The 227,221-nt window shown below is 61.5% G+C and carries 212 protein-coding genes, 3 pseudogenes and 1 riboswitch (2 of these 216 running past the window's edge); of the genes and pseudogenes, 114 read left to right on the top strand and 101 right to left on the bottom strand.

Annotated features, from left to right (window positions below; genetic code table 11):
- The 3 genes in view from GA0061105_RS11940 to GA0061105_RS11930 are tightly spaced (at most 21 nt apart) and all read left to right on the top strand, a layout consistent with a single transcriptional unit that may run on beyond the window.
- Positions 1 to 824: the 3' portion of an ABC transporter ATP-binding protein gene (locus tag GA0061105_RS11940; RefSeq protein ID WP_092750309.1), read on the top strand. It extends 190 nt beyond the left edge of the window; only the last 824 of its 1,014 coding nucleotides appear in the window; its start codon lies off the left edge, out of view; the stop codon is at positions 822 to 824.
- The gene (locus tag GA0061105_RS11935; RefSeq protein WP_092750308.1) at positions 821 to 1,882 is read left to right on the top strand and encodes a four-carbon acid sugar kinase family protein; all 1,062 of its coding nucleotides are present in this window, start codon (positions 821 to 823) and stop codon (positions 1,880 to 1,882) included. The genes GA0061105_RS11940 and GA0061105_RS11935 overlap by 4 nt, the downstream gene beginning before the upstream one ends.
- 21 nt (positions 1,883 to 1,903) lie before the next feature.
- Complete coding sequence (locus GA0061105_RS11930; RefSeq protein ID WP_064696735.1) at positions 1,904 to 2,668, top strand: FadR/GntR family transcriptional regulator; 765 nt, start codon at positions 1,904 to 1,906, stop codon at positions 2,666 to 2,668.
- Positions 2,669 to 2,682: 14 nt separating this feature from the next.
- Here GA0061105_RS11930 and GA0061105_RS33340 read toward each other — a convergent pair whose 3' ends face one another.
- The 4 genes and pseudogenes from GA0061105_RS33340 to GA0061105_RS11915 form a co-directional block, all read right to left on the bottom strand.
- A complete protein-coding gene (locus GA0061105_RS33340) occupies positions 2,683 to 2,901 on the bottom strand; it encodes a hypothetical protein (protein ID WP_245304275.1) in 219 nt (72 codons plus the stop codon).
- An 87-nt stretch (positions 2,902 to 2,988) separates the two neighbouring features.
- Positions 2,989 to 3,075 (bottom strand): annotated as a pseudogene (locus GA0061105_RS33335) (DUF2934 domain-containing protein); the annotation flags it as partial.
- 50 nt (positions 3,076 to 3,125) lie between these two features.
- Positions 3,126 to 3,653 (bottom strand): DUF4142 domain-containing protein, encoded by a 528-nt coding sequence (locus GA0061105_RS11920; RefSeq protein WP_092750306.1) that lies wholly within the window; start codon positions 3,651 to 3,653, stop codon positions 3,126 to 3,128.
- Positions 3,654 to 3,744: 91 nt separating this feature from the next.
- Positions 3,745 to 5,727: a protein-L-isoaspartate(D-aspartate) O-methyltransferase gene (locus GA0061105_RS11915; protein WP_092750305.1), complete on the bottom strand. Its 1,983-nt coding sequence runs from the start codon at positions 5,725 to 5,727 to the stop codon at positions 3,745 to 3,747.
- 377 nt (positions 5,728 to 6,104) lie between these two features.
- Here GA0061105_RS11915 and GA0061105_RS11910 point away from each other — a divergent pair, with 377 nt between their 5' ends.
- The 3 genes from GA0061105_RS11910 (at position 6,105) to GA0061105_RS11900 (ending at position 8,619) form a co-directional block, all read left to right on the top strand.
- Positions 6,105 to 8,003, top strand: a complete 1,899-nt coding sequence (locus GA0061105_RS11910) for an APC family permease (protein WP_092750304.1) — start codon at positions 6,105 to 6,107, stop codon at positions 8,001 to 8,003.
- 74 nt (positions 8,004 to 8,077) lie between these two features.
- Positions 8,078 to 8,323 carry a hypothetical protein gene (locus GA0061105_RS11905; RefSeq protein WP_092750303.1) on the top strand — a complete coding sequence of 82 codons (246 nt, stop codon included), beginning with the start codon at positions 8,078 to 8,080 and terminating at the stop codon, positions 8,321 to 8,323.
- Between the two features lie 32 nt (positions 8,324 to 8,355).
- Positions 8,356 to 8,619: a hypothetical protein gene (locus tag GA0061105_RS11900; protein ID WP_064712032.1), complete on the top strand. Its 264-nt coding sequence runs from the start codon at positions 8,356 to 8,358 to the stop codon at positions 8,617 to 8,619.
- A gap of 70 nt (positions 8,620 to 8,689) precedes the next feature.
- Here the strand turns inward: GA0061105_RS11900 and GA0061105_RS11895 are convergent, their stop codons facing one another.
- Complete coding sequence (locus GA0061105_RS11895; RefSeq protein WP_092750302.1) at positions 8,690 to 9,490, bottom strand: SDR family NAD(P)-dependent oxidoreductase; 801 nt, start codon at positions 9,488 to 9,490, stop codon at positions 8,690 to 8,692.
- 13 nt (positions 9,491 to 9,503) lie between these two features.
- Positions 9,504 to 10,673, bottom strand: coding sequence for a zinc-dependent alcohol dehydrogenase (locus tag GA0061105_RS11890; protein WP_092750301.1), 1,170 nt, complete (start codon positions 10,671 to 10,673; stop codon positions 9,504 to 9,506).
- Positions 10,674 to 10,933: 260 nt separating this feature from the next.
- Here GA0061105_RS11890 and GA0061105_RS11885 point away from each other — a divergent pair, with 260 nt between their 5' ends.
- The gene (locus GA0061105_RS11885; protein ID WP_064696741.1) at positions 10,934 to 11,140 is read left to right on the top strand and encodes a hypothetical protein; all 207 of its coding nucleotides are present in this window, start codon (positions 10,934 to 10,936) and stop codon (positions 11,138 to 11,140) included.
- Positions 11,141 to 11,158: 18 nt separating this feature from the next.
- Here the strand turns inward: GA0061105_RS11885 and GA0061105_RS11880 are convergent, their stop codons facing one another.
- Positions 11,159 to 11,881, bottom strand: a complete 723-nt coding sequence (locus GA0061105_RS11880) for a metallophosphoesterase family protein (protein WP_064696742.1) — start codon at positions 11,879 to 11,881, stop codon at positions 11,159 to 11,161.
- A gap of 10 nt (positions 11,882 to 11,891) precedes the next feature.
- The gene (locus GA0061105_RS11875) at positions 11,892 to 12,698 is read right to left on the bottom strand and encodes a nucleotidyltransferase family protein (protein ID WP_092750300.1); all 807 of its coding nucleotides are present in this window, start codon (positions 12,696 to 12,698) and stop codon (positions 11,892 to 11,894) included.
- Between the two features lie 197 nt (positions 12,699 to 12,895).
- Here GA0061105_RS11875 and GA0061105_RS11870 point away from each other — a divergent pair, with 197 nt between their 5' ends.
- Together GA0061105_RS11870 and GA0061105_RS32825 are read left to right on the top strand one after the other, a co-directional pair.
- A complete protein-coding gene (locus GA0061105_RS11870) occupies positions 12,896 to 13,117 on the top strand; it encodes a hypothetical protein (RefSeq protein ID WP_064712036.1) in 222 nt (73 codons plus the stop codon).
- 190 nt (positions 13,118 to 13,307) lie between these two features.
- On the top strand, positions 13,308 to 13,478 hold the full coding sequence (locus GA0061105_RS32825; protein ID WP_167358542.1) for a hypothetical protein: 171 nt from the start codon (positions 13,308 to 13,310) through the stop codon (positions 13,476 to 13,478).
- Positions 13,479 to 13,482: 4 nt separating this feature from the next.
- Here the strand turns inward: GA0061105_RS32825 and GA0061105_RS11865 are convergent, their stop codons facing one another.
- Positions 13,483 to 14,508, bottom strand: coding sequence for a Gfo/Idh/MocA family protein (locus GA0061105_RS11865; protein ID WP_092750299.1), 1,026 nt, complete (start codon positions 14,506 to 14,508; stop codon positions 13,483 to 13,485).
- Complete coding sequence (locus tag GA0061105_RS11860; RefSeq protein ID WP_092750298.1) at positions 14,505 to 15,494, bottom strand: MDR/zinc-dependent alcohol dehydrogenase-like family protein; 990 nt, start codon at positions 15,492 to 15,494, stop codon at positions 14,505 to 14,507. The genes GA0061105_RS11865 and GA0061105_RS11860 overlap by 4 nt, the downstream gene beginning before the upstream one ends.
- Before the next feature lie 179 nt (positions 15,495 to 15,673).
- Between GA0061105_RS11860 and GA0061105_RS11855 the strand changes: the two genes are divergently transcribed.
- The 9 genes from GA0061105_RS11855 to GA0061105_RS11815 all read left to right on the top strand — a co-directional run bounded on the left by GA0061105_RS11855 (position 15,674) and on the right by GA0061105_RS11815 (position 26,439).
- Positions 15,674 to 16,777, top strand: a complete 1,104-nt coding sequence (locus tag GA0061105_RS11855) for an NAD-dependent epimerase/dehydratase family protein (protein WP_064696747.1) — start codon at positions 15,674 to 15,676, stop codon at positions 16,775 to 16,777.
- The gene (locus tag GA0061105_RS11850; protein WP_092750296.1) at positions 16,774 to 18,816 is read left to right on the top strand and encodes an NAD-dependent epimerase/dehydratase family protein; all 2,043 of its coding nucleotides are present in this window, start codon (positions 16,774 to 16,776) and stop codon (positions 18,814 to 18,816) included. Before GA0061105_RS11855 ends, GA0061105_RS11850 begins: the two co-directional genes overlap by 4 nt.
- Complete coding sequence (locus GA0061105_RS11845; RefSeq protein WP_245304267.1) at positions 18,813 to 19,925, top strand: glycosyltransferase family 4 protein; 1,113 nt, start codon at positions 18,813 to 18,815, stop codon at positions 19,923 to 19,925. The genes GA0061105_RS11850 and GA0061105_RS11845 overlap by 4 nt, the downstream gene beginning before the upstream one ends.
- Before the next feature lie 2 nt (positions 19,926 to 19,927).
- Positions 19,928 to 21,058, top strand: a complete 1,131-nt coding sequence (locus tag GA0061105_RS11840) for a CgeB family protein (RefSeq protein ID WP_092750295.1) — start codon at positions 19,928 to 19,930, stop codon at positions 21,056 to 21,058.
- Positions 21,055 to 22,143 (top strand): CgeB family protein, encoded by a 1,089-nt coding sequence (locus tag GA0061105_RS11835; RefSeq protein ID WP_092750294.1) that lies wholly within the window; start codon positions 21,055 to 21,057, stop codon positions 22,141 to 22,143. Before GA0061105_RS11840 ends, GA0061105_RS11835 begins: the two co-directional genes overlap by 4 nt.
- Positions 22,140 to 23,240: a CgeB family protein gene (locus GA0061105_RS11830; protein WP_092750293.1), complete on the top strand. Its 1,101-nt coding sequence runs from the start codon at positions 22,140 to 22,142 to the stop codon at positions 23,238 to 23,240. Before GA0061105_RS11835 ends, GA0061105_RS11830 begins: the two co-directional genes overlap by 4 nt.
- Positions 23,241 to 23,252: 12 nt before the next feature.
- On the top strand, positions 23,253 to 24,299 hold the full coding sequence (locus tag GA0061105_RS11825; RefSeq protein ID WP_092750292.1) for a UDP-glucuronic acid decarboxylase family protein: 1,047 nt from the start codon (positions 23,253 to 23,255) through the stop codon (positions 24,297 to 24,299).
- 20 nt (positions 24,300 to 24,319) lie between these two features.
- Positions 24,320 to 25,054, top strand: a complete 735-nt coding sequence (locus GA0061105_RS11820; protein WP_092750291.1) for a TIGR04290 family methyltransferase — start codon at positions 24,320 to 24,322, stop codon at positions 25,052 to 25,054.
- 245 nt (positions 25,055 to 25,299) lie between these two features.
- Positions 25,300 to 26,439, top strand: coding sequence for a helix-turn-helix domain-containing protein (locus GA0061105_RS11815; protein ID WP_092750290.1), 1,140 nt, complete (start codon positions 25,300 to 25,302; stop codon positions 26,437 to 26,439).
- Positions 26,440 to 26,478: 39 nt separating this feature from the next.
- Here GA0061105_RS11815 and GA0061105_RS11810 read toward each other — a convergent pair whose 3' ends face one another.
- Both GA0061105_RS11810 and GA0061105_RS11805 read right to left on the bottom strand, forming a co-directional pair.
- Entirely contained in the window at positions 26,479 to 26,730 is a 252-nt protein-coding gene (locus tag GA0061105_RS11810; protein ID WP_167358541.1) for a hypothetical protein, read from the bottom strand.
- 836 nt (positions 26,731 to 27,566) lie between these two features.
- A complete protein-coding gene (locus GA0061105_RS11805) occupies positions 27,567 to 28,241 on the bottom strand; it encodes a GntR family transcriptional regulator (RefSeq protein WP_245304265.1) in 675 nt (224 codons plus the stop codon).
- Positions 28,242 to 28,433: 192 nt separating this feature from the next.
- On the opposite strand from GA0061105_RS11805, the gene GA0061105_RS11800 reads away from it, so the two are divergent.
- The 6 genes from GA0061105_RS11800 (at position 28,434) to GA0061105_RS11775 (ending at position 35,849) form a co-directional block, all read left to right on the top strand.
- Positions 28,434 to 29,417 (top strand): 4-hydroxythreonine-4-phosphate dehydrogenase PdxA, encoded by a 984-nt coding sequence (locus GA0061105_RS11800; protein ID WP_245304273.1) that lies wholly within the window; start codon positions 28,434 to 28,436, stop codon positions 29,415 to 29,417.
- 53 nt (positions 29,418 to 29,470) lie between these two features.
- Positions 29,471 to 30,454: a Bug family tripartite tricarboxylate transporter substrate binding protein gene (locus GA0061105_RS11795; protein WP_092750288.1), complete on the top strand. Its 984-nt coding sequence runs from the start codon at positions 29,471 to 29,473 to the stop codon at positions 30,452 to 30,454.
- A 24-nt stretch (positions 30,455 to 30,478) separates the two neighbouring features.
- Positions 30,479 to 30,979: a tripartite tricarboxylate transporter TctB family protein gene (locus GA0061105_RS11790; protein WP_092750287.1), complete on the top strand. Its 501-nt coding sequence runs from the start codon at positions 30,479 to 30,481 to the stop codon at positions 30,977 to 30,979.
- A 52-nt stretch (positions 30,980 to 31,031) separates the two neighbouring features.
- Positions 31,032 to 32,558, top strand: coding sequence for a tripartite tricarboxylate transporter permease (locus GA0061105_RS11785; RefSeq protein ID WP_092750286.1), 1,527 nt, complete (start codon positions 31,032 to 31,034; stop codon positions 32,556 to 32,558).
- A gap of 13 nt (positions 32,559 to 32,571) precedes the next feature.
- A complete protein-coding gene (locus tag GA0061105_RS11780) occupies positions 32,572 to 33,951 on the top strand; it encodes a flagellar biosynthesis protein FlgA (protein WP_092750285.1) in 1,380 nt (459 codons plus the stop codon).
- A 353-nt stretch (positions 33,952 to 34,304) separates the two neighbouring features.
- Positions 34,305 to 35,849: a BCCT family transporter gene (locus tag GA0061105_RS11775; protein ID WP_092750284.1), complete on the top strand. Its 1,545-nt coding sequence runs from the start codon at positions 34,305 to 34,307 to the stop codon at positions 35,847 to 35,849.
- A gap of 479 nt (positions 35,850 to 36,328) precedes the next feature.
- Here GA0061105_RS11775 and GA0061105_RS11760 read toward each other — a convergent pair whose 3' ends face one another.
- From GA0061105_RS11760 to GA0061105_RS33330, 7 genes are all read right to left on the bottom strand, one after another.
- Positions 36,329 to 36,964 carry a thiamine phosphate synthase gene (locus GA0061105_RS11760; RefSeq protein WP_092750283.1) on the bottom strand — a complete coding sequence of 212 codons (636 nt, stop codon included), beginning with the start codon at positions 36,962 to 36,964 and terminating at the stop codon, positions 36,329 to 36,331.
- A complete protein-coding gene (locus tag GA0061105_RS11755) occupies positions 36,961 to 37,734 on the bottom strand; it encodes a thiazole synthase (RefSeq protein ID WP_092750282.1) in 774 nt (257 codons plus the stop codon). Before GA0061105_RS11755 ends, GA0061105_RS11760 begins: the two co-directional genes overlap by 4 nt.
- A 1-nt stretch (position 37,735) precedes the next feature.
- On the bottom strand, positions 37,736 to 37,933 hold the full coding sequence (gene thiS / locus GA0061105_RS11750; RefSeq protein ID WP_064696771.1) for a sulfur carrier protein ThiS: 198 nt from the start codon (positions 37,931 to 37,933) through the stop codon (positions 37,736 to 37,738).
- On the bottom strand, positions 37,930 to 38,916 hold the full coding sequence (gene thiO, locus GA0061105_RS11745) for a glycine oxidase ThiO (protein WP_092750281.1): 987 nt from the start codon (positions 38,914 to 38,916) through the stop codon (positions 37,930 to 37,932). Before thiO ends, thiS begins: the two co-directional genes overlap by 4 nt.
- Before the next feature lie 2 nt (positions 38,917 to 38,918).
- On the bottom strand, positions 38,919 to 40,751 hold the full coding sequence (gene thiC / locus GA0061105_RS11740) for a phosphomethylpyrimidine synthase ThiC (RefSeq protein WP_092750280.1): 1,833 nt from the start codon (positions 40,749 to 40,751) through the stop codon (positions 38,919 to 38,921).
- Between the two features lie 95 nt (positions 40,752 to 40,846).
- A riboswitch (TPP riboswitch) is annotated at positions 40,847 to 40,978 on the bottom strand.
- Between the two features lie 130 nt (positions 40,979 to 41,108).
- On the bottom strand, positions 41,109 to 41,396 hold the full coding sequence (locus tag GA0061105_RS11735) for a hypothetical protein (RefSeq protein WP_141130198.1): 288 nt from the start codon (positions 41,394 to 41,396) through the stop codon (positions 41,109 to 41,111).
- A 137-nt stretch (positions 41,397 to 41,533) separates the two neighbouring features.
- The gene (locus tag GA0061105_RS33330; protein WP_245304263.1) at positions 41,534 to 42,673 is read right to left on the bottom strand and encodes a hypothetical protein; all 1,140 of its coding nucleotides are present in this window, start codon (positions 42,671 to 42,673) and stop codon (positions 41,534 to 41,536) included.
- 189 nt (positions 42,674 to 42,862) lie between these two features.
- Between GA0061105_RS33330 and GA0061105_RS11725 the strand changes: the two genes are divergently transcribed.
- Positions 42,863 to 43,777: an acetamidase/formamidase family protein gene (locus GA0061105_RS11725; RefSeq protein WP_064696776.1), complete on the top strand. Its 915-nt coding sequence runs from the start codon at positions 42,863 to 42,865 to the stop codon at positions 43,775 to 43,777.
- Between the two features lie 16 nt (positions 43,778 to 43,793).
- Here the strand turns inward: GA0061105_RS11725 and GA0061105_RS11720 are convergent, their stop codons facing one another.
- Together GA0061105_RS11720 and GA0061105_RS11715 are read right to left on the bottom strand one after the other, a co-directional pair.
- Positions 43,794 to 44,708: a proline iminopeptidase-family hydrolase gene (locus GA0061105_RS11720; protein ID WP_425348762.1), complete on the bottom strand. Its 915-nt coding sequence runs from the start codon at positions 44,706 to 44,708 to the stop codon at positions 43,794 to 43,796.
- A gap of 57 nt (positions 44,709 to 44,765) precedes the next feature.
- Positions 44,766 to 45,554, bottom strand: a complete 789-nt coding sequence (locus tag GA0061105_RS11715) for a helix-turn-helix transcriptional regulator (RefSeq protein ID WP_092750279.1) — start codon at positions 45,552 to 45,554, stop codon at positions 44,766 to 44,768.
- Positions 45,555 to 45,684: 130 nt separating this feature from the next.
- Here GA0061105_RS11715 and GA0061105_RS11710 point away from each other — a divergent pair, with 130 nt between their 5' ends.
- Genes GA0061105_RS11710 through GA0061105_RS11690 form a run of 5 tightly spaced genes read left to right on the top strand, consistent with a single transcriptional unit; the run spans position 45,685 to position 51,653 of the window.
- Complete coding sequence (locus GA0061105_RS11710; RefSeq protein ID WP_092750278.1) at positions 45,685 to 46,575, top strand: proline iminopeptidase-family hydrolase; 891 nt, start codon at positions 45,685 to 45,687, stop codon at positions 46,573 to 46,575.
- A gap of 51 nt (positions 46,576 to 46,626) precedes the next feature.
- The gene (locus GA0061105_RS11705; protein ID WP_092750277.1) at positions 46,627 to 47,565 is read left to right on the top strand and encodes an ABC transporter permease; all 939 of its coding nucleotides are present in this window, start codon (positions 46,627 to 46,629) and stop codon (positions 47,563 to 47,565) included.
- On the top strand, positions 47,562 to 48,413 hold the full coding sequence (locus GA0061105_RS11700; RefSeq protein ID WP_092750276.1) for an ABC transporter permease: 852 nt from the start codon (positions 47,562 to 47,564) through the stop codon (positions 48,411 to 48,413). Before GA0061105_RS11705 ends, GA0061105_RS11700 begins: the two co-directional genes overlap by 4 nt.
- The gene (locus GA0061105_RS11695; RefSeq protein WP_092750275.1) at positions 48,410 to 50,119 is read left to right on the top strand and encodes a dipeptide ABC transporter ATP-binding protein; all 1,710 of its coding nucleotides are present in this window, start codon (positions 48,410 to 48,412) and stop codon (positions 50,117 to 50,119) included. Before GA0061105_RS11700 ends, GA0061105_RS11695 begins: the two co-directional genes overlap by 4 nt.
- A gap of 19 nt (positions 50,120 to 50,138) precedes the next feature.
- Positions 50,139 to 51,653 (top strand): ABC transporter substrate-binding protein, encoded by a 1,515-nt coding sequence (locus tag GA0061105_RS11690; protein WP_092750274.1) that lies wholly within the window; start codon positions 50,139 to 50,141, stop codon positions 51,651 to 51,653.
- Positions 51,654 to 51,736: 83 nt separating this feature from the next.
- Here the strand turns inward: GA0061105_RS11690 and yghU are convergent, their stop codons facing one another.
- The 7 genes from yghU to GA0061105_RS11655 all read right to left on the bottom strand — a co-directional run bounded on the left by yghU (position 51,737) and on the right by GA0061105_RS11655 (position 58,072).
- Complete coding sequence (gene yghU / locus GA0061105_RS11685) at positions 51,737 to 52,612, bottom strand: glutathione-dependent disulfide-bond oxidoreductase (RefSeq protein ID WP_092750349.1); 876 nt, start codon at positions 52,610 to 52,612, stop codon at positions 51,737 to 51,739.
- A gap of 154 nt (positions 52,613 to 52,766) precedes the next feature.
- A complete protein-coding gene (locus tag GA0061105_RS11680) occupies positions 52,767 to 53,147 on the bottom strand; it encodes a cupin domain-containing protein (RefSeq protein WP_092750273.1) in 381 nt (126 codons plus the stop codon).
- A gap of 14 nt (positions 53,148 to 53,161) precedes the next feature.
- The gene (locus tag GA0061105_RS11675; RefSeq protein WP_092750272.1) at positions 53,162 to 54,253 is read right to left on the bottom strand and encodes a Gfo/Idh/MocA family protein; all 1,092 of its coding nucleotides are present in this window, start codon (positions 54,251 to 54,253) and stop codon (positions 53,162 to 53,164) included.
- Between the two features lie 2 nt (positions 54,254 to 54,255).
- Positions 54,256 to 55,083, bottom strand: coding sequence for a carbohydrate ABC transporter permease (locus GA0061105_RS11670; protein WP_064696786.1), 828 nt, complete (start codon positions 55,081 to 55,083; stop codon positions 54,256 to 54,258).
- Positions 55,080 to 55,982: a carbohydrate ABC transporter permease gene (locus GA0061105_RS11665; protein WP_245304262.1), complete on the bottom strand. Its 903-nt coding sequence runs from the start codon at positions 55,980 to 55,982 to the stop codon at positions 55,080 to 55,082. The genes GA0061105_RS11670 and GA0061105_RS11665 overlap by 4 nt, the downstream gene beginning before the upstream one ends.
- A 92-nt stretch (positions 55,983 to 56,074) precedes the next feature.
- The gene (locus GA0061105_RS11660; protein WP_092750270.1) at positions 56,075 to 57,328 is read right to left on the bottom strand and encodes an ABC transporter substrate-binding protein; all 1,254 of its coding nucleotides are present in this window, start codon (positions 57,326 to 57,328) and stop codon (positions 56,075 to 56,077) included.
- 78 nt (positions 57,329 to 57,406) lie between these two features.
- Positions 57,407 to 58,072, bottom strand: a complete 666-nt coding sequence (locus GA0061105_RS11655) for a GntR family transcriptional regulator (protein WP_092750269.1) — start codon at positions 58,070 to 58,072, stop codon at positions 57,407 to 57,409.
- 129 nt (positions 58,073 to 58,201) lie between these two features.
- Here GA0061105_RS11655 and GA0061105_RS11650 point away from each other — a divergent pair, with 129 nt between their 5' ends.
- From GA0061105_RS11650 to GA0061105_RS11640, 3 genes and pseudogenes are all read left to right on the top strand, one after another.
- Positions 58,202 to 59,398 (top strand): Tm-1-like ATP-binding domain-containing protein, encoded by a 1,197-nt coding sequence (locus GA0061105_RS11650; protein ID WP_092750268.1) that lies wholly within the window; start codon positions 58,202 to 58,204, stop codon positions 59,396 to 59,398.
- Between the two features lie 10 nt (positions 59,399 to 59,408).
- Positions 59,409 to 60,233 (top strand): phosphoenolpyruvate hydrolase family protein, encoded by an 825-nt coding sequence (locus tag GA0061105_RS11645; protein WP_245304261.1) that lies wholly within the window; start codon positions 59,409 to 59,411, stop codon positions 60,231 to 60,233.
- A pseudogene (locus tag GA0061105_RS11640) lies at positions 60,196 to 60,828 on the top strand (SDR family NAD(P)-dependent oxidoreductase); the annotation flags it as partial. The gene GA0061105_RS11645 and the pseudogene GA0061105_RS11640, both read left to right, overlap by 38 nt.
- 184 nt (positions 60,829 to 61,012) lie before the next feature.
- Here the strand turns inward: GA0061105_RS11640 and GA0061105_RS11635 are convergent.
- The 3 genes from GA0061105_RS11635 to GA0061105_RS11625 are packed head-to-tail and all read right to left on the bottom strand — an operon-like array spanning position 61,013 to position 63,747.
- Positions 61,013 to 61,597, bottom strand: a complete 585-nt coding sequence (locus GA0061105_RS11635; RefSeq protein ID WP_092750266.1) for a dioxygenase family protein — start codon at positions 61,595 to 61,597, stop codon at positions 61,013 to 61,015.
- 50 nt (positions 61,598 to 61,647) lie between these two features.
- Positions 61,648 to 62,730, bottom strand: a complete 1,083-nt coding sequence (locus GA0061105_RS11630; protein ID WP_092750265.1) for an aldo/keto reductase — start codon at positions 62,728 to 62,730, stop codon at positions 61,648 to 61,650.
- Positions 62,731 to 62,754: 24 nt separating this feature from the next.
- Complete coding sequence (locus GA0061105_RS11625) at positions 62,755 to 63,747, bottom strand: MBL fold metallo-hydrolase (RefSeq protein ID WP_092750348.1); 993 nt, start codon at positions 63,745 to 63,747, stop codon at positions 62,755 to 62,757.
- Positions 63,748 to 63,913: 166 nt separating this feature from the next.
- On the opposite strand from GA0061105_RS11625, the gene GA0061105_RS11620 reads away from it, so the two are divergent.
- Entirely contained in the window at positions 63,914 to 64,834 is a 921-nt protein-coding gene (locus GA0061105_RS11620; RefSeq protein ID WP_092750264.1) for a LysR family transcriptional regulator, read from the top strand.
- A 40-nt stretch (positions 64,835 to 64,874) separates the two neighbouring features.
- On the opposite strand, the gene GA0061105_RS11615 is transcribed toward GA0061105_RS11620, so the two are convergent.
- The 3 genes from GA0061105_RS11615 to GA0061105_RS11605 all read right to left on the bottom strand — a co-directional run bounded on the left by GA0061105_RS11615 (position 64,875) and on the right by GA0061105_RS11605 (position 66,888).
- A complete protein-coding gene (locus GA0061105_RS11615) occupies positions 64,875 to 65,168 on the bottom strand; it encodes a winged helix-turn-helix transcriptional regulator (RefSeq protein WP_092750347.1) in 294 nt (97 codons plus the stop codon).
- 342 nt (positions 65,169 to 65,510) lie between these two features.
- A complete protein-coding gene (locus GA0061105_RS11610; protein WP_092750263.1) occupies positions 65,511 to 66,005 on the bottom strand; it encodes a lipocalin-like domain-containing protein in 495 nt (164 codons plus the stop codon).
- A 49-nt stretch (positions 66,006 to 66,054) separates the two neighbouring features.
- Complete coding sequence (locus GA0061105_RS11605) at positions 66,055 to 66,888, bottom strand: SDR family oxidoreductase (RefSeq protein WP_092750262.1); 834 nt, start codon at positions 66,886 to 66,888, stop codon at positions 66,055 to 66,057.
- 94 nt (positions 66,889 to 66,982) lie between these two features.
- On the opposite strand from GA0061105_RS11605, the gene GA0061105_RS11600 reads away from it, so the two are divergent.
- Entirely contained in the window at positions 66,983 to 67,882 is a 900-nt protein-coding gene (locus tag GA0061105_RS11600; RefSeq protein ID WP_092750261.1) for a LysR family transcriptional regulator, read from the top strand.
- Positions 67,883 to 67,982: 100 nt separating this feature from the next.
- Here GA0061105_RS11600 and GA0061105_RS11595 read toward each other — a convergent pair whose 3' ends face one another.
- Positions 67,983 to 68,312 (bottom strand): Atu4866 domain-containing protein, encoded by a 330-nt coding sequence (locus tag GA0061105_RS11595; RefSeq protein ID WP_092750260.1) that lies wholly within the window; start codon positions 68,310 to 68,312, stop codon positions 67,983 to 67,985.
- A gap of 79 nt (positions 68,313 to 68,391) precedes the next feature.
- Complete coding sequence (locus GA0061105_RS11590) at positions 68,392 to 68,946, bottom strand: nuclear transport factor 2 family protein (RefSeq protein WP_092750259.1); 555 nt, start codon at positions 68,944 to 68,946, stop codon at positions 68,392 to 68,394.
- A gap of 174 nt (positions 68,947 to 69,120) precedes the next feature.
- Here GA0061105_RS11590 and GA0061105_RS11585 point away from each other — a divergent pair, with 174 nt between their 5' ends.
- The 4 genes from GA0061105_RS11585 (at position 69,121) to GA0061105_RS11570 (ending at position 72,125) form a co-directional block, all read left to right on the top strand.
- Positions 69,121 to 70,011: a LysR family transcriptional regulator gene (locus tag GA0061105_RS11585; RefSeq protein ID WP_092750258.1), complete on the top strand. Its 891-nt coding sequence runs from the start codon at positions 69,121 to 69,123 to the stop codon at positions 70,009 to 70,011.
- 267 nt (positions 70,012 to 70,278) lie between these two features.
- Positions 70,279 to 70,749: a universal stress protein gene (locus tag GA0061105_RS11580; protein ID WP_092750257.1), complete on the top strand. Its 471-nt coding sequence runs from the start codon at positions 70,279 to 70,281 to the stop codon at positions 70,747 to 70,749.
- A 135-nt stretch (positions 70,750 to 70,884) separates the two neighbouring features.
- Positions 70,885 to 71,799 carry a DnaJ C-terminal domain-containing protein gene (locus tag GA0061105_RS11575; protein ID WP_092750256.1) on the top strand — a complete coding sequence of 305 codons (915 nt, stop codon included), beginning with the start codon at positions 70,885 to 70,887 and terminating at the stop codon, positions 71,797 to 71,799.
- Positions 71,800 to 71,801: 2 nt separating this feature from the next.
- Positions 71,802 to 72,125, top strand: coding sequence for a chaperone modulator CbpM (locus GA0061105_RS11570; protein WP_092750255.1), 324 nt, complete (start codon positions 71,802 to 71,804; stop codon positions 72,123 to 72,125).
- Between the two features lie 28 nt (positions 72,126 to 72,153).
- Here the strand turns inward: GA0061105_RS11570 and GA0061105_RS11565 are convergent, their stop codons facing one another.
- Together GA0061105_RS11565 and GA0061105_RS11560 are read right to left on the bottom strand one after the other, a co-directional pair.
- Positions 72,154 to 73,083 (bottom strand): phosphatidate cytidylyltransferase, encoded by a 930-nt coding sequence (locus GA0061105_RS11565; protein WP_092750254.1) that lies wholly within the window; start codon positions 73,081 to 73,083, stop codon positions 72,154 to 72,156.
- On the bottom strand, positions 73,080 to 73,700 hold the full coding sequence (locus GA0061105_RS11560) for a lysophospholipid acyltransferase family protein (RefSeq protein WP_064696795.1): 621 nt from the start codon (positions 73,698 to 73,700) through the stop codon (positions 73,080 to 73,082). Before GA0061105_RS11560 ends, GA0061105_RS11565 begins: the two co-directional genes overlap by 4 nt.
- A 368-nt stretch (positions 73,701 to 74,068) precedes the next feature.
- Here GA0061105_RS11560 and GA0061105_RS11555 point away from each other — a divergent pair, with 368 nt between their 5' ends.
- The 6 genes from GA0061105_RS11555 to GA0061105_RS11530 are packed head-to-tail and all read left to right on the top strand — an operon-like array spanning position 74,069 to position 81,298.
- On the top strand, positions 74,069 to 75,055 hold the full coding sequence (locus tag GA0061105_RS11555; RefSeq protein WP_064696796.1) for a BMP family protein: 987 nt from the start codon (positions 74,069 to 74,071) through the stop codon (positions 75,053 to 75,055).
- 8 nt (positions 75,056 to 75,063) lie between these two features.
- Entirely contained in the window at positions 75,064 to 76,473 is a 1,410-nt protein-coding gene (locus GA0061105_RS11550; protein WP_092750253.1) for an amidase, read from the top strand.
- Complete coding sequence (locus GA0061105_RS11545) at positions 76,470 to 78,002, top strand: ABC transporter ATP-binding protein (protein ID WP_092750346.1); 1,533 nt, start codon at positions 76,470 to 76,472, stop codon at positions 78,000 to 78,002. The genes GA0061105_RS11550 and GA0061105_RS11545 overlap by 4 nt, the downstream gene beginning before the upstream one ends.
- Positions 77,992 to 79,041, top strand: a complete 1,050-nt coding sequence (locus GA0061105_RS11540) for an ABC transporter permease (RefSeq protein ID WP_092750252.1) — start codon at positions 77,992 to 77,994, stop codon at positions 79,039 to 79,041. Before GA0061105_RS11545 ends, GA0061105_RS11540 begins: the two co-directional genes overlap by 11 nt.
- The gene (locus GA0061105_RS11535; protein WP_092750345.1) at positions 79,038 to 79,982 is read left to right on the top strand and encodes an ABC transporter permease; all 945 of its coding nucleotides are present in this window, start codon (positions 79,038 to 79,040) and stop codon (positions 79,980 to 79,982) included. Before GA0061105_RS11540 ends, GA0061105_RS11535 begins: the two co-directional genes overlap by 4 nt.
- 26 nt (positions 79,983 to 80,008) lie before the next feature.
- The gene (locus tag GA0061105_RS11530; RefSeq protein ID WP_092750251.1) at positions 80,009 to 81,298 is read left to right on the top strand and encodes an amidohydrolase family protein; all 1,290 of its coding nucleotides are present in this window, start codon (positions 80,009 to 80,011) and stop codon (positions 81,296 to 81,298) included.
- Here GA0061105_RS11530 and GA0061105_RS11525 read toward each other — a convergent pair.
- On the bottom strand, positions 81,292 to 82,083 hold the full coding sequence (locus tag GA0061105_RS11525; protein WP_092750250.1) for a class I SAM-dependent methyltransferase: 792 nt from the start codon (positions 82,081 to 82,083) through the stop codon (positions 81,292 to 81,294). The two genes, GA0061105_RS11530 and GA0061105_RS11525, sit on opposite strands and share 7 nt — an antisense overlap.
- Before the next feature lie 141 nt (positions 82,084 to 82,224).
- On the opposite strand from GA0061105_RS11525, the gene GA0061105_RS11520 reads away from it, so the two are divergent.
- A complete protein-coding gene (locus GA0061105_RS11520; protein ID WP_092750249.1) occupies positions 82,225 to 83,091 on the top strand; it encodes an alpha/beta fold hydrolase in 867 nt (288 codons plus the stop codon).
- A gap of 63 nt (positions 83,092 to 83,154) precedes the next feature.
- Here GA0061105_RS11520 and msrA read toward each other — a convergent pair whose 3' ends face one another.
- Complete coding sequence (msrA, locus tag GA0061105_RS11515) at positions 83,155 to 83,664, bottom strand: peptide-methionine (S)-S-oxide reductase MsrA (RefSeq protein ID WP_092750248.1); 510 nt, start codon at positions 83,662 to 83,664, stop codon at positions 83,155 to 83,157.
- Positions 83,665 to 83,851: 187 nt separating this feature from the next.
- Here msrA and GA0061105_RS11510 point away from each other — a divergent pair, with 187 nt between their 5' ends.
- Genes GA0061105_RS11510 through GA0061105_RS11495 form a run of 4 tightly spaced genes read left to right on the top strand, consistent with a single transcriptional unit; the run spans position 83,852 to position 87,827 of the window.
- Entirely contained in the window at positions 83,852 to 84,997 is a 1,146-nt protein-coding gene (locus tag GA0061105_RS11510; protein ID WP_092750247.1) for an extracellular solute-binding protein, read from the top strand.
- The gene (locus GA0061105_RS11505) at positions 84,997 to 85,887 is read left to right on the top strand and encodes an ABC transporter permease (RefSeq protein ID WP_092750246.1); all 891 of its coding nucleotides are present in this window, start codon (positions 84,997 to 84,999) and stop codon (positions 85,885 to 85,887) included. The genes GA0061105_RS11510 and GA0061105_RS11505 overlap by 1 nt, the downstream gene beginning before the upstream one ends.
- Positions 85,884 to 86,711: an ABC transporter permease gene (locus tag GA0061105_RS11500; protein ID WP_092750245.1), complete on the top strand. Its 828-nt coding sequence runs from the start codon at positions 85,884 to 85,886 to the stop codon at positions 86,709 to 86,711. Before GA0061105_RS11505 ends, GA0061105_RS11500 begins: the two co-directional genes overlap by 4 nt.
- A gap of 36 nt (positions 86,712 to 86,747) precedes the next feature.
- Entirely contained in the window at positions 86,748 to 87,827 is a 1,080-nt protein-coding gene (locus tag GA0061105_RS11495) for an ABC transporter ATP-binding protein (protein WP_092750244.1), read from the top strand.
- Between the two features lie 5 nt (positions 87,828 to 87,832).
- Here GA0061105_RS11495 and GA0061105_RS11490 read toward each other — a convergent pair whose 3' ends face one another.
- The 7 genes from GA0061105_RS11490 to GA0061105_RS11460 form a co-directional block, all read right to left on the bottom strand.
- Entirely contained in the window at positions 87,833 to 88,666 is an 834-nt protein-coding gene (locus GA0061105_RS11490; RefSeq protein WP_064696821.1) for an inositol monophosphatase family protein, read from the bottom strand.
- Positions 88,667 to 88,777: 111 nt separating this feature from the next.
- Positions 88,778 to 89,848 carry an ABC transporter ATP-binding protein gene (locus tag GA0061105_RS11485; RefSeq protein WP_092750243.1) on the bottom strand — a complete coding sequence of 357 codons (1,071 nt, stop codon included), beginning with the start codon at positions 89,846 to 89,848 and terminating at the stop codon, positions 88,778 to 88,780.
- Positions 89,845 to 90,675, bottom strand: a complete 831-nt coding sequence (locus tag GA0061105_RS11480) for a carbohydrate ABC transporter permease (protein ID WP_092750242.1) — start codon at positions 90,673 to 90,675, stop codon at positions 89,845 to 89,847. The genes GA0061105_RS11485 and GA0061105_RS11480 overlap by 4 nt, the downstream gene beginning before the upstream one ends.
- On the bottom strand, positions 90,672 to 91,574 hold the full coding sequence (locus GA0061105_RS11475; protein WP_064696656.1) for a carbohydrate ABC transporter permease: 903 nt from the start codon (positions 91,572 to 91,574) through the stop codon (positions 90,672 to 90,674). The genes GA0061105_RS11480 and GA0061105_RS11475 overlap by 4 nt, the downstream gene beginning before the upstream one ends.
- A gap of 204 nt (positions 91,575 to 91,778) precedes the next feature.
- The gene (locus GA0061105_RS11470; RefSeq protein WP_092750241.1) at positions 91,779 to 93,011 is read right to left on the bottom strand and encodes an ABC transporter substrate-binding protein; all 1,233 of its coding nucleotides are present in this window, start codon (positions 93,009 to 93,011) and stop codon (positions 91,779 to 91,781) included.
- Between the two features lie 61 nt (positions 93,012 to 93,072).
- Entirely contained in the window at positions 93,073 to 93,975 is a 903-nt protein-coding gene (locus GA0061105_RS11465; RefSeq protein WP_092750240.1) for a sugar phosphate isomerase/epimerase family protein, read from the bottom strand.
- Positions 93,976 to 93,986: 11 nt separating this feature from the next.
- The gene (locus GA0061105_RS11460; RefSeq protein ID WP_092750239.1) at positions 93,987 to 95,021 is read right to left on the bottom strand and encodes a Gfo/Idh/MocA family protein; all 1,035 of its coding nucleotides are present in this window, start codon (positions 95,019 to 95,021) and stop codon (positions 93,987 to 93,989) included.
- A 136-nt stretch (positions 95,022 to 95,157) separates the two neighbouring features.
- On the opposite strand from GA0061105_RS11460, the gene GA0061105_RS11455 reads away from it, so the two are divergent.
- From GA0061105_RS11455 to GA0061105_RS11415, 9 genes are all read left to right on the top strand, one after another.
- Complete coding sequence (locus tag GA0061105_RS11455; protein WP_092750238.1) at positions 95,158 to 96,189, top strand: substrate-binding domain-containing protein; 1,032 nt, start codon at positions 95,158 to 95,160, stop codon at positions 96,187 to 96,189.
- Positions 96,186 to 96,353, top strand: coding sequence for a PIN domain-containing protein (locus GA0061105_RS33325; RefSeq protein ID WP_425348764.1), 168 nt, complete (start codon positions 96,186 to 96,188; stop codon positions 96,351 to 96,353). Before GA0061105_RS11455 ends, GA0061105_RS33325 begins: the two co-directional genes overlap by 4 nt.
- 122 nt (positions 96,354 to 96,475) lie before the next feature.
- Positions 96,476 to 98,086 carry an ABC transporter substrate-binding protein gene (locus GA0061105_RS11445; RefSeq protein ID WP_092750237.1) on the top strand — a complete coding sequence of 537 codons (1,611 nt, stop codon included), beginning with the start codon at positions 96,476 to 96,478 and terminating at the stop codon, positions 98,084 to 98,086.
- Between the two features lie 40 nt (positions 98,087 to 98,126).
- Positions 98,127 to 99,116 carry an ABC transporter permease gene (locus tag GA0061105_RS11440; RefSeq protein WP_092750236.1) on the top strand — a complete coding sequence of 330 codons (990 nt, stop codon included), beginning with the start codon at positions 98,127 to 98,129 and terminating at the stop codon, positions 99,114 to 99,116.
- A complete protein-coding gene (locus GA0061105_RS11435; RefSeq protein WP_092750235.1) occupies positions 99,113 to 99,946 on the top strand; it encodes an ABC transporter permease in 834 nt (277 codons plus the stop codon). Before GA0061105_RS11440 ends, GA0061105_RS11435 begins: the two co-directional genes overlap by 4 nt.
- A complete protein-coding gene (locus tag GA0061105_RS11430; protein WP_092750234.1) occupies positions 99,943 to 100,737 on the top strand; it encodes an ABC transporter ATP-binding protein in 795 nt (264 codons plus the stop codon). Before GA0061105_RS11435 ends, GA0061105_RS11430 begins: the two co-directional genes overlap by 4 nt.
- Positions 100,734 to 101,516 (top strand): ABC transporter ATP-binding protein, encoded by a 783-nt coding sequence (locus GA0061105_RS11425; RefSeq protein WP_092750233.1) that lies wholly within the window; start codon positions 100,734 to 100,736, stop codon positions 101,514 to 101,516. Before GA0061105_RS11430 ends, GA0061105_RS11425 begins: the two co-directional genes overlap by 4 nt.
- A gap of 11 nt (positions 101,517 to 101,527) precedes the next feature.
- The gene (locus tag GA0061105_RS11420; RefSeq protein WP_092750232.1) at positions 101,528 to 102,619 is read left to right on the top strand and encodes a pyridoxal-phosphate-dependent aminotransferase family protein; all 1,092 of its coding nucleotides are present in this window, start codon (positions 101,528 to 101,530) and stop codon (positions 102,617 to 102,619) included.
- 69 nt (positions 102,620 to 102,688) lie between these two features.
- Positions 102,689 to 103,552 (top strand): glycerophosphodiester phosphodiesterase, encoded by an 864-nt coding sequence (locus tag GA0061105_RS11415; protein WP_092750231.1) that lies wholly within the window; start codon positions 102,689 to 102,691, stop codon positions 103,550 to 103,552.
- On the opposite strand, the gene GA0061105_RS11410 is transcribed toward GA0061105_RS11415, so the two are convergent.
- From GA0061105_RS11410 to GA0061105_RS11380, 7 genes are read right to left on the bottom strand one after another with little or no spacing between them, the layout of a single operon-like run.
- Positions 103,549 to 104,370 carry an inositol monophosphatase family protein gene (locus GA0061105_RS11410; protein WP_064696667.1) on the bottom strand — a complete coding sequence of 274 codons (822 nt, stop codon included), beginning with the start codon at positions 104,368 to 104,370 and terminating at the stop codon, positions 103,549 to 103,551. The two genes, GA0061105_RS11415 and GA0061105_RS11410, sit on opposite strands and share 4 nt — an antisense overlap.
- Positions 104,370 to 105,374 carry a LacI family DNA-binding transcriptional regulator gene (locus GA0061105_RS11405; protein ID WP_092750230.1) on the bottom strand — a complete coding sequence of 335 codons (1,005 nt, stop codon included), beginning with the start codon at positions 105,372 to 105,374 and terminating at the stop codon, positions 104,370 to 104,372. Before GA0061105_RS11405 ends, GA0061105_RS11410 begins: the two co-directional genes overlap by 1 nt.
- Positions 105,367 to 106,137 carry a glycerophosphodiester phosphodiesterase gene (locus GA0061105_RS11400; RefSeq protein ID WP_092750229.1) on the bottom strand — a complete coding sequence of 257 codons (771 nt, stop codon included), beginning with the start codon at positions 106,135 to 106,137 and terminating at the stop codon, positions 105,367 to 105,369. The genes GA0061105_RS11405 and GA0061105_RS11400 overlap by 8 nt, the downstream gene beginning before the upstream one ends.
- Complete coding sequence (locus GA0061105_RS11395; RefSeq protein WP_064696670.1) at positions 106,137 to 107,192, bottom strand: ABC transporter ATP-binding protein; 1,056 nt, start codon at positions 107,190 to 107,192, stop codon at positions 106,137 to 106,139. The genes GA0061105_RS11400 and GA0061105_RS11395 overlap by 1 nt, the downstream gene beginning before the upstream one ends.
- Entirely contained in the window at positions 107,192 to 108,034 is an 843-nt protein-coding gene (locus GA0061105_RS11390; protein ID WP_064696671.1) for a carbohydrate ABC transporter permease, read from the bottom strand. The genes GA0061105_RS11395 and GA0061105_RS11390 overlap by 1 nt, the downstream gene beginning before the upstream one ends.
- A 2-nt stretch (positions 108,035 to 108,036) precedes the next feature.
- On the bottom strand, positions 108,037 to 109,338 hold the full coding sequence (locus GA0061105_RS11385) for a carbohydrate ABC transporter permease (RefSeq protein ID WP_092750228.1): 1,302 nt from the start codon (positions 109,336 to 109,338) through the stop codon (positions 108,037 to 108,039).
- Positions 109,339 to 109,397: 59 nt separating this feature from the next.
- The gene (locus GA0061105_RS11380) at positions 109,398 to 110,744 is read right to left on the bottom strand and encodes a type 2 periplasmic-binding domain-containing protein (RefSeq protein ID WP_092750227.1); all 1,347 of its coding nucleotides are present in this window, start codon (positions 110,742 to 110,744) and stop codon (positions 109,398 to 109,400) included.
- Between the two features lie 248 nt (positions 110,745 to 110,992).
- On the opposite strand from GA0061105_RS11380, the gene GA0061105_RS11375 reads away from it, so the two are divergent.
- Complete coding sequence (locus tag GA0061105_RS11375; protein ID WP_064696674.1) at positions 110,993 to 111,451, top strand: YbaK/EbsC family protein; 459 nt, start codon at positions 110,993 to 110,995, stop codon at positions 111,449 to 111,451.
- A gap of 83 nt (positions 111,452 to 111,534) precedes the next feature.
- A complete protein-coding gene (locus GA0061105_RS11370) occupies positions 111,535 to 112,542 on the top strand; it encodes a Tim44 domain-containing protein (RefSeq protein WP_092750226.1) in 1,008 nt (335 codons plus the stop codon).
- Positions 112,543 to 112,594: 52 nt separating this feature from the next.
- On the opposite strand, the gene GA0061105_RS11365 is transcribed toward GA0061105_RS11370, so the two are convergent.
- Positions 112,595 to 113,626 (bottom strand): hydroxyacid dehydrogenase, encoded by a 1,032-nt coding sequence (locus GA0061105_RS11365; protein WP_092750344.1) that lies wholly within the window; start codon positions 113,624 to 113,626, stop codon positions 112,595 to 112,597.
- 274 nt (positions 113,627 to 113,900) lie between these two features.
- Between GA0061105_RS11365 and GA0061105_RS11360 the strand changes: the two genes are divergently transcribed.
- From GA0061105_RS11360 to cydX, 7 genes are all read left to right on the top strand, one after another.
- The gene (locus tag GA0061105_RS11360) at positions 113,901 to 114,500 is read left to right on the top strand and encodes a HupE/UreJ family protein (RefSeq protein WP_092750225.1); all 600 of its coding nucleotides are present in this window, start codon (positions 113,901 to 113,903) and stop codon (positions 114,498 to 114,500) included.
- A gap of 481 nt (positions 114,501 to 114,981) precedes the next feature.
- Positions 114,982 to 115,560: a GbsR/MarR family transcriptional regulator gene (locus GA0061105_RS11355; protein ID WP_064696678.1), complete on the top strand. Its 579-nt coding sequence runs from the start codon at positions 114,982 to 114,984 to the stop codon at positions 115,558 to 115,560.
- A 4-nt stretch (positions 115,561 to 115,564) separates the two neighbouring features.
- On the top strand, positions 115,565 to 117,295 hold the full coding sequence (cydD, locus tag GA0061105_RS11350; protein ID WP_092750224.1) for a thiol reductant ABC exporter subunit CydD: 1,731 nt from the start codon (positions 115,565 to 115,567) through the stop codon (positions 117,293 to 117,295).
- Entirely contained in the window at positions 117,292 to 118,983 is a 1,692-nt protein-coding gene (locus tag GA0061105_RS11345; protein ID WP_092750223.1) for an amino acid ABC transporter ATP-binding/permease protein, read from the top strand. The genes cydD and GA0061105_RS11345 overlap by 4 nt, the downstream gene beginning before the upstream one ends.
- Positions 118,984 to 119,059: 76 nt before the next feature.
- Positions 119,060 to 120,640, top strand: coding sequence for a cytochrome ubiquinol oxidase subunit I (locus tag GA0061105_RS11340; protein WP_092750222.1), 1,581 nt, complete (start codon positions 119,060 to 119,062; stop codon positions 120,638 to 120,640).
- A 6-nt stretch (positions 120,641 to 120,646) separates the two neighbouring features.
- Positions 120,647 to 121,801: a cytochrome d ubiquinol oxidase subunit II gene (gene cydB / locus GA0061105_RS11335; RefSeq protein ID WP_092750221.1), complete on the top strand. Its 1,155-nt coding sequence runs from the start codon at positions 120,647 to 120,649 to the stop codon at positions 121,799 to 121,801.
- Positions 121,802 to 121,814: 13 nt separating this feature from the next.
- Positions 121,815 to 121,937 carry a cytochrome bd-I oxidase subunit CydX gene (gene cydX / locus GA0061105_RS11330; RefSeq protein ID WP_064696683.1) on the top strand — a complete coding sequence of 41 codons (123 nt, stop codon included), beginning with the start codon at positions 121,815 to 121,817 and terminating at the stop codon, positions 121,935 to 121,937.
- A 230-nt stretch (positions 121,938 to 122,167) separates the two neighbouring features.
- On the opposite strand, the gene GA0061105_RS11325 is transcribed toward cydX, so the two are convergent.
- The 5 genes from GA0061105_RS11325 to GA0061105_RS11305 all read right to left on the bottom strand — a co-directional run bounded on the left by GA0061105_RS11325 (position 122,168) and on the right by GA0061105_RS11305 (position 128,352).
- Complete coding sequence (locus GA0061105_RS11325; protein ID WP_092750220.1) at positions 122,168 to 124,171, bottom strand: aldo/keto reductase; 2,004 nt, start codon at positions 124,169 to 124,171, stop codon at positions 122,168 to 122,170.
- 36 nt (positions 124,172 to 124,207) lie between these two features.
- Positions 124,208 to 125,290: an ABC transporter ATP-binding protein gene (locus tag GA0061105_RS11320; protein WP_092750219.1), complete on the bottom strand. Its 1,083-nt coding sequence runs from the start codon at positions 125,288 to 125,290 to the stop codon at positions 124,208 to 124,210.
- Positions 125,291 to 125,301: 11 nt separating this feature from the next.
- The gene (locus tag GA0061105_RS11315) at positions 125,302 to 126,138 is read right to left on the bottom strand and encodes a carbohydrate ABC transporter permease (protein WP_092750218.1); all 837 of its coding nucleotides are present in this window, start codon (positions 126,136 to 126,138) and stop codon (positions 125,302 to 125,304) included.
- Complete coding sequence (locus GA0061105_RS11310) at positions 126,135 to 126,995, bottom strand: carbohydrate ABC transporter permease (protein WP_092750217.1); 861 nt, start codon at positions 126,993 to 126,995, stop codon at positions 126,135 to 126,137. Before GA0061105_RS11310 ends, GA0061105_RS11315 begins: the two co-directional genes overlap by 4 nt.
- 82 nt (positions 126,996 to 127,077) lie before the next feature.
- Entirely contained in the window at positions 127,078 to 128,352 is a 1,275-nt protein-coding gene (locus GA0061105_RS11305; protein WP_092750216.1) for an ABC transporter substrate-binding protein, read from the bottom strand.
- A gap of 86 nt (positions 128,353 to 128,438) precedes the next feature.
- Here GA0061105_RS11305 and GA0061105_RS11300 point away from each other — a divergent pair, with 86 nt between their 5' ends.
- Positions 128,439 to 129,359 carry a helix-turn-helix domain-containing protein gene (locus GA0061105_RS11300; RefSeq protein WP_064696689.1) on the top strand — a complete coding sequence of 307 codons (921 nt, stop codon included), beginning with the start codon at positions 128,439 to 128,441 and terminating at the stop codon, positions 129,357 to 129,359.
- 21 nt (positions 129,360 to 129,380) lie between these two features.
- Here GA0061105_RS11300 and GA0061105_RS11295 read toward each other — a convergent pair whose 3' ends face one another.
- Positions 129,381 to 129,794, bottom strand: a complete 414-nt coding sequence (locus GA0061105_RS11295; RefSeq protein ID WP_092750215.1) for a VOC family protein — start codon at positions 129,792 to 129,794, stop codon at positions 129,381 to 129,383.
- A gap of 127 nt (positions 129,795 to 129,921) precedes the next feature.
- Between GA0061105_RS11295 and GA0061105_RS11290 the strand changes: the two genes are divergently transcribed.
- Positions 129,922 to 130,431 carry a GNAT family N-acetyltransferase gene (locus tag GA0061105_RS11290; RefSeq protein ID WP_092750214.1) on the top strand — a complete coding sequence of 170 codons (510 nt, stop codon included), beginning with the start codon at positions 129,922 to 129,924 and terminating at the stop codon, positions 130,429 to 130,431.
- Positions 130,432 to 130,495: 64 nt separating this feature from the next.
- On the opposite strand, the gene GA0061105_RS11285 is transcribed toward GA0061105_RS11290, so the two are convergent.
- The gene (locus GA0061105_RS11285; protein WP_092750212.1) at positions 130,496 to 131,590 is read right to left on the bottom strand and encodes a Gfo/Idh/MocA family protein; all 1,095 of its coding nucleotides are present in this window, start codon (positions 131,588 to 131,590) and stop codon (positions 130,496 to 130,498) included.
- Positions 131,591 to 131,600: 10 nt separating this feature from the next.
- Complete coding sequence (locus tag GA0061105_RS11280; RefSeq protein WP_092750210.1) at positions 131,601 to 132,611, bottom strand: Gfo/Idh/MocA family protein; 1,011 nt, start codon at positions 132,609 to 132,611, stop codon at positions 131,601 to 131,603.
- 368 nt (positions 132,612 to 132,979) lie between these two features.
- On the opposite strand from GA0061105_RS11280, the gene GA0061105_RS11275 reads away from it, so the two are divergent.
- Entirely contained in the window at positions 132,980 to 134,140 is a 1,161-nt protein-coding gene (locus GA0061105_RS11275; protein ID WP_092750208.1) for a fumarylacetoacetate hydrolase family protein, read from the top strand.
- A gap of 58 nt (positions 134,141 to 134,198) precedes the next feature.
- Here GA0061105_RS11275 and scpA read toward each other — a convergent pair whose 3' ends face one another.
- The 5 genes from scpA to GA0061105_RS11250 form a co-directional block, all read right to left on the bottom strand.
- The gene (gene scpA, locus GA0061105_RS11270; protein WP_092750343.1) at positions 134,199 to 136,337 is read right to left on the bottom strand and encodes a methylmalonyl-CoA mutase; all 2,139 of its coding nucleotides are present in this window, start codon (positions 136,335 to 136,337) and stop codon (positions 134,199 to 134,201) included.
- 124 nt (positions 136,338 to 136,461) lie between these two features.
- A complete protein-coding gene (locus GA0061105_RS11265) occupies positions 136,462 to 137,115 on the bottom strand; it encodes a methionine ABC transporter permease (RefSeq protein WP_064696694.1) in 654 nt (217 codons plus the stop codon).
- The gene (locus tag GA0061105_RS11260; protein WP_064696695.1) at positions 137,096 to 138,184 is read right to left on the bottom strand and encodes a methionine ABC transporter ATP-binding protein; all 1,089 of its coding nucleotides are present in this window, start codon (positions 138,182 to 138,184) and stop codon (positions 137,096 to 137,098) included. The genes GA0061105_RS11265 and GA0061105_RS11260 overlap by 20 nt, the downstream gene beginning before the upstream one ends.
- 88 nt (positions 138,185 to 138,272) lie before the next feature.
- The gene (locus GA0061105_RS11255; protein ID WP_092750342.1) at positions 138,273 to 139,112 is read right to left on the bottom strand and encodes a MetQ/NlpA family lipoprotein; all 840 of its coding nucleotides are present in this window, start codon (positions 139,110 to 139,112) and stop codon (positions 138,273 to 138,275) included.
- 292 nt (positions 139,113 to 139,404) lie between these two features.
- The gene (locus tag GA0061105_RS11250) at positions 139,405 to 140,607 is read right to left on the bottom strand and encodes an MFS transporter (protein WP_092750206.1); all 1,203 of its coding nucleotides are present in this window, start codon (positions 140,605 to 140,607) and stop codon (positions 139,405 to 139,407) included.
- Here GA0061105_RS11250 and GA0061105_RS32385 point away from each other — a divergent pair.
- The 5 genes from GA0061105_RS32385 to repC all read left to right on the top strand — a co-directional run bounded on the left by GA0061105_RS32385 (position 140,561) and on the right by repC (position 145,579).
- Positions 140,561 to 140,932 carry a hypothetical protein gene (locus GA0061105_RS32385; protein ID WP_167358533.1) on the top strand — a complete coding sequence of 124 codons (372 nt, stop codon included), beginning with the start codon at positions 140,561 to 140,563 and terminating at the stop codon, positions 140,930 to 140,932. The genes GA0061105_RS11250 and GA0061105_RS32385 overlap by 47 nt on opposite strands.
- A 26-nt stretch (positions 140,933 to 140,958) precedes the next feature.
- Complete coding sequence (locus GA0061105_RS11245) at positions 140,959 to 141,417, top strand: helix-turn-helix domain-containing protein (protein ID WP_092750204.1); 459 nt, start codon at positions 140,959 to 140,961, stop codon at positions 141,415 to 141,417.
- Between the two features lie 410 nt (positions 141,418 to 141,827).
- The gene (gene repA, locus GA0061105_RS11235) at positions 141,828 to 143,042 is read left to right on the top strand and encodes a plasmid partitioning protein RepA (protein WP_092750200.1); all 1,215 of its coding nucleotides are present in this window, start codon (positions 141,828 to 141,830) and stop codon (positions 143,040 to 143,042) included.
- Between the two features lie 42 nt (positions 143,043 to 143,084).
- Complete coding sequence (gene repB, locus GA0061105_RS11230) at positions 143,085 to 144,134, top strand: plasmid partitioning protein RepB (protein ID WP_092750198.1); 1,050 nt, start codon at positions 143,085 to 143,087, stop codon at positions 144,132 to 144,134.
- 149 nt (positions 144,135 to 144,283) lie between these two features.
- Positions 144,284 to 145,579 carry a plasmid replication protein RepC gene (repC, locus tag GA0061105_RS11225; protein WP_092750196.1) on the top strand — a complete coding sequence of 432 codons (1,296 nt, stop codon included), beginning with the start codon at positions 144,284 to 144,286 and terminating at the stop codon, positions 145,577 to 145,579.
- A gap of 375 nt (positions 145,580 to 145,954) precedes the next feature.
- Here the strand turns inward: repC and GA0061105_RS11220 are convergent, their stop codons facing one another.
- Positions 145,955 to 147,856, bottom strand: a complete 1,902-nt coding sequence (locus tag GA0061105_RS11220) for an adenylate/guanylate cyclase domain-containing protein (protein ID WP_092750194.1) — start codon at positions 147,854 to 147,856, stop codon at positions 145,955 to 145,957.
- A 198-nt stretch (positions 147,857 to 148,054) separates the two neighbouring features.
- Entirely contained in the window at positions 148,055 to 150,061 is a 2,007-nt protein-coding gene (locus tag GA0061105_RS11215; RefSeq protein ID WP_425348759.1) for a putative bifunctional diguanylate cyclase/phosphodiesterase, read from the bottom strand.
- 255 nt (positions 150,062 to 150,316) lie between these two features.
- Between GA0061105_RS11215 and GA0061105_RS11210 the strand changes: the two genes are divergently transcribed.
- The 4 genes from GA0061105_RS11210 to GA0061105_RS11195 all read left to right on the top strand — a co-directional run bounded on the left by GA0061105_RS11210 (position 150,317) and on the right by GA0061105_RS11195 (position 154,798).
- Positions 150,317 to 151,360, top strand: a complete 1,044-nt coding sequence (locus GA0061105_RS11210) for a class I SAM-dependent methyltransferase (RefSeq protein WP_092750192.1) — start codon at positions 150,317 to 150,319, stop codon at positions 151,358 to 151,360.
- 236 nt (positions 151,361 to 151,596) lie between these two features.
- A complete protein-coding gene (locus GA0061105_RS11205) occupies positions 151,597 to 152,034 on the top strand; it encodes a DUF2231 domain-containing protein (protein WP_064695184.1) in 438 nt (145 codons plus the stop codon).
- A complete protein-coding gene (locus GA0061105_RS11200; protein ID WP_092750190.1) occupies positions 152,034 to 153,575 on the top strand; it encodes a PQQ-dependent sugar dehydrogenase in 1,542 nt (513 codons plus the stop codon). Before GA0061105_RS11205 ends, GA0061105_RS11200 begins: the two co-directional genes overlap by 1 nt.
- A gap of 29 nt (positions 153,576 to 153,604) precedes the next feature.
- Positions 153,605 to 154,798, top strand: a complete 1,194-nt coding sequence (locus tag GA0061105_RS11195; protein WP_092750188.1) for a glycosyltransferase family 87 protein — start codon at positions 153,605 to 153,607, stop codon at positions 154,796 to 154,798.
- Here the strand turns inward: GA0061105_RS11195 and GA0061105_RS11190 are convergent.
- The 8 genes from GA0061105_RS11190 to GA0061105_RS32375 all read right to left on the bottom strand — a co-directional run bounded on the left by GA0061105_RS11190 (position 154,777) and on the right by GA0061105_RS32375 (position 163,689).
- Positions 154,777 to 156,336: a hypothetical protein gene (locus GA0061105_RS11190; RefSeq protein WP_092750186.1), complete on the bottom strand. Its 1,560-nt coding sequence runs from the start codon at positions 156,334 to 156,336 to the stop codon at positions 154,777 to 154,779. The two genes, GA0061105_RS11195 and GA0061105_RS11190, sit on opposite strands and share 22 nt — an antisense overlap.
- Positions 156,337 to 156,353: 17 nt before the next feature.
- Entirely contained in the window at positions 156,354 to 157,985 is a 1,632-nt protein-coding gene (locus GA0061105_RS11185; protein WP_092750184.1) for a hypothetical protein, read from the bottom strand.
- Positions 157,982 to 158,731, bottom strand: coding sequence for an SDR family oxidoreductase (locus GA0061105_RS11180; RefSeq protein ID WP_092750183.1), 750 nt, complete (start codon positions 158,729 to 158,731; stop codon positions 157,982 to 157,984). The genes GA0061105_RS11185 and GA0061105_RS11180 overlap by 4 nt, the downstream gene beginning before the upstream one ends.
- A complete protein-coding gene (locus GA0061105_RS11175; RefSeq protein ID WP_092750181.1) occupies positions 158,728 to 160,053 on the bottom strand; it encodes an FAD-binding protein in 1,326 nt (441 codons plus the stop codon). Before GA0061105_RS11175 ends, GA0061105_RS11180 begins: the two co-directional genes overlap by 4 nt.
- A gap of 7 nt (positions 160,054 to 160,060) precedes the next feature.
- Positions 160,061 to 160,492 (bottom strand): GtrA family protein, encoded by a 432-nt coding sequence (locus GA0061105_RS11170; protein WP_092750179.1) that lies wholly within the window; start codon positions 160,490 to 160,492, stop codon positions 160,061 to 160,063.
- Positions 160,493 to 160,501: 9 nt separating this feature from the next.
- Positions 160,502 to 161,953, bottom strand: a complete 1,452-nt coding sequence (locus tag GA0061105_RS11165) for a UbiA family prenyltransferase (RefSeq protein WP_425348763.1) — start codon at positions 161,951 to 161,953, stop codon at positions 160,502 to 160,504.
- 466 nt (positions 161,954 to 162,419) lie between these two features.
- Positions 162,420 to 163,358: an NAD(P)/FAD-dependent oxidoreductase gene (locus tag GA0061105_RS11160; protein WP_092750175.1), complete on the bottom strand. Its 939-nt coding sequence runs from the start codon at positions 163,356 to 163,358 to the stop codon at positions 162,420 to 162,422.
- A gap of 46 nt (positions 163,359 to 163,404) precedes the next feature.
- Entirely contained in the window at positions 163,405 to 163,689 is a 285-nt protein-coding gene (locus tag GA0061105_RS32375) for a hypothetical protein (protein WP_141130195.1), read from the bottom strand.
- Between the two features lie 23 nt (positions 163,690 to 163,712).
- Here GA0061105_RS32375 and GA0061105_RS11155 point away from each other — a divergent pair, with 23 nt between their 5' ends.
- Entirely contained in the window at positions 163,713 to 165,485 is a 1,773-nt protein-coding gene (locus GA0061105_RS11155; RefSeq protein WP_092750173.1) for an SLC13 family permease, read from the top strand.
- Positions 165,486 to 165,624: 139 nt separating this feature from the next.
- Here the strand turns inward: GA0061105_RS11155 and GA0061105_RS11150 are convergent, their stop codons facing one another.
- From GA0061105_RS11150 to GA0061105_RS11125, 6 genes are all read right to left on the bottom strand, one after another.
- A complete protein-coding gene (locus GA0061105_RS11150) occupies positions 165,625 to 166,551 on the bottom strand; it encodes a ribokinase (protein WP_092750171.1) in 927 nt (308 codons plus the stop codon).
- Positions 166,548 to 167,009, bottom strand: a complete 462-nt coding sequence (locus GA0061105_RS11145) for an RbsD/FucU family protein (RefSeq protein ID WP_092750169.1) — start codon at positions 167,007 to 167,009, stop codon at positions 166,548 to 166,550. The genes GA0061105_RS11150 and GA0061105_RS11145 overlap by 4 nt, the downstream gene beginning before the upstream one ends.
- Before the next feature lie 108 nt (positions 167,010 to 167,117).
- Positions 167,118 to 168,167 (bottom strand): LacI family DNA-binding transcriptional regulator, encoded by a 1,050-nt coding sequence (locus tag GA0061105_RS11140; protein WP_092750167.1) that lies wholly within the window; start codon positions 168,165 to 168,167, stop codon positions 167,118 to 167,120.
- A gap of 17 nt (positions 168,168 to 168,184) precedes the next feature.
- A complete protein-coding gene (locus GA0061105_RS11135) occupies positions 168,185 to 169,096 on the bottom strand; it encodes a carbohydrate ABC transporter permease (protein WP_064695172.1) in 912 nt (303 codons plus the stop codon).
- Positions 169,096 to 170,214 carry a carbohydrate ABC transporter permease gene (locus GA0061105_RS11130; RefSeq protein WP_092750165.1) on the bottom strand — a complete coding sequence of 373 codons (1,119 nt, stop codon included), beginning with the start codon at positions 170,212 to 170,214 and terminating at the stop codon, positions 169,096 to 169,098. Before GA0061105_RS11130 ends, GA0061105_RS11135 begins: the two co-directional genes overlap by 1 nt.
- A gap of 67 nt (positions 170,215 to 170,281) precedes the next feature.
- Positions 170,282 to 171,922 (bottom strand): extracellular solute-binding protein, encoded by a 1,641-nt coding sequence (locus tag GA0061105_RS11125; RefSeq protein ID WP_064695170.1) that lies wholly within the window; start codon positions 171,920 to 171,922, stop codon positions 170,282 to 170,284.
- A gap of 338 nt (positions 171,923 to 172,260) precedes the next feature.
- Between GA0061105_RS11125 and GA0061105_RS11120 the strand changes: the two genes are divergently transcribed.
- A complete protein-coding gene (locus tag GA0061105_RS11120; protein WP_092750163.1) occupies positions 172,261 to 173,328 on the top strand; it encodes an ABC transporter ATP-binding protein in 1,068 nt (355 codons plus the stop codon).
- Between the two features lie 118 nt (positions 173,329 to 173,446).
- Here the strand turns inward: GA0061105_RS11120 and GA0061105_RS11115 are convergent, their stop codons facing one another.
- Positions 173,447 to 174,271 carry a universal stress protein gene (locus GA0061105_RS11115; protein ID WP_092750161.1) on the bottom strand — a complete coding sequence of 275 codons (825 nt, stop codon included), beginning with the start codon at positions 174,269 to 174,271 and terminating at the stop codon, positions 173,447 to 173,449.
- Between the two features lie 395 nt (positions 174,272 to 174,666).
- On the opposite strand from GA0061105_RS11115, the gene GA0061105_RS11110 reads away from it, so the two are divergent.
- Positions 174,667 to 174,966 carry a hypothetical protein gene (locus tag GA0061105_RS11110; protein WP_092750159.1) on the top strand — a complete coding sequence of 100 codons (300 nt, stop codon included), beginning with the start codon at positions 174,667 to 174,669 and terminating at the stop codon, positions 174,964 to 174,966.
- Between the two features lie 124 nt (positions 174,967 to 175,090).
- Here the strand turns inward: GA0061105_RS11110 and GA0061105_RS11105 are convergent, their stop codons facing one another.
- Both GA0061105_RS11105 and GA0061105_RS11100 read right to left on the bottom strand, forming a co-directional pair.
- Positions 175,091 to 175,675 carry a cysteine hydrolase family protein gene (locus GA0061105_RS11105; RefSeq protein ID WP_092750157.1) on the bottom strand — a complete coding sequence of 195 codons (585 nt, stop codon included), beginning with the start codon at positions 175,673 to 175,675 and terminating at the stop codon, positions 175,091 to 175,093.
- Between the two features lie 77 nt (positions 175,676 to 175,752).
- A pseudogene (locus tag GA0061105_RS11100) lies at positions 175,753 to 178,117 on the bottom strand (putative bifunctional diguanylate cyclase/phosphodiesterase).
- 118 nt (positions 178,118 to 178,235) lie between these two features.
- Between GA0061105_RS11100 and GA0061105_RS11095 the strand changes: the two are divergent.
- Positions 178,236 to 179,042: an ABC transporter substrate-binding protein gene (locus GA0061105_RS11095; RefSeq protein WP_064695161.1), complete on the top strand. Its 807-nt coding sequence runs from the start codon at positions 178,236 to 178,238 to the stop codon at positions 179,040 to 179,042.
- An 82-nt stretch (positions 179,043 to 179,124) separates the two neighbouring features.
- Here GA0061105_RS11095 and fdhA read toward each other — a convergent pair whose 3' ends face one another.
- Positions 179,125 to 180,315 carry a formaldehyde dehydrogenase, glutathione-independent gene (gene fdhA / locus GA0061105_RS11090; protein ID WP_064695160.1) on the bottom strand — a complete coding sequence of 397 codons (1,191 nt, stop codon included), beginning with the start codon at positions 180,313 to 180,315 and terminating at the stop codon, positions 179,125 to 179,127.
- Between the two features lie 717 nt (positions 180,316 to 181,032).
- On the opposite strand from fdhA, the gene GA0061105_RS11085 reads away from it, so the two are divergent.
- Complete coding sequence (locus tag GA0061105_RS11085) at positions 181,033 to 181,467, top strand: hypothetical protein (RefSeq protein WP_064695159.1); 435 nt, start codon at positions 181,033 to 181,035, stop codon at positions 181,465 to 181,467.
- A gap of 139 nt (positions 181,468 to 181,606) precedes the next feature.
- Here GA0061105_RS11085 and GA0061105_RS11080 read toward each other — a convergent pair whose 3' ends face one another.
- Positions 181,607 to 182,512 carry a DMT family transporter gene (locus GA0061105_RS11080; protein WP_092750155.1) on the bottom strand — a complete coding sequence of 302 codons (906 nt, stop codon included), beginning with the start codon at positions 182,510 to 182,512 and terminating at the stop codon, positions 181,607 to 181,609.
- 112 nt (positions 182,513 to 182,624) lie between these two features.
- Between GA0061105_RS11080 and GA0061105_RS11075 the strand changes: the two genes are divergently transcribed.
- Positions 182,625 to 183,500: a LysR substrate-binding domain-containing protein gene (locus GA0061105_RS11075; protein ID WP_092750340.1), complete on the top strand. Its 876-nt coding sequence runs from the start codon at positions 182,625 to 182,627 to the stop codon at positions 183,498 to 183,500.
- Here GA0061105_RS11075 and GA0061105_RS11070 read toward each other — a convergent pair.
- Positions 183,475 to 184,467, bottom strand: coding sequence for a GlxA family transcriptional regulator (locus tag GA0061105_RS11070; protein WP_092750153.1), 993 nt, complete (start codon positions 184,465 to 184,467; stop codon positions 183,475 to 183,477). The genes GA0061105_RS11075 and GA0061105_RS11070 overlap by 26 nt on opposite strands.
- 102 nt (positions 184,468 to 184,569) lie before the next feature.
- Between GA0061105_RS11070 and bcoG the strand changes: the two genes are divergently transcribed.
- The 10 genes from bcoG (at position 184,570) to GA0061105_RS11020 (ending at position 198,265) form a co-directional block, all read left to right on the top strand.
- A complete protein-coding gene (bcoG, locus tag GA0061105_RS11065) occupies positions 184,570 to 185,472 on the top strand; it encodes a 3-dehydrocarnitine:acetyl-CoA trimethylamine transferase BcoG (protein ID WP_092750151.1) in 903 nt (300 codons plus the stop codon).
- 7 nt (positions 185,473 to 185,479) lie between these two features.
- On the top strand, positions 185,480 to 186,970 hold the full coding sequence (locus GA0061105_RS11060; protein ID WP_092750149.1) for a carnitine 3-dehydrogenase: 1,491 nt from the start codon (positions 185,480 to 185,482) through the stop codon (positions 186,968 to 186,970).
- Between the two features lie 10 nt (positions 186,971 to 186,980).
- Positions 186,981 to 188,141, top strand: a complete 1,161-nt coding sequence (locus tag GA0061105_RS11055; protein WP_064695153.1) for an acyl-CoA dehydrogenase family protein — start codon at positions 186,981 to 186,983, stop codon at positions 188,139 to 188,141.
- 4 nt (positions 188,142 to 188,145) lie between these two features.
- Complete coding sequence (locus tag GA0061105_RS11050) at positions 188,146 to 190,200, top strand: acetate--CoA ligase family protein (protein ID WP_092750147.1); 2,055 nt, start codon at positions 188,146 to 188,148, stop codon at positions 190,198 to 190,200.
- Positions 190,201 to 190,206: 6 nt separating this feature from the next.
- Complete coding sequence (locus GA0061105_RS11045; RefSeq protein WP_092750145.1) at positions 190,207 to 190,989, top strand: carnitinyl-CoA dehydratase; 783 nt, start codon at positions 190,207 to 190,209, stop codon at positions 190,987 to 190,989.
- Positions 190,990 to 191,106: 117 nt separating this feature from the next.
- Complete coding sequence (locus GA0061105_RS11040) at positions 191,107 to 192,696, top strand: ABC transporter substrate-binding protein (protein WP_092750143.1); 1,590 nt, start codon at positions 191,107 to 191,109, stop codon at positions 192,694 to 192,696.
- Positions 192,697 to 192,785: 89 nt separating this feature from the next.
- Positions 192,786 to 193,793 (top strand): ABC transporter permease, encoded by a 1,008-nt coding sequence (locus GA0061105_RS11035; RefSeq protein WP_092750141.1) that lies wholly within the window; start codon positions 192,786 to 192,788, stop codon positions 193,791 to 193,793.
- Entirely contained in the window at positions 193,790 to 194,617 is an 828-nt protein-coding gene (locus GA0061105_RS11030; RefSeq protein ID WP_092750139.1) for an ABC transporter permease, read from the top strand. The genes GA0061105_RS11035 and GA0061105_RS11030 overlap by 4 nt, the downstream gene beginning before the upstream one ends.
- On the top strand, positions 194,610 to 196,241 hold the full coding sequence (locus GA0061105_RS11025; RefSeq protein WP_092750136.1) for an ABC transporter ATP-binding protein: 1,632 nt from the start codon (positions 194,610 to 194,612) through the stop codon (positions 196,239 to 196,241). The genes GA0061105_RS11030 and GA0061105_RS11025 overlap by 8 nt, the downstream gene beginning before the upstream one ends.
- A gap of 20 nt (positions 196,242 to 196,261) precedes the next feature.
- Complete coding sequence (locus GA0061105_RS11020) at positions 196,262 to 198,265, top strand: CocE/NonD family hydrolase (protein ID WP_092750134.1); 2,004 nt, start codon at positions 196,262 to 196,264, stop codon at positions 198,263 to 198,265.
- 1 nt (position 198,266) lies between these two features.
- On the opposite strand, the gene GA0061105_RS11015 is transcribed toward GA0061105_RS11020, so the two are convergent.
- Positions 198,267 to 199,178 (bottom strand): alpha/beta hydrolase, encoded by a 912-nt coding sequence (locus tag GA0061105_RS11015; RefSeq protein WP_092750132.1) that lies wholly within the window; start codon positions 199,176 to 199,178, stop codon positions 198,267 to 198,269.
- Positions 199,179 to 199,440: 262 nt separating this feature from the next.
- Here GA0061105_RS11015 and GA0061105_RS11010 point away from each other — a divergent pair, with 262 nt between their 5' ends.
- Together GA0061105_RS11010 and GA0061105_RS11005 are read left to right on the top strand one after the other, a co-directional pair.
- Positions 199,441 to 199,962, top strand: coding sequence for an RNA polymerase sigma factor (locus GA0061105_RS11010; RefSeq protein WP_092750130.1), 522 nt, complete (start codon positions 199,441 to 199,443; stop codon positions 199,960 to 199,962).
- Positions 199,959 to 202,079 carry a vWA domain-containing protein gene (locus tag GA0061105_RS11005; RefSeq protein WP_092750128.1) on the top strand — a complete coding sequence of 707 codons (2,121 nt, stop codon included), beginning with the start codon at positions 199,959 to 199,961 and terminating at the stop codon, positions 202,077 to 202,079. Before GA0061105_RS11010 ends, GA0061105_RS11005 begins: the two co-directional genes overlap by 4 nt.
- Before the next feature lie 262 nt (positions 202,080 to 202,341).
- On the opposite strand, the gene GA0061105_RS11000 is transcribed toward GA0061105_RS11005, so the two are convergent.
- Positions 202,342 to 203,268, bottom strand: a complete 927-nt coding sequence (locus GA0061105_RS11000) for an SMP-30/gluconolactonase/LRE family protein (RefSeq protein ID WP_092750127.1) — start codon at positions 203,266 to 203,268, stop codon at positions 202,342 to 202,344.
- 180 nt (positions 203,269 to 203,448) lie between these two features.
- Between GA0061105_RS11000 and GA0061105_RS10995 the strand changes: the two genes are divergently transcribed.
- Positions 203,449 to 204,519 (top strand): LacI family DNA-binding transcriptional regulator, encoded by a 1,071-nt coding sequence (locus tag GA0061105_RS10995; RefSeq protein ID WP_064695142.1) that lies wholly within the window; start codon positions 203,449 to 203,451, stop codon positions 204,517 to 204,519.
- 12 nt (positions 204,520 to 204,531) lie between these two features.
- On the opposite strand, the gene GA0061105_RS10990 is transcribed toward GA0061105_RS10995, so the two are convergent.
- Positions 204,532 to 205,563, bottom strand: a complete 1,032-nt coding sequence (locus tag GA0061105_RS10990; RefSeq protein WP_092750125.1) for an L-idonate 5-dehydrogenase — start codon at positions 205,561 to 205,563, stop codon at positions 204,532 to 204,534.
- Between the two features lie 10 nt (positions 205,564 to 205,573).
- Entirely contained in the window at positions 205,574 to 206,515 is a 942-nt protein-coding gene (locus GA0061105_RS10985) for a 2-hydroxyacid dehydrogenase (RefSeq protein ID WP_092750123.1), read from the bottom strand.
- A gap of 135 nt (positions 206,516 to 206,650) precedes the next feature.
- Between GA0061105_RS10985 and GA0061105_RS10980 the strand changes: the two genes are divergently transcribed.
- The 8 genes from GA0061105_RS10980 (at position 206,651) to GA0061105_RS10945 (ending at position 215,872) form a co-directional block, all read left to right on the top strand.
- Positions 206,651 to 207,415 (top strand): SDR family oxidoreductase, encoded by a 765-nt coding sequence (locus tag GA0061105_RS10980; RefSeq protein WP_064695139.1) that lies wholly within the window; start codon positions 206,651 to 206,653, stop codon positions 207,413 to 207,415.
- A 13-nt stretch (positions 207,416 to 207,428) separates the two neighbouring features.
- Positions 207,429 to 207,983, top strand: coding sequence for a gluconokinase (locus tag GA0061105_RS10975; protein ID WP_092750121.1), 555 nt, complete (start codon positions 207,429 to 207,431; stop codon positions 207,981 to 207,983).
- A complete protein-coding gene (locus GA0061105_RS10970; protein WP_092750119.1) occupies positions 207,973 to 208,866 on the top strand; it encodes an NAD(P)-dependent oxidoreductase in 894 nt (297 codons plus the stop codon). The genes GA0061105_RS10975 and GA0061105_RS10970 overlap by 11 nt, the downstream gene beginning before the upstream one ends.
- Positions 208,867 to 208,974: 108 nt before the next feature.
- Positions 208,975 to 210,471, top strand: coding sequence for a sugar ABC transporter ATP-binding protein (locus GA0061105_RS10965; protein ID WP_092750117.1), 1,497 nt, complete (start codon positions 208,975 to 208,977; stop codon positions 210,469 to 210,471).
- Positions 210,472 to 210,489: 18 nt separating this feature from the next.
- Positions 210,490 to 211,530 (top strand): ABC transporter permease, encoded by a 1,041-nt coding sequence (locus GA0061105_RS10960; protein WP_092750115.1) that lies wholly within the window; start codon positions 210,490 to 210,492, stop codon positions 211,528 to 211,530.
- A 53-nt stretch (positions 211,531 to 211,583) separates the two neighbouring features.
- Positions 211,584 to 212,681: an ABC transporter substrate-binding protein gene (locus tag GA0061105_RS10955; protein ID WP_092750113.1), complete on the top strand. Its 1,098-nt coding sequence runs from the start codon at positions 211,584 to 211,586 to the stop codon at positions 212,679 to 212,681.
- An 88-nt stretch (positions 212,682 to 212,769) separates the two neighbouring features.
- Positions 212,770 to 213,108, top strand: coding sequence for a hypothetical protein (locus tag GA0061105_RS10950; protein ID WP_064695134.1), 339 nt, complete (start codon positions 212,770 to 212,772; stop codon positions 213,106 to 213,108).
- A 790-nt stretch (positions 213,109 to 213,898) separates the two neighbouring features.
- Positions 213,899 to 215,872, top strand: coding sequence for a HAMP domain-containing methyl-accepting chemotaxis protein (locus GA0061105_RS10945; protein ID WP_092750111.1), 1,974 nt, complete (start codon positions 213,899 to 213,901; stop codon positions 215,870 to 215,872).
- 76 nt (positions 215,873 to 215,948) lie between these two features.
- Here the strand turns inward: GA0061105_RS10945 and mctP are convergent, their stop codons facing one another.
- The 5 genes from mctP to GA0061105_RS10920 all read right to left on the bottom strand — a co-directional run bounded on the left by mctP (position 215,949) and on the right by GA0061105_RS10920 (position 220,463).
- Entirely contained in the window at positions 215,949 to 217,424 is a 1,476-nt protein-coding gene (mctP, locus tag GA0061105_RS10940) for a monocarboxylate uptake permease MctP (protein ID WP_092750109.1), read from the bottom strand.
- On the bottom strand, positions 217,414 to 217,611 hold the full coding sequence (locus GA0061105_RS10935; RefSeq protein WP_092750107.1) for a DUF3311 domain-containing protein: 198 nt from the start codon (positions 217,609 to 217,611) through the stop codon (positions 217,414 to 217,416). Before GA0061105_RS10935 ends, mctP begins: the two co-directional genes overlap by 11 nt.
- Before the next feature lie 246 nt (positions 217,612 to 217,857).
- Positions 217,858 to 218,529, bottom strand: coding sequence for a two-component system response regulator MctR (gene mctR, locus GA0061105_RS10930; RefSeq protein WP_064695130.1), 672 nt, complete (start codon positions 218,527 to 218,529; stop codon positions 217,858 to 217,860).
- Positions 218,526 to 219,911: a two-component system sensor histidine kinase MctS gene (gene mctS / locus GA0061105_RS10925; RefSeq protein WP_092750105.1), complete on the bottom strand. Its 1,386-nt coding sequence runs from the start codon at positions 219,909 to 219,911 to the stop codon at positions 218,526 to 218,528. Before mctS ends, mctR begins: the two co-directional genes overlap by 4 nt.
- An 87-nt stretch (positions 219,912 to 219,998) precedes the next feature.
- The gene (locus tag GA0061105_RS10920) at positions 219,999 to 220,463 is read right to left on the bottom strand and encodes an Lrp/AsnC family transcriptional regulator (protein ID WP_064695128.1); all 465 of its coding nucleotides are present in this window, start codon (positions 220,461 to 220,463) and stop codon (positions 219,999 to 220,001) included.
- Between the two features lie 163 nt (positions 220,464 to 220,626).
- On the opposite strand from GA0061105_RS10920, the gene GA0061105_RS10915 reads away from it, so the two are divergent.
- From GA0061105_RS10915 to GA0061105_RS10885, 7 genes are all read left to right on the top strand, one after another.
- Positions 220,627 to 221,406 (top strand): ABC transporter ATP-binding protein, encoded by a 780-nt coding sequence (locus GA0061105_RS10915; RefSeq protein ID WP_092750103.1) that lies wholly within the window; start codon positions 220,627 to 220,629, stop codon positions 221,404 to 221,406.
- 46 nt (positions 221,407 to 221,452) lie between these two features.
- Entirely contained in the window at positions 221,453 to 222,226 is a 774-nt protein-coding gene (locus GA0061105_RS10910; RefSeq protein WP_092750101.1) for a transporter substrate-binding domain-containing protein, read from the top strand.
- A 12-nt stretch (positions 222,227 to 222,238) separates the two neighbouring features.
- Positions 222,239 to 222,964, top strand: a complete 726-nt coding sequence (locus GA0061105_RS10905) for an ABC transporter permease (RefSeq protein ID WP_092750099.1) — start codon at positions 222,239 to 222,241, stop codon at positions 222,962 to 222,964.
- Between the two features lie 13 nt (positions 222,965 to 222,977).
- On the top strand, positions 222,978 to 223,667 hold the full coding sequence (locus GA0061105_RS10900) for an ABC transporter permease (RefSeq protein WP_092750097.1): 690 nt from the start codon (positions 222,978 to 222,980) through the stop codon (positions 223,665 to 223,667).
- 77 nt (positions 223,668 to 223,744) lie between these two features.
- On the top strand, positions 223,745 to 224,650 hold the full coding sequence (locus GA0061105_RS10895; RefSeq protein ID WP_092750095.1) for a homocysteine S-methyltransferase family protein: 906 nt from the start codon (positions 223,745 to 223,747) through the stop codon (positions 224,648 to 224,650).
- A gap of 199 nt (positions 224,651 to 224,849) precedes the next feature.
- Positions 224,850 to 225,116: a type II toxin-antitoxin system Phd/YefM family antitoxin gene (locus GA0061105_RS10890; protein ID WP_064709306.1), complete on the top strand. Its 267-nt coding sequence runs from the start codon at positions 224,850 to 224,852 to the stop codon at positions 225,114 to 225,116.
- Positions 225,113 to 225,535, top strand: a complete 423-nt coding sequence (locus GA0061105_RS10885) for a type II toxin-antitoxin system VapC family toxin (RefSeq protein ID WP_092750093.1) — start codon at positions 225,113 to 225,115, stop codon at positions 225,533 to 225,535. The genes GA0061105_RS10890 and GA0061105_RS10885 overlap by 4 nt, the downstream gene beginning before the upstream one ends.
- A 76-nt stretch (positions 225,536 to 225,611) precedes the next feature.
- Here GA0061105_RS10885 and GA0061105_RS10880 read toward each other — a convergent pair whose 3' ends face one another.
- On the bottom strand, positions 225,612 to 226,382 hold the full coding sequence (locus GA0061105_RS10880; protein ID WP_092750091.1) for an ABC transporter ATP-binding protein: 771 nt from the start codon (positions 226,380 to 226,382) through the stop codon (positions 225,612 to 225,614).
- Between the two features lie 9 nt (positions 226,383 to 226,391).
- On the bottom strand, positions 226,392 to 227,221 hold the 3' portion of the coding sequence (locus GA0061105_RS10875) for an ABC transporter substrate-binding protein (protein ID WP_092750089.1). It continues 154 nt past the right edge of the window; only the last 830 of its 984 coding nucleotides appear in the window; the start codon falls outside the window, past its right edge; its stop codon occupies positions 226,392 to 226,394.

Raw genomic sequence — 227,221 nt, 5'->3', positions numbered from 1 at the left:
TCAACCTCTACAAGGCGACCAGCGGCAAGGTCGTCTACAAAGGCCAGGATCTCGCCACGCTCAACGAGAAGCAGATGCGACCCTTCCGCCGCGACCTGCAGATCGTCTTCCAGGATCCTTATTCGACGCTCAATCCGCGCATGACCGTGGGCGAAGCGGTCGGCGAGCCAATCCTCTTTCATAAGCTCTGCGCGAAGGCCGAGCTGAAGGAGAGAGTGGCGACGCTGCTCACCGATGTCGGCCTGCCCACACGCTTTGCCCAGCGTTACCCGCATGAGCTTTCCGGCGGCCAGCGCCAGCGCGTCGTCATCGCCCGGGCGCTTGCCTGCCAGCCGAAATTCATCGTCTGCGACGAGGCGATCTCCGCACTCGACGTGTCGATTCAGGCGCAGATCATCAACCTCCTGCTCGATCTGCAGGAAAAATACGGGCTGACCTATCTGTTCATCGCCCATGATCTAGCGGTCGTGCGCCATATCAGCACCCGCGTCGGCGTCATGTATCTCGGGCGGCTTGCCGAGCTTGCGACCCGCGAGGAACTCTTCGACAACCCGCTGCACCCCTATACCAGGGCGCTGCTATCGGCCGTTCCGGAGACCGATCCGGAACTGGAGCGCAGCCGACAGCGCCAGATCCTGCAGGGCGATGTGCCGAGCCCGCTGAACCCGCCTGCGGGCTGCCGTTTCCACACGCGCTGCCCGATCGCCATGGACGTCTGCAGCAAAGTTATTCCCGCCTGGAAGGAAGCCAGGCCGGGTCATCTCGTCGCCTGCCACGCCGTCAACCCGGGGCAGGCTGCCGTCAGCCCGGGACAGAACGTATGACGCTGAAGGCCGCTATCATCGCCGACGATCTGACGGGCGCACTCGATACCGGCACGCCTTTCGCCGAAGCCGGCCTTTCGGTAGCCGTCGCAATCGATATTGAGGCGGCGCGCGATGCAGTCGCCACCGGCTGCGATGTCGTCGTCATCAACACCGCCTCCCGCGCATTGAAAGGGGGCGAGGCCGCCGAAAGAGTACGGTCGGCGGCGGCGGTATTTCACGACGCTAAACCTGCGGTCGTCATGAAGAAGATCGATTCCCGGCTGAAAGGCAATGTCGCGGCGGAAAGCTTGGCGCTGGCCGAGGCGCTCGGCCTGAAGACCATCCTGGTGGCGCCCGCCATTCCCGATCAGGAACGCGTCACCTACCGAGGCTGTGTCGTCGGCCGTGGGGTGGCCAAGCCGCTGCCGATCGCCGACGTGTTCGAAGGCAGGGCGGACGATGTTGTCGTCGCCGATGCTGAGGACGCTCTCGATCTCGATCAGATTGTCGGCGGTCATGACTGGCTGAGGACACTTGCGGTCGGTGCGCGCGGCCTCGGCGCGGCATTTGCCCGCCGACTCGGCGAAGCGGGGCGGCCGCTGATTGAATTTGCCGCGACCCCGCGCACGTTGTTTGCCTTCGGCTCGCGCGATCCGATCACCGCCGTTCAGATGAACCGCCTTGAAGCCTCGGGCGCCTTACGGATGGTGGTGGACGCGCCGATGGGCGATATCGAATGCGGAGAGGGTTTGGCGCTGCCGGTGCTGCTGCGCTGCACCGGCGACATGGTGGCCGATGCGGGCCTCGTCGCCCATCGCTTTGCGGCTGGCATCAAAGCCGTCATCGACGACACCAGGCCCGAAATGCTGATGGTCGGCGGCGGCGATACGGCGCTTGCGGTTTTCCAGGCGCTTGATGTCAGGGTGCTCACGCCACAGGGCGAGATCGAGGCCGGCATTCCGTGGTTCGATGTCATGCCTGCCGACGGGCGCCATTTTCGGTGTGCCGTCAAGTCGGGGGGCTTCGGTAGACCGGATAGTTTGCTAAAACTGGTTCTTCGGAATCAGGCGGCATAAGATACCGTCGGGGAGAATGACGTGACTGAAGCGAATGGCGAATCTTTGAACGCGGAAGCCGGCCCGCCGGGCAAGCCCGAACGCGGCAAGGCCGTCAAGCTGGTCGATCGTGTCTTCGATCAGTTGCTCGAGCGGATCCGCGGCGGAAACTATCCGCCGGATTCACGCCTTCCCGGCGAACATGAACTGGCCTCGATGCTGGGTGTTTCCCGGCCGATCGTTCGCGATGCACTGGCGCGCCTGCGCGATCAGGGCATGGTCTATGCCCGGCAGGGCGCCGGCACCTTCGTCAGCGCGCATGGATCCCCTACGACGCAGCTTGCCTATTCGCCGGTAAAAACCATTGCCGATATTCAGCGCTGCTACGAATTTCGTCTGACCATTGAGCCGGCCGCTGCCTATTTCGCCGCCAAACGCCGGAACGAGCAGGCGATCCAGAAGATCGCCAGCGCCCTTGCCGACCTGCGCGAAGCGACCAGCCATCAGCTTCACCGTACGGACGCCGATTTCATCTTCCATCGTGCCGTCACGGAGGCCGCCAACAATCATTATTACACGGCCTCGATCGATGCGCTGAAGGCGCATATCGCCGTCGGGATGCATCTTCATGGCCTTTCTCTGCTCGGCCCCCGCCAGGGGCTGGAACAGGTCTACGAAGAGCATAACGCCATCTACAAGGCGATCGCCGATGGCCGCGCCGATGACGCGCAAAGGCTGATGAAGGCGCACCTCGAAGGTTCTCGCGACCGCCTGTTCGAGGGTAGGGTGCTCGATCTGTCCTTCTGAGGCGGCTCGGTTTGCTAGGTAAGGCGTCCCCATGAGGAATCCCATTCGACGTCCTCGACGAGTTCGACGAAGACGGGATTGCTGCTGTTGCCTCTATGGGATTCTGCCAGTTTGAATGCCGCCTCGGGCTCCATTTCCTCGCCGGGAAACACGGTGCCGTCCTGGTCGGCATCGACGACTGTGCGGACATATCCGCGGATATGGTTGCCCGATCGATAGAGTTTGACGATCAGCGACCCTGCCGGCGCGGTCCCACTGGAATATTTGAGATATTCGCGCCCCTCGTGGGCCGGATCGACCGCTTCGTTACCCGCTCTATACCAATGCGCGAGCTCCTGACCTTCCGGGCGTCCCTCGCTTTCCCAGATTCGGTAGGCGCGGATTCTTCTTGTCTCTTCGTCGATCATCCTTGCCTCCGGCGGAGTTCATCGTCACCTTGAGGGCGCGGTCTTGCCGCTCACTTATTGAGTTCCTCGGCCATCTGGAGATGATGTTCCAGAGCGGGCCTTGTGCTTGCGGCCCATGCTTTCAGCTCGGGATTGTCGCCCTCGTCGCCGTAGCGCTTGAAGAGGTCGACCGCGTCTTCATGGGCGGCTTCCTGGTCCGAGTGATATTGCTTGTTGAAATCGGCTCCTTGGAGCCCGTTCAGCTTGTCGAGCATGCTTTGCTGATCCGACGTCATGGCGCTCGGAAGTTCCGCCTTGACCTTGCCGCCGGAAACAAGGGCCTTGAGTTCCTCACTAGTCTTCTGGTGGTCGGTGAGCATCTGCTGCGCGAAGGCCTTCGTCGCCTCGTCGCCACGTTCGATCGCAAGCTTGCTGGAGGCGATTTCGAACATGTCGCTTGCGGCGACTTCCTTGACGAAATCTTCCGTTTTCGGCGGCACGCCGATCAGGGAATTGACCCCCGTCTTTTCGGCCGCCGATTGCGCGAAGACCGGAGCGGCAAGCGACAGGGCGAGCGAGGCGATGATAAAGCGTTTCATAAGGATCTCCTGGGTTGGTGATCGCCAAACTTGCGGACAGGCGCAGAGTTCCCGCCGTTGGTGATCACGGCTCGATCGGTGAAGGATGGGCTTAGAGCCCGAAGGGAAAAGTTTCCTGATCTGATGTACCGGAGTCCGGGACCATGAGCGGTGAAAGCGCCCGGGTTTCGTCGAACCAGAGAAATGCATCATATTGCCGCGACAGCGACGTCGACATGTAATGGCTCAGCCGTTCCGTTTCCGGCCGATAGATCACGCCGATAAAGCGCTGCAGCCGCTGTTCGACCAGGCTCGCATGCAGTTCTTCATTGGCAGTGAGGTCGAGGAGAAATCGCGGCTTTCCGGAATCGTGACAGAGACGCTCGCAGCTTTGTGGCAGGGACGGGTTTATTTCCTTGTTCTCGGCCAGTCCGTCCCAGTCGTCTGCCGCGATTACCTCGCCGCAATGTGTTCCCAGTCCGATCAGGCTGGTCATTCCATCGAAACGCTGCCGGCACAGCTGGCCAAGGTTCAGTTCGTCGCGGGCCGCTGCCATATCGGTGTAGCGGGCATCGCCGATATGCGAGTTGTGCGCCCATATGATGACCTTCGCCGTCGGACCGTGAAAGTCGAGGAGATGCTCGACGGTATCGGCCATGTAGGTGTCGCGGAGATTCCATGCCTGGGAGCCGCCGTAATACATGACCCGGTAATAGCGCTCGGCGGCGGCAAGCAGCCGTGCCGACTGGGCGGCGTTCAGAAAATCGTGGCCGTCCGAAGCCGCGTCGTCCAGGGATCGCCCCAAGAGCTCCGTGCATTGCTTCAGCACCGCCTCCTCGCATGATCTATAGGCATCGGTAAGCACGGCGCGCCCATAGGTCGCCGGATTGCTTTGCCAGGGGCTGAGGCAGCCATATCGTTCCCTGGCGATCTTGGCCGATTCCGGGCTGACATTTTCGAGATAGTCGAGGACGAAGCGGATCGATCCCGACATATTGTAGAGATCCAGGCCGTAGAACCGGATCGGATCGTCGCGGGAGGCCTTGCAGCGTTCGTTATTCCCCTTCATCCAGCCGAGGAACCGCGAAAATTCCAGGTTCCGCCACATCCATCTGGGAAATCGGCTGAATGGCGGGTCGCCTTTCGGCGCCTGACCGTTTATCCAGCGATCGACCGCCGCGGCGTCCGGCCAATCGGACTCAACCGCCACTATATTAAACCCGTGATGTTCGATCAGGTGACGACTGATGGCGGCGCGTGCTGCGTAGAATTCGGCCGTGCCATGAGTGGATTCACCAAGTAGGACGATGCGGCTTTCAGCAAACCGATCAAAAAGGGCGGCAAAGCTCCGGTCGTCCACCGAGGGAAATTCTTCCGCCACGGCCGCGATGAGTTTGCAGGGTGTTTCCTCGATGTGCGATGACGGGGCTGTCGTCGTGTACATCGGATGTGCGGCAGTCCAGGCATCCTCGCCGATCAGGGGGACGAAGAAGACGCCACCGAGATCTTCCTCCTCGAAGGTGGTCGCGCCGGTGCGAGTGATGCGTTTCAGGCGTTGCTCATCACCACGGCCGACCGGAATGATGAGGCGCCCGCCGAGATCCAGCTGCTCCTTCAAGGCCGCCGGCACCTCGGGTGCGCCCGCGGAAACGACAATGGCATCGAAGGGAGCGGCTTTGGCCCAACCCTTGCTGCCGTCGCCGACCCGGACGTCGATGTTGCGGTAGCCGAGCGTCTCGAACCGCTCCCGGGCCTGAAGCGCCAGCCTTTCATGCCGTTCGATGGAATAGACATGCCGCGCGATCCGGCTGATGAGGGCAGAGGCGTAGCCGGAGCCGGTTCCGACCTCCAGAACTTTGTCGCCGGCGTCCAGATCGGCTTTTTCGATCATCAGGGCGACGATAAAAGGCTGGGAAATCGTCTGGCCTTCGCCGATCGATAAGGGCGCATCCTCATAGGCGAATTCCTCGAAGCCGGGATCGACGAATTTTTCGCGCGGCACCGTGCGCATCGCCCTGGTGACGCCTCGATCGCGAATGCCGCGACGCATGACATGATGTTCGACCATGTGGTCTCGGATGCGGGTCATATCCATGGGATCACCTCCGCTCTGGAGGAGAACCGCCGAAAGCAGGTTGTTGTTCCGCGGCAATAGGACCGATGGTCCTACCAGGGATTGGGCTCGCTGCTGCCATGGCTTGCGGGGACAGCCGGATCGCGGCCCGTCGGCACGGCATCGATTTCCTGCGCGGGTCGCCGATCGCCGAATTTCCGCAGGTCGCTCTCCTCCGCTCGCGGCATTCGCGCAATACCAATTTTCCGTATAAATCCGCGCAGTGTCCGTTGTTGAGACGTCAGGGGCCGGTCCGCCGGAGTGCCCATCTCCTCCTGTCCTTCCTGTGCCCGGGCTCCGGGAACCCGAGAGACCGCTGGTTGTTGGTAGTGCTCCTGTCGTCCGATGAGGAACTAAACTTGAACGTCAGTACCCTCCTGTTTGGTCGGCGTCTCGCCAATCGCGAGCACGAAGACAAGAAAATTGGTTGGATAGAAGCAGTGCCCGCCATGGGACTGGATGGCTTGGGATCGTCGTCCTACGGCCCGGAAGCGGCGCTCACCATTCTCATTCCGCTCGGCGCGCTCGGCTTGTTCTATATCGGCCCGGTCATGGGTTGCATCATCACGCTACTGGCGATCCTCTATTTCTCATACCGGCAGACGCTCGCCGCGTATCCGACGAGTGGCGGTGCCTACGTGGTGGCCAAGGAGAATCTCGGAGAATATCCGAGCCTGCTTGCTGCGGCGGCCTTGATGATCGACTACGTCTTGAACGTCGCGGTCGGGGTTTCGGCAGGCGTTGGGGCGCTCGTCTCGGCGGCGCCCGACCTTCATCCATACATCCTGCCTCTCTGCCTTGGAATCGTCCTCGTCGTCATGCTCGCCAATCTGCGAGGAACGGGAGAAGCAGGCTGGCTGTTTGCCTTGCCGACCTACGTCTTCATCGTGTGCTTCCTGGGCGCCATCGGCTATGGCCTGATCGAAATCCTGATGGGAGAGAGGCCTTCTCCCGTCGTCCCTCCGCCTCCGCTGGGCCCGGTAGCACAGGGCGCGACCATATGGCTGCTTATGCATGCATTCGCCAGCGGCTGCACGGCAATGACGGGAGTGGAAGCCGTTTCCAACGGAATGGGGTCCTTCAGGCAGCCCGTTATGCGCAACGCCTATATCACGCTCACTGTCATCGTCGTTATTCTCGGTCTGCTTCTCGGCGGTATTGCCGCCATCGCCACCGTCTTCGAGATCGGCGCAATGGATCAGACGAAAGAGGGCTATCAGAGCGTGCTGTCGCAGCTGATTGCCGCGATCGCCGGCCATGGCTCTTTCTACTATATCGCTATGGCAAGCCTTCTCAGCGTCCTTTGCCTGTCGGCCAATACCAGCTTCGTCGGCTTCCCCCGTCTTTGCCAGATGGTCGCCGCCGATGGCTATCTGCCTAAGGCCTTCGCTCAGCCGGGACGCCGGCTGGTATTTACAGCCGGCATCATCTTTCTTTCCGGCTGCGCCGCGCTGCTTCTGACCGTCTTCGGAGGGATCACCGATCATCTGATCCCGCTCTTTGCGATCGGCGCATTCTTGACGTTCACGATTTCTCAGGCAGGCATGACTGTTCACTGGCGCCGCCAATCCAGGAGACATGCCGCGAAACTGACGATGAACGCTGTCGGTGCCGCATCGACCGCCGTTGCGCTCGTCATCATCCTGATTGCGAAATTTGCGGAAGGCGCGTGGATCACATTGATTACCGTGCCGGTCACGATCGTCATCCTGAAATCGATCAAAAACTATTATCGATCGCTCCAGCGCGAATTGCGCAAGCCCGGTCCGATCACCATTGAAGACGTCGAGCCGCCGACCGTCCTGGTTGTCACCGAAACCTGGAACAGATTGAGTGAACGTGCCATCAAGTTTGCCCTGACGATCTCGCCTGATGTGGTCGCCGTCCATTTGATCCGTCTCGGCGGTCCGGAGCGGGATGAACGTGAAAACGCGCTGCGCGAGGAATGGCGTGTCGAGGTGGAAGAACCGATCGCCGCGCATGGACTGAAGCCGCCGAGACTCATGTTCATCCCTGCGCCCTATCGGCAACTGCATGAACCGCTCCTGCGGCTGATCGAAAAGCTCGATGCCGATAGTCCGGAACGGCGGGTGGCGGTTCTCATCCCCGAGACGGTGAAAGACAAGTGGTGGCAGAAGCTGCTGCATATGAACAGGGCAGGGCGGCTTAGGGCAAATCTGGTCAAGCGCGGAGGGGCTCGTCTGACGGTGGCGACGGTTCCCTGGCGATTATATCGGGAAGAGCAGGAGGCCGTGTGATCCCTTTTTGCCGGTCTGTCGGTGGAACTTAGTACGAGAAGCGAAGTTGGACAGGCATCAGCGAAGAGGCGCCAGTGTCCACCAATCCACTTACCAGCGAACCGGTCGAAGATTTCGTCTCCCGCCTTGAGGCGATGACGGAGGACGAATTGTTCGTGATCATGAATGATCTGGAAAAAGCGAGCGAGGCTGCCAAAGGCGGCGCAGCAGAGGAGATTCTTGCCCGGATCGCTTTGGCCGAAAGCGAGATAGAGCGGCGTTATCCCGGCCGATTGCTTGCACCCTATCGGGACTGGAAGCAAAGACAACCGCTCCTGTAAGCGCTCGCGACATCATGTGAAAGGAAGCTTCAATGAGCAGTTCTGAGACAACGACGGATCACAAGAAAATCCGCAAATGGGCGGAGGAAAGGGACGGCAGGCCGGCGGCTATCCGGACCCGCGGCAAAGGCGGCGTTCTCCGGATCGATTTCGGAGAAAAGGAAGAGGAATTCGACGAGATCGACTGGGACGAATTCTTCAAGATCTTCGACGAAAACAAGCTCGCCTTTCTCTATCAGGACAAGACAAAGGACGGAAAGACGAGCCGCTTCAACAAATTTGTCGAGCGTGATTGAGCGCTCGACCTCATCTTCTCCGACCGCTGCCGTAATCACGGCGGCGATCGGCCGTTTAGGACACTCTTGTCTATTTTGCGCCCGAACCCGGCTCTGCCATCTTCGCATGCTGTTGGGCGAGCACGCTTGCCGGCGTGACATTGGCGACGGCTGCCTGAAGCTTGTTCTTCCAGCCGCTGACGACATCGCCTTCGCCATCCATCATTGCGTCGTAGCCGATGCGCGCGACTTCGCCCGCATCGTCCTTTTTCAACTGACCGATTGCCGTGTCCAAAAGCCCGGCTCGTTTGAAGAATTCGGTTTCTGTCGCCCCCGGCATGAGGCAGCTGACGGTTACGCCGGAATCCTTCAGCTCCTCGCGAAGCGCGAAGGAGAAGCTGTTGATGAAGGCCTTGGTGGCGTTATAGACGGCTTGGTAGGATCCCGGCATGAAGCCGGCGATCGAGCCCGTCAGCAGGATACGGCCTTCGCCACGGCTGCGCATCTGATTGCCGATCTGGTGAATCAAATAGATCGTTCCGGTAATGTTGGTGCCGACGACTTTTCCCGCCTCGGCGAAATCCTGATCGAGGAAGCCCTTGCCGAGCCCCCGCCCGGCATTGGCCATCAAGAGGTCGACCGAGCGGCCGCTGGCGGTGATGCGCTCGACGAGCCGATCCACGCCCTCGAGCGTCGAAAGATCGGCCTCGACGGCATCTATCATCGTGCCGAATTCCCTGAGCTTTGCGGCTGCCTGATCGATGCGGTCCTCGTCGGCGGCGATGATGAGATCATAACCGTCCCGTGCCGCACACTTCGCCAGTTCGTAGCCGATGCCGGTGGAGGCGCCGGTGATGACCGCCAGGCCCTTGCCTGATTCATGATCAACCATGAGGTTTTCTCCTTTAAGGTTTCAGCACGACCTTGATGCATCCGTCCTGCTTGTCGCGAAACGTCTTGTAGAGGTCGGGGCCATCTTCCAGCGTACCGCGATGGGTGATGACGAAGGAGGGATCGATGTCGCCCGTTTCAATACGGTCCATCAGGATCGGCAAATAGTGCTGGACCGGCGTCTGCGCCATCTTGAAGGTCAGGCCCCGGTTGATTGCCGAACCCATCGGGATCTTGTCGAGAAAACCGCCATAGACGCCGACGATCGAGACCGTGCCGAAGTTGCGGCAGCAGTGGATGGCCTGACGCAGCACATGCGGGCGGTCGGTTCCCATGAACATGGCGACCTTGATGCGGTCGAGGCGCGAATCCCAGCTGGCGGCTGCCTCGGCTTCGGTTCCGACGGCGTCGATGCAGGCATCCGCACCGCGACCATCGGTCAATTCCATGATCTGGTCGTAGACGTCCTTGTCCATGAAATCGAGGGTAGTGGCGCCGGCCGCCTCAGCAAGCGCCAGCCGTTCGGGCACCGTATCGATGGCGATCACCCGTTCGGCGCCAAGCAGGAAGGCCGAACGTATTGCCATCTGGCCGACCGGGCCGCAGCCCCAGATCGCAATCGTATCGCCGGGCTGAATGTTGCAGAAATCGGCCGCCATGTAACCAGTTGGGAAAATATCGGAAAGGAAGAGCACCTGCTCGTCGGAAAGCCCTGCCGGCACCTTGATCGGGCCGACATCGGCATAGGGCACGCGCAGGTATTCCGCCTGTCCTCCGGCATAGCCGCCGAGCAGATGCGAGTAACCGAACAGGCCCGCCGGCGAATTGCCCCAGAGTTTCGTAACCTTCGCTCGATCGGGATTGGAACGCTCGCAGCCAGAATATAAGCCGCGCTTGCAGAAGAAACATTCGCCGCAGGAAATGGTAAAGGGCACGACGACGCGGTCGCCGACCTTGAGTTTGGTATTGTCCCTGCCGACTTCCACCACCTCGCCCATCGTCTCATGACCCATGACGTCGCCGTTGTGCATCTCCGGCATGACGCCGTCGTAGAGATGCAGGTCCGACCCGCAGATCGCGCAGGCGGTGACCTTGATGATGGCATCGCGCCCGTCCTGGATCTGAGGATCGGGCACGCTGTCACAGCGGATGTCATGCTTGCCGTGCCACGTCAGAGCTCTCACGGTGGTTCTCCTCGCCGGTCGCCAGCGCATCGGCCGAAACCGGAAGCGATTTTCGGAAAACACGATGCCTGGATCAAGGTATTAGAGCGCCTTTGAGCGTCCGAAAGGACAGCGCTCTAATGGCGCTTCAACCTCAGCTTCGGAAAAATGTTCCCAGCGATGCGGGGCTTTCATTGTGATGGCTTCATAGGCCGTTCAGTGGAACCTGGGGTTATGCAGCGAGTTCACCCGGAAGGTCGCAACGTTTCAAGGAGAAAAACATGACCTCCCCCAAACATGCCAAGACTACGAAGCCAAGCGATATCGACCTTACCGACGATCCCGGCATCAGCCGTTCGCGTGGCATAGTCTCGTCGTCGGACGACGAAGCGATGCAGGCCGAAAACACCGTCGAAGGCGATACAGCCAACGATACGACGCCGCAGGGCGGTGTGGATCCGCGCAGTCGGGGACGCACCAACAAGTAGTCGTGATGCTCGGGCCGGTCAGAGCTCGAGCAACGCGTATGGCTTGCCGGTCGGCTTCTCAATGTGGGCCGCGACATTGTAGACGGGGGCGCCGCCCGGCGTTCGGCCCTCATAAGATCCACGATGTGCGTGACCGTGTACGACTGCGTTGACCCGGAATCGGTCGATGGTTTCGGCGAGCCGTGAAGAGCCGAGAAACGGATAGATTTCCAGAGGCTCGCCCGCCACCGTGTCAACAATGGGTGCGTAGTGCAGGATGACGAGGGAACGATCGGAGCGGACCTGCCGCATCGCGTTTTCCAGGCGCATCGACTCCTCGACGCTTTCGGCGACCATCGCCTTGATCGCTGCCTCGCCGAACGAGCCGAGCATATGGCGCCCGAAGCCGCCGGCAAATCCCTTGACGCCGACGAAACCGACGCCGGCGACTTCGGCCGCCTGGCCGTTCAGCAACTTCACGCCGGCATCCGTCAGCACCCGGCAGACGTCATCGACCTGCCCGCTCTCGTGATCGTGATTGCCGAGGACGGCGACCGTCGGCACAGTACAATGGCGAAGATCGCTCGCCAGCAGCTCGGCTTCCCTGGGCTTGCCGAGATCGGTCAGGTCGCCGGCAATTACCAGGACGTCGGCGACGGATGAAATCTCCGCGAATAGATCCTTGTAGGACTTGGCGCCGTCCTCCGTCACATGGAGATCGGCCACTGCCGCAACTCTCACGATCTTTCGCTGATCATCCATCATATTTCTCCTAATCGCCTCGCAGTTCACCTTCGCCGCCGACATCGGCAAAACCCCATTCCTTCACGTCGATTTCGTAATCCACGCGGGAATACATCCGGCCGCGGCATATTTTCATTTGCGGCAGCGGCAGCTGCTGCTGCGCCTTGAGCCTGTCCAGAAGCTCGTCCAGCAACCATTGCGGAATCTTGTCGCGCTCCGTCGGGTAGATCCATCGGAAATTGAGGAGATGGATGAGAAGGACTTCCCAGTGGACTTCCAGATAAGCCAGCAGCTTGCGCCAATCGATGGAGTCATGTGCCTTCAAAATGACGTGCGCGACATCAGCGCCATCATAACGGTGGCGCAGCTGAACAAAGCATTTCGACCAGACCAGCTCGGTCGGGCTGACGATCCTGACCGTGTGACCGCACATCTTGACTCTGCGTGCATCCTCGAACCAATCGTCGCCGACCGGCATCGTCCCGTTGGAGGAGGCAAAGATGACGTCGAAGAAATGGTTGCCCTTCAGGACCTTCCCGAGCCAGCGCTCGTCTTCGACTTCGACCGTGTAACCTCTCGTCTTGAAATGGCCGAGGATGCGCGCGTAGTCGCCCGCCTTGCAAAATATGTCGAAGTCCTTCGTCTGGCGGGAAATGCCGGTGTAGGCGCAGACAGCATAGGTGCCGGCGACCAGAAACGGGATCTGCGATCCGACCAGTTCCCGGACGACCTGGGTCACGAACGGCTCGGCGTCGGGATCGATGAGTTCCGGAACCGCCTTCACTTTCATGAGCGTGTCATTGTTTTTACCCGGTTCGGCTTTTGGCGCGGTCATCGTCGGTCCTTGTATTGATACGCAAAGCAACACCTGGAGGAGCTCTATGTTCCGCTGCGCTCCAGCCTGACGATGAACCTTGGGCGCGGCAGGTCACGACAGCCGCCAGCTCATTCCGGAACTTCGCCAGCGCCGCGTCGTTTGGCCGAAAGGCGCGCATCCGCAGAAACCGTCCAAAGAACTGAACGGAGGATGTGATGGACAGACAAGCGAAAATATCGACCGGCGCGAACGACAGGCCCAGAAACGAGACGATTGCTGAAAGCGGTCCGGGCCTTCCCGATGACAGCGGCCGGCTGGTTGAGGTGCCGGACATGGAGGCAAGACGCCTGAAAGCGTCGCTGCTGCGCGATCGGCTCGACGAGCTCAAGGAGAAGCTCGATGAAGAGACCGAACTTCCGCAAAGGGGCGCGCCATGAGCGAAGTGAGGAAAGGCGGACCCGGCCCGTCAGGAATGAGCCACGATAACTCCGGACCGCCGCGGCGCATGATGATATTCGTCATTACCATCTTCCTGATCGCCTGCCTTGTCGCACTTGCATTCACGTGGATGAGACATCCGGGCGAACCGGACGGGAAAACGCCGCCGGCGACGACGGAGCAGAGACCATGAGCGAGGGGGATAAAGATCCTGTTCAGCGGCCATCGTCGTCCGCCGTCGGCAAGCGCACCAGACTTAATGCCGGCAGAATAGCACTGATCCTGGTCGGCACCGTCGCTGTCATCGCATTCACCCTTTATGCGACAATCGTTCTCTACGGGCTCGTCAAGGGTTCCTGATCGATCAGCCGCCAGCGCCATAGATGCCATCGATCGCCTCCGCGACCGCGATGAAATTTTCGCAAGCGGGATCGTAGCGTTCGCCTCTGGCGAGCCTCCTTGCCCAATCCACGGCTGCCCGCCCGCCCCAATTGTCGGGGGGGAGGGCCAGTGTTTCGCTCGAAGTGCCGGACATCCTGACAGCCGCAAAATCGTAAAATGAGCCATCGACGTTTCTGAAGGAGGCGCCTCCCTCGGTTCCGAAGAAATCGGCGCCGATTTCGGCGTCGCAGCCGGCATGGAGTCGCCAGGAGCATGTCAGGCGGATGATTTCGCCGCCGGCAAGTGTCAGCGTTGCCGCCGCAAAATCCTCGACCCGGTCCTTGCTTTCAAGCCTTTTCCCGCCCGCTCTCAAGGCGCTCGTGACGTTGATAACGGAGGGAAAATCGAGGCACCATAAGGCCAGATCGACGAGGTGAACTCCGAGATCGATGACGCAGCCGCCGCCGGACTGGTTCTTGTCGTAAAACCAGGGTTTGTCGGGGCCATAGGCGTTGTGGAAGGTTAGATCGACTGCAAAGATGCTGCCAAGCGCATTCGAGCGGATGAGCTGACGGATCTGCTGCATACCCTCAGTATGGCGATAGGAAAGGTCGACGCCGAGCAGCCTGTCGGCTGTTCTGGACGCATCGACGACGGCCTTGACCTCGGCTGCGGTTCGGCCAAGCGGCTTCTGGCAGAACACGGCAAAACCGGCGCCAAGAGCGCGGATGGACTGTTCGGCATGGTTCGCACTGGGCGTGGCGATCACGATTCCGTCGAGGTTCTGATCGAACATCGCGGCCAGATCGGCGACGATCCTGGCGTCGGGGGCCAGCGCCTGCGCCTCTCGCGCCATGTCTGCGGAAGGGTCGGCGATGGCGGCAGCCTCGGCCACGCCGCTGTCGAGGATTGCTTTCATCCGATGCCGGCCGATCCACCCGACGCCGAGAAAGCCGAGCTGCAGCCGTCTGCCGGCCGCCGCATCTTCTTCGGAAATCAATTCGTTCATGAATATTGCACCAGAGCCTTGAGAAAACCGTCCGGCCGGTCGCGTGTCGTGTTGAGGGCAGCGTCCAGCCTTTCCAGGGGATAGACATGGGTGTAGAGCGGCTGCGGATCGATCCGACCCTGGCGCACGGCTTCTATGGCGTCGCGAATGCCCTTGATATAGACGGCCGGGTCGCGCTCATGAGCGTTGATGACGTCGAGCCCGCGCCAGTTCCAAAGCTGCATGTTGATTTGGCGGGGGCCATCCTGGTGATAACCGGCGATGATCAATCGCCCTCGTTCCTTCGTAAGCTCGCCCGACAGGTCGAGCGGCCATTGTTTGCCGACGGCTTCAACGACGCAGTCGCAGAATTTTCCCTTTGTGAGTGTTTTGACGCGCTCGATAATGCGCCAATGATCATCCATGGGGATGGTCTCGGCCGCTCCCATCTCTCTGGCCACCTGGAGCGAATAGGGCCGGCGCGAGATAGCGATCACCCTTGCGCCTGCGGCCGCGGCAAGCCGGGTGAGAAGCGCGCCTAAAAACCCGATGCCGATGATCGCGACCGTCTGGCCGCTTTCGATATTGCTGCGGCCGAAAATGTTCATGGCGCATCCAAGCGGTTCGCCCGGAAAGGGCTTGCCATCCAACTCCTTCGGCAGCGCTGCGACCATCGAGGCATCGGCGACATCGTGTGTGGCGTAGGCATGGTAAGAAAGAGCTGCCACCCTATCTCCCAACTGAAGGCCTTGAACGTCGGTGCCAATGGCATCGACAACACCCCAGCCTTCGTGGCCCAAGCCACCCGCCTCGGTCGGAAACGTCATCCATTCCGGTCCGGCCCAGGGAGTAAGGTTCGAGGCGCAGACGCCGCATCCTTCCAGTTTCACCCTGACTTGGCCTGGACCGGGCTCGGGTAGGGGACGGGATTCCACCGAAATATGTCCAGGGCCGGTGACGATGGCCGCCTGCATGAGCCCGGCTTCTGGTCTCGCCGCAATGTCCATGAGATGTCCTCCAGTGTGGCATCCCTAGAACAACAGGCCCCCTGAAGAGTTCCGGTAGACGTCAAAGAAGTCATAGATGATGAAGTCAATAAAGATGTCATTGAAGAAGGAACTTTTCTATCCGCGTTCGGTTCGGCGGCCATCTCCGAGGCAGATTATTCAACCGGACGGATCTCATAATGACGATTTTGATAACTGGCGGATGCGGCTTTATCGGTCGCCACGTCGCTGAAGAACTTCTGAACAATGGCTATGGCGTACGTATCCTCGATGCGCTGATCGACCAGGTGCATGCCGACGCGGAAGTCAGCGTGCCTGACGCAGCCGAGGTCATCCAGGGAGATGTCAGAGATAAGGACGCGGTGCGCGCGGCGCTTGCGGGTGTGGACGGCGTCATCCATCTCGCCGCCGAAGTCGGCGTCGGACAGTCGATGTATGAAATTGCCCGCTATGTCGGCTGCAACGACCTGGGCACGGCGGTGCTCCTGGAAGCCATGATCGGCCTTCCCGTCAAAAAGATCGTCGTCGCCTCGTCGATGAGCGTCTACGGAGAAGGGCTTTATCTGACGGCAGACGGAAGGCGGCTCGGTTATGTCAGGCGGCGCATGCAGCATGTCAAGCAGGGGCAATGGGACCCGCTTGATCAAGACGATCAGCCGCTGACACCGGTCGCCACCGACGAGGAGAAGCCGGTCGACCTTGCGTCCATCTACGCGTTGACGAAATACGCCCAGGAGAGGCAGGTTCTGATTTTCGGCGAAGCCTACGGGCTGGACGCCGTTGCCCTGCGTCTCTTCAACGTTTTCGGCGCTGGACAGGCGTTGTCCAATCCCTACACCGGCGTGCTCGCGAATTTCGGTTCGCGCCTCGCCAACGGCCAGCCGCCGATGATCTTCGAGGATGGCAGGCAGCGGCGCGATTTCGTCCATGTCCGCGATGTGGCGACAGCCTTTCGCCTGGCGCTCGAAAAACCCGCGGCATCCGGCCACGTGATCAATATCGGCAGCGGCCAGGCCTATTCGATCGCCGATGTTGCGACGCTTCTCGCCGATGCCATGGGCGTGCCTGAGATCGGCCCCGACATCATGAACAAGGCGCGTTCTGGAGACATCCGCAATTGCTTCGCCGACATTTCCAAGGCGCGCGAACTGCTCGGCTTCGAACCAGAATATCGTCTCGAAAATGCGCTTGCTCCCTTCGCCGACTGGGTGCGGCAGACGGGAGCGGTCGACCGCGGGGCCGAAATGAAGCGGCAACTGGAAGAGCGGGGGCTGGTTACATGAACAAGGGTGGTTCGCGATCATCCAGTCAGCAGGAGATGAGGCGGTTTGGGTTCGTCGAATGGTTCCGGCCCGGAGAATATGAGCGGACCGAGGCCGTGCTGCCGGATATCCTGGCAAGCGGCGCCAGTTATTTGCGCACGCATCTCTCCTGGGCCGAATATCTGGCGCCCGGCGGCGAGGAATGGTTCGATTGGCTGATCCCGCGTGTCGGCAGCCAGATCGATCTTCTGCCCTGCATACACTACACGCCGCCCTCCCTGTCCCGGACAGGCAGGTCTTCGGGCGCGCCGGTCGATCTCAAATCCTATGCTGATTTCGTCGATCACATCCTGACGCGCTATGGCGGCTATTTCCGTCATATCGAGCTCTGGAATGAGCCCAACAACCTGCTCGACTGGGATTGGCGCCATGACAGCGACTTTCTTCTGTTCTGCAAAATGATCGGGGGCGCCGCCTACTGGGCAAAGCAGAGGGGCTACAAGCCGGTGCTTGGCGGCCCGTGCCCCTTCGATCCCTACTGGCTCAACCTGATGGGCACGCGCGGCGTGCTCGGCGTCGTCGATGCCGTCGGCTTCCATGGCTTTCCCGGAACCTGGGACAGCGAGGAGGCAACCTGGGGCGGCTGGGACATGCATCTCGGCGAGATGCGCGGGATCCTCGACCGCTATAATGCCGATGCGGAAATATGGATCACCGAAGCCGGCTACTCCACCTGGCGCAACGACGAGATCGAACAAGCGCGTCGTTTTATCAAGGCGCTGAATGTCTCGGCCGATCGCATGTATTGGTATTCCTGGCACGACGTGCCGCCGGATGTTCCGGTTCAAGAAGGTCTTTGGTTCGATCCTCGGCATTATCATCTGGGTGCTGTCAGCCACGACAATAAACCGAAGCTGCTTGCCCGCCTTTTGATGGAAGGAGGCGTCAAGAGGCTGGAGGAGGTCGCGGCCCTTGGCGCTCCCCATATCGCCTCGGGTGCTGCGCCGGTCGTTGTCACCGGCGGCAGCGGATTTGTCGGCTGCAATCTCGCCGACAGCCTGCTCAGCGACGGCGAGGACGTCATCATCCTCGACAATCTGGCGCGATCGGGAGTCGATCAGAATCTCTCCTGGCTGATAGAGCGGCATGGCGGGCGGGTGCATCCGGTCCTCGCCGACGTTCGCGATCTGCTGGGCATCGAAGCAGCCTTCACAGATGCCAAGGCGGTCTTCCATTATGCTGCGCAGACGGCGGTGACCACCAGCCTCGTCGATCCGCTTGAAGATTTCGAGACGAACGCTCGCGGCACGCTCAATGTGCTGGAATCAGTGCGCAGGGCAGGCAGACGCGCTCCCGTCATTTTCGCCAGCACCAACAAGGTGTATGGCGCTCTCGATGATCTTGGCATGATCGAACTCGACGATCGCTATGTTCCCGAAGACGAGACCGTCAGGACGCAAGGGGTCGCCGAGGACCGGCCGCTGAATTTCTGCACGCCGTACGGATGTTCGAAAGGTGTGGCCGATCAGTATATCCTCGACTATGCGAAATCCTACGGCATCCCTGCCGCCGTCCTGCGGATGAGCTGCATCTATGGGCCGCGCCAGTTCGGCACCGAGGACCAGGGCTGGGTTGCGCACTTCCTGATCCGCGCGCTCGGCGGCGAACCCATTTCCATCTACGGCGACGGCAAGCAGGTGCGGGATATTCTGCATGTCGATGATGCCGTCGCGGCCTATCGGATGCTGCTTCACAATATAGAGCGGGTCAGCGGCAAAGCCTTCAACCTTGGCGGCGGCCCGCGTAACGCCGTCAGCGTGCTCTCGGTGCTGCGTGAGATCGAATCGCTTGCGGGCCGTCCCGTCGAAACCAGCTTTGGCCAATGGCGCGCCGGCGATCAGTTCTATTTCGTGGCCGACACGACGAAACTTGAACGGGAAATCGGCTGGCAGGCCGAAATCGGGTGGCATCATGGCTTACGGCACCTCGCCGAATGGCTGATCGCCCATCGTTTCGGCGGCCGACAGATCCGCAGTGAGAAGCGGAAGGTATCGGCATGAGCGGACATGAACGAAGCAACGGGCGTCGCCGTGTGCTGATGACGGTTGACGCCATCGGCGGCGTCTGGCGTTACGCCGTGGACTTGGCCGCAGCCCTGAAACCGAACGACATCGACGTTGTCTTTGCGGGACTGGGTCCTGCCCCGGCAGAAAACAAGGTCGCCGAGGCAAGCCGGGTCGGCAAGCTCGTATGGCTTGACGCGCCGCTCGACTGGATGGTCGAGGGTGAAGAGGCAGTTGCCGAAGTCCCGCGGCTGATCGCCGATCTCGCGCGCCGGGAAGAGGCAGATCTTCTGCATCTCAATCTGCCGTCGCAGGCGGCGGGCATGGAAACAAACCTGCCGGTTGCCGTGGTTTGCCATTCCTGCGTCGTCACATGGTTTGCCGCCGTCCGCGGAAGTGGAGTGCCGCATAAGTGGCAATGGCAGTATCGGCTGAACCAGGCGGGCTTTGCACGCGCGGATGCGGTTATCGCGCCAAGCCACAGTCACGCGAGAGCGATGGAAGCGGCCTATGGAACAATTGGAGGTCTTAAGGTCGTTCACAATGCCAGCTCCCTTGAGGCTTCCGAAGAGCCTAAGCGGGACTTTGTTCTTGCTGCCGGGCGCTGGTGGGACGACGGCAAAAATGGCGCCGTGCTGGATAAGGCTGCAGCTATGACGCGCTGGACGGTGGCGGCGGCCGGCGCGACCACCGGTCCTAATGGCCAGACCATGCGATTTCGCCACGCCGATCACCGCGGCGAGCTTTCGTATGAGCGGATGAGCGCCTTGACGCGGCAGGCGGCTGTCGTGGCCTCGCCTTCGTTGTACGAGCCGTTTGGTCTTGCCGCGCTCGAAGCGGCGCGTGCGGGCGCGGCCTTGGTGCTTTCTGATATTCCCACCTATCGCGAGATATGGGACGGGGCCGCTCTTTTTGCCGAGCCGCATCGTCCCGACGCCTTCGCCGATGCGTTCAACGCTCTTTCCGACGATCCGCAGCAGCGCTTTGCGCTCGGGCGAAAAGCACGCGCTCGGTCTGGCGCCCTTAGCGTCAAGGCTCAGGCGGAGGTGATGTGCTCGGTCTATTCCGGCATGTCCGCCCGCCGTTTTTCAACAGCAGCGGAGTGATCATGAAGTTCGTTTTCTATACCCACTCGCTGATTTCCGACTGGAATCACGGCAATGCGCATTTTCTTCGCGGCGTCACGCGCGATCTCCAACGGCGCGGCCATGACACGCTGGCGCTGGAGCCGCAGGATGCCTGGAGCCGGGCCAATCTGGTACGGGACCAGGGGCCGGCCGCGGTCGCGGCATTTCACCAGGCTTTTCCGCAGCACCGCTCGCAGATTTACGGCACCAAGTTCGATCACGAAGCAGCGCTTGCCGATGCCGATGTCGTCATCGTCCACGAGTGGACGGAAGCGCAATTGGTCGAGAGGCTCGGCCGCATCCGTCGTGATGGCGCCACCTTCACCTTGCTTTTCCATGATACGCACCATCGGGCGGCCTCCGCCGAAGGCGAGATCGCAGGGCTGAAGCTTGACGATTATGATGGCGTGCTGGCCTTCGGGCAGACGCTACGCGAACGTTATCTCAAAGCCGGCTGGGGAAAGTCCGTCTTTACCTGGCACGAGGCGGCGGACGACGCCCTGTTTCGGCCGCTGCCGGAGATCGACAAAACCCGAGACCTCATCTGGATCGGCAACTGGGGCGACGATGAACGGTCCGCCGAAATCGGCGAATTTCTTATCCGTCCTGCGAGGGATTTGAAGCTCGACACTGTCGTTCGCGGCGTCCGCTATCCCGACCATGCGCTGGACGAACTTCGCAAGGCCGGCATCGCCTACGGCGGCTGGATCGCCAATGCGGATGTTCCCGTTGCCTTCGCCCGCCACAAGGTCACGGTCCACATTCCGCGGCGGCCCTATGTTGAACATCTGCCCGGTATTCCGACTATCCGTGTCTTCGAGGCGCTCGCCTGCGGAATACCGCTGATCTCGGCGCCGTGGAACGATGTCGAACATCTCTTCAAACCCGGCAGCGACTACCTTGTCGCCGGTGACGGCGAGGCGATGAAGAAGAGCCTGCGAGATGTCCTCTCCGATGCTGATCTGGCTGCGAACCTTGCAGCTGCCGGGCTCGAAACGATCAAAGCCCGTCACACCTGCCGTCACCGCGTCGACGAACTTTTCACGATCCTGGCCAGTTGCGGCACGCAAAACGTCGCTGCAGGCCTGCAATCTCGGGAGGCTGCCGAATGAAGATCGCCTTTTATGGTTCGAGTCTCGTCTCCGCCTATTGGAACGGCGCCGCCACCTATTATCGCGGCCTGCTGCGGGCACTGGCGGAGAAGGGTTACGACATCACCTTCTACGAACCCGATGTCTACGATCGGCAGAAGAACCGCGACATGGATCCGCCGGACTGGTGCAGGGTCGTCGTTTACGAAGGGACGATCGACGCCCTCAGGGCCGTTGCCCGTGAGGCGGCCGAGGCTGATATCGTCGTCAAGGCAAGCGGCGTCGGTTTCGAGGACGATCGATTGCTGGAAGAGGTGCTGCGCAATGCCCGGCCCCAGGCGTTGAAGATCTTCTGGGACGTGGACGCGCCGGCGACGCTTGCCGAACTCAGGGCCAACCCCGATCATCCGTTGCGCCTTGCGCTCGCCGGGCTTGATCTCGTGCTGACCTATGGCGGCGGCGATCCTGTCGTCAGCGCATATCGTTCCGTCGGAGCGGCCGAATGCGTACCGATCTACAATGCGCTGGACCCGCAAACGCATCATCCGGTGCCGACGGACTACCGCTTCGCCGCCGACCTCGGTTTCCTTGGTAATCGCCTGCCGGACCGCGAGGCGAGGGTCGAGCATTTCTTCCTGGAGCCGGCGTCGCGTCTGCCGAACCGGACATTCCTGCTTGGCGGTTCCGGCTGGCAGGACAAGCCGATCTCTTCGAACGTCCGCTATATCGGCCATGTCCCGACGCGTGATCACAATGCTTTCAACGTGACGCCGATGGCGGTCCTCAACATATCGCGCGCCAGTATGGCGGAGAATGGTTTTTCGCCGGCGACGCGGGTCTTCGAGGCGGCTGGCGCAGGGGCTTGCCTTATTACCGACTACTGGGACGGCATCGATGTCTTTCTCAAATCGGGCGAGGAGGTCCTGGTCGCGCGCGACGGAAAGGACGTGGCTGCCTTGCTTGGCGGCTTGTCCCGGCAAGCCGCACGGGAAATCGGAGAAAGGGCGCGCCGGCGCGTTCTAGCCGAACACACCTATAGCAATCGCGCCGAAACGGTCGACGAGATTTTTCGCGCACGCCTTGGCGGGCGGGAGGCGGCCGAATGACGAGATCGCTCGACATCGTCTTCCTCGGGCTCTCCCTTTCCTCCTCCTGGGGGAACGGCCACGCCACGACCTATCGCGCCCTGATCAAGGGTCTTCGGCAGGATGGCCATCGGGTTCTGTTCCTGGAGCGGGACGTGCCGTGGTATGCCAGCCACCGGGACCTTCCTTCGCCTGATTTCTGCGAGCTCGCCTATTATTCCGATATCGGCACAATGATTGAGCGCTACAGTGAAAGGCTCGGCAAGGCCGATGCCGTCATCGCCGGATCCTACGTTCCCGACGGTGTGCCGCTCATCGACAGGCTCGAGGCGCTGGAGCCCAAATGCCTCTGCTTTTACGACATCGATACACCGGTCACACTCGCCAAACTCGACCGCGGCGACGAGGAATATTTGGCGCTGAGGCAGGTTTCCTTGTTTGACGCCTATTTCTCCTTCTCCGGCGGAAGGGTGTTGACGCGGCTCGAACAGAAATATGGCGCGCGCAGAGCCATCGCGCTCTATTGCTCGGTCGACGAGGACCGCTATGCCAATACTGGCGAGTCCAATTGCTGGGATCTCGGCTATCTCGGAACCTATAGTCCCGACCGGCAGCCGACACTGGAGCGCCTTCTGCTGGATCCGGCGCGCCGCCTGCCATCGATGCGCTTTGTCGTCGCCGGCCCGCAATATCCTGACGAGATCGAATGGCCGCCCAATGTCGAGCGTATCGAGCATCTGCCGCCTGGCGATCATGCAAGCTTTTACAGCCGGCAGCGGTTTACGCTGAACGTGACCCGCGGCGATATGATTGCCGCAGGCTGGTCTCCCAGTGTGCGGCTGTTCGAAGCCGCCGCCTGCGGAACGCCAATCATCAGTGACTTTTGGCGGGGCCTCGATGAGCTGCTGCCGGACGGCGAGGCGTTGTACATTGCGCGCGCACCGGAGGATGTCGTGGCGCTGCTGACGGAGCTTCGCGACAGCGACCGTCTGGCGGCTGCCGCGGCCGCGAGGGAGCTGGTGATGGGCAGTCATACCGGCGCCGCACGTGCCGGCGAGCTCGCCCGAGCTCTTTCCGATTTGCCCGCCACCCCAGCTTTTGACCGTATCTCAGCGTGAAGGAGAGTATCGATGCTTCAAGTCAATCGTCGCGGAAAAGGCAAGACTGTTCTGGTGGCGGGGGGCGCCGGCTTTGTCGGCTCGCATCTCTGTGATGCTCTTCTCGGCCGTGGCGACACCGTCATTTGCGTCGACAGCTATATCACCGGCTCCCGGGACAATGTCAGGCCGTTGATGAACCATCCTGGCTTCCGGCTCATCGATCAGGATATCTGCAACTTCCTCGAAATCGACGAACCGCTCGACCAGATCTACAATCTGGCCTGCGCTGCCTCGCCCCCGCAATATCAGGCCGATCCCGTCCACACGATGATGACCTGCGTCGCCGGCACGGGTAATCTGCTGGCGCTTGCCGAGCGGCATCGCGCTTCTTTCCTCCAGGCCTCGACCAGCGAGGTCTATGGCGATCCGGCCGAGCATCCGCAGACAGAGGATTATCGCGGCAATGTCAGCTGCACAGGACCGCGCGCCTGCTACGACGAGGGAAAGCGTGCCGCTGAAGCTCTTTGCTTCGACATGCTGCGCGCCGGTCGCGTCGATGCACGGGTCGCCCGCATCTTCAACACCTATGGGCCGCGAATGCAGGCCAATGACGGCCGGATCGTCTCCAACCTGATCGTGCAGGCTCTCTCGGGAAAACCGCTCACTATCTATGGAAGCGGCATGCAGACGCGGTCCTTCTGCTATGTCAGCGATCTTGTGGGCGGCCTTACAGCCTTGATGGATGTGCAGCCCAATCCCGGTGCGCCCGTTAATCTCGGCAATCCCGGCGAATTCACCATCAACGAGCTCGCGCAGATGATCCGTTCGATGTTGCCGCTGCGGACGGCCGTTGCCTATAGGCCGTTGCCGAAGGATGATCCTCAGCGCCGCCGCCCCGACATATCCCGAGCGACCGAACTTCTCGACTGGCAGCCTACGGTGCCTCTCGCCGAGGGGCTCAGATACACGATTGATTGGTTTGCCGCCAATCTGGACGAGCATCCCCGCAAACGCGTTGCAGCGCCTCGCCGCCATCGCAGGGCGGTTGCCCCGCAGACTGCTCCCCTGGACAACTAAGCGAGAAGCGGAAGCAAGCGATGATGAATCCCGCTTTGAAGCAGCGTATCAGCGAACTCGGCCCCTGGTTTCAGAATATGCGGCTGGGAGAGTTCGAAACGGCGCCGGATCATTTTCTCGGTGACTATCCGGCGTTCAAGTGGGAGGGCTTCAAGCATGTCGTGCCCAAGGATCTGGAAGGGCGCAGCGTTCTCGATATCGGCTGCAATGCCGGGTTCTATACGCTCGAAATGAAGCGCCGTAATGCCGGGCGGGTGTTGGGCATCGACAGCGACCCACATTATCTCGAGCAAGCCCGTTTCGCTGCCGCTCATTTCGGCCTCGATGTCGAGTTCAGGCAGATGTCCGTTTATGAGGTATCGAAGCTCCGGGAGAGTTTCGATCTCGTGCTCTTCATGGGCGTTCTCTACCACTTGCGTCATCCGTTGCTGGCACTGGATCTGCTCTACGAACATGCGGTCGCAGATCTCATGCTCTTTCAATGCCTGCAGCGTGGCGACGAGCGTGTCGCCACGCTTGAAGAAGACTACGCCTTTTCGGAATGGAAGGTTTTTGACCGGCCGGATTTTCCGAAGCTGTTCTTTGTCGAAGAGCGCTATGCTGCCGATCCCACCAATTGGTTCATTCCCAATAAGGCAGCAGTCGAAGCGATGTTGCGCAGCTCCGGCTTTGTCATAGAGGCTAATCCCGAACGAGAAGTTTATCTCTGCCGCCGAGGTCGGCGGCCGTACATGGTCGAGCCACCGCCCGTTTGAGGCGATTTGTCGTCGCGCTCCTCTTTCTCTTCAGCATTCTCCTCTGCCAGCTAATACCGGCATGACCCTCGACAATATCCGGCATCTCTACGCCTTTCGGCACCGACCTTGAAGAAGGCGAGGACGCGGTCGGCGCTCCAAGTTATTATCTATGGTAGCGCATTCCGATTTGGGCACCGACGGAACAGGCCAATATTGGGAGCGTTTCCGTTTGAACAGGTATATTGCCGAGGAGGCAGAGCGTCATGAATACGGCTTTTGACGAACGCGCGCAAAAGGCTGTTCTGGTCGTCGAGGACGATTATGCTCTTGCCAGCGAGCTTGCCTCAAAGCTGGCAGCAATCGGAATGAAGGTTGTCGGACCTGCACCCAGCGTCGAACAGGCGCTGAGATATATCGAAGATTCCCGCGTTGAAGTTGCCATCTTGGACATCAATCTCGGCGGAACAATGGTGTTCCCTGTCGCCGATGAGCTATCGAAGCGCAATATCCCCTTCTTCTTCGCAACCGGCTACGGCCGGGACGTTGTTCCCCCCCGGTTTGCCGATCGAATCTTCGTGGAAAAGCCGTTGGAAACGAGCGCGATTTACAGTGCTCTTTCCGATTGTCGAGGCGTGACGGTTAAGGCGCCGGGCGGCAACAAAAATTTCCTTCTTTCCGTACTTTCCCCGCTTGAAAATGATCTTATCCGGCCGCTTCTTAAGCCGGTCCGGCTGGTTCAAGGCGAGGTCCTCGAGCAGCAGTTTGGAGAGATAGCCGCGGTTTTCTTCATTGAAAGCGGGACGGTTTCGCTTGTTGCCTCCTCTCTCGATGGCTCACATGTAGAGGTTGGCCTTATCGGACGTGAAGGCATGACCGGTACCGGGCTGTTGGAGGGTGATTGGCGCACGCCCTACAATCTCGTGGTGCAGACGGAGGGAGCCGCGCAACGTATCGACATCGACAGTTTCCTTCGGCTGACGCAGAGAGCGCCGCAGTTGCGCTCTCTCACATCGTGCTTTTCAAGGACGCTCTCAATTCAACTGGGTTATACGGCTCTGGCCAACAGCCGATATTCCATCGAACAGAGACTGGCCCGCTTGCTGCTCATGCTCGATGACCGCGCCGAAAGCCAAGTGCTGCGTCTGACCCACGAACACATGTCTTCCATGCTCGGCGTCCGGCGTTCCGGCGTTACCGGCGCGCTTCCCATTCTGGAGGGTGAACAACTCATCAGATCGGTACGGGGAAAGGTGATCGTCGTCGATCGGGATGGCCTCATCCTCAAGGCAAACGGCTCTTACGGCATCCCTGAGGCTGAATATGAGCGCTTGATGGGGTTTTCGCTGAGAGGCATCGAGAGTGTTAGGAAGGCCTTTACTCGGTCGCATCCCATCCTTTGGTAGCATGAAAATTTTATGGCCAGACTGCGGAACCGCCACAACTCACGTTGGAGCGTCGGCCTCCACCTCGGCATAGAGCTGCCCGCACAGCGCCAGCGATCGCCGCATCGCAGCGACGCGATCTTCGGCGTCTTCGGATGAATAGGCCCAGATGTCGGTCGCCCAGCTCTTGCCATCCATCTCGTACTGCAGGGCGAACTTATAGAGCCGTCGCTCATCCGCGTCGGTGCTGACGAAAGTGCGGTCGGGATCATCGCGTCGCTTTCTAACGCGGGGAAAACTTACAACATTCAAAACGTGCTCCTTGGGGTTCACTCCTCGCCAGGGTCTAAAGGCCGCTTTTTCATTTGACTAACCTGATCGCCCGGATTTCGTTCCCTGCTTCAGGCGCGAGCAGCCCAGTTCGCGACCCAGCCCTTCAGGTAAGTTGCGTCGCTTGAACCCGGATTCCGGGGAGGAGGAGGTCATGCATACGACGAAGGTATTCAAAGACGGCACTCCAGCCCATGCGAATTCCTGCCGATCTGGCTTGAGCGCGGGCCACGGACTCGTCAGGTTCGCGACACGTGATCGGAAAAAGGACCACCCGGACAAGCTGATAGGCGCGCTTTCAAAGCTGTCCTGGTGACGAACAGCGTGTGCGACTTTTCCGTTTGCGGGGGCTTGCCGACCGAAAACTGGCTGCTCTCGGGAGTGCTAAACAGCGGACGACGGGTTGGCAATGTACCCGGTGTGTGGCGAATCTGGCGGTCATGTTGAAGTGTCCGCCGTTGCGCAAAGTAGAAGTGTCACTTTGGGCTGCCACACGGCACGCCGACCAGCCCCGACCTGAGCGGCCGGTCCGGCACATCACGCTCGCTCATTGCTTTCAGTCCCATCCGCAATCTGCCAGGTCAGCAAACGCGGGGAGGGTGACATTCCAACCTTGCAGAAACAGGACACTTTAACTTTGCGGCTAGAATAAACGTATCGCGTAATCAACATTATGGAACTTTACTCTTTCGGGAGGAGTTTCGTCGCAATCGTGGTGCTTTATGTGGTCTTCACCTCCACGGCGTGTCGCTCCTGCATCGCGCGATCATCGATCCGAAAGTGATGCGCTCTCACGTAGCGGAGCCGAGCTCCCGGGCTCAGACCGCCTCCCGCACCCGCAGCCAGGCATTATGCAGGTGTTTGCCGATGATCTCGACGAGCGTTTCCACATCGCGTCTTTCCAGTGCGGCGACGATGGCCTCGTGCTCGGCCATGGCCGCGGCCCAACGCTCCGGCCCCTCATGGCCGATGAAGCGAATACGCTTCAGCCGCGCCTGCAGTGTGGCGTGGAAAGCTGACAGGTGCGGATTATCGGCAAGGGCCACGAGCGAGCTATGTATCTGCTGGTTGAGCTTATAGTACTCCATCCTCTCACCGGCTTGGTAATGTGCCCTCATCCGGTTATGAAGCTCGCGCACACGCCCGATATCCTGGTCGCTTGCCACCTCGCATGCGAGACGCGCCGCCAGTTCCTCCATCGACCGGATCAGCACGAGCATGTCGTGCACATCCTTGCGGCTAAACTGTCGGACCACCGCACCACGACCCGGAGCAAGTTCCACCAGGCCTTCACTGGCGAGCGATTTCAATGCTTCGCGCAAAGGCGTGCGTGACACGCCGAGTGATTCGCCGAGCGGGATTTCGTAAAGGCGCTCCCCCGGCTGCAATTCTCCCTCGATGATCATGTCGCGCAGCCGGCTGACAATCTCCTGATGGAGCGACTGCCGTTCGATAATTCCGCGCCCTGCTGCTCTTTCGGCCGTGCCGTCCAAGGTGTGATCCCCGATCTGTGTATTGCTTCGACCACATCATCTTATGCCATCGGAAGGGGTCTTCACAATGCGCAAATAATTATGTATACAGAATACAGAATGCGCATGGACAGGCAAATGGCATGGAGGCAGATAGTGGACGCACTGAATAGTGAAGCTCGGGCTGCAGGGCGTCCGACATTGGCATTGGCGATGGGCGACCCGGCAGGAATCAGCCCCGAACTGACGGCCCGGCTGCTGGCGCTTCCCGAGCTGCGCGAGGTCTGCCGCTTCATCGCCGTCGGCGACGAGCGTGTGCTGAAAAAGGGCGCAGATATCGCCGGCGTCGCTCTCGATCTCCAGCTCGCCTCCCGCCACAACATTCCCGACCTGCCGGCAAGCGGGCATGTTTTCGTCGACCTTGGGCATCTCGACCCAGCGGACGTAATCGTCTCCGAGGCCACGCTTATCGGCGGTCAATTCGCGGTCGAAAACTTCCGTTTCGCCCTGCAGCTTGCCCATCAAGGCCGCTGCGACGGCGTCTGCTTCACGCCCTTCAACAAGAAGGCGATGCGCTACGCCTATCCGGGATATGACGACGAGATCCGCTTCGTTTCGGACGTCCTCGGCTATCTCGGCAAGATGCGGGAATTCAACGTACTGGAGCGCATCTGGAACGCCCGCGTTACATCACATATCCCGCTGTCTGCGGTGGCATCCCATCTCTCCCAGAACGCTATTCTGGCCGAATTGGAGCTGACAAGGGAATGCCTGCGGCAGGCCGGCTACGACCGGCCCCGGATTGCGGTCGCGGGTCTCAATCCGCATGCTGGTGACGGTGGCAGCTTCGGCATGGAGGAGATCGAGATCATTGAGCCCGCGGTGAAGGCCGCGCAAGCGCTCGGGATGGATGTCGACGGTCCCTTCCCGGCGGATACCGTCTTCTTGCGCGGTCTCAAGGAAGGCTTTCACGCAGTCCTGACCATGTATCACGACCAGGGCCAGATCGCGATGAAGATGATGGGCTTCGACAAGGGCGTCACCATGATCGGTGGACTGCCGTTCCCGCTCTGCACGCCCGCGCACGGAACCGCCTATGACATCGCCGGTCGCGGCATCGCCGATGTCGGCGCCTCTCGCGAGGCAGTGTTTCTGGCCGCAAGAATGGCTGAGCGGAGACGAGTGCCCGCTGAATAGACGTGATTTCGCAGGCGCTGGAGGGCGCCGATATTACAAAGGGAGGAACTGACATGCTGAAATATTTCTCTGCAATGACGCTTGCGGTCGCGGTTGCCACACCGGCACTGGCTTTTGAGCCGAAGAGGCCCGTCGAGTTCGTGGTTACCTCCGGTCCCGGTGGCGGTACCGACACCTTTGCCCGCACGGTTCAGTCCATCATCACGAAACATGAGCTGATCGGCACCTCGATTGTCGTGACCAACAAGGGCGGCGGCAGCGGCGCCGAAGGCTTCGTCTACGCTGCGGGTTATAAGGGCGACCCCTACAAGCTGACCTTCGGCACCAACAACGAATATCTGCTGCCGAGTGTGGCAGCCGTTCCCTACAAGCCGGAGGACCTCACCCCGATTGCCGCCATGGCGCTCGACGAGTTCCTGATCTGGGTCAATGGCAAGTCCGAAATTGCCAATGCGGCGGCCTTCGTCGAGGCCGCGAAGGCGAAGCCGGGCTCCGTCCAGTTCGGCGGCAGCCAGTCGAAAGACACCGATCAGATCCTCGTCTCCTCGCTCGCCGAAGCAGTCGGCGCGAAGTTCCGCTACATCCCGTTCAAGAGTGGCGGCGAGGCCACGACACAGCTTGCCGGCGGCCATATCGACGCCAACGTCAACAATCCGAACGAGAATCGCGGACAGTGGCAGGCCGGCATGGTCAAGCCGCTCTGTGTTTTCCGATCGGATCGCTTCCCACAAAGCGATGCCGTCCATGACGGCAAGGGCTGGCACGACATCCCGACTTGCAAGGAAGCCGGCATTCCATTGGAAAACTACCGCATGCCGCGAACCGTCTGGCTGCCGGCCGGCGTCGAGGACGATGTGGTCGCCTTCTACCGCGATGTCTTGAAAAAGGTCAGCGAGACACCCGAATGGCAGGAATATCTCACCAAGACCTCGCTCACCGGGCAATTTATGGTCGGCGACGAATTTCAAGCCTACATCGAAAAAGATAAGGCGACGGTTTCCGAGGTGCTCAAGCGCGAAGGGTGGCTCATCAAGTAACCCGTCCAGTTCGAGGAGCTTGCCATGACTGACAACAGCAAAAGGCATCTCAGCCGCCGCACCATGGAGATCGCCACCGCGATCGCCACCGCGGCGGCAGGCGGTGCGGTCTGGTACGGCGCCGTCGAGATCGGAACAGGCTGGACCGAAACAGGTCCGGCACCCGGCTATTTCCCCTTCTATATCGGGCTGCTCATCATCCTGGGCAGCCTGGCGAATCTGGCTCGCGCTTTCGTCAGCCGAAACTGGCGCGAGGACGTCTTTCTCGACGTCGAACGAGCAAGGCCGGTTCTCGCCTTCGCCCTGCCCCTCGTCGGCTTCGTCATCGCAGCCCTCTTGCTTGGCCTTTATGTGGCAACGCTGCTGTACGTCTCGGGGGTCATGATCTGGCAGGGGCGATATCGCTGGTGGGCGGCCGTTCTCGGCGGCGCGGCGGTTGCTGCCGCCTTTTATCTGGTCTTCGAAATCGCCTTTCAAGTGCCGTTGCTGAAGGGCCCGGTGGAAGGCTGGCTTGGCATCTACTGAGCGGGCTGGCCGCTCACGAGCGGCTCGCCACCATCGTTTGGGAGGAAGTTTCATGGAGAATTTCGGCCATCTGCTCGACGGATTCGCCACGGTCATCAGCGGCCATCATTTCATCATCATGATGGTTGGCGTGATGCTCGGCATCCTCGTCGGCGTCCTGCCCGGCCTCGGAGCCCCCAACGGTGTTTCGCTCCTCCTGCCGCTTACCTTCACCATGGACCCGGTGTCTGCCATCATTCTCCTTTCCTGCATGTACTGGGGCGCGCTTTTCGGCGGCTCGACGACATCGATCCTGTTCAACATTCCAGGCGAACCCTCCTCGGTCGCCACCACTTTCGACGGCTACCCGATGGCCCGCAGCGGCCAGGCCACGCGCGCGCTCACCCTGGCTTTCGTATCCGCCGGCATCGGCGCGATCGCGGGCGTGATCATGATCACGCTACTGTCGGGCTGGGTCGCGCGTTTCGCGCTGCAATTCTCGTCGCCCGAATTCTTCGCCGTCTATTTCCTGGCTTTCGCCAGTTTCATCGGCATGGGCACCAATGCACCAGCCAAGACTCTCGTTTCGATGATGCTCGGCTTTGCTCTCGCAACCGTCGGCATGGACACGATTTCCGGCGGGCTGCGCCTTACCTTCGGCGTCCCCGATCTTATCAAGGGCGTGTCGTTCCTGGTGGCAGTAATGGGCCTGTTCGGCATCGGCGAACTGCTCCTCACCACCGAAGAGGGGCTCCGCTTCCAAGGCATAAAGGCCCATATCCGCCCTCTCGACGTGTTGCGAACGGTGGCTGAAATTCCCCGGCACACGGTGGCGATCGTGAGGTCCATCCTGATCGGAATCTGGATGGGGATCACGCCGGCCGGCCCGACTGCAGCATCCTTCATGGCTTACGGCATGACGCGGCGCTTCGCCCGCAACCCTGAGACGCTCGGCAAGGGCGATCCTCGCGGCATCGTCAGTCCCGAAGCCGCCGACCATTCGGCTGGCACCTCGGCGCTGCTGCCGATGCTGGCGCTCGGCGTACCCGGCTCGGCTACCGCGGCTGTGATGATGGGCGGGCTGATGATTTGGGGGCTGACGCCGGGACCGATGCTGTTCATCGATCGACCGGATTTCGTCTGGGGCCTTATCGCCTCAATGTATCTCGGCAATGTCGTCGCCGTCCTCCTCGTACTCAGCACAGTGCCGCTCTATGCCGCCATCCTGCGGGTGCCCTTCGCGATAATTGGGCCTATCATCGTCGCCGTCATCTTCTCCGGCGCCTATCAAATCGCCAATTCTGCCTTCGACATGTGGCTCGTGCTGATCTTCGGCGCCGCAGGCTACGTGTCCAAGAAGCTCGATTATCCGATCGCGCCGCTGGTGCTTGCCATGGTGCTCGGCGACAAGGCCGAGGATGCCTTCCGCCAATCGATGCTGATGTCCAACGGCTCTCTCTCGATTTTCTGGTCCAATCCGCTCGTCTTCAGCATCATGGGGCTCGGCCTCCTGATGCTCGCCTGGCCTCTGATCGGCAAAGTCATGGGCCTGCGCAACTTCATCCGCCGCGGTGGAGAAAACCCTTCCAAAGCAAGCTGAAAACGAGCGCCCCATGTATCGCCACACCCTCTATCCCGCCTCCGGCAAAGTATCCGTCTGCCTGGTCGGCACCGGCGCCTTCGGACGCAGTTTGCTCGCCCATCGTGTTCCCCGGCTGGATATCCGCATCGCGGTCGATATCGACGCAACCCGGGCGGCCGCCGCACTTAGCGCGGCAGGAATTCCGGAGCATGATATTGCGGTGTGCGAGAATGCCGAAACAGCCGAGCAAGCATTTGCCGCCGGTCTGGTCATCGCGGCAGGCGATCTCGCCCACGTCATCGATCGGCCCTTCGATCTTCTGGTGGAAGCGACCGGCAATCCGGAGGCAGGCGCGCGCCACGCCGATATGGCGGTGGCAAACGGCCGCGACGTCGCATTGGTCAGCAAGGAGGTCGACAGCGTGGCCGGCCCCGGCCTTGCCTACCGGGCCGCGGCCCAAGGCTTGGTTGTGACCCCGGTTGACGGCGACCAGCCGAGCCTGCTGATCGATCTGGTGACCTGGGCAGAATTGCTTGGTTTCGAAATCATTGCGGCCGGCAAGGCAAGTGAATACGATTTCGTCTTCGATCCTGCCTCCGAAACCCTGACGAGCAATGGCGAAACCATTTCGGTTTCGGGATTTTCGGATCTGCTCGATCTCGGCCGGTCGGACATCGACGCCTTGATCAGTGCCCGTGCCAAGGCAGCCGCTCGGCTGCCGCAAAGGGCCGTTCCTGATCTCTGCGAGATGGGTGTGGTCAGCCATTCGATCGACCTCGTGCCCGACCGGCCGGAGTTCCATTGCCCCATCGCGCGCATCGTCGAGGTGCCGACAATCTTCTCCAGGCGCGATGAGGGCGGCATCCTTGCCGGAGAACGTCGGCTCGAGGTTTTCCATTGCCTGCGCTTGGCCGGAGAGGTGAGTTTCGCCGGTGGTGTCTTCATCGTGGTGCGCTGCCGCGACGCCGAGAGCTGGGACATGCTGGCCCAGAAGGGCCATATTCTGAGCCGGGACCGGAAGACGGCCATGATCTATCTTCCACGCCATCTTCTGGGTCTTGAGGCGGCAACCAGCATTCTCGACGCAGGCTTGCTGAAGCGCTCGAGCGGGGCGCCGGATCCCCAGCCCCGTCTGGACCTGATTGCTATCGCCGAGCAGGATCTTCCGGCCGGGACCCTGCTTTCAGCGACCGGCCACCATCATGCAATTGCGCATGTCGGATCAGCACTTGTTCCGGCGGCGCCGCTTGCAGACAACGAGCCTGCACCCTATTACATCGCCGCCAATCGCAGGCTGATCAGACCAGTGCGCCATGGCGAAGCCATCCGGGTCGGCGATCTCGACCTCGATTCGAGTTCGCATCTTCTAAGGTTGCGCAGACAGCAGGATGCAATCTTCTTCGGCCGATAACAGCCGACGGAAGAACCAGGCGCCGATGGTCCTGCTTTCAGCCTCCCGGTTTTCGACCTTCTGACGGCGTTCCTTTCTGACGTCGCGGCCATTGCGACGGGCGTGACCACACTGCAACATATGCGCCTGCGCCAATCTCCATCCCCGTCATTTCAAGGAGTCTGCGGACGCAACTGCGAACCAAAAGGCTTTCCTTCGTCGGCAAGCGTCGGAATCTGACATACCGCAGGCGCTTACGGTGCCGCTTGGTTTGCATTAGCCACTCACACTGAGCTGTCGCCAATTCAACGCCAAGGCATAAGAAACGCTAGGCATTTGGACGGACGGGAACCCAATAACTGGAGGGTATTCGCATGGCTTTACCAGACACATTGCGACAGATCGACCGCGGCGTTTTCTGGCCGGCGATCGTCATTGCCGGCAGCTTCGTGTTGTGGGGCGTTGTCGCGCCCGATAGCCTGGCTTCGACTGCGACGGCTGTTCTCAACTGGATAATCCGCGTTTTCGGATGGACCTTCGTCGTTTCCACGGCCTTCTTCCTTTTGTTCGCGGTTTTCCTGGCCGTCAGCCGCTTCGGCAAAATCAAGCTCGGCCACGACGACGAGACGCCCGAATTTTCGACCGTCTCCTGGGTCTGCATGATGTTCAGCGTTGGCATGGGGATCGGCCTGATGTTCTGGGGCGTGGCCGAGCCGATATTCCACTTCGGTGCCCCGCCGCACGGCATGGCGCAGCCGCAGTCGAAGGAGGCGGCGCTGGTCGCTATGCAATATGCCTACTTCCACTGGGCGCTGCACCCCTGGGCAATCTATGCCATTGTCGGGCTGGCGCTTGCTTTCTTCAGCTATCGAAAAAACCTCCCTACATTGATCTCCAGTGCCTTCTATCCTTTGCTCGGCGATAAGATTCATGGCCCTATCGGCCGCACAATCGACGTGCTGGCGATCATCGCCACGCTGTTCGGCACTGCGACCTCGCTCGGTCTCGGCGCCCAGCAGATCAACAGCGGCATGAACTATCTCTGGAACACCGGCGAATCGTCGACCATCGCGCTGGCCATCATTGCGGCTCTGACGCTCTTCTTCATTCTGTCGGCGGTTTCCGGTGTCGGCAAGGGCATCCAGTTTCTCAGCAACATGAACATGATTGTCGCCGTGCTGCTGCTCATCTTCCTGGCGCTGATCGGTCCGACGGTATTCATCTTCGATACGCTGATCGAGGCAATGGGCTATTACCTCAGCGACCTGATCTCGATGTCCTTCCGAACCGCGGCCTTCAGCGACGGCAAGTGGCTGGGCAGCTGGACCATCTTCTACTGGGCGTGGTGGATTTCCTGGGCACCTTTTGTCGGTGTGTTCATCGCCCGCATCTCGCGCGGCCGCACTATCCGCGAGTTTGTCATCGGCGTGCTGCTGATCCCGAGTGCCGTCACCTTCGTCTGGTTCACCATCATGGGCGGCACCGCGCTCTATTCCGAGTTGATGGGCGCCGGTGGCCTCGTCGAAGCGGTCAACGAAAAAGGCGCACCAGTGTCGCTGTTTGCGCTCCTGGCGCAATTTCCGATGGCGACGCTCACCTCGAGCGTGGCGATGTTCCTCGTGGCGATCTTCTTCGTTTCTGGCGCCGACGCCGCATCCGTCGTGATGGGCATGCTGTCATCGCGGGGTACGCTGCATCCGGCGCCAGGCATCGTGGTGCTGTGGGGCCTGCTTGCCGGCGCCTCGGCCTGCGTACTCCTTGTGATGGGTGGCCTTGCCGGACTGCAGACGGCGTCGATCCTTGCCGCCGCGCCGTTCCTACTCGTGATGGTGGGCCTCTGCGCGTCGCTTTGGGTCGGCCTACTCGACGAGATCGAGTCCCATGGCCGCTTCGAGGACGTTTCAAAGGTCGAAGCTTAACCGACGTGAGCTTCGGCCTTGAAGGGGCTCGATCTAGAGCCTTTCCGGGCTAGCTTGAAGCATTCTGTTGGCTCAAACGGAGTCGGATGGTCGACCGGCCGGCGCGCGTCGTAGCCCGGTTCTACGGCCAAGCCGGCCGGTCGATCAGCCGGCCCGTTTCAGCCAACCCGGAGGGCCGGGCATGTTTTAGCCAGGATCAAAGGCGATCGGCTCGGACGTACCTTGGGGTATGCCCTTCGCCAATCGCCCTTGCCCTGACGAAAACCTCCTCCGGCAGAATGCTTCAATCTAACCCGGAAAGGCTCTAAGGGTCGGCAGATCGTAAAGTCTGCCGGCCCATCAGTTTGCTAGTCGGGCTGCTCCACAGGCGTCACGCGAGTGGGATGGTCAGGACCGGTTGCGCTGCCCGAAAGGCTCTCGCCCTTGCAGGGGGCACCGATCTACCTTCTATCTCCGCCACATACTCCACGACTTCACTACTAGGAGGCCACTGCGTCTACCCCATTGGCGGACCGCCACGGCGCGGTCGCGGCCAGCCACTGTCGCGTGCGGGCCTCGGGATCCGGGTTGCGGGTGATATCGGTGACCACGGCCGCACTATCGGCGCCCCGTTCCAAAACCCGCGGCGCGCGTTCGGCGGTGATGCCGCCGATGGCGACGAGCGGTATCGCGCCGACGCGCCGGCGCCAGTCGGAAAGGCGTTCGACGCCTTGCGGCGCCCATTTCATTGCCTTGAGGATCGTCGGCCAGACCGGCCCGAGCGCAACATAATCCGGCTCGGCCGCCAGCGCCGTCTCCAACTCCGATATATCGTGCGTGGAAAGGCCGAGCTTCAGGCCGGCGCGACGAATGGCATTCCTGTCGGCGGCCACCAGGTCTTCCTGCCCGAGATGAATGAAATCGCACCCTTCATCGATCGCCAGCTTCCAATAGTCGTTGACGACCAATTGGCAACCTGCGGCCGCACACACAGCCTTCGCATTCCGTATCTCCTCGCGAAGTGTCGAATCCGAGCGGTCCTTGATGCGCAGCTGGACGAGTTTGACGCCAAGCGGCACGAGCCGTTCGACCCATTCGGCGCTGTCGACGACGAGGTAGAAGGGGTCGAGCTTCATGAGAAGACTGCCTTTCCGATGACGGGAGTAGATGGGACGGCGATGTCGCGCGGCTCCAGCGGTACGGCGCCATGCGCCAGGCGGCCGGCATCGATGGCAAGCGCGAAAGCTTCGGCAATGGTGGCGGGATCGCCTGCGCCGGCAACGGCGGTGTTGAGAAGAACGGCATCATAACCGTACTCCATGACCGTGGCCGCGTGAGACGGGCGGCCGATGCCGGCATCGATGATCAGCGGCACGTCCGGAAAGTGCGCCCGGAACGCCCTAAGCGCCATCGGGTTCAGCGGCCCCTTGGCGGAGCCGATCGGCGCGCACCAGGGCATCAGGACGCGGCAGCCGGCGTCCAGCAGCCTTTCAGCCACGACAAGGTCGTCGGTCGTATAGGGGAAGACCTGAAAGCCCTCGTCGTTCAGGATGCGTGCCGCTTCGACAAGGCCGAAGACGTCAGGCTGCAGCGTATCATGATGACCGATCACTTCGAGCTTGATCCAGTCGGTGCGAAAGACGTCGCGCGCCATCTTCGCCGTCAGCACGGCCTCCTGCACGCTATGGCACCCGGCCGTATTCGGCAGCACGCGCACGCCGAGCTCACCGATCAGGTCGAAGAAGGCGCCGCCCACTTTGCCACCGACGGCTTCACGGCGAAGCGAAACGGTGACGATCTCGGTCTTCGAGCGCCTCACCGCTTCTGCAAGGACAGCCGGAGATGGATAGCGGGCGGTGCCGAGCAGCAGCCGGGAGCGGACTTCAACGTCGTAAAGTTTCAGCATCTCAGCCTCCTTGCATGGGTGAGAGAATTTCGATGCGGTCGCGTTCGCCGAGCCTGAAATCGGCGCGGTCCTCGCGGTGCACCAGCTCGCCGTTGACAGCGGTTGCCAGCCATGCGCCTTCGTAGTCCAGAGCGAGAAGAAGATCTGCGAGCGTCGAGGCCGCCACCTCTTGTTCTTCGCCATTGATGATGAAGGTCATGATGCCGTCCTTTCCGATTGCTTGTCTTCACCAAGAATAAGCCGCGCCACCTCGCCTGCCATGGCCGGCGCCAGCAGAAAGCCGTGGCGGTAGAGGCCATTGAGATGGAGGGTGCGCCCCTCCTGCGTTACGCGCGGCAGATTGTCGGGAAAAGCCGGCCGCACGCCCGCGCCGATTTCCGTAACCCGTGCCTCGCCGAAGGCGGGATTGAGGGTATAGGCGGCATTCAGCAACTCCATTAGCGAACGCGCAGTAATCGGGCCGGTATCGTCACTTTCGATCATCGTCGCTCCGATCATGAAGCGATTTCCCTGCCGTGGCACGATATAGATCGGGTGGCGCGGATGCAGCAGGCGAACGGGGCGAGAGAGAGTCACCTCGTTCGTTTCGACGCAGAGCATCTCTCCGCGAACACCGCGCAATTCGGGCAGGCGGCCGATCTGAGCAGCCCCGGTACAGTCGATGACGCGATCGTAATGGGCAAGGTCGGCATCGCCCGTGATGCCGAAGGTGAGACCCATGCGGGCTTCCTCAAGTCCGGCGGCGAGCCCCGAGAGCGCCTGCCGCGGATCGAGATGCGCTTCCTGCCGAAAGAACAATGCCCTGCGGAAGCGGCCGGCGAGATCTGGTTCAAGGGCCGCGATCGCCTGCTCGTCCAGCCATTCCCATCCGCTTGTCCGGCGGCAAAAGCGGTCGAGTTCGCCGGCATCGCGCCCAGCCGCCACGACGAGCGTTCCCCGGCGGTTGACATGGCCAGGCAGCGCCGCCTCCCACCAATCGGCGGCAAGACGGCCGAGCGCCAGTACCGGCTCCTCCGCGCTTTCCCTTTCGCACCACGGAGCCAGCATGCCGCCGGCAAAGCCGGAAGCGCCGGCGCCGACCTGGTCGGCTTGCTCAGCGACGCTGACCCGGAAACCGTGTCGATAGAGCTGCCACGCAACTGTGAGGCCGGCAACGCCGGCCCCCTTGACGAGAACGTGCATCGTCATTCTCCGGCAGGCGGTTTCGCAGCCTCGGCGACCGGCATGTAGAGATCGCCGCCGTCGCGGTATTTGGCTGCCATGGCTTCCAGGCCCTCTTTCTGGGCTTCGGCGCGGATGTCGTGGGAAATTCGCATGGAACAGAATTTCGGGCCGCACATCGAGCAGAAATGCGCCACCTTGTGCGCCTCCTTCGGCAAAGTCTCGTCATGGAAGGAACGCGCCGTTTCCGGATCGAGGGAGAGGTTGAACTGGTCTTCCCACCGGAATTCGAACCGCGCCCGCGACAGCGCATCGTCGCGGACGCGGGCGGCCGGATGGCCCTTGGCAAGATCGGCGGCGTGCGCGGCGATCTTGTAGGTGATGACGCCGGTCTTGACGTCGCTGCGGTCGGGCAGGCCCAGATGCTCCTTTGGCGTGACGTAGCAGAGCATGGCCGTGCCGAACCAGCCGATCATCGCGGCTCCGATGCCGGAGGTGATGTGATCATAGCCCGGTGCGATGTCGGTCGTCAGCGGTCCGAGCGTATAGAAGGGAGCTTCGCCGCAGACCTTGAGCTGCTTGTCCATGTTCTCCTTGATCTTGTGCATCGGCACGTGGCCAGGGCCTTCGATCATCACCTGGCAATCCCTGGCCCAGGCGATCTTGGTCAGCTCGCCAAGGGTTTCGAGCTCGGCGAATTGCGCTGCGTCATTGGCATCGGCGATCGAGCCGGGGCGAAGGCCATCTCCAAGCGAGAAGGAAACGTCATAGGCGCGGCAGATGTCGCAGATTTCCTCGAAATGCTCGTAGAGGAAGCTTTCCTTGTGATGATGCAGACACCACTTGGCCATGATCGAGCCGCCGCGTGAGACGATGCCGGTGACGCGATTGACAGTGAGGGGAATGTAGGCAAGCCGCACGCCCGCATGGATGGTGAAATAATCGACGCCCTGCTCAGCCTGTTCGATCAGCGTATCGCGATAGACTTCCCAGGTGAGATCCTCGGCAATGCCGTTCACCTTTTCCAGCGCCTGGTAGAGCGGCACCGTTCCGATCGGAACCGGCGAATTGCGGATGATCCATTCCCGGATGTTGTGAATGTTGCGGCCGGTGGAAAGGTCCATGACCGTGTCGGCGCCCCAGCGGATCGCCCAGACCATCTTTTCGACCTCTTCCGCCATTGACGAGGTGACGGCCGAGTTGCCGATATTGGCGTTGATCTTCACCAGGAAATTCCGGCCGATGATCATCGGTTCAGACTCCGGGTGATTGATGTTTGCCGGTATGATCGCCCTGCCCGCCGCGACTTCACGTCGGACGAATTCGGGCGTCACGAAATCGGGAATATCAGCGCCAAAGCTCTCGCCGTCGCCGGCCAGCGCCTCCTTCGCGGCCTGCCGGCCGAGATTTTCGCGGATGGCTATGAACTCCATTTCCGGCGTAACCACGCCGGCCCGCGCATAGGCGAGCTGGGTAACGGCGTGGCCTGGCTTTGCCTTGAGCGGCATGTTGCGAATGGGGAATTCCGGCGTCAGCCGCTCGCCGGTGACAAAACCATTATCTTCAGGCTTCACCACCCGGCCTTCGTAGGGTTCGACATCGCCACGCGCCCGGATCCAGCTCTCGCGCAAACGCGGCAGCCCGGCGTCGATCGAGACCGTATGTTCCGGGTCAGTATAGGGACCGGAGGAATCATAAACCGTTACCGGCGGTTCGCCCGAGGTCGGGTGAACGCTGATTTCCCGCATCGGCACGCGCAGATCCGGATAGAGGGTTCCGGGCTTGGCGATCTTGGTCGAGGCTGGAAGCGGGCCGGTCGTGACGACCGGAGTAAGTTTGGGTGCAACAATATTCATGGGTGAGGCTCCAAGGTTTGACGTTTGGAGACCCAGTTCCAGTGTTGGAATGATGGAAGGACGCCTCATGCGACAAAGCGAATTCCGCCCCAACAGCCGCAGCGTCCGCACCGTCCCTACGCCAGTATGAACTGGATCAGGTTCAACGGGTCACTGCGCCACAATCGGCAAAGCCGTATTGTTCAGCAGAATCTCAGCCCCTTGCCGGGACACCCCTGGTGAATGCTCGGCATCAAAGACCGGAGCGGCCCCGATGTCAAGGAGGCCTCGTCCGTTCCCGTGGGGCAATTTGCCCACTTAAATTCTCGATGAGGCACAGGGCGCGCCAGCCCGCGATGCATCGCTGCAGAGGAAAGCTTAATTGCAGGCCTCGGCGATCCGTTTGAGCTCGACCGCAGGCTCCAGCATCACGCCGTCCTTGTTTCCGACAAAACGGTAGGTGCCGCGCCATAGTCCATCGGCGGCTTCCGAAATGCGCAGGCGGTGATCACCGTCCTTGCATCTAGCATCATAGGCAAGGTCGCCCATGTCGGTGAAGTCAAGGTCGCATGTGGCGGCCTGCGCTTTTGGCAGAACCGGATTCATGTGGTTCTTCCTGGCCGCGGCGTCGTAGCAAATCCGAAACACCTGCTCATCGTTCTTCAATTCCGGCGCCGGGATCGGCGTGAAAATCCTGACCTCCCAAAGTCCGGTGGGAAGGCCACTCTCCTGTGGAAATGCGGAAGCCGGGAACAGGGCGAATGCAGCGGCAAGAGCGGATCGCATCATCGATTTTGCTCTCCTCATTGGCACTTGCCAAGGCGTTTGACCGTAACATCGGTGGTCGGCTGCGGCATGTCGTAATCACCCTCATAGACTTCGTTATAGGAGATCCGGCCGCTAAAGCTTTCACCGTCATTTTTCGGCTGGAGATTGAGCCCCCATAAGGTCCCGATGCCGCCGTGGTCGCATTGCGCGCTCATCTGGACACCGCTGTCGTAGAAGTGGATCTTGTCGGTCAGCACGCATTTGACACCGGGGGGGTTGGGCATCAGCGGCAGCGTATCCGCGGTCATGTCGCTCTTGACGCAGATGTCGCGAGTGGCTTCCACCACCCTCATTTCCGTACCGGTCCGCTGCAGGGTCTTCCAGGTGAAGCGCCAGAGGCCGCCCCATTCCGGCCGCTCCGCCGCGGTGTCTACAGCCTCTGCCCGGGGGTGTTCCTGAGATATCGAACCGTCCGTCGTCTGCAAAGCCAGCCGCCGCGAGAACCAAGCCCCGATGATGTTGAAGTCGTTGAAGGTGATGTGGTAGGGCTTCAATACCTGATCCTGCTGCGCCAGGGCGGTGCCGGCGACTGGAGCCTTGCGGCTGTAATAGACTTGTATCTCCCGGTATTTTTCCTCAGGCATCGGCTCGGTCTCCCGGAGCGGCGCCTGGTTCAGCACCGAGTGGGCGACATCCCGGCCCAGTGCCGCATAGGAACCCTGTGCGTTCTCGGCAAAATAAGCGCCGAACATCTCGACCATGGCAAAGGTCGGATCCTGCTTCATACGCTCGCCGAAGGTGGCGCCAGCGGCCTCGTAACGGGCCCTGTCCGTCCCGAACGTCTTAAAAATCGCGTCATGATCGCCATCCGGGTCGATGAACATCGCGTATGTGATGTGGCTGTAGGTCCGGTAATCGATGCCTGCGACTGGTTCGAGCAGCTTTACGTCAAAACCGGTACGGCTGGCGGCGATTTTCGGCGGCGATGCAGGAGATGGGCTTTCGATACCTGCCGGCGCGGGTTGAGATTGCGCCCACCCCGCAGAAGGCACCAAAACCGCCGTCACCACCGACAATAGTGCTGCACCGGCAAAAGACGGAGACAGCAGCCCGCTTTCGGCGGTAACGATAGTCGTTCGATGGATCACACCGCTCATCGCCCTGATGATGTGCAAAAGCTTCTCCCCCCGCTCCGGTCCCACGGTTTAGATATGAGTGCAGTGCAAAAAGAAAAGAGCAACTTAAAAGAGAAATCTCTTTTGTCCCGATGCTTTGCAGGATTGGCACCCCGACATCTCTGGTCTACGCTCGAACTCTCCTGCCGGGTTTCAGCCGCAGCCGTACGTTGAAGGAAAGAGATTCTCATGACTACGCATCGCTTCATTCCGACGGCCTACCATAATGTCATCGGTTCTCTGCCGGTGGCGCTTCGTATTGCCAGTGGCGATACCGTGGTCACCGAGACGCTCGACGCCATCGGCTATGACAAGGACGGCATCAGGCGGACATCTGGTCCGAACCCGATGAACGGCCCGATTTTCGTGGAAGGCGCCGAGCCCGGCGATGCGCTGAAGGTCGAGATCGTCAGTATGAGGCCGACCAGGGGCACCGGTTTTACCCGAAGCATAGTCGCGGCCAATGTTGTCGACCCTGAAACGGTTCGCGGCCTTCCGCCGCGCGATACCGCTCTCTGGACCATCGACCGCGAAGCATTGACCGTCCGGCTGTCGGAGCCGGTCACCGGCCTCGAAAATTTCGTTCTGCCGCTTGCACCGATGATCGGCTGTTTCGGGGTCGCGCCCAGTCTCGGCCAGGCGATATCGACCGCGACCAGCGGCGAATATGGCGGCAACATGGACTATCGCCTGTTCGGCCCGGGCACCACGGTTCGCCTCCCCATATCGGCGCCGGGCGCCCTGTTCTTTTTGGGCGACTGCCATGCCGTGCAGGGAGATGGCGAGATTGTCGGCACCGGCATCGAGACCAGTTTCGAGGTCACGGTGCGGCTGACGGTTGAAAAGACGGCTGGGCTGGTCTGGCCGCGCGGAGAAACCGCTGAAGACATCTTCACCATAGGCAATGCCCGGCCCCTCGATCAGGCGCTTCAGCATGCGACCAGCGAAATGTTGAATTGGCTGGCATCGGATTACGGCCTGGACAGGACGGCGGCCAGCCATTTGCTCGGCCAGGTGGTGCGTTACGATGTCGGCAACGTCTTCGATCCGGCCTATACGATGGCCTGCCGCGTCGCCAAGAAATGGCTGGTCCGCCGATCATGACGAAACCGGATATGCGTCAGTCGTGCCGCGACAGAAAGCGGGAAACGGTGGCCATGCAAAGCTGCCTTTCCTCGACATGCGGCATATGGCTTGAATTTTCGAAGAGCACCCACTCGCAGCCGGGGACGCGATCGAGATAGGGCCTGACGACCAGGGGCGTCGCCTCGTCATATTTGCCCGAGATCAGCAGCGTCGGTGCTTTGATGCGATCGAGCCGGTCTTCGATCGTCCAATCCTTCATCGTTCCGATGACGTGGAATTCCGTCGGGCCGTTCATGTTGCGATAGACGGTGTTGTCTTCGTCCATGATGGCAAAGGTGCGCGCCACCTCGGGCGGCCATGGCGCCACGCGGCAGACATGGCGATCATAGAAGACGCGGGAGGCGGCGATATAGTCGGGATGGGTGAGGCTTCCCGCCTCTTCGTGCTTCAGCAGCGTGTCCTGCACTTCTTTCGGCAGGTCCTGTCGCAGCCGGTTGGCTTCGGCAACCCAGATGTGCATGTTGGCCGGCGAGTTGGCGATGACCAGCGCCTTCAGACCCTGCGGACGGCGCACCGCATGTTCGGCGCCGAGCATGCCGCCCCAGGACTGGCCGAGGAAGGCATAACGATGCTGGATGCCGAGATGGGCAAGCAGCGCGTCCAGCTCTTCGAGGAAGAGGCCGACCGTCCAGAAATCCGGGCCCTTGTCAGGTAGGCGAGTGGAATTGCCATTGCCGAGCTGGTCGTAATGGATGACCGGTCGGCCGTCGAGGGCGGCGATATCCTTGAAGGAATCGACGTAGTCATGTGTGCAGCCGGGCCCTCCATGCGCAACCACGAGAGGCAGCTTGTCGCTTTTCAGCGAACCGGTCACGCGATACCAGGTGCGGTAATCGCGAAAGGGCAGATAGGCTTCACTTGCTGCGACTTCGGCCACCGGCATCTCCATTTCTCGGAAGTTTGGGGACCATAACGCGGCGGCGACGGCGAAGGCAGCTATCACAAGTTATAGGGTGGGCAATGCCCGTCCACGCTCTTCGAGAAGGCGGTAATGCGTTGCGCGCACGACAGCCTGCGTACGATTGCGGGCGCCGAGTTTCTTGGCCGCAGCGTTGAGATGCATGACCACGGTCGGCACGGAACGGCCGATGATGCGCGAGATTTCCTTGGCGGAATAGCCCTCCGCCGAATGGCGCAGGCATTCGCGCTCCCGCTCGGTCAAGCGGATAGTGCCGACGGTCCTCGCCCGTGTGTCGAAAAGCGAATAGGCGGTCTCATGGAAGACGTGGGCAAGCAGGTTGAAGTCAGCAATAGCGCGCAACGCATGGCGTTCGAAATCGCGATCCCCGCGGAAACGGATGCCAGTGACCGTCGCATAATCGCCCCCCGGCATATGCACCGGCACGGTGACACCGGTCGACATGTCGCGTTCGCGGAGATAGCGCGTCACCGGCGCGGTGTCGTCGCTCATGAAGCGGTTGATCAGCGTGTCGGCATTCGTGTCGTAATTCCAGAAGAACGGCGCGCTGCTGCGCAGCGCCACCTGCTGGACCGGGTCGATGCGGAAATAACCGCGATCGAACCAGTAGTCGTGCATGTCGTCAGCGATGTTCCTGAGCTTCAGCAGCGACGGTATCATGATCGCGCCGTCGATATCATAGGGGACCGGCGTGTAATCGTAGATGAGGGCCTCGAAGCCCAGCTGCTTCATTGACTCGAAGGCCTGGTCGATCCGGCCGTCCAGCGTTTCATGCGCCGTAAATTGCCGTCTGATCGTCCCGATATCATCAAGCATGGGCAGTTCCCAGGTTGGCATGCACCGCCCTACCCTATCACTTCTTATAGCTGGCATGGGGCGCGTTTTCCGGTAAAAATTTAACCATGCCCAAATATTGAGCAAGCGAAATCTTCTGCCGGAGCTATCAATGTGGCGTGAAATACAGCCCGACGCCCGTTTCGAGATCGATGTCCATGGCTACCGCGTCGTCGCCTATAGCTTTGGGAGCGGTGACGAGACGATTTTCTGCTTGAACGGCGGTCCCGGCCTGCCATGCGATTACCTGCGCGAGGCGCACTCCTGCCTGATCGACAAAGGCTACCGCGTCGTCGCCTTCGACCAGCTCGGCACCGGCGCTTCCGACCGGCCGGACGATCCCTCGCTCTGGACGATCGGCCGCTATGTCGAAGAGACCGAAACCGTGCGCAGGACGCTCGGGCTCGGCAAGGTCCATATGCTCGGCCATTCCTGGGGAGGGTGGCTCGCGATAGATTATGCTCTGACCTATCCCGAAAATCTCAAGACGCTGATCCTCGAAGACACCGTCGCCGACATGCCGCATCTGATCTCGGAGCTGGAACGGCTGCGGGCAGCGCTTGGTCCGGAAACAATCTCGATGATGCAGAAGCATGAGGCGCAGGGGACTTACGATCATCCGGAATATCTCGCCGCCGTCACCATCCTCAACTACCGCCATGTCTGCCGCCTGGCCGAATGGCCGGCGCCGGTGCGCCGCTCGCTCGACGACTGGAACATGGCGCCTTACGCGACGATGCAGGGCCCCAACGAATTTCTCTACGTCGGCAATCTCAAGGACTGGAACCGTATCCCCGATCTGCCGCGGCTGAGCTTGCCCGTGCTGATCACCACGGGAGAGCATGACGAGCTGACGCCCGCCTGCGCGCTGAGGATGAAGCTCGCGCTGCCGAATGCCGAGCTCAGGGTATTTGCCAATGCCAGCCACATGCCATTCTATGAGAACCCGCAGGACTATTATCCGGCGCTTCTCGGCTTTCTCGACCGGCACAAGGCATCCTGATGCAAGTGAAAACGGCTCAAATCCCACGAAGACAGAGGGGCGATCGCCGTCATGCACCGCTATAAGTTCGTTCTGACGCGACCGCTGCAATTTCTGCCCGTACTTTTCGGCATCAGTATCATCACCTTCATCCTGGTCCGCCTGATCCCCGGCGATCCAGCACGCAATATCCTCGGCACGCGTGCAACGCCGCAGGCACTTGCCAGCATCCGCGCCCAGTACGGTCTCGATCAGCCGATGTGGCTGCAATATGTCTATTTTCTCAAGAACCTTGCCGATGGCGAAATGGGCAAGTCTATCCTCTACAAGATCGACGTGCTGAAGCTGATCGCGACCCGCATCGAACCGACGCTCGCGCTCGTTGCCACCAGCGTTGTGCTTTCAATTCTTATCGCGGTGCCGATGGCGGCGATCGCCGCGCGGAATGCCGGCCGCGCGCCCGACCATGCGGTGCGCATTGTCTCGACCTTCGGCATCGGTTTTCCGCCCTTCTGGCTGGGGCTGATGCTGATCATCCTCTTCAGCGTCGAGCTCGGCCTGTTGCCGGTTTCAGGCTACGGCGCGACCATCGGCGAAAAGTTGTCGCATCTCGTGCTGCCGAGCCTGACGGTGGCGCTGTCGCTATCGACCGTTTTGACGCGCAGCCTGCGGGCGGCAATGATCGAAGCGCTGAAATCGGATGTCGCTACGGCGGCGCGCGCCCGCGGCATGCCCGAGGGCATCGTCTTTTGGCGACATGTGCTGCCGAATTCGCTGGTGCCGACGATCAACCTGCTTGCCGTCAACATCGGCTGGCTGATCGGCGGCACGGTTGTGGTCGAGAGCGTCTTCGCGCTGCCCGGCATGGGGCAGCTCCTCGTCAGAGCGATCTTCTCGCGCGACTATATGGTGGTGCAAGGCGTCGCCTTGGTTTTTGCCTGCGCCACCGTGCTGATCAATTTCATCGCCGACATCGTCACCGTCGCTGTCGATCCGAGGGTGAAGCTATGAGCATCGAGGCGAGCGCACCCGCCTCCTCTCGCCGGCGCCGCTTTCTCGCCCGGCGGCCGATGCTTGCCGTCGGCACAGGCGTGCTGCTGTTCTTCATCCTGCTTGCGGTCGCGGCACCACTTATCGCGCCTTATGATCCGATCATGCAGAATGCCGAGGTGCGCCTGCAGGCGCCGTCGCTGCTGCATCCTTTCGGCACCGACAATTTCGGCCGTGACATCCTCTCCCGCGTCATCTGGGGTGCGCGCATCGATCTGCAAATGGCGCTGATCGGCGTCGTCTTCCCCTTTCTGATCGGTACGACGGTCGGCACGATCGCCGGCTTCTTCGGCGGGATCGTCGACGCGCTGTTCATGCGCCTCGTCGATGTCATCCTCGCCTTCCCGTTCCTCGTACTGATGCTCTCGATCATCGCCATCCTCGGCCCCGGCCTCGGTAGTTTCTATATCGCCATGGCGCTGGTCGGCTGGGTTTCCTATGCGCGGCTGATCCGGGCGCAGATGCTGGTGCTGAAGGGCAGCGATTATGCCGTCGCCGCCGTCAGCCTCGGCTTCAGCCGTTCGCGCATCATGTTCCGTCACCTGCTGCCGAATGCCATTGCCGGTTCGATCGTCTTTTCCATGTCCGATGCGACACTGGTGCTGCTCAGCGGCGCTGCCGTCAGCTATCTCGGCCTCGGCGTCCAGCCGCCGATCGCCGAATGGGGCGTCATGGTCGCGGAGGGGCAGAGCTTTATCACCACGGCCTGGTGGATCACGCTGTTTCCGGGGCTCTCCATCGTCTGCCTGGCCTTCGGCTTCAGCATGCTGGGCGATGCGATGGGCGAACTGCTGGGAGTGCATGAATGAGCGGCCCTTTGCTTTCCGTCCGCGATCTCACAGTCCGAGCGCATCTCGATTCCGGCACGCGCACGCTGCTCGATGCGGTTTCGCTCGACCTCGGCCGCGGTGAAATTCTTGGCCTCGTCGGCGAGAGCGGCTCGGGCAAGAGCCTGTTCTGCCGCTCTCTGGTGCGCCTGCTGCCCTCGTCGCTGCTGAAGATCGAAAGCGGTTCCGTGCTGCTCGAGGGGCTCGACCTGACGCGGATCGACGACGCCGAGATGCTGAAGGTGCGCGGCGGTGAGATCGGCATGATCTTCCAGAACCCGACCAGCCATCTCGATCCGGTCATGCGCATCGGCGACCAAATCGCCGAGGGCATCCGCTACCATCAGGGCCTTGGCGCCCGCGAGGCCCGCGCTGCGGCGGTGGAGATCCTCGCGCAGGTCGGCTTTCCCGACCCCGGCCGCCAGTACGACAGCTATCCGCATGAATTTTCCGGCGGCATGCGCCAGCGGGCGATGATCGGTGTCGCCCTGTCCTGCAACCCGAAGATCCTGATCGCCGACGAGCCGACGACGGCGCTTGACGTCACCATCCAGGCGCAAATCCTGCGGCTGCTGATCGACATTCGCGACAGGCGCGGCCTGTCAATCATTCTCATCACCCACGATCTCGGCATCGTCGCCCAGACCTGCGACCGCATCGCCGTGCTGCGCGGCGGCAAGCTCATCGAACAGGGGCCGAAGCGGGCGATTCTGACGCGGCCACAGCATCCCTATACGATCAACCTGATCGACAGCCACCCATCGATATCAAGTGCGCTGCCGGCACCGTCGATCGAGGTCGCCCAGGCAAGCCGGCCAGCCAGAGCCTTGCTCGAGGTCGACGATCTGCACGTGTGCTTCAGAGGCGGCGGCAGCCTGTTCAAGGGTGCTGCCAAGACGATCAGCGCCGTTGCCGGCGTCAGCCTGAAGATCATGCCGGGCGAGACCGTAGGCATCGTCGGCGAGTCCGGCAGCGGCAAGAGTACGCTTGCCCGCGCCGTGCTCGGGCTGACGCCGCTTTCCGCCGGCCACGTCACTTTCGACGGCATCGATCTCGCGCAGCAGAGAAGCGCCGCCCTCGCGAAGCTCAGGCGCGAAACGGCAATGGTGTTCCAGGATCCGTACAACGCACTGAACCCGCGGCTGACGATCGGACGGATGCTCGCCGAGGTATTGAAGGTTCAAGGCAAGATCGCCGCTACCGATATGCCCGCGCGCATCGGCGAACTGCTCGATCTCGTCGGTCTTGAGCGTGAATTCGCCGAGCGCAAGCCGCGCAGCATGAGCGGCGGTCAGTGCCAGCGCGCCGGCATCGCCCGAGCCCTTGCCGTCGAGCCGAAGCTGATCATCGCCGATGAATGCGTCGCCGCTCTCGACGTCACCATCCAGGCGCAGATCATCGACCTCTTTCGCGAACTCACGGCGAATATGAACCTTACGCTGATGTTCATCGCTCATGATCTCGCAATCGTCCGCAATCTCTGTGAACGCGTCGTAGTCATGTATCGGGGCGAGATTGTCGAGGAAGGCCGCTGCGACGAGGTCTTTGCACGGCCGAAACACCCTTATACCGCGGCGCTGATTGCCGCCATTCCCGACATCGATCCTGACAAGCCGCTGCTGCAGGGCGCCGGCAACAGGGAGTATCTGCAATCGATGCCGAACCAGCCGATCAAACGCCTGCCATAACAAAGAAGGGAACGAACTTATGACCAACAGATGGAAATCAATCGGGCTCGCCGCCTTGTTCGCCGGCCTGACGCTCAGTGCAAGCTATGCCGAGGCCGCCGGTGTGCTCACCATCGGCCGTCGCGAGGATTCGACGACATTCGACCCGATCAAGACCGCCCAGAACATCGACAACTGGGTGTTTTCAAACGTCTACGACGTACTGATCCGCGTCGACAAGACGGGCACCAAACTCGAGCCGGGCCTCGCCGAAAGCTGGACCGCCTCGGAGGACGGGCTGACATACACCCTCAAGATCCGCGACAGCAAATTCTCCGACGGTTCGCCGCTGACGGCGGAAGACGCCGCCTACAGCCTGCTGCGCATCCGTGATGACCCTGCCTCGCTCTGGAGCGATTCCTACAAGGTGATCGACACGGCGGTCGCGACCGACGCGCATACGCTGACGATCAAGCTCAAGAATCCGTCCGCGCCGTTCCTATCGACGCTGGCGCTGCCCAATGCTTCCGTCATCTCGAAGAAGGGCATGGAAGCGCTAGGACCCGACGCCTACGGCGAAAAACCGATCGCATCCGGCGCCTTCGTGATCGACGAATGGCGGCGCGGCGACCGCGTCATCCTCAAGAAAAACCCGAACTTCTGGCAGGCCGATCGCGTCAAGCTCGACGGCGTCGAATGGATCTCGGTCCCTGACGACAACACCCGCATGCTGAACGTCCAGGCTGGCGAACTGGATGCGGCGATCTTCGTGCCCTTTTCCCGCGTCGAGGAGCTGAAGAAGGATGCCAATCTGAATGTCGATATCGATGCCTCGACCCGCGAAGATCATCTACTGATCAACCACGCGCATGGGCCGCTCGGCAAGAAGGAAGTCCGCCAGGCGCTCGATCTTGCGATCGACAAGAAGGCGATCGTCGATACCGTCACCTTCGGCCAGGGGACCGTCGCCAATTCCTATATTCCGAAGGGCGCGCTCTATCATTACGCCGACAATCTGCAGCGGCCCTATGATCCGGCAAAGGCAAAGGAGATGCTGGCGGCCGCCGGCGCCTCCGATCTGACGCTGAATTACCTGGTCCGCGCCGGCGACGAGGTCGACGAACAGACGGCCGTGTTGGTGCAGCAGCAGCTGCAGAAGGCCGGTATCACCGCCAATCTGCAGAAGGTCGATCCGAGCCAGGAATGGGACATGACCGTTGCCGGCGATTACGACATCTCTGTCAACTACTGGACCAACGACATTCTCGATCCGGACCAGAAGACCACCTTCGTCCTAGGCCACGATTCCAACAATAACTATTTGACCAATTACAAGAACGAGGCGGTTAAGGAACTGGTCGCCAAGGCGCGTCTCGAGCTCGATTCGAAGAAGCGCGAACAGATGTATGTCGATCTGCAGAAAATGGCCAAGGACGACGTCAACTGGATCGACCTCTATTACAGCCCCTATATCAACGTCTCCCGCAAGAACATCGAGAACTTCTATCAAAACCCGCTTGGCCGTTTCTTCCTGGAGGATACGGTCAAGAACTGAGTTCGGGCAGCGCGCAAGAGCTCCGTCGCCGTAAAGGCGGCGGAGCCCCGTTCATTGCTGCGACAAATAGCCGATGCAGCTGCTTACTCGGCAGCCGCCAGTTTGTCCTGCGTCCTCGTTTCGAAGTCGCTGGCGTCGTGACGCTCATGCAACTGGCTCGATGGTTCGCCGGAAAGGCGGTTGACCATCCGGCCGCGCTGCACCGCCGGTCGGCTGTGGATGGCGTCGGCCCAGCGCAGCACGTTCTTGTAGTCCTCGACCTGCAGGAACTCGGCCGCTCCGTAGGTCCAGCCCTTGACCAGGCCGCCATACCAGGGCCAGACGGCAATATCGGCGATCGTGTAGTGGCTGCCTGCCAGATATTCGCTTTCGGCCAGGCGACGATCGAGCACGTCGAGCTGACGCTTCACTTCCATTGCGAAACGGTCGATCGCATATTCGATCTTTGTCGGAGCATAGGCATAGAAATGGCCGAAGCCGCCGCCGAGATAGGGTGCGCTTCCCATCTGCCAGAACAGCCATGACAGGCATTCGGCGCGCTCGGCCGGCTCAGTCGGCAGGAAGGCGCCGAACTTTTCGGCGAGATAGGTGAGGATGGCGCCGGACTCGAAGACACGGATCGGCTTCGGGCCGCTGCGGTCCATCAAGGCCGGGATCTTGGAGTTAGGATTGACGGCGACGAAGCCGCTGCCGAACTGGTCGCCATCGCCGATCCTGATCAACCAGGCGTCATACTCAGCACCGCTATGGCCAAGGGCCAGCAGCTCCTCGAGCATGATCGTGACCTTCTGGCCGTTCGGCGTTCCAAGCGAATAAAGCTGAAGCGGGTGACGGCCGATCGGGAGCTCCTTCTCATGTGTCGGTCCTGCGATCGGGCGGTTAATATTGGCGAATTGACCGCCATTCGCCTTGTTCCAGGTCCACACCTTCGGGGGGGTATAGTCGGAGGTACCGCTCATCATTCAAACTCCTGGTATTGATCGGACAGAGCGCGACGCCTGTTGGGTCGCCGCATTTTTCCTGACATAGCAGAGGCGATGAGGTTTTGTCATAGCTATCGGAGTGGTTTCACGCAAACGTCAGAGCTTGGCAAAGTTGCGGAAATCAACCGGTTCAGGCGGCACCCTCGCCTTCATGATTGACGGCCGTCCTGGTACCGGAGGAGAACATGATCAAGGCGAAGAGCGGCTCTGTGCCGAGGGCGCGGGCCCAGTGGCGGACATTGCGAGGGATGCGGATCGCGTCGCCGGCTTCGAGCCGGTAAAGCGCGTCACCGAGCTTGTGCTCACAATGGCCGGAGACGACGTAGAGAATCTCTTCGCAATTAGGATGGGAATGAAGCTGGTTGCGCTCGCCGGGATTTATGCGGCAGGTGCCGAAGGTCATCTCGGCGCCGGGCGTGCCGTCGCCGGTGATCTTCCAGTTGAGTTCGCCCCAGCTGGTCGGCGTGAATTCGCCGCCCGCTTTCCTGAAAATGATGTCGGTCTCGCTCAAGACTATGCCTCCGGTCAGAGATTGGTAGTGACGCCGGCATCCGTGCGTCTGTAGAATTCGAAGAGTTTCATGATCTCGCGGGCGATTTCGAGTGTGCCCCTCGTGATCTGCGTGCCGGCAAGGATCGCATCCGTCAGGTGCAGGATTTCGGGCACGTAACCGAGATAGAAGAGGTTGTTGTTGTAGAGCTGGCCAAGCGAATGTTCTGGCTCGTAGAGGAGCGCGGCATTTTCGTCCGGCTGGATGAAGCTTGCGGCGCGGCCATACGACGGCAGCTCCGCCTTGCGGAAATAGGTAAGCCGGCAGCCGTTTTCGACGACGGCGTTGGCCCCCTCACCGATGATCTCGACGCGCTCGAAGATGCTGCCGCCTGACTGGCCGGCGGCGAGGTGCAGCGTTCCGATCGCGCCGGAGCGGAAGCGCAGGCTGGTGACGGTCGCGCCGGTCAACGGCTCCCATTCGTAGCCCGCGCGCTCGATCTCGCCGCCGAGAAAATTGAGGATCGCACCGGGGTGGTAGATGTGATCGAGGAAGCTCTGCATCTTGACGAGATCGGCGCGGTCTTCCAGGCTCGGCAGGCTCTGGGGATAGCGGACGTTGATCGAGCTCAGCCTGCCGAAACCGGGCGAGCCGATCAGATCCCTGAGCTTCTCGATCGTCGGGAAAAAGGTCTTCTTGAGGCCGGTCATCGCCAGGCGGCCGGCCGCCGCACTTGCCGCCTGCAGCCTTTCAATATCCTCCAGGCTTGCCGCCGTCGGCTTTTCCATCCAGACATGCGCGCCCGCTGCAAGCGCGTCGAGCGCCAGATCTGTCGCCTGGACACGGCCGTCCGGATGATAGGCGGTGACGAGAAACACCAGTTCAGGCTTTTCCCGCTCCAGCATCTCGCGATGGTCGGTATAGGCTTTGCCGGCGCCGAAGAGCCTGGCGAATTTCTCGGCGCGGCTGAGGTCGAGATCGCAGATGCCGGCGAGGTCCACCGGTGCATAGCGCAGCGCCGGGTAGACATTGCGATACGCATGGCCGCCGGCGCCGATGAAGCAGGCTTTGATGCGGTGTTCGAATTCGAAATTGTAGCGGATTTCCCGCTGGACGTGGTGCGACATGGTCAGCCCTTGATTGCTCCCTGCGTCAGCCCCTCGGTGAAACGGCGCTGCATCAGGATGTAGAGAAGGATGATCGGCAGAAACGAAATGACCGTGCCTGAAAAGACCAGGCGGTAGTCGGAAGCATAGGTGCTGGCGAAACGGACGAGCCCGAGCGGCAGCGTCTGCACCTCAGGGCTGATCAGCACGATCAGCGGCAGGAAGAAGTCGTTCCAGGTGGAAAGCGCGCTGATGATGACGAGCGCCTGCACGGCGGGTGTCGAGATCGGCAGAAAGACCTTGGTGAGGATCTGGAAATGCGAGGCGCCGTCGATCTTGGCGGCTTCGATCAGATCGTCCGGCACGCCGATGAAGAAGCTGCGCATCAGGAAGATGCCGAAGGGAATGCCGTTGCTGACCTGCACCAGCACGATACCAGCAAGCGTGTTGACGAGGTTCAGCCCAAAGAGCACCTGGTAGAGCGGGATGACGATCGCCTGGACCGGCACGGTCAGGCCGAGGATGAAGGCATAGAACAGCCATTCCCGGCCGGGAAAACGGATCTTGGCAAGCGCATAGCCGGCCGGCGCGCAAGTGATGAGCGACAGGGCGACGACGCCGACGAGGTTGATGAGGCTGTTGCCGACGAGGTCGCCGAAGCCGCCGATCTGCCAGGCGTCGAGATAATTCCGCCACATCAGGTCGGCGGGCCAGCTGAAGGGGTCGGCCCGACCGATCTCAGCCTCAGTCTTGAAGCTCGAGATCACAAGCCAGACGAAGGGGGCGAGGATCAGGATCAGAACCGGCGCCAGCGCCAGCGCCACCGGCCATTCGCGGTTGCGCACACTCATTGGGAAAGCCTCGCGCGCCAGCGGTTGAAGACGATGGTGATGGCGATCGCGAGCAGGCTGAGCAGGATGCAGAGCACCGCCGCGAGCCCATGATCCTGGGACTGGAAAGCAAGCCGATAGATGTAGGTGGTGATCAGCTCGCTCTGATAGAACGGCCCGCCATTGGTCATGACGAAGACCGTCGCGAAGCCCTTCAGACCGTTTATCATTGCCAGCGAGACAACGAAGGTCATGACTTCGCGAAGCCCCGGCAGCGTCACATAGATCAGCTTCTGGAAGGTATTGGCGCCGTCTACTTCGGCGGCGTCATAGAGCGAGTGGTCGATATTCTGCAGGCCAGCGATGAAGAGCAGCATGTAAAGGCCGAAACCCTGCCACGAGCTCGCGACGTTGACGGAAAACAGCACGAGGGCGGGATCGGAAAGCCATCCTTGCGTGAAGGCGCCGAGGCCGATCCGCGTCAGAGCCGTGTTCAGCAGGCCGAAAAACGGGTCGTAAATATTAGCCCAGATGACGCCGACCACGGCAAGCGACACCAGATGCGGCAAGAAGAAAGCGGTGCGGAAGAAGACCTGCGTGATCCTCAGCCTGCTGACGGCAAGCGCCAGCAGCAGGCCGAGCCCGCCAGCCATCACCACATGGTATGCCAGCCAGAGGAAGGTGTGGCCCAGGCTCTTCCAGACGATCGGATCCTGTGTTGCCTTGGCGTAATTGTCGAAGCCGACGAAGCTCGCGGAGGTGTTGAAGCCGGCGGAGCTGTTGAAGCTCAGCCAGAAGGTGGCGGCGATCGGCAGCAGCGTGAACACGGCGTAAAGCGCGAGCGCCGGCGCCATCAGCCAAAATGCGGTGCGGGTATCGCCGTCGGCTGAGGTCGACCCAGCCGTTCGCGATCTGGACATACGGGCGGAGGTGCCACCCGTATGTCCCGCTACGGCGGGGGCAGTGCTGAGAGGAGCCACGACCTCGCCGCCGGGCGTTTTTGGGATGACCACTATTTCGCCTCTGCCATCTTCGCCTGGATCTGCTTCATGCCGTCCTCGCCGCCGATCTGGCCGGAGATCAGGCCCTGGATGACCTGGAAATAGGTGTCGAGCACGGGGCCTGGCAGATAGACGCTCGGATTGTAGCCGACGCCGCCGGCGGCAGCCGCGAAGATATCCTTGAGAACGGGGGTCGGCGGTTCGACGCCAGGTATTTCGCGCGGATAGATCATAGTGCTTGCCGGATCCTGCGCGCGTTTCTTCATCACTGCATCCGACAGCATGAAGTCGATCCACTTCAACGCAAGCTCTGGCTGCTTTGAGTTGACCGGCACGAGCCAGCTCCAGCCGACGCCACCGGTCGGTATCGCTGCACCCTTGATGTCGGAAGCCATGGGCGCATAACCGGCGTTCGCGAGGTCATAACCGGCCTTGCGGGCATTGGCCGTGAACCACGGGCCGGCAACGAACATGGCCGCGCGCTTGTTGAACCAGAGGCGTGAGGCGCCGTCGAGATCGAGGCCCGCCATTTCCTTCTTGATATAGCCCGCTTCGACCAGCTTCTGCAGCCGGACGGCGCCGGCGGCGACCGATGGTTCGTCGAAAGCGATCTCGCGGCGCAGCGCCTTGCCGATCACCTCCTTGCCGCTTGCCGATTGCAGCAGGTTGCCGAAGAGATGGCCGGCGCTGCCCGGTGTGCGCGGACCGATGGCGATCGGCTGCAGGCCGGTTTCCTCGATCGCCTTCATCAGCGTTTCGAACTCGGCCCAAGTCGCCGGGATCTTCCAGCCCGCCTGCGCGAATATGTCCTTGTGATACCAAATGCCGAGAGCATCGAGCCCGTCGGGAACCTCGTAGATTTCGCCGCCGAACTGGCCCTTCAGCTCGGTGTAGAGCCAGGGATAGATCTCATCCTTCCAGCCGCGCTTTTCATATTGCTCGGTGAGCGGCATGACCTGCTTGGCGTTCTTGACGACGCTGATGCGGCCGATGCCGGAGTTGGTGAGGATCACGTCAGGCCCGGCATCCGACTGGATCGCCGCCTGCACCGCGCCGTTGCTGATCGTGCCGGTCGGCGGCATGAATTCGACCGTCACACCGGGATTGGCTTTTTCGAAATCGGCCTTGATACCGTTCCAGAGCTGCGCGACCAACGGTTCGGTGATCTGTTCGGGACCCCACATTTTCAGGGTCTCGGCATGCGCCAGCGAACTTGCGGCGATCATCGCCGCAAGTGCCGTGCCACGGGCAAGAAATTTCAGCATTGTTCCCTCCTCCGGGCCGCTTCTCGGCCACGTTTTTCGCGTTGCAAAGGAGACCTCCCTCTCCTTCATTCCCTCCGGCTAAAGCGCCGGATTCTCCTTCTGAAAGCGCGCCATGACGGCCTGCTGGACGTCGCTGATATGCGCGTGCATCAGCGCCTTGGCGCGGGTGATGTCGCGCGACCGGAAAGCCTGCAGGATCTGATCGCGCTCCTCGGCCGCCCTCTCGGCGAGGTCGCGGCTCTCATTGGCGATTGACCGGCAGATCTGGATCTGCAGCGCGAGCCGCGCCAGCGTTTCGATCAGCGGCGCGCTTCCCGAAAGCTCGGCGATGGTCTCGTGGAATTCCTTGTCGCGGATGCCGTAGGTCGCCATGTCGCCGCGGCGCAGCGCGGCCACCGCCTCGTCCAGGATGCGCTCGAAGTTTGCGATATGACGGTCGCTCATCTCGGGAACGGCGAGCTCAACGGCGAAACATTCCAGTGTCTTACGCAGATTATAAAGATCGTCGATCTCCTTCGGCGTGAAGCTGCGCACGAAGAAGCCGCGATAGGGCTTGATCTCGATCAGCCCTTCCTTGGCGAGCGTGCCGATCGCCTCGCGAAACGGCGTGCGGCTGACCTGCAGGCGTTCCGTCAGTTCCTTTTCATCGATCGAGACGCCGCTCGGCAGGTCGCCGGAAACGATCAGGCGCACGATTTCCTCGTAGATGCGCTCGCGAAGGGTGAGGTGGCGCGGTGCGTTCATAGTCTCCATTTCCGTCTGGCGTTTATAGTGCAAGTATGCAATATGCGACAGAATATACAATATGGAAAATACAAAAACTGGAACTTTAAAAAGCAGGCGGGAAACGGATCAAAAAGAGGAGGAAAACCAATGGGAAAGGTCTATGTCGTCGGCACCTGCGACACCAAGGGAGCGGAACTGGGATACGCGAGGGAAGTCGTTCTTTCGGCTGGAGCCGATGCGATTCTGGTCGATGTCGGGACGCTCGGGGACGGCGCTGGCGCCGATATCCGGGCGAGCGACGTCGCCGAATTTCATCCTGAGGGCGCTGCGGCCGTGCTCGGGCAAACGGACCGGGGAACGGCGGTCTCGGCCATGGCCAAGGCGCTGACGGCGTTCCTGAAATCGCGTGATGATATCGGTGCCGTGCTCGGGCTCGGTGGAACCGGCAATACCGCTCTGGTGACGGAGGCGATGCGGGCGCTCCCCAACGGCCTGCCGAAACTGATGGTCTCGACGGTCGCCTCAGGCAATGTGGCGCCCTATGTCGGCCCGAACGACCTCACCATGATGTACTCGGTGGTCGACGTCGCCGGTCTGAATGCGATTTCGCGCAAGGTGATCGGCAATGCGGCCAATGCCGCCGCCGGCATGGCCCGCAACCCCATCCCCGCCTCGAAGGACGACCGGCCGGGCATCGGCATGACAATGTTCGGCGTCACTACACCTTGCGTCACGCAAGTTCGCGAGATGCTCGGCACGACGCACGAAATCTATGTCTTCCATGCCACAGGCGTCGGCGGCCAATCGATGGAGAAGCTTGCCGATTCAGGCCTGCTGCAGGGCGTGATTGATGTGACGACGACGGAGGTTCCCGATCTCCTTGTCGGCGGCGTCTTTCCGGCGACAGAGGATCGCTTCGGCGCCATCATCCGCACCGGCCTGCCCTATGTCGGCTCGGTCGGCGCCGTCGACATGGTGAATTTCGGGGCGCGGGAAACGGTGCCGGCGGCTTTCCGCGACCGCAGGCTTCACGTTCACAATGCGCAGGTGACCCTGATGCGCACAACGCCGGAGGAAAACGGCCGGATCGGCGCCTTCATCGTCGACCGGCTCAACCGCATGCAAGGCCCGGTCCGTTTCCTGCTGCCGCTTCAGGGCGTTTCGGCCATCGACGCCGTCGGCCAGCCATTCCACGATCCGGACGCCGACGCCGCGCTGTTCTCCGCCATCCGCACCGGCTGGCGCGATGCGCCGAACAGGCGGCTCATAGAGGTCGATGCCCATATCAACAGTCCGGAATTTGCCGCGGCACTCGTCGCCAGCTTCCATGACATCCATGCCTGAGGAGAGAGTTTTGACCCGCATCGACAGAAACGACATTCTGAACAAGCTTCGCGGCAAGATCGCCGAGGGCCGGCCGATCATCGGCGGCGGCGCCGGCACCGGCCTTTCGGCCAAGAGCGAGGAAGCCGGCGGCATCGACCTGATCGTGATCTACAATTCCGGCCGTTACCGCATGGCCGGGCGCGGCTCGCTGGCCGGGCTGCTTGCCTATGGCAATGCCAACGAGATCGTCAAGGAAATGGGCCGCGAGGTCCTGCCGGTCGTGCGCCGCACACCGGTGCTTGCCGGCGTCAACGGCACCGATCCCTTCATGTTGCCCGACCACTTCCTCGACGAGCTGAAAGCGATGGGTTTTGCCGGCATCCAGAACTTTCCGACCGTCGGGCTGATCGACGGCACCTTCCGCGCCAATCTCGAAGAGACCGGCATGGGCTTCGATCTGGAAATCGACATCATCGCCCGCGCACACGCCAAGGATATGCTGACGACCCCTTACGTCTTCAGCAGCGAGGATGCGATTGCCATGACCAAGGCCGGCGCCGATATCGTCGTCTGCCATCTCGGGCTGACAACCGGAGGCGCGATCGGCGCTGAAACGGCGCTGACGCTCGATGGATGCGTGGAGAAGATCAACGCATGGGCGGATGCTGCGCGGTCGGTGCGCGACGACGTCATCGTGCTCTGTCATGGAGGCCCGATCGCGATGCCCGCGGATGCCGCCTACGTGCTCGCCCGCTGCAAGGGTTGCAACGGTTTCTACGGCGCAAGTTCGATGGAGCGGCTGCCGACTGAGGTCGCGATCCGCGCGCAGGTCGAAGGATTTGCGAAGATCTAGGAGCGGTTTGGACCGGCCCCGGCGCGGGCTTGCCATTCAAGCCGACAGTGCCGACCCGGACGCCATTCGTCGCGCCGTCAGCCAGACGCTTGACACACTTGGCGGGCTTGACATTCTGGTCAACAGCGCAGGCATCGGAACCGCAGGCATGACCGCGGATCTGGCTCTCGCCGACCTGCAGGCCATGCTTGATGTGAACGTTCGCGCGCCCGTCCTGTTCGCACAGGCGGCGATCCCGCATCTCTCATCGGGCGGCCGGATCATCTCCATCGGCTCTGCTTTGGCGGAGCGCATGCCTTTCCCGGGTGTCACGGCTTACGCCATGTCGAAGTCGGCACTCCTGTCGCTCACGCGAGGCCTTTCGCGCGAACTTGGGGCCCAAGGCATTACCGTCAATCTTGTTCTCCCCGGTTCAACTGACACGGCCATGAACCCGGCCAATGGCGAGAATGCTGATTATCAGCGAAGCCTCACATCGCTCGGCCGATTTGGCGAACCCCGTGAAGTTGCTAGCGCGGTGGCGTTTCTGGCCGGTCCGGCTGCAAGTCTGATTACCGGTGCGGTTCTCAGTGTAGACGCCGGCTTCAACGCCTGATTTGCCCTTCGCGTTGTCCGGGCGTCGTGCTTTACGGCGTCCGGCAGGCGATTTTCAATAGCGGCCGTAAGACGCGTTGACAGCGATCTCTATCTGTCAACGAGGCAAATCAGCGGAATGCACATCAACGCAAGTTGAGAAACTCGTAGGCGATTAAGTCCCCCTCTCCCGCGGCCTTCCTTCGTCAGATCACGAAATCAAACCGTCCGAACTTTCCGTCACTGGTTTTCTTCATGTCGAGGAGCAGTGCCTCGTCAAACAGCCGGTCGCCGGCGTTTCTGGGCTCGCGGGGAAAATAGAGTTGAGTGGTAAGGACGCGTCCCCCTGGGCGCTGGACCTTGAGATGGAAATGACGCGTGCGGCCGGGATAAAACGCGGGGACGATGGTGTTGAACCACCATCGTCCCTGGGTGTCGGTGAACTGGTGTCCGCGCAGACGGAAACCCACGCTGTCGTAGTCACCGTTTTCGTCAGCATGCCAGATCTCGACAAGGCTGCCGCCGAGCGGTCGGCAGCGGTTGTCGAGCACGAACCCGGCGACGGTTATTCGCTCGCCCCCGGGCGCATCCGGATAGAGATCCCGATTGAGCGGCGAGTTTGGCCTGAAGAATGGACCGGCTTCTCGCTCGAGGGTTGATTTATCTCCATCGTCACATGCAAGGGTGAGCGGCAGTTCGGGAGCGGCCTGCGCAAACGCCTTCATTCTTGCTGCGTCGATGACAGGCAACGTCAGAAAGGCCGTCAATAGCGAGCGTCTGGTGGAGGGCAAAGTCGATCTCCTGGCGATTTGTTCTAAGGGGACAGCAAAATAGTCGCGCCTTACCGCAGGCGCTGAACCGCATTCGCCTGCGCCTCCCGGATCAGGCCGGCATACATATTCTCTTTACCGGGATACCACGGCATCGTGCCGATGGAGGCGAAGCCGGGAATGGTCTCCATATGTGCGACCATGCGGGCACGCATGCGCTCGTCAGGAAGCGGGCCTGTCATCGCCTGGACATTATCACTCATGTGGTCAGGGTTGGAGGTGCCGCAGAGTACGCTCGTGACGGCCGGGTGGGCCATGACCCATTTCAGGAAGAACTGGGCCCAGCTCGTCGCGCCGAACTCGACTGCGAAACCAGGCAGCGGATGTCCCTCAACCACCTTCATCAACCGTGCTTTTTCAAGCGGCAAATTGATCAGGACGCCGACACCCTTGTCGGCCGCGGCCGGGAGAAGACGGCGCTCGGCGTCGCGGTTGAAGATCGAGTAGTTCGTCTGGATGAAATCGACATCGTCGCGCTGGACGATCGCCAGCAACTGGTCCTGCGCCGCCGACTCGTGATGCGTCACGCCGACATGGCGTATGAGACCTTCCTTCTTCCAGGCTTTCATCAGTGGAATGACGACCGGCGCATTGGTGATGCTGTGGCATTGCATGAGGTTGATCGTGGCGCGCCATGTCCGCATGCGCGATTGCCGAAAGCTTTCAACGGCGTGGCTTTCGTCTCCAAGATACTCTCCTGTCGACCAGACCTTGTTGGCGAGGAACATCTCATCGGATCTTGCAAACTCGCCCATGAACTGCCCGACGCTGACTTCGGCCGAGCCGTAGAGAGGCGATGTGTCGACCACGCGACCGCCTGCAGCAACGTACCGCTCGAAGACCTGACGGAGAGCGTCACGGCGATCACCGGGCATCAGGTCAAAGGTGAGGAATGTGCCGAGACCCAAGGCTGTGACCTTTTCGCCGGTACGTGGCAAGCTGCGGGTCAGCACATCCGGGCTTGGTCCAGTGACTGGCGACGCCACATTCTTGTCCTCGGTTTGCGCCGTAGCGTTGGTGGCCAGTGCCAGCCCTGTCGCCGCCGCCCCCATAGTGCCGAGGAAGCCGCGTCTGTTGATCTTTGAGTGGTCCATGAGATTTTTCCGTTTCGCTAACCGTCAGAATTGCCAATTAGCGGGTACCCAGGCATAGCCACCGTCGGTCTTCAGCATCCGCCCAAGACCAGGGAATGGATAGTGGAAACCAAGCACGGGCATGCGCTCGGCGGCCGCCCTATCGAAAATGCGACGACGGGAAGAAAGAGCCGTCTCCTTGCCGCGGTCGGGTCCGGGCAGCCAGGGATTGTCGACGTTGACGACAGGGTGGTAGGCAAGGTCTGCCGTCAGCAGCAACTGGTCGCTCCCGGAATGGACGAGGAAGGTCGCCATGCCTGGCGTGTGACCCGATGCGACGATCGTCGTCAGACCCGGCACGATCTCGGCGCCGGCTTCATAAAGCTCAATATCGTTCATGACCGGTGCGAGGCTGTTCTTGATGTTTGCCGCGAAGCGCAGACGGAATTCCTCCGGCACAGGCATGTAGGAGAGATCCGGATCGGTGCGGACGAAGAAGTCCCAATCGGCCTTCGGGACGAAGACAGTGGCGCGGGGAAAGGTCTTGCCGCCGTCCGCGGTTCTTAAGTTACCGACATGGTCGGGATGGGTGTGGGAGATGATGATCGCATCAATGTCCGTGGGATCGAGACCGATTGCCGCGAGGTTATCGAAGATGCGGCCACCGTTCGGGCCCATGGTCTTGCCGGCGCCAGCCTCGATTAAAATCCGCCGGCCACCGGTCTCGATCAGCAGCGTGTTGAGGTTGAGCGTCATGTGGTCGGTCGGCAGAAATACCTGCCGCAGGACCTCTTGAAGCTCGGCTTCCGGCGCGTCGCTTGCATAAACGCGGGGCGGGCCACCAATCACGCCGTCGCTCAACACAGTCGCGCTGATTTCGCCGACGCGGAAGCGGTAGTGACCAGCGTTGGCGGTCACCGGGGGCGCGGCCTGGGCGTTGGCGCTGCCGGAGCCACCCAGGCTCGGGATAAGCATGCTTGATACGCCTGCGACAGCGGACAGCATGATCGCGCGTCTGTTGAGAGTGAAGGCATTCATCGGTCTTCCCTTCAGCATTGGACACTCTTCATTGGCTTGCCTGGTCGAACTGCCCGCTAAAGGAAGCAGATCGAGCACGGCGATAAACTCTGAGCTCATCATGACATGGGTCGATTGGTCTGATAACCTGCGCTAAGTTTATCAGTTTGGTTAGAAATACTTCTCAATGGATCCAATTCGCTTAGACAGCTTCGATGTCTTCGTGGCCATCGTACGTTGTGGCGGTTTCCGTGCAGCAGCACTGGAGCGAGGCGTGTCTTCATCTGCCTTGAGCCAAACGATGAATGCTCTGGAAGAGGCTCTGGGTATCCGGCTCCTCAATCGAACGACGAGGAGCGTGTTTCCGACAGAGGCTGGACAGCGCCTTCTTGAACGTCTGGCACCTGCATTGAGCGACATCAGGCTCGCCATCGCAGAGGTCGATGAATTGCGCGATAGCCCATCCGGAACCCTCAGGATCAACGCACCGGCACCGGCCGTCGATCATGTCCTCTGCCCGCTGGTATTCGACTTTATGGATACCTATCGCGAGGTGAAGATCGAGATCATCAGCGATGCGGCTGTCATCGATATCGTGGAACAGGGTTTCGATGCCGGCGTCAGGTTCGGCAAGCAGCTGGCCCAGGACATGATCGCGCTGCCGCTTGGACCCGCGCTTCGCTATGCAATCGTCGCTTCGCCTGACTATATCAAGAGACGCGGTCAACCGCTGAAGCCGCACGAACTCGTTGGTCACGACTGTATAAGGCGTCGTTTCCCTGGTGGCACGCTTGTCACCTGGCGGTTCGCCGAGGGAAGCGAGGAAATCGAGGTCACTCCCACGGGCCGCTTGACCGTCAGTTCCGCGCACAATGAACTGCAAGCTGCACTGGCGGGCAGAGGAATCGCCCATGTCTTCGATGACTACGCCAAGCCGCATGTCCAAACCGGCCGGCTGGTGGAGCTTCTCTCCGACTGGAGCCCCACCTTGCCACACTGGTTTTTATACTACCCCAGTCGCCGCCTCCCGAGCGCCGCCATGCGGGCATTTCTCGATTACATGAGGAGCTACGACTGGAAGGCGAAGAATGCCCGCGATCCGCGGTGATTTGGCCAGCATCTTGCGTAGACGCAGATCGGAGCTCCTTCTAAATCCGGCTTTGTTCTTCCGCCTCGAACTCTCTACGCGAGACTTCGATGTCTTGCCATGTGTCGCGGATCCAATCGGTGAATCCCGCAAGCGGCTTCAGCATCGATTTTCCGCGATCGGTCAGCTCATACTCAACGCGCGGTGGCAGTGCTACGAGCCCATCCCTCTCAAGATTGCGGAGAGTAAGCGTCAGCATACGCTGCGAGATATCGGGAATACCGCGCCGAAGGGCGCCGAACCGCATCGGTGCATCGGGGGAAAGTGAAAGCATCGAGATGACGAGGATCGACATATGATGGCCGATCAACGGGATTTATCGGCAGCCAGCATGCCAAATATCCTTTTGCGACTACTGGCAGCGGCGCCTTTGTCCATATCCTGATGCCGCGATCTGGCTTGCCTTTGCCCCGTGCAGACCCCCTGCCTTCCTGTCCGTTGCCGGTGTCGAAGAGGATAAGATCTGTCCCTGCGTTCACCAACCAGCGCAATGACGGCGGCTCCCGCCTTGAACATGGAACGACGATTGAAGAGCATGGTTTTCTTCCTCCAGATAGCTCAGCTTCGCTTTGGTCATGGCCGAAGGACGGAAGCTCGGCGAGGTCGAGACCTCATTCAGAGGGCTGGCCACGGTGCCTTATTTGACCCGCTGCCATTCAATCCTGATTTCAGTGCCTTCCGGTCTGCGGAATTGTTCGGTCATGCGGTCGCCTTCGACGACCAGCCGCAAATCCTCACGTGTTCGTACGCTGCCGACCCAGTTCGGGAATGTAGACCCTTCGACACGGTTGCCGCTGAATTCTCCTTTCTCATCAACGGTGTAGGTTCCGAAAAATCCGATGCTGCGTGACATGGCCATGCGATTTTCATCATCGGTTCCCTCACCGCGAGCATTCGAAGCAAACCGCGGGATGTCGGCGTCGGTCAGAACCTCCACGAAGTGCATGTCGGGGGTGAAGACGAGAAGACCGTTGGGCTTTTCTCCATAGGCAGAGATATTTTTGCCGTCGGGATCGATCGTCGCCGACATCATCCGCCAGGTGCCCACGACTTGGTTTTCTGCGGCTGTCTGCGCGAAGGCAGAAGACGAGACGCTGAGGGTGAGAGCCAATATTATTGATCGAATGGACATGTTGTCTCCTTCCTGCATGAGGTCCGTGTTTACAGATCGCTGCTGCGGTTCACAGATCCTGCCTGTCGGCGGAATGCGTCACTCCCCGCTGCGCCTCAAGGGCAGACAGGCGTGCGGAAAGCGCCTGTGAGATGGAGGAATAGGCCGTGCTACCCAGCGCCAGCCGCAATGGCGGCGTCTTGCTCTCGGCGGCTGATATAATTGCGGCCACGGTGCGCGCGGCATCCCCCTTGATCTCGAAGCTGCCGTCGGTGATCGCCCGGCGAACGGCCCCGGCAGGGGTTTCATCGTAGGCATCTATCGGTTTCGCGCGGACGAGATTGGCTCCGAAATTGGTGCCGGTCGGTCCCGGCTCGGCAATGATGAAGTCGATGCCGAAAGGAGCCACCTCCTGTGCCACGGCTTCGACGAAGCCCTCGATGCCCCACTTGGTTGCGTGATAGAGGCTGAAGCCTGGATAGGCGATCTGCCCACCCTCGGAGGAAACCTGGACGATCCGCCCGCCGCCTTGTTTTCGAAGAAGGGGCAGTGCGGCACGGATGAGATGGATGGAGCCGACAAGGTTGGTGGCGATCTGCCGGTCGATCTCTTCAGTCGTGAGCTCTTCCGCAGCACCGAACAGGCCATAGCCCGCGTTGCTGACGATTACCTCTATCCGCTCGTGCCGTTGGAATGCGTCTCTGACGGCCGAGGCAATGCTCTCCGGTTCGACCAGATCGAGCTGAACGATATCCAGGCGTTCGCGGTATTCCTGCGCAAGTTTCGTCAGCGCCCCCGCGCGGCGAATCGCTGCGACCACGTTGTGTCCCTGGGTGAGCAGCTGTAGCGCCATCTCGAGACCGAGCCCCGAGGAAGCGCCGGTGATAAACCATGTCTTTGGCATGTGAACTCCTGATCTGTTCATCCGCAATGTAAAACAGCAATATTGGTGATATAAGATCTTCAATTTGAGATGCCGTGGTGAGAAAGATTCACGAATGATGCGTCCCAGTCTGAATGAACTCGCCGCCTTTGCGGCGGTGGCCAGTCACCAGAGCTTTCGCAGAGCTGCCGACGTCATGGGCGTTTCGCGCTCGGCTCTCAGCCACGCAATCATCGGATTAGAGGCAAAACTGGACGTGCGGCTCTTTCACCGGACGACCCGCAGCGTGTCGCTGACCCAGGCCGGCGCTCGCCTGCTCGCGCGCCTCGATCCGGTTCTACAGGATCTTGATCAGGCGCTCGATACCTTGTCGGAGGAGCGCGGCACCCCGAGCGGCACACTGCGGATCAATGCAAACAAGAGCGGCGCCCGCATTCTCCTCGCAGAGGTCGTGCCGCGCTTTATGGATCTCTATCCCGACGTCGAGCTTGATCTTGTTTCGGAAGGTCGGCTCGTCGATATCGTGGAACAGGGATTCGATGCCGGAATACGCCTGCTGGAAACCGTCCCGAAAGACATGGTCGCGGTGAAGTTCGGCGGCGACGTGCGTTTCATTGCCGTGGCAGCGCCGTCCTATCTCGAGAGCAGAGAAAGACCGCATACGCCCGACGACCTTTTTACGCATTGCTGCATCCGCCAACGTCTGCCTAGCGGAAAGCGCTATCGCTGGGAGTTCTCAAAGCGCGGCGCCGAAGTCGCGATCGACGCACCGGGCAATCTCACCCTCGACGACAATGATCTTCTCGTGCAGGCGGCCGCGGACGGCCGTGGCATTGCTTATGTGCCCGAACACTTCGCCCGGCCGTTTCTGGCGTCCGGTCACCTCGCGACCGTGCTCGATGATTGGTGCCTGCCGACACCTGGTCTGGCGCTCTATTACCCGCGCAGCCGGCACGTGCCGTCCCCGTTACGGGCCTTCATCGACCTCCTGCGAGAGGTGGACAGGGCACGATGACGGGGCGACGGCGCATGGCGTCCGGACCAGAGGATTCAGGAAGACCTGCGGCACCCATCGCTTTGAACCGTTTCCGCATCGCTGATGCTCGCCCAATGTGTCAAGGCGTCGCTGGCTTGCGGCGCAAGATCATGCCCCCATGGTGCAGTGTGTTCGCATCGACGAAATCGCCGTCGGCGGTGAAACCCGTGTCGTCCCAGTAGTCGATATGCGTCCCGTCGACTTCGTAGTCGCCTTCATAGGCACGCTCGCGCTGACCGCGGGCCTCGACATAACGTCCGCTCGGCAGAAGTTCATGGCGAACACGGTTGTCGTCCGTGACCCACATGCCAACGTAAGGATGGTTCGGCTGCAAATTGGTCTCCTGTGCTTCTGCGGGTCGAATCGAAAGGGTGGCCGCCGTGATGAGTGCTGCAAATGGCTGCCGCATAGTCGGGCTCCGTTAAGCGTTGCTTTTCTCGGTTTGGAGGCGATAGCGCATGGGTGCGCGGTGCCGGTTCGGGCGTCGGTCATTGAGCGCGCGGAGCGTTATTGTCGACAACCTGCTGATAGGCAACGAGGTCCAGGAAGGCTTCCGCATTGACGACGAGGCCGTCCTTCATCCTGAATATCCAGACAAACTGGTTGCGATAGGGCGCGCCCGACGTTGTGGTCGCGGTTCCGTCAAAACGAATGATGATCGTGTCGCCGTCGGCAAAGATGTTGTGCACCTCCGGCATGATCGCCGTCGCGAGACGGCTGGTCAGGGGACGCGATGCCCGTTCGATAAAGTCCTTCTGGTTGCGATAGGTGCCGGCGACCGGCCCGGAGCCATGGATCGTCCAGACGACGTCGGGAGCGAGAAGTTCCGCGAAGACGTAGGTACCACTACGCCATTTTTCGAAGGCAGCTTCGACGATAGCCTTGTTCCGCTGCTCGATCGCGGAACTGTCAGGGGCCCGCGCCTGCGTTGCCGCGGTGGTGGCAATGGCTGCACCCGGCAGGGGGAGCGACAGCAATGCCAGTGTGATCAGAGCTGTTCGGGTCGCGCCGGCGACCCACTGGCGTGTCGGAAGAATAGTCATGGTATCAGTCCTTTCCTGTTGCTGAGAGGTTGCTAAGACCCATCGATCGGCAATGAAGCTGCGTGCACCGTCGACAGGCCTCGCGTCGTTTGAACGGTCAGTCGCAGCGTAGACGCATCGATAAGGTCGAACAACTTGCCCAATAATGACCGCTCTGGTAAATAGATCTAACCAATGGCAATCGACCTCAATGGCATTTCTGTTTTTCTGGCAGTCGCCGAAGCGCGGAGCTTTCGCGTGGCCGGGGAGAATTTGGGCGTCACACGGCCGGCGGTCAGCCAGGCCATCCGCCGTCTGGAGGACCGGCTGGGCGTCGCGCTCGTACGCCGCACGACGCGCAGTGTCAGTCTCACGGAGGCCGGCGAACAACTGTATCAGAGGGTGGCGCCGGCTCTTTCGGAAGTCGGACTGGCGCTCGACGCGACTGCGGACCGCGACAGCGCACCGGGCGGACTGTTGAGGCTGGCGGTGTCATCTATCGCCGAGCAGTTCATCTCCGGGCCGCTTCTGGCCCGCTTCGCGGACACCTTTCCCGCTATTCAGATCGACGTGACCGTCACGGACGAGGAATTCGACATTGTTGCGGAAGGCTATGACGCGGGGGTACGTTTGGGCGAAGTCATTGATCAGGATATGATTGCCGTTCCGGTATCGGGCGAGCAGCGCCAGGGCGCCTTCGCTGCGCCGTCCTACATTGAACGTTTCGGCAAGCCCGAACATCCTTCAGAGCTCTCGTCGCATCGTTGTATCGGCTGGCGTCCAGCGCCACACAGCGCACCTTATCGTTGGGAATTCGGCCAGCATGGCCGCGAGTTCGACGTGGCTGTCGACCCCCAGATCACCACCAACGACATGTGGCTTATGATCCGCACAGCCTGTGCCGGCGGCGGCATCACCTTCGGGATGGAGGACACCTTCAAACCCTATGTCGAATCTGGTCAGTTGGCTCCTCTCCTTCAGGAGTATTGCCCTCCCTTTGCCGGCTTCTTTCTTTATTACCCCAGCCGGCGCAATCTGCCTCCGAAGCTTCGGGCACTGGTCGACCATGTCCGGCGGTGGCGATAGCATCCGTCCACGAGATCGCCGTGGTGACAGGCAGTGCCAGGCTAGGCCGGGTCGACGCGGATCCTGCGGTGGCCAAGGCTACCTTTAAGCCATGGCCGCATCGCGGATGGTCGCTGGATTACCCGCCCGATCGCGTTGCTTTCGTCGAAGACGCCGTTCAGCTAGAAACCACATTGCGGCGGCAGTCCGGCTTGACCTTAGTCAAAGCAGCCGCTGTCGATAGCGCTATGATGACGAAAATGGCTCGCCTTCGAGGATATAGGCTCAATGTATCGCACGATCATCTGCGGCATCGGCATGGGATCGCGACAGACGGCAAACCGCCTGTTGCGCCGGGCTGCGGCGCTGCTGGACGACGGCGGAACCATTATCGTCGTGCATGTGGTCGAGAATATCCCGCACCGTCGCCTGACTGACATTCCCGAGGAATTCGAGAGGGCTGCCATTATCGATGCCGAGCAGAAACTTGCATCGTGTTGCAAGGAGTTGGGCGTCCCGGCGAGGATTGAGGTCCGCATCGGCGTTGCCGCCTCGCTGCTGGTGTCGGCCGCAGCGGAGAGAGCGGCTGATCTCATCCTGCTGTCGTCCCACGTGCCCGATATCACCGACTATGTCTTTTCATCGATCGTCGAGAAGGTCGTGCGCCACGCCGAATGCTCGGTTCTGATCGATCGACTGCCTCGTCACGGGCATGAAGGCTCGATGTTGCGAGCGGCAGACGACGCCGCTTTGCTCTGATCTCTGGCGGGCTCCCGCGACATGGCATGATCGGCTTTTGCACGCTGATCGGCATCCCCTCCCCGGCGGCGGCTCGACAACCTATATCTTTCCCAACCCAACCAGCAGTATTCACTGCCCCGACCGGAGATATGCATGAGCCAGGATCCCTATGAGCTTCTGGGCGTGAAGCGGGATGCAACGCAGAAGGATATCCAGAGCGCGTTCCGCAAGCTCGCCAAAAAACTTCACCCCGACCTCAACCCCGGCGACAGACACGCCGAGGAAAAGTTCAAGGAAATTTCGACCGCCTACGAGATCTTGAGCGATGAGGAAAAGCGCGGCCGCTTCGACCGCGGTGAGATCGATATGTCGGGCGCCGAGCGGGCGCAGCGCAGCTATTATCGCGACTATGCCTCAGCGGGCGGTCCGGATAATCCCTATCGCAATAGCGGCGGCTTTGCCGATTTCACCGATGCCGATGAGATCTTCGCGAGCTTCTTTTCGCGCCGCACCGGCGGTGGCCGGGCGCGCAGCCAGGGTCAGGACCGGCGTTTCTCCATGGAGGTCGACTTTCTCGAGGCCGTTAACGGCACCGGCACCGAGGTCAAGTTTCCCAATGGTCCCGCGCTCGAGGTCAAGATCCCGCCGGGAACCCGCGACGGCCAGACCTTGCGGCTGCGTGGCAAGGGCGAACCGGGCATCGGCGGCGGGTCGGCGGGCGATGCTCTCATCGAAATCCATGTGCGCCCGCACCGCTTCTTCACCCGTGACGGCGACGACATCCGCCTGGAACTTCCGATTTCGCTCAGCGAAGCAGTTCTCGGCGGCAAGGTGCGCGCGCCCACCCCTTCAGGACCTGTCAGTCTGACGCTGCCGCCCCATTCCAACACCGGAAAGGTCCTGCGTCTCAAGGGCAAAGGCGTGGCAAAACGCGGCGGCGGACACGGCGACATTTACGTCACGTTGAAGATCGTGTTGCCCGATAGTCCCGACGAACGGCTGACGTCGCTGGTGAAGGAATGGGCGGCGGCACACCCATACGATCCGAGGAAGAACATGGAGGCTTGATCATGAATGATCATGAGTTCCGTCTTTACTTGAAAATCGATGTGGTCCAGCTCGATTTTTGGGTCGAACAGGGATGGTTGATCCCGGAGAGGTCAAGCGGGCAAAGGCAGTTTCGTGACGCCGACGTCGCCCGCGCCCGGCTCATCCTGGATCTCATGGGCAACATGGGCGTCAACGAAGCCGGCGTCGATGTCGTCATGGATCTGGTGGACCAGCTTCATGGCATCAGGGAATCGATGGGCAAGTTGCTGACGGTGATCGGCAGACAGGAGCGGGACGTTCAGCAGCGATTGCTCGAGAGTCTTGAGGACGTAGACCGGTTTTGAACGGCCGGCCGCATGGCATCGGATATCCTCAGACGGTGTACCAGTAGCGGACGATGTGGAAGAACAGCGGGGCGGCGAAGGTAATGGAGTCCAGGCGATCGAGCACGCCGCCATGGCCCTCGATCACATAGCCCCAGTCCTTGGCGTTGAGGTCACGCTTGATGGCCGAGAGCACGAAGCCGCCGAAGAAGCCCGCGACGACGATGACCGTGCTGACGGCCGCCGCCTGCAGGGGCGAGAACGGCGTAAGGCGATAGAGCAGCGTTCCCACAAGAATGGCCGAGGCGCCGCCGCCGAAAAGGCCTTCGAGCGTTTTCGATGGGCTGATGTTCGGGGAGAAACGATGCTTTCCGAGAAGCTTGCCCCAGACATACTGGAAGACGTCGCTGAGCTGCACCACGATCACGAGATAAACGAGAAGCAGCGCCGAGGGCGTGCCGGTCTGCAGCATCAGCAGTGCGGGTGCATGGCTGATCGAATAAACCGTCAGCATCAATCCCCATTGCACCCTGGCGGTGCGCGCCAGGAATTCGTTGACGTCGCCCGTCAAGGTCGCCACCGCCGGCAGGATCAGGAAGGCATAAACCGGGATGAAGATCGCAAACAGGCCGTACCATAACGTGCCGAGCAGCACATATTGCACCGGGAGCACGACGAAGAAGGACAGGAAAAGCGCCAGATGGTCGCCGCGCTGCGACGGCGTCAGCGTCCAGAATTCGCGAAGCGCCATGAAGGACAGGAATGCGAACAGGATGACCACCGCGGTATCGCCGAGCAGGATCGCGCCGCCGAAGACGGCAACCATGATCCACCAGGAGCGGATACGGGCATTGAGGTTATGCACAGTGGCAACGGATCCGGGCTCGGTCGCGCGCCGCTGAAGGATGAAGCCGGTGGCGGAGGCGACCGCAAGCAGGCCGAGGATTGCGGCAAGCACGATGGAGAAAAAGCTGGTCATGCGATGTGCTTTCCGTCCGCTAACTCAATGACTGCTGCACGGGCGCGGGCCAGAAATGCGTCCTTTCCTTCGCCTGGTTCGACGCGCAGCGGCTTGCCGAAGCGCGCCGTGCAGGTGATCGGCACGATGAGCCAGCTTCCCTTCGGCAGGATGCGCTGAAGATTGTCGAGATGAATCGGCACGAGGTCGACATCGGGAAAACGGCAGGCAAGACGATAGATTCCGCTGCGGAATGGAGCGATCTCATCGCTGGCGCTTCTTGTCCCTTCCGGGAAGATCAAGACCGAGCGTCCCTCCTCGAGCAGGCGTTCGACCGGCTCCAGCGGATTACTGTCGGGCAGAGGCTTGCGGTCTATCAGAACCGCGCGCAGGCCTTTTTCGGCGATGAAACGGCGTAAGGCGCTCGTTCCCCAATAGTCGCGCGCCGCAACCGGATGAGTCAGCCGCCGGACCGGCCACGGCAGGGCAGCCATAACGGCGACGGTATCGACATGGCTGTTGTGATTGGCGAAATAGATGCGGCGGGTCGGATCGGCGGTGCAGCCCCGCCACTCGCTTCGGGCGCCGACCATGATACGGACGAACAGCACGAGAAGACGACGGATGAGCGCGGTCATATCTTCTCCAGGGAACGGCTGGGGCTCATCCTACGCGTGCTACCGGTGCGCGCCAGCCGCGTACGCACATAGATCGCCCAGGACGACGGCTGGCTCGCGGTCGTCCGCCGCGAGGCGTCTTCTTCTTCACCCATTTGAATTTCCCCAACCCAATAGCTCTATGCATATCCTGCTGGAGTCGTCGCGCCAAGCCCTGCAGATACGGCCCGAAAAGCACGGCGGCATCGGGCGCGCAGCCTGTCGTCTCTCGTTCTTTCAGCCAGGTTACGGCGGCCGATCAGCCTGATTTTTAAGCCTATTCGCCGCTTGACACGTTTTTAGGCGCTACTATGATTTTTGAACCAGATGGTAAAAAAGGGGAGCAATCAATGACCAAAGACATCCTGATTTCACGCCGGGCAGTGATCGCGTCGGGCATTGCGCTTGGCGTCAGCGGCTTCGCCCCGCTCGTAAGGGCGGCTGCGCCCCTGAAAGTTGCCGGCATTCATGCCTCACCGGTTGAAAATGCCTGGAACTCCTGTCTGCACAAAGCACTTCAGGACGCGGCCAAGGACGGCGTCATTGAATATGTCTTCTCCGAAGGCGTCTCCGGCACCGATTATCCCCGCGCGATGCGCGAATATGCCGAACAGGGCAACAAGCTGATCATCGGCGAGGCCTATGCCGTCGAAAAGGAGGCCCGGCAGGTGGCGGCCGACTATCCGGATACGGCGTTCGTGCTGGGTTCGAGCGGCGAGCAAGCCGGCGACAATTTCGGTGTTTTCGGCACCTGGAACCACGACGGCGCCTACCTGGCCGGCATGCTCGCCGGCAAAATGACCAAGTCGAACGTCGTCGGTTCGGTCGGGGCCATTCCGATCCCCGAGGTCAATATGCTGATCAATGCCTTCGCCGCGGGCGTCAAGGCAGTCAACCCCGATGCGAAGCACCTCGTTTCGTTCATCGGCACCTTCTTCGACCCACCGAAGGCCCGCGAAGCCGGTCTTGCCCAGATCGATGCCGGCGCCGATATCCTGTTCGGCGAGCGCATCGGTACGGCTGACGCCGCCAAGGAACGCGGCATCAAATCGATCGGCTCGCTGATCGATTACACGCCGCGTTATCCCGATACGGTCTTCGCCAACGCCATGTGGTATTTCCGCCCGATCCTCGACGCTGCGATCGCGGATGTCGCCGCTGGAAAACCGGTCGGCCGGAACTACACGTCTTACGGCCTGATGAAGGAAGGCGGCAGCGACATCGTCTTCGTCAAGGGCGTCGCGCCCGCCGAGGCGGAAGCGGCGATGGAAGCCAAGCGTGCGGAGATCAAGGCCGGCACCTTCGAAGTTCCGAAGATGATGGACGAGCCGAAGTAGTTCGGCGCATGAGCGACGCGACGGATCTGGCGGCAGCGATCAGGCTTGGCAGTCTGAGCGCTGCAGAAGCGATGCAGACCTCTCTCGAAAGAGCTGCACGGCATGGGCCGCTTGGCGCGATCGCCTATCTCGATGCCGCCATGGGCCTCGCAGCAGCGCATGTGTGCGACCGGGAGCGGCAGGAGGCGCCCGGCGAGTTTGCGGCCCGGCCCTTCGCCGGCGTGCCGACCCTGGCGAAGGATCTTGGCGGCCCGTTTCGCGGACTGCCGGTCACGGCCGGTTCCCGCCTCTTCGAAAGAAAGGGCGGCGAAGCCGATTCCGATCTCGCTTCCCGCTTTCGCGACGCCGGCTTCTGCCTGTTCGGCCTGACGACGAGCCCGGAATTCGGGCTTTCGCTCGCCAGCGAACCGGCGATCGGGCCAGTCTGCCGCAATCCCCTCGATCCGGACCGCACTGCGGGCGGCTCCTCCGGCGGCGCGGCGGCAGCGGTCGCGGCCGGGATGGTCGCGATTGCCCATGCGACCGACGCCGGCGGTTCGATCCGTGTGCCGGCCGCTTGTTGCGGCCTTGTCGGATTGAAGCCCACGCGCGGCGCCATGCCAGGCGGGCCATCCTTCGGCAACCATCTCGCCGGCATTGCGAGCGAACTGGCGGTCTGCCGCTCAGTACGGGATACGGCGCTGATTTTCGACCGGTTGAGCGGTCACGCGCGGGGCCCTGTTGCGGACCCCTCCCCTGTCGATACCGATAAAGGCTGTTTGCGGATTGGTCTGCTCACCGATACCGGGCCGGCTCACCCGACCGAAGGGGATCGGCTCGCGGCGGTCGAGGATGCAGCGCGTGCGCTCGAAAGCGGCGGGCACGAGATCGTTCCGCTCGCCTGGGCCGAGTTCGAATGGAGCGTCGGCGCCAGCGGCCGCGCCTTTGCCGATATCGTCTCCGTCAATCTCGCAGCACTCATCAAGGCGGCGGCTCTCGATGAGAGCAGGGCCGAGCCTCTGACACAGGCCTTCGCGGCACGCGGCCGGGCACTTTCGGCCACCATGCTCTGGAACACGCTGAACGATGCCGTCCTGGTGAGCCATCGTCTCTGGGCGCTGTTTGACAGGGTCGATTGCATCCTGTTGCCGATGCTTGCCTCTGCGCCCCTTGCGATCGGCTCCTTTCCGTCCGATCATGCCGACACGGATCTGCATCTCGAACGAATGACGGCATTTGCGCCGCTTGCCTGCCTCGCCAATATTTCGGGTTTCCCAGCTTTGACGCTCCCTTTCGGACAGGATCAACAGGCCATGCCGCTGCCGGTGCAGCTCATGGCGCCGACGGGCCACGAGCAGCAACTCCTGTCGCTTGCCGCACGCCTGGAGGCCGAGGGGCGATGGCAGCACCGGTTTCCGGTGGCAGGATTGCCGTCATGACCGGGCCTGTTCTGGAAATTGTCGGCGTCAGCAAACGCTTCGGCGCCAATCTCGCCAATGACGATATTTCCATGACCCTCGCCAAGGGCGAGATCGTGGCCCTGCTCGGCGAGAACGGTGCCGGCAAGACCACGCTGATGAGCATCCTTTTCGGCCACTACATGCCGGATGCCGGCCGAATTCTGATCGAGGGCGCGGAAGTGCCGCAGGGAAAGCCGCGCGCGGCAATCCGCGCCGGCGTCGGCATGGTACACCAGCATTTCTCGCTCGCCCCCAATCTGACGGTGCTTGAAAATGTCATGACAGGGACGGAGGGACTGTGGTCCTGGCGCTCGGCAACATCCGAGGCGCGCAAGAAGCTCTTGGCAATTTCCGAGCGCTTCGGCCTCACGGTCGATCCTGATGCCCGCCTTGGCGACCTCTCGGTCGGCGAGCAGCAACGGGTGGAGATCCTCAAGGCGCTCTACAACGACGCCCGCATCCTGATCCTGGACGAGCCGACGGCGGTGTTGACCAATATCGAGGCCGAGCGGCTGTTCACGACGCTGAAGGAAATGGCCCGCCAGGGCCTGTCGCTGATCTTCATCTCGCACAAGCTCGACGAGGTGATGGCGGCGGCCGACCGCATCGTGGTGTTGCGTGGGGGCAAGATGGTCGCCGAACGCAGGGCGTCGGAAACCAGCAAGGCGGAGCTCGCCGAACTGATGGTCGGGCGGCGCGTGACACGGCCCGTGCGCGAGCCGTCGAGTCCGGGGGCCGTTGCCCTCGAAGCGGACGGCGTGACGGTGCGCACCGGCGGCGTCGATCGGCTGAAATCGGTGAGCTTCCGGCTGCATCAAGGAGAAATCCTCGGCATCATCGGCGTTTCCGGCAATGGCCAGGCGGCATTGGCGCATCTTCTTTCCGGCACGTTGGCGCGCAGCGGCGGCGATCTCAAGCTGTTCGGGGAGGCAATCGGTAATCTCGGCGTCGCCGATGTCGTCGAAGCCGGTATCGGCCGTATTCCCGAGGACCGCAACCATGAAGGCGTGATCGGAGAAATGGCGATCTGGGAAAACGCCGTGCTGGAGCGCATTGCTTCGCCGGCCTTTTCGCGCCGGGGTCTCGTCAACCGCAAGGCCGGCATGGGCTTCGCCAGGGAGGTCATCGACGGGTTCGACGTTCGCGGTGGCGGTCCGGCCATCCGCACCCGGCTGCTTTCCGGCGGCAATATGCAAAAGCTCATCCTCGGACGCAGCCTCTGTCGGCGCCCGCGCATCCTGATTGCCGCGCAGCCAGCCCGTGGTCTCGACGAAGGTGCCGTCGCCGCCGTGCACGCACGCCTCCTCGAAGCCCGACGGCAGGGAACCGCCGTGCTGCTGATCTCGGAGGACCTCGACGAGGTGATCGCGCTTGCAGACCGTATCCAGGCGATCGTCGGCGGCCGCCTGTCGCCGCCAGTCGATGCCGAAGCCGCCGATGCCCGCGGGCTGGGGCTGATGATGGCCGGCGAATGGCAGGAAACCCCGGGGGCCGGCCATGCGATTTGAGCGCCGCGAACACCGCCCGCTTTCCCTGCTGATACTCACGCCTGTCGTCGCCGTCATCGCGGCGCTGGCGTTGGCCGGCATCTTGATCTCCATCGCCGGCGCGCCGGTTCTCGATGCCTATTGGCGCATCCTGACCGGCGCCTTCGGCTCGCGGCTGTCGGCAACCGAAACGTTGACGCGGGCAACGCCGCTCATGCTGACCGGGCTTGCCGCTGCCGTCGCCTTCCGGGCGCGGCTCTGGAATATCGGTGCCGAGGGCCAGTTTTATCTCGGCGCTATCGCCGTTGCGGCGGCCAGTTCGAAGCTGCTGGGCAATCTTCCCGCGCCCATCCTCATCCCGCTCCTGCTCCTGATCGGCGCCGTTGCCGGCATGGTGCTGATCCTGCTCCCCCTTTGGCTCAGGCTGCGTTTTTCGGTCGACGAGGTCGTCACCAGCCTGCTCCTGAACTTCATCGCCGTGCTTTTCGTCTCGATGCTGATCGACGGCGTTCTCAAGGATCCGCTCGCCTTCGGCTGGCCGCAGTCGCAGTCCGTCAGCGATCACGCAATGCTGCCGAAGCTGATCGCGCGCTCGCGCCTGCATATCGGCTTTGTGATCGCGATCGCTCTTGCCGTCGTCGTCCACTTCGTCCAGTCCCGCACCGTATTCGGCATGCAATCCCGCGCCGCGGGCCTCAATCCCGCCGGCGCGGTCTTTGCAGGCGTGCCGCTCGGCAGAACGCTGGTGAAGGTCGCCTGTCTCTCGGGCGGGCTTGCGGGGCTTGCGGGAGCGATCGAGGTGATGGGCGTCAAGGGTTACGTGACGACCGATCTGTCGCCCGGTTTCGGCTATGCCGGCATCGTTGTCGCCATGCTCGCCAACCTCAATCCGCTTGGCGTCGTCTTCGCCGCTATTTTTACGGCCACCATGTTCGTGGGCGCCGACGGCATGAGCCGTGGCCTTGGCATACCGACCTATATCGCCGATGTTACGGTGGCGCTGTCGCTGCTGACGATGCTGATCGCGTTGTTCTTCACCCAGTACAGGATAAGGCGATAATGCAGCTGTTCGATATCATCGCCTCCGCCGGCCTTTGGGCCGCAATCCTGCGGATCGCCACCCCGCTGATCTTCGGCACGCTCGGCGCCTTGCTGTGCGAACGGGCGGGTGTGCTCAATCTCGGCATCGAAGGCATCATGACCTTTGGAGCGATGATCGGCTGGCTTTCCGTCTATCACGGCGCCGATCTCTGGACCGGCCTGCTGATTGCTGCGATCGCCGGCGGCGTCTTCGGCCTGCTGCATGCGGGGCTGACGGTGACGCTCGGCCTTTCCCAGCATGTCTCCGGTCTCGGCGTCACGCTCTTTGCGTCGAGTTTCAGCTATTACGTCTTCCGGCTGATCGTGCCGCTTGCCAATACGCCTCCCACTATCGTGCCGTTCCAGCCGATCGCCATTCCCGGCCTCTCGACGCTGCCTTTCATAGGACCTGCCTTCTTCACGCAGACCGCGCCGACTTATCTTGCGATCCTGATCGCGCTCTTGATGGCCTACATCATCTTCCGCACGCCCGTGGGGCTTGCGATCCGCATGACCGGCGAGAACCCGCATGCGGCGGAAGCCCAGGGCGTCAATCCGATGAAGGTGCGTTACGGCGCGGTCATTATCGGCAGCGCGCTGATGGGAATGGGCGGCGCCTTCCTGACCTTGTCGGCCTTCAACAGCTTCTTTCCGACCATGGTGCAGGGGCGCGGATGGATCTGCATCGCGCTCGTCGTGTTCGCATCCTGGCGCCCTGGCCGCGCGCTTTTCGGCGCCCTGCTCTTCGCCTTCTTCGACGCCTTTCAGCTTCGGCTGCAAACGGTGCTGAGCGGGCTGGTGCCCTATCAGCTCTTCCTGATGACGCCCTATATCCTCTCCATTGCCGCGCTTGCCGTCATGGCCCGCCGCGCCCGCGTCCCGCAGGCGCTGATGCAGCCCTATCGCCGTGGCGAGCGCTGAGACCGTCCACATCCAACGAGGCTCCGATGTTCGATCTGATCGTCAGAAACGCAAATCTCCCCGATGGCCGCACCGGCATCGATATCGGCATCGAGGGCGGCAGGATCATCGCCGTCGAGCGCAATCTCCTGGCGCAGGCGGGCGAAGAAATCGACGCAACCGGAAGGCTGGTCAGCCCGCCTTTCGTCGATCCGCATTTTCATATGGACGCCACCCTGTCGCTCGGCCTGCCGCGCATGAACGTCTCCGGCACCCTGCTCGAAGGCATCGCGCTCTGGGGCGAGCTGCGTCCGATCGTGACCAGGGAAGAGCTGGTCGATCGCGCGCTGCGCTATTGCGATCTGGCGGTGACCCAAGGCCTGCTCTTCATCCGCAGCCATGTCGATACCAGCGACCCCAGGCTGGTGACGGTCGAGGCGATGATCGAGGTCCGCGAAAGGGTGGCGCCCTATATCGATCTGCAACTGGTCGCCTTCCCCCAGGACGGCTATTACCGCTCGCCGGGCGCCATCGATGCGCTCAGCCGGGCGCTCGACATGGGCGTCGATATCGTCGGCGGCATTCCGCATTTCGAGCGGACGATGGGCGAAGGTACGGCCTCGGTCGAGGCGCTCTGCCGCATCGCCGCCGACCGCGGCCTGCCGGTTGACATGCATTGCGACGAAACCGACGATCCGCTGTCGCGCCATATCGAGACGCTGGCGGCTGAGACCATCCGCTTCGGCCTGCAGGGACGTGTCGCCGGCTCGCATCTCACCTCGATGCACTCGATGGACAATTATTATGTCTCCAAGCTCATCCCGCTGATGGCGGAGGCCGAGATCAACGTCATCCCAAATCCGCTAATCAACATCATGCTGCAGGGACGGCACGATACTTACCCCAAGCGCCGCGGCATGACCCGCGTGAGGGAATTGATGGACGCCGGGCTCAACGTTTCCTTCGGGCATGATTGCGTCATGGACCCCTGGTATTCGATGGGATCGGGCGACATGCTGGAGGTCGGCCATATGGCGATCCATGTCGGACAGATGGCCGGCATCGACGACAAGAAGAAGATCTTCGACGCCCTGACCGTCAATTCGGCGAAGACGATGGGGCTTTCAGGCTACGGCCTGGAGAAGGGATGCAATGCCGACCTCGTCATCCTCCAGGCGCGCGATACGCTGGAAGCGCTGCGGCTGAAGCCAAACCGGCTGGCGGTGATCCGCCGCGGCAAGGTCGTCGCCCGCTCGGCGCCGCGCATCGGCGAGCTTTTCCTGGACGGGCGTCCGGCTCGGATCGACGGCGGCCTGGATTACGCACCGCGCTATTGAGACGCGACAACGCCTGCTCGGCGAGCTGTGATGATCCAGGCGCGGGAGTCGAAAAACACACCCTCCGGCGTCATATGCGCCTCCAGCAAATCGCGCAGACGCTGCAGCGCTTTGCCGGGCGCTTCATCGGTGTGTGCGAGCGCGTCCTTCACCAGATAGAAGCCGGCGAGCGCCTCGGACGCCGCATCGACGTTCGGTCCATAGTAGACCGGCTCTCGCACGTCGGCGAAGTCGATCGACGTAAAACCTGCAGCGCTCAGAAGGTCCTTCGCAATGGTAGGATCGCCAAGCGAAAACGGATCGGGACCACCTGCCGAAACCGCAGTTCCGTGCGTCAGGGCCTGCCGTATGGCGCCAGACCACGGGTTACGTTCCCGGCTTTGCCATACCATCCACACAAGCCGCGCTCCCGGCCGCATCGCCAGGCCGATATTGGCAAAAGCCGCCGCCGGATCGGCAAAGAACATCACGCCGAACCGGCTGATGCAGAGATCGAAACTGGCAGCCGGAAAGGGATGGAATTGCGCGTCTGCCTGCTCGAACACCACATTTCGCAAACCCTCCGCAGCACTGCGTCGCCTGGCGACGTCGAGCATCTCGTCGGAAGTATCCACCCCGACCGCTTCTCCCTGCAGTGCGGCGCGGGCGGCCTCGCGCGTCGTCTGCCCCGCGCCGCAGCCGATATCGAGCACCCGGTCACCGGGGCCAACGCCGGCAGCAATTCGGAGATGCCGATTGTGTCTCGCCAATTCCGCGTCGTAAAAGTCGGCACGATCCAAGGCCATAACACTCACTCTGCTTGTTCGAGGATCAATCGTCAGTCGGATGCGTGGAGGGTTTCGCATATCTCTCAAAACAGATTGCATATTAGGATCAGTTATGCAAGATGAAGACTAGTTGCAAACTGCAATCGGAAAGATTGAGGTATGGAAATGACCGGAGCAACTCTCGTCGCAGAAAAGATCGTCGCATTCGAAGATGCGCAACTGCACACCCAGGCCTTCGGCGATCCTGCCCACCCGCCCGTGTTGTTGATCATGGGAGTGATGTCTTCGATGCTGTGGTGGCCGGAGAGGTTCTGTGAGGAACTCGCCGCCCAAGGGCGCTACGTCATCCGGTACGACCAGCGCGACACCGGCCTTTCGACGTATTATCCGCCGGGAGAGCCGGGCTATTCGTTTGGCGATCTGGCCGACGATGCCGTCGTCATTCTCGATGGTTATGGAATTGAAGCCGCGCATCTGGTGGGCATGTCGATGGGCGGTTTCGTTGCGCAAGAAGCCGCACTGCGCCATCCCCAGCGCGTACGGACGCTCACCGTGATCAGTTCGTCGCCAGTTGGCGTCGGCGAGTTGCCCTCCTCCACCGCAGCTTACAAAGAACATTCCGCCGCAGCCGAGAACATCGACTGGTCCGACCTTGAAGCCATCGCCGATTTCATGCGGCGTGACTCAGCTATGCTGGCCGGTACGAGGCATCCGCACGACGCCGAGGCCGCGAGCGCTCTGATCGCCCGCGATATGGACCGCGCACCATCGTTTGTCAGTGCGACGAACCACTTCATGCTGTTGAGCGGAAATGAAGGGGCCAACTTACATGCATCCCGAATAGAGAAGCCGGTACTCGCAATCCACGGCACATCAGATCCGCTATTTCCAATCGGGCATGGAGAGGCCTTCACACGTGTCGCCCCGAACGCAAGATTGCACCGGATCATTGGCGGAGGACACGAAATTCATGATCTGGACATCGACGAGGTGGTGCACGCAATCGCGGGCCACACGATGTCCTGAGGTCGGCAAGTCGATGCAGCAGCATGCATGCCGGCATCCAGATGCCGGCATGCATGAAGAGCGTCAGGCGATCTTCTGGCGGGTCGGCAGCTTCCAGCCGGGCCGGACGAAGTGGCAGGTATAGCCGTTCGGAATCCGCTCCAGATAATCCTGGTGCTCGGGCTCGGCCTCCCAGAAATCGCTAACCGGCACGACTTCGGTGACGACCTTGCCGGGCCACAGGCCTGAAGCGTCGACATCGGCAATCGTATCGCGGGCGACGCGCTCCTGCTCCGGGCTGGTGTAGAAAATCGCCGAGCGATAGCTCGTGCCGACATCGTTGCCCTGGCGGTTGCGCGTGCTCGGGTCGTGGATCTGGAAGAAGAATTCGAGGATTTCGCGATAGCTGATCCGGGCCGGGTCGAAGATGATCTCGATCGCCTCGGCATGGGTTCCGTGATTGCGGTAGGTGGCATTCGGCACATCGCCGCCGGTATAGCCGACGCGGGTCGAAATCACACCCTTGTAGCGGCGGATGAGGTCCTGCATGCCCCAGAAGCAGCCGCCGGCGAGTACTGCACGTTCTTCGGTCATTTGAAATCTCCTTGTGTGCGGAGAGATAGTGTCGCCCGCAGCCGATTTCCATACGGCGGAAATCGGCACAGCTGTGCAATTTCCTTTCGAACAGGGTCGTTCCTGTCATGTCGATGTTACGCGCCGGCGCTAGCAAGACCTATGACAATCCGCGGAGCAGAGCCGCGACACCTGATGGAGAAGGGTTATGAACAGGCGTGAATTTCTGATCGCATCGTCGGCCGCTGCCGGTCTTCTGGCTCTTCCGCGCTTCGCATCGGCCGCGGCCGGCACGATCGACCTTTACAGCGGTTCGGATGCCAACATCGTCGATCTCTGGAACAACATTATCCGTCCCGCCTTCGAAAAGGCCCATCCCGGCGTCGTCCTGAAGGTGACAGACGCTGGCGACAATAACGGCCTGCGCGCCATTGCCGACCGTGCACTCGCAGCCCTGAAAAGCAAAACCGATCCGCAGGCCGATCTCTTCGAGCATTTCGACCCTCGTCTGCCGTCCGGCGGCATCGATGCCGGCCTCTGGGTCAAACTCTCGGCCGAGAATATCGAAGGCTATGACCGTATCAACCCGCTCGCCCTCGATACCCCCTATTCCCTTCCCTATCGCGGTTCGCAGGTCCTGCTTGCCTATGACACGACCAAGCTTGACCCGAAGGATGCGCCGAAGAGCTGGGAGCAGCTGACCGCATGGATCAAGGCCAATCCGGGCCAATTCATCTATAACCGACCCGACAAGGGCGGTTCGGGCGGCAACTTCGTCCGCCGCGCCATCCATGAAGCCAACGGCCGCGATCCGAGCAAGTTCAAGGTCGACAACTTCACCACCGACTTTGGCAGCCAGGCCCTGACACCGGCCTGGAAGATCCTCAGCGATCTCGCCCCCTCGCTCTATGACAAGGGCGCCTATACATCGGGCAATACGCAGTCGATCCAGCTGCTTGCACAGGGCGTTGTCACCATGGTGCCGGTCTGGTCGGATCAGGTGCTGCAGGCGATCGCCCAGGGCGTGCTGCCGGATACGACTGGCCTGGTGCAGCTTGGCGATCTCGCCCTTTGCGGCGGCTTCTCGAGGATGACTGTGTTCTCGAACGGCGCCAACAAGGATGCAGCGCTGAAGCTTGCCGCCTTCATGTTGACCAAGGAAATGCAGGAGGCAATCATCACCGAGATCGGTGGTTTCCCCGGCATCTCCTGGGATCATATCTCGGACGATTTGCGCAAGAAATATGCCGACGTCATCCCGTCCACCATTCCGACGTTCCCGAGCGGCGATTGGGAAACGGCGATCAATGACGGCTGGTACCGCAACGTCGCTCCTAATATCAGCCGCACCTGATGTCCGCCGATACTGCGCCGGCAGCCTGGCGTCATCACAGGTCCATCAACAGGGGGAGCGCGATCGGGCTCCTCCTCGTTGCCCTGCCGGTATTCCTGCTTGCATGGCTGATCATCTTTCCGATTTTCTCGGCGGTCGTCGGCACGATCTTCGTCCGAGGCCCTGACGGGGCGACGGAATTCTCGCTCGCCTCCTACCGCTTCTTCTTCACCGACGGCTACAGCCTCGCAAATCTCTGGGTAACGCTCTGGACCACCGCCGTCTGCGGCGTCCTGCTTCTGGCGATCGGGCTTCCGATCGCGCTTTACCTTCGCTTCTCGCAGGGGCGCCTTGCGGCCTTCGTGCAGGGCTTGGCGATCTTCCCCATGTTCGTGCCGTCGATCATCCTGGCCTATGCGCTGATCAGAACCATCGGGCCGAACGGCACCGTCGACCTGCTGCTGAATTCCGTCGGTCTGCCCAAGCTGCGCACGCCCTATCTCACGCCATGGGGACCGGTCATCGGCCTCGTCTGGGACAATCTTCCGCTGACGGTGCTGATGCTGACGGCGGGGCTCTCCTCCGTTTCGAACAGCGCCATCGAGGCCGCCCGTGATGTCGGCGCGAGACCACTTCGGGTCTTCATCTCGATCATCCTGCCGCGCATGGGCAATTCGCTGCTGGTGACTGCTTCCTTCGCCGTGCTCGGCATTTTTTCCTCCTTCACCCTTCCCTACGTGCTCGGCCCGGCATCGCCGGAGATGATGGGGCCGTTCATGCAGCGCACCTTCGCCGATATGAACGATCCGTTGAACGCAATGACGCAGGCCGTCATCACTTTCGGCTTCTGCCTGGTCTTCGGTATCTTCTATGTCCGTTCGATCGCCCGCAATCGGGAGGGCAGGCCATGAGCGCTGGCAGATCGGGCATCTCCTTCCGCGTCGACTGGATCGGCCTGCTCTTTGCATGCCTGCTGACGCTGTTCATTGCGCTGCCGCTCCTCGTTGTGGGAACATGGGCCTTCACCGAAGTGTGGCGCTATCCCTCTGTGATCCCGCAACAGTTCGGTCTGCGCTTCTGGGGCCAGACGCTGGCGCGGCCCGATGTCTGGAATGCTCTCCTCCTCAGCCTGCGGCTGACGACGACGGTCACCGTTCTGTCCGCCATTATCTGCCTTCCTGCGGCTTATGCTTTTGCGCGCATGCGTTTTCCCGGCCGGAACATCCTCTTCCTCTCGTTTCTGGCGTCGCATGCCTTTCCGAAGTTTGGGCTGCTCGTCGCCATTGCCGGCATCTTTCTGCAGCTCGGCCTGATCAGCACATTCTGGGGCGTCGTGCTGATCCAGCTCGTTGGCACGCTGATGCTGATGATCTGGATTCCGGTCGCTGCCTTCCAGAATGTCGACCGGCGCATGGAAGAGGCGGCGCGCGATGCCGGCGCCACCCCGCTGCGCGTCTTCTGGTCGATCACGCTGCCACAGGCCGCGCCGACCATATCCGCGGCGTTGCTTCTAACCTTCGTCGGCACCTTTTACGAAACCGAAGGCGCCTGGCTGATCGGCGCGCCCGAGATCCGCACTATGCCGGTGCTGATGATCAGCTTCATCAACAACCAGATCGTCGTGCAATACGGCGCCGTACTCTCCGTCATGCTGTGGGTGCCCTCCTTTGTCGCGCTGATGTTCGCGCGCCGCGTCGTCGGCACCGGCGCGTTTGCGAGAGGTTTTGGCGCGTAAAGCGTCACGCACCAAAATTCAGGGAAAGGTTTGAGAATGGCACATCTGGCGATCGAGGGCGTTTCGAAGCTGTTTGGGACCACCTTTGCCGTTCGCGATTTTTCGCTCGAAGTCGGCGACGGCGAGCTCGTCTGTCTGCTCGGCCCGTCCGGTTCCGGCAAGTCGACTCTGTTGCGGATGATCGGCGGCTTCGAACGACCGAGCGGCGGAACGATCCGCATCGATGCCAGGGATGTGACGAACCTGCCACCCGAGCGGCGCCCGACCGGCATGGTGTTCCAGAGTCATGCGCTGTGGACCCATATGGATGTCTTCAACAACATCGCCTTCGGTCTCAAGCTGCGGCGGCTGCCGAAAGCGGCAATCCGTGAGCGCGTCGAGAACGCGTTGACCCTGGTCGGGCTTGCCGATTACGGGCGGCGGATGACGAGCCAGCTGTCGGGCGGGCAGCAGCAGCGTGTCGCGCTCGCCCGCTCGCTGGTTCTCGAGCCGAAGATCCTTTTGCTCGACGAACCCTTTGCGAGCCTCGACCAGCACCTGCGCGAAAGATTGCGGGAGGAAGTGCGCGATATCCAGCAGCGCCTGGGCATCACCACCCTTTTCGTCACGCACGGCCAGGACGAGGCCTTGGCGCTTGCCGATCGCATCGTCGTCATGCGTGACGGACGCACCGAACAGATCGCGCCGCCGAGCACCATTTACCGGCAGCCGCAGACGGCCTTCGTCGCCGGTTTCATCGGCTCGATGAATTTTGTTGAGAGCCACATCAGAAACGGCGTCTGCGAGCATCCTCTTTTCCCGCTCACCGTTCCTGTCGAAGACGGGCCAGTGACGCTTGCCAGCCGGCCCGAAGCACTGGCGATCCGCCTCTCTGATCGGGCGAATGCGGCGACTGTCCACCGTACTGTCGATTTCGGCACCCACAAGATGGTCGATGTCGATCTTACCGATGGCACCCGTCTAAAGGCGATGGTGGGGCCGGATGATCGGATCCTGGCCGGAATGAAGGTCGAGCCCAGCTTTGCGAGCTTTTTCGCCTTCCGTGACAACACCCTCGTGCATCAGTCGACGCCGTCAAAGGGCGATGCGGAGGCCGGTCGACTGCTGCCGGTCTGACACCGTCATACCTGATTTGATAAGCCTTCCTTGAGCCAGGGGTGCAGCGACTTGCTGGCCGCGAGGATATCGCCGCGCCCGTCGACGTCAGCGCCGGAAAACCGCGTGACGATGCCGCCGGCTTCTTCGACCATCAGCGCCGAGGCGCCGAAATCATGGATCGAGAGCCCGTCCTCGAAAAAGCCGTCCAGCCTGCCGCAGGCGACATAGGCGATCGACAGCGCCGCCGAGCCGAGGCGGCGCACACCGGCCGTATTGGCCATCAGACGTTTGATGGCCTCGAAATAGGTTTCTTCCGAAACCGCCTTGACCTGGCCGGGGATCGGCAGTCCGGCGCCGATCAGCACGTTTTCAATGTCGGTGACATCGGCGCAGCGGATGCGCTCGCCATTGAGATAGGCGCCGCCGCCGATCTCGGCGCTGAACAGTTCATCTAGCATGGCGTCGTAGACGACACCGGCGACCAGCCGGCCGCCTTCGGCAATTGAAATCGTCATGCCGAAATGCGGAACGCCCCAGGCGTAGTTTGTGGTGCCGTCGATCGGATCGATGTAGATGATCGGCGTCTCCGGCCCGGCGGTGCGGTTGCCGACGGCCTCCTCGCCTTGGATGGCATAATCAGGAAAGGCCCTCGTCACTTCTTCGACGATGATCCGCTCGACGGCGACGTCGATCTCGGTCTGGTAATCGCGCGGCGCCTTGGCCAGCATTTCGCCGGATGTTCGCCGCCTGAGCGAGCGGCGGGCCGTCTCGCCCGCCTTCAACACCGTTTCGGCAAGAACGACGAGGCGGGACGATGCGTTCGGGGAAAGGCGCGCTGATATCGGGGAGGATGTCATGGAGAAATCCGGATGCTGCAGATATGACGGAATGAAATCGTGCGGAGCCACTCCCTTCGCAGAGGCCGATGATATTTTTATGAAGCTGCCCGCGCCGTCGAATGACGGATGTTATATCAGGCGCTCGGTCGATGCGTCAAAGAGGTGGACCTGGGCCGGGTCGACCGAAAGTCCGATCATCTCTCCTGGTCTGACCTTGTCGCGCCGCGTCTCGACGATCGTCAGTTCCGGCTGCGTCGCCGCGACGATGAAGGTCGAGGAGCCCGTCGATTCGACGAAGGCGATCGGCACGTCGAAGCTGCCCTGCCCGGGCGCGACCACCTCGATGTGCTCCGGCCGGATGCCGGCGACGAGTTTGCGCCCAGGTTCGACAGCGCGTGCTATCGCAAGCTTCTGCTTCACCGCACCGAAATCCAATACAAGGCTCTTGCCGTCTTCCCCGGCGACGGCCGGAATGAAATTCATCGCCGGAGAACCGATGAAACCAGCGACGAAGCGGTTGGCCGGCCGGTCGTAAAGGTCAAGCGGCGCGCCCTGCTGTTCGATGATGCCGTCGCGCATGACAACCACATGGTCGGCCATGGTCATCGCTTCGACCTGGTCATGCGTGACGTAGACGAAGGTGGCGTTCAGCCGGTCATGCAGCGCCCGGATTTCCTTGCGCATATGGACGCGTAGCGCCGCGTCCAGGTTGGAGAGGGGCTCGTCGAACAGGAAAGCCTTCGGGTGGCGGATGATGGCGCGGCTCATGGCGACGCGCTGGCGCTGGCCACCGGAAAGCTCGCGCGGATAGCGTTTCAGAAGATGTGACAGGCCTGTCGTCGCCGCCACGTCATCGGCCGCCTTCTTGGCTTCCGCCTTGGCGACGCCGCGAATGCGCAGGCTGTAGGTGAGGTTTTCCTCCACCGTCATATGCGGATAGAGCGCATAGGACTGGAAGACCATGGCGACGTCGCGTTTGCGCGGGGGCACGCCGTTCATCAGCTCGCCGGCGATCCTGAGATCGCCGGTCGAGATGCTTTCGAGGCCGGCGAGCGAACGCAGCAGCGTGGACTTGCCGCAGCCGGAAGGGCCGACGAGGGCGACGAAAGTGCCCTTCGCGATGGAAAGGTCGATATTTTTGAGGGCATGGAAGGCGCCGTAATATTTGTTGACGCCTCTGAGCTCGATCTGCGTGGTCATTTCAGGGCTCCAGAGGTGAGGCCGGACACGATTCGGCGCTGCAAGAGAACGAAGATGGCGAGGATCGGCGTCACATACATCGTGGCGTAGGCCATGATGTTGTTCCACTCGTTGGTGTTCGGCCCCATGAAGGAGTTGAGACCGACGCTTGCCGGCTGTAGCTCGGCCGCCTGGATCATCGACTTCGAATAGACGAATTCGCCGAAGGCCTGCATGAAGATCAGGATGGCGCTGACGAGGATGCCATTCCGGGCGAGCGGCAGCACGATGTTGAAAAAGGCGCCGACACGCGAATTGCCGTCGACCAGGGCCGCCTCCTCCAATTCCTGGGGAACGCTCATGAAGGTGGCCCGCACCAGAACGACGAAGAAGGGCATGCTCTTTGCCGCGATTGCGATGATGACGGCAAGACGCGGATAGGAGAGCAGGCCGATCTGCGAGAAGCCGACGAAGATCGGCGTGATCATCAGCGAGGCTGGCAGCACCTGCAGCATCAGGATCAGGAACAGGCCGACATCCACCCAGACGTTGCGGTATCTCGCGAGCACATAAGCGCAGCCGACGCCGAGCACGGTGATGAGCGCCATGGCGCCGAGCGCGATAAGCAGCGAATTCCAGAGATAGCGGCCCATGTCGCGGCTGTCCCAGACATAGGTGTAGGTGCCCCATTGCGGCGCTGAAGGCCAGAAGCTCGGCGGTGTGGCGAACATCTCCGAGCCGCTTTTCAGCGCGGTGATGTACATCCAGTAGAGCGGGAAGAGATAGATCGCCGCCATGACGATCGAGATTGCCAGCATCAGGCGGTCGCGGTTCGTCGTCGTGCTCATCCGCGCACCTCATGACGCGTGGAGCGGACGTAGACGACGGAGGCGAACATGACGAAGACGATCATGATGACGGAGATCGTTGCGCCCTTGGCGAAGTCGTATTGCCGGAAGGAAAGATCCCAGGCCCAATATTGCGTGACATTCGACGAATTGTTCGGCCCGCCCGAGGTGATGGCGGCGAAAAGATCGAACTGCTGCAGGGTGAAGATCAGCCCGAGCGCGATGATGGCGCCGATCGTCGAGCGCATCATCGGCAGCGTGATCGTCCAGAAGCGCTGCCAGACATTGGCGCCGTCGAGTTCGGCCGCTTCGTAGAGATCGGCAGGAATGCCGGCAAGCCCGACGGACAGTAGGATCATGTTGAACGAGGTGCCGAGCCAGATGTTGGCGATGATCACCGCATAAAGCGAATAATGCGGGTCCGAGCGCCAGAAGATATTGCCGGAGATGATGCCGCTTTCCCTGAGGATGAAATTCAGCACTCCAAAATCGCCCGAGAGAATCCAGTTCCAGATGGCGCCGACTACGAGGCCCGGCATCACCCAGGAGACAAGGAAAAGGCCGCGCATCCAGGAAGCGCCGGGAAAATTGACCCAGAAGAATAGCGCCAGGCCGAAGCCGATCAGGAACTGGCCGGCGATCGAGCCGGTGACGAAGATGAGCGTGTTGTAGAGGATCGGCAGCGTTTCCGGCTGCGCGAAGAGATCTGTGTAGTTCTTGAAGCCGACGAAGGGGCGCGAGAAGGTGCCGAGGCTGAACATGTCGACCTCCTGGAAACTCATCACGACATTGTAGATGAGCGGCAGGCCCGCCATCAGGAACAGAAAGCCAAGGGGAAAAGCGACCAGGACGATGTCGAAACCGCGGCCGTCCCTGACGCTCGTCAGGATCCTCTTCATGAGTCCTCCGATGTCCCGAACGGGGGCCGCCTGACGCATGATGCGGAAGACAGCCCCTGCCGGGAGGAAAGGTTAGATTTTTCTTCTCCCCGATGGGGAGAAGAAGAGGGAGCAAGTGGCGACCCGGCCTGCGCTCGCGCTTCGGGCGTTTGTCGCTGCAATCGATTCATTGGATCGATTGCTTCGGCCGCGCCGAACCGCTCCTCAACCAAGTACAGCCTTGATCTTGTCGGCCGCCTGATCGAGCGCGTCCTTAGGGCTCATCTGGCCTGTCAGCGCCGCCTGGATGGCGTCTTGGATTGCCTTGGAGATCTTCGGCCATTGGGGATGGGGGCCGCGTGGCTTGGCGTATTTCAGCTGTTCGAGGAAGACCTTGAGGGCGGCGTCCTTCAGCGGCTGGCCGCTCTCGGGGATCGAGATGTCGGAACGGGCCGGAAGCTGGCCGAAATTCTTAAACATCTTGTCGTCCTGCGAGGCGAAGAATTCGAGCGCCTTGAAGGCTTCAGCCGGATGTTTGCTGGTGGCGAAGATCGCCCAGTTGAAGTCGCCCATGGCCGAGGAACGTTCAGCCCCTTCCTTGGGAACCGGAAGCAGGGTGACGCCCCAGTCGAACTTCGCCTCCTGCACCATGCGGTCGAGTTCCCACGGGCCCGAGATCGCCATGGCCGCATTACCGGAATTGAAGGTGCCGGTCGAATCCCACTGGCCGCGCGTCAGACTATCGGGGGAAGCGAGCTTCTCGTCGATGATCGTCTTCCAGGTCTCGAGCGCCTTCACCGCGCCATCGGCATTGATGTGCTCGTAGCCGCCGCCGCCCATCTGGGCCCAGGGAAGGAACTGGAAGGTGCCCTCCTCGTTCGCCTTGGCCGAGAAGGCAAGTCCATAGATGTTCTTCGCGGGGTCGGTCAGCTTGCGCGCATCCTCGACCAGCTCGTCCCACGTCTGCGGCGGCTTATTCGGGTCGAGGCCCTTCGCCTTGAACATGTCCTTGTTGTAGTAGAGCGCGATCGTATTCGTCGCCTTTGGCACGCCGTAATATTTGCCGTCCCACTCGACCGATTTCAGCGGGCCGGGGAAATAGTTTTCAGGCTTGATGACGGCCGATTTGGCAATCATGTCGGTGAGATCGAGGAAGGCGCCGCGCGATGAAAAGAGCGCATGCTCGGGATTGTCGACGGCGATGATATCGGGCGCCTGGCCGGTGGCGTAGGCGCGCATCGCCTCGGTGACGACATCGTCGAACTGGATCAGCCGGTATTCGATCTTGATGCCGTTGTTCTGGGCGTTGAATTCCTTGACGAGGTTCGGCGCCGGCTGGGTGTCCTTGTCGAGCGACCAGAGCGTCAGGGTAACGTCTTCGGCCTTGGCCGAAAGACCGAAGAGCGAGACGCCTGCAAGCGCCAGCGCGCCGAGAATTGCAAATTTGCGGATAGCCATGGTTCTCCTCCTTTGTGGTTATCCCGTTTCCGGCAAATCCTCCTTGCCGGAAACGATATCATCAGGCCGGATCGGCGATGAATTCACCGCCCCGGGCATGCTTGAGGTGGTTCAGTGCATAGACCTGGCCGGTCATTTCGAGTTCGTCGCGATAGACCGGGTCGTGCCAGCCTTCGATGTCGATCGAGCCCGACCAGCCGGCAAGGCGCAGTTCGGAAATGATGTCGGTCCAGTTGCTGTCGCCGAAGCCCGGCGTACGCATGAAGACGAACTTCTCCTTGCCGAAGATGCCGTGTTCCTTGATGACCTCCCAGCGGATGGTCGCGTCCTTGCCGTGGACGTGGAAGAACTTGTGCGCCCATTTGCGGATCTGCGGCAGAGGGTCGATCAGATAGACCATCTGGTGGCAGGGTTCCCATTCCAAGCCGATATGGTCATCGGGCGTCTCGTTGAAGATCAGCTCCCAGGCGTCCGGGTTATGGGCAATGTTCCAGTCGCCGCTCGCCCAGTTGCCGTCCATGGCGCAATTCTCAAACGCGATTTTGATCCCCATATCGGCGGCGCGCTTGGCGAGCTCGCTCCAGATCTCTCTGTAGCGCGGCAGGCTGTCGGTCAGCGGCTTGCCGCGGACGCGGCCGGTGAAGCCGGCAACGCAGGTGGCGCCGAAATGATGGGCATTGTCGATGCAATCCTTCCAGCCCTGCAACGTCTCCAGGTCGATTGCGTCCTCTTCCAGCGGGTTGCCGAACATGCCGAGCGTCGAAATGGTGATATCGCGGTCGCCAATTGCGTCAAGGCAGCGCTTGCCGAGTTCGGCCAGATTCTGGCCCTTGGTCGTCTGCCAGAAGAAGGGTTCGAAACTTTCGAAGCCGAGGTCGGCGATCTCACCGATGCGGGCGGCGGCATCGCCCTTGTTGCCGCTGACCATGGTGCCGATGCGAATGGATTTTGCAGGGTTGCTCACGTCACGTCATCCTATGCTGAAATTTCGACGCGCCGGCCGGTCCGGGCGCTTTCGATCGCGCCGAAGACCATGGCAAGGCTTCTGATATTGTCGGAATTGACGGTCTCGGGCTGCTTGCCGGTGCGAATCGCCGCGATGAAATCAGCGATGACGCTGGAATGGCCGTGAGTTTCCTCGTCGTGCTCCGGACCGGGAACGTTTACGGAAGCAAAGCCGCGCAGAAGACCGGGCTCTTCGCCGGCGACGGCGGCCTTGAAACCCTCCTCACCGTCCCAGGTCAGCATTCCCTTCGAGCCGACGAGACGCCACTGGCTTTCCCAGCTGGTGCGCTCGCCTTCGGCGCACCAGGAACCGCGATAGGTGAAAACGATGTCGTCGGAAAATTCGAAGATTGCGTTCGCCGAGGCGCCGTGCCGGTACCAGGAACCCTTCGGGTTGCGCTCCACGCAGTAGACGGCGAGCGGTTTCCTGTCCGCGACGTAGCGCGCCGCATCGAAGGTGTGGATTGCCATGTCGAGAAGCAGCACATTGTCCATCTCCTCGCGGAAGCCGCCGAAATGCGGCGCGAGGAAGAAATCGCAATGGATGCCGGTGAGTTCGCCGATCGCACCGCTGTCGACGAAACGGCGCAGACGCCTGACCCCCGATATGAAGCGACGGTTCTGGATGACGGCATGGATGCGGCCGGTCTCTGCGGCGAGATCGATCAGGGCAGCGCCTTCGGCCAGCGAGGCGGCCATCGGCTTTTCGCTGAGCACGTGGCAGCCGGCCTTGAGCGCGGTCGAAACGACATCGTAACGGGCAGTTGGAATGACGATATCGAAGACCAGATCGGCTTTCGTGGCAGTGATGACGGCGGACAGGTCCGAACCGATGACGGCGCCTTCCAGACCGAACTCGGCAGCGAGTTTTTCCGCCGTCTCCCGGTTCAGGTCGACGAGGCCGACGATGGCGATGGACTCGGCGAGTTGAGGGTTGGACGCGATAGCGCGCAACCAACCTTTCGACATAGCTCCGCACCCGCACAGAATGGCACTGAATTTCACGATTTCCTCCGAAGGAATGGTGCCGACTCTCCTGGTGACACACATCCCGTAAACGTTTACGACTGTAGGCGAAAACATTTTGCGCTGTCAATAGAGGCGAAACGTGAAAGTGCGGACCGTAGGAGAATCGCCAGCCATGAAAGGGATTCGCCAGCTTGCCGAACACCTGGATATCTCGATCGGCACGGTCTCCCGTGCACTGAACGGCAAGCCTGATGTGAACGAGGAAACCCGCCGGCGCGTGCTCGCGGCGGCCGAGGAGTTCGGCTATGTCGCCAATCAATCGGGGCGAAGCCTTCGGCAAGGGGAGACGAAGGTCATCGGGCTGATGATCGAGGCCAGCCAGGAAGCTGTCGAAAATGCCGACAACTTTTTCCTCGGCGTCACCAGCGGCCTGCAGCATGTCTTTGCCCGCCATAAACTCGACCTCCTCATGCTCCCCTGCCCGGCCGACGAAGACCCGTGCGAATATCTGAAGCGCATGGTGGCGAGGCGTGTCGTCGATGCGATGATCATCTCCAATACGCAGCGCATCGATCGGCGCATCGATCTTCTCTCGCGGGCAAAGATCCCCTTCGCTGCCGTCGGCCGCAGCCTTTCGGCCGGCAATTACCCCTGGGTCGATCTCGATTTCGAGGGTGTCGCTGAACGCGCTGTCGAAAGGCTGGTCGCGCGCGGCCATCGCCGGATCGCGATCACCGCGCCCTCAAGCGAGGTCAACCTCGGCTACGTCTTTGTCGAGAGCTATCGCCGCACGCTCGAACGGCACGATATCCCCTTCGACCCGTCGCTCGTCATTCGCGTCAGGTCGAGCGAACAGGGCGGCTATCAGGCGGCGCATGAACTGCTGCAGCTTGAAGATCGGCCGACCGCGGTCATCCTGATCTACGAGCTGATGGCGATCGGTCTTTACCGCCGGCTGATGGAAGCAGGCATCCGGATCGGCCGCGACCTTGCAGTGATCGGCTTTCGCGATGCGCCACGCGCACGCTTCCTGCAGCCATCGCTCAGCTGCTTCCGCCTGTCGCTCTACGATCTCGGTATTGCGCTTGGGCAGATGCTGCTCGCCCACATGCCGGCTTATCGCGCTTTCTATCCGGATGGCGGCCGCAACATCATCTGGCCCCTGGAGTTGGTACCAGGGGAAAGCGACGTGTTTGAGGTCTGAGGGCCGGCCTGCTGCCGACGGCAGACAAACGCCCATCCGCAGATGCACTGATCGCCGCCACGGCGCTGGAACATGGGCTGAAGCTGGTTACCCGCAATGTCGCCCATTTCGTCCCGCTCGGCGTCGAATGCATCGATCCCTGGCGCTTTGCCGGCAGCGGCTAGATCAATAATGGCTCGGTGACAAAAAATCTCTCGCGGAGCCTGCTCATTCGAATTTATCTCTATGACAATCGGTGTTTCGCCTCGAATATGGGCGCTCGGAATTTGATCGATCAGGAGGGCGCATGACCATTCCAGAATTCTCGCGGCGCAGGCTGATGAAAGGCACCGCCCTGCTGCTTGCCTCCACAGCGCTCGCCAGGCCGGCCTTAGCGCAGTCCGCGCCGAGTGGTGGCCGGCTGGTCGTCGCGGCCGATTCCGAGCCGAAGAACCTCAACCCCGCCATCGTCGCCTCGAACGGCGTCTTCTTCATCGCAAGCAAGGTGATCGAGCCGCTTGCCGAAGCGTCCTTCGATGGCAGGGACGGGCTTTCGCCGCGTCTCGCCACCTCCTGGCAAGGTTCGCCCGATGGCCTCTCTGTCACCTTCAAGCTGCGCGACGGTGTGACCTGGCACGACGGCAAGCCGTTCACCTCGGTCGATGTCGCCTTCTCCGCGCTCAATATCTGGAAGCCGCTGCAGAATCTCGGCCGTCTGGTCTTCGCCAATCTGGAAGCCGTCGACACGCCCGACGATTACACCGCGATCTTCCGCTTCTCCAAGCCGACGCCGTTCCAGCTCATCCGCAACGCGCTGCCTGTTGTAACAAGCGTCGTCGCCAAACATATCTTCGACGGCAGCGATATCGCCACGAATCCGGCCAACAACAAGCTCGTCGGCACCGGCCCGTTCAAGTTCGCCGAACACAAGCCTGGCGAATATTACCGGCTGACGCGCAACGAGAACTACTGGGACAAGGACCAGCCGAAACTCGACGAGATCATCTACCGCGTGCTGCCCGATCGCGAGGCGGCGGGTGCGGCCCTCGAAGCCGAGGAAATTCAGCTTGCCGCCTTCTCGGCAGTGCCGCTCGCCGATCTCGGCCGCATCTCCAAGGTGGACGGCATCAAGGTGATTTCCAGGGGCTACGAGGCCTTGACCTACCAGCTCGTCGTCGAGATCAACCACCGCCGCAAGGAACTGGCCGATCTCCGGGTCCGCCAGGCGATCGCGCAGGCGATCGACAAGAAATTCGTGGTCGACACGATCTTCCTCGGTTATGCCGCCGCCTCGACCGGACCGGTTCCGAAGAATGCGCCGGAGTTCTATACTTCAGATGTCGCGACCTATGATTTCAACCCCGCGGCCGCCAACGATATTCTCGACAGGGCGGGATACAAACAGGCAGCGGATGGCAACCGCTTCAAGCTGAAGCTGCGCCCGGCGCCCTATTTCAACGAGACCCGGCAGTTCGGCGATTATCTTCGCCAGGCGCTTGCAGTAATCGGCATCGATGCCGAGATCGTCAACGCAGACGCGGCCGCGCATCAGAAGGCTGTCTATACCGATCACGATTTCGATCTCGCCGTCGGCCCGCCGGTCTTCCGCGGCGATCCGGCGATATCGACCACCATTCTCGTCCGATCCGGCACGCCTGATGGAGTGCCCTTCTCCAACCAGGGCGGCTATGCCAATCCGGAGCTCGACAAGATCATCCTGCAGGCTTCCGAAACCGTCGACACGGCCTCGCGCACCGATCTCTACCGCAAGTTCCAACAGCTCGTCGTCGCCGACCTGCCGCTGATCAACGTCGCGGAATGGGGCTTCATCACCGTCGCGCGCGATACCGTGCTCAACGTCTCGAACAATCCGCGCTGGGCGGTCTCGAACTGGGGCGATACCGCGCTGCAATCGTGATAGGATCGGCGGCAATTCTCTTCCAGAGGCCCTCTCCGGCGTGAAACGTGCAATTATCCTCCTGAGGCGCAGGGCGATCAGCAGCATTCCTGTGCTGCTGATCGTGGTGATCTTCACCTTTTTCCTGCTCGAATCCGCGTCGGGCGATGCGGTCGACGCCTATCTCGGTTCGATCGGGGGCGGTGACGCGGCACTAATCCAGTCGCTGCGTGAAAGCTACGGCCTCGACCGGTCCATGCTGGCACGCCTCTGGCTCTATCTCTATTCGCTGGCCCGGTTCGATCTCGGCTGGTCGGTCGCCTTCAACCGGCCGGTCGGCGAACTGATCGCCGAGCGCCTGCCCAACACGCTGCTGTTGATGGGGAGTGCCACTGCGCTTTCCTTCGGCCTCGGCTCGGCGCTCGGCATTCTTGCCGGCGCGCGGCCGGGCGGCGCACGCGACCGGCTGCTGTCGATCGGTTCGCTCGTTGTTTATGCCATTCCGAGCTTCTGGCTCGGCCTTGTGCTCAGCATCGCCTTTTCGGTGAAGCTGCGCTGGTTTCCGATCGCCGGCATCGAGACGATCGCGTCCGGAAAGACTGGTCTTGCCCGCGCGCTTGATATTGCCGATCATCTGGTCCTGCCGGTCTGCGCGCTGGCCTTCATCTATCTCGCTTTGTTCCTGCGGGTGATGCGGGCTGGCATGGCCGAGGCCTGGAAGCTGGATTTCGTGCTTTTCGCCCGCGCCAAGGGTCTGTCGCGCAGCCGCATCGTGCTGCGCCATGTCGCGCGCAATGCGCTGCTGCCGCTCGTCACCATGCTCGGGCTGCAATCGGCGGCCATGCTCGGCGGCAGCGTGGTGATCGAGAGTGTCTTTGCCATCCCCGGCTTCGGGCGGCTGGCGCAGGAGGCGGTCAACGGCCGTGACACGCCGCTGTTGATGGGCATCGTCATCACCAGTGCCGTCCTCGTCATCGCGGTCAACTTCCTCGTCGATCTCGTCTATGCCGCACTCGACCCGCGCATCGGCGCCTCGGAGGGCGGTGCATGAGTCGTCTTCAGCGTTTCCTGCGCCAGCCGGAAGGCATGATTGGGTTTGTGATCCTAATCATGCTGTTTTTAGCCGGCCTGCTTGCCCCCATCGTCTCGCCCGGCGACCCGCTGAGGATCGCCGGCCACGCGCTGCTTGCCCCACTCACCGATCCGGCGTTTCCCCTCGGCACCGATCGTCTTGGCCGCGATGTCCTCGCCGGTCTGCTCTACGGCGCGCGCACCTCGCTTGCGGTCGGCCTTGCAGCAGCCTTTTCGGCCATGATCCTCGGCGTCTGCGTCGGCATGGCAGCCGGTTTTGCCGGCGGGGTCGTCGATGAGGCGCTGATGCGTGTGGTCGATGCCTTCCAGATCATGCCGGCCTTCCTGCTCGCCCTTGCCTTCGTCAGCACCATCGGCGTCTCGACGCCGGTCGTCGTTCTTGCCATCGCGCTCGGCGCCTGGGCCGATCCGGCGCGGCTGATGCGGGCGCAGGTGCTGGCAATCCGCGAGCAGGATTACGTCGCCTCGGCAGGGGTAATCGGCATGCATCCGGCCGAGATAGCCTTCCGCGAGGTTCTGCCGAACGCGCTGCCGCCGGTGCTGGCGCTTTCCGCCACCATCGTTGCCGGCGCAATCCTCACCGAGGCGGCACTGTCCTTTCTTGGCCTTGGCAATCCGAATATCGCCACCTGGGGTTCGATGATCGCCGAGGGCCGCAGCGTCCTGCGTTCGGCCTCCTATCTCTCGGTCATCCCGGGCGCCGCACTCGCGGTGACCGTGCTCGGCGTCCATCTCTTCAGCGAGGGCCTCGGCAAGGCGCTGGCCGAGAACGGCGTGAGGGCGGCATGAGCGACATTTTCTGCAGCCTGCGGAAGCTTTCGGTCACCTATCGAGGTGGGAGAAACGGCACGCCCGCGCTCGATGGTATCGATCTCGATATCGTTGCCGGCGAGAGGCTGGCCATCATCGGCGAAAGCGGCTCCGGCAAGAGCACACTCGCCCGCTCGCTCGCCGGTCTTTTGCCTGCGGGAGCGAGGGTCGACGGCGAAATGCGCTGGCCCGGCCTTGGTCGTCCGCCCCGTCCCGGCCGCGATTTCGGCTTCGTCTTCCAGGATCCGGGCTCCAGCCTCAATCCTGTGCTCACGATCGGCGAGCAGATCGCCGAAGGCCCCAGGCGGCATCTCGGCCTCAACTGGAAACAGGCCTACGCAAGAGCTGAGGATTTGCTTGGGCGGGTGCGGATGCCGCAACCTGAAAGGGCGCTACGGGCCTTCCCGCATCAGCTTTCCGGCGGCCAGCGCCAGCGCGTGGCGATCGCGGCGGCAATCGCGGCAAAACCTGCGCTGCTGATCGCCGACGAGGCGACGAGCGCACTCGACGTCGTTGTCCAGGCTCAGATTATCGATCTCCTGGACGGGCTGGTGCGCGAGGATGGCATGACGCTTGTTTTCATCACGCATGACATCGCGCTCGCTTCCGGCTTCGTCGATCGCATCGCCGTCTTTCACAATGCGCGGCTGGTCGAAACAGGTCCCGTCCGTTCGGTGCTTTCGGCGCCGGCGAGCGACTATACCGCCGCCCTCATCGCCAGCCATCGCGACCTCACGACGCCGCCGCTGATCACAGGGGTGCCGGCATGAACCCGATGCTGCTTTCCATCGAAAATGTCTCGAAAGTTTTTTCTTCGTCCGGGCGGCGGGTCGCTGCTCTCGATAATGTCTCGCTGACGATCGCCGCCGGCGAAACGCTCGGCCTCGTCGGCGCCTCTGGCAGCGGAAAATCGACCCTGTCGCGCATCTTGCTGCGGCTCCTCTCGGCCGATGCCGGTGCGATCCGCTTCGAGGGAGAGGATTGGCTGGCGCTGAGCGGTGCGCCGCTGCGCCGCAAACGCGCACGGATGCAGATGGTGTTCCAGGATCCGCTGGCAGCCTTCAACCCGCTGGCGACGGTGGCCATGGTGCTGGATGATCCGCTGCGGATCCACGAACTCGTGCCGAGGGAGCGGCGGGGCGGCGAAATTGCGATGCTCCTCGACCGTGTCGGTCTGCCCGCCGATTTTGCCAGCCGGCCGGTCCGTGCGCTCTCCGGTGGCCAGCGCCAACGCGTGGCGATCGCCCGCGCAATTGCCACACGTCCCTCGCTGTTGGTGCTCGACGAGGCGGCCTCGGCGCTCGACGTCACGGTGCGCGGCAGGATTCTCGAACTTCTGGTCGATCTGCAGAAAGAACGGGGTATTGCCTGTCTGTTCATTTCGCACGATCTTGCTGTGGTGCGCGCCGTCTCGCACCGTATCGCCGTCATCGATGGCGGCCGGATCGTCGAGACCGGTCCGGCAGCAGCCGTCATTGCCGCGCCGCAATCTGATGCCGGCCGCGCGCTTGTGGCAGCCGTTCCCCGTCTTATGACCGAAGCCTTGTGAAGGAGGCGCCCATGTTCGATCTCGGTTGGAATCCCCTGCATGGCGCGCCCTCCTACCCCGCGGAGCGCTACAGCACGCTTGCCGACAGGATCGGCCGCATCTTGCATTGCCGCGGCGACATATTGCTGGTGCAGGCAGAGGCGGTGGTGGCGCTGGAGGCGGCGGCTGTCAGCCTCGCGCGCCCTGGCCTTTCAGCCCTCAACATTGTCTCCAGTCCCTATGGCGGCTGGTTCGGCCAATGGCTGCTGCGGGGCGGTGCGACCGTTCGGAATATCGTCGCCGAGCCCGGCCTGCCGATCGAGATCGAGGCCGTCGCCAAGGCACTCGACGCCAGCCCCCATATCGACGTGCTCGCTGTCGTTCACGCGGAATCTGCGAGCGGCATTCTCAATCCCCTCCCCGAGATATTGGCGCTTGCCCGCAGCCGCGGCACCGTCACCGTGGTCGATGCGGTCGCCTCGATCGGCGGCCATCGGCTCGAGGTCGACGCTCTCGGAGTTGACGTCGCGGTGATTGGCCCGCAGAAGGCGCTTGGCGGTCCGGCCGGCGTCTCCGCGCTTTCCGTCAGCAAACGCGCCTGGGATCTTATTCTCAAGGATGGCGGGCCGCGCGACTCGATCCTCTCGCTGGCCGATTTGAAGAGCTGGGTCGAAGATGGCAGGCGCGGCTTGCCGGGAACGCCGGCGCCGCTGGAATTTTTTGCGCTGGAGGCAGCGCTCGACCGCATCGAGGCCGAGGGTCTAGAAGACGTCATCGCCCGCCATGTGCTGGCGGCGTCGGCGACGCGGGCTGGGCTGACCGCACTCGGCGCCGGAACATGGGTGCCCGCGGCAAAGGCTTCCAATCTGGTGACGGCGGTGCCGGTGCCGGGGGAGTTGGCGCCAGCCGGGCTGATCGCGGCCGCCGGACGCCTGGGGGTCGACCTGGCCGCAGGCGCCGGGGCCGCTGCCCATCTCGTACGACTGAACCACACAGGTCCGCGCGCCGCATTCCAGACAGTGCTTTCGAATGTCGCGGCCTACGGCACAGCCCTCAGGCAAGCCGGCCATCCCGCAGATATAGCCGCCGCTTCAGAGGCGATATCCGCAGCCTACAGTCCCTGAATATGATGTCCGGCTCTTGATAATCGCGGCTCGGCAAGGCAGGAGAGTGGCGTCACGGAGACTTCGCAGATGACGATTTTGCTGGATGCGCAGGGCCTGGAAATTTCGCATGCGGGGCATCGCACCCGCCTGAAATGGCATCGGCTTCGCAAGCGGATCGCTGACCCGCTGTTCTCGGCGGTGGTGATGACTGAGGGTTTTGCAGCAGGTGCCTCGATGGAGCTCGATCTTCGCGTGCGCGCCGATGGAGGTTTCGTCGTGCTGCACGACGAAGAGCTTGAAGGCGAAACGACCGGACATGGGCCGATCGCCGAAAAGAGTATCAACGACCTCCGCGATATCAGGATGAAGGAAGGCGGCCGGCCGCTGATCCTCAGCGAGGACCTCGCCGACATGATGCAGGCAACGCATCCGGCCGCATTGCTGCAATTCGACATGAAGGACGATTATGAAGCCATCGGCACCCGGGGGATCGAGCATCTTGCCGTGCATTTCCGCGATATCGCCGCCTCGGTGATCGTCAGCGGCGGCAGTCTCGACCTCATCGTGGCCGTCAAGGAAAAGCTTCCGCATCTGCTGCGCGGCATCGACCCGACCGAAAAGCTTTACGCTATCCGGCAGGCCAGCGGTTGGAGGGCGGCCGAAACGGAACTGCGCGCAGACCTGCGCGGTCCGACGGAACCCGATACAGTCTATCTGCACTGGCAGCTGATCCTTGATGCCGCCAAGGATGGCCTCGACATGATCGGGCTCTGCCGGGACGAAGGCAAACGCGTCGACGCTTGGACCTTTACGCTGAAGGATCCGGGCTTTGGTTTTAGCGAACCGGAATGGCGGAACTTTTCGGCGCTGATGGCCCTGAAGCCGGATCAGATCACCACCGACGAAGCGCCGGCGACCGAACGCGCCTGGCGCCGGCGGATGGCCGACTAACCCGCGGCTGTCAGCCCCTCGCTCTCAAGGATGAAGGCGAATTCAGCGGCGAGCCCCGGCGCATGGGCCATGACCGGCCCGCCATCCGCAAGCAGCTTGTCGATCGGCGGCATCGCCACCGTCGCGCCGGCTTCTGTGGCGATCAGCGCGCCGGCAAGCATGTCCCACGCATTGAGATGGCGCTCGTAGTAGAGATCGGCGGCACCTTCGGCGACGCGAACCAGGTCGACGGCGGCTGCGCCCATGCGGCGATAGTCCATGCCGCGTTCATGCAGCCGCCGCGAGAGTGCAAGATAATCGTCGAAACTCGTCTTGCGGGAATGACCGAGGATGACGAGCGCGTTGGCTGGATCTGTGGTCGCGGCCGCATGAATGGCCAGGCCATTCTTGAAGGCGCCGCCGCCGCGGACAGCGTGGAAAACCACGTCCTCGGCGGCATCGTACACCACACCGACCTCGATCTTATCGCCGGCGACAAAAGCGATCGAAATCCCCCAATGCCGGAAACCGCGGATATAATTGGTCGTGCCGTCGATCGGATCGACGACCCAGGTGCCGGTCCCGCTCGACGGACCGCCGCTCTCCTCTCCCATGAAGGTATCGCACGGGAAGCGTGAGATGAGCCCGTCTCGGATTGCCTGCTCGGCCTTTCTGTCGGCGATCGTGACGAAATCTTGCAAGCCTTTGTTTTCAATCGTGAGGCTGCCGGGATTCGAGTCGCGCCGAGACCGCGCCGCTTCCCGTCCAACCTCAAGGGCGATGGCGATTGCGACTTCCATCCGCGTGCGGATGGCGGCGCTATCGAATGCGGAATTCATCACCCAGTCCTTCTTTTTATCAGTGTCACCGGCGTGAATTCGACACGTGCGGTCAGCTCCGGCTCGGCCATCCTGCTCGTGAGCAGGTCTATCGTCTTCTCGGCCTGCACGTCGCAGGGTTGCCGGATGGTTGTAAGATTGTATGCATCCCAGGCGGCTTGCGGGATGTCGTCATGGCCAATGATGGGAAAGGGCGGCGTGTCGTCGCGGCCCCTGCCCTGCATGATGCGGTCGATCACGCCGCAGGCCATGTAGTCATTGGCGCAGAACAGCCCGTCGATGCCGGAGGCGGCAAGGCCGGCCGCCGCATCATGGCCGCTCCGGTAGTCGTTGATCCTGACCTGCAGGTGCTGTGCTTCGGCGCCAAGCTGCTTGCAGCGATCGATAAAGGCCTCGCTGCGCCGCCGAGCCGTATAGGATTTGGCCGGCGCTGCCATCACGGCGGGCTTTCGCACACCGCTGTCGATCAGATGGGTAGCTGCAAGATGGCCGGCCATTCGGTCATCGGAGATGATGCGATCGACGAAGGGAATGTCGTTGCCCTTGTTGATCAGCACGATCGGCACACCCTCGGCCGCGCATTGCTCGCAGATTTCCGTCGGCGGTGCGTCCGAGGTGACGATGACGCCGGATACCGCGTAATGCAGCAACTGGCCGATAACAGTCGAGGTATCCGCCTCCTGCGATGTCGGCAGCAGGATGGGACGGAAATTGCGGGCGATCAGCACTCTCGCCAGATGCTCGATCTGTAGCGTGCGGAACGGATTGTCGAGACCGGCGGCGACGACGCCGACGAGATCGGAGCGTTTGTTGGTGAGGCTTCGGGCAAGGTAGTTTACCCGATAGCCGAGTTCCTTGGCCGCCTGATAGACCTTTTCACGTGTTTTCGCCGAGACGCTGGCATCCGGGGTGAAGGCGCGCGACACGGCGGCGCGCGAGACGCCGGCCACCCGCGCCACGTCGAAGGAGGTTACCTTGCGCGGTCCCTTGTCCCTGTCAGCCAAGCGCTTTTTCCTTCATCACGGGCGGCCGCATCAGATCGGGCAGATCCGTGCAGATGCCGAGAACCGGTAGTTTCATGAGGTCGTCGAGAATGCTCTGCCGCTCCTCGTGCCAGAGCACGATCTCGCGGCCCGCCTCGAAAGCTCGACGCAGAAGCTCATCGGTCACCAGATCCTGCGGACGTTCGCCGGCCCTTTCCCAGCAGAGATGGAGGACATCGGCGCCGGCCTCATCACCGAGGGCATGCGGATCGTGGCCGACACGGATCAGCACGGAGAGCGGAAAATCGCAAGCCGCATCCCTGAGCTCGCGCACTTGGGCGGTATCGAAGGAGCCAAGGCAGGCAAAGCGTTGATTCATCTCGACAAGGTGTTGCCAGCAGCGGATGCCTGTTCCCGGCCCCTTGAGCTCGACATAGAGGCCGGTCCCGGTCTCGCGGGCGAGAGCGGCGACCTCCGAAAAGCTCGGCACCTCAACGTCGTTAAGGGCGGCGAGCTCCGCAGCCGTCATTTCCGAAATGCGCCGATCGATGCCGTAGACACGTTGCAGGTGATCATCGTGCGAGACGACCACCACGCCGTCGGCGGTCAGCTGTGTGTCGAGTTCCCACATCTCCGCACCGAGTTCTGCTGCGCGGTGGAAAGCGGCGAGCGTGTTTTCGCGTTCGAGGCCGCTGGCGCCGCGATGGCCGATGCAAAAGGGAAGCTGGCCCTTAGCCGACGGCCAGCCGTAACGTTCGAAGAATGCTGAAAAATCGCGGGTCATCAGAGCCTCGTTCCGTTCTCGTCGAAGACGAACACGCCGCGGCTGTCGATCCCCCAGGCGACATCGTCGCCGACGTGAATATCATGGCGCACCGGTTGGATCGACCGCAGCAGCGGGCCGCCGGCAAGACGTACGTCGTAAAGATTTTCTCGCCCTTGCGTTTCGGCGAAGGTGATCTTGCCGGACACGGCGACGTCGCCGGCAGGCGTAAAATGCTCCGGCCGGACGCCGAGCATCAGCTTGCTGCCTTCGGCGGCACCAATGGCGTCAGGCAGCGGCACCCGGATCTCACTTTCCGGGATCGCGAAGGCGCCCCTATCGAGGACCCCGCGCAGGAAGGTGATCGGCGGGTTGCCGAGGAAGCCGGCGACGAAGGCGGTCTTGGGATTGTTGTACATTTCGGCCGGCGTGGCGATCTGGACGATCTCGCCCTCCTTCATGATGGCGATACGGTCGCACATGCTCATCGCCTCGACCTGGTCGTGGGTGACGAGGATGGCGGTGATGCCGGTCTCGCGCTGCAGGCGGCGGATTTCCGAGCGCATTTCGAGGCGGAGTTTAGCGTCTAGGTTGGCGAGCGGTTCGTCGAGCAGCAGCACGTCGGGTTTGCGGATCAGCGCGCGCGCCAGCGCCACGCGCTGCTGCTGGCCGCCGGAAAGCTCGGCGGGCCGGCGTCCCATAAGGTTGCCGATCTGGACGAGCGCCGCGATGCGGTCGACCTCCTTGCGGATCTCGGCGGCAGGCGCACCCTTTACCTTCAGGGGAAATCCAATGTTCTCGGCAACGGTCATATGCGGGTAGAGCGCATAGGATTGAAAGACGACGCCGACATTGCGGGACTGGCTCGGAAGATCGGTGACGTCACGGTCGCCGAAGAAGATGCGCCCACCGGTCGGGCGGTGAATGCCGCAGACGGCAAAAAGGGTCGTCGACTTGCCGCAGCCGGAAGGGCCGAGCAGCGCCAGCATTTCGCCGCCCGCGACTTCGAGACGCATGTTCTCGATGACTTTGGTCGAGCCGAAGCTCTTCGAAAAATTGTCGAGGAGGATGCGCATCAGCCTTTGCTCCCGCCGCCATAGATGTTCATGAGATACTTGTTGAAGAGCGCATAGGCGATCAGCACCGGAACGAGGTAGAATAGGCCGACCGACTTGAACATGTTGAAATCGTAATTGTTATCGTCGGCGAGAAAACCCGCGAGATAGACTGAGAGCACCTGTACCTGATTACCAGGCGCCAGCACCTGCGGCAGGATGAATTCGCCCCAGCCTGACAGAAACGAGAAGAGGCCGAGCGCCATGATGCCGGGCTTCACCTGCGGCAGCACGAGACTCTTCCAGACCCTGAAGCGCGAGGCGCCGTCGACGACGCCGGCCATTTCGATCTCCCATGGCACAGTGTCGTAAAAACCTTTCATCAGCCAGATGCCGAGCGGCAGGTCGATCGCCGCCTTCACCAGGATGACGCCGATCAGCGAATTGTAGAGGCCGATCATCTGCAGCACGATGAAGATAGCAATGATCAGCGTCACCGAGGGGAAGGCATGCAGCACCATGACGCCGGCAAGGAAGAAGCCGCGCGCCGGCACGTTCAGTCGCGACAGAACGTAGCCCGCCATTGACGAGACGATCAGCACGACGCTGGTGGTGCTGGCTGCAAAGAGCAGCGTATTCGCAGTCACTTGCCAGATGTTGGCCTTGCCGGGCGTCGTCTGCCACAGGAATCGCCAGTGGTCGAGCGTCATGCCCGAAGGCAGCAAGGCGTCCGGCTGCTTTACCGTCACAGTGTCGAGGAAGAGATAGACATACATCAGGAGCAGCGGCAGGCTGACGATTGCCAGCGCCGTCATAACGGGCCAGCTGCTGTAATTTGCCGAGGGCTGCGATCGTTCGGCCATGGTCAATCCTCGATCAGGGGCTTAGCGACAAGCGTGCGGTAGTTGAAGACGCGCAGATAGAGGAGCGACAGGGTGACGCCGATGACGACGAGCACCAGCGCCATGGCTGCGCCCAGCCCGTATTCGAGATTGCCGGCATAATTCCTGAGCGCGGTGTGATAGGCGGCGAGCGCCCAGACCTCGGTCGAATTACCAGGTCCGCCATTGGTGGCGAGCAGGATCTCGTTGAAGGAGGCGAGCAGCGACAGCGTCTGATAGCAGGTGACGAAGAGGATCGGCCAGCGCATCTGCGGCAGGATGATGTAGCGGATCTGCTGCCAGCGCGACGCGCCGTCGACCTCGCTCGCATAGAACTGGCTCTTCGGAATGGCCTTCATCGCCGAGGAGAAGACCAGCATGCCCATCGAGGCGCCGATGAAACCGTTGATCAGCACGACGAAGAACCAGGCATTATACGCGGTGTCGAGCAGGTAGTTCTTTGCGGGGTAGCCGAACTTGCCCATCAGGACCGAGATAAAGCCGCTATCCCAGGCGAGCCATTTCCACAGCAGGATATAGATTACGACGGGCGTAATGCGCGGCAGCAACCAGATGCCGCGGAAGATCGAGGCTGGTCTCGGCGGCATGTAATGCGTCCAGATCGCCAGCAGCAGTGCATAACCAACATTGAAGAGCGTCAGCACCAGCGCGACGTAGAGTGCGGTGTTGAAGAGCACGCGCGCCATATCCGGCGAGGTAGCGATGCGCGAGAAATTGTCTGTCGTCCACGTCCAGCCGGTATAGCTGGCCTCGGCGACGGTTTCCTTCTGTTCCGGCGTCAATTTGAGGCCCAGACTATCGAGAGCCGAAAAGAGCTGTCGCTTGCTGTCGAAGCGCGTGTTGACGACCGAGCGGTTGAACTGTTCGGAAATCTGCTTGACGTCACGCGTCGAAGGTCGTTCAGCCAGATCCTTGAGCATGCGCTCGGCCTCGCGGCGCGTCGGGAAGACCTCGCCGGCGTGTTTGGCCCGCAATTCCGCGGCGATGCCGGGCGCAAGCCCAAGGCCTTCCACGGCCTTGAGGCCGGCCTCATCGATCGCATAGCGCGGTTCGGCCATTTCGTCGGCAATGTCGGGCATTACCGATTTCAGCGTGTTCAGCGAACTCGGCGCGATCTGATAGGCGCCACCGGAGATACCGGTCGCCGTCGTCATGTTGGTCATCGAAAAGACCGCCGTCAGAACGACCGGCATAAGGAAGAAGAGAACGATCATGATCGCCGCAGGCGCGATCATCACCAGTCCGAGCGTTCTGGACGACTTCATGGGAGCCTCCTCGCGAATCCTCTGGGCGCCGGGGCGCCGCCCAGAGGAGTGCTTAGATCTTAGCGGATGACGATCTTGTCACCGAGCGTGCTCTTTAGCTCGCTCTCGGCATCGCCGATGGCGGCGTCAACGGTCTTGTCGCCGGTCCAGGACGCCTGAAGGTTCTTCCACATGATGTTCCAGTAGGTACCGAAATCCGAATTGTTCGGCATCGCATTGGCATGCGGCAGCAGGCGTTCGGTGGCTTCGCGAGCCCAGCGGTCGTCGGCGTAGAAGTCCACTTCGGCTTCGGCTTTGGAGATGCCGAGATGGGCGGATTTAATCGCATGCAGCGCGTTGATGCGCGGCTCGGAGGCGATCGTGATCAGCTGGGCGGCGATCTGCGTATCTTCATCGCTGTGTCCTGCGGTCAGCATGTAGACGAGCGGATGCGTCAGCGTGTTGGGCTTGCCGCCCTCTCCGGCCGGGATCAGCGTGAAGACGATGTTGTCGAAGAAATCCTTAAGCCCTTCCTGGTTTACGAGGCGGGCGTAATGCCAGGTGCCGGCGTCCCAGATACCGGCGTTGCCGGTGGCGACTTCCTTCCACCATTGATCGCCCGGCATGCCGATGTGGTTCTTCTTGGTGACGCCTGATTTAACGGCGTCGGCGAAGAATTGGTAGGTGCGGGTCATTGCCCCCTTGTCGAAGACGAGCTTGCCGTTCTCCTCCATCGTGCCGCCGAAACTGGTGTAGAACTGCCAATAGTCAGGGCCGTTGCTGGGGCGCGGATAGAAACCGTAGCCCGGCTGGACCAGGCCCTTGTCCTGCATCTTCTTGGCATCTTCGAGCAGGTTCTTCATGGTGTATTTGCCGTCCTGAACGTTCTGCGGCAATGCATCCAGATCGGCGTCGGTGTAGCCGATCGCCTTCATGTACGGCTTCCAGAAGAACATCGGACGGGATTCTGCATCCTGCGGAACGCCGTAGACGGTGTCGTTGTAGGAAGCGATCTGCAGCAGGTTCTCATAGATGCCGTTGAGCGGCCAGGCGTCGAGATCGACATGATCCTCGATCGGAACGATGAGGCCGGCCTGCGACCATGGAGCGATGTCTTCATGACCACTGGCGACGATATTCGGCGCCTTCTTGGCCTCGGCGGCAAGGGTCAGCGCCTGTTTGAAATCGTCCCAGCCGGAATACGGCTTCTTCTCGATGGTGATCTTCAGATCTTCGCCCTTGAGGGCAGCTTCGCGCTGCAGCTGCTGGGCCGCGATCTCAATGGCATCGAGACGATAGACGTCGTTTGGGCCGGTGCCGCCGGCCCAGACGCTGATGGTAACGTCCTTGGCGAGTGCGAATACGGAGGTCGAGGCCAAGATGGCAGCCGCGATCGTGAGGGATTTCAACATCGGCAAAATGGTCATTTTCTTCGTCTCCCTAGAAGAGCAGTGTGGAGCCTCTTGACGGGTCAGCACTGTTGCTTGATGGCCGCTCCGAAACCCCGCAAAAACGTGACGAGTCCCGCTCTATGAGCTTGTTGTAACGGCCGAATGACAAAATTGAGCACGTGTGCAAAATTATTATGACCATGTCCGGTGGACTTGCAAGCGCCGGTTTTCAGTGGGCATCATTTGTGCTTCAAATTGCGCTTATGCTGGTCTAGCTTTAGGTCATGAGCCTTGAATCCGTCCGCGCATTCCTTCGAGCGCACGCACCCGATATCGACATCATCGAAACCGCCGAGAGTTCCTCGACGGTTGCCCTTGCCGCCGAAGCCCATGGCGTCGAGCCGGCGCAGATCGCCAAAACGATCTGTCTTCGCGTCGGCGAGCAGATGATGCTGGTTGTCGCTGGCGGTACGGCCCGGCTCGACAATCGCAAGTTCAAGGACACTTTCGGGGCTAAGGGGCGCATGCTCGATGCCGAAGAGGTCGTCGCGGTCACCAGCCACCCCGTCGGCGGTGTCTGCCCGTTCGGCCTGCCCTCGCCGCTACCCATCTATTGCGACGTCTCGCTGAAACGCTTCGATGAAGTCGTTCCCGCGGCGGGCTCGACCAATTCGGCCGTGCGCATTGCCACCGGAAGGCTGGCCGAGCTGACCGGTGCCAGCTGGGTCGATGTCTGCCAGTAAAGCGCAATAGAACTTCAATCTTGAGAAAGAGCACCTATATTAGCTTTCGATATGCCATGATTGTGCATGACAGGAGATCAGGAATGCCGGGTGCCGTTTCGCGTTTTGCCAAGATTGCGGCGATTGCCGTACTGACGAGCGCTACCGTTTTTGCTTCGCTAGGGGATGCCGAGGCCCGCCGCGCCGGGGGCTCCGGTTTCGGGAGCCGCGGCACGCGCACCTTCCAGGCTCCGCCCGCCACTCAAACTGCCCCCGCTCCTGCCGCGCCGATCGAACGGTCGATGACGCCGCGTCCACAGACGACTGCGCCTGCTACAGCACAGCAGCCCCTCGGCGCCCAGCGGCCCGGTTTCTTCAACGGCTTCGGGCGTTCGATGATCGGCGGCCTGATCGCCGGCGGTCTTCTCGGCATGCTGCTCGGACACGGTTTCGGCGGCGGCTTCGGCTTCCTCGGCATGCTGCTGCAGATCGCCTTGATCGGCGGCGCCATCATGCTCGCCATGCGTTATTTCGCCAACCGCCGCCAGCCCTCTTACGGCGTCAGCGGTCAGAGCCGGTCCCACGGCCAGTCTTTCAACATGTCGCCCGCGAACAATTCGTCGTTCCAGATCCCGGCGATCGGTTCGGGCGCCGGTTACGGCGGAAAATCGCGGGACAATCGCCCGAGCGACGAGATCGGGCTGGCGCAGGCTGACCTCGACCAGTTCGAGGAGTTGCTGACGAGCGTGCAGACTGCTTACGGCGCTGAGGATTACGGCACGTTGCGCCGGCTGACGACGCCCGAGGCAATGTCCTACCTTGCCGAGGAACTCGGAGAAAACGCCACCAACGGCGTGCGCAACCGCGTCTCCGACGTCAAGCTGCTGCAGGGCGACATTGCCGAGGCCTGGCGTGAAGAAGGCCAGGAATATGCGACACTCGCCATGCGTTATTCCTCGATCGATGCGATGGTCGAACGTGACAGCGGCCGTGTCGTTTCCGGCGACGACCGCCGTCCGAGCGAAAGCACCGAGATCTGGACCTTCGTGCGCAAGCCCGGGGCGGACTGGAAGCTCGCCGCAATCCAGGGCACCGGGCAGCGCGCCGCCTAAAGAAAGCCGCTACACATGCTGCCCAGACTGTCCGTCAGCTTGGGCGGCATTTTCAATTCACCGCGACCGGTTTGGAGCGCATGCGGGAGACCGTCTCGCGTTCGGCTCGTTTGCAGCGCATCGGCGGCAGGCCGCGATCCATCAGGTCCATGTCTTCCAATACCATATCGCCCATCTTCTTGAAGGCGCTGTCGAGCGCGCCGGCCCGGTGCGCCGAGCGGATGAAGCCCGTCACGCTGCGCACCGGATGGTCGACCGGCAACGGCTCTTGCGGATAGACGTCGCTTGCCGCGACGATATGGCCCGAGGAAACCGCCGCCATCAGCGCGTCGAAATCGACGACATCGGCGCGGCTGAGCAGGATGAAGGCCGCTCCCCTGCGCATGCTGGCGAAGGCCTCGGCGGCGAGAAATCCCTTGTTTTCGCTGGTGACGGCGGCGACGACGAAGACGAAATCGCTCTTCGTCAGAACATCCTCGAGGCTCGCGGGCTCGACGCCGTTTTCCTCGAGGATCGAGCGGGGAAGCCAGGGATCGAACACCCTGATGCGTGCATTGAAGCCGGACAGCACCCGCCGCAGCGCCTTGCCGAGATCGCCGAAGCCGACAATGCCAATCTCGGAACCGGCGATGAGCCGCGCGCTCGCATTGCCCTCACCGCCCCAGAGCTCGGTGCCTTCGCGGAAGGCGACATCCGCATCGACGATGCCGCGCGCCAGGGCCAGCGCGAAACCGAGACCGAGTTCGGCGACCGGCTCGGCGAAGACCTGGCCTGTCGTCACCACATGAATGCCGCGTTGAAAGAGGACCTCATAGGGCATGTTGTTGAGAAGATTGCTCTCGACGTTGAGGATCGAGCATAGAGCCGGCATTCTGCTCAGTGTTTCCGCCGACAGAGGCGGCTGGCCGATAATGTAGCGCGCTCTGCAGAGGATCTCGTCGCCAAGTCCGGCGATATCGTCCGGATCGGCTTCGACGACCTCGTATTTCGCATGCAGTTCCGCGCGCGCCTTGTCGCTGAAGATCAGATCAAGCGTGCGCGGCTCGGGTGCGCTTATCGCCAGCGGCCGTTCGATATTGCTCATGGGCGGCATCTCCTCCATCGCGGCGGCATGCGCCGTTTCGCCGGATGATTGATAGCGCCTGTGCCGGGAAGTAAAAAGGGCTGGGGCGCGATGCACCCGGAAAAGCAATCGAAAGCGGCATCTGCCTATCACATAAGCACTTGAATCCACGTATTATTTCGTGGGCATTTTCGTTGACGGCGAAAATTCTTTGAACTAGCGTGATGTGCGCCTTGGAACCGTGCCCGTGTTCGGCGCCCGCAGGATATTCGAAAACTCAGTGGGGAATCGAGCAATGAAATCAGCAATCAAGAGCGGCCTGCTTGCCTTGGCTGCCGCAGCGCTTCCAGCCGTGGCCTATGCCCATACCGGTATTGGCCAGACATCCGGTTTCATGCATGGCTTCAGCCATCCGGTTTCGGGCCTCGATCATATCCTCGCCATGGTCATGGTCGGCGTTTTCGCGTCTCAGCTCGGTGGCCGTGCAGCTTGGCCCGTGCCGACAACCTTCATACTCGTCATGGCGCTGGGTGGCGGGCTCGGAATGGCAGGCGTGAACGTTCCCTTCGTTGAAATCGGTATCGCCCTTTCCGTCATTATCCTCGGTGCGATCGTGGCGCTTGGCGTCAAGGCACCGACCGCAGTTGCAATGGGGGTCGTCGGCCTCTTTGCGATCTTCCATGGGCATGCGCACGGCATGGAAATGCCCGAGGACGCCGGCGGTGCCGCCTATGCTGCCGGTTTCATGATGGCGACCGCCTTCCTCCATGCCGCCGGCCTCGGTCTCGGCTTCCTGATCGCCCGCATTGGGGAACGTCAGGGCTCCTTCGCCGTGCGGACAGCCGGCGGTGTTGCCGCGGTTGCCGGTGTCGGCATCCTGACGGGCATGATCTGAGCCTGACGGTTCTACGTGGATGGCGTTTTTGACGTCTTTCCGACTGAGCGTCTCTATCAGACGGATCTTTCCGAGCCGGAGATTGTCCTGAGCGGTCCCGGGCGTATCACCGCATCGCATCGGCCCGGACATGGATTTCGACCCAATACCGAGCGGCTTGCCAATGTTACGCGTCAATACGCTGCCGTTTCCACCCGAACCATCTGACCTTACGTTAATGTTCAGGGCCATTATTGCGGTCCGGCTGCAACGCCCGGCATGCATGACGCATCGCCGGGCGTTTCCGTGTCCTCTTCGCAAAGTGTCGCGGACTTGACCTAAGTCAAATCCAGTCGTGTCGCGCCCGGCTATATCCAGCTCGCGAGCAACGGACGGACATCCAAATTGACGCAGGGGGCGCCCTGCCAATTGCCGGCGGGGTGCAAAAGTCAGTATAGTAATTTCAGAAATTTCTGAAATCACAGACGCAACGGAAATTGCCATGAACCTTCCGCCTCTCGTCCAGTCCTTCGTTCTCCATTTCGGCGAAATGGGATCGCGCTGGGGAATCAACCGCACGGTGGGACAGATCTATGCCCTGCTCTTCGTCTCGCCCGCACCGCTGTGCGCCGAAGAGATTGCCGATTCCCTCAGCATCTCGCGCTCGAACGTGTCGATGAGCCTGCGCGAATTACAGGCCTGGAACCTCGTGATCCTCAAACACAAGCCGGATGATCGCCGTGATTTTTTCACGACGCCTGACGACGTCTGGCAGATATTGAGGACGCTCGCCGAGGAAAGAAAGAAACGTGAAGTCGATCCGACGCTGTCGGTTCTGCGTGAGATCCTGATGCAGCGGCCGGCCAGCGACGCCGAGCGGCATGCGCAGCAGCGCATGAGCGAGATGCACACGCTGATCGAACAACTGACCCATTGGTATGAAGACGTGAAACAACTAGAAACGGAAAGGCTCGCGACGCTACTCTCGCTCGGCGCGAAAGTGACAAAGCTTTTGGAGGCCAAGGACCGGGTGATCTCGCTCGGCCGCAACCGCCGGCCAAATCCTGCGAATAAGAGTTAGTGCCATGGGCACTGCATTCTTTGACGCGACAAATGAAGCGGAGCCCCGGCGGCGGGATGGAGAAGCCCCGTTGTCACGCCCCGGCGCGGCGAAAGGCCGGCTGCGCAATGCGGCAATGCTGCAGGCGCTGGCCGCCGCCATCTGGATCCCGCAGGCAGGGTTGCTGTCCGTTTCGGTCGGCCGTCTCACCGATGGAGGCGGGCTGCGTGACGTTCTCTGGCCGGCCTCCGGCATCCTCATCCTCGGAGTGGTAAGAAGCTGTTTCGACGCGGCTGGCGGCCGCCTGGCCTTTCGCGCCGCACGGGCCGAGCTCAGCCGGAAGCGGCATGCCGCCGCCGCGTCGCTTTCCGTGTCGTCGCCAGTCGATCGCGGCAGGCCGGCATCCGGAAAGGCGGCGAGCGTCATCGGCGAACAGGCCGAACTCATCGTGCCCTATCTCGCCCGCTTCCAGCCGGCACGTGTGAAAGCGAGCCTTGTGCCGCTCGTCATCCTCGCAGTCATCCTGCCGGTCTCCTGGATCGCGGCGCTTGTCCTGCTGTTTGCTGCGCCGCTAATTCCGATCTTTATGGCGCTGATCGGTTGGCGTGCCCAGGCGGCCAGCGAAAAACAGCTTGTTGCAACGGGCGGCCTCAATGGCTTTCTGCTCGATCGCCTGCGCGGACTGGCGACGATCCGCACGCTCGATGCCGTCGATGCAACCGCCCTGAGACTGCGCAGCCAGGCCGAAACGCTTCGCGTGCGCACCATGGCGGTGCTGAAGATCGCCTTTCTCTCCTCGGCAGTGCTCGAACTTTTCGCAGCACTCGGCGTGGCGATGATTGCCGTCTATGTCGGCTTCAGCCTGCTCGGCGAGATCCGCTTCGGCACCTGGGTTGGCCGGCTTGACTTGACCGAGGGGCTGTTCATCCTGCTGCTTGCGCCCGCCTTCTTCGAGCCGCTGCGCGAACTCTCGGCCGTGTGGCACGACCGGGCAGCGGGGGAAGCGGCGCTGAAAGCACTGGACGCGCTCGCCGCTGGCGGTCTGCCCATCCAAGGCTCGGCTGAAGCGGCGGTACCCGCCGGCAGCGCGGCGCCGGACATCCATCTTGAAAATATCGCCTTTCGTTATGGTGCAGACGAACGGTTGATCCTCGGCGGGTTCAACCTCGATGTCGGTGCCGGCGAACATCTGGCGCTTGTCGGCGCCAGCGGTTCCGGCAAGTCGACGCTTCTTTCGCTGATAGCGGGGCTGGCACCCTGCACCGACGGCCGCATCATCGTCGGCGGCGTTGAGCTTGGGGATGACACCGCCGCTCTTCTGCGGGGCGCAATGGCGTGGATCGGCCAGAAACCGCACATCTTTGCCGGCAGCATCGCAGGCAACATCGCACTCGGCAGGGCCCGCGTCTCACGCGAAGACGTGGGAAAAGCGCTCGATGCCGCCAGCCTGGGAAAGGTGGCCGACGCCTATGGCAGCCGGCCGCTCGGTGAAGGTGGTATCGGGCTTTCCGGCGGCGAGGCGCTGCGGCTTGCGATCGCGCGGGCAGCTTGCAATCCGCATCTGAAGATCATCCTGGCTGATGAGCCGACCGCCCATCTCGACGCTGCCACCGCCGCCGAAGTGACCGAGAGCCTGCTCTTGCTTTCGAAGGGCCGCACTTTGATCGTTGCGACCCACGATCCGCTGCTTGCCGCCCGCATGCATCGCGCTATCGGCATCGATGCCGATTTCGCCATGAGGGAGGCAGCCGAATGAGCTTTTTTATCGCGGATATCAAGCCGATCCTGAGTCTGTTCCTCGCCGAGCGCCGGCGCGCGCTGCTGCTCGGCGCGATGCTTTCGGCAGCAACGGTGACGGCGGGCATTGCTTTGCTCGGCCTGTCCGGCTGGTTCATCACCGCCACCTCGCTCGCCGGCCTTTCGGCCGCGGCCGCCATGACCTTCGACGTTTTTGCGCCGGCGGCCGGCATCCGCCTGCTCGCCATCATCAGAACAGCGGCGCGTTACGGTGAAAGGCTTGCAACCCATGACGCGACGCTCGGCGTGCTCGCGGCGCTTCGCGAAAGGCTGTTTCGCGGCTTCGCCGAACCGGGGGCCGCCCGCACTCTCTTTCACCGCCCCGCGCGGCTGCTCTTCCGGCTGACGGCCGATATCGATGCGCTCGATTCCCTTTATCTCCGCATTCTCGTCCCGGCTGCTGTCGCAGTCGGCGCAGCACTGACCGCGAGCGTCGTGCTGGGACTGATGCATTTCGTGTTCGGCCTGGGTTTCGGCCTCTTTCTTGCCGGCGCCGGCCTTGGCCTGCCGTTGATCGCCGGACGCGCTGCGCGTAAACATGCCCGGCGGCGCGCTCATGGCATTGAGGCGCTGCGGTCGCGGGCGATCGATCTCGTCGCCGGCCAGACCGACCTGCTGATGGCCGGCCGGCTTGAGGCCCAGAGAGGCGCGATTGCTGCGGCCGACAGCTATGCCGCCCACGCCGATGATCGGCTGAACCGCGTCGAAACCGGCCTGACATTCGGCTTCGGCCTCGTCTCGACACTCCTGCTGGCGGCATCGCTGCTTGCCGTTGCGGCCCTTACAGAAACGAAGGCGATTACCGCGCCTGTCGCAGCCCTCGGCCTGCTCGTCGCCTTCGCGTCGGTCGAGCCCTTCGCGGCGCTGCGCCGCGGAGCCCTGGAACTTGGGCGGACGTTGCTCGCCGCAAAGCGCATCGCACCGCGTCTTGCCGTCGCTGACGAGGCCCGACCGTTGGCGACGCCATCGCCGGGATATGTCTTTTGTCTGGCTGGCGTGTCCGCCTTCCATGAGAATTCCGCCGTGCCGGCGCTGGAGAATATCGACCTCGTGCTCAAGCAGGGCGAACGCCTCGCCGTCATCGGCAGCAGCGGCGCCGGCAAGACGAGCCTGCTCGCTCTGCTTTCCCACGAGTTACCGGCGAGGGCGGGAAGTATTGCCGCGATGACGGCGACGGTGCTGACGCAACGGACGGAACTCTTTGAGGATAGCCTGCGCGGCAACCTGGCGCTTGCCAACCCGGAGGCCAGCGAGACTGGCCTTCGCCAAGCGCTCGCCGCCGCCGGCCTGCTTGTCGATGTCGAGGCCATGCCGCGGGGGCTCGATACGCCGCTCGGCGAAGGCGGGCTCGGCCTTTCCGGCGGCCAGTCGCGCCGGCTGGCGCTTGCCCGGCTCTTCCTGCGCGACACGCCGCTCTGGCTGCTCGACGAGCCGACCGAAGGCCTCGATGGCGCCACCGCCCGCGATGTGCTCTCACGGCTGTCGGCGATGGCGGCAGGCCGCTCGCTGGTGATCGCAACGCATATCCGCCGCGAGGCTGTGATCGCAGACCGCATCGCCGTCATCGAAGGCGGCCGTATTTCAGAAGTTTCGCGCCGTGGAGAGGCGGCATTCGAAAAGGCGCTCGACCGGCTTCGGCCGGACTGAGCAAGACCGCATGCCCTCTCGCGCCGGCCGGCGCTGAGGAACGCTCCGTAGCCCGTGGGACCGTGGGAGAAAGACAATGGAACTAGATATCGTAGCGCTTTCGCGCTTCCAATTTGCGCTGACGGCGCTTTACCATTTCCTGTTCGTGCCGCTGACGCTCGGCCTGTCCGTGCTGCTGGCGATCATGGAAACCGTCTACGTTATGACCGGCCGCCAGATTTGGCGCCAGATGACGAAATTCTGGGGCACGCTGTTCGGCATCAATTTTGTGCTCGGCGTCGCGACCGGCATCGTCATGGAATTCCAGTTCGGCATGAACTGGAGCTACTATAGCTATTATGTCGGCGACATCTTCGGCGCGCCGCTGGCGATCGAAGGCCTGATGGCCTTTTTCCTCGAGGCGACCTTCGTCGGCCTGTTCTTCTTCGGCTGGGACAAGCTGTCGAAGGTCGGCCATCTCGTCGCCACCTGGGCGGTAGCGCTCGGCTCGAATTTTTCCGCACTCTGGATTCTCATCGCCAATGGCTGGATGCAGAACCCCGTGGGGTCGGCGCTCAATCCGCAGACGATGCGCATGGAGATCACAAGCTTCTTCGACGTCGTCTTCAATCCGGTCGCCCAGGCGAAATTCGTCCATACGGTGTCGGCAGGCTATGTCTGTGCCTCGATCTTCGTGCTCGGCGTATCGGCCTGGTATGTGCTGAAGGGCCGGCATATCGAACTTGCCAAGCGCTCGATGACGGTCGCCGCCTCCTTCGGCCTTGCCTCGGCGCTGTCCGTTGTCGTTTTGGGTGACGAGAGCGGTTATCTCGCGACCGAAAACCAGAAGATGAAACTCGCCGCGATCGAAGGCATGTGGACGACGGAGCCGGCTCCGGCCGCCTTCACCGCTTTCGGCTTCCCGGATCAGGAAGCGCGGGAGACGCATTTTGCCGTGCATATCCCGTGGGTCATGGGCCTGATCGGCACAAGGTCGCTGACAACAGAGATCCCCGGCATCGACAAGCTCGAACAGCAGGCCGAAACCCGTATCCGCGACGGCATCAAGGCATACGACGCGCTGATGCAGATACGCGCAGCACCCGCGCAGGATCAGGTAGCACAGGAGGTGCGGACCTCCTTCGAGGATCTCGGCCATGATCTCGGTTACTCGCTTCTTCTGAAGCGTTATGTCGACGATCCGCGCCAGGCGACCGATGCGCAAATCGTTCAGGCGGCGCGTGATACGATCCCACATGTGCCGACGCTCTTCTGGTCCTTCCGCATCATGGTGGGCCTCGGTATCTTCTTTATCCTGCTGACGGCGACCTTCTTCTGGCTATCGGCGCGGCGCCATCTCGACAAGTACCCGCTGCTCCTGAGGATTGCCGTGCTGGCGATCCCGCTGCCCTGGGTCGCCATCGAACTCGGCTGGGTAGTTGCCGAATTCGGCCGCCAGCCCTGGGTCATCGAAGGCGTGCTGCCGACGGCTGCCGCCGTCTCCAGCCTCGGCGCCGGCACCGTGCTTTTGACGATCATCGGTTTTGCCGCGCTCTACACGGTGCTGATCGTCATGGAAATGAGCCTGATGATCAAGGCGATCAGACAGGGACCGGAGCCGGACGACGAGCCGGAAGCCGTCCTCATTTCCGAAACCCTCGTCCCGGCCGCGGAGTGAACTGCCATGATCCTTCACGAACTCATCGATTATGAAACCCTGCGTCTGACTTGGTGGCTGTTGCTCGGCGTCTTGCTGATCGCCTTTGCGACGACGGGCGGTTTCGACCTCGGCGTCGGCACGCTTCTGCCCCTGGTCGCCAGAACCGATACGGAACGGCGCGTGGCGATCAACACGATCGGCGCCACCTGGGAGGGCAACCAGGTCTGGCTGATCCTTGGCGGCGGCGCCATCTTCGCCGCCTGGCCGCCGCTTTATGCGGTCTCTTTCTCGGGCTTTTATCTTGCAATGTTCGCCATCCTTTTCGCGCTCATCCTGCGCCCGGTCGGGTTCAAATACCGGTCGAAGCGGGAAAGTGCCCGGTGGCGTAACGGTTGGGACTGGGCGCTCTTCATCGGCGGCTTCGTGCCGGCGCTTATTTTCGGCGTTGCCGTCGGCAACGTGCTGCAGGGCGTGCCGTTCCGCTTTGCCGACGATATGCGGATCTTCTACGAAGGCTCGTTCTTCGCTCTGCTCAACCCGTATGCGCTGCTTTGCGGCCTGCTCTCCGTCGCCATGCTGACGATGCATGGCGCGGCCTGGCTGGTGCTGAAGGCGAGCGGCCCGGTCGCGGAACGCGCTAGGAGTTATGGCAGCATCGCCGCGCTTGCCGCCATCGTGCTCTTTGCTCTTGGCGGCCTCTTCCTGTGGACCGGCGTTGGCGGATATCGCATTACCAGCGATATCAGCCCGATCGGCCCTTCCAATCCGCTGCTGAAGACGGTGGTGCTCGAGAACGGCGCCTGGCTTGCCAATTACACCGCCCATTCCTGGATGATCGTGGCGCCCGTTCTCGGCTTCGGCGGCGCGGCATTGGCCTTTATCGCCATGCGGGCAAGGCGCGAGGTGATGACGCTGCTTTTCAGCAAAGTCGCGATCTTTGGCATCATCTCGACGTTCGGCCTGTCGATGTTCCCGTTCATCCTGCCCTCCTCGCTCGATCCGCGATCGAGCCTGACGGTCTGGGACGCATCCTCCAGCCATCTAACGCTGTTCATCATGCTGGTGGTGACGGCGATCTTCCTGCCGATCATCGTCGCCTATACGGCCTGGGTCTATAAGGTTCTGTGGGGCAAGATCGACGAGAAGTCCGTCACCGACAAGAACAGTCACGCCTACTGAAGGAGACGAAACAATGTGGTACTTCGCATGGATCCTCGGCCTGCCGTTGGCAGCAGCCTTCGCCGTCCTCAATGCCATGTGGTATGAGCTGATGGACGATGCAGCCAGGAAGAGGGCTTCCGAGCTGCGCAAGTAGAAATACAAAGGGCGCGACCCGCACCGCGCCCTCAATTTAGGAACAGCCTCGCTCCTTTACTCGGCGTCATCCTCGGCACGAGCCCCCTCATCCGCCTGCCGGCACCTTCTCCCCGCTTGCAGGGCGAAGGGATATCCGCACCGTCTCCTCAATCTCGACGTCACATTTGGCACGTCCCCTCGCCCCGTTTACGGGGAGAGGGCTAGGGTGAGGGGCAGCTTTCTATTGGATCAGCCTTCCAGCCACTTCACCTGATCGGGCGTCAGCTTGATGTCGAGGGCCGAGAGGCTGTCCTCCAATTCGGCGATGGTGCGCGGCCCGATCAGCGGAATGACCGGGAAAGGCTGGGCGATCACGTAGGCGAGCGCGATGTGGATCGGGTTGCGGCCGAGCTTGTTGGCGAGCTCGATGGCGCGGTCACGGCGTCCGAAATTGCGCTCGGAATACCATACGCGGACGATCTCCTCATCGTCCCGTTTGTCGCGGCCGGCGCGGTCGGTGAAGAAGCCGCGCCCCTGGCTGGACCAGGCGAAGTTCGGAATCTGCTTCTCGTTCAGCCATTTCTTCCAGTCGTCATCGGAGGCGGCGACGCAGCCGGCCCAGATCGGATCGAGCATCTCGGCGAGCGAGAAGTTGTTGGAAAGCGCCGCCGGCGCTGCCTTGCCGGTTCTTTCAGCATAGGCGATCGCTTCGTCGAAACGCGCCCGCGTCCAGTTAGAACCGCCGAAGATGCCGCGGATACGGCCGCGCTTGACTTCGGCATCCATGGCATCGACGAACTCGCCGACCGGCACGTCGGTATTGTCGCGATGCATGAAATAGATGTCGACATAATCGGTTTTCAGTCGGCCGAGCGACTGGTCGAGCTGCTTTGCGATCATATCGGGATAGCAGAGCGGCGAATGCGCGCCCTTGCCGATCAGCACGATCTCCTCGCGCGGCACCTTGCGGCTGGTGTGCCAGTCCCCGAAGATCGCCTCCGTCTTGCCGGCGCCATAGACAAAGGCCGTATCGAAGGCATTGCCGCCGGCCTCGTAGAAGGCGTCGAGCGTTAGTGAAGCGGCGGCGAAATTCGGGAAGAATTCGAAGCCGAGGGTCACGACCGAAGCGGGTTTGGAGATGCCCGGAATCTGTCGCTGCGGAATGCTGTCGCCGCGCGTGACCGCGCCGCCTGATATATTGGACGTGCGCTTGACGGCTTTCTCGACGCCATATTCGAGACCGACGGAGGCGCGCCACTGGTCGAGCACGCGCAGGTTTGCGATCGAATCCGCCCAGCTCATGCCAGGAGAACTGAACTCGGTTCTGCCGGCCCGGATGGCGTCGCCCGCCGCGTCTGCCTCGAAGGAATAGAGCCAGCGCTCTTCCCTGACCTCGATCGTCTCCTGCTTGCCGCCCTTGAAAATCTCGATCTTGCCGACGCCGCCCTTGTGGCCGGATGCGAACCAGAAGTCCGCCACTTCGATGCGGCCCTCGGAGCCGATGATGCGCAACACATTGTCCTGCTGGGCCATGATCGAGCAGGAGACTTCGGCGATGATCCCGTTCGGGAATTTGAGCACGGCGGAGGCCCATTCATCGACGCCGCTCTCTCCGAGATGGGCGACGCCCGAAACCTTCTCCGGGTCGAGGAAGGCCTTGCCCTCTGCGGCGCCAGCAATCAGTCTCGCCATCGACACCGGATAACCGCCGACATCGAGAATACCGCCGCCGGCGGTATCGTTGGCGAAAAGCCGGTGTTCGGGTTTATAGCTGCCCATGTTGAAGCCGAAGCTCGAGCGGATGATGCGGATCGTACCGATGACGCCGCTCTTGATGAGCTCGACCAGCTTCTCCGTCTGCGGATGCACCCGGTACATGAAGGCCTCGCCGGCAAAGACGCCAGCCTTTTTGGCTTCGTAATAAACGGCTTCGGCATCATAGGCTGAAAGCGCGATCGGCTTTTCGACGAGGATATGCTTGCCGGCGCGTGCGGCCTTGATCGCCCATTCGGCATGGCCAGTATGGGGCACGGAGATATAGACCGCATCAACCTCGGGGTCGGAAAGCAGCGCCTCGTAGCCGTTGACGATGCGGGCGCCGGGGAAGTTTTCGGCAAGTCCCGGCTTGGAAGGATTGCGGGTGGCGATCGCCACCAGTTTGCCCGTGCGCGAATGGGCTACGCCGTCTGCAAAGGTGCGGGCGATGGTGCCGGGGCCGATGATGCCCCAGCGGATCGGTTGCTCGGAAGTCATGGAAACCTCTTTCGTCTTTCTGCCTTGGGATTTGGTTTAGCGAAGCCGTTTGCCGGCGCCGTCGAAAAGGAATGTGCGGCTAGCGGGAAGGCCGACCGTCAGTGTCTCGCGATTGCCTGTCGTGCGCGATTCCGGCCGCTCGATGATCAGCTGTTCGTCGCCGATGGCGGCGTAGATGTAGCTGGTATTGCCGAGATGTTCGGCGACATCGACGGCGACTGTGAGATCGGCATCGCCAGCACCCGCATCGACGAAGTGTTCGGGCCGGATGCCGAGGGTCACCTTCGCGCCGATTTCGACGGGATCCGCGACGGGCAGCGGCAGGCGCGTCTGCGGATTGCTTTCCAGAGCGATCACCGCCCTGCCCAGCTGGGCCTCGACCACCGACGCCTTCAAGAAATTCATCTTCGGCGAGCCGACGAATCCGGCAACGAACTGGTTGGCGGGATCGTCGTAGAGGTCGAGCGGCGCGCCGATCTGTTCGATATTGCCGGCGCGCAGCACGACGATCCTGTCGGCAAGCGTCATCGCTTCCGTCTGGTCATGGGTGACGTAGATCATCGTGGTGCCGAGCTGCTTGTGCAGCCTTGAGATCTCGACGCGCATCTGCACGCGCAGCTCCGCGTCGAGGTTCGACAAAGGCTCGTCGAACAGGAAAACCTCGGGTTCGCGGACGATGGCGCGGCCGATCGCGACACGCTGACGCTGGCCGCCGGAAAGCTGCTTCGGGCGGCGCTTCATCAGCTCGGTGATCTGCAGGATTTCCGCAACACGGCCCACACGCCGCTCGGTGTCGGCTTTCGGATTGCCGTTCATGCGCAGCCCGAAGCTCAAATTTTCCTCGACGGTCAGGTGCGGGTAGAGCGCATATGACTGGAAGACCATGGCGATGCCGCGGTCGGCCGGCTCGACGTCGTTGACGACCTTGCCGGCGATCCGAAGCTCGCCCGATGAAATATCCTCCAAGCCGGCGATCATCCTGAGCAGCGTGGACTTGCCGCAGCCGGAGGGGCCGACGAAGACGACGAATTCGCCGTCCTTGACCTCCAGATCGGCGCCATGGATGATCTCAAAGCCGCCGAAGCGCTTGACGATGTTGCTGAGTGAAAGCTCTGCCATGCGGCCCCCGATTACTTGATTGCGCCGGCCGCGATGCCGGCGATGAAATGGCGCTGGAGAGCCACGAACACGACGAGGATCGGCGCCGTCAGCAGCACCGCGCCGGCCATGATGCCACCCCAGGAGACCTTGGTGAGGCCGATCAGCGTTCCCAATGCCACCGGCGCCGTCATCATCCCCGGTCTGGAATTGATGAGCAGCGGCCAGAGGTAATTGTTCCATGAATGCAGGAAGAGAATGATCGCCAACGCCGCCATCGTCGGGCGCGCCAGCGGCAGGGCAATGCGCAGGAAGATCTGCCATTCCTTGACGCCCTCGACGCGGGCCGCGTCGAACAGTTCGCCAGGCATCATCGAGAAGGACTGCCGCATGAATAAGACGCCAAGCGAATTGAAGAGCGGCGGCACGATCAGAGCCACCCAGGTGTTTGCCAGCTTGAACTCGCGCGCCACCATGATGAATTGCGGAATGACGACCACGGAGAACGGAAGCGTGATCGTGCCGAGGATGATCGCGATGACGACGGCGCGGCCGACGAAACGATAACGTGCCAGCGCCCAGCCGGCCATTGAAGTCAGCATCACCGAGAGCACGGTATAGATGAGCGCCACGCCGATGGAGATCACCATTGCCCCGATGAAATCGGTATCGGCCTGCAGGTTCTTGAAATTCTCGACGAAGTTGGTCGACGGCCACAGCACGATGTCGGGGCTGAAGATGCCGTTGTCGGGCATTGTCGAGAAGACGAACATCATCCAGAGCGGAAACAGCCAGATCAGCGCCAGCGGCGCCAGCACGGCGTGCAGCGCGAGCTGACGGGCGAGAAGGGATTGCGACTTGGATTTCATTTCGGGTCCCTCCCGATCCAGAGATTGAGAAGAGAAATCACCACGGCGAGAGCGGCCATCGTATAGGCGATTGCCGAGGCATAACCGAAGTTAAGCGCGGTGAAACCCTGGCGATAAAGGAAGAGGCCGAGTGTTTCCGTGCCGCCGCCCGGACCGCCGCGATTGGTGATGAGGAAGGGTTCGGTGAAGAGCTGCATGGTGCCGATCACCGAGAGCACCACACAGAACAGGATGATCGGTTTCAGCAGCGGCAGGGTGATGTGGAAGAATTGCTGCACCTTGCTCACCCGGTCGAGCGTCGCCGCCTCGTAGACATCGTCGGGAATGGCTTGAAGCCCGGCAAGGATGATGATGGCGTTATAGCCCGCCCAGCGCCATGTGACGGCGAGAATGATCACTCCCATCGCGGCATTGGCGTTGTCGAACCAGGAGACCGGGCTGAAGCCGACCGCTGAAATCATCTTGTTGATGATGCCGAAATCAAGGCTGAACATCAGCCGGAATACTGCGGCATAGGCGACCTCCCCGACGACGACGGGGGCGAAAAAGGCGAAACGGAAAAGCGGGCGCGCTTTCAAGAGCGGCGAATTGAGCATGACGGCCATGACCGTCGCCAGCGCGATCATGACGGGCACCTGGATCACCAGGATGATCAGCGTGTTGTAAAGAGCGTTATAGAAGGCCGGATCGTAGAAGAGCCGGCCCCAATTGGCCTGGAAGCTGTATTTCCACGGGTTGATGCGCGTGTTCTGAAAGGAAATCAGGAACGAATTGATGATCGGCCAGACCCAGAAGGTGGCAAAGATCAGCAGATAGGGGGCGAGGAACGCATAGGCGCTCCGGGTTCTGAACGGCATCGAGCCTCCTCCTTACGAACGAATGACCAGCCGCGTTGCAGGCCGGGAAAAGCCGGGCGCTTCAGGCGCCCGGCATCGTCATTCATTGCGCGATCGGAAGTCCGGTGGCCGAGGCGATCTGGTTTGCGGCATCGTCGAGAGCCGCCTTCGCATCGGGATAGCCGCCGGCAAAGAATTTCGCCTGCGTTGCCCTGAAAATGCCCTCGGCATCACTCTGGAAGGCGGTGCCGCGGCTCGGCACGATCTTCGGCAGTGTCGCGAGGATATCGGCCCAGACCTTCTGGCCACCCCAATAGGGCTGCGACTCATTGACGAAAGGATCCTTCTCGGCCTCAAGCAGCGACGGCACCAGCCCGAATTCCTTCAGCATGGTGACCTGACCCTCGTTCGTACCAAGGGCGTAGTTGACGAATTTCCAGGCCGCCTCCTTGTTTGCGGAAGCCGCCGAAATGGCGAGCGATGAACCGCCGAGATTGGCGGCATGGGGACCGTCGGCCGTCAGGCTAGGCATTCTGTAGACGCCCCATTTGCCCTTGAGATCGGGAGACGTCGAGCGCACGGTGCCTTCATACCAGCCGCCATAGAGCTGGCTTGCGGCCTTGCCGGCGGTATTGGCCTGGATCTTTTCGTCCCAGTTGGCAGCGGTCAGCGTGCCCGCATCCTTCATCTCCTTCACCTTCTGCAGCGCGGCGACGCAGGCCGGCTGGTTGACGGTGATGTTCTGGCCGTCGGTCGAGAAATAGCCGCAGCCCTGTTCGTTGGCGATCATGCGGAACCATTCGCTGTCGCCGTTGAAGTCCGCCTGAGCCATGACGACGCCGGGATTGGCGGCGGAAACCTTTTTGCCGGCGGCGATGAAATCGTCCCAGGTGCTGATCGTGCTCGGATCGACACCGGCCTTTTCATAGAAATCGCGGCGGTAGAAGACGGCGACAGGACCGGAATCCCACGGCATGGCATAGGCGACATCGCCGACTTCGAGCTCGGTGCGCTTGAAGTCGGGGAATTTCGCCTGGATCTCGGGCGTGTAGCCGAGCTCCTTCAGATTGGCGAAGCAATCCGGGAACCGGCTCCAGAAGATTTCAGCCTCGAAATTCTCGATGCTGACGATGTCGGGCAGGCCGTCGCCGCCGGCGGCGCAGGCTGCAAGCGTCTTGTCGAAGACCTGGCTGTTTCCGAGGTCCTCGACGGTGATCTTGATGTCGGGAAACTGCTTGTTGAAGCCGGGGAGCGTGGACTTCAATGCCGATGCGGCGACATTCCAGCTCCAGATGGTTAGATTGGCCGACTGCGCGAAGGCGGAGCCGGAAGCAAGCAGTGCGACAGCTGCGGTCGCAGCGAGAAGTTTGAAGCGCATTGAAAATCCTCCCTTTTCAATTGCCGATCTTTCACGAACGCGGTTAGACTATCCGCAAGGGAGCGGCTGTCTCCTAAAAAAGGAATATGGATTTGGCGGAAAGTAAGGTCGGCACGAGTGCAATCTATCAGCCCGGCGCAAGCAGCATCGAGGGTTCCCCGACGGCGCTGCAGATGTTTCATGCCCATCCGCTCGTCATGGCCATGCCGCACTGGCATGCGCAGGTCGAGGTTAATTACGTGATGCGCGGCACCGTTCATTATCGGATGAGCGACCACGAATTCCGGCTGAGCGCCGGCCAAATTTGCCTCTTCTGGGGCGGGCAGCCGCATCAGATGGACGAATCCTCGGATGATTCGCTCTATGCCGGCGCACATCTGCCGCTCATCTATTTCTTCCGGCTGCGTCTGCCGATCAGCATTTCCAGCCGGCTGATGAAGGGCGAGACTCTGCTGACCTCGGCAACCGATGCCGCCGACGACGAGAACTTCGCCCGCTGGTCTCGCTATTCAAAGTCTGGCGATGCCGCCAAGGCCCAGCACGCGGTCGACGAACTGCTGCTGCGCATCGAGCGCATCGCGCTCGAACCCTATTCGATGACAATGTCGAAGACGGCCGTCAGCCTGGAAGGCGATCAGCCGCATCCCAATTCCTCTCGCAGTGTCGCGCGCATGTGCGATTTCATCGCCGCAAACTTCCTGCAGGACATCGATTCAGTCGATATCGCCCGCGCCGCCGACCTGCATCCGAAATATGCGATGAACCTGTTCAAGCGGTCGACCGGCATGACGCTGAGCAAATATGTGACGCTGCTCAGGCTGTCGCGCGCCCAGGCGATGCTGATGAGCGAGGGCGCCAACGTGTTGCAGGTAGCGATGGACAGCGGCTTCGGCTCGATCAGCGCCTTCAACAAATCCTTCCGCCATATCGCCGGCATGTCGCCGTCCGATTTCCGCCGCGACATCCGGCTGGTGACGACGATGCCGGCCGGCGCCTTCCGCAATTGATTCACCTCCGCCTCGTCGCCGTTATACATGCGGCTGAGGACTTATCTTTTCGGCGAGTTCTATCTGGATGCCATCCGGATCGCGCAGGAAGGCTACCTTGTGCAGGACTTCGGCGTTGACTGCCGGGCGCGGGCGCTCCTTGACCTCGACGCCGGCCTCTTTCAAGCGGGCGAACGTCTCCTCGACATTTTCGAACAGGAAGGTCAGGTGACGCAGGCCGGACGTGCCCTCAGGCACGTCGACCGCCCGTGCCGCACCGCCGGCCGGCGCGAAAATCTCGAGCATACCGCCGCCGGCATCAAGAAAGGCTATCTCGGCGCCATCGGCCATCCTTTTGCGCAGATGCAGGCGCAGGCCGAGCAAGCCGCAGTAAAAATCAACGGCACGCTCCATGTCGCTGACGGTCATGCCGATATGTTCGAAGGATTTTAGCATGGTGCTTCTTTCAGTTCCGGTTGCGAGAGGATGAGCAAGAATTGATGGGAGCAGCAGGTGGGTCGTCTGTTGTGTTCTATCGCGGGCATCGCTACGCTCTCGATCCACAGATGGGGTGACCAAAGACATGCATGTTCGCAAAGCGGTATCCGCCGACGCTGAGGAACTGTGCGGTCTCCTGAACGAGATCATTCTGGTCGGCGGAACAACTGCGCTCGAGACACCGCTTACAGTCGCGGAGTTCGCAGACTGGTTCATCGACGGCGAATTTCCCCTTGTCTGCCATGTTGTGGAACATGATCGGTCGCTTGCCGGCTTTCAGTCGCTGAGCCTATATGGCGATCCACCGCAAGGTTATGCCGATATTGCAACATTTGCCCGCATGAACCCGAAGATATCCGGCGTCGGCCGCGCCCTTTTTCCGGCAACGCGGGCAGCAGCCGAGGAGCTCGGGCTCGAATTCATCAATGCGACCATTCGTGCCGACAATGTCACCGGCCTTGCCTATTACTCGAAGATGGGCTTCGAGCCCTATGACAGGCTTGTTCAAGTTCCGCTTCTGGACGGAACGCGCGTCGATCGGATCAAGAAGCGCTTCAAGTTGGACGCCAAGCGCCGCCTGGCATCCCCCATTTGACCGTTTCGAAGGCCTCGTTGGAATTCCACGTCCGAAGCCCCTGCTCGCCTTTATCCTTCTTCGCTCAGAGGCCGGCAGTCCTGCCCTGTTCTTCCGGAAGCCAGGAGCGATAGAGCGGATGATCGGCGGCGATCGGCATCGGCGTCGGCTTGCCGGTGCGCTGCGAGAAATAGGCGGCAGTGACAAGTTCCAGCGAATTGCGGGCGTCCTGCAATGTCACCGGCGGCTCGGTGTCTTCGACGATCGCCCGGTGGAACAGTTCAAACTGGCGGGTATAGCCGTCTTCGCCCGGCACATAGGCGGCGAGCGCCGCATCGACCCGCGCCTGGTGTTCCTCGGTCCCTGCGGTAAAGACCCAGGGGTCGCGGCCCATCGTATAGGGTTCGAGGATGCTTTCGGCGACGAGATCGCTGAAGCAGAAACGCAGCCGCGAGATCTCCTTGCGCGAACCGAGCGTCATCGAAAGCGTCGCCAGCGAGCCGTTCTGCATCTTCACCGAAAGGGCTGCCGTGTCCTCAACCTCGATCGGATTGACCAGCGTCGCGCCGTAGGAAAATACCTCGGCGCAGGGGCCATGCACGTAATTCAGCATGTCATGGGCGTGGATCGCGTGGCCGAGAAGGCCGCCGCCGAGTTCGCTCGCCCATTTGCCGCGCCACGGCACGGCGTAATAATCCGGACCGCGCCACCAATGGGTCTCGATCGTCGTCAGGAACGGCCTGCCGGCAAGGCCCTGCTCGATCAGCAGTTTCAGCTTCTGCAGGCCGGAACCGTAGCGATACTGAAAGATCGGCATCAGCTTTCGGCCGGGGAAGCGGGCGAGGACGCCCGCCATTTCGTCGACCTCGGCGATCGAACCGAAGAGCGGCTTCTCACAGATCACGTGCTTGCCGGATTCGATGCCCTTGCGGCAGAGCTCGAAATGCGAGCTCGGCGGCGTCGAAATGTCGATTATATCAAGATCGTTCCGGGCAAACAGTGAATCCGCATCCTGGGTATATTCGGCAATACCAAATTCCTCGCACACCGCTTTGCCGCGGTCCTCGTCGAGCGAGCAGAGCACGGGAACCTCGAAAAGCTCCTTGTTCCAGCCGAAGCCCGTCAGATGCCGCGCGGCAATCCCTGCGCCAATGACGCCGACGCGCAATTTCCTCGCCATGATATCCTCCTCAGCGGGCGCCGATGCGCGCGGCTTTCGCCTGGGCTTCGAGCGAAAGGCGGCAGACTTCGAACACGTGATCCTGCGTCATCGCTGTCTGCGAACGGTTGCCGACGTCAGCGGTGAAAGCATCGAAATAGTCGAGCTTTTCGCCGCTGCAATCGATATGGGTCATTTCCTTGCCATTGACGAGGAAGAGGTGGTCTTTGCCCGGCCGGCCGGCGATATCGATATATTTGCGCAGCTCGATATAACCTTCGGTGCCGAGGATGGTCAGGCGCCCGTCGCCCCAGGTCGGCAGTGCCTCCGGCGTGAACCAATCGACGCGGACATAGCCCGCCGCCTTGTCTGAGCGTAAGAGAACTTCGCCGAAATCCTGAAAGGCCGGTTTTTCGGGCATGCCGAAATTGCCGATCGAGCTGGCGATGACCTCGCCCGAGGTCGAACCGGTGTAGAACAGAAACTGGTCGACCTGATGGGAGGCGATGTCGACGATGATACCGCCGAAGGCTTCGGGCTCGAAGAACCAATCCGGACGGGTGGGCAGCTGCAGCCGGTGCGGACCGACACCGAGCGTCTGGATCACTTTGCCGATCGCGCCGTCAGCGACGAGCTTGCCGGCCTTGACGGCGGAGCGCACGCAATGGCGTTCGGAAAAGCAGATCGAGAAAATCTTGTCGGTCTCGGCGACAGTGCGCCTGACGTCTTCGAGCTGGGCGAAGGTCGTGACACCGGGCTTGTCGGTCATCACGTCCTTGCCTGCCTTCATCGCGCGGATCGCAAGCCCGGCACGGTCGCGCGGGATCGCGGCAATGCAGATGACGTCGATCGACGGATCGTCGAACAGCTTTTCCCGGTCGATCTGCGGCGCATCCGGATAGGTCTTCTCGAAGGCCTCGCGCAATGCCGGCACCGAAGTCTTGGGGCAGTAGCCGACAAACTCGCCGCCTGCAGCCAGCAAGCCCTTCACGTGATCGAACGTATGCCCATGGTCGATTCCGACGACGGCAAATCTCAACATCGCTGCAATATCCTCCCGGGATTTTCTGAGCGCCGGCTGACGCCAGCATCTGCATGTTGGGCAAAACAGATAACGAAAGCTGGCGCCTGTCAAGGCAAGACCAGGAGTGAAAGAGCTTATCTGAAGAATTAAATACATGAAAGATAACAATAATTTTGTATCTAAATAGTTATTTTGCGGGCTTTCTACAATTGGGAAGTCCGCTGGAAGCCCGCCGTCGATACGATCGGGCCAAAGTCTTTTTCCCAAGTAGATCTTGCCCGGCCTCCGCGAATGTGATCGATTTCGGCGGCCGCCGGGCTGGAGGGCGGCGACGACCCCGGGAAATTTCAAAGAGCGCCTCCAGCTCGCTGTGATGGAAGATCGCCATGTCTCGTTCTGTTCTCGATGCCGCCGCTTCGGGTGGTCTTTTGGTCGGCCGCGTTTGGAATTCCGAGGTTGCCGGGCCGAGCGTCGTGACATCACGGGAGGGCCTGCTGGTCGACATCACGTCGCGTGAGACGCCGACGCTGAGCGCCCTGCTTGAGCGGCAGGATGCCGCCGATTTCGTCCGCGCTGCCAAAGGCAGGGCGATCGGCTCACTGGATGAAATCGCCGCCAACAGCACCGGAGCGCCGGATGAAACTCGCCCCTATCTGCTGGCGCCTGTCGACCTGCAGGCGGTCAAGGCCTGCGGCGTCACCTTCGCCCAGTCGATGATCGAGCGCGTCATCGAGGAGAAAGCCGCCGGCAATCCCGATCGCGCCGCCTCGATCCGCGGACGCGTCAGCACGCTGATCGGCGGCAGCCTCACCAATCTCAGGGCCGGTTCGCCTGAGGCCGCCAAAGTCAAGCAGGCGCTGATCGACGAGGGCATGTGGTCGCAATATCTCGAAGTCGGCATCGGTCCCGATGCCGAGGTTTTCACCAAGGCGCCGGTGCTCTCCTCCGTCGGCTGGGGTGCCGACGTCGGCCTGCATCCGATCTCGACCTGGAACAATCCCGAGCCGGAAATCGTGCTGGCGGTTAACAGCCGCGGCGAGATCAAAGGAGCGACGCTCGGCAATGACGTCAATCTGCGTGACGTCGAGGGCCGCTCGGCACTGCTGCTCGGCAAGGCAAAGGACAACAACGCCTCCTGCTCAATCGGACCTTTCGTCCGGTTGTTCGATGACGGCTATGGACTGGATGACGTGCGCAAGGCCGAACTCGATTTGAAAGTGACCGGCGACGATGGCTTCGTAATGCATGGCAAGAGTTCGATGTCGCAGATCAGCCGCGATCCGGCCGATCTCGTCAAACAGACGCTTGGGTCCCATCATCAATATCCCGACGGTTTCATGCTCTTTCTCGGCACGCTGTTTGCTCCAACCCAGGACCGCGACGCGCCGAAGCAGGGCTTCACCCACAAGATCGGCGACGTCGTCGAGATTTCCTCGGCCGGCCTCGGCGCGCTCGTCAACACTGTGCGCCTCTGCACCGAATGCCCGCCTTGGACGTTCGGCATTTCGGCGCTGATGCGCAACCTCGCAAAGCGTGGGTTGCTCTAAGCAATTCCAGCCAAAGTGCGAAGCGGTTTTGCGTCCGGAATTGCGCAAATGCTAGGAGCTATTGATTTCGCCGCCTGCCCTGCAGCAGGTCGAGGACGGAGTTTGCCGCTTCCAGAACGTTCGTGCCCGGACCGAACACGGCTGCAACGCCGTGTTCGTGCAGGAATTCATAGTCCTGCCGCGGGATGACGCCGCCGCATACGACGATGACGTCGTCACCGCCCTGCTCTTTCAGCCTGTCGATCAGCTTCGGCAGCAGCGTCCGATGACCCGCCGCCAACGACGAAACGCCGACGACATTGACCTTTTCGTTGATCGCCATCTCGACAGCCTCATCCGGCGTCTGGAACAGCGGCCCGGCGAGCACATCGAAGCCGATATCGCCGAAGGCCGAAGCGATCACCTTGGCGCCACGATCGTGACCGTCCTGACCGAGCTTAGCGACCATGATTTTCGGCCGCTGCCCCATCGCTTCCGTGACTTCCGCCATGCGGGTCTTCAACACCGCAAGTTCCGGCTCGTTGTCATAGGCCTCGCCATAGACGCCGGTGATAACCTCAGGCGTTGCGGCATGATCGCCGAAGGCATCCCGCATGGCATCTGAGATTTCGCCGACCGTGGCGCGGGCCCGCGCCGCCTCGATGGCGGCTTCCAAGAGGTTGCCCCTGCCGCTCCGCGCGACCCCCGCCAGGGCGGTCAGCGTCTCGCGCACGGCGTTGCCATCACGACGCCGCTTCGTTTCCTCGATCCGTCTGATCTGCGCGCTACGCACCGCGCTGTTGTCGATCTCCAGAATGTCGATCGGCTGTTCGTTGTCGAGCCTGTAACGATTGACGCCGACGATGACCTCCTCGCCCTTGTCGACGGCCGCCTGGCGGCGCGTGGCTGCTTCCTCGATCAGCCGCTTCGGCAAACCTTCGTTCACAGCCTTTGTCATGCCGCCGAGCGCTTCCACTTCTTCGATCAGCGCCCAGGCCTTGTCGGCAAGCTCCTTCGTCAGGCTTTCGACGTAATAGGAGCCGGCCAGCGGATCGACCACCTTGGTCACGCCGGTTTCATGCTGGAGGATCAGCTGAGTATTGCGGGCGATGCGGGCGGAAAATTCCGTCGGCAGTGCAATCGCCTCGTCGAAGGAATTGGTGTGCAGCGACTGCGTGCCGCCGAGAACGGCCGACAGCGCCTCGAAGGCGGTGCGGACGATGTTGTTGTAGGGATCCTGCTCCTGCAATGACACGCCGGAGGTCTGGCAATGCGTGCGCAGCATCAGCGAGGATGCCTTCTTCGGCTGGAACTCCTGCATGATGCGGGTCCAGAGCAGCCGGGCGGCGCGCAGCTTCGCCGCCTCCATGAAAAAGTTCATGCCGATTGCAAAGAAGAAGGAGAGCCTTCCGGCAAAATCATCGACGTTGAGACCCTTGGCGATCGCCGCCCTGACATATTCGCGGCCGTCGGCCAGCGTAAAGGCAAGCTCCTGGACCAGTGTCGCGCCGGCCTCCTGCATGTGATAGCCGGAGATCGAGATCGAGTTGAATTTCGGCATCTCCCTTGCCGTATGGTCGATGATGTCGGCAACGATCCGCATCGAAGGTTCGGGCGGGTAGATATAGGTGTTGCGGACCATGAATTCCTTGAGGATGTCGTTCTGGATCGTTCCCGACAGCTCGGCCCGCGGCACGCCCTGCTCTTCGCCGGCGACGATGAAGGAAGCGAGGATCGGAATGACGGCGCCGTTCATGGTCATCGAAACCGACATGTCACCCAGCGGGATGCCGTCGAACAGGATCTTCATGTCCTCGACGCTGTCGATCGCAACGCCTGCCTTGCCGACATCGCCCTCGACTCGGGGATGGTCGCTGTCATAACCGCGATGAGTGGCAAGATCGAAGGCGACCGACAGGCCCTTCTGGCCGGCGGCGAGATTGCGACGATAAAAGGCGTTCGATTCCTCCGCTGTGGAGAAGCCGGCATACTGGCGGATCGTCCATGGCCGGCCGGCATACATCGTCGCGCGCGGTCCGCGCGTAAAAGGCGAAAAACCGGGCAGCGAGCCGAGGTGCTCGGCGCCTTCGAGGTCATCGGCGGTATAAAGCGGCTTGACGGCGATGCCTTCCGGCGTCTGCCAGGTCAGTGTGTCGGGTGAGGCGCGTAACTCCTTCTGAGCAAGCTCCGCCCAGTCCGACAGCGTCTTCTTCGTCATGCGTTCCTCCGGCTGCTTCATCGCCATCTTATCATTTCACAGATGGCAGATGCGATACAGCCTTAGGACTTTTCACGCGGGAAAGCATTCGCCGCTGCCATTCGCCCGCCGCTCCGGCGCTGGTCTATTTGTGGTCGAGCTTGGCGACCAGCCGGTCGCCAAGCCATTGGATGCCGCAGACGAGGACGATGAGGACGGCTACGACCGCGATCATCACATTGGTGTCGAAGCGCTGATAACCATAGCGGATAGCAAGATCGCCGAGGCCGCCTGCGCCGATCGCGCCCGCCATGGCCGAAGCGCCGATCAGCGTCACCAGCGTGACCGTGAAGCCGGCGACGATGCCCGGCAGCGCTTCCGGCACCAGCACTTCGCGGACGATCGTCCATCGGTTTCCGCCCATGGCGCGCACGGCGTCGATCAGCCCACGGTCGACCTCGCGCAGCGACACTTCGGCGATACGGGCATAATAGGGTGTGGCGGCGATGGCGAGCGGTACGATGGCCGCCCACGTGCCGAGCGCCGTGCCGACGATCAACCGCGTCAGCGGGATCAGCGCCACCAGCAGGATGATGAAGGGCACAGAGCGGAAACCGTTGATGACGGCGCCGAGCATGCGGTTGATCCAGAGGTTTTCGGCGATGCCGCCGCGCGCCGTCACAACGAGGGCAAGACCGAGCGGCAGGCCGGCGACGAGCGAGATCACTCCCGAGGCGACGGTCATCAGGACCGTCTCCCAAAGGGAGCGAAGTAGCAGTTCAAACATGATCGGTGTCATAACCAAGCACCTCTACCCGGGCAGACCGGGACGTCAGAAATTGTTCGACCTTCCCGGCGAGCCCAGGATCGCGGCTGGGAACGGCGATGAAGAACCGCGCCACAGGCTGGTTCTGGATGTGATCGATGCCGCCATGCACGAGGCGGAAGGAATGCGGCAGCGCCGCCGATAGTTCGGCGAAGAGCGCCCCTTGCGCTTCAGGTCCGGCAAGATCAACGCTGAGGATCGCCTCGCTTCCTCCGGTCGCCGAAAGCCGGCTGGCAATGTGGCCGGGAAGCTGCGGGCGGATGCCGCCGAGCAGGCTCCTGGTGATCGCCTCCCGCGGATTGGCGAAGACCGACCAGACCTGCCCTTCCTCGACGATCCGTCCGGCATCGATAACCGCGACGCGATCGGCAATGCCGCGCACCACTTCCATTTCGTGCGTGATTAGGAGGATCGTCAATTCAAGCTTACGGTTGATGTCCTTGAGCAGAGCCAGGATCGATCGCGTGGTTTCCGGATCGAGCGCCGATGTCGCCTCGTCGGACAACAGCAGCGCCGGACGTGCCGCAAGCGCACGAGCGATACCGACCCGTTGCTTCTGGCCGCCGGAGAGCGATGCGGGATAGGCCTTCGCCTTATCGGCGAGGCCGACGAGATCGAGCAGTTCATGCGCCCGCTTCAGGCGCTCGGCCTTGGCAACGCCCTCGATCTTCAGCGGCAGTGCCACGTTTTCCTCCACGGTCTTGGCGGACAGCAGGTTGAAATGCTGAAAGATCATGCCGATGCGGCGACGCAGCGGCTGCAGTTCCTGCTCCTGAAGCCCGGTGATATCGCGGCCTTCGATCAGGATCTCGCCGCTGTCGGCGCGCTCCAGGCCATTCAGGCAACGGATCAGCGTCGACTTGCCGGCGCCGCTTCGGCCGATAATGCCGAGGATTTCGCCCCTCTTCACCGTCAGCGAAACACCGTCGAGAGCCGGTGTGGTTCCGAAACGCCGCTGCACATCGACGAGCCTCACCACCTCTTCGGCCGCTGCCGCTTGCGGTTGAGCCTCGACCGCCGCGGTGGAAACAAACGAATTCATGTGTTTTTCCTTGCAACGCCGAAGGCGGCCCGGGCCAGAAACGCCCGGACCGCCTTCGGCAGGCCTTAACCCCGGCCTTCTCCCGGATTCAATAGGCGCTGAGACCCGTCCCCTTGTAGACCTTGTCGAACTCGGCTTTGACGGTGTCGTTCTGGTAGGAAGACACCAGCGTCTTGACCCAGTCCGCATCCTTGTTCTCTTCCTTTACGGCGATGAAGTTGCGGTAAGGATTATCGGCGATGGGCTCCTGTGCGATGCGTTCGACCGGTGAAAGAGCGCTCTTCAGTGCCCAGTCGGTATTGACGACGCCGGCATCGAGATCGTCGATCGAACGGCCGACGATGCCTGCGTCGAGCTCCTTGATCTCGATCTTCTTCGGATTGTCGGCAACGTCAGCCACCGTCGCGAGGATGCCGCTACCATCCTTCAGCTTGATCAAGCCTTCGTTCTGGAGAACCCGCAGCGCCCGGCCTTCATTCGAGGGATCGTTCGGTACGCCAATGACGGCGCCTTCGGGGATCTCGGCGACGGACTTGTGCTTCTTGCTATAGAGACCGATCGGCCATACCCCGGTATAGCCGACGGGGACGATGTGATAGCCGTGCTGCTGGATCTGGTTGTCGAGATAGGGCTGGTGCTGGAAGGCGTTGGCGTCGATTTCGCCGCGCTCCAGCGCTTCGTTCGGCTGAGTATAGTCGTTGAAGATGACGGTCTCGATCGCGAGGCCCTTTTTGGCCGCCTCGCTGGTCACCACGCGCCATACATCCTCATCCTCGCCGGCCATGATGCCGACCTTGATCGACTTGTCCTCGGCAAAGGAAGGTGCCGGTGCTGCAAAGGTAAAAAGTGCGGCCGCGGAAACAGCGACGGCCGCAAGGGCTGCGCGGCGCGAAAGGTGGAAGCCGTGAAGATTTTTGTTCTTGGTCATTTTTATCCCGTCTGACTGAATGAGGCAGAACGCCCCGAGCCGACCGATCATGGCAAATCGCCGGATCGCGGGCGAAGCAAGAATATCTGATGTAGGGGGAAGGTCGGAAAAACTCTTGCCCCGCCATCAATGCCGGCAGGATAAATTTCCATCAAATTTGTGGATTAATTGCGACTTGTGAGCATCTTCTAAAAAAGGAAAACGTCGCCTCTGCCGCCGCTTCCAGCCTCGGCGGCCAAAGGACGACGGAATTCTCTCACCGGTCGGCGAAGGCATCTCTGCGCGGATGGCCTCAGGCCGGCTTCTGCTTCGGAATGCGCGGCAGGAACACCGTCAGCAGGCCGAGCAGCGGCAGGTAGGAGCAGATGCGGTAGACGAATGCGATTCCGTGAGTGTCGGCAAAATCGCCGAGCAGCGCAGCACCCAGCCCCCCTGCCCCGAAGGCAAAGCCGAAAAAGACGCCAGCAATCAGCCCGACGCGGCCTGGCACAAGTTCCTGCGCGAAGACGACGATCGCTGAAAAGGCGGAAGCGAAGACCAGGCCGATGACGATGCTGAGCACGCCCGTCCAGAAAAGACTGGCATAAGGCAGCAGCAACGCGAAGGGAATGACGCCAAGGATTGAAAACCAGATGACGAAGCGGGCTCCGAAGCGGTCGCCGATCGGTCCGCCGAGGAAGGTGCCGACGGCGACGGAGCCAAGGAACAGGAAAAGCATCAGCTGCGCCTGCTGCACGCTGAGTTCGAACCTGTCGATGACATAAAAGGTGAAGTAGCTGGATACGCTCGCCATATAGACATTCTTCGTCGCCGTCAGCAGCACCAGGATCAGCAGCGCCCAGACGACCCGGTTCTGCGGCAGCGGCAGGGTTCGGCTGACGGCCGGCTTGCTGGCATTCTGCCGCCTATGGCTCATGTACCAGTTTCCAACCCAGCTCAACACGATCATTCCCACCATGGCGATGACGGCAAACCAGGAGACGCTGTGCTGGCCGAGCGGCAGCACGATGAAGGCGGCGAGCAGTGGGCCGATCGCCTGACCTGCATTGCCGCCGACCTGGAAGAAAGACTGTGCGAAACCGTGGCGGCCGCCAGAGGCAAGACGGGCAACACGCGAGGATTCCGGATGAAAGACTGCCGAGCCGAAGCCGATCAGGCTTGCCGCAACCAGCAACAGCGCAAAATTGCCTGCGCTGCCGAGAAGAATGAGGCCGCAAAAGGTACTCGCCATGCCGACCGGCAGCGAATAGGGCATCGGCCATCGATCGGTGACGATGCCGACCAGCGGCTGCAGCAGCGAGGCCGTGACCTGGAACGTCATGGTGAGGAGGCCGATCTGAACAAAATCGAGATCGTAGTTCGCCTTGAACAGCGGATAGAGCGAGGAGAGCAGCGACTGCATGATGTCGTTCAGCATGTGACAGAAGCTGACCGCCACTAGAATAGACATGGTTGTTTTTTCAAAACGAGGTGCGCGTTCGGCAACGGTTGCCATGAATATTCCTCCTGCACAGGCACGTTCGGCGCCGCGCCGCGTCGGTCTTTATGGATTTTCGGGCGATCGGGGCTGGCTGGGGAGATATTCGAGCGGCGGTCGCTTAGTGGATTTAGCGCAAGCCGGGCGGCAATCACAGCCCAGTTTTATCAGTATCGGTACGGATCTTGTTCGATTTATTCTTCGCCGGTCGAATTTGCGTGATTTCCCGCCTCTGATGGGGTCTTTCATATCACAGTCGGTCACGATCATCGCATATCGAAGACGCTATGTGAAAACAGCCATGGAAAACCGGCGCGGGCGGGACTACAGCTGCGGCGATTGAGAATGCGATCGAGGCTGAAACACGTGATGAATGTCAAGACACCGAATGCGATAGACAGCTATGTCGGAGCGCGCATAAGAATGCGCCGGCAATTGCTCGGAATGAGCCAGGAACGGCTTGCCGATCAGATCGGCGTGACCTTCCAGCAGGTTCAGAAATACGAGAAGGGCATCAATCGCATTGGCGCGAGCCGCCTGCAGCGGATCGCCGAAGTGCTTCACGTCTCGCCGAGCTTCTTCTTCGAACAGGAGGGTTCCGAGCCGTTGGCGCTGCAAGGGCTGCACCCGCCGACGACGGGAGATCCGGTCGCTGAATTCCTGCGGACAAAGGAGGGTTTGGTGCTCAATCGCGCCTTCCTGAAGATCGGCGACCAGAATATCCGCGAAACGATCATCGCGCTGGTGAGCGCAATGGCGCAGGCGGAAAGCAGCGGCGTCACCTTTGGAGATTCCTCGGCGGATATCGCCCATCCGCTTGGAAAATGACCGGAACCGGCACGCATGGTGCCGGCGTTATCGCGATGATGCCGGATGCCCCTCCCCTGCATCGCCGTCTGCCCTATTGCGCTGGACAGGATCCAGCGGATCTCGCCTACTGCAAACCGGGGGCAGAAGCTGAACGGCCGTCTGCCGTCAATGGCTTCACCAGACGCCGCGCATGCTCGATCTTTCGATTCTAGCGGATTTTGACGACTATGGTGCCAGAGTCCACCTCTGACGATTCGCCTCGCCTGTCAGACCGCGGCGCTGACCTATAGTTCAAGCGTTTTGAAAAAGATTGGACAACCCGGCGACAAGGTCTTGTTAACCCTATTTGCCTTGCGACTCGTTCAGAATCGGCGCTAAATGCGATTTCCTAGTGCGCAGGACTTTTAAATCGCATTTTCGAGATTTCCATGAATATGGCACCGCAGATAGAGAAAGCAATTTCCGATGTCGACCAGCTGATCATTGGTCAGGCGCAGGAACTGTCCGACAAGCTGAAGCAGCATCGGCTTGAAATGTTTCCGCCGCGCGCGCTGAAGGACCTGCGGGAATTTCAGCTGGCTGAAGTCGCGCGCTTCCTTGGCGTCACCAGCGGCTATCTTCGCAATTTGTCGCTGGAAGGCAAGGGTGCCCTGCCCCAGGTCACGCCCTCGGGCCGCCGGTCCTATACGGCGGAGCAGATGGAAGAGATGCGTGCTTTCCTGGAGCATCATGCCCGCGCGGGCACGCATTATATGCGCCATCGCCGCGGCAACGAACATCTGCAGGTCGTGGCCGTCGTCAACTTCAAGGGCGGCAGCGGCAAGACGACGACCGCCGCGCATCTTGCCCAGCACCTTGCCCTCACCGGTCACCGCGTCCTCGCCGTCGACCTCGACCCTCAGGCCTCTCTCTCCGCCATCCATGGCTTCCAGCCCGAATTCGACGTCAATGAGAATGAGACGCTTTACGCCGCCATTCGTTACGACGATCGGCGGCGGCCGCTCAGAGAGGTCATCCGCCCGACGAATTTCCCGAACCTTCATCTCGTACCGGGCAATCTCGAACTGATGGAGTTTGAGCACGATACGCCGCGCGTACTTGCCCAGGGCAAGGCGGGCGACTATGGACGCGTTTTCTTCGCGCGGCTGGATGAGGCGCTGTCTTCGGTCGCAGACGATTACGATATCGTCATCATCGACTGCCCTCCCCAGCTCGGCTTTCTCACAATGAGCGCCATTTGCGGCGCGACGGCGGTGCTGATCACCGTTCATCCGCAGATGCTCGACGTCATGTCGATGTGCCAGTTCCTGCTGATGCTCGGCGAAGTCTTGAACACGCTGAAGGGAGCCGGTGGCGACATGAACCTCGACTGGCTGCGTTATCTCGTGACCCGCTACGATCCGCAGGACGGGCCGCAGACGCAGATGGTCGCCTTCATGCGCTCGATGTTCAAGAACCATGTGCTGACCAATCCGATGCTGCGCAGCGTTGCCATCTCTGATGCGGGGATCACCAACCAGACGCTTTATGAGGTCGAGCGGAGCCAGTTTACCCGCGCGACCTATGACCGGGCGATGGAGGCGATGGACGCCGTCAACGGCGAGATCACCGATCTCATTCACAAGGCATGGGGGCGGAAATGATGGATAAGTTTACTGCGGTAAACTGGGACGAGGGGCAGGTCGATGGCACGTAAGAATCTCCTCTCGGGCCTGATGGACGATTCCAAGAAGTTTACTGCGGTAAACAACGAAGCCGAGCCGCTTCATAAGGACGAGAAACAGCATCTCACCTATAAGGGTATCGGTGCTCTCGGCGCCGTCACGCGTAGTATTGACGCGTTGGCTGCCAAGGCCGATGCGGCGAAGGCGATCGAGGAGAAGCTGGCGACGGGTGAGACGGTGATCGATCTCGATCCCACCCTGATCGAAGATTCCTTCGTCACCGACAGGCTGGCTCACGCCGACGAGCAGTTCCGTGAATTGGTCGAGGCAATCCGCCTGCACGGCCAGGATTCGCCGATCCTCGTCCGCCCGCATCCTAAGAAAGACGGCCGCTATCAGATCGCGTTCGGCCATCGGCGCGCCAGAGCCGCCAAGGAACTCGGCCGACCCGTCAGGGCCGTGGTCAAGAAGCTGGACGATCGCGACCACGTCATTGCCCAGGGGCAGGAAAATTCGGCGCGCGCCGACCTTTCCTTTATCGAAAGGACGATGTTCGCCGACAAGCTCGACGCTTTGGGCTTTGACAGAGAAACGATCATGTCGGCGCTCAGCGCCGACAAGACGACGGTGTCAAAGATGCTGTCGGTCACAAGGCGGATTCCAGCCGAAGTGCTGACCGCGATCGGCGCGGCCAAGACCACTGGCCGCGACCGCTGGCACGATCTTTCGGTGAAATTCGAGACTGAAAACATCACTACCCGGGCGGTCGAATTCACCCGATCGACGGAGTTCGAGACGGCGGAGCCGGACGCCCGCTTCGACATGCTCGTCGCCTTCATCAACAGGAAGCAACAGGCCTCGTCCGCCGCCATACTTCAGCCCGTCGCTCACGCCTGGCAGCGCAAGGACGGAGCCGTCAAGGCGAAGATCCGCAATGACGGGAAGCAGTTCACCATCGCGCTAAAGGCGGAGAAGGCATCTGCCTTTGGAGCCTACATCGCCGATAATCTGGACCGTCTCTACGAGGCGTTCGAGAAGACACAGGATTTGACGAAGAACGGAGATCAATAAGCAAAAGAAAAGGCCCCCGAACGTTGCCGTCGCGGAAGCCCTCTCTGATCTAGACAGCCAGAGAATCACATTTCCGCGAATCATAGTCAAGAGTCTTTGGCACCGAATTTGGTGAGCCGCGATCTTTTGCCTTGAAGAAGGCGAAGAAAATGGAAAGCGGAAGTGTGACGACGCCGTTCGGGCGGCGGGCGATGACGTTTGGCATGTTGGCAAGCCAAGCGGCGGCCCGAAAAATCGAGCCGGGCCGATCAATTGATAAGTGGAAACTCTATCGAGCCCTGTGCGAGGCCAAGCCGCTGCTCGGCATCACCGACAGGGCGCTCGCCATTCTGAACGCCTTGCTGAGCTTTTATCCCAAGGGAGAGCTCTCCGAGGACAACGGGCTGGTCGTTTTTCCTTCCAATGCGCAGCTTTCTCTGCGCGCGCATGGAATGGCGGAGCAGACGATCCGCCGCCACCTGGCGACGCTGATCGAGGCCGGATTGCTGATCCGCAAGGACAGCCCGAACGGCAAACGTTATGCCCGCAAGGAGCAGGACGGGGAGATCCGTGAGGCATTCGGCTTCTCTTTGGCGCCGCTGCTTGCGCGCGCTGATGAGATCGAGCGGCTGGCGGCGGAGGTGGTCGCCGAACGATTGCAACTGCAGCGGCTCAAAGAGCGCCTGACACTTTGCCGGCGCGACATCGCCAAGTTGATCGAGATGGCCGTGGAAGAGGGGGCGGCTGGCGATTGGAGCGAGATCCACCTGCATTTTCGTGACGTCGTCGAACGGCTGAGGCGATCACCGTCGGCCGAGACGGTTGCCGGCGCCCTCGACGAACTGGAGCTGTTGCGCGAAGAAATCGTCAATCAGTTGGAAATGCAGGCTAAGTCTCAAAATGAAAGCGGCAATGCCCAACATTCTGAGCGGCACATACAGAATTCAAACCCACACTCCATTATTGAATTTGAACCAAGCTTCGAAACGAAGCAGGCCGCGAGGGCGGAGGACCGATCGGCAGGTTGGGCCGAACCGATGGCCCGAATAACAGCAGACGACGGGAAGGGCGGGCCTCTGCCGGCTGCAAGCTCAGTCCCGACTGCGCATGGCGGCGGGCTGAAATCCTTCCCGCTAGGCCTGGTGCTGCAGGCCTGCCCGGAGATCAGCGCCTACGGACCGCAAGGCGCCGTGAGCACATGGCGTGATCTGATGGCGGCGGCTGTCGTCGTTCGCTCGATGCTCGGCGTCAGTCCGTCGGCTTATGAACAAGCCTGCGAGGTCATGGGTCCTGAAAATGCCGCCACCGTCTTGGCCTGCGTGCTCGAAAGGGCAGGGCATATCAATTCCGCCGGCGGTTACCTCCGCGACCTGACACGCCGCGCCGAAAGAGGCGAATTCGCCATCGGACCGATGTTGATGGCGCTTGCCCGCGCCAATTCGCCGATCAGAGGCAAGACCGGGTAAGAATTTCCACGCGGCCCTGCTACGAACTATGGTTAACGAAATGAGACTGCGATGGAGCGGAACGCTAAATCTACCATGCAGTTCGGACCGGACGATTTTATCTCGGGCGGGGCCGGGACCTCTTAGAGTCCGGAGTTTTGTAAGGATTGACGCGAAGCGATTAGGCTGCGCCGATATTTTCACGTCATTTCCGCGCGCAGGCTCGAGCTGCTTCTGCAGGACCGTTCATTCCGCCGACGTCCCTCTTGCCGCCGCTTTTGACGTTGGATACGAAAGAGTTTCGCGGTTCACGCGCGATTGCGGTCGCCCGTTCCAGGCGACGCCAAAGCGCGATGCTCTGCGAGCGGGATCGGAAGCAACGTGGCCTTTGACGGTTTAAGCGGGTTGCATTGTTTTCAACGCAGTGGCGGTTTCGGGCGCCCGCGCCCTGGCGAGGTCCGCCAGAAATTTTTCCATCAGATCGGAATCGCCAAAGCGGCGGTATTCCCTCTCCTTGGCCAAGGAGAGTTCGGGATTGGCTTTCACCAATCGCGCCATCATATCCTGCGCATCCGCCAGCTTCGCCTGGCCGGTGAGCACGGCCGTCTTGATCAGCAAACAATCTTCTGCCTGCGGCGCACGGATCAGGCATTCGTCCAGCACCTTGTCAGCGTCATCCAGGCGACCAGCCGCGTATAATGCCTGTCCATGGACATAGATATAATACTCCGGCGCCATGGGATGCAGGCGCCTGGCCCGTTCTGCATTGGCAACGGCGTTCGCGTATTCACCGAAGCGCACCTGTGCCTTGGCGAGGGCCATGAGGCTGTCGGGATCGTTCGGGTTGAGTTCCACGGCCTGCTGCGCCGCCCGCCTGGCGCCAGGGTAGTCTCCCTTGGCGGCAAGGCCGAAACTTAAGGCCTGATAGCCGCTGGCAAGATTTGGGTCGAGCCGGATCGCCTGACGCGCCTCGCTCAATCCCGTTTCGAGATCGGCATCGGTGGCAAGCCCGCTGACGGACTGCACCTTGTCCAGAATATAGGTCATTCCGAGATGCGCCCGAGCGGCGGCATAGCTCGGATCCAGCTCCAGGGCGCGCTGGAAAAGTGTCCGCGATGCCAGAAAAGCGTCCTTGTCTTTCGATCCGTGCCTGTACCGATCACGACCGCGGAGCACGAGGTCGTAGGCCTGCAGATTTTCCGTCGGCCGCCGCGCTGCATTTTCGATCTCGGAAACTCGAACATACGAGACGAGATGGGCTACGATCTCCGACGTCAGCTCCGTCTGCACCGCGAAGACATCGTCGACACCCCGGTCATAGCTGCGCGACCAGATATGAGCGCCGCTACGGGAATCGATGAGCTGGGCCACCACGCGAAGCTTGTCACCCGCTCGCCGCGCGCTGCCTTCGACTATGTATCCGGCGCCCAGTCTGTCGCCGATCTCCCGCACATCGGCCGGGCGACCACGCAAGGCAAATGTCGAATTCCGGGCGATGACCTGAAGCTCGGGATTGCGTGCAAGCTCCGTGATAATATCTTCGGTGAGCCCATCGGCGAAGTAGCCTTCGTCGGCTTTGTCGCTCATGTTGTCGAAGGGCAGCACGGCGACCGAAGGGCGGACATCGACGCTCGCGATACCCGACAACAAGGCGACGCCATTCGAAATCTCCCGGGAAATCCCCCTGAACGGGGGAACGTCTGCCAAGGCCGCCGCGCCGCCGATAACGACAATGGCAGCAGCATAAGGTGCCGCACGACGAAGCATCTGGCGCGGACGGGGAAGCCGCTGCCAAAGCGCGACGCTGGCCGTCAATCGCACGGCATAAACATCCAAGGGTTCGGGAATGTTTTTGGCTTGGCGCCGACCAATTCGGTAGAAGAGCTTCGCCCTCTCCCTTTCGGCGCTTCGCACTACGGCCGCACTCACGAAGATGCTGCCAGGCTCCGCCATGGACTCAAGACGTGACGCGACATTTACGCCGTCGCCGAATACGTCGCCATTGTCTTCGATGACGTCACCGAGATTGATGCCTATGCGAAGGTTGAAGGTACGATCGGCAAAGCCGCGCTGGATCTCTATGGCAGCGTCAAGCGCTTCGTTGACGCTGGGAAAGGCCGCGAGAAATCCGTCTCCGGCGCTCTTGAAGGTGCGGCCACGATGCTTCAGAATGGTCGGTGCGATCAACTCATCCAGAACGGAGCGGAGTTCGCTGTAGGTCCCCGCCTCATCCTCCGCCATATGACGGCTGTACCCGACGATATCGCCGGCCATGATCGCAGATAGTTTGCGTTCCACGGGGGACTCCTCGGTGATTTCCTATCGGGTATCATATAGCGACGGCAGGTGCCATTCACAGTTCGGTGTGCATGTTTTTTCAACAAGGGGCAACCGAAACCGTGCAGCAATGTGCGTCATTACAACCAGTCTCTATGGTTGATGAGACCAACATGAGCTCCCGTGACCGGGCATCAGGTCGCAGCTGAAGGACCGAGCCTATGGCCCATTCCGGGACAGACGTTTTGAATCAAGGTTCCTGGCCATGCTGAACGGCAGCACATTACCCGTTTCCAGCCGAGCCGCCGGCGCCGGCCGGCCGATGAAATATCCCTGGATCTGGTTGATTCCGTACTGCTGCATCAGCAGTTGATGTTCGATCGTCTCGACGCCTTCAACCAGGATCCTGACACCGCGATTGCGCAGCAGGCTGATAATGTCGAGCAGCATCCTCTTGCCTCTCTCCGTGTTGCTGTCATGGAGGAAGGATCGATCGATCTTGACGGTGTCGAATTCGATCAGGCGAAGCCACGAGAGCCCTGCGAAGCCTGTGCCGAAGTCGTCGAGCCAGACTTGAGCCCCGAGCGCCCTCAGGTCGCTGATGCAGCGAACCAGGTCCTGGTCGATTTCCAGCTCGACGCCTTCGGTAATTTCGAAAGCAAGCCGCGCGCCCGCCACGTCGAATTCCGCCAGCGTTGCCGCGACATAGCTGGCGAAACCTGGCGTCTTCAGTTCGATCGGCGAAACGTTGACGCTGGCAACCTGCACCAGGTCGGCTGCCAACAGGTCCCGGCAAACGGTGCGAATTGCCCACCGGCCGAGTTTAACGATCGAACCGGTCCTTTCCGCAACCGGGATAAATCTATCCGGCGGTACCGCGGTTCCATCCAACATCTTCAAACGCATCAAAGCTTCTACACCGTCCATATTACCGGTCTGGACGTTGCGGATCGGCTGATACACGAGGGAGACGAGGCCGTGTTCAAGCGCGATCTTCAGGGTCGCGGCGATATCCTCGCTGTCATCGCTGCTCTGCGGGTCGTCAGGATCGAAGACCACGACGGTGTTGCGACCCGTCGCCTTGGCGGCGTAAAGCGCGCGGTCGGCTTCATGAATGACCTTGTCGACCTGCTTGGTGTGGTCCCGGGTATAGGAGACGCCGACACTGACGGTGATGACGGTCGTCCCGTCCCGCCGGTGCTCGTGCGGCCAAGCCAGCGCGCGGACGGCAGCACACATTGCTTCTGCGAGTGCGGCCGCCCTTTCCGAATTTTGCATGGGTGTGATGACGATGAATTCCTCACCTCCGTATCGCCCGATGATCGAGCCGTAGGACGAGGCCACGCTCTGGAGAAGCTGCGAGACCGCCACAAGGCACCGGTCACCTTCCTGGTGGCCATAACAGTCGTTATAATGCTTGAAGTAATCGACATCGATCAGCAGGACGGCGAAGGGCGCTCTTTTGTCCTGCCAGCGTTGCCAATAATCACGCAAGCGTTGATCGATTGCCCGGCGATTTTCCAGTCCCGTCAACGAATCCGTATTCGAGAGGTGCAAAAGCGCCCTGCCCCTTTCCTCGGCGGCCGCTTGCTGCAGACTGGCTTCAAGCGCATTCAGGAAGACTTTATAGCGCTCTCTGTTCAGCTGAAGGTTCACGTAAGACGTGAAAATAAAGCAGGAAATACAGAAGGCACCGAGGATCAGCTTGTGGACAAGCAACATCGGCGCGAACAGACAGAGGGCGCCAATGAAGATGAGCATGTTGGTGACGGAGGCCGCAAGGGCGAGCGGAAACCGGAAACTGAAGAACAGGTTGACGCTCATCATGAAGATCGCGCCAAAAACCATATAATATGAGAACGCGTCCCTGACCGTGGTCATCTGGGCGGTGAGAAGCCAGACAAGATAAGCTGCGAGCACAGATGCGGCCGCAGCCATGTCGACCGTATCAGCTTTTGCCTTGCGGTAGAGCAGGAGTTCCAGCATGCATAGTGCACCGGCGCTCACCGCCACCCGGCCGGCGACCGTGTAGCGAACGACATCGCCAATAAAAAGATAATCCGTGAAAGCATATGCGAGGTAAGCAGCGACCGCGATCCAGAGGCCGCTGCGCGTCGCGCACTTTCGGCCGCTCTCGCTCCGATGCTTATAAAGACGACGCAACCGTTCTGGCGACAGCGTCGGCCGCATGGTGGCGACTGCCGTCTCGGCTAACACGTGCATCATGCCCCTGCCACCCAACATCTTGCAGCAGTTGCCCTACGCAGACCGCCAGCTGAATTGGATAGCCCTGCGCAGACCCCACATCAACCGATAACACTCGAACAGCGCCGAAGCTGGCAGTGTATCTCTCGGCGTCACTAATATTTTCTAAAATTATGCGGTGCAGTGGCGACCACTGCCGCGGACCTTGACTTGACGTTAAGAGAATGCTGAGGATTTTATCTTATCTCTTAAGTTGTTATTTACCAGTGAGGTTCCGTGGCACAGCCGCTCTTTTCCCTTGATGGCCAAAGCTTGATCACCCCGCAGTCCGTCAGCAATAACTTCCTCTCACCCAACCAGGATCAGCAAACAGGCCTGTTGCGCACTGCGGAGGCCGAGTTTGCAATTATCATCAGCCTTGCAATGCAGCGGTTCGCCGCCGGCAAAGACCTGCCTGAAGCCGTCAGGTGGCTGATTGGTCAGCTCCACGACGTCCGCCAGAAATGCGGCGCTGCCGTGTGGCAGAAGCTCATCCCGCTGATTCAGGCCCATCCCTCGGCAAAGATCCTGCAGCAATGCCCGTTCACGCGCTGGTCCTTTGAAAAGCCGCGCGGTTATTCCGGTGATGCCAGTCTGATAGACTTTATTTATGGACATCCGGCGGTGGCCGAAGAAGTGGCCAGATCCACCCATCTCGGTCTCGATATTTTCGAATACACCATAAACGCGCCCGGGCCGGTCGCCGTCAGGGAACGTCGCGACATCCTGACCCGCTCCGTCGATGAGACCGCTGCGCGAACCGGTGCAGATACCGAGATTCTGGCGATTGCCGCCGGTCACCTTCGCGAAGCGGAGGGATCAACGGCACTGGCAGAAGGGCGGCTTAAACGCTGGGTTGCCCTTGATCAGGACCCCCAAAGCATCGGCTCGATCTCGAGCCAATTCCATGGGACTGCTGTCGAGCCTATCGATGGATCCGTGCGCGGCCTGCTGGCGCGAAAGCATCAGATTGGCACATTCGATCTCATCTACGCGGCAGGACTCTACGATTACCTTACCGATAAAGTCGCAATCCGACTGACACAGATCTGCATGGACATGCTGAAACCAGGCGGCGTCTTTCTGTTTGCCAATTTCTCCGACGAGATGGCCGATGACGGATACATGGAATCCTACATGAACTGGGAACTCCTCCAGCGTTCCGAGGCCGACATGTGGCGTATTGCCAGAAGCAGTGCGCCGCAAAACACGGTCGAAAACAAAGTCTGGTTCGGTGCCAACCGCAACATCATTTACGGCACGATCAGGAAGCTGTCGTAGGCCTCCGGGGTTGGCGACCGCTATTGGCCAATCCATCGCGTCGTCATGCGCTCCGGAGTGACGTTCGGCGACAAGTGCGAGCTGTCGTGGATGCAAGGTGAGCGCGTGCCGCAATCGCGGCGGCGCGTGGCTCCGATCATGCAGCTTGCGGGAAATGTGCTGCCCCACGGCGGGAACCATCGCTCCTTGCGCTGGTTGGTAGTCATCACCACGCTCTCTTCCGGACGGAGCACGCCATGGCTTTATTTCCCGCGAGAAATCGAGACGCGGCCGCCTATCCTATGCAGTCGCTTTTTGTTCCTTTTCCCTTCGTCTGCTTCACGCTCGCTCTCGCCACCGATATCGCCTTCTGGCAAAGCGGCAATGTAATGTGGCAGAATTTCTCGGCATGGCTGCTCTTCGCCGGACTGCTCTTCGGCCTGTTTGCCGTTCTGGCCGGATTTATAGATCTGCTGCGTCCACGTACCCGCCCGCTGCGGCCGAGCTTCCTGTCCGCCCTTCTCTACCTGATGATCCTGGTGCTCGCAGCCGCTAACAGCCTTGTCCATGCCGGCGATGGATGGACTGCTGTAGTTCCTTTCGGGCTGGCACTCTCTGCGCTCACCTTCCTCATGTGTCTGGTGGCCGCAGCCGCTTCTGCACGTAAATATGCCCGGCTGGCCTGGAGAGTCTGATGATGAAGCCCAAGATTTTCAGCGCCGCGATCCTGCCTATCGCTGCCGGTGTTGGCTTTGCAGCTTACGCGCAAAGTGAGGAATTCGACATTTCAAAGCAGATCGGACCGAACCCGGTTCTGCCGGAGCCGTCGATTTCTCTCTTGCCCGATCTGAAGGTCGCGAAGGTTGTCGGCTGGAAAGACGGCGAGGCACCGACCGTTCCGGAAGGACTGACGGTCCAGGCATATGCCAAAGATCTCGCCAATCCCCGCACAGTTCACACACTGCCGAACGGCGACGTGCTCGTGATCCAGTCTCGCGGCCCGTCTGGCGGACCAAAATCACGGCCGAAGGATTTTATCAGGGGCTGGATCATGTCGATCGCCCACGGCGATGGCGGCGAGCAAAAGGAAAGCAACCTCATTACGCTGCTGCGTGACACCAACCGCGATGGCACGGTGGATGAGCGGCATGACCTGTTGAAGAAGCTGGATTCGCCCTTCGGCGTGGCTTGGATCGACAACATCCTTTACGTCGCCTCGACAAGCGCCATCCTCGCCTACCCTTATGAGCTTGGCCAGAATGAAATCAACGCTCAGCCAAAGATACTGACGCCCCTGCCAGGTGGTCCGATCAACCACCACTGGACAAAGGATCTGGCGCTCAGCCCCGACGGACGGTTTCTCTATGTCTCGATAGGATCGAACTCCAACATCGTCGAGAACGGCCTTGAAGCGGAGAAGGGTCGAGCAGCGATCTGGCAAGTCGACCGCAATGCCGGTGCGGCGCGCGTCTTCGCCTCGGGCCTTCGAAACCCGAACGGCCTCACCTTCAATCCCGAAACGGGCACCCTGTGGACCGTCGTCAATGAACGTGACGAGCTCGGTCCGGACCTTGTTCCCGACTACATGACCTCGGTCACGGAGGGCGGCTTCTACGGCTGGCCCTGGAGCTATTACGGCAAACATGTCGATGCGCGGGTGCATCCGCCGCGGCCCGACATGGTCAATATCGCTATTCCGCCGGATTATGCTCTGTCGAGCCATGTCGCTGCCCTGGGGTTGACCTTCTCCAACAAGTCAGCGCTCCCGCCCGCATATGCCAACGGCGCCTTTATCGGCGAGCACGGCAGTTGGAATCGGGACAGCTTTAACGGCTACAAGGTGGTGTACGTGCCATTCGAAAACGGCGCTCCGTCCGGCAAGGCACAGGATGTGGTCACGGGTTTTCTCCAGGGCGACCAAGCGAAAGGACGGCCCGTCGGCGTCGGGATTGACGGGACCGGCGCGCTGCTTGTCGCCGACGACGCTGGCAATACAGTATGGCGTGTCGCCTCGGCGGACGGCAAGGTAACGCAACAGCCGATCGGCACCGACCAGTTCACGGTGAACGCGCAGGCCGGTTCGAACGGAGCCATTGGAACTGAAACGACCGGTTCGACCGCTCAACCGCAGAGGACGCCGCCAGCCTCTCGCGATGCACCCCCGAACGACCTGAGACCAAAACCTGAGGTCGGTCAGCCCGCGCAGATGCAAATCGCCCCCGCGACAGGACCCTAACCCATGGGGCCAGACCTGTGAAGAAGTCGATGAAAACTCGCTCATTAGCATCGCTCTTTCATGATGCTGATATTGGGCCGCCGGGGAAATTCATCCGTCTGGCTGCGACCGCGGGTCTTGCCCTCATCTCCTTGCTGATCATCCAGGCGGAAATTCCGCGGGTCGTTTCAGATCATGGCCTGTGGGATTTCGGCGCCTTCGTCGCGTCGGGGCGCGCAGCCGCTGCAGGGTTGGACCCCTATGGCATCTACCCGCCGCTCACGCCGCATGTCGTTTTTCCCGGATTTGAATCCTGGAATCCCAATCTCAATCCCCCGATTTCGGCACTGCTGTTCCAGGCTTTCGACGTCGTTGACCCGGTCCAGTCGCTTCGTATCTGGTGGATGATCTCGATTGCCAGCTACTTCGCCGCGGTGGTGTTGCTGCTGCGACGCTACAGCGGCGGCTTGGAACTCCCGCTGCTGGCCATCTGGGCTTTTGCGCTAGCTGGCTTCTGGGACACGCTCTATCTTGGCCAGATCTATATGCCGTTTGTGCTGCTGGCGGTGGTGGCTTGGCTTCGGCTGGAAAAGGGTGATCGCGTATTCGCCGGCATCATTATCGGTTTGCTGATCTCGATGAAACCTAATTTTGCGGTGTGGCCGGTGCTGCTCTTTCTTGCCGGACATCGCCTGCCGAGTGTCTTGGCGGTGACCACGGCGGCCGTCATAGCCGCAATCCCGCTGGCAATGTTCGGATCTCAGATCTACCTCGACTGGCTGCGCCTCGTTGCGACGGATGGTCAACGCGCGATTTTTCTGACCAACGCGTCGTTTGCGGGCGTTGCGGCGCGCGCGGGCCTTCCCGCCGCAGGCACTGTTCTTGCCGCCCTATTGTTGCTTGGACTGGCAGGCTGGGCATTTTTCCGCCGCCCGCCGATCATCGCAGTCAGCGGCTTCGCGCTGCTGGCCTCCCTGCTGGCCTCGCCTCTCGGATGGATCCACTACACGCTTTTCCTGCTGCCGGTGCTGCTGCACCATTGGCAGCGCGCATGGGCATGGGTGGCGGGCGCCGCCCTGACGATACCCGTTCCCGTCATCCTCGGCTACTTCGGAGCCCCTCGCCTCACCCAACTGACGGCCGGATCCATCTATGCATGGGCCCTCGTGCTGATCCTCATCGGCCTGATCGTCTCAGAACGCGACCGGCAACATGCGCCGACTCAGGGAGCTTTCCTGCGGTAGATGCGCCAATCGGCGGTTTGCGCCACCATCTGATAATGGCGAGCAATATAGTGGGCATAGACGTCGCGCATGCCGTTACCCGTCCAGATTTCGATTGGCCATTTCGGATCGAGGATCAGATCGATGTCGACGAACATCTGCTCCGGGGCCGGATGATAATCCGGCCCAAGTGTGCGCCCCCAGTGATACCAGACGCTGTCGCCGACCGGCGGTATTAGCCTGAGGCCGGCAGAGAAGGGATTGACGAAATCCAGGACCGCAACACGCTCGGTTTCGGTGCTCAATCGCGAGAGAGCCGCTGAAGCGTCAGCCAATGTCCTGTTATATCCCTCGAAATATTCGTATTGGCCGGCGCTCCACATCTCAACCAGTCTGATCTCGGAAAACGCCGGTAGCGGGATCGGTTTACCTCGGCCCTCGGCGGCGCAATAAGTATGAATAGCGAGCGATGCGGCGTTGCTGACGGCGGCGGGCAGCAACAGAAAGCCCACGAGCAGCGGCAGGGCGAGCCGGGCTTTCCAATGCCGCGATGGCAACCCGGCGCGACAGAGGCTTTCCGTGATGATGGCGGCGCTTGCACCCAGAGTCAGAATGCCGATTCTCTGAAAATTCTGCTCGATCAAGAGGATACCGGCTGCACCGCAGAAACCAATGAAGAGTAGATGCCGGTAACTCGTCGTCAGATTGAGAACAATGGCCGCGACCATTAGAAAGACAAGCAGGTCGGCGAAGTTGTTGCGGGCAACGTGACCGAGAGCCGTGAGCGTCGGGAAGCCGCCGCTGTTTTGGCCGGAAAGGCGCAGGTCAGCGAGATAGTGGAAGCCGCCGCGCCAGACGACTTCGATCATGAGAATGCTGACACCGACAATCACGAGCGCCAGAGCCACCCAACCGATCTGGCGGCGGTCGAAAAGCATGAACACAAGGAAGGCAAGCTCCACGACGCCATAGGTGATCTTCGTGTAGAGCATCAGCAGCACGAGGAAACTGGCGCAGGCGGCGTCGACGGCCTTGCTACTCCGAGCGCCCGGCAACCGAGGCAGATACATCACCAGCAGAAGGCCAAGCGACGCCCATCCCAGCCGATTGTAGAACATGGCAAAGGTCAGCTCACCTATCCGTTCGCCCGGATTTGCGGGAGCCGCAACTATCAGGAGCAGGAAGATCGCAAGCGGCAATCCGAGTACCTTACGCATCCGACTGCCGATGATTTCCGCGGCAACAATCGCAAGCAGGACGACCACCATAGCCATTCCCGCCGGCATCGCGCCACCCATGCTACCGGACAGTCCATAGCCGGCGGCGGGAATATAGAATGTCAGCGGTCCGAGTGGCGTGTGGAAATCCACGTTGGGCAATTGTCCCACCGCGATACGATGAGCGCCATCGAGGAAAACGAAAAGGTCGTTGACATATTTGGTCGTGACAGTCCGACCCGGCAGAGCGAGCAGGCCGGCGAGCACCAGGCCAATGCCGAGGATGACCACACGCCACCTGTTCGATTGGATCGCCCGGGGTGATGCGTCTTTCTCCTGCATCGACCTCAATGCTACAGTCACCGGCCCTCACTTTGCGCCGGGGTCTGGCGCCATCGATAGACCGTCCATTCAGAGGTTTTTTGAATGACGTCGAACTTTGCTGAAAGAAAAGGGCCATACAGCTCCTGCAGCGGCAGGCTGTTGATTCCTGTTTTCGGCACCATCACGATCTTGACGTCGGCAAAGAGCACGTCTGGCGGGATAAACGCTTTCTCGTTGATATTGCGGTTCCAGTGAAACCAGGCAGTGTCGCCGGTTGGCGGGCGAATGCCAAGGCCGGCAGAAAAGGGGTTGACGAAATCAAGCACGAAGACGCGTTCCGGCGGCGCCGGCAATGCCTGCAGCAGCGCACCGCCAGTTACGATGTCGTCGAGGTATCGTCTTATGAAGTCAGGCTCGCCGCCGGGCGGGTCGACTTCCCGAAGATCATCGAATAGCGGTAGCCCGAGAGACTGACCTGCTTTCTCGGCGGCAAGCGCCGTATGCAGAACGAGAGCCGCGCTGTGGTGCAGGATGGGCGGCAACAGGAACGATAAAACGAGCAGTTGTAGGGCGCGGCGAGGAAGAACCAATCGCCCCGCGCTTCTGCCGTCTTTGCCCAGCTGCAGCTCGCCGGCCTTTTGCACCAGAACTGCCGCGCCGCAGTAGAGCGTGATGATGCCCCAGCTGTGGGCGTTCTGATTGATGATCGCCAGGCCTGCGGCTATGCAGAACCCACAGTAGACAAGGTCCCGCAGGCGGCGGCTTTGCCAGAGGACGACCGAAGAGAAGACTGCGAACACCGTGAGATCCGACAAATTCTCACGCACATTTTTGAGAATACTGGGAAGATCATGACCGCCGCTGACCCGTGCCGCCGACCGCAGATCCTCTATGTGCTCCGCCGTGCCACGCCAGAAGAACTCGATGACGAGCATTGCCACGCCCGTCAGGAGCAGGGCCGTCACGACCCAGCGGCGCTGCTGTCGATCAGACAGCATGAACATCAGAAAGCCGGTCCCGGCCAGCCCGTAGGTGGCCTTTGTATAGAAAGAGACAAGCAGCAGAAATACCGCGGCGACAGCATCGGCAGCATTCCCCCTGCCTGGGGACCGCGGCGCCAGGTACATCACCAGCAGCAGGCCGAGCGCGACCCAGCCGATGCGGTTGTAGAACATCGCGAAGGAAGGATACAGGATGGAACTGCCGAGATTGATCGGCGCCGCGAGGATGAGAATGAAAAATATGCCGAGCCCGACCGCCATCGAGGGACTGAGGCGCGATAGGAGGATGCGGATCATCGCGGGGAGGAAGACGACGATCACCATGGCCATTCCCATTGGAATTGCAGCGCCGAAATTTCCCGTCAGCAGGTATCCCGCGGCCGGGATGTAGAACACCAGCGGCCCGAGCGCCGTGTGAAAATCGCGGTTCGGCACCTGACCGAATGTGATCCGATGTGCGCCGTCGATAAAAATCAGCACGTCATTGATGAAGGCGGCATTGATGGTTCGCCCCGGCAATGCAAGCATGGCCGCGCAGACCAATCCGACGACGATGATTGCGACCTCTGCCGAAAGAAACCGCCGTATCCCGGCCGCCGCTCCCTTGTGTGCCGCAGTTTTCGTTTCGATGGCCGCGTAGGCGGCTTGATTGCCCGGTTCCATCACAGCCGCAGCCTCTTGAAGATCGGCTCGGGGATTGACCGGATCATCGTCATGAGGGGTCGCCAAATCGCTCTGACGTAGACGACGTCTCCGCCCCTCCCTCCCTCGGCAGCGGCAAAGATCTTTTGCGCGACCTCCCGAGGTTCGGCGGTGAGAAGCGGCGGTAGTTTCATTCCATCCGTCATGCGTGTGCGAACGAAGCCCGGCTTCACGGTCAGCACCCGCACGCCGGACCGGGAAAGCCTGTTCCTCAGCCCTGACAAGAAGGCGGTCAGACCGGCTTTGGCAGCACCATAGACATAGTTCGACGCTCGCCCGCGCTCGCCGGCGACGGAGCTTATGCCGACGATGGTACCGGATCCTCGCGCGGCAAAACGTTCAGCCAGAAGACCAATGAGCAAAGCTGGTCCTTCGAAGTTGGTCCGCATGACCGTGGCGGCGTGCTCGAGGTCCTGTTCGGCCCGAAACTGCTCCCCGAGATCGCCAACGACGCAGACCGCCGTCTCGGGCAGAGCCGAAATGCTGCTCATGAACTCTTCGAAACGACTCGTAGCGAGAATATCGAGTTCGTGGACCATGACGTGAGCGCCTGTCCGTGCGCTGATGTCGTCGGCTTCGCGTTGGACGGCCACTCGCCTTCGTCCGACCAGAAGCACATCCCATCCCGCCTCGGCATAGATCAGCGCCGTCGCACGGCCAATATCCGAGGTTGCGCCGATCAGGAGCAGAGTCTTGCCGATTCCCTTCATATGCCGAGCCTTTTTGCCAAGCGGGAATTAAAGTGACGATCGGCGCCAGTTGCCTTGCGCAGCTCTTTGAACGCATTCAAACGTGGGTAACCCGCCTCGAATGTTTGACGTGACTGTCGCGCATCCTTGGCGAGATAGAGCCGCCCTCCTGCCTTGACAACCAACTCGTCGATTTCGTCGAGCAGCCGGAACACGTCCTGAGTGACCGGAAGGTCGAGTGCGAGCGTATAGCCCGGCGTAGGAAAGGACAGCAGGCCGCCACCCTCTGCCCCGAGTTTCTTCAAAACCGCGAGAAAAGAGGCTTTGCCCGAACGCGCAAACCGGTCAAGAATGCCGCTCAAGACTGGCAGCGCGTCCTCGGCAGGGATCACGCACTGATGCTGCAGAAAGCCCCGCCTTCCATAAAGCCGGTTCCATTCAAGCATGCCGTCGAGAGGAAAGAAGTATTTATCCCAATGGACGAGCGCAGTCTTGGCCGCCTTTCGCGCTCCTGCCCGGAAATAGACCTCGTTGAAGGTCGATACGCTTCTTCTGTTGAGCAGCCAGTGTGGAAGGTCCAATGGCAGCGAAAGCTTCGCCGGGTTCCACGCAGGAAAACGCTCGGCTTTCGATGTTCCGCCGACCTGGTCCAGCGTCGCGTGCTCGCCGGCGAAGATCAGCGAGCGTCCGAGGGAGGCGCCTTGCGAAAGGCAATCGATCCAGGCCACCGAATAGGTGGCATCCTCGGTCTGGCGTAGCGCGGTCAATGCGTCGCCGAGGTTCTCCGTGACGATGGTCTTTTGCGCGATCCAGCCGGTTTCGATGGGCCTCAAGCGGAAGGTCGCTTCAGCAATGATCCCCGTCATGCCCATGCCGCCGACCGTCGCAAAGAAAAGCTCGGAATTTTGTGTGCGGCTACAGGTGACGATCTCTCCGCTGGCGACCACCAACTTCAACTCGCGGACGTGGCCTCCGAAGCCACCGTCGCGATGATGATTCTTGCCATGGACGTCCGATGCAATCATTCCGCCGATCGTGACGAACTTGGTTCCGGGAACCACGGGCGGAAAATAGCCTCTGGGGACGAAGGAGCGAAGAACGTCAGAGAGCATGACGCCCCCCTCGACGGTGAGAGCGCGATCGGCTAGGTCGAAGCTCTTCAATCGGTCCAATCGACTGCACAGCAATGTAGAATGCTCGCCGATCGCTGCATCGCCGTAAGAGCGACCATTACCGCGCGCGATCAGCCCTGGGCGCGATACCACGCTCTCCGGAAGGGCTTCCGGCAGTCGGCAAGCGATCACCTCGGTCTCATGGCGCGGATAGCGTCCCCAGCCCTCCATCGGTTCGTCACGCCTCCTCAGGTTTGAAAACGAATTTCCGGTCGAGAGCGTATTTGGAGACATAGCCGATCGCCAGACCGATCGCTCCACCCGTGTATTTGGCAAGTTCAGTCTTCCAGACGGTCCAGAAAGCAATTTCGAACCCCCAGAATATGAGCGTCGTCAGCACGCTGAACAGGCCGTAAAGCGCCGCCTTGAGCATCTCGTCGCCGTGGGACGTGTAGCGGTCGAAGAAGATCCACCGTTTGTCGAGGAAATATTTCAGCCCGAAACCGGCAGCGGTGCCTGCGAGAATCGAAGGCATAAGGTTCGGTGAAGGCGCCATTTGAACGACAACGGCCTGGACCGCAAAATTCGCGGCGGTGGAGAGCATCGCGAAGGCGCAGTAGCGAGTTGCGACGCCGACGCGAGTGCCCGGCTGCAAAGACTGAAAGTCCATTCTGCCACCTCACATTGCGGCGACGACAAATAAGCCGGCGGCGCCAAGCGTGGCGAGGCTGACCTTGTCCTTGATAGCGAAGACCACAGGATCATCGAGCATCTGCCCCCGGTTGGCGAGCATCAGTATGCGGGCGATCCAGCAAGCCAGGATCGGGCCTACCAGCCATAGCATCCCTGGCCTGGTGTAAAGATCCTGGGCGCTGTCGCTTGCAGCATAGAGCGCAAATAATGTCAGCGCGTTCATCCCAGCGCCTGCTGCCAATGCACCCACCATGCCGATATCCACTTTCCGGTAGTCTCGGCTTTTCAAGTCCGGCAGGTGCGCGGCGCGGCGCGAAATCAATTCGGTATAACGCTTGACCAATGCGAGTGAGAGGAACCAGCTCATCATGAAGGCAAGCAGCCACGGAGATGGCCACACCGCAATGGCCGCGGCCCCTCCGATCACGCGGGTCGTATAGAGAGAAGCTAAAGCCACGACGTCCAGGATCATCTTCCGCTTCAGGAAAAAGGAGTAGGCCGTGGTGAGGGCAAAATATCCAGCAAGGACCAGCACGAAGGCGGGCGACACCATGACGGCGACGGTAAGCGACAGCGAAAGCAGAATCGGAATTGCCAAAACGGCGTGCGACAGGGGAATCTCGCCACAGGCAAGAGGTCTGCGACATTTGGTTCGATGACGGCGGTCGTCCTGAAGATCGACCAGATCATTCAAGAGATAAACACCCGAGGCACAAAGCGAAAAAGCCACCAAAGCCAGACCGGCGCTGACAAGACTAGGCATGTCAAAAAGCTTATTCGTCAGGAGCGGGACGAAGACCAACCCGTTCTTGACGTATTGATGCACCCGTAACGAGCGCGCCCAAATCCGCCAGGTGGGCCTGTCGTGCCGGAGGTGTTCGACGTCGTCGCATTGATCGGAAAGCTGTCGCGCAACCGCGGCCGATGTCCTCACGGCGTAGGACTTTGCGGCGTGGCGCCAGACCGGCAGGTCGGCCGCATCATTGCCGACATAGTCGAAGCCGCCCTCGCCGAAGGCGGCAACAAGTCTCGCCGCCTTCACCTCGGCGGCGCAGTTCATCGTTTCATTGGTAGCAAACCAGCCGGTAAAAAGGCCGAGGTGGTCGGCAACCGCGCGAACGAGGCGCTCATGGGTTGCAGAGGCGAGATAAACGGGGCGCCCCTCTTCCCGTGCAGCCTTGATCACGTTCAGCACTTCGGCGTCATAAGGAAGGATAGCGGGGTCGAAATCCATCGGCTGCGAAAGGCGGTGCTTCAGACAGGCTTTTCCTCTGGACAGCGCACCGACGAGAGCCACAATGGAATAGGGCCGCCGGCTGAGCTCCGCGAAGGCGGTCTCGATCAGAAGATCCGATCGCACGAGGGTGCCGTCAAGATCGACGACCAAAGGGCACGGTGACAGCGGCTGTCGCAGTTTTGATGAACCGGCCGCAGACAACGGCGCTGAGCCTGGCTCGCGCCACTCGTCCTCCCCGGCTCTTGACAAAAAATCTCTTCGTAGCGGGAATTCATGGTGCAACTCGCTCAAAGGATTTCCCTTTTGCTTGAAAACCGTAAGAGCCCGCCGAACCACCGCTGAGCGCTTTAGTTCCATCACCAAAACGAGTTAGCTCTGGCGGGCTGAGGCTGCATTTTGGGATGAACTCGCGCTTTTCGATCAGCGAGGTCGTCGCCTGTCGTCCTCGTGTCGGGCGTCTCTTGGGGCAGCGGACCACCCGCCAGAGGCTCGGAAAAACCAGAGTGCGCCCGGTTGGAGCAATAAGACATCGGCCAAGCTCGCAGGCTGGCTCAGCAAACGCCCGCGCTGTCAGATGCGAAGGAGGAAAATTGACGGCGCCGCGAGGAGTCGGGGAATAGGTTCAGCACGCCGCGCGATGCAGTTGATAATATCGCAGAATTGACGTTCAGCCGAGAAGCGATTTCTGACTTTCTTGCATTTGCCGAAGACGATTATGCACAGCAATGGCCGCTATTTCGCCGTGGGCCATTGACACGCCGAGTTGGTTAAGACCGGTGACAACGTCGCCCACTGCATACAGCCCCGGGACTTGGGTAGCTTGGTGTGCATCAACCTTGATCCGCAGATCCTCCTCGAGATCAGCACCCAGTTGCTCCGCCAACTGTGAGCGCGGGCGAATTCCCAATGCCGAATAAAGGACCGCCCCTTCCAAGGGCGCTGAAGCCTTCATGACGAGATCAACGACGCCGTTTTCGCGACGCGAGCAACGTACCAACTTCTCACAGCGTATGGCGACTCCATCAGCAACCAGCCGGGCCATGGTTGCTTGTGTGACATCCATCCTTTCTCCCAGCGTCGCGATGGTGATCTTGCTCGTGAACGCCCTGAGGAAGCGAGCCTCGGAGGCCGTGCGCTCCGTCGCGCCAATGATCACTACCGGTCGACCAGCGATTTCGTAACCATCACAGATCGGACAGAGGCGGAGATATCCTGATCGAGTGAGATCGTCAGCGTGGTCAATGGGCGGCAGAATGTCCTCGACCCCGGTTGCAAGGACTATGTTTTCAGCCAGCATCGAACGGCCGGCGAACTCGACGATGAAGCCTGAATCAGCGGACCGCCGCACCTGCGATACCGCCTCCGCCACGATCTCGATACTGAGGTTCTGAAGTTGTTTTCTCATGCGCCTGGACAGCTCGGCTCCCTCGATACCCTCGGGAAAAGCTGGGTGATTGCGAGAGAGCGGAATGAGGAGTGCGCGACTGCAACCCGAGTCAACGACAACAATCCGGCGGTTGAGCCTTCCCAGATAGAGAGCGGCTGTCATCCCACCCGGCCCGGCGCCTATCACAATGGCATCCAGCTTTACGCACCCGCTCGTCATCGATTCATCTCCTCCGAAGCCCGGCACCCCAACCTCGAACGAAGCTTCACAGTTCCGGGATCGCCCTCAAGAGGCGTGATAGTCCGACTTCACGCGGCACTTCAGTCGGCGATGGAGGGTTGATCAAATCAAGCATGATCTTGCTTACGTGAGGCCCAAGATAGAGCGCTGCATTCAACGTGAGGGAACGGCGGGTTGAGGGTGGCCAGCTTATCCGCGCTGCACGCGCTGGATCTGGAAGTCCATAGGGGCCCAGAACATCCTGCCAAGGAACTTGCGCCACGTAACGGCGTTTCTGGATATCTTCTTCCGCTTGGTTGTCGGGCGACATCCCAGCCTCTTTCCCGGGTCCGTATGACAACACAGCAGATAATCGCATTTTCTGTCATCGCGCTCATGATGGCGGTGTTTATATGGGATCGGTTCCGCTATGATGTTGTCGCGTGCTGCGCGCTCGTCTTGGCGGTCGCAACCGGCATTGTCGCGCCAGATAAGGCGTTTTCCGGCTTTTCCGACGACATCGTCATCATCGTTGGCAGCGCGTTGGTCGTCAGCGCGGGCGTGGCACGGTCGGGCATTGTCGATTCCGCGATAAAGCGATTTTTCCCGAACCTGAACACGCTTCATACGCAGCTTGCGCTCCTGATGATAGCCGTCGCGGTGCTGTCTGCTTTCATCAAGAATATTGGCGCGCTGGCCATCATGATGCCGGTCGCATTCCAGTTCGCAAGAAAATCCGGTGCCTCTCCGTCGAAATACCTGATGCCGATGTCATTTGCCGCTTTGCTCGGCGGACTGATGACGCAGATCGGCACGTCGCCCAATATCGTCGTGTCGCGCCTGCGGGAGGAGATGACGGGAGCGCCCTTCACCATGTTCGACTTTACACCGATCGGTGGAATTCTGACGGTTGTCGGCATTGCCTTCCTGTTGTTCTTCCACTGGCTGGTGCCGAGCCGCACAAAGCAGAGCAACTCGATCGAGGATGCCGTTGAGATCAGGAATTACACCAGCGAGGTCGCGATAACGGGCCAGTCAACGCTCCTTGAGCGGGCACTGAGCGACCTCCTGAAGCTCGGCGACGGTGAGGTTATCGCCACCGCCGTACTGCGCGGCGGTTCACGGATGGCTCCATTCCCTGATCTCATCTTGCGCGCCGACGACATCGTGATGTTGGAAGGTCCCTCGGCGGCGATAGACCGCATCGTGTCCCAGGGAAAATTGAAGCTTTCCGGCAAACCTCTGACAGAAAATGGCCAGCGGGAAGCGGACATCATTTCGCTGGAGGCAATCGTCAGTCAGGAATCATCACTTGCGGGCCTTTCGGCTAAAGAACTGGCACTTTCCTACACGCGCGGCGTCAACATTCTAGCGATCAGCCGACGCGGCGAACGCTTGAAGGAACGGCTGGGAAGCTTGACCCTCAGCACGGGCGATGTACTCCTCCTGCAAGGCAGCCGGGCAAGCCTGACCGCTCTTTTGCAGGATTTTGGTCTGCTGCCGCTCGCCCAGCGGGAGGTGCTGCTCGGCATCCGTCGCCGCGCCTTCATTCCGCTTGTCATCCTGGCGCTTGCCATGGCGACCACGGCCGTCGGCCTCGCACCGGTTCCGGTGGCCTTCTTCGCGGCCGCCCTGGGAATGGTCGTTTTTCGAGCTATCCCACTCGTGGATGTCTATAAATCGGTCGATGGGCCGATCCTGGTGATGCTCGCGGCCCTCATCCCGGTCTCGGATTCGTTGCGCACCTCCGGCGGGAGCGACTTGATCGCCGGCTGGTTGGGCGGGGCGGCTATGAATCTGCCGGCATGGGGTGCGCTTGGCCTGATCCTGGTAACCGCCATGGCCGTTACACCCTTTCTCAATAACGCCGCGACGGTTCTCGTCATGGCGCCGATCGCCGCCAGCTTTGCGACGGGTCTAGGCTACAGACCGGAGGCCTTCCTGATGGCGGTCGCAATTGGAGCGGGTTGCGACTTCCTCACCCCTGTCGGCCATCAGTGCAACACGCTCGTCTTCGGTCCTGGCGGTTACAGGTTCTCCGATTATCCGCGTCTCGGCCTGCCGCTATCGGCGTTGATCATCCTCGTCAGCGTACCCGCTCTGCTCTTTGTCTGGCCGGTCAACTAGCGGCAGAGAGGCCGCAATCGTTGTCGCCGTGAATCAAGGCCGTACGCGGCGGCTACGTCTCTACGCAAGGCTGGAGTCACCGGTTTCAGGAGATGGCGAGACTGGCGCGCCTCCTTTGAATTTCCTGTGACCTCCCTCATCAGGAGCGCAGCAAGGCGCTGATCTCGGCGCGAGAAGGCATGGCGGGGGCCGTGCCAGGCCGCGTTACGGCGATTGCGGCGGTCGCGCAGCCGAAACGGACGGCCTCGATTGGCGCCTGACCTTCGGAAATAGCCGTCGCGAACCCGCCGAGAAAGGCGTCGCCGGCCCCGGTTGTGTCAATGACATTGCCGGCCGAAAAGGCGGGGACGAATTCACTCTGCCCGGCTGTGTGATAGAGCGCACCGCGGGCGCCCAGCGTTATGACCGCTGCTTTCGCCCCCCGATCGACCAGCGTGCGCGCCGCTGCACGCGCCTGCTCATCGGTTTCGATCGCATGGTCGACCAATTCCGCCGCTTCGATTTCGTTGGGAACGATGAAATCGCACAAGCCGTAGATGCTATCCGGGATGGCGCTGGCCGGCGCGGGGTTGAAGATTGTAGTTGCCCCTGCCCTCTTCGCAATCGACAGGCCATGCAGGGCCGCTTCCAGCGGTTGTTCGAGTTGTGTCATGAAGATGGCGGCGCTTTCGATCTCCGCCCGGTTCGCTTCGACATCGTCGATACCAATCAGCCCCGCGGCGCCCGGCACCACGATGATGGCATTGTCGCCGCTCACTTCATCGACGAAGATGAAGGCAGCGCCGGTGGAAACGCCTTGCATCTTCATCACATTGGCTTTGACCCCCGCCTCCGCATAGGCCGCCAGCGCCATCGCGCCGAACGCGTCGTCGCCGACCCGTGAAATGAAAGCCACCTTGCCGCCTGCCTTTGCCGCGGCAATCGCCTGGTTGGAGCCCTTGCCTCCAGGCCCGAGGGTGAAACCCGAGCCCATCAGCGTCTCGGCAATATGCGGCAGGCGCTTTGCCTTATAGGCGGTGTCGGCGGCAAAAATGCCCAAAATGACGATCCCGCTTTTCTCGCTCATCGGACGGCCTCTTCCGCGGGAATGACGCCCTTGGTCAAAAGGAAGCAGCCATAGAACCGCAATTCTCCGGTTGCGATCACGCAATAGGCCTTTTTGGCGATGTCGTAAAACGCCATGCGCTCGACGGGATACATGGGCGACGGCTTGCCTTCGGCGCGGTCGACGATCGCCTGTACTTCCTGTTGAATCGGCGGAATTTCATCCGGTTTGCCGATCACCTCCATGCGGCCGACCGACGGCTGGATCGGGGTGTCGAGCGGCAGCACCGAAAGGATCGCGTCGATCGCCCGCGGTGCGGGAATGTTTTCCATGGTCAGCAATTTACCCAGACGCGTCTGGCGGGCTATCGAATCCGATGGAAAATTCATGTCGGAGATGACGAGATAGTCACCGTGTCCCATGTTGCAAAGTGCTTGAAGAATGTCGCCGTTGAGTTCGGCCCGAATTCCCTTGAGCATCGATCTACATCCTTTCTCTAGCCGGAACGCCGGCCGTGCTTCAATTTCTGTGTCCGGCGATATCCGGTGGAGCGCCGTGCGCCTTTCGGACGCACAAACGACGCCCTTCTATGCATCCGGCTTTCCGGCAATCGATTCCGACTTTCGGGCCGATGCGCCAAGTTGCGGGCACGGACCGCTCGAACCGCGCACGATCAGTGATCCGTCCACCATTTCGTCCCCCTTGCCCGGCGGCTCCTCCAGGAGAAGGGTGACTGCGCGCCGTGCCAGCATCTCGGCCGGCTGGCGTATGGTTGTCAGCCGCGGCACCACGAGATTGGCGAGCGAAATGTCGTCGAAACCCGTGATAGACAGTTTTCGCGGCACATCGATCTTGAGGTCGCGGGCGGCGCGCAATGCGCCGATGGCCTGCTGGTCGCTGGCGGCGGCAATCGCTGTCGGCCGGTCCTGCGGCAGGCGCGAAAGCAGCTCGCGGGCAATTCTTTCGCCGGACTCGTAGTCGAATCTGCCATAGGCGATTTCCAGTTCGACAGGCTCGCCGGCCTTGCCGAACCCGTCCATGCGGTTGACGAAGGCCTCCTTGCGCATGCGCCCTGCTTCGGTGTCGGTCGGCCCGGCGATATAAGCGATGCGGCGATGTCCCAGCCCATAAAGATGATCGGCGATCAGCGTGGCCGCCTGCGCATGGTTGGTCGACACCAGGGGAAAGGTGCCGAAGCGCCGGTCCAGCGATATCACCGGCACCGAGGCTGGTAGATCGAGACCTGAACCGTCGCTCGAAGCCACCACGATGATGCCCCGCACCGAGCGGTCGAGAAAAGCAGAAACGTGGCTCTGCTCCGCCTCGCTGTCGTTATGCGAGCTCGCCAGCATGAGACTATGCCCGCATTCGAGCGCCGCACGCTCGACGCTTGCCGCAAGCTGCGCAAAGAAGGGATTGGTGATATCGGGAACGACGAGGCCGATGACGTCGGTTCTGCTGGTGCGCAAGGCTCTTGCGGTTACGTTCGGCCGGTAGCCGAGCGCCGAAATGGCGTCGTTCACCCTTTCACGCAGCATCGGTTTGACCGCGGCCTCGCCCGACAGAACACGCGAAACCGTGCCCACGGATACGCCCGCATATTCGGCGACATCCTTGACTGTGGGCATCCTTGACATTTTCAAACGTCCCGCAGCTATTTTACCGCTCCCGCGGTCATCCCGGCGATTATGTGCTTTTCCAGCACGACGCCGACGATAACCAGCGGAAGAATCCCGGCGGTGGAAAGGGCAGCCATCGACCACCAGTTGATGCCCTGGCTGCCTGTCTGGCTGGCAATCATCACCGGCAGCGTGTTGGTATTTGTGGAGGTCAGCAGTGCCGCGAAAAAATATTCATTCCAGCACAGGATCAGCGCCAAAAGGAACGCGGCCACCATGCCCGGCAGGACAAGCGGCACGATGATGCGGGCAAACGCGCCCCAGACCGACAGGCCGTCGACCAGCGCAGCCTCCTCGAGCTCGACCGGTATGGTCGCGAACTGGTCACGCATGATCCAGACGACGATCGGCAGGACCATCAGCGTGTAAACGGCGATCATCCCGGCATAAGTATCGAGCAGAGCCAGCTCCTTGTAGAGAACCAGGAATGGCAGGGCGAGGACGACGGGCGGCATAATGAGCTGCGACAGGAAGAAGAACGAAATGTCGGAATTGCGCATATGGCCGAACTTGTAGGAAAAGCGGCTGAGGCCGTAGGCCGCCAGCGATCCGAGCACGACGGCAAGAGCGGATGCCGTGACGGAGATGATGACGCTGTTCCAGAGCCTGCGCATGAACTCGTCCCGCACCGTCGAAATTTGGGAAATCGTATCGGGAGAGAGCCCTAGCGAGCGCCAGCCGAGCCAGTTCGGCGCGAAATTGAACCAGGGGATCAGATTGCCGCGCATCACATCTGCGGCTGTCTTGAACGAGGTCGAAACCGTCCAGAACAGCGGAAAGATGCAGACACACGCCCAGATGACGAGCAGGCCGTAGACGGCCAGACGCATGGCCCACCAGCGAATGCGTTGGCCGCGCCCGTATTTTTCGAAATCGATGCGAACCATCAGAGCCTTCCTGTCATCCGCTTGACGATGCGGTCGGAGATCTTCATCAGCACCGTCATGCCGACGACGATGATCACGAGATAGACGAGCGCGAGCAAGGTGCCGTATCCGACGTTCGAGCGGTCGCGGTATTCGCGATAGATGAAACTGGTGACGGAATCCGTCGCCCCGCCGGGCCCCCCCGACGTCACCGTGATGATGATGTCGGCGAGCTTGAGCTTGAAGATGATGCGGATCATCACCGCCGTGACCGAGACCGGCAGCATCAGCGGAAAGATGACCTGCCAGAAGCGCTGCCATTTGGTGGCGCCGTCGACTTCGGCCGCCTCCAGCACCTCCCTTGGCAAGGCCTGCAATCCGGCGAGCAGCATGATCATCATGAAGGGGATGAAGGTCCAGGCGTCCATGATCATGATCGAAAGGCGCGCCGTCAGCGGATCGCCGAAAAAGGAGGGATTTTCCCAGCCGAGCCAGCGGACCAGGCGCGCGATCGGGCCGAAACGGGTCTCCAGCATCGATTTGCCGACCATCCAGCTTACCGCGACCGGCGACAGCATCAAAGGTACGAGGAAGGTTACCCGCCAGACCTTTCGGGCAATGATTTCCTGGTTGAGGAGCAGCGCCAGGCCGAAGGCGATCGCATACTCAACCGCAATCGCCAGGCAATAAACGATCATGTTGAGCAAGGCGTTGGCGTAGAACGGGTCGGCGATCATCCGGCGCACATTGTCGAGCCCGTTGAAGCGCCGCCCGGCAGAAGAGGCGAGGTTCCAATCGGAAAATCCGATCCAGAGTGCAAAGAGCAGCGGGAAGACCACCATCGATACGACGAAAAGCGCGGCCGGCAGAACAAAGAGCGCCTTCTTGCCGGCCTCGCCGTATATGACGACGCGGGTGACGCAAAGAACCGTGGCCCAGAGGAAATAGGCGTAAAGAACCGGCCTCCAGTTCGCAAAGCCCCAGCCGGTCCAGCCAAGTTCGTGGGCAGCCTGCATTGCAAAGGATGTTACGAACCAGACGGCGCTCAGCCACAGAGCCGCGCGGCCCCAGAAACGGCGGCTCGCTGAAATGGAGCCGGCCTCGACCGTGTGGAGCAGGTCGGCTTCGACTGTCGACATGATATTCCTCGCCCGGACAGAATGGGCGCTGGCGAATTCCAATCCGCCAGCGCGTTAGGTCAAACGATCAGAGCCCGAGGCTCGTCCGATAGAGTTTCAGCTGGCTGTCGCGGCCGATCTGGTCGGTGATCTTTTCCCAGGCGGCGGCAATCGCATCCGCGGTTTCCTGTGCCGACTTGTATTGTCCGGCAAAGCCCTTCGCCAATTCGTCCTCGGCGACGGAGTAATATTGGAAAATGCCGGGGATGCGCGGTTCGATCGCTGCGTTCGGGTGATTATAGCTGTCGGCGTTCGAACCCAGATAGTCCTCGATGTAGGCCCGGTCGTAACCCGCCTTTTCCCATTCGTCGTAGTTGAAGTGGGACTGGCGGTAGGGCTGGAAGCCGGACGGATAGGCAGACGTCCACAGCGACAGATCCTTGCCGCCGAGATGGGCGGCAGCAGACCAGGCCGCCTTGCGCTTCTTCTCGTCAGCGGAGACTCGCTTGGTGACGTAGATCCCCCAGCCGAGATAGGCCATGTTGGGCGCCTCGTTGTACTTTTCTTCCCATTGCCCGGTCTTGCGGTTGTAGACGCGGTTGGAGCCGCGGTTGATGCCGAAGCCGACGACGTCGCCGACGACCGAGGTGTCCGAGGTGCGCGCGCTGGAGCCGACGTCGCCCCACCACATCAGCATTGCACCGGTGCCCGCCAGGAACTGCGAGAAGGCGGTGGTGCCGGGATCCGCATTGATCTGATCGGCCGGATAGGTCTTGGCCGCGATCAGATCCAGGACATCCTGGATCGCCTGGACCCATGCGGGGTTGTTGACCAATGGCTTCATATTCTCAGGATCGAATAGCCAGGCCGGGTCGCCGGGATACTTGGCATAGGCCGTTGCGCGGTTCTCGATGAAATAGAAGCCGAAGCCGCCCCAGCCCTTGAGCGGATCGAGATAACCGTAGGCCGGCTGGCCGGTCAGCGGATCGGTCTTGCCGATCAGCGCCTTGGACGCTGCGTTGACCTCCTGCCAGGTCTTCGGCGGCTCGGCCATGCCGCTGATCGAGCCTTCGCCGAAATAGTCCTTACGATAGGCGAAGGTGTGGCAGTCGCCGTCGATCGTGACGCGATAGGTCTTGCCGTCCCAGGTGCCGACCGGTGGCTTCAGGTAACTCACCAGGTCGTCGGCTTCGATCTGCTTTGCAGCCCAGTCCGGCATCTCGTCCAGAAGCCCGCGTCCGGCTGTGTCGCCTTCGAAGGGTGCGCCCATTTCCAAAATGTCGTAATCAACCGTACCGGTTGCGATCGACTGCTGAAGGCGGGCGTTGTAATCGGCCTGAGCAAGGTCGATCCAGTTGATCTTGGCGCCGGTATAGGCCTCCCACGGCTTCAGGAAGCCGCGGAACAGGAAGTTGTGGAGATTCTGGTTGTTGAGCCCCATGAAGGTCAGCTCGACGCCTGCGAACTCACCCTCCTTGACATTGGCCTTGGTCGGGCCAAGGCAGAGCTCGCCGACCTTCTGCCAGTCTCCATCCGTCGGCGAGCCCTTGCCGACGCCCGGAATCTGCAGGATCTGGGCACGCAGATCATCGGCGGCGAACGCCGTGCCGGCAATTCCACCCATCGCGCCGGACAGGCCGAGCAGAGCCGCAGCACTTGCCGTTCCGCGCAACACGTCGCGGCGGCTTGCCTGGCGGCGCATCAATGCATCGTAAATTTCGACTTTCATGTCTTCCTCCTCCACGTTGGTGCGCTGCCGCCAGCCAGTGTTTCCGAATAGTATCCGGCCCGAATTTGGGACTGGTCTCGTGCAGAACTATCTGGTAAACAAGAAAATGAAACGTTTCATATTCTTGTTTGAAACCGCTCCTCTCGGTCTCGCCATCGAGCATTAGACGGCAAGCGGAAAAAGTCAATAAAAAATGAAACGTTTCATGGAGGAGATTTGGCGGCGTCCCGGGTCGTGGCAAAACGCGTTTTCGCTGGCCGTAATGCCTGGGATATCGGCGAGAGATGCAGACCCTTGGGGATTACGCCGGGGGTGGCCGGAAAGTGAGTGGGAGGCATATGGCTGAGGTCAATATTTCGGAGGCGCGGAAGGCCTATGGCGCTTTAAATATCCTGCACGGCGTCGACATCGATATTCGCGATGGCGAGTTCGTGGTGCTCGTCGGCCCGTCCGGTTGCGGCAAGTCGACCCTGTTGCGCATGGTCGCGGGGCTGGAAAGCATCACCGGCGGTACCATCTCGATCGGCGGAAAGATCGTCAACAATCTGCCGCCGAAGGATCGCGATATTGCAATGGTCTTTCAGAGCTATGCACTCTATCCGCACAAGACGGTTGCCGAAAACATGGTATTCGCGCTGCGCCTGCAGAAACAGCCTGCCGATGTCATCAAGCAGCGTCTGCAGGCGGCGGCCGAGACCCTCGACCTCGTGCCCTATCTCGACCGTTATCCGCGCCAGCTTTCGGGCGGCCAGCGGCAGCGCGTGGCGATGGGAAGGGCCATTGTCAGGTCGCCGCAAGTCTTCCTGTTCGACGAGCCGCTGTCGAACCTCGATGCCAAGCTGCGCGTGCAGATGCGCAAGGAGATCAAGGAGCTTCATCAGAGGCTGAGAACCACGACGATCTACGTCACCCATGACCAGGTCGAAGCGATGACCATGGCCGACAAGATCGTGGTCATGCAGGGCGGCAGGATCGAACAGACGGGAACGCCGCTCGAACTCTACGATCGTCCGCGCAATACGTTCGTGGCCACCTTCATCGGCTCGCCGTCGATGAATCTGCTGAAAGGCCGCTACAAGGCCGACGGTGCTGCCTTCGTCACGGAGACAGGCGATGAGATTGCACTCGGCTTCACGCCGGAAGCGTCCGATGGCCAGGCTGTGCGCCTTGGCGTGCGGCCCGAACATCTGGCACTCGCTCCGAACGGGTTGAAGACGACCGTCAACGTCACCGAACCCACCGGCCACGAGACGATGGTATTTCTGCGCTACGGGTCCGGCGAGCTTGTCGCCGTGTTGTCCGAACGTCACGAGTTCGAGCCGGGGCAGGCCGTAACGATTGCTGCCCGACCGGGCAAGCTTCATCTGTTCGATGCGGAGTGCGGCAAGACGCTGCGACGAGATTGAGGAGCTGCTTCCTGCTGAGCGACAAGCCGCGGGTTGTGAGGCACGCGGCCTTCGTGGCATTGACAATCAGTCCGAGAGCCAGTGTTTCGAAGCCGATCCCCTCATCGCATACCGTCTCTTAATGCGATAGCAGGACAGGCAGGGTAATGCTGGTCAGCACTGCCTCCGTCGCGCCGCCGAGCACGAATTCCCGCAGGCGCGAATGCCCGAATCCGCCCATGACGAGAAGATCTGCCCGCAATTCCAGGGCCTTGCTCTGCAGCACCTCCCCGACCGGTTTGCCGTGCGCACGCACCCGCGTCGCCTCGGCCGTCACGCCGCTCTTCAGCAGGTTTTCGATGAGACAATCCCCCGTCTCGTACGTCACCGGCTTCTCGTCGATCACGGAAAGCAGACAGACCTTGGAGGCCTGCTCGAGGAAGAACGAGGCATCATGGGCTGCCCGCGCAGCCGCGCGGCTGCCATCCCAGGCGATGGCGACACGATCTATCCGGCCGCCGAACGGCGCCGGCGGATAGAGGATGAGCGGCCGCCCCGATCCAAACAGCACCGCCTCGACGATCGGACGGGAGAGGCCTGCCAGTTCCAGAAGCACAAGATCGTAGGCGCGCGAGGCTTCCGCCAGCGCGTCGACGACGAATGGCTCCTCAACCTTGATCTCGCGGGTGCGTAGATCGACGGAAGCGGCCCTTGCCTCATCGACCACTTTCTGCGTCAGCGCCGAAGCACGCTTGCGGCTCAGCGCTCCGGCTTCCCGCGCCATTCGTGCCGCATCGATGATCAGTGAGGACAGGGCATTGGAGACGTCGGGAATGGTAATCTCCACCGGACAGACGGTCAGCGTCGCCTGCATGTGCCGCGCGAGCATGACCGCATTGGCGACCATGATTTCCGAAGTCGCATCCGGGTAAGTGAGGAGCGGGAGAAGGATATGCCGTTTCATGGTGTACACCCGAAAAAGAGAATGGCGATCTGATATTACCACTCTGGCACCTGACCCGGAACTGCGCATTGACATGTCTCAAATCGGGCATCTCCCATCCGCGATTGCCGCCCATCAATGAAGCATTCCGGGCGGCTTTACGACGATGACCGTTGCGCCGGCATAATCGCCCGTGTTCCGCGGCCGATGCGAATTCGGCGTCTTGGACCTCGTACGAAATCCCGCTTCGGCCGAGAGTAGTCTTGATCTCAGCTCCAGGAAAGAACGTCGACTTCGCGCTAGCGTTCGTCGAGCCAGACAGAAGAGATGGTGTTATAATTCCCGGCAGTCGGTTTGGACGTCCTGATCGCGCAATTCAGGCAGGTGCGGGTCTGTCATCGGCTAGGAGGCCGCAGATGCTGTCGACGGAGAGAGACTTCAAACGGGGCGGTGAGCGGTCGCCCATTCCTTCGCAAGGTGAAGTCGAAGGCAAGCTTCTCATGTTCGAAGCGGTTGCCGTTACCTGTCTGCAGGAGCTTCTCGCCAAAACGGGAACGCGCCTGGTCCCGAGGCTTCGACGGCGACTTGTTCGCAATCTGAAGAAGAGGTGCGCCCCGTTGAAGCTCTGCGCGGATGACGAAAAGGCTGCAGAGGAGTTCGCGCTCCAACTGTTGAACGCAGCTCTGGAAAAGGCAGAAAACGAGGAAGCCCGCTGAGTGCCAGACGCCTGAAGCGCAAGGTGCGAGTGCGGTCTTTGCGGTCTCATGCGCAAGCGTGCTCACCACCTTTGCGGGGAACGGCCATGCCTTGGTACAATCAATAAGGTCGCCCGGAAGGCCCTCAGCCAAGGCTGCTCAAGAACTCTTCCGTCTCCATGAGCTCGAGCTGCACGGAAAAGCGGTCGTGCAGAAGCTCCAGCGATGCGTCATAGGTGTCGTCTGCGCTACTGCAGACGGCGTCCTTCAGCATGATGACACGATAGCCGAGATCGATGGCGCCGAGCGTCGTCGCAAGCACGCAGACGTCCGTTTCCCCACCGGTGACCACAAGGGTGTCGACCCGCTCGGATTGAAGAGTTGTGTGGAGGCGGCCGTCGATCCAGGGGGAATAGGTGCGTTTGTCGAAATATCTTGCCGGCGGAACAAGCAAGGCCAGCGAGGAAGCCAGCTCGACCAGGCCACGCGGAAGATGCTCGCCCGTCATCATCCACCATTTCCGGTAATAGTCCCGCCATTTTCCGGGCATGGCATCCGCATGCTGGGGCGGCACGAAGCGGGTGAAGATCGTTCGGGACGGATGCCGGCCGGCGAGTTCCTCGATCTGAGGGGAGATCCGAGCCATCCAGGGAACGTGCCAGGGGGTATCTTCCGCAAACATCCGCTGCATGTCGACGCAAAGGTGCCGCCACTCGCCGAGCTCGCCCATCACGTCCTCCCTTCATCTCGGGGCGTCAACCGCTGTCCGCAGCGAAAGTTCCCAACCGCGTGACGATCAAAAGGTGCTCAGGCGATGGCGCCTGGAGCGATCGTCCGTAACGCGGGGCCACTTTCGGGCTGGCCGAAGCAGTCGAGATCGCGGAGCGGAACCGGTTTTGGAGAAGAAGTATCCCTGGAGATCGGTGCAGCCGAGGGCAGTCAGAAAGTCCCTTTGATACTCGCTTTCGACCCCCTCGGCAGTCGTCGAGATGCCGAGGTTGCGGCTGAGCGCGACGATTGCGCCAATTATGGCCGCACCGTTGGCTTTCGTGCCTAGCAAAGAGACGAACGAGCGATCGATTTTGAGACGGTCTATGTCGAAGCGCACCAGATGGCTGAGGCATGAAAAGCCGGTTCCGAAATCGTCCAGCGAAATCTGAACGCCTTGGCTGCGCAGCGACTTCAGCACCGAATAAATCTCGGAATTATCTTCAATGAGCGAAGATTCGGTGAGCTCGAGCTCGAGCCGGGATGGCTGCAACCCGCTCTCCTGAAGCACAGCGAAGACCTCGTCGGCAAAATTTGGTCGACGCAGCTGGGCGGGAGATACATTGACCGCGACAAAGGTGCCGTCAGGCCATTTGCAGGCGGCTCTGCAGGCTTCGCGCAGTACCCAGAAGCCGAGCGCGTCGATAAGACCGCCCTCCTCGGCAGCAGGGATGAAGCTGGCAGGCGTCAAGAGCCCGCGCTGACTGTGGCGCCAACGCACGAGCGCTTCCGCGCCCGACGCCTGAAATCCGTGCCCGGCACGATGCACGGTCTGGTAATAGACCTCGAGCGACCCGAAATCAGATCTGCCCGCAATCGGCGCGGAAGGGGGAGGGAGTGAGGCGGTGCTTTGGGCCAGAACTTCCCGCAACTCGTTCTTGAGGATGTCGCGCGCATTTCTGCCGCCGTCCATGGATGGCGAATAGACGCGCCACTGGCCCCTTCCGCCCATTTTTGCCTCGTAGAGCGCGACGTCAGCGTACCGCATGATATCGTCGGCATTGCGCCCGGCATCCGGCACGACGGTCACGCCGATCGAGCCGCCGACCCGGGCGACCGCTTCGCCCTTCAAAAGCGGGAAGGGCTTGCCAAGTTCGGCAACGATCGCTTCGCATATGGACGGCAGGATTTGATCATCTTTTACGTTCCGCAGAAGCAGGGCAAACTCATCCCCGCCGAGCCGGGCAAGCGTGTCATGCGGACGAAGCACTGCGCCGATCCGCTCCGCAGCCCTCCTGATGAGTTCGTCGCCGGCTGCATGGCCGAAGGTGTCGTTCACCGCCTTGAAGCGGTCGAGGTCAAGCAGCGCCACTGCCGATGGCTCGGCGGAATTCCGCGTATCGGCCAGACACTCCTCGAACCGCATAGCGAACATGGCGCGGTTGGGAAGGCCGGTCAGCACATCATGCAGGGCGAGCTGCCGTGCGTGCAGCTCGCTTTTCTTCAATTCGCCGAGACTGCTTCGCAGCCGCACGAGCAGAACCGAAAACAGGACCGCGATCACCAGGGCGGCAATTGAAAGCGCCGGCATCAAGCGGCCGATCACCCTCGAACCCGGAAGATCGGGCCGCCATACGATGAAACCGATCGGTTCACCGTTCGCCGTGGCGTCGATCTGGAACGCGACCTCGTTTTCGTCAGCGTCGGCCGTGCGCGCGAAGCGGGCGCCGTTGAGGCCTTGTTGCCGGCTCAATTCGTCGAGCGCCGCGCCGTCAAGAAACCGCACGACGATCAGGAATTGCCGCATCGGCTGCGGTTGGCTCTCGGCGGCTTCATTGACGGCGACGATGCCCACGATGGTCGGCCGGCCTTCGAGCCGCATCAGATTGGCCAGTGCTCGGTTGGCGCGGGCGGTATCGGCGAAGCGGCTTTCCATCGATGACGGGGTCCGTTCGCTCGGAACTGTGCCCCGGCTCCCCGTAAGGCGGGCGTCTTTAAGGAGAGGCAGAAAGAGCGGCCTCATCCAGCGATAGCGCTTTTCCGTTTCGGCGTCGGTCATCATGATCAGCTGCGCCTTGTCGTCGACGACGAAGGCCTGATCGTAGCCGAAGGCCGACATTGCAGTCTGGCTGATCGCACTTCCGGCCGCTGCAGTAAGAACAGTATCGAGGCTGGAGGAAACTCCCGCTGCCCGGGAGGCCGGATAGACACCGGCGAGATAGCCATTGCCGAATTGACCGATGACATGCGCGACTTGATCGACCTGTTCCCTGAGGCGCGCATTGACGAGCTGGCGCTGTCGATCGAGGGCCGCGGCGTCGCTTTCGGTTCCCGCCCAGAGCGCAGAGAGCACGACCAGTCCGATCGCTCCCAGCCCGCTGACAGCGATCAGGAACAGAATTCTCCCCGAAGCGATCCAGGATTGCTGAAACGTATTGGAGCTGGAAGGAACAACGATGTGCAAGCCTAAACCCCTGAACCCACCACGGGCGCATTCGTGAACGCTAACAAAGAAGCGTTCACGTAGAATTAAAGGCTGCAGCGCACTATCGGGCGAGATTACCCCACAAGGAGTTTCAGACATGTTGCGCCTATCCATTCAGACTATACTCCGCGGAGCGCTGATGGCGGGCGGGCTGGGTCTTCTTCTCGCCGCGACCTTACCGCTGCAGCTGGCTGCGCAAGATCGCACGCCCATGAGAGTTGCCGTCGAAGGTGCATTTCCGCCCTTCAACTATCTTGATGCGAATAACAAGCTGCAAGGCTTCGACATCGATATCGCCAATGCCCTTTGCGAAGCCGGCAAGTTCGAATGCGAATTCATCATCCAAAAGTGGGACGACATGATCCCCGATCTCGTCGCCGGCAAATACGACGCGATCATTTCCTCCATGTCGATGAGCCTGGAGCGTCGCCAGAAGGTCGCGTTCACCGCCCAATATTACACCAGCCCGTCGGTGTTCATCGCCCGCAAGGACTCGCCGATCAGTGACGTCAGCCCCGCCGCCCTCAGCGGCAAAAAACTCGGCGTGACATCGTCGACAGCGCAGGAATCTTATGCCAACCACCTGTATCCAGACATGAAAAAGACGGTTTTCCGCTCTTCGCCGGAATTATACAAAGGCCTGTCGGACGGGCGCGTCGATATCATCCTCGAGGATAAACTTGCCATTTATGACTGGATCGCCAACACCAAGGCGGGGACCTGCTGCGAGTTCAAGGGGCCGGATCTGGTCGATATCACTTATTTCGGCGAGGGTGCCGGGATCGCGTTGCGCCTGGATGACAAGGAGCGTCTTGCCCGCTTGAACGATGCCTTGAAGGCCATCAAGGATGACGGGACCTATGACATGATCAACGCTAAGTATTTCCCGTTCAGCATCCAGTAGTTTTGTTCCAAGGTTCAATCGTTGCAACGCCGCGCCTGCGAAACAGGCGCGGCGTTGTAAATTTTGTCTTTATTCCTTGGGATCAGGCGGCTTTCGCGACCTCTCCGTGCGGATCGAGGACGTATTTCGTTGCCGCGCCATGATCGAAGCTTTCATATCCAGCAGCGGCGTCGTCGAGCGGGATGACCTTGGCGTTGACGATATCGGCGATCGGCAGCCGGTCGTGGAGGATCGCCTGCATGAGCTGGCGATTGTATTTCAGCACCGGGGTCTGTCCGGTGTGGAAGGACTGCGCTTTTGCCCAGCCGAGACCGAAGCGAAGCGAGAGATTGCCGTGCTTGGCGGCATTGTCGACAGCGCCCGGATCCTCGGTCACGTAGAGACCGGGAATACCGATCGAGCCGGCGGCGCGGGTGATCTCCATCATCTGATTGAGCACGATCGCCGGCTGTTCACCGCCGGAATGGCCGCGTGCCTCGAAGCCGACCGCGTCGATGGCGCTGTCCACCTCGTTGCTGCCGACGACCTCAGCAATCATGTCGCCGAGACGATCGCTCTTGGAAAGGTCGATGGGTTCGAACCCGACCTTTGCGGCATGTGCCAGGCGGTCCTTGTTGAAATCACCGATCATGACGACCGCCGCACCGAGGATGCGGGCTGAAGCGGCGGCCGCAAGGCCGACAGGGCCGGCGCCGGCGACGTAGACGGTCGATCCGACTCCGACGCCTGCGCGCACTGCGCCGTGAAAGCCGGTGGGCAGGATGTCGGAGAGCATGGTGAGGTCGCGGATCTTCGCCATGGCCTTGTCGCGATCCGGAATTTTGAGCAGGTTGAAATCGGCATAGGGAATGGTGACGTAGCGCGCCTGTCCGCCGATCCAGCCGCCCATATCGACGTAGCCGTAAGCGCCGCCGGCACGCGCCGGGTTCACCGTCAGGCAGACGCCGGTATCCTGCGACTTGCAGCAGCGGCAACGACCGCAGGCGACATTGAACGGCACCGAGACGATATCGCCGATGTCGAGCATCTCGACGTCGACGCCTTTCTCGATGATTTCGCCGGTGATCTCATGGCCGAGAACCAGGCCCGGCATCGCCGTCGTCCGGCCACGGACCATGTGTTGGTCAGAGCCGCAGATGTTGGTGGAGATGACCTTCAGGATCACGCCGTGCTCGATGCGGCGGCCGTCGGGGGCTTCCAACTTCGGGTCGTCGATGTCGCGAACTTCGACCTTGCCTGGCCTTAAATAAACGACGCCTCTATTTTTGCTCATGGATTCCTCCCATGTGTTGAATGCCTCGATCTGCAACCAATGCAGTCGACGGCAATGCTTTCTTGTGGCCTGCCTCCTCCGCAGTCCGGCATTCACAACGCCACATCGGGCGATAGTTCGATTTCGCAGATAAGCGGGGACAGACTGGATCGAGGAGAGAGTGAAAACGATAGGTCTGGCCTGTCGTTCCGCTCGTCATCGCCCGCCGCAATCCGTAGATCTGCTGCGCAAAGAGCTGGTTTCGAGCTCCAGAACCTCCTTTCGATCCATCACGATCTCCGGATGTCAATCCGGCGATCTTCTTGAGGAGTTCAGTTCTTCTACCGTTGCCGGGTAGCGCGGTCGGCGGCCGGCCTCGCATCGTTCATGTCGCCAGCTTGCGGGCAGCGCCGTGAACATGACCAACAAACCATGCCTGACGGAAAACAGAGCCCGAAAAAACGACATGGGTGCCTCTCAAGACGACAGTCGGCAAAGGCGCAATGGCTTTCCATGGACGACGACACGTTGATCCCGCGAATGCGGCGGTTTTCCGGATCGCTTCGGATGACGTGATCGCCGCTGTCGCGATTCCTCGCCTAAATTCGTGTCACCTGTGAACACATCCATTGGCCTGCGGCAGATGCCGTTTTCAATCGTGATTGGACTTCGGCTGTGACCTGAGCGAGGCTATTTTCGGGAGCGGACCATCTATTTTTCCGGGGATAGGAGGCCGAAATGGAACAGCATGCACTTGAGCAGTTAAAAGCGATTGCAAAGGTCAGCACGACCTATGATCGCCTTGAAATGACGAGGCGCGAACGGCTTGAGCGGTGGGCCGACAGTCTGGAACGCAGCCCCAGACCGTTTCTCAAGACGCTTCACGAAACCGAGTATCAGCCGATTGCAGACCGGCTTGCATTGCGGGATGACGACACCCCGATCTCAGTTGCGTTTGCTGATCCCATTCTGCGCGCGGCAGGAATGGAAAACGACAGCTATGGAGAAGCCAGGCGGTTCTTCGAACTCAGCGACGAGCAATTGCACGACCTTGTCTGCTTTTGTCATTTCGGTGAACGTGTCAGCGCGGCAACACTGGCGCGGCGGGTACGAAAGATGGCGGCTCACAAACCAGGCGGGTTTTTCGCTCAGCTTCGTGCGTTCTTCGGTTAGTTGAGGCCGAGGCCACCTGGCGTGTAAGTCTGGCGCGGCGCCGGGTGAAGCGGCCGCGACGGCAATCGCTTGGTCGCTCATCAGCGCATGAGCGACAGCCCAAAACCGTCGCGTCAGCCGACCGGAAGATCGGCGGCACCTAGCCGTGGTACGGCCGTCGGCTCCGGTTGAAGTCGACCGCCGTATGCCAGAACACGGCGCCGAGGATGATGGCACCGCCGAAATAGGTGGCGACGGGCGGCTGTTCGGAAAATAGCAGCCAGACCCAGAAGGGCGTCAGCACAATTTCCATCGTGCCGATCAGCGCCGCCTCAGCTGGCGGCATCCGCTTTGCCCCGGCAAGGAAGAGCACCAGCGCCAGCGAGAAATTAGTGGCGCCGAAGGCGGCAAGCACGATCCAATTGTGCAGGTCGAGAGAACCGACCGAACCGAAGGGCGCGAAGATGACGAGGGTCAGGAAAGCGCTGACGACGGTCGGCGGCAGGCTCGGCACATCAGGATTGATGCGCGGAATGATGATGACGAGCGCGAAGGATGCGGTCATGCCGAGCGCCAGCAGATCACCCCAGCCGGTGCCGCCGCCGATCGACGAGGCGACGATGACGGCGACGCCGAGGAGTGAGATGCCGCCGGCAATCAGCGTCCGCCTGGCCACCCTCTCCTTCAGGATGAGCCAGCCGAACAAGGCCGCAATGAAAGGCGTGGTCGCATAGATCATCGTCACGTTGGCGACGGTGGTCATGTAGAGAGACCCGATGAAGCATCCCTGACTGAAGGTCTGGCATGCGATCATCGCTAGACCAGACGGATGGAGAACGGAACGCCATTGCCGCCGCGAGATGCCCCCTTCGAGGAAAAGGCAGGGGATCAGCAGGAACAGGCCTCCGAACAACGACCGCCAGGCGATCGCCGTCCATACGTCGGTCGTAAGTAGCCGGGAGTAAACGCCGCTGGCACTCCAGGCAAGCGTCGCGGCAACGATGAGAAGCACACCCTTCTCGTGCTCGCTGCCTGCGAGGCGTGTGGTCGAATTGTCGATGGTCACGCAGAGATTCTCAAAGAAGGAAGTCGAACGCCGCCCATTTCTGCGCCGGGAATTGACATAAGACAAACGAATAGTAGAGATGGCTATCATCGATTTTTTCTATGGCCGTCCCATGCATGAACCGGTCGAAAGCGATCTGCTACGAACCTTTCTGGTCGTCGCCGAGACATCCAACTTCTCTGCAGCCGCCCAGCGCATCGGGCGAACGCAATCAGCCGTCAGCACCCAGATCAAGCGGCTCGAAGAGGCGATCGGCGAAACCCTGTTCGAGCGCGGCGCCCGCGGTGTGCTGCTGACGCGCCAGGGCATACAGCTTGTGCCCTATGCCCGCCGGGTGATCGACCTCTTGAACGAGGCGGCGGCGACGATCCGCAGCAAGCCGCTCGACGGCCCGGTGCGCATCGGAATTCCCGAGGAATACAGCCAGACGGTGCTACCGGCGGCGCTTGCGGCCTTCGCGGTTCGCCATCCCGCGGTCGAGGTCACCGTCTCCTGTGATTATACAACACGCAATCTCGCCGCCCTGGAGCGGGACGAACTCGATCTAGCCGTCGTTTTCGACTGGAGCGACCAGACGAAAGGCGAAGTCATTTGCATCGATCCCACAGTCTGGGTCACCTCGATGGTCCACCGGCTGCACGATCTCGATCCCCTACCCATCGCGACCTATCGCAACTCCACCTGGTCACGTGATTTTGCGCTCAGGTCGTTGGAGCAGATCGGTCGCAACTATCGCATTGCTTTTATCGCCGATACGGGTTCAGGACTGAAGAATGCGCTGACCGCCGGCCTTGCCGTGACGACGCTTTCCCGCAGCAGCATCCCGCCTGGCTGCCGGGAACTGACCGCCGAGGACGGATTCCCGCCGGTTGACTCCTCGAAGGTCGTGCTCCGCCGCAGCACGTACCGTTCCACCGAAGCCATCCGGGAACTCGCAGAGATGGTTCGGGACGCGTTCCAGCCTACGTCGGCGCCGCCGGTGGCGTGATGCGGCGGCGCAAGCGGCGGCGGGTCTCGGAGGGGCTCTCGGAGAAGCTCGCCCGGTAGCTTCTGGCAAAGGCCGAGGCCGAATTGAAGCCGGTTGCCGCCGCGATGTCGGCGAAGGAAGCCGTCGTCTCGATCACCTTGCGGCGCGCCGCGTTCAGGCGCAGCGCCAGATAGTGCACATGCGGCGGCGCGCCGAGGCTCTGCTGGAAGAGGTCCTGCAGATGCCGGGCGCTGATGCCTACCCTGCGGGCGAGCCGCGCCAGAATGAGCGGCTGCTCGATATGCTCCTCCATCAGCCGCACCGCCTGGCTCACCCGGGGATCATGCATGCGAAGCCCTGCCGAAGCGGCGGAAAGCGGCTCGTCGCCATGGAAGGAAGGCTGCTCGTAGCGAAACAGCCGGCTGACTTCGAGCGCCAGCGAATAACCCTGCCGCTGCCTGATGATCTCCAACATCAGGTCCACGGTCGGAAGCGAACCTGACGTCGTCAGTCGTTTGCCGTCGATGACGAAGCGGTCCTTGACGGCCCTCACCTCAGGATAGGCAAGCGCGAAATCCTCGTAATCCTCCCAATGAACGGTCGCCGGCTGCCCGTCGAGGAGACTTGCCTCGGCGAGCAGCCACGTACCTGACTCGATGCCGGCGATCACCGAGCGGTGGCGGGCGGCCTGGGAGAGCTGCATCTTGAGCGCCGGCGTCGCGTTGCGGCGCCAGTTGTAGCTTGCCAGCACGAACAGCGGATTATCCTCGACCGTCGCCCGGAAGGTTCCCTCCGCGGGCACCGCGATATTGCTGGTCGTGAGGATTGGCGCTCCGTCCGACGTCAGCAGCCGCCATCGATAGAGCTCGCTGCCGGAAATACGGTTGGCACCGCGCAGCGGCTCAATGACCGACGCGATCAGGATCAGGTTGGTATCGGCAAGAACCAGAAGATCGATATCCAGCCGTTCCGTCGAACGTTGTAGCAAGGTAGCTCCTCCGTTCTGATAATGTATCAATCGCTTCTGATAATGCAAAGCATCATTGTCCGTCCTGGCGCGTAATGCTGGACAAGACGGGAGAACAAAAACATGCCTCTTGCGATGAACCGCGATGTCTTCATCACCTGTGCGGTGACCGGCGCCGGCGATACGGTTTCCAGATCCAGCCACGTTCCCATTACTCCCAAGCAGATCGCAGATTCCGCGATCGACGCCGCCAAGGCTGGGGCGGCCGTTGTTCACTGCCATGTCCGCGATCCGGAAACGGGGGCCGCCAGCCGCCGCAACGATCTCTACAGGGAAGTCACCGAACGCATCCGCGCGGCCGACGTCGACGTCGTCCTCAATCTTACCGCCGGCATGGGCGGAGACTTGATCTTCGGCGATGTCGAAAGCCCCCTTCCCCTCAATGCTAACGGCACCGACATGGCGGGCGCCACCGAGCGCGTCAGCCATGTCGCCGAATGCCTGCCGGAGATCTGCACGCTCGATTGCGGCACGATGAACTTCAATCTCGGCGACTATGTCATGACCAATACGCCGGCGATGTTGCGGGCGATGGCGAGGAAGATGACCGACCTTGGCGTGCGGCCGGAGATCGAGGCTTTCGACACCGGCCATCTCTGGTTCGCCAAGCAGCTCGCTGAGGAAGGCCTGATCGAAGATCCGGTGCTGATCCAGCTCTGCATGGGCATTCCATGGGGCGCGCCCGACGATCTCAACACCTTCATGGCGATGGTCAACAACGTGCCTTCGAGCTGGACCTTTTCGGCGTTTTCGATCGGCCGCAACGCCATGGCCTATCCGGCGGCGGCGGTTCTCGCCGGCGGCAACGTTCGTGTCGGCCTGGAGGATAACCTTTTCGTCGGCAAGGGCCAGCTCGCCACCAATGCGCAGCTCGTCGAAAAGGCGGTGCAGGTGGTGGAAGGCATGGGGGCGCGGATCATCGGCCCCGAAGACGTCCGCAAGAAACTCAAACTGACGAAGCGCTGAGGGCGGTATGACAGGGATCGGCAAAGCGGCTTGCATCGGCGGTGGCGTCATTGGCGGCGGGTGGATTGCCCGGTTCCTGCTCGCCGGCATCGACGTCGACGTGTTCGACCCGCATCCGGAGGCGGGCCGGATTGTCGGCGAAGTGATTGCCAACGCCGAAAAGGCCTATGCCATGCTGACCGGCGCACCGCTGCCGCCGCGCGGCCGGCTGACCTTCTGCAGGACGCTCGAGGAAGCTGTCGCCGATGCCCATTGGATCCAGGAAAGCGTGCCGGAAAGGCTCGACCTAAAGCGCGGCGTGCTGACGCAAATCGATGCCGCGGCGCGTCCCGATGCGTTGATCGGCTCTTCCACCTCTGGACTGCTGCCGACCGATCTGCAGCAGGACATGAAACATCCCGAACGCCTCTTCGTCGCCCATCCCTATAACCCCGTTTATCTGCTGCCGCTCGTCGAAATCGTCGGCGGCGAGAAGACCTCGGCCGCGACCATCCGGGCGGCGATGGAAAGACTGCCGCCGATCGGCATGAAGGGCGTCCACATCGCCAAGGAGATCGAGGCCTTCGTCGGCGACCGGCTGCTCGAAGCACTCTGGCGCGAAGCCTTGTGGCTCATCCACGACGATATCTGCACCGTCGAGACGCTCGACGACGTCATCCGCTATTCCTTCGGTCTGCGCTGGGCGCAGATGGGCTTGTTCCAGACCTACCGCATCGCCGGCGGTGAGGCCGGCATGCGCCACTTCCTCGCCCAGTTCGGTCCCTGTCTCGCCTGGCCGTGGACCAAGCTCACCGATGTCGTCGATCTCGACGACGCGCTGATCGAAAAGATCGGCCGGCAATCCGACGAGCAGGCCGCCGGGCTTTCGATCCGGGAGCTCGAAGGCATCCGCGACGAAAACCTCGTCGGCATCCTTCAGTCCCTCAAGGGCGGCGACAGTGGCAAGGGCTGGGGCGCCGGCAAGCTGATGAAGGATTTCGAACAATCGCTTTGGGCGAAAGGCGGCGGTGCGGTCGCGTCCTTCGATCCGTCGGAGCCGTTGAGGCTCGTAGAAACCAAGGTGAGCCCTGCCTGGGTCGATTATAACGGCCACATGACCGAGCATCGCTATCTGCAGGTTTTCGGCGATACCTCGGACGCGCTGCTGCGTCTTGTCGGCGTCGATCTCGCCTATGTCGAGGCCGGCCATAGCTACTATACGGTGGAAAGCCATATCCGCCATCTCGGTGAGGCCAGGCTCGGGCAGGCGATCCATTCGACCTGCCAGGTTCTGGCCGCCGACGACAAACGGCTGCATGTCTTCCACACTCTCCACGACACGGCGACGGGCGAAGCTCTCGCGACCGCCGAGCACATGCTGCTGCACGTCGACAGCAAGCTGGGCAAGTCCATGCCGGCGCCGGCCGTCGTGCTCAACAAGATCAAGGCGATCGCCACGGCACATTCGGAATTGGCGCTGCCCGAAGGCGCCGGCCGTCACGTCGGCCAGAGGCGATAGGAGGAGCGGCATGGATTTCGGTCTCAGCGAAGAACAGGAAATGATCGTCGACACGGTTCGCGCCTTTGTCGAAACCGAAATCTACCCGCATGAAAACGAGGTGGAGCGCACCGGCATCGTTCCGCCGGAGCTCGGGCGCGAGATCCAGCGCAAGTGCATCGATCTCGGCTTCTACGCCTGCAATTTTCCGGAGGAGATCGGCGGAGCCGGCCTCGATCATGTCACCTTCACTCTGGTCGAGCGGGAGCTCGGGCGCGGCTCGCTGGGCCTCACGGTTTTCTTCGGCCGGCCCTCCGGCATCCTGATGGCCTGCGAGGGCGAGCAGCGCGAACGTTATCTGCTGCCGGCGGTGCGCGGCGAGAAGATCGATGCGCTTGCGATCACCGAGCCGGATGCCGGTTCCGACATGCGCGGCATGAAATGCACGGCCCGCCGCGACGGCGGCGACTTCGTGCTAAACGGCACGAAACACTTCATCTCGCATGCCGATGTCGCTGATTTCGTCATCGTCTTTGCAGCGACCGGCGAGGAGGAAACGCCGAAGGGCATCAAGAAGAAGATCACCGCCTTCCTGGTGGATCGCGGCACGCCGGGCTTTCAAATCCTTAAAGGCTACGAGTCTGTTTCGCATCGCGGCTATCATAACTCAACGCTCAGCTTCGAAGACTGCCGCATTCCCGAAGCCCAGGTGCTGGGCGAGGTGCATCGTGGCTTCGATATCGCCAATCAGTGGCTTTACGGCACCCGGCTGACGGTCGCTGCTACCTGCGTCGGCCGGGCGCGTCGCGTCTTCGAGATGGCCCTGCCCTATGCCGCCGAACGCAAGCAGTTCGGCAAGCCGATCGGCGCCAATCAGGGCGTGTCGTTCAAGCTCGCCGATATGATCACCGAGATCGACGCGGCAGACTGGCTGACGCTTTCCGCGGCCTGGCAGGTCGACGCTGGCCGTCCTGCGGACCGGCAGATCGCCTCGGCCAAGCTTTACGCCTCCGAAATGCTCGCCCGCGTCACCGACGAGGCGATCCAGATCTATGGCGGCATGGGCCTGATGGACGACCTTCCGCTTGCCCGCTTCTGGCGCGACGCGCGTGTGGAGCGGATCTGGGACGGCACTTCAGAAATCCAGCGGCACATCATCAGCCGCGATCTGCTTCGGCCGTTGGGAGCGTGAGCCGATGACGTCTCGCCCGCTCGACCGCCTCCTCAGACCGCAAACGATCGCCGTCTTCGGCGGCCGTGAGGCCCGCAGGGTGATCGAGCAGTGCGACCGCATGGGCTTTTCAGGCGAGATCTGGCCCGTCCATCCCAAACTTGAAGATGTCCTTGGGCGCCCCTGCTATCGCACCGTCGCCGATTTGCCTTCAGCCCCGGACGCGGCTTTTGTCGGCGTCAATAGGCTGCTGACGGTCGAGATCGTGCGCAGCCTTTCAGAGGCCGGCGCCGGCGGGGCGGTCTGTTATGCGTCCGGGTTCAGCGAGGCCACGGCGGAACTCGACGACGGCGCCGAACTGCAACAGGCTCTGCTTTCGGCAGCCGGCGACATGCCGATCCTCGGGCCGAACTGCTACGGCCTCATCAATGGGCTCGACGGCGCATTGCTCTGGCCGGATCAGCATGGCATGCGCCGCATCAAAAAAGGCGTCGCGATCCTGACCCAATCGTCCAATATCGCCATCAATCTGACCATGCAGACGCGCGGCTTGCCGATTGCCTATGTGGTCACGGCAGGCAACCAGGCGCAGACATCGCTCGCCGATATCGCCTGCGCGCTGATCGCGGATCCGCGCGTCACGGCGGTCGGTCTACATGTCGAAGGTTTCGGCGAGCCCGCTTCCCTCGAACGCCTCGCCGCCCTTGCCCGCCGGTCGAAGAAGCCGGTCGTCGTACTGAAGGTCGGCAGGTCCGAGCAGGCAAGACATGCGGCGGTATCGCACACCGCCTCGCTCGCCGGCAGCGATGCGGTGGCCGATGCCGTGCTTGCCCGGCTCGGTATAGGCCGTGTGCAGAGCCTGCCGGCGCTCATCGAAACCCTGAAGCTGCTGCATGTCGCCGGCCCTCTTCCAAGCCATTCGATCTCGTCGATGAGCTGCTCCGGCGGCGAGGCTTCGCTGATGGCGGATGCCGCCGTCGGCCGCAATGTCGAATTCCCTGCTCTGCAGCCGCGACAATTGCCGCGCCTGCGGCGTGTCCTCGGCGAGATGGTGGCGCTCTCCAATCCGCTCGACTACCACACCTTCGTCTGGGGCGATTTCGATCGCCAGACCGAGGCCTTCAGCGCCATGTTCGAAGGCGGTTATGCCCTCAATCTCGTCGTTCTCGACTTCCCGCGTGGTGACCGCTGCGATGCGCCCGAATGGGCGATGACGGCGGACGCAGTCATTGCTGCGGCCTCTGCCACCGGTGCGCTGGCCGGCCTTCTCGCCACTCTTCCGGAGAATATGCCCGAGCCGATCGCCGATCGGCTGATGGCGAATGGCATCGTCGCCTTCTCAGGCATCGACGAAGCCGTCATTGCGGCGGAAGTCGCCGCCGGTATTGGCAAGGTCTGGGATCGCCCGGCTCCCCTGCCGCTGCTCGACGTGCCGTCCATGGACGGTGAAATCGAGACGCTGACGGAAGCCGATGCGAAAACGGAGCTTGCCGCCTGCGGCCTCCCCGTTCCCCGGGGGCTGCAGGCTTTTTCTTCTCGTGAAGCTGCCGAGCAGGCCGAGCGACTCGGTTTCCCTGTCGTGCTGAAGGGGCTCGGCATTGCGCACAAGACCGAAGCCGGCGCCGTCTCGCTCAACCTCGGGGACGGTGAGGCCGTGTCGAACGCGGCGGCGACAATGGGGTCGGCTGACGGCTATCTCGTCGAAAAGATGATCGGTCCGTCGGTGGCCGAGCTCATTGTCGGTGCCATCCGTGATCCTGTTTTCGGTTTGTCCCTCGCTGTGGGAGCGGGCGGAATCTTCGTTGAATTACTTGACGATTCCGTCATCCTGCCGCTTCCGGCGACGAAAACTGAGATTCATGCGGCAATTTCGCGCCTCAAAGTGGCAAAATTGATCTATGGCTATCGCGGGCGGCCGAAAGGCGATCTCGACGCCGCTGTCGTCGCTATCGCAGCAGCGGCAGATTATGTCGTAAAGAACGCCGCATGCCTGGAGGAACTGGACATTAATCCATTGATGGTTCTTCCCGAAGGGCAAGGTGTTGCCGCAGTCGATGCCCTGATACGGCGAAGGAGGTAGCATAGGTTGAGCGACCACATTCGCACACGACAGGACGGCGGAGTGCTCGAAGTCGTCATCGACCGGCCGAAGGCGAACGCCATCGACCTTGCTACCAGCCGCGCCCTGGGATTGATCTTCCGGGATTTTCGCGACGATCCTGAATTGCGTGTCGCCATCGTCTCGGGCACTGGCGAGAAGTTCTTTTGCGCCGGATGGGATCTCAAGGCGGCGGCATCAGGCGATGCGGTCGACGGCGATTACGGTGTCGGCGGCTTCGGTGGGCTGCAGGAGCTACGCGATCTCAACAAGCCGGTCATCGGAGCGATCAACGGCATCTGTTGCGGCGGCGGGCTGGAGATTGCGCTTTCGACAGATCTGATCATCGCCGCCGAGCATGCGAGTTTCGCGCTGCCGGAAATCCGCTCGGGCACAGTTGCCGATGCGGCTTCGATCAAGTTGCCGAAACGCATACCTTACCACATTGCCATGGACATGCTTTTGACCGGACGCTGGCTCGATGTCCACGAGGCGCATCGCTGGGGTTTCGTCAACGAAATCCTTCCGGCCGAGCAACTGATGGCGAGAGCCTGGGAGCTTGCCCGGCTGCTCGCAAGCGGGCCGCCGCTGGTCTATGCGGCCATCAAGGAAATCGTGCGCGAAGCGGAGGGTTCGACGTTCCAGACTGCCATGAACAAGATCACCAAACGGCAGTTTGCAACGGTCGACAGGCTCTATTCGAGCGAGGACCAATTGGAAGGCGCGCGGGCTTTCGCCGAAAAACGAAGCCCCATTTGGAAAGGACAATAAGGAGGCGGCAGCAACCGCGATATTTTCCCGAATGATGCGGGCTCCGGAGGCGGAGAGGAACCGTCTGCGATCCTGCCCGGAAGTTCTGTCAACGCACCACAAAGAAGGAACTGGGGAATGAACGACTACAGCAAATATCTCGCAAGCCGCGTCACCGCCGGCGGGCTAAGCCGCCGCGAATTCATGGGACGCGCCATGGCGGCCGGCATCACGCTTGCCGTCGCCGACAAGCTCTTCACCGAAAGTGCCGAAGCCGCCGAACCGAAGCGCGGCGGCCATCTGAAGCTCGGCCTCGAAGGGGGTGCGGCCACCGATTCCAAGGACCCGGCGAAATTCCTGTCGCAGTTCATGTTCTGCGTCGGCCGCTGCTGGGGAGACATGTTGGTCGAGTCCGACCCGCTGACGGGGGCCGCCGTGCCGGCGCTCGCCGAATCCTGGGAGCCGTCGAAGGATGCAGTCACCTGGACCTTCAAGATACGCAAGGGCGTCAAGTTCCACGATGGCAAGGAGCTGACGATCGACGACGTCGTCGCCACGCTGAAGCGCCACACCGATGCGAAGTCGGAATCCGGCGCGCTCGGCGTGCTTGGCTCGATCAAGGAGATCAAGGCCGACGGCGGCAACCTCGTCCTGACGCTCAGCGAAGGCAATGCCGATATGCCGCTGCTGCTGTCGGACTACCATCTGGTCATCCAGCCGAACGGCGGCGTCGACGACCCGCTAGCCTCGATCGGTACCGGTCCCTACAAGCTGGCGAGCTTTGAGCCGGGTGTTCGCGCCACCTTCGAGAAAAACAAGGACGACTGGCGCAGCGACCGAGGTTATGTCGATTCGATCGAGATCATCGGCATGAACGACGCCACTGCCCGCATCGCGGCACTCTCTTCCGGCCAGGTGCACTACATCAACCGCGTCGATCCGAAGACCGTCAATCTCTTGAAACGTGCGCCCAATGTTGAGATTCTCTCGACCGCCGGCCGCGGCCATTACGTCTTCATCATGCACTGCGACAAGGCGCCGTTCGACAATAACGATCTGCGCCTGGCCCTCAAATACGCCATGGACCGCGAGACCATGGTGGAGAAGATCCTCGGCGGTTACGGCAAGGTCGGCAACGACTTCCCGATCAACAGCACCTATGCGCTCTTCCCCGAGGGTATAGAGCAGCGCGTGTACGATCCCGACAAGGCGGCCTTCCACTACAAGAAATCGGGCCATAGCGGCTCGGTTCTTCTGCGCACCTCCGAAGTCGCCTTCCCCGGCGGCGTCGATGCGGCGGTCCTCTATCAGGAGAGCTGCAAGAAGGCCGGCATCGAGATCGAGGTCAAACGCGAACCGGGCGACGGCTATTGGACCAATGTCTGGAACGTCCAGCCCTTCTCGACCTCCTACTGGGGCGGGCGGCCGACGCAGGACCAGATGTATTCCACCGCCTATCTCTCGACAGCGGACTGGAACGACACCAAGTTCAAGCGTCCTGACTTCGACAAGCTGCTGCTGCAGGCGCGCTCCGAACTCGATGAAGCAAAGCGCAAGGATATGTACCGCACCATGGCGATGATGGTGCGCGACGAGGGCGGCGTGATCCTGCCGATGTTCAACGACTTCGTGAACGCTTCCACCAAGCAGGTGAAAGGCTATGTCCACGACATCGGCAACGATATGTCGAACGGCTACGTCGCAACCCGCGTCTGGCTGGACGCCTGAGGGGCATAACGCCCTTCGATCTCCGACGAAGCCGGGGCCGCGGGATCAGACCTGCGGTCCCTCCTGACGTTTTACGAGAGGCCTCCGCCATGACCAATCCTGCCCCGAGCAATATCTTGCCCGGCCTTGGGTTCCGGCATCGTTTTCCGTTGCTCGCCCTCATCCTCGAGCGCTTGCTGCTCAGCATCGTTCTGCTTTTTGCCGTCTCCATCCTGATCTTCGGCGGTCTCGAAGCTCTGCCCGGCGACTTTGCCACCACCTATCTCGGCCAATCGGCGACGCCGCAGGCGGTCGCCAATATTCGCCAGGATCTCGGCCTCGATCGCCCGGTCACGACGCGTTATGTCGAATGGCTCGGCAACGCCGTCCAGGGTGACTTCGGCACCTCCTGGGCCAGCAAGAATTCGGTGAGCGAGCAGATCGGCAAACGCTTGGGAAATTCGCTTTTCCTGGCGGGATTCGCAGCTGTCATATCGGTGCCGCTCGCCGTTGGGCTCGGCATGCTGTCGGTGCATTTCCGCAACCGCATGCCCGACAAGATCATCAACGTGATTTCGCTGGCGGCGATCTCGCTGCCGGAATTCTTCATCGGTTACCTTCTGATCCTGTTCTTCGCCGTCAAACTTGGCATGGCCACCTTTCCGGCGACGGTCTATGACAGCATGGGCTTCGTCGAGCGATTGAAGGCGATTGCCCTGCCGACGGCGACCCTGGTGCTCGTCGTGCTCGCGCACATGATGCGCATGACGCGGGCGGCGATCCTCTCCGTCATGTCCTCGGCCTATATGGAGACCGCCGAACTGAAGGGCCTCAGCGCCTTCCGCGCGATCGTCAAACATGCCGCCCCCAATGCGCTGGCGCCGATCATCAATGTCGTCGCTTTGAACCTCGCCTACCTCGTGGTCGGTGTCGTCGTCGTCGAGGTGGTTTTCGTCTATCCCGGGATGGGCCAGTACATGGTCGATGCGGTCACGGTGCGCGACATGCCCGTCGTGCAGGCCTGCGGTCTGATCTTCGCGGCCGTCTACATCTTCCTCAACATGATGGCCGATATCCTCGCGATCATCGCCAATCCCCGGCTGAGGCATCCGCGATGAGAGCGAGAGACATTCCCATCACCGCCTGGATCGGCATGACAGGCATCGCCATCGCCTTCATTTTCGCGATCTTCGCGTCCTGGATCGCACCCTACGGCGAGACGCAGGTCGTCGGCGACGTCTGGCAGCGGCCGGACGAAAAATATATCTTCGGCCTCGATAATCTCGGCCGCGACATCCTTTCGCGGCTGATCTACGGCGCGCGTACGACGCTGCTCGTCGCCTCCGCCGCCACCATCATCTCCTTCTCGCTCGGCGTCATTTTGAGTTTCACCGCAGCGGTTTCGCGTGGACTGATCGACACAGTCTTTTCGCGCTTCAACGACCTGATGATGTCGATCCCGACGCTGATCTTCGCTCTGGTGGTGCTGGCGGTCCTGCCGCAGAACATCGTCGTCCTGATCCTCGTCATGGCCATCCTCGATTCCACCCGGGTCTATCGCCTCGGCCGCGCCGTGGCGCTCGACGTCGCGGTGATGGAATTCGTCGAGGCGGCGAAGCTGCGCGGCGAGGGCAAACTCTGGATCATCTTTCGCGAAATCCTGCCGAACACGCTTTCGCCGCTTTTGGCCGAGTTCGGGCTGCGCTTCGCCTTCTCGATCCTGTTCCTCTCGACGTTGTCCTTCCTCGGCCTCGGCATTCAGCCGCCGGCGGCCGATTGGGGCGGTATGGTCAAGGACAACAAGGACGGCATCATCTTCGGGATATCGGCCGCGCTTGTGCCGGGCACGGCGATCGCCGTGCTTGCCATTTGCGTGAACCTCGTCGTCGATTGGCTGCTGAAACGCACATCCAGCCTCAAGGGAGGGCGTGGCGATGCCTGAGCTTCTTTCCGTCCGCAATCTGAAGATCGAGGCGACCAGCTATCCGCCCGGCGAACCGCCCAAGCGGGTGACGATCGTCGACGGCGTTTCCTTCGATCTTCAGAAGGGCAAGGTTCTCGGCCTGATCGGGGAATCGGGCGCCGGCAAGTCGACGATCGGCCTCTCGGCACTGGCCTATGGCCGCGGCGGCGCCGAAATCACCGGCGGCGAGGTGCGGCTAGGCGGCACCGACATTCTGGCGCTGGGGAAGAACGGCATCCAGAAAATCCGCGGCGCCCGGGTCTGCTATGTCGCCCAATCGGCGGCAGCCGCCTTCAATCCGGCGCACCGCCTCGGCGATCAGGTGATCGAAGCGTCGGTCAAACATGGGCTGATGAGCAGGGACGAGGCGCGCAAGCGCGCGCTTTATCTGTTCCGTGTCCTCGGCCTGCCCAATCCGGAAAGTTTCGGCGAGCGCTTCGCCCATCAGGTTTCGGGTGGCCAGCTGCAGCGGGCGATGACGGCGATGGCGCTCTGCCCTAACCCTGAACTGATCGTATTCGACGAACCGACCACGGCGCTTGACGTCACCACGCAAATCGACGTGCTGGCGGCGATCAAACATGCCATCGAGGAAACGCGTACGGCCGCCCTCTATATCACCCACGATCTTGCCGTCGTCGCCCAGATCTCCGACGACATCATGGTCCTGCGTCACGGCAACCAGGTGGAATATGGCAGTGTCCAGCAGATCATCGAGGCGCCGCGGGAAGATTATACGCGCGCACTTGTCAATGTCAGGCAGGCCTATCGCGAGGAAGCCGCCGACCAATCCACGGCGCTTCTCAAGATTGAGAATGTCAGCGCCGAGTATTCCAATGGCTTCAAGGTCCTCCACGATCTGTCGCTGCACGTGCCGAAGGGGCAGACACTTGCAGTCGTCGGCGAATCCGGCTCGGGAAAATCGAGCCTGGCGCGGGTCATCACCGGTCTGCTGCCGCCGAGCAGCGGCCGCATCGTCTTTGGCGGCAAGGTGCTGATGCCGGCTCTCAAGAGCCGGACGAACGATGATCTCAGGCGCATTCAGCTGATCTATCAGATGGCCGATACGGCGATGAACCCGCGCCAGACGGTGCGCGACATCATTGGCCGGCCATTGACCTTCTATTACGGCCTAAGAGGTGCGGAAAAGACCGCCCTGGTGAAGGAGTTGCTCGACCAGATCGAAATGGGCAAGGGCTTCGTCGATCGCTACCCAGCTGAACTCTCCGGCGGCCAGAAGCAGCGCGTGGCGATCGCCAGAGCCCTCGCAGCCAAGCCTGAGCTCATCCTCTGCGACGAGCCGACCTCGGCGCTCGATCCGCTCGTGGCGGAAGGTATTTTGAAGCTGCTGCTGCGCCTGCAGAAAGAAGAGCAGCTTTCCTATATCTTCATCACCCATGACATCGCGATTGTCCGGGCGATCGCCGACAGCGTGGCGGTCATGCATCGAGGCAAGCTGGTGCGGTTCGGGCCGAAATCGACGGCACTGTCGCCGCCTTTCGACGACTATACGGATCTGCTGTTGAAATCGGTGCCGGAAATGGAAATCGGCTGGCTGGAACGGGTTCTTGCGACGCGGCGCATGGAAAGCGCCGGCAACTGAATGTGAATGAAGGACTGAGCATGACATCGCGCGGCTTCACCACCATCGAGAATGAATGGATTGCGCTTAAGGACGGAACGCGGCTTGCCGCACGCATCTGGATGCCCGACGGCGCGGAAGAAGATCCCGTTCCAGCCGTTTTCGAGTTCTTGCCCTATCGCAAGCGCGACGGAACGAGTCTTCGGGACGAATCGACCTATCCGGTCTTTGCGGCCGCCGGCATTGCGGGCGTGCGTGTCGACATTCGCGGATCCGGGGAATCGGACGGCGTCATCGACGGCGAATATACCGAGCGCGAGCTTGCCGATGGGTGTGAGCTGATCGCCTGGATCGCCGCGCAGCCGTGGTCGAACGGCTCGGTCGGGATGATGGGGATTTCCTGGGGCGGCTTCAACAGCCTGCAGGTCGCGGCATTGCGCCCGCCGGCACTGAAAGCCGTCATCTCGATCGCCTCGACCGTCGACCGCTACAACGACGACATCCACTACAAGAACGGCTGCCATCTCTCCGCCCAGCTGTCATGGGCGGCGACCATGCTCGGTTACCAGTCGCGGCCGCCGGATCCTGCCCTCGTCGGCGAGCGCTGGAAGGAGATGTGGCTGGAGCGCCTGGCGGGCGAACCGTTCTTCATGGAGGAGTGGCTGGCTCACCAGCGGCGCGATGGTTTCTGGCGACACGGGTCGATCTCGGAAGATTTTTCCAGCGTGGACATCCCGGCGCTCGTCATTGCCGGCTGGGCGGACGGTTATCGCAACACGCCGCTCATGGCGGTGGAGGGCATAGGCGGCAAGGCGAAGGCGTTGATCGGCCCTTGGGTGCACAAATATCCGCACTTCGCCTGGCCGAAGCCGCGCGCCGATTTCCATAGCGAGGCAATCGCCTGGTGGAACAAATGGCTGCGCGGCGAGGACAATGGCATCGAGCGGCTGCCGCAGGCCCGCGCCTTTATTCTCGATGCCGTCAGGCCTGCCGCGCGGCGGGACAGCGATCGGGGCTTCTGGGTCGCCAAGGACAGCTGGTCGTCGCCGAAGATGCAATGCTTCTATGTCGAGCAATTCGGGCGGTTGACGGAAGGCATGCCGATTCCGCATGCGCCCGGGCATCCCGTCTATCTCCATTCTCCGCTCGATACCGGCACGGCATCGGGAGAATACTTCACGCTGAAGCCCGACGCCGAAATGGCGATCGATCAGCGCTCGGACGATGCCGGCTCGCTGGTCTTCGATACGACGCCGCTTGCAGGGGATCATGATTATCTCGGCCGGCCCATCGTGACGCTTGCGCTGCGCGGCCACGCGACAGGCGGCAATCTCTGTGCCCGGCTGGTCGACGTCCATCCGGACGGCACAGCCACACGCGTTGCCTTCGGCGTCGTCAATCTCACCCATCGCGACGGCAATGCCGATCCCAGGCCGCTGGTGCCGGGAGAAAAAGTATCGATCCGGCTCGTCCTCGATGCCTGCGGCTACCGCTTCCGCAAGGGCCATCGCATCCGCCTTTCGCTTTCCACTGCCTATTGGCCGATGATCCTGCCGCCACCGGACGACGACGGGGTCGAGATCGATATCGCATCGCTCGGCCTGGCGCTGCCCTTGCTCGGGGACCACAGCAAGATCGAAGTCAAGGAACCGGCCAATCCCGATCCGCTGCCCAAATATATCGAGCATGCGGGCGCCGCGACGAAGCGGCAGGTCGTCCGGGATCTCTCGGCCAACCGGACGGATTATCGAATCCACGAGGAGACCGGCCTTTACGAACACCCTGAGACCGGCCTGTTGACGCGGCAATTGCGGGAAGAGATCTGGTCGATTTCGCCGGATGATCCGCTGTCGATGACCGGCACCTCGACCTGGACCTGCGACATGCACCGGCCCGGCTGGTTCGTGCGCACCATCGCGACCGCTCGAATTGCCTGCACAGCAACCGACTGGGTCATCAGTGCCGTCGTTACCGCTTTCGAGGACGATGTGCAGATCTTCGAAAAGATCTTTGCCGAAAAGCGGATCGCGCGCGACCTGATGTGATTCAGGGTGCCGCGAAATCTCTGATCGCCTCGCAGACGGCGTGGAAGCCGTCTCGCGCGCCATCGCTCATATGACGGGCGCGCAGCCACGCGTGCACCATCTGCGGCTCTTCGCGGAACCGGACTCCGATGCCTTCGGCGGCGAGCCGGGCTGCGTACTGACGACCGTCGTCTCTCAAGGGGTCGAAATGCGCGACGGTGATGAAGGTGGGCGGCAGTCCGGCAAGCGAAGGTGCATTCAGCGGTTCGGCAATCTCGGCGCCTGCCGGCGCCTGCAGGATTTCGCGATAGTAAGCGACATCGGCCGTCGTCAAGCCAGGCGCCGCAGCCATTTCGACATAGGAACCGGCCGTCACGTCTCCGCCGAGGGAGGGGTAGATCAGGACTTGGCCGACGACGCCAGATAGCTCCTCGTCGCGTGCGCGCAGTGCAAGGCCCGCCGCAAGATTGCCGCCGGCGCTGTCGCCGATCAGCACGACCTTGTTGTTGGCCGAAAGCAGATGCTTCAAAACGGCAAAGCCGTCATCCGTCTGTGCTGGCCAGCGATATTCGGGAGCCAGGCGATAATCGACGGAAACGAGTTCTGCACCGGCAAAATCGGCGATCTCGGCGCAGATGGCATGATGGCTTTCCAGCGAACCGACGACGAAACCGCCGCCATGTAGATAGAGCAGGACAGTGCGCGTGCTGATTTTACGCGGACGGTAGCGCCGGATGGGGATGCGCTGGACCATGCCGTCGGCAAAGATCATATCCGGGGGCAGCGGGCGGTCTAACCGCGCGCAAAGAGCGTCGTACCAGTTTCGCTGCTGCTCGACCGACGCTTCGACGGCGTCCTGAGGATAGAAACTATCGCAAATCTCGAGAAACTGCAGGATGCCTTTTTCGGTAGGGACAGGCGATGGAACGGACATGGAAAGTCCTTTCGATTTGGGACATGCAGATCCATGTCCCTGGCCGACTCTGCGCTCATCATGCGCCTTCGGGACGGAGGCAATCTGTCTGGTCGCGACTCGTGGATGTCGCGATGCTTCATTATTTTCAAGCTGCGTTGGAGATATTGGCGGTGTTCGAAAAAGAACGAAAATTTTTCGCTGTCGACCCAAGGAACGCCATCGGAGAAACGTCTCAATCCAGAAATAGCATCTTGCTTGATAGCTTGGGGGTAGGTGCGCATTGGATGCGGAGCTCATAGAACGGGCGCAGCGCGGTGATCGTGAAGCCTTCGGGCAACTGGTCTCGCACCATTATGAATTCGTCCACGCGACGGCGTGGCGATGGTCGGGCAGTTCCACCGATGCCGATGACATCGCCCAGGAGGTCTGCGTCAAGCTCGGCGCGGCGATCCGCAGTTTTCGCGGCGCAAGCCGGTTCAGGACATGGCTCTATACGCTGACGCTCAACGCCGCACGCGACCATAGACGCAAGCTTGCGCGGGAAGAGCAGAGATTCCGCGCTTATGCCGCCGAACCGCGGCAGGATGTGCCGGGAAATGATGACGAGATGTCGAGCGAATTATGGGCGGCCGTGCGCGCCTTGCCGGAACGCCAATGCGACGCCGTGCTGCTCGTTTACGGTGAAGGTCTTAGCCATTCGGCCGCTGCCGATATCATGGGCTGCTCGGAAACGACTGTGTCCTGGCAGGTCCATGAGGCGCGCAAAAGGCTGAAGGCGATGCTCGGCAAGGAAGAGGTATGACCGTGGACAAGGAACTTGAAAAACTCTCCCGCACCACGCCGCCTGCAGCCGATCCGGAGGCGCGCGCGCGCGCCCTTGCCGCGGCGATGCAGGCCTTCGACAATGCACAAAATAATGCGGCGGCAGCCCAAGGAAATGCGAAAGGCTGGCGTCCAAGCTCCATCATCAACTGGATATGGAGCCCTGCCATGAACAAGAAATTTCTCGCCGGTTCAGCCCTCGCGACGCTGCTCGTCATTCCCGCCGCCGGTTACCTTACGGTCGAGCTGAGCCGCAACGGATCGCCGATCGTCGACCAGACCGAGATCGCCGGCAACCTTTCGCAAAACAATGCGCCGAAACCGGCCGAACCGGTGACGGCCGCGCCTCAGCTTTCCGAAACCCCGGCCGAAGAGAGCCGGCCGCATCCATCGTCTGCGGCTGGTGGCGCCCAAGTCGCGCAGGACAAGGAGCAGCAGGCTACCGCAAAACCCGTTACGCCTCAGGCTTCTGAATTCGATGCCGGCGGGGTCGCCGTTCTGAACAAGTCGGAGGGCTCTGCTGCGACACTCGGCGCGGCCAAACGCGCTGCACCGGCCGCTCCCGGTATGGTGGCTCAAGGGCAGCTGTTGGCTGAACCGATGGCTGTCGCCCCCTCGCCTGTTCCGCCAGCAGATGGGCGTGCGCAGCTTCAACGCGACCCCGATCGCGAGCGGTTTGCCAATGCCGCGGCAAATCCGATCAAGAGCGTGGCGACCGATCCGGTTTCGACCTTTTCCGCCGATGTCGACAGCGCATCCTATTCCTTCGTCCGCAGATCACTGACTGGCGGAGCGATGCCCGATCCGCAATCGGTTCGCGTCGAGGAGATGATCAATTATTTCCCCTACGACTGGCCGCGTCCGGACAATGCCGGTCAGCCCTTCAAGGCAACCGTCACAGTGATGCCGACGCCATGGAACCAAGACACGCAATTGATGCATGTGGCGATCAAGGGCTATGACATCGCGCCGGCAACGACACCGCATGCCAATCTCGTCTTCCTGATCGACGTCTCGGGCTCGATGGATGAGCCGGACAAGCTGCCGCTTCTGAAGAGCGCCTTCCGCCTCCTGGTCAACAGGCTGAAACCGGACGACTCCGTCTCGATCGTCACCTATGCCGGTAATGCCGGTACGGTGCTTGAGCCGACGCGGGGGGCGGAGAAGTCGAAAATTCTCGCGGCAATTGACAGGCTGGAGGCTGGAGGCTCGACCGGCGGCGCCGAGGGCATCGAGGCGGCCTACGATCTCGCCAAACGGGCCTTCGTTAAGGATGGCGTCAACCGGGTGATACTGGCGACGGACGGTGACTTCAATGTCGGCCCGTCGAGCGACGAGGATCTGAAGCGTATCATCGAAGAAAAGCGCAAGGACGGCATCTTCCTGACCGTTCTCGGCTTCGGACGCGGCAGTCTCAATGATTCCCTGATGCAGACGCTGGCGCAGAACGGCAATGGCAGCGCCGCCTATATCGACACCTTGGCGGAGGCGCAGAAGACACTGGTCGAAGAGGCGGGATCGACGTTGTTTCCGATCGCCAAGGACGTCAAGTTCCAGGTCGAATTCAATCCGGAACGGATCGCCGAATACCGGCTGATCGGCTACGAGACGCGCGCTCTCAACCGTGAGGATTTCAACAATGACCGGGTCGATGCCGGCGATATCGGCTCCGGCCACAGCGTTACGGCGATCTACGAGATTACGCCCAAGGGAAGCCCCGCGGTGATGAATGACGACCTGCGGTATGGCGCAGCCGACAAGGCTCCCGCCGAGACGGCGAGCGGCGCGCACCAAGGCGAGCTTGCCTTCGTCAAGATGCGCTACAAGCGGCCGGGCGAGGACCAGAGTGCGCTGATTACCACCCCGGTCGGCGAGGGTAACACCGTCGCCACCATCGACGCCGCGCCGCAGGATGTGCGCTTCTCGGTGGCCGTCGCCGCCTTCGGACAGAAACTGAGCCGCGTCCCTGCCGTCGATGCCTATTCCTACCAGGCGATTGCCGATCTCGCGGCGGCATCGCGGGGGACGGATCACTTCGGCTACAGATCGGATTTTCTGGGTCTCGTCAGGTTGGCTGACGGCCTCAGCCAACGATAGACGGAGAGGTCCCGAAAGGCGAAGCCGCCTGGAAAACGGCCTCGCCTCAGTTTGTTGACAAAGTCTCCTCCGTCATGCTCGGCCCTGTGCCGAGCATCTGAGCACTGCTATTGCTTAGCAGGAAAACTATTGTTTTGAGATGCTTAGTTGAGACGGGCGCAGATCCTCGGCACAAGGCCGAGGATGACGTCGCGGGTTTGACAGTGGTTTGTCAGCAGCCTGAAACAAGGCGATTTCAAGGGCGGCCTGGCCCGTATGAGAGCTATCCCAGTTTCGATCCATTGGCCGTCAGATAAACGGCGTAGAGAGAGGTTGTTGCGGTGATGAAGAGGCGGTTCAGCTTTTCGCCGCCGAAAGCCACGTTGGAGACGATCTCGGGAATATGGATCTTGCCGAGCAGAGTGCCATCCGGATCGTAAATGTGCACACCGTCGCCGGCGCTCGTCCAGATCCTTCCATTCCGGTCGATGCGAAAGCCGTCGAAAAAGCCTGAGGTACATTCGGCGAAAATGCCGAGATCGGTCAGCTGTCCATTATCCGATACGGCGAGTTTTCGAATATGACGCGGACCGCCCGCCAGGTGTGTTCCCCCGGTGTCGGCAACGTAGAGCACCGTCTCGTCCGGGGAGAAAGCCAGCCCGTTCGGTTTGACGAAGTCGGAGGTCACCTGCTCGGTCGCACCTGTTGCGGGATCATGCCGGTAGACATGGCACCCGCCGATTTCCTCTTCGCCATAATCGCCCTCATAATCGTGGAGGATGCCGTAGCTCGGGTCGGTGAACCAGATGGACCCATCGGATTTGACGGTGACGTCGTTTGGAGAATTGAGCCGTTTGCCGGCGATGCGATCGGCCAGAACAGTGAGCCTGCCGTCGAATTCCGTCCGCGTGACGCGGCGCGTCAGATGCTCGCAGCTAACGAGCCGGCCCTGGTTGTCGACGGTGTTGCCGTTCGAGTTGTTGCTGGGTGAGCGGAATACCGATGTGTGCCCGCTGGTGTCGTCGTAGCGCATCATCCGGTTGTTCGGGATATCCGAGTAGACCAGATAGCGTCCGGCCGCAAACCAAGCCGGTCCTTCAAGCCAGCGGCCGCCTGTCCAAAGCCGCTCTACGCGTGCGTGGCCGACGAAGCAGTTTTCGAAGCGCGGATCGAGAACCTCAAACCGCGTCCCCTCAATTTCTCCGAACATGGTGCTTCCTCATCTTGAATTGTTATCGATACCATCCTGCCTTGTTTCGCTCTGTTCGTACAGAGAGCAATGGACTGTGGAACGCCGCAATCCTGCAAAAATAACGATTGTGCGATGATAGCGATAACTTTATCGTGCCGCGAGTTGCCAACTCGGAAGCTGATTGGAAAGCGGAGCCCAGTGAAAAACGAGGACGAGCCGAAAGACAAGCGTCTCAAGGGAGGAGACGCCCAAAAGCTGACAATGGCAGAAGTTGCCAAATATGTCGGCGTGTCGGCCATGACCGTTTCGCGCGCCTTTCGTCAGGATGCGAGCGTTTCCGAAGAGACCCGCAAGCGCATCATGGAAGCCGTCGACGCGCTCGGTTACGTGCTCGACCTGTCGGCCGGCAGTCTTTCTTCGCGGCGCAGCGGCTTCATCGCGGCGTTGGTGCCCTCGATCAACAACTCGAATTTCTCCGACACCGCGCGGGGCATTACCGATGCACTTGAGAATACCGGCCTTCAGCTTCTTCTCGGCTATACCGACTATTCCGCCGAGAAAGAAGAAAAGCTGATCGAGGCGATGCTGCGCCGACGTCCCGAAGGCATCATCCTGACCGGCGGTTCGCACACTGACCGCGCCCGACGCATGCTTGATAAGGCCGGCATTCCGGTAGTCGAAACATGGGAGATTCCGGAAGAGCCGATCAATCATGTCGTCGGCTTTTCGAACAGCGAGGCGATGTCGCTGCTGGTGCGGTCGCTTGCAAGCCAGGGCTATCGAAAGTTCGGCTATATCGGCGGAACGACGGCGCGCGATACGCGCGGCAGCCAGCGGCGAAGCGGGTTTCTGAAGACCGTCGACGAACTGGGATTGGGACCCGGCCGAGCGATCTCCTTCGGTGTGCCGCCGATCACCATGGAACAGGGTGGCCAGGCGATTGTGAGCCTCTTGGAGCGCTGGCCGGACACGGAAGTCGTTCTTTGCGTTTCCGACCTTTCCGCCTTCGGGGCGATCATGGAATGCAAACGCAGGGGGATGAGTGTGCCGGGGGACATCGCCGTTGCCGGCTTCGGCGATTACGAGATCTCGTCGGTCTGTCATCCCAGCATCACCACCATCAATGTCGACTGCTACGGCATCGGCCGCCAGGCCGCCGTCCGCCTGCTGGATGCCCTGCAGGGCAGCGGCGAGGCGGCCGGCGACGAGATCACATTGACGAGCTACAGGGTTGTCCTTCGCGAGAGCACGCAGCGCAGCGCTCAATAATCTGCGCCGATGTCAGAAGGCGATCTGCACCTTCATCGATTTACTGCGGTCGCTTGCCAGTTCAAAGGCGGCGACGGCCTCGTCGATCCCGAAGACGCCAGTGAGCAGCGGTTTCAGATCGACGCGGCGGGCGTTGATCAGCTCGACGGCGAGCCCGAATTCCTCGTGAAAGCGGAATGTGCCGCGCATTTCGATTTCCTTGGCAACGATCATGTTCTGCGGAATGGAGACATCGCCGCCAAGGCCGAGCTGAACGAGAACGGCGCGGGGCCTCAGCACCTCCAGGCCCGCACGCACGGCCCGTTCATTGCCCGACGCCTCGAACATGACGTCGAAATAACCCTTGTCGGCGCCGTAAGCGGCAAGGTCGGCGGCATGGGTGGTAACGTTGATTGTTCGATCCGCGCCGCTGGTGCGGGCAATCGCCAGAACGCTGTCGGTGACGTCGGTCGCGACGATCTCGCGCGCGCCAAGAACGCGGGCCGCAACGATCGCCAGCATGCCGATCGGGCCGCAGCCGGTGACCAGCACCCGCTTGCCGAGCAGCGATCCGGCGCGGCTTGCCGCATGCAGCGTCACGGCAAAGGGTTCGGCGAAGGCAGCCTCATGAATGGAAATGCCGTCGGCGACCTTGTGGCACTGCCAGCGCTCCGCCACCAGGCGCTGACGGAAGCCGCCCTGAATGTGCGGCATGGGCATGGCGCTGCCGTAAAACCGCATGTTGAGGCAGTGGTTCGGCTGGCCCTTCAGGCAATATTGGCAATGGCTGCACGGCCGGCTCGGGGAAACCGCAACGCGGTCTCCAACGGCAAGGTCGCTCACGCCGGCGCCCAGAGCCTTGACCGTGCCGGCGATCTCGTGGCCGAGGATCATCGGTTCGCGCAGGCGAACGGTGCCGAAGCCTCCATGATTGTAATAATGCAGGTCGGAGCCGCAGATGCCGCCGGCTTCGATGGCAATCTCCACCTGCCCAGCTCCCGCAACCTCCGGCTCGCGCTCTTCGACCCTGAGATCCTTGGCGGCGTGAATGACGATGGCTTTCATGTCGAGGTCCTCACACGACGGCAGTCGGAAGCGCGCGACCGGCAAAATGCGCGGCAAGATTATCTCTGACCAGCTGACCCATGGCCTTGCGGGTCTCGATGGTGCCGGAGCCGTGGTGGGGCTGCAGCACGACGTTCGGCAGCGTCAGGAAGCGCGCATCGATTTTCGGCTCGTTGAGGAAAACGTCAAGGCCTGCCGCCTGGATGGTGCGGTTCTGAAGCGCTGCGATCAGCGCTTCCTCGTCGACGGTCGTTCCGCGCGAAACGTTGATCAGCATACCTTCCGGACCAAGCGCTTCAAGCACCTCGGCGTTGATGATCTTCATGGTCGCGGCCCCTCCGGGAACGATGACGATCAGGAAGTCGGCCCATTTGGCAAGCGCGACCAGATTGGCTTCATAACCATACGCGACATCCTGGTCCCTATTGCGGGCGAAATAAGAGATGTCGCAGCCGAAAGCGGCCACTCGCCTGGCGATCGCCTTGCCGATCCGCCCCATGCCGACGATGCCGACCTTCTTGCCCGAAACCCGCGTCACCAGCGGCATGGGAACGTTGCCCCACTGGCCGGTGCGGACGAAAACGTCGGCCTGCGGAATCTGGCGCGCCGTGGAAAGCAGCAGTCCGATCGCGATATCGGCGACGTCTTCGGTCAACACGTCAGGGGTATTCGTCACGCGAATGCCGTTGGCGCGGGCATAGGACAGGTCGACCGCGTCGGTGCCGACGCCGTAGCAGGAGACGATTTCCAGCTTCGGCAGTTGCTTCATCAGGTCGGCGGAAGCGCCGAGTTCGCCGCGCGTCGCGATCGCGCGGATATTGCTGCCGACTTTTGAAATCAGTTCCTGCCGGTCGGCCGCTTCCCACAGGCGGTGGATGCGGTAGGTCGCCTCCAGATCCACCATGTCCCACTCCGGATAGGCCCCGGCCATCAAGATTTCTACGTCAGGCATTTCGTTTCCATCCCGCATTTTGGCTGTTGATTATGTTATCGATAACATATAATCCGAGAGAGGGATGTCAAGTGAGTTTCACCGCAAGTGGCGGTATAAGCCGTCATTCGCAGCGACACCGGAGGAGTTATTTGCATGAAGAACCTGTTTGATCTTACCGGGCAGCTTGCCCTGATCACCGGCTCGAGCCAGGGGATCGGTTATGCACTGGCCGAGGGCCTGGCGCAGCATGGCGCCGAGGTTGTCATCAACGGCCGCACGCCCGAAAGCGTCAAACGCGCAGTCGAAAGCCTCAAGGCTCAAGGTCTTTCTGCCCATGCGGCCATCTTCGACGTGACCAGCAAGGACGCTGCCGCGCAGGGGATCGCCGCGATCGAGGCCGATATCGGTCCGCTCGATATCCTGATCAACAATGCCGGCATGCAGTTCCGCACGCCGCTGGAAGATTTCCCGGCGGACAAATGGGAACTGCTGCTGACCACCAATATTTCGAGCGTCTTTTACGTCGGCCAGGCGGCGGCCAAGGCGATGATCGCCCGCGGGCATGGCAAGATCATCAATATCGCCTCGGTTCAGAGCGAGCTCGCCCGTCCCGGCATTGCTCCCTACACGGCGACCAAGGGCGCGGTGCGCAACCTGACGCGCGGCATGTGCGCCGACTGGGCCAAGCACGGCCTGCAGATCAACGCGATTGCGCCGGGCTATTTCAAGACGCCGCTCAACCAGGCACTGGTCGATAATCCCGAATTTTCCTCGTGGCTCGAGAAACGGACGCCGGCCGGACGCTGGGGCAATGTCGAGGAACTGGTGGGTGCTGCCGTCTTCCTGTCGGGCCGCGGCTCGTCCTTCATCAACGGCCATACGCTTTATGTCGACGGCGGCATCACGACCTGCCTCTGATAGAGATCAGACGATGGATCTTGAGAAAAAGGTATTGCCCTTGGCCGTCGTGGTCATGGGCGTCAGCGGCTGCGGCAAATCCTCAGTTGGAGAGCGCATCGCCGTGCAATACGGCCTGCCGTTTCTGGAGGGTGACCAACTCCATCCGGCTGTTAATGTCGAGAAGATGGCTAAGGGCATCCCGCTCACGGACAATGACCGCCTGCCCTGGCTTGACCGGATCGGCGAGGAAGTAAGGGCGGCGCAAAAGGCCTCACAGGGATTGGTGATTTCCTGTTCGGCGCTGAAGAGAAATTATCGGGACAGGCTGAGACAGGCGGCGGGCGGGCATCTGGCCTTTGTTTTCCTCGAGGGATCGCGCGAGATTCTGCTGTCGCGGATGCAGGCTCGCCAAGGCCATTTCATGCCGGCCTCGCTGCTCGATAGTCAGCTGCAGACGCTGGAGCCGCCGACCGGTGAGCCCGGTGTTGTGACGGTCGCAATCGATAGTGCTTTGGATGATATGGTGGCGCTGGCTTGTGAGGAGCTGAGAGGCGCCGCCGTCAAGGGAGGGTTTCATGCAGGATGACTATAGAGCAGATGTCGCCGTCATCGGCGCGGGCATCATGGGGACGGCGATCATCACGCGCTTGATCGAGACGGGTCATAACGTATCCGTCTTCGATCTGGATGCCGAGAAAGTCGCGGCGCTTGAAGCCAAGGGGGCTCGCGCCGCGAACTCCGTGGAGGATGCAGTGGCCGCGTCGCAATTCTGCGTGCTCAGCCTCAATCACGCAAACATCGTGCATGCCGTCGTCTTCGGCGAAAAGGGTGTTGCTGCGGCCGCGAACGCCGGCAAGCTGCTGATCGACATGTCCTCGATCGACCCGGCCGAGACGGCCGACATGGCAGTGCGGCTGCGACGGGAAACGGGAATGGCGTGGGTCGATTGCCCGCTTTCCGGCGGCGTGCCCGGCGCGCTCGGCGGCAAGCTGACCATCATGGCCGGCGGCAGCCCGGAGGATTTCGAACGGGCGCGTGTGGTGATGCGGCATCTTGCCGCCAATTACACGCTGATGGGCGCGTCCGGCGCAGGGCAGACGACGAAACTGATCAACCAGCTCTTTTGCGCCGTGCTGTTTCAGGCGGTCGCGGAAGCGGTCAAGCTCGCGGAAGCCGGCGGCGTCGATCCGGCGGCAATTCCGGCAGCCCTTGCCGGCGGGCGGGCCGACAGCCGCATCATGCAGGAGTTCATGGCGAAATTCGCCGCGCGCGACTTCTTGCCGACGGGCAGAATCGACAACATGTTGAAGGATCTGGATTCGCTTCAGGCCTTTGCGCTGAAGACGAAGACGCCGCTGCCGATGACGGGCGCTGTGGTCGAGATCCATCGCCTGCTTTGCGCAGCCGGCCTCGGGTCGAAGGACTCGGCCGAGATGATGCGTCTTCTCGACGGGATTCAGGCCGGCTGAAAATCTCTTGCGTGAAATGCGAGATCGCCATCTTTCCGCTTGACCATCCACGAATGTTATCGATAACATACGTTCAGGATAACAACTGCAGCTTTGGGAGGAGCCACGGTGGAAGCCAAGAGACTGCTGGAGTTCCAATCGATCACCAAGAGCTTCGGCGGCACGCAGGCACTGCGTGATGTATCGATCGATTTGCGCGAGGGGGAGATCCTTGCGCTGCTCGGCGAAAACGGAGCCGGGAAATCGACGCTCATCAAGACCCTCGCCGGTATTTATAAGCCCGATAACGGCGACATTCTTTTCCGCGGCCAGAGCTATCACCACCGCCCGCCGAAGCCGAACGAGCGACAGCCGGTCGCCTTCATCCATCAGGATCTCGGTTTGATCGAGTGGATGACGGTCGGCGAGAATATGGGTCTGTCGCAGGGCTTCTCGATGCGCGGCGGTTTGATCGATTGGAAGAAGACGCAGGCGCGCGCCAAGGAAGCTCTGAAGCTCGTCGGCTGCGACTTCGATCCCACGACGCGGGTCTCGGCGCTGTCGCGCACGGAGAAATCGCTCGTCGCCATTGCCCGCGCGCTGGCCGTCGAAGCCGACGTCCTCGTGCTCGATGAGCCGACGGCGAGCCTGCCCGCCGATGAGGTCGACCGGCTGTTCAATGCGATCCGTCCTCTGAAGGATCGCGGCGTCGGCATGATTTATGTTTCCCACAGGTTGGACGAGATCTTCCGCATCGCCGATCGGGTCGCTGTTCTGCGTGACGGGCGGATGGTGGGGCAAAAGCCGGTAAGCGAGACGACCCCCGACGAACTCGTGACGATGATCATCGGGCGCAGCGGCGATAGTCTCTTTTCGAAGACCGAGATCAGACCCGGCAAGGCGATCGTCAAGGTGCGCGATCTCGTCTGCGCCGGCACGAGCCCGATATCCTTCGATATAAAGCAGGGCGAGCTTCTGGGCCTCGCCGGCCTGCGCGGCGCCGGTCAGGAACGGATCGGCCGGGCCTTGTTCGGCTGCGAGCCCTTCGGCGGTACGATCCTGCTGCACGACCAGACCCCGGACCTTTCGAGCCCGCTGAGCGCAATGGCGTCGGGCATCGGATTGATCGCCCGCGACCGGACGGAGGAATCCGTCGCGCTGTCGCTGTCCATTCGGGAAAATACCTATATCAACCCCGGCGCCGTCGGACGCGGGCTTTTTTCCTTCCTGTCTCCGCGCGGCGAAGCCGACCTTGCCCATGCGATTGGCCAATCCGTCGGCCTCAGGCCGAACGATCCGGATCTGCCGGTGGAGGCGCTCTCCGGCGGCAACCAGCAGAAGGTCGTCGTCGGCCGCTGGCTGGCGACCGGCCGGAAACTGCTGATCGCGGAAGATCCGACCGCCGGCGTCGATATCGGTGCGCGTGCGGAAATCTACCGCCTGATCACGCAGGCGCTGGAAGCCGGTCTCGCGGTCGTCGTGGTCTCGACGGATTTCGAGGAAATCGCCCATATCTGCCACCGCGCGCTGGTCTTCTCGCGCGGCAAAATCGTCAGCGAACTGACTGGAAGCGCTCTGACGACGGAGGCGGTCATCACGGCTGCATCTGCGTCGGAAGCGGCTTAAGCCATCGGGAGAACAGCCATGCAATCCATTGAATCCACGGCGCTGGAGCCGACCAAGAGCGAAATGGCCGGCTTGTCCGCAGGACAGAAGATCGGACGCCTGATCCCCGTCTACGGACTGGTGATCCTGACCGTCGGCCTGATCCTGCTCTTTTCGATCATGCTGCCGGATACGTTTCCGACGGTCTTGAACGTCCGTTCGATCGTTTCCGACAAGGCGATCATCGCACTCCTGTCGCTCGCCGCGATGATCCCGATGGCATCGGGCCGCATCGACCTGACCGTCGGCTACGGCATCGTGCTCTGGCACATTCTCGCCATCAGCCTGCAGACGGTCTATGGTCTGCCCTGGCCGGTTGCCGTCCTTATCGTTCTTGCGCTCGGCGTCCTTACCGGGTTCATCAACGGTCTGCTGGTCGAAGTGGCGAAGATCGACAGCTTCATCGCCACGCTCGGCACGGGAACGGTCTTGTATGCGCTCGCCCTTTGGCACACCGGCGGCCGGCAGGTGGTCGGCGTCCTGCCGGAAGGGTTCTATGCGTTGAACGGCACCATGCTGTTCGGCCTGCCCATCACCGGCTTCTACGTGCTGCTGATTGCGATCTGCATGTGGATCGTGCTCGAATATCTGCCGATCGGCCGTTATCTCTACGCCATCGGCGCCAATCCTAAGGCCGCGGCTCTCAATGGGATTCCGGTCCGCAAGTTCGTGATTGGCGCATTCGTCACATCAGGCCTGCTGGCGGCTCTGACGGGGGTTCTCCTCGCCTCGAAGCTGCGCATCGGCCAGGCGAGTGTGGGCCTCGAATATCTCCTGCCGGCACTTGTCGGCGCTTTCCTCGGATCGACGACGATCAAGCCGGGACGGGTCAACGTCTGGGGCACCTTGATCGGCGTCATCATCCTGGCGGTCGGGATATCTGGAATTCAGCAATTCGGCGGGTCGTTCTTCGTCGAACCGCTGTTCAACGGCGTGACCCTGCTGATCGCCATCGGCATAGCAGGCTATGCCCAGCGCAAGCGCGGTGCTGTGAGGAGGATCACACCCGCATCCAAATGAGGATGCCGGCTCATCCCGGCATTTCACAACAAACAAAAAATGGAGGAGTGAAGATGAAGCGCAGGACTTTATTGCAGGCAACGGTCGCGACCGTCGCCGTTATGCTCAGCGTGCCGGCAATGGCCGATTCCATGGCCGACGCCAAGGCCGTGGTCGAGAAATATGCGTCCAAGGTGAGCGCCTGGGATGGCCCGACGAGCGGCCCCAAGGGCGCTGCCGGCAAGAACATCGTCATCCTGGCCGGCGACATGAAGAACGGCGGCATCCTCGGCGTGGCCAATGGCGTTGAGGAAGCGGCAGGCGCACTCGGCTGGACGGTCAAGGTGCTCGACGGCGCCGGTTCGATCGGAGGGCGCACCGCGGCTTTCGGCCAGGCCATGGCGCTGAAGCCGGATGGCATCATCATCAACGGCTTTGACGCCGTCGAGCAGAAGCCGGCGATGGAAGCGGCCAAGGCTGCGGGTATTCCGATGGTTTCCTGGCACGCCGCGTCTGCCGTCGGTCCGGTTGCCGACGTCGGCGTCTTCGCCAACGTCACCACCGATGCGATGGAGGTATCGAAGTCCGCGGCAGATTGGGCCTTCGCCGATGCCGACGGTAAGCCGGGTGTCATCATCTTCACCGACTCCACCTATGCGATCGCGATCGCCAAGGCCGATCGCATGAAGAAGGAGATCGAGGATCTCGGCGGCACGGTGCTCGAATATGTCGATACGCCGATCGCCGAAACCTCTCAGCGCATGCCGCAGCTCACTACGTCGCTTCTGCAGAAATACGGCGCCAAGTGGACGCACTCGCTCGCCATCAACGACCTCTACTACGACTTCATGGGACCGTCGCTTGCCTCGGCCGGCATTGCCGGTGACGGAAAGCCGGTCAATGTCGCCGCCGGCGACGGTTCGGAAAGCGCTTACCAGCGCATCCGCGCCAAGCAGTTCCAGGCCGTCACGGTCGCCGAGCCGCTCAACCTTCAGGGCTGGCAGCTCGTCGACGAACTGAACCGCGCTTTCGCCGGCGCTCCGTGGTCCGGCTATGTGTCGCCGCTCCATGTCGTGACCAGTGCGAATGTCGAATTCGACGGCGGGCCGAAGAACAGCTTCGATCCCGACAACGGCTATCGCGACCAATACAAGAAAATCTGGGGCAAATAAGCCCCTCCACCAGGGCGTATCAGCCGATACGCCCTCCCTCCCCCGCATCACCATCGATCCAGCTCCGCGAGTTTGGAAAAGAGAACCTATGATCATTCGTTACGCTTTGTTTGAAGGCGAAATCCATCCCGGCCGGGAAGAGGAGTTCCGCGATTTCGTGAGGCAGCGGCTTGTCCCGCTATGGACTCAGTTTCCGGGCGCCGAAGAAGTCCGGGTGCTTGATGGAATGGAGCGCGACGAAGGCGCCCCGGTCTATGCCATGGCGCTCGCCATTCGCTATCCCGATATGGATGCGGTGGACACGGCGCTGCGCTCCAATGTGCGCTCGGAGAGCCGCGAAGTGACGGGGGAGCTTCTGAAGCTCTTCACGGGCAAGGTGCACCATCACGTATTCTCGGCCAGCGAATATCCACCGCATATCGCCTGATGCAGCCGATCCCGGCTTCCCCGGCGGCTCAATTGGCCGCACCAAGACCTTCAGCGCCCTGGACACATGTCTCGGGCGCATTTTCATGCGATTGCCGATCCGGATATGAGCGTTCGATCGCGCGCCTTTGGCCGACGCCGCAGGCGGCAATGCCATGAGCACGGGGATACCAGGTCGCCATTGGCTGCGGCCGGAATTGTTGGCGACCTAGAGACGGCGCCAAGCATCGTCCGCGCTCCTGCAGTGCATCCGAAGTGACTCGCAATTTCCGTTCGCCGTTCCTCAGATCATTGTCCGAGTGCAAGGCGCTGAAAGAGTTGAGCGTCGGATCTACAACAGCAGATATCGGCCGTTTCCGCGAAACAACTTGGCATACTCTTTTCACGTGGCGTCCGCGCAAAAAATGCGCATCAAACATACGAAAGCGCAGCATATTGGCGCTCAGCAGCCTCCGTTTACACTCTCTAAAATATATTCCCCTAAATTTTTTGGGATATCAGAACGACGTGCTCAGGATCGTCACCTACGCCATGATGGCGGGCCAGGCATCTGAAATCTTACATGAATTTGACGGTGTTGCTTTCACGCGCGCTTCCGCGTCTCGGGGCATCGGCTCGGCCGCTCCCGGATGAATGCGCAGTGTGCATGCGAAGTGGCATGTCCGGCGCGAAGAGCGGGGCCGGACGCATTCGGGGTACGGATCGAGGCCGCACGCTTGAATGAGGTGAGACGAGCGAGTCCTGGCGTCCAAGCCACTTCTGACAAACCTCGCCAACGATGGAGAGTGCCAATGAACAGCATTAAGAGTTTCGGGATCGCGGTGCGTCTCACCCTAGGCTTCAGCTTCCTGGTTCTGCTGATGGCCGGCCTGACCATCTATTCGGCGGTAGAGGTTGCGCAGATCAACAGCGATCTTGAAACGATCAACGACGTCAACAGCGTCAAGCAGCGGTTTGCCATCAACTATCGCGGCAGCGTGCACGATCGGGCGATCGCCATTCGCGACGTGACCCTGGTGACCTCGGCGGACGAACGCAAGGCGGCCGTGGCGCTGATCGAAAAGCTGGCGGCCACTTATGCCGAGAACGAAAAGCGCATGGCCGACATGGTTGCATCCCCGGCGGGTGCGACGGATCAGGAAAAAACCATTCTGAACGAGATTGCCGGCATCCAGGCAAAAACCAATCCTCTGGTCGCTGAGATCATCGCGCTGCAGGAGAAGGGCGATGGCGAAGCGGCCCGCAAGATCCTGCTCGAACAGGCCCGGCCGGCCTTCGTGGAGTGGCTCGGCGCCATCAATAAGTTCATCGACTATCAGGAAGCGCTGAACAAATCGATCGGCGGCGAGGTTCGCAGCTCGGCGAGCGGCTTCAAACCGATAGCGCTGACCGCGCTCGGCATTGCGGCTCTTCTTTCCGTCGTCACTGCCGCCATCACATCCCGCACGATCGTCGGCCCGCTGGCAAAACTGCAGCTTTCGCTGAAGGCGATGGCGGAGGGCAATCTCGAGGGCGATCGCCGCCTCGAAGCCCGCGACGACGAGATCGGCAAGCTCGCGCGTGCCGTGGCAGGCCTGCGCGACGCGATTTCCGCAAAGGCGGAACGGGAGGCCGATGCGGAAAGCAAGCGGGCTGTCGCGGAGCGGCACCGGCTCGAGCAGGATGCCGACGAACGCCGCACTCTTGCCGAGCAGACGGACCGGGCTGTCGGCCGGCTTGGCACCGCACTGCAGGCGCTGGCTGACGGCGATCTTACGCAGCAGATCGACACGCCGTTCATCCCGTCGCTGGAAAAGCTGCGCGCCGACTTCAATACGGCAGTCGAAAAGCTCCGCGCCGCCATGCAGAAGGTTGCCCAGAACGCCAGCGCCATTGCCGCCGGCGCACAGGAGATCCGCTCCTCCTCGGACGATCTTGCCAAGCGGACCGAACAGCAGGCCGCATCCGTCGAGGAAACCGCCGCCGCCTTGGAGCAGATCACCACCACCGTCGCCGACTCGAGCAGTAAGGCTCAGGAAGCAGGACAGCTCGTTCGCAAGACGAAGGACAGCGCGGAACGCTCGGGCAACGTCGTTCAGGACGCGGTCGATGCCATGGGCAAGATCGAATCCTCCGCCACTGAAATCGGCAGCATCATCGGCGTCATCGATGAGATCGCCTTCCAGACCAACCTGCTTGCCCTGAATGCCGGCGTCGAAGCCGCCCGCGCCGGGGAAGCAGGCAAGGGTTTCGCCGTCGTTGCCCAGGAGGTGCGTGAATTGGCGCAACGTTCCGCCAAGGCCGCGAAGGAGATCAAGGAACTGATCAATGCCTCGAACGGCCATGTCAAAAGCGGCGTGGCCCTGGTCGGCGAGACCGGAAAAGCCCTGAAAGAGATTGTCGTACAGGTGCAGCAGGTCGACGGCAATGTCGGCGCCATCGTCGGCGCTTCGCAAGAACAGGCAACCGGGCTGAAAGAGATCAACGCGGCGGTCAACAGGATGGATCAGGGCACGCAGCAGAATGCCGCCATGGTCGAAGAAGCGACAGCCGCGGCCCATAACCTCGCCAAGGAAGCCGACGCGCTGTTCCAGCTTCTCGGCCAGTTCAGCATCGGAGGCGCCGTGGCAGCACCCAGGCGCATATCGCAGCCCGCTGCCGCGGCACAACATGCTCAGCCGGTTTCCTCGCCCGCCCGCCAGATGGTTGCCAAGGTGAGCAAGTCGTTCCAGGCGCATGCGACCCAGGGGAACGCAGCATTGGCCGGCGATTGGGAAGAGTTTTAATCGCCCGGCCTCTCACCATCCTCTGCTGAAAAGAAAAGTTATGAAGGGCAGCCTTGGCTGCCCTTCGCATTTCATTTTACGCCCGAACCGCAGCCTTGGCCGGAAGAAGGGCATTGATCACCACGGCGACGCCGATGTTTGCCGCAAGCGCCAGCAGGCCGGTGTAGACGGTGAAGGGCTCGCCGCCGAGGCTGATCAGATGCAGGGGCTTCCAGCCGGCATCCCAGACGAGGAAGGTGCCGCCGCAGAAGCCGACGAACCAGCCGGCAAGCAGAGCGGGTGCACGGAACCAGTTGGTATAGAGTCCGAAGACCAGCGCCGGAAGCGTCTGCAGGATCCAAATGCCGCCGAGCAGCTGCAGGTCGAGTGCGAACTGCGTCGGCAGGAAGATGATAACGAGAAGCGCACCGACCTTCACGACGAGCGAGGTCACCTTCGCCACCTTGGCCTCGCCAGCATCGCTGACTTTCGGATCGACATAGGCTTTCCAGAAATTGCGGGTGAAGAGATTGGCGGCACCGATGCTCATCACCGCCGCCGGCACCAGCGCGCCGATCGCGATCGCTGCAAAGGCGAAGCCGGAGAACCAGCCTGAAAACAGCGTCTTGAACAGCGTCGGAACGACGTCGTTGGCGCTGTCGAGCTTCAGGTTGGCGGCATGTCCCATATAGCCGAGCAGCGCCAGAAGGCCGAGCAGCAGCGTATAGGCGGGCAGCATGATCGCATTCTTGCGGATCGTCTTGCCGCTGTTGGAGGCGAATATGCCCGTCAGCGTATGCGGATACATAAAGGCTGCGAGCGCCGAACCGAGAGCGAGCGTTGCATAGGCGACATACTGATTGCCGCCGAGCAGCAGGTTGCCGGAGCCCTTGGCCTGGAAGGCCGCATCGGCCGAGGCGAAGACGTTGGCATAGCCCCCGAGCTTCGACGGGATCAAAGCTACGGCTGCGATCACCACGATGTAGATCATGATGTCCTTGACGAAGGCGATCAGCGCCGGGGCGCGCAGGCCGGCCGAGTAGGTATAGAGCGCCAGCACAATGAAGGCGATCGCCAGCGGCAGTTCGCCATGAAGCCCGAGCGCCTTCAGGACCGCCGTCATGCCGACGAGCTGGAGCGCGATATAAGGCATGGTGGCGATGACGCCGGTTGCCGCGACGGCAAGTTCGAGACCGCGCGATCCGTATTGGCCGTGTACGACGTCGGCGGCCGTCACATAGCCGAAATCCTTGGCGCGTTTCCAAAGCACCGGCATGACCATGAAGACGAAGGGATAGACGACGATGGTATAGGGAAGCGCGAAGAAGCCGTAGGCGCCGACCGTGTAGACCAGCGCCGGGACGGCGATCACGGTATAGGCGGTATAGAAATCGCCGCCGACGAGGAACCAGGTGATCCAGGTGCCGAAGTTGCGCCCGCCGAGACCCCATTCATCGATATGGGCGAGCGTCTCCGGTTTGCGCCAGCGGCTGGCGACGAAACCCATGACGGTGACGAGGGCGAAAAAGAAGATGAAGACGGCAAGCGCCGTGCCGTTGATGTCAGTCGTCATGGCGAACGCTCCGATAGGCGATCCAGGTCAGCGTCGCGGTGATCGGTACCCACAGAAGCTGATACCAGTAGAAGAAGGGAAAGCCGAAAAGCGACGGCTCGCGGAGATTGTAGAATGGCGGCCAGAGCAGACCTATGAATGGAATGATCAGCAGCCAGAGCGCTGCCTTGCTATGTGGTTTTTCCATGTCGGATCCCTTTCAGGCGCCGCGGGCGGCGGTCGCCATGTTCCAGTTGTCGGCGTGGAAGGCAGGTCTGTCAGCCGGCGGCCGCGGCAGGCCCGGTCTGGGTCACTCGAGGTTTTCCGACCGATCGGAAGCTGATGTAACGCATGTGAATTCCTCCCAACGGCCAGCACTTGGCCAGCCGCGAATGGAGTCCTATGGCGTCGGTTTTATCCTCACAAGATGGGCGCAGGGCTGAAATGCCGGGGCCTACCCAGAAGTGGGTAGGCGAGGATTTGCGCCGATTTGCGGGACGATACCGTGGTCGAGCGCATAGCGGATGAGGCCCGCCGTCGTTGCGATGCCGAGCTTCCTCTTGAGGTTCTTGCGGTGCGTTTCGGCCGTGGCGGGGGTGATCCCGAGGGCCTCGGCGATCTCCCTGTTGCTGCGGCCGGCAACGATCAGACCAAGGATGTCGCGTTCTCGCGGCGTCAGGGGATCGCTCCCCTCCTCCGCGCGTTCGCCCATCAGCGCGTCGAAGACGCCGGAGGAGAAATAGGTGCCTCCATCAGCCACGGTTTCGATGGCCGCGACGATCTCGTCCGTCGAGACGTCCTTCAGCACATAGCCGGCGGCGCCATGCATGACCGAGGAGGAAATATACTCGCGGCTGTCATGCATGGAAAGCATGACGACGCGGGTCTGCGGAAGTTCGTTCCGGAACAGCTCGATCGCATCGATGCCGCTGAGTTTCGGCATGTTGATGTCCATCAGCACCACTTGCGGCTGAATCTGGCGGGCGATGTCGAGACCTGTTTGCGCGAGCCCGGCGGTGCCTGCGACTTCGATATGGTCGAAGGTCTCAAGCACGGCTTTCAATCCGTCCAACACCAGCGGATGATTGTCGATCAGGAGAACCCTGATTTTGGCGCGTTCGTTCATGCGGCTTCCGCCTGCTTGCCGGCGGGAAGATTGGCCGACCTCGGCATCATCGCCGTCAGCGTCGTGCCGGCCTCGCTGCTGTTGATGAGCAGCAGGCCGCGGAAGTGCGCCATCCGCTCCTGCATGTTGCGCAGGCCGAGGCCCGATCCGCCGGATGCGCCGGCCTTGCTGCCGTCGAAGCCGGTGCCGTTGTCTGAAATCGTCATGCGGGCGCGGCCGCCGTCGCCCCACAGCTTGACCGAAAGCTTCGAAGCGGCCGAGTGCCGCTCGACATTGTTGAAGGCCTCCTGGGCGACGCGATAAAGGGCGGTGCTGGCTTCCGCCTTCAGCGTGCCGGCAAAGCCTGACGCGTCGATATCAGTCTCGATCCCTGTCCGTTCGGCAAAGTGATGACTGAGCGCCTCCAGCGCCGCGGTCAGGCCGAGATCGTCGAGCACGCGGGGGCGCAGATCGTGCGAGAGCAGCCGTATTTCCTTGATGGCGCCGTTGAGCGCCTCGACGCCGCGCTCGATGGTTAGCGCCGCCTCGTCGACATTGGTCCTTACCTTGCGGCCGGCGAGGTCCATTGCATAGCGCACGCCGAGGAGGGTCTGCGAGATGCCGTCATGCAGCTCGCGCGCCAGCCGCGTGCGCTCCTCTTCCTGGGTATCGATGACCCGCTGCGTCAGTTCCTTGAGCCGGCCGTCGGCCATGCGGCGCTCATGGAAGGTAAGGAGCATGCAGGTCGTGAAAACGACGAGCACCGATGGCACGGCGATCAGTGCGACGATGACGAAGGTGCGTCTTATGTTGGCGCGCATCACGGCGTTGGCGGCCGCGCTCTGGGCAAAGACGTCGTCCAGATAGACGCCGGTGCCTACGACCCAGCGCCATTTGTCGAGGCTGACGACGAAAGAGAGCTTGTCGGCTATCTGGCCGGTGGAGGGTTTCTGCCATTTGTACTGATGCAGACCGCCGCCCGCCTTCGCCGTGGCGATCAGCTCGGCAATGACCTTGTCGCCATCCGGATCCGTGAGGTCGAGCCAATTTTGCCCATGCCGGAAGCTCTGGCGCGGATGGACGATATTGTTGCCGTCATAGTCGTAGACGAAGAAATAGCCATCTCTGCCATAATCGAGCGAGGTCAGAATCTCAGCCACCTGCTGTTTGGCGGCTTCGTCGTCGGGGCTGGCCTTGTCATAGATCGTCTGGATGGCGGACAAGGCGAGATTGGTCAGGTTGAGGATTTCGGCTTCCTTGGTCTTCAGCATGTTCTGCTCGAACGTGTCGATGCTGTTCTTGGCTAGATTTGCCGATTGCCAGGTGATGAAGGTGGTGATCGCAAGGATCGAGATGACGAGCGGGACGATCGCCAATGCGATGATCTGGTGTCGTAACGTCAACGATCATTCCTCCCCGGGATCTGCGCGCGGAATTATGCGCTTTGTCCAATGCGAGTCCAGCCGCTTGTCGGCGCAGCCGGACCAGCGTCATTCGAGCGGTACGAACAGGCCGAGCTTGACGTCCCGCAGAACGACATTGGTGTGCATGCGGCGGATTTGCGGATTGTCAGCCATGATCAGGGCGGCGATGTCGTCATAGTGCTCGACGTCGCGGGCCGTGACGATGGCGATCAGATCGACCGCGCCCGTGACGTAATAAACCTGCTGGATATGGTCCTGCTTCTCGGCCCAAACGCGAAACTTCGCCAGCGCATCGTAATTGTCCCGCTCGATCTCCATCCCGACGATGAAGACCATCGACGTTCCCGTTGCCTTCCGGTCGACGACGGCGACCTCCGCCTTGATGACCCCCTCCTCGCGCAGCCGCTTCAACCGCCGCTGCACGGCCGAGACCGACAGTCCGATCCGCTCGGCGATCGTCTCGGCCTTCAGCTGGCAGTCGCGCTGAACGATATCGAGTATGTCACGGTCAAATCGATCGAGTTGTTCCATTATCCAGTCCTGGTTCTTGCCGCAGCATTTCACGCGTTCTGCGGCATTCGCCGCACGAGGAAGTTTATTTTGCACAAATTATGCAGAAGAGACAAAAATTGCGCGAAAAAACGGCGTTCCTTTATCATTATCCTTTGCAAATTCAGTTCAGCCGGACCCATGCATGTCGGATCAACTCTTTCCTGCTCTTCGCGTCGAAGATCTCCATAAAAGCTTCGGCTCGCAACAGGTTCTCAAGGGTATCTCGACCGAGGCCCACAAGTCGGATGTGATCTCCATTATCGGCTCGTCGGGTTCTGGCAAGAGCACCTTCCTCAGATGCATCAATTTTCTAGAAACGCCGGACCGCGGCCGCATTGCCGTGAACGGCGAGGAGGTTGCGCTGAAACCCGGCCGCGGCGAGCGGCTGCAGCCGCAGAGCTGGCGGCAGATCGAACGGCTGCGGACCGGGCTCGGCATGGTCTTCCAGAGCTTCAATCTCTGGGCCCATCGCACCGTGCTTGAAAACGTCATCGAGGCGCCGGTGCATGTCATGGGCATTCCCAGGCGCGAGGCGATCGAAAAGGCCGAGGCCCTGCTCCACAAGGTCGGGCTCTTCGACAAGCGCGACGCCTATCCCGCTTTTCTCTCCGGCGGCCAGCAGCAGCGCGCAGCAATTGCGCGGGCGCTCTGCATCGACCCCGCCGTCATGCTGTTCGACGAGCCGACGTCGGCGCTCGATCCGGAGCTGGTCGGCGAGGTCCTGAAGGTCATCCGCGATCTCGCCGTAGAAGGCCGGACAATGCTGATCGTCACGCATGAAATGCGCTTCGCCCGCGATGTCTCGAGCCGCGTTCTCTTCCTGCATCAGGGCCGGATCGAGGAGGAAGGTCCGCCGGAGCAGGTTTTCGGGGCGCCCATCAGTGCCCGCTGCCGGGAGTTCACCGGTCTCAGCACCCACTGATGCAGCCAAGCCATCATCGATAACACCAACCAGGAGAACCCTGCGAATGAAACTGCTCCACATGCTCTTTGCCGGCGCGGCGCTCGCGCTTTCCGCCGTCACGGCACAGGCCGAAGTCCGCTTCGGCGTCATGAACGAATCCTATCCGCCCTTCTTCGCCAAGGACGCCTCGGGCGAATGGCACGGATGGGAAATCGATCTGATGAACGCCGTCTGCGCGGAGATGAAGGAGGAGTGCTCGATCGTCGACATTTCCTGGGACGGTCTCATTCCGGCTCTTCAGAGCAAGAAGTTCGACGTGATCTGGTCGTCGATGTCGAACACCGCCGAACGCTCGAAGGTGATCGACTTCACCGACAAATATTACAACACGCCGAGCACCCTGATCGGCCCTAAGGACCAGAAGCCGGGCGCCACGGCCGAGGACGTGAAGGGCAAGACCATCGGCATCCAGGTGTCGACGATCCAGTCGGAATATTACAAGAAGTATTTTGCCGCTGCCGCCGAGGAAAAGACCTACCAGACGCTCGACGAGGCGTTCCAGGATCTCGCCTCCGGCCGCATCGACTATGTCTTCGGCGATTCTCTCGCGCTCGACGCTTTCCTGAAAAGCGATGCCGGCAAGGATTGCTGCGCCAACATGGGCGATGTCGCCGACGATAAGGAGATCCTCGGGGCTGGCGTGTCGGGCGGCCTGCGCAAGGAAGATACCGAGCTGAAAGCCAAGTTGAACACGGCGATCGCTGCGGTTCGCGCCAACGGCCAGTATGACGCGATCACCAAGAAATACTTCGATTTCGATATTTACGGCGCGAAGTGAGCAGTCCTGATAATGGCGACCGCGCAACAAGGCATTCTGGACCTCCTGTCCCCCTATCCTCCGGGATGGGGCGGCGTTCTTCTGGCAGGTGCGGTCTCCACGGTCGCCATTTCGGCCTGCGCCTTTGCCGTCGGTCTGCTGCTCGGCACGGGCGGCGCGTTTGGAAAGCTCTCTGGCAATCCAGTGCTCCGCCTGCTGCTTGATTTCTATACCACGGTCATTCGCGCCGTTCCCGAGCTGATCCTGATCGTCGGGCTCTATTATGCCGGCACCGATGGCCTCAACCGGCTGCTGGCTGCCCTGGACCTGCCGCCGGTCGAGGTGAACGGCTTCGTCGCGGCCGTCGCCGTCCTGGGCTTCGTGCAGGGCGCCTATATGACCGAGGTGCTACGCGGCGCGATCCTCGCCGTTCCCATCGGCCAGATCGAGGCCGCCAAGGCTTTCGGCATGGGGCCGGTGCTGCGCTTCCGCCGGATCCTGCTGCCGGCGCTGTTGCCGAACGCGCTGCCGGGGCTTGCCAATCTGTGGATGTCGGTCACCAAGGACAGCGCGCTGGTTGCGGTCGTCGGCTATCAGGAACTGGCGCTCGCCACCCGGCTCGCCGGGGCAAGCACCAAACACTATTTCGTCTTTTTCCTCGCCTCGGCGCTTCTCTACCTCGCCATCACGCTCGTTTCCAACGTCGCCTTCAAACTGATCGAAGAACGGGTGCGGCGGGGGCAGCCGCGCCTTGCCTGAAGATGCCGCGGTCATGAATTTCACCTGGATCTCTTCCTATTGGCCGCTTCTTCTGACCGGCGCCTGGCAGACCGTCTTGCTGCTGGTCATTTCCGTCGTGTTCGGTTTCGTGATCGCCATCGGTCTCGCCTTCGCGCAGGTCAGCGGCGGCAGGATTACCAAGCTCCTTGCCCGCGGTTACTGCACCTTCTTCCGCGGCACGCCGCTGCTGATCCAGCTTTGGCTCCTTTACTATGGGGTCGGCTCGCTGCTGCCCATGGTCCCCGGCATTCGCCAGAGCCTGTTCTGGCCGATCCTGCGCGAGGGCTTCTTCTTCGCCTCCGTCAGCTTCACGCTGAACTACGCGGCCTATGAGGCTGAGGTGCTGCGCGGCGCGCTGCTTGCCGTTCCCAAGGGCGAGCTCGAAGCCGGCCAGGCCTTTGGCCTCTCGCCCTGGAAGCTGACCCGCCGCATCTGGCTGCCGCGGGCCATTCGCATCGCCCTGCCGACCATTGGCGGAGAGATCGTCATGCAGCTGAAGGCGACGCCGCTTGCCTTCACGGTGACGGTGATGGACCTCTATGCCGTGGCCAACAAGGTTCGCCAGGACACGCTGCTCGTCTACGAACCGCTCATCGTCGTCACCCTCTTCTATCTCGCCCTGACCGCCGTGATCGCCCGCATCTTTCGAGGTCTCGAAGCGCAGGTGCCGGTTCGCCGCTAGGCCAGCGGAAGCTCGCCACATTGTTTTGAAACGCCCGCCGCCGGTAACGGCGCGACAGCCTGAATGGAGACTACCTCATGAGCACAACGCGAATTCTCGATGGCGGCATGAGCCGCGAGCTTCTTCGGCTGGGCGCCGAACTGAAGCAGCCGGAATGGTCGGCGCTGGCGCTGATGAATTCGCCTGACATTGTGCGCGAGGTGCACCAGGAATTCATTGTTGCCGGCTCCGAGATCATCACGACGAACAGCTATGCGCTCGTGCCCTTCCATATCGGCGAAGGCCGCTTCCAGCAGGAGGGGCCGGCGCTGATCCGCCTCGCAGGTCGCCTGGCGCGTGAGGCTGCCGATGCCGTGACCGGGAAGGTGCTGGTTGCCGGCTCGCTGCCGCCGATCTTCGGCTCCTACGAACCGCAGAATTTCCAGCCCTCCCGGGTGCAGGACTATCTCAAGGTGCTGGTCGAAAACCTCGCGCCCTTCATCGACATATGGCTCGGCGAGACATTGAGCCTGATCGCCGAGGGCGAGGCCGTCCGCAAGGCTGTGGCGGCATCGGACAAGCCGTTCTGGATTTCCTTCACATTGGCGGATGACGAGGCGGCTATAGCGGGCGGTGAGCCAAAGCTTCGCTCCGGCGAGAGCGTCGAGGAGGCGGCGTCCTGGGCGGTATCCTCGGGTGCGGCGGCTTTCCTGTTCAATTGCAGCAAGCCCGAGGTCATGCAGGGTGCGGTCGAGACGGCGGCACGCGTGTTCCGAGAGAGGAATACTCACATCGAAATCGGCGTCTACGCCAATGCCTTTGAAGGGGAAACAGGCGAGGCAGCCGCCAATGAAGGCCTGCACGATACCCGCGACGATCTGAACGACGACGCCTATTCGCGTTACGCCTGCTCCTGGGCCAAAGCCGGCGCGACGATCATCGGCGGCTGCTGCGGCATTGGCGCCGCCCATATTCATCGCCTGAGGAAGACGCTTTCCCGCTGAAGTGACATCCTGGCCGCGGGTAACGGTCGCCGTGCCGCCGCTCAGCTCTTGATTGTTTCGAGTATATTCATGTGATCATGGCGCAAGTCGCTCATTCCGCCTTCGCCGACGGCCGTCTGTCATTTCTTTCGCGAAGCTTGCCGTTCACCCATTCACGGTTTATATAGTCACAGTAGTCATTCTGGTCAGGAGGTGGGCCATGCAGTCATCACGGCAAGGCGACGAAAGCTGGACCGTCGCCAGCGCAAAGGCGAAGCTTTCTGAAGTGATTGAACGCGCGCAATCCGCGCCGCAGACTATTACACGCAACGGCAAGCCGAGCGTCGTCGTCGTCTCTGCGGAGGAATGGCAACGGAAGATCGCCCGCAAGGGAACGCTGGCCGAATTTCTGATGGAGTCGCCGCTGCGTGGAGCCGATCTGGATCTCGAGCGTCAACGCGACGAACCGCGCGATAGCGGACTGTGAGACTTCTGCTGGACACCAACGTCCTGTCTGAGGTCACGAAGCTGAACCCCGATGTGCGCGTCCTGGGGTGGCTGGGTGGGCTCGACGAGGATCGCTCCTTCATCAGCGTCGTGTCGGTCGCAGAAATCCGGCGCGGTGTCACCCTGATGGACAAGGGACGAAAACGTGACGTGCTGGCCGATTGGCTTGCCCGCGATCTGCCGCAGCGTTTCGAGCGGCGCATCATCCCAGTGGACGAAGCGGTGGCCCTGGTTTGGGGAGATCTGATGGGCCACGCAAAGCGGAACGGCCGCGGCCTTTCGTCGATGGATGGCCTGATCGCCGCGACCGCGATTGCTCACGATCTCACCCTTGCGACGCGCAACACGAGGGATTTCCAAGGTTTTGGGATCGAGCTCGTCGATCCATGGGTCGGGTGAAACGCTGCTGATCCGCGAGATTGATATCCGCCAGCGGGTTGAGGCGGACGGCACAGGCCGCCCGCCTCCGCAGCCGTCAATGCAGTCCGAACAGGTTCAGCAGTTCCTCGCGGTGCCGGACGAATTCCGGCGCGCTGCGATCGCGGGGACGCGGCAGATCGATTTCGATCAGGCGCGGCGCGGCTCCCTTTTCCCGCGGCAGGATCAAGATCCTGTCGGCGAGATAGATCGCCTCTTCGAGATCGTGGGTGACGAGAATGGTCGTGACATCCTCATCGCGCCAGATCCGTGCGAGTTCCTGCTGCATGCCGATCTTGGTCATCGCGTCGAGCGCACCGAGCGGTTCGTCGAGCAATAGGATTTCGGGCTGGACCGCAAGTGCCCGGGCGATGCCGACGCGCTGCGCCATGCCTCCCGAGAGTTGCCTGGGATAGGCCGCTTCGAATTGCTGCAGGCCGACGAGCTTGACATAGTGACGTGCTCGATCCCTCGCCTGCTCGCGGGACAGCCCCCGCGTTTCCAGCCCGAAGGCGACGTTGCCGAGCACATCAAGCCAGGGAAGAAGGCGCGGCTCCTGAAAGATGACGGCGCGCTCCGCGCCGACGCCTTTTATAGCCTTGCCGTCGACCAGCACCTCGCCGGTATCGGATTCCTCGAGCCCGGCCAGAACCCTGAGCAGGGTCGTTTTGCCTGAGCCGCTCGCACCGACGATGGCGAGGCTTTCCCCGGAGCGGATGTTGAGATTGATATCTTTCAAAACCTGCAGTGGGGTGCCGTTCAGCTTGTAGGATTTTGAGAGGTGACGGATCGCCACCTCTCCACGGCGAATGTCCTCAGCGACGCTCATCACGCTTCCTCAATTGCTTGCCGGCTTGGCGTCGGCGGTAAAGAGAATGCTCTTGGCCGCCAGTTGGCCTTGCTTCAGCTTGCCTTCGCGAACGAGCACGTCGATCCAGAACTGAATGTCGCGCTCGACTGGCAGGCCGCCGGCGCGCACGCCGTAGCCGCGGAAATATTGTGCGATATCAGGGTTCTCTCCGCGCTCGGCGAGCGTCTTGGCCAGGATCTTCTTGGCTTCCTCAGGATGCTCGCGGGCATAATCGAGCGCGCGGGCCGACTGCTCGACGAAGATTTTCGAGGCTTCCGGATGCTGCTTGATGAAATCGCGGCGCAGGACCACGAAGCCGCCGGCGATATCGCCGAGCACGTCGGTATCGTCGAAAACGGGACGCAGGCCGCCCTTCTTCAACGCCGCACCTTCGAAGGTCGTCTGCCAATAGCCGAAGGCGGCAATATCGACCTGCTTGGAGCGCAGCACTTGCTCGAGCTGCGGGCCGGGAACGACGACCTGATTGGCGGAGTCGCTCGGCAGGCCAACGGAGTGAAGGGCCTCGCGGATCGTGTAGTCGAGATGGGCGCCCAGCGTGTTGACTGCGATGCTCTTGCCGGCAATGTCCTTGATTGTTTTGACCGGGCTGTCTTCGAGCACGTAGAAGGTCGACTGCACCTCGTCATTGATGCCGTTCGACGGATAGGCGGCGACGAAATCGTTGCCGCCGATGATCGAATTCAGCACGGCTGAGGTGGCGGCGCTGCCGATCTCGACGTCGCCGGATGCCAGTGCGATGAGAGACGCCGGTCCGCCCTGGGCATAGCCGACATTCTCAAACGTGATGCCAGTGTCTT

This window comes from Rhizobium aethiopicum (assembly GCF_900094625.1).
Lineage (GTDB): Bacteria > Pseudomonadota > Alphaproteobacteria > Rhizobiales > Rhizobiaceae > Rhizobium > Rhizobium aethiopicum.
This window is presented reverse-complemented; position numbering and strand designations above follow the sequence as displayed.

Coding starts and splice junctions, on each gene's coding strand:
- GA0061105_RS11935 (WP_092750308.1), top strand. CDS start 821: ATGACGCTGAAGGCCGCTATCATCGCCGACGATCTGACGGGCGCACTC.
- GA0061105_RS11920 (WP_092750306.1), bottom strand. CDS start 3,653: ATGAAACGCTTTATCATCGCCTCGCTCGCCCTGTCGCTTGCCGCTCCG.
- GA0061105_RS11915 (WP_092750305.1), bottom strand. CDS start 5,727: ATGGATATGACCCGCATCCGAGACCACATGGTCGAACATCATGTCATG.
- GA0061105_RS11900 (WP_064712032.1), top strand. CDS start 8,356: ATGAGCAGTTCTGAGACAACGACGGATCACAAGAAAATCCGCAAATGG.
- GA0061105_RS11895 (WP_092750302.1), bottom strand. CDS start 9,490: ATGGTTGATCATGAATCAGGCAAGGGCCTGGCGGTCATCACCGGCGCC.
- GA0061105_RS11885 (WP_064696741.1), top strand. CDS start 10,934: ATGACCTCCCCCAAACATGCCAAGACTACGAAGCCAAGCGATATCGAC.
- GA0061105_RS11880 (WP_064696742.1), bottom strand. CDS start 11,881: ATGGATGATCAGCGAAAGATCGTGAGAGTTGCGGCAGTGGCCGATCTC.
- GA0061105_RS11875 (WP_092750300.1), bottom strand. CDS start 12,698: ATGACCGCGCCAAAAGCCGAACCGGGTAAAAACAATGACACGCTCATG.
- GA0061105_RS11870 (WP_064712036.1), top strand. CDS start 12,896: ATGGACAGACAAGCGAAAATATCGACCGGCGCGAACGACAGGCCCAGA.
- GA0061105_RS32825 (WP_167358542.1), top strand. CDS start 13,308: ATGAGCGAGGGGGATAAAGATCCTGTTCAGCGGCCATCGTCGTCCGCC.
- GA0061105_RS11865 (WP_092750299.1), bottom strand. CDS start 14,508: ATGAACGAATTGATTTCCGAAGAAGATGCGGCGGCCGGCAGACGGCTG.
- GA0061105_RS11860 (WP_092750298.1), bottom strand. CDS start 15,494: ATGGACATTGCGGCGAGACCAGAAGCCGGGCTCATGCAGGCGGCCATC.
- GA0061105_RS11855 (WP_064696747.1), top strand. CDS start 15,674: ATGACGATTTTGATAACTGGCGGATGCGGCTTTATCGGTCGCCACGTC.
- GA0061105_RS11850 (WP_092750296.1), top strand. CDS start 16,774: ATGAACAAGGGTGGTTCGCGATCATCCAGTCAGCAGGAGATGAGGCGG.
- GA0061105_RS11845 (WP_245304267.1), top strand. CDS start 18,813: ATGAGCGGACATGAACGAAGCAACGGGCGTCGCCGTGTGCTGATGACG.
- GA0061105_RS11840 (WP_092750295.1), top strand. CDS start 19,928: ATGAAGTTCGTTTTCTATACCCACTCGCTGATTTCCGACTGGAATCAC.
- GA0061105_RS11835 (WP_092750294.1), top strand. CDS start 21,055: ATGAAGATCGCCTTTTATGGTTCGAGTCTCGTCTCCGCCTATTGGAAC.
- GA0061105_RS11830 (WP_092750293.1), top strand. CDS start 22,140: ATGACGAGATCGCTCGACATCGTCTTCCTCGGGCTCTCCCTTTCCTCC.
- GA0061105_RS11825 (WP_092750292.1), top strand. CDS start 23,253: ATGCTTCAAGTCAATCGTCGCGGAAAAGGCAAGACTGTTCTGGTGGCG.
- GA0061105_RS11820 (WP_092750291.1), top strand. CDS start 24,320: ATGATGAATCCCGCTTTGAAGCAGCGTATCAGCGAACTCGGCCCCTGG.
- GA0061105_RS11815 (WP_092750290.1), top strand. CDS start 25,300: ATGAATACGGCTTTTGACGAACGCGCGCAAAAGGCTGTTCTGGTCGTC.
- GA0061105_RS11800 (WP_245304273.1), top strand. CDS start 28,434: ATGGGCGACCCGGCAGGAATCAGCCCCGAACTGACGGCCCGGCTGCTG.
- GA0061105_RS11795 (WP_092750288.1), top strand. CDS start 29,471: ATGCTGAAATATTTCTCTGCAATGACGCTTGCGGTCGCGGTTGCCACA.
- GA0061105_RS11790 (WP_092750287.1), top strand. CDS start 30,479: ATGACTGACAACAGCAAAAGGCATCTCAGCCGCCGCACCATGGAGATC.
- GA0061105_RS11785 (WP_092750286.1), top strand. CDS start 31,032: ATGGAGAATTTCGGCCATCTGCTCGACGGATTCGCCACGGTCATCAGC.
- GA0061105_RS11780 (WP_092750285.1), top strand. CDS start 32,572: ATGTATCGCCACACCCTCTATCCCGCCTCCGGCAAAGTATCCGTCTGC.
- GA0061105_RS11775 (WP_092750284.1), top strand. CDS start 34,305: ATGGCTTTACCAGACACATTGCGACAGATCGACCGCGGCGTTTTCTGG.
- GA0061105_RS11760 (WP_092750283.1), bottom strand. CDS start 36,964: ATGAAGCTCGACCCCTTCTACCTCGTCGTCGACAGCGCCGAATGGGTC.
- GA0061105_RS11755 (WP_092750282.1), bottom strand. CDS start 37,734: ATGCTGAAACTTTACGACGTTGAAGTCCGCTCCCGGCTGCTGCTCGGC.
- thiS (WP_064696771.1), bottom strand. CDS start 37,933: ATGACCTTCATCATCAATGGCGAAGAACAAGAGGTGGCGGCCTCGACG.
- thiO (WP_092750281.1), bottom strand. CDS start 38,916: ATGCACGTTCTCGTCAAGGGGGCCGGCGTTGCCGGCCTCACAGTTGCG.
- thiC (WP_092750280.1), bottom strand. CDS start 40,751: ATGAATATTGTTGCACCCAAACTTACTCCGGTCGTCACGACCGGCCCG.
- GA0061105_RS11725 (WP_064696776.1), top strand. CDS start 42,863: ATGACTACGCATCGCTTCATTCCGACGGCCTACCATAATGTCATCGGT.
- GA0061105_RS11720 (WP_425348762.1), bottom strand. CDS start 44,708: ATGGAGATGCCGGTGGCCGAAGTCGCAGCAAGTGAAGCCTATCTGCCC.
- GA0061105_RS11715 (WP_092750279.1), bottom strand. CDS start 45,554: ATGCTTGATGATATCGGGACGATCAGACGGCAATTTACGGCGCATGAA.
- GA0061105_RS11710 (WP_092750278.1), top strand. CDS start 45,685: ATGTGGCGTGAAATACAGCCCGACGCCCGTTTCGAGATCGATGTCCAT.
- GA0061105_RS11705 (WP_092750277.1), top strand. CDS start 46,627: ATGCACCGCTATAAGTTCGTTCTGACGCGACCGCTGCAATTTCTGCCC.
- GA0061105_RS11700 (WP_092750276.1), top strand. CDS start 47,562: ATGAGCATCGAGGCGAGCGCACCCGCCTCCTCTCGCCGGCGCCGCTTT.
- GA0061105_RS11695 (WP_092750275.1), top strand. CDS start 48,410: ATGAGCGGCCCTTTGCTTTCCGTCCGCGATCTCACAGTCCGAGCGCAT.
- GA0061105_RS11690 (WP_092750274.1), top strand. CDS start 50,139: ATGACCAACAGATGGAAATCAATCGGGCTCGCCGCCTTGTTCGCCGGC.
- yghU (WP_092750349.1), bottom strand. CDS start 52,612: ATGAGCGGTACCTCCGACTATACCCCCCCGAAGGTGTGGACCTGGAAC.
- GA0061105_RS11675 (WP_092750272.1), bottom strand. CDS start 54,253: ATGTCGCACCACGTCCAGCGGGAAATCCGCTACAATTTCGAATTCGAA.
- GA0061105_RS11670 (WP_064696786.1), bottom strand. CDS start 55,083: ATGAGTGTGCGCAACCGCGAATGGCCGGTGGCGCTGGCGCTGGCGCCG.
- GA0061105_RS11665 (WP_245304262.1), bottom strand. CDS start 55,982: ATGTCCAGATCGCGAACGGCTGGGTCGACCTCAGCCGACGGCGATACC.
- GA0061105_RS11660 (WP_092750270.1), bottom strand. CDS start 57,328: ATGCTGAAATTTCTTGCCCGTGGCACGGCACTTGCGGCGATGATCGCC.
- GA0061105_RS11655 (WP_092750269.1), bottom strand. CDS start 58,072: ATGAACGCACCGCGCCACCTCACCCTTCGCGAGCGCATCTACGAGGAA.
- GA0061105_RS11650 (WP_092750268.1), top strand. CDS start 58,202: ATGGGAAAGGTCTATGTCGTCGGCACCTGCGACACCAAGGGAGCGGAA.
- GA0061105_RS11630 (WP_092750265.1), bottom strand. CDS start 62,730: ATGGACCACTCAAAGATCAACAGACGCGGCTTCCTCGGCACTATGGGG.
- GA0061105_RS11625 (WP_092750348.1), bottom strand. CDS start 63,747: ATGAATGCCTTCACTCTCAACAGACGCGCGATCATGCTGTCCGCTGTC.
- GA0061105_RS11620 (WP_092750264.1), top strand. CDS start 63,914: ATGGATCCAATTCGCTTAGACAGCTTCGATGTCTTCGTGGCCATCGTA.
- GA0061105_RS11615 (WP_092750347.1), bottom strand. CDS start 65,168: ATGTCGATCCTCGTCATCTCGATGCTTTCACTTTCCCCCGATGCACCG.
- GA0061105_RS11610 (WP_092750263.1), bottom strand. CDS start 66,005: ATGTCCATTCGATCAATAATATTGGCTCTCACCCTCAGCGTCTCGTCT.
- GA0061105_RS11605 (WP_092750262.1), bottom strand. CDS start 66,888: ATGCCAAAGACATGGTTTATCACCGGCGCTTCCTCGGGGCTCGGTCTC.
- GA0061105_RS11600 (WP_092750261.1), top strand. CDS start 66,983: ATGATGCGTCCCAGTCTGAATGAACTCGCCGCCTTTGCGGCGGTGGCC.
- GA0061105_RS11595 (WP_092750260.1), bottom strand. CDS start 68,312: ATGCGGCAGCCATTTGCAGCACTCATCACGGCGGCCACCCTTTCGATT.
- GA0061105_RS11590 (WP_092750259.1), bottom strand. CDS start 68,946: ATGACTATTCTTCCGACACGCCAGTGGGTCGCCGGCGCGACCCGAACA.
- GA0061105_RS11585 (WP_092750258.1), top strand. CDS start 69,121: ATGGCAATCGACCTCAATGGCATTTCTGTTTTTCTGGCAGTCGCCGAA.
- GA0061105_RS11580 (WP_092750257.1), top strand. CDS start 70,279: ATGTATCGCACGATCATCTGCGGCATCGGCATGGGATCGCGACAGACG.
- GA0061105_RS11575 (WP_092750256.1), top strand. CDS start 70,885: ATGAGCCAGGATCCCTATGAGCTTCTGGGCGTGAAGCGGGATGCAACG.
- GA0061105_RS11570 (WP_092750255.1), top strand. CDS start 71,802: ATGAATGATCATGAGTTCCGTCTTTACTTGAAAATCGATGTGGTCCAG.
- GA0061105_RS11565 (WP_092750254.1), bottom strand. CDS start 73,083: ATGACCAGCTTTTTCTCCATCGTGCTTGCCGCAATCCTCGGCCTGCTT.
- GA0061105_RS11560 (WP_064696795.1), bottom strand. CDS start 73,700: ATGACCGCGCTCATCCGTCGTCTTCTCGTGCTGTTCGTCCGTATCATG.
- GA0061105_RS11555 (WP_064696796.1), top strand. CDS start 74,069: ATGACCAAAGACATCCTGATTTCACGCCGGGCAGTGATCGCGTCGGGC.
- GA0061105_RS11550 (WP_092750253.1), top strand. CDS start 75,064: ATGAGCGACGCGACGGATCTGGCGGCAGCGATCAGGCTTGGCAGTCTG.
- GA0061105_RS11545 (WP_092750346.1), top strand. CDS start 76,470: ATGACCGGGCCTGTTCTGGAAATTGTCGGCGTCAGCAAACGCTTCGGC.
- GA0061105_RS11540 (WP_092750252.1), top strand. CDS start 77,992: ATGCGATTTGAGCGCCGCGAACACCGCCCGCTTTCCCTGCTGATACTC.
- GA0061105_RS11530 (WP_092750251.1), top strand. CDS start 80,009: ATGTTCGATCTGATCGTCAGAAACGCAAATCTCCCCGATGGCCGCACC.
- GA0061105_RS11525 (WP_092750250.1), bottom strand. CDS start 82,083: ATGGCCTTGGATCGTGCCGACTTTTACGACGCGGAATTGGCGAGACAC.
- GA0061105_RS11520 (WP_092750249.1), top strand. CDS start 82,225: ATGGAAATGACCGGAGCAACTCTCGTCGCAGAAAAGATCGTCGCATTC.
- msrA (WP_092750248.1), bottom strand. CDS start 83,664: ATGACCGAAGAACGTGCAGTACTCGCCGGCGGCTGCTTCTGGGGCATG.
- GA0061105_RS11510 (WP_092750247.1), top strand. CDS start 83,852: ATGAACAGGCGTGAATTTCTGATCGCATCGTCGGCCGCTGCCGGTCTT.
- GA0061105_RS11505 (WP_092750246.1), top strand. CDS start 84,997: ATGTCCGCCGATACTGCGCCGGCAGCCTGGCGTCATCACAGGTCCATC.
- GA0061105_RS11500 (WP_092750245.1), top strand. CDS start 85,884: ATGAGCGCTGGCAGATCGGGCATCTCCTTCCGCGTCGACTGGATCGGC.
- GA0061105_RS11495 (WP_092750244.1), top strand. CDS start 86,748: ATGGCACATCTGGCGATCGAGGGCGTTTCGAAGCTGTTTGGGACCACC.
- GA0061105_RS11490 (WP_064696821.1), bottom strand. CDS start 88,666: ATGACATCCTCCCCGATATCAGCGCGCCTTTCCCCGAACGCATCGTCC.
- GA0061105_RS11485 (WP_092750243.1), bottom strand. CDS start 89,848: ATGACCACGCAGATCGAGCTCAGAGGCGTCAACAAATATTACGGCGCC.
- GA0061105_RS11480 (WP_092750242.1), bottom strand. CDS start 90,675: ATGAGCACGACGACGAACCGCGACCGCCTGATGCTGGCAATCTCGATC.
- GA0061105_RS11475 (WP_064696656.1), bottom strand. CDS start 91,574: ATGAAGAGGATCCTGACGAGCGTCAGGGACGGCCGCGGTTTCGACATC.
- GA0061105_RS11470 (WP_092750241.1), bottom strand. CDS start 93,011: ATGGCTATCCGCAAATTTGCAATTCTCGGCGCGCTGGCGCTTGCAGGC.
- GA0061105_RS11455 (WP_092750238.1), top strand. CDS start 95,158: ATGAAAGGGATTCGCCAGCTTGCCGAACACCTGGATATCTCGATCGGC.
- GA0061105_RS11445 (WP_092750237.1), top strand. CDS start 96,476: ATGACCATTCCAGAATTCTCGCGGCGCAGGCTGATGAAAGGCACCGCC.
- GA0061105_RS11435 (WP_092750235.1), top strand. CDS start 99,113: ATGAGTCGTCTTCAGCGTTTCCTGCGCCAGCCGGAAGGCATGATTGGG.
- GA0061105_RS11430 (WP_092750234.1), top strand. CDS start 99,943: ATGAGCGACATTTTCTGCAGCCTGCGGAAGCTTTCGGTCACCTATCGA.
- GA0061105_RS11425 (WP_092750233.1), top strand. CDS start 100,734: ATGAACCCGATGCTGCTTTCCATCGAAAATGTCTCGAAAGTTTTTTCT.
- GA0061105_RS11420 (WP_092750232.1), top strand. CDS start 101,528: ATGTTCGATCTCGGTTGGAATCCCCTGCATGGCGCGCCCTCCTACCCC.
- GA0061105_RS11415 (WP_092750231.1), top strand. CDS start 102,689: ATGACGATTTTGCTGGATGCGCAGGGCCTGGAAATTTCGCATGCGGGG.
- GA0061105_RS11410 (WP_064696667.1), bottom strand. CDS start 104,370: ATGAATTCCGCATTCGATAGCGCCGCCATCCGCACGCGGATGGAAGTC.
- GA0061105_RS11400 (WP_092750229.1), bottom strand. CDS start 106,137: ATGACCCGCGATTTTTCAGCATTCTTCGAACGTTACGGCTGGCCGTCG.
- GA0061105_RS11395 (WP_064696670.1), bottom strand. CDS start 107,192: ATGCGCATCCTCCTCGACAATTTTTCGAAGAGCTTCGGCTCGACCAAA.
- GA0061105_RS11390 (WP_064696671.1), bottom strand. CDS start 108,034: ATGGCCGAACGATCGCAGCCCTCGGCAAATTACAGCAGCTGGCCCGTT.
- GA0061105_RS11385 (WP_092750228.1), bottom strand. CDS start 109,338: ATGAAGTCGTCCAGAACGCTCGGACTGGTGATGATCGCGCCTGCGGCG.
- GA0061105_RS11380 (WP_092750227.1), bottom strand. CDS start 110,744: ATGACCATTTTGCCGATGTTGAAATCCCTCACGATCGCGGCTGCCATC.
- GA0061105_RS11375 (WP_064696674.1), top strand. CDS start 110,993: ATGAGCCTTGAATCCGTCCGCGCATTCCTTCGAGCGCACGCACCCGAT.
- GA0061105_RS11370 (WP_092750226.1), top strand. CDS start 111,535: ATGCCGGGTGCCGTTTCGCGTTTTGCCAAGATTGCGGCGATTGCCGTA.
- GA0061105_RS11365 (WP_092750344.1), bottom strand. CDS start 113,626: ATGAGCAATATCGAACGGCCGCTGGCGATAAGCGCACCCGAGCCGCGC.
- GA0061105_RS11360 (WP_092750225.1), top strand. CDS start 113,901: ATGAAATCAGCAATCAAGAGCGGCCTGCTTGCCTTGGCTGCCGCAGCG.
- GA0061105_RS11355 (WP_064696678.1), top strand. CDS start 114,982: ATGAACCTTCCGCCTCTCGTCCAGTCCTTCGTTCTCCATTTCGGCGAA.
- cydD (WP_092750224.1), top strand. CDS start 115,565: ATGGGCACTGCATTCTTTGACGCGACAAATGAAGCGGAGCCCCGGCGG.
- GA0061105_RS11345 (WP_092750223.1), top strand. CDS start 117,292: ATGAGCTTTTTTATCGCGGATATCAAGCCGATCCTGAGTCTGTTCCTC.
- GA0061105_RS11340 (WP_092750222.1), top strand. CDS start 119,060: ATGGAACTAGATATCGTAGCGCTTTCGCGCTTCCAATTTGCGCTGACG.
- cydB (WP_092750221.1), top strand. CDS start 120,647: ATGATCCTTCACGAACTCATCGATTATGAAACCCTGCGTCTGACTTGG.
- cydX (WP_064696683.1), top strand. CDS start 121,815: ATGTGGTACTTCGCATGGATCCTCGGCCTGCCGTTGGCAGCAGCCTTC.
- GA0061105_RS11325 (WP_092750220.1), bottom strand. CDS start 124,171: ATGACTTCCGAGCAACCGATCCGCTGGGGCATCATCGGCCCCGGCACC.
- GA0061105_RS11320 (WP_092750219.1), bottom strand. CDS start 125,290: ATGGCAGAGCTTTCACTCAGCAACATCGTCAAGCGCTTCGGCGGCTTT.
- GA0061105_RS11315 (WP_092750218.1), bottom strand. CDS start 126,138: ATGAAATCCAAGTCGCAATCCCTTCTCGCCCGTCAGCTCGCGCTGCAC.
- GA0061105_RS11310 (WP_092750217.1), bottom strand. CDS start 126,995: ATGCCGTTCAGAACCCGGAGCGCCTATGCGTTCCTCGCCCCCTATCTG.
- GA0061105_RS11305 (WP_092750216.1), bottom strand. CDS start 128,352: ATGCGCTTCAAACTTCTCGCTGCGACCGCAGCTGTCGCACTGCTTGCT.
- GA0061105_RS11300 (WP_064696689.1), top strand. CDS start 128,439: ATGGATTTGGCGGAAAGTAAGGTCGGCACGAGTGCAATCTATCAGCCC.
- GA0061105_RS11295 (WP_092750215.1), bottom strand. CDS start 129,794: ATGCTAAAATCCTTCGAACATATCGGCATGACCGTCAGCGACATGGAG.
- GA0061105_RS11290 (WP_092750214.1), top strand. CDS start 129,922: ATGCATGTTCGCAAAGCGGTATCCGCCGACGCTGAGGAACTGTGCGGT.
- GA0061105_RS11285 (WP_092750212.1), bottom strand. CDS start 131,590: ATGGCGAGGAAATTGCGCGTCGGCGTCATTGGCGCAGGGATTGCCGCG.
- GA0061105_RS11280 (WP_092750210.1), bottom strand. CDS start 132,611: ATGTTGAGATTTGCCGTCGTCGGAATCGACCATGGGCATACGTTCGAT.
- GA0061105_RS11275 (WP_092750208.1), top strand. CDS start 132,980: ATGTCTCGTTCTGTTCTCGATGCCGCCGCTTCGGGTGGTCTTTTGGTC.
- scpA (WP_092750343.1), bottom strand. CDS start 136,337: ATGACGAAGAAGACGCTGTCGGACTGGGCGGAGCTTGCTCAGAAGGAG.
- GA0061105_RS11265 (WP_064696694.1), bottom strand. CDS start 137,115: ATGACACCGATCATGTTTGAACTGCTACTTCGCTCCCTTTGGGAGACG.
- GA0061105_RS11260 (WP_064696695.1), bottom strand. CDS start 138,184: ATGAATTCGTTTGTTTCCACCGCGGCGGTCGAGGCTCAACCGCAAGCG.
- GA0061105_RS11255 (WP_092750342.1), bottom strand. CDS start 139,112: ATGACCAAGAACAAAAATCTTCACGGCTTCCACCTTTCGCGCCGCGCA.
- GA0061105_RS32385 (WP_167358533.1), top strand. CDS start 140,561: ATGGTTGTTTTTTCAAAACGAGGTGCGCGTTCGGCAACGGTTGCCATG.
- GA0061105_RS11250 (WP_092750206.1), bottom strand. CDS start 140,607: ATGGCAACCGTTGCCGAACGCGCACCTCGTTTTGAAAAAACAACCATG.
- GA0061105_RS11245 (WP_092750204.1), top strand. CDS start 140,959: ATGAATGTCAAGACACCGAATGCGATAGACAGCTATGTCGGAGCGCGC.
- repA (WP_092750200.1), top strand. CDS start 141,828: ATGAATATGGCACCGCAGATAGAGAAAGCAATTTCCGATGTCGACCAG.
- repB (WP_092750198.1), top strand. CDS start 143,085: ATGGCACGTAAGAATCTCCTCTCGGGCCTGATGGACGATTCCAAGAAG.
- repC (WP_092750196.1), top strand. CDS start 144,284: ATGGAAAGCGGAAGTGTGACGACGCCGTTCGGGCGGCGGGCGATGACG.
- GA0061105_RS11215 (WP_425348759.1), bottom strand. CDS start 150,061: ATGATGCACGTGTTAGCCGAGACGGCAGTCGCCACCATGCGGCCGACG.
- GA0061105_RS11205 (WP_064695184.1), top strand. CDS start 151,597: ATGGCTTTATTTCCCGCGAGAAATCGAGACGCGGCCGCCTATCCTATG.
- GA0061105_RS11200 (WP_092750190.1), top strand. CDS start 152,034: ATGATGAAGCCCAAGATTTTCAGCGCCGCGATCCTGCCTATCGCTGCC.
- GA0061105_RS11195 (WP_092750188.1), top strand. CDS start 153,605: ATGAAAACTCGCTCATTAGCATCGCTCTTTCATGATGCTGATATTGGG.
- GA0061105_RS11190 (WP_092750186.1), bottom strand. CDS start 156,336: ATGCAGGAGAAAGACGCATCACCCCGGGCGATCCAATCGAACAGGTGG.
- GA0061105_RS11180 (WP_092750183.1), bottom strand. CDS start 158,731: ATGAAGGGAATCGGCAAGACTCTGCTCCTGATCGGCGCAACCTCGGAT.
- GA0061105_RS11175 (WP_092750181.1), bottom strand. CDS start 160,053: ATGGAGGGCTGGGGACGCTATCCGCGCCATGAGACCGAGGTGATCGCT.
- GA0061105_RS11170 (WP_092750179.1), bottom strand. CDS start 160,492: ATGGACTTTCAGTCTTTGCAGCCGGGCACTCGCGTCGGCGTCGCAACT.
- GA0061105_RS11160 (WP_092750175.1), bottom strand. CDS start 163,358: ATGACGAGCGGGTGCGTAAAGCTGGATGCCATTGTGATAGGCGCCGGG.
- GA0061105_RS32375 (WP_141130195.1), bottom strand. CDS start 163,689: ATGTCGCCCGACAACCAAGCGGAAGAAGATATCCAGAAACGCCGTTAC.
- GA0061105_RS11155 (WP_092750173.1), top strand. CDS start 163,713: ATGACAACACAGCAGATAATCGCATTTTCTGTCATCGCGCTCATGATG.
- GA0061105_RS11150 (WP_092750171.1), bottom strand. CDS start 166,551: ATGAGCGAGAAAAGCGGGATCGTCATTTTGGGCATTTTTGCCGCCGAC.
- GA0061105_RS11145 (WP_092750169.1), bottom strand. CDS start 167,009: ATGCTCAAGGGAATTCGGGCCGAACTCAACGGCGACATTCTTCAAGCA.
- GA0061105_RS11140 (WP_092750167.1), bottom strand. CDS start 168,167: ATGTCAAGGATGCCCACAGTCAAGGATGTCGCCGAATATGCGGGCGTA.
- GA0061105_RS11135 (WP_064695172.1), bottom strand. CDS start 169,096: ATGGTTCGCATCGATTTCGAAAAATACGGGCGCGGCCAACGCATTCGC.
- GA0061105_RS11130 (WP_092750165.1), bottom strand. CDS start 170,214: ATGTCGACAGTCGAAGCCGACCTGCTCCACACGGTCGAGGCCGGCTCC.
- GA0061105_RS11125 (WP_064695170.1), bottom strand. CDS start 171,922: ATGAAAGTCGAAATTTACGATGCATTGATGCGCCGCCAGGCAAGCCGC.
- GA0061105_RS11120 (WP_092750163.1), top strand. CDS start 172,261: ATGGCTGAGGTCAATATTTCGGAGGCGCGGAAGGCCTATGGCGCTTTA.
- GA0061105_RS11115 (WP_092750161.1), bottom strand. CDS start 174,271: ATGAAACGGCATATCCTTCTCCCGCTCCTCACTTACCCGGATGCGACT.
- GA0061105_RS11110 (WP_092750159.1), top strand. CDS start 174,667: ATGCTGTCGACGGAGAGAGACTTCAAACGGGGCGGTGAGCGGTCGCCC.
- GA0061105_RS11105 (WP_092750157.1), bottom strand. CDS start 175,675: ATGGGCGAGCTCGGCGAGTGGCGGCACCTTTGCGTCGACATGCAGCGG.
- GA0061105_RS11095 (WP_064695161.1), top strand. CDS start 178,236: ATGTTGCGCCTATCCATTCAGACTATACTCCGCGGAGCGCTGATGGCG.
- fdhA (WP_064695160.1), bottom strand. CDS start 180,315: ATGAGCAAAAATAGAGGCGTCGTTTATTTAAGGCCAGGCAAGGTCGAA.
- GA0061105_RS11085 (WP_064695159.1), top strand. CDS start 181,033: ATGGAACAGCATGCACTTGAGCAGTTAAAAGCGATTGCAAAGGTCAGC.
- GA0061105_RS11075 (WP_092750340.1), top strand. CDS start 182,625: ATGCATGAACCGGTCGAAAGCGATCTGCTACGAACCTTTCTGGTCGTC.
- bcoG (WP_092750151.1), top strand. CDS start 184,570: ATGCCTCTTGCGATGAACCGCGATGTCTTCATCACCTGTGCGGTGACC.
- GA0061105_RS11060 (WP_092750149.1), top strand. CDS start 185,480: ATGACAGGGATCGGCAAAGCGGCTTGCATCGGCGGTGGCGTCATTGGC.
- GA0061105_RS11055 (WP_064695153.1), top strand. CDS start 186,981: ATGGATTTCGGTCTCAGCGAAGAACAGGAAATGATCGTCGACACGGTT.
- GA0061105_RS11050 (WP_092750147.1), top strand. CDS start 188,146: ATGACGTCTCGCCCGCTCGACCGCCTCCTCAGACCGCAAACGATCGCC.
- GA0061105_RS11040 (WP_092750143.1), top strand. CDS start 191,107: ATGAACGACTACAGCAAATATCTCGCAAGCCGCGTCACCGCCGGCGGG.
- GA0061105_RS11035 (WP_092750141.1), top strand. CDS start 192,786: ATGACCAATCCTGCCCCGAGCAATATCTTGCCCGGCCTTGGGTTCCGG.
- GA0061105_RS11030 (WP_092750139.1), top strand. CDS start 193,790: ATGAGAGCGAGAGACATTCCCATCACCGCCTGGATCGGCATGACAGGC.
- GA0061105_RS11025 (WP_092750136.1), top strand. CDS start 194,610: ATGCCTGAGCTTCTTTCCGTCCGCAATCTGAAGATCGAGGCGACCAGC.
- GA0061105_RS11020 (WP_092750134.1), top strand. CDS start 196,262: ATGACATCGCGCGGCTTCACCACCATCGAGAATGAATGGATTGCGCTT.
- GA0061105_RS11015 (WP_092750132.1), bottom strand. CDS start 199,178: ATGTCCGTTCCATCGCCTGTCCCTACCGAAAAAGGCATCCTGCAGTTT.
- GA0061105_RS11005 (WP_092750128.1), top strand. CDS start 199,959: ATGACCGTGGACAAGGAACTTGAAAAACTCTCCCGCACCACGCCGCCT.
- GA0061105_RS11000 (WP_092750127.1), bottom strand. CDS start 203,268: ATGTTCGGAGAAATTGAGGGGACGCGGTTTGAGGTTCTCGATCCGCGC.
- GA0061105_RS10990 (WP_092750125.1), bottom strand. CDS start 205,563: ATGAAAGCCATCGTCATTCACGCCGCCAAGGATCTCAGGGTCGAAGAG.
- GA0061105_RS10985 (WP_092750123.1), bottom strand. CDS start 206,515: ATGCCTGACGTAGAAATCTTGATGGCCGGGGCCTATCCGGAGTGGGAC.
- GA0061105_RS10980 (WP_064695139.1), top strand. CDS start 206,651: ATGAAGAACCTGTTTGATCTTACCGGGCAGCTTGCCCTGATCACCGGC.
- GA0061105_RS10975 (WP_092750121.1), top strand. CDS start 207,429: ATGGATCTTGAGAAAAAGGTATTGCCCTTGGCCGTCGTGGTCATGGGC.
- GA0061105_RS10970 (WP_092750119.1), top strand. CDS start 207,973: ATGCAGGATGACTATAGAGCAGATGTCGCCGTCATCGGCGCGGGCATC.
- GA0061105_RS10960 (WP_092750115.1), top strand. CDS start 210,490: ATGCAATCCATTGAATCCACGGCGCTGGAGCCGACCAAGAGCGAAATG.
- GA0061105_RS10955 (WP_092750113.1), top strand. CDS start 211,584: ATGAAGCGCAGGACTTTATTGCAGGCAACGGTCGCGACCGTCGCCGTT.
- GA0061105_RS10950 (WP_064695134.1), top strand. CDS start 212,770: ATGATCATTCGTTACGCTTTGTTTGAAGGCGAAATCCATCCCGGCCGG.
- GA0061105_RS10945 (WP_092750111.1), top strand. CDS start 213,899: ATGAACAGCATTAAGAGTTTCGGGATCGCGGTGCGTCTCACCCTAGGC.
- mctP (WP_092750109.1), bottom strand. CDS start 217,424: ATGACGACTGACATCAACGGCACGGCGCTTGCCGTCTTCATCTTCTTT.
- GA0061105_RS10935 (WP_092750107.1), bottom strand. CDS start 217,611: ATGGAAAAACCACATAGCAAGGCAGCGCTCTGGCTGCTGATCATTCCA.
- mctR (WP_064695130.1), bottom strand. CDS start 218,529: ATGAACGAACGCGCCAAAATCAGGGTTCTCCTGATCGACAATCATCCG.
- GA0061105_RS10920 (WP_064695128.1), bottom strand. CDS start 220,463: ATGGAACAACTCGATCGATTTGACCGTGACATACTCGATATCGTTCAG.
- GA0061105_RS10915 (WP_092750103.1), top strand. CDS start 220,627: ATGTCGGATCAACTCTTTCCTGCTCTTCGCGTCGAAGATCTCCATAAA.
- GA0061105_RS10910 (WP_092750101.1), top strand. CDS start 221,453: ATGAAACTGCTCCACATGCTCTTTGCCGGCGCGGCGCTCGCGCTTTCC.
- GA0061105_RS10905 (WP_092750099.1), top strand. CDS start 222,239: ATGGCGACCGCGCAACAAGGCATTCTGGACCTCCTGTCCCCCTATCCT.
- GA0061105_RS10900 (WP_092750097.1), top strand. CDS start 222,978: ATGAATTTCACCTGGATCTCTTCCTATTGGCCGCTTCTTCTGACCGGC.
- GA0061105_RS10895 (WP_092750095.1), top strand. CDS start 223,745: ATGAGCACAACGCGAATTCTCGATGGCGGCATGAGCCGCGAGCTTCTT.
- GA0061105_RS10890 (WP_064709306.1), top strand. CDS start 224,850: ATGCAGTCATCACGGCAAGGCGACGAAAGCTGGACCGTCGCCAGCGCA.
- GA0061105_RS10880 (WP_092750091.1), bottom strand. CDS start 226,382: ATGAGCGTCGCTGAGGACATTCGCCGTGGAGAGGTGGCGATCCGTCAC.